Source organism: Alicyclobacillus sp. ALC3 (genome assembly GCF_028751195.1).
In the GTDB taxonomy this organism is placed as follows: domain Bacteria; phylum Bacillota; class Bacilli; order Alicyclobacillales; family Alicyclobacillaceae; genus Alicyclobacillus_L.
Window position 1 is genome coordinate 346029 of sequence record NZ_CP066784.1, and the last position, 230686, is coordinate 576714.

226 protein-coding genes and 4 riboswitches are annotated in these 230686 nt (G+C 55.9%); of the genes, 66 read left to right on the top strand and 160 right to left on the bottom strand.

Annotated elements, in window-relative coordinates:
- Positions 1-59 precede the first annotated feature (59 nt).
- From bshC to JC200_RS01625, 6 genes are all read right to left on the bottom strand, one after another.
- The gene (gene bshC / locus JC200_RS01600; RefSeq protein ID WP_274434434.1) at positions 60-1703 is read right to left on the bottom strand and encodes a bacillithiol biosynthesis cysteine-adding enzyme BshC; all 1644 of its coding nucleotides are present in this window, start codon (positions 1701-1703) and stop codon (positions 60-62) included.
- Positions 1704-1872: 169 nt separating this feature from the next.
- Positions 1873-3399: an acyl-CoA carboxylase subunit beta gene (locus JC200_RS01605; RefSeq protein ID WP_274434435.1), complete on the bottom strand. Its 1527-nt coding sequence runs from the start codon at positions 3397-3399 to the stop codon at positions 1873-1875.
- 31 nt (positions 3400-3430) lie between these two features.
- Positions 3431-4225 (bottom strand): enoyl-CoA hydratase, encoded by a 795-nt coding sequence (locus tag JC200_RS01610; RefSeq protein ID WP_274434436.1) that lies wholly within the window; start codon positions 4223-4225, stop codon positions 3431-3433.
- Positions 4226-4309: 84 nt separating this feature from the next.
- Positions 4310-5215 carry a hydroxymethylglutaryl-CoA lyase gene (locus JC200_RS01615; RefSeq protein ID WP_274434437.1) on the bottom strand — a complete coding sequence of 302 codons (906 nt, stop codon included), beginning with the start codon at positions 5213-5215 and terminating at the stop codon, positions 4310-4312.
- Positions 5212-5430 carry an acetyl-CoA carboxylase biotin carboxyl carrier protein subunit gene (locus JC200_RS01620; protein WP_274434438.1) on the bottom strand — a complete coding sequence of 73 codons (219 nt, stop codon included), beginning with the start codon at positions 5428-5430 and terminating at the stop codon, positions 5212-5214. The genes JC200_RS01615 and JC200_RS01620 overlap by 4 nt, the downstream gene beginning before the upstream one ends.
- A gap of 69 nt (positions 5431-5499) precedes the next feature.
- Positions 5500-6831, bottom strand: coding sequence for an acetyl-CoA carboxylase biotin carboxylase subunit (locus JC200_RS01625; protein ID WP_274434439.1), 1332 nt, complete (start codon positions 6829-6831; stop codon positions 5500-5502).
- A gap of 132 nt (positions 6832-6963) precedes the next feature.
- On the opposite strand from JC200_RS01625, the gene ymfI reads away from it, so the two are divergent.
- Together ymfI and JC200_RS01635 are read left to right on the top strand one after the other, a co-directional pair.
- The gene (gene ymfI, locus JC200_RS01630; RefSeq protein WP_274434440.1) at positions 6964-7782 is read left to right on the top strand and encodes an elongation factor P 5-aminopentanone reductase; all 819 of its coding nucleotides are present in this window, start codon (positions 6964-6966) and stop codon (positions 7780-7782) included.
- 181 nt (positions 7783-7963) lie between these two features.
- Positions 7964-8653: a hypothetical protein gene (locus JC200_RS01635; protein WP_274434441.1), complete on the top strand. Its 690-nt coding sequence runs from the start codon at positions 7964-7966 to the stop codon at positions 8651-8653.
- 31 nt (positions 8654-8684) lie between these two features.
- Here the strand turns inward: JC200_RS01635 and JC200_RS01640 are convergent, their stop codons facing one another.
- Positions 8685-10028 carry a Ger(x)C family spore germination protein gene (locus tag JC200_RS01640; RefSeq protein WP_274434442.1) on the bottom strand — a complete coding sequence of 448 codons (1344 nt, stop codon included), beginning with the start codon at positions 10026-10028 and terminating at the stop codon, positions 8685-8687.
- Between the two features lie 137 nt (positions 10029-10165).
- On the opposite strand from JC200_RS01640, the gene JC200_RS01645 reads away from it, so the two are divergent.
- Positions 10166-10642, top strand: coding sequence for an N-acetyltransferase (locus JC200_RS01645; protein ID WP_274434443.1), 477 nt, complete (start codon positions 10166-10168; stop codon positions 10640-10642).
- Entirely contained in the window at positions 10626-11873 is a 1248-nt protein-coding gene (locus JC200_RS01650; protein WP_274434444.1) for a trans-sulfuration enzyme family protein, read from the top strand. The genes JC200_RS01645 and JC200_RS01650 overlap by 17 nt, the downstream gene beginning before the upstream one ends.
- Positions 11874-11974: 101 nt before the next feature.
- Here JC200_RS01650 and JC200_RS01655 read toward each other — a convergent pair whose 3' ends face one another.
- From JC200_RS01655 to clpP, 7 genes are all read right to left on the bottom strand, one after another.
- Positions 11975-12601 carry an RsfA family transcriptional regulator gene (locus JC200_RS01655; RefSeq protein WP_443111893.1) on the bottom strand — a complete coding sequence of 209 codons (627 nt, stop codon included), beginning with the start codon at positions 12599-12601 and terminating at the stop codon, positions 11975-11977.
- A gap of 222 nt (positions 12602-12823) precedes the next feature.
- Entirely contained in the window at positions 12824-13078 is a 255-nt protein-coding gene (locus tag JC200_RS01660; protein WP_274434446.1) for a hypothetical protein, read from the bottom strand.
- Positions 13079-13093: 15 nt separating this feature from the next.
- Positions 13094-14293 carry a tRNA uracil 4-sulfurtransferase ThiI gene (gene thiI, locus JC200_RS01665; RefSeq protein ID WP_274436444.1) on the bottom strand — a complete coding sequence of 400 codons (1200 nt, stop codon included), beginning with the start codon at positions 14291-14293 and terminating at the stop codon, positions 13094-13096.
- 41 nt (positions 14294-14334) lie between these two features.
- On the bottom strand, positions 14335-15489 hold the full coding sequence (locus JC200_RS01670; protein ID WP_274434447.1) for a cysteine desulfurase family protein: 1155 nt from the start codon (positions 15487-15489) through the stop codon (positions 14335-14337).
- 124 nt (positions 15490-15613) lie between these two features.
- Positions 15614-16672, bottom strand: a complete 1059-nt coding sequence (gene gap / locus JC200_RS01675; RefSeq protein ID WP_274434448.1) for a type I glyceraldehyde-3-phosphate dehydrogenase — start codon at positions 16670-16672, stop codon at positions 15614-15616.
- Positions 16673-16815: 143 nt separating this feature from the next.
- Positions 16816-17877, bottom strand: coding sequence for an SAM-dependent methyltransferase (locus JC200_RS01680; protein ID WP_274434449.1), 1062 nt, complete (start codon positions 17875-17877; stop codon positions 16816-16818).
- Entirely contained in the window at positions 17874-18461 is a 588-nt protein-coding gene (gene clpP, locus JC200_RS01685; protein WP_274434450.1) for an ATP-dependent Clp endopeptidase proteolytic subunit ClpP, read from the bottom strand. Before clpP ends, JC200_RS01680 begins: the two co-directional genes overlap by 4 nt.
- A 183-nt stretch (positions 18462-18644) precedes the next feature.
- On the opposite strand from clpP, the gene JC200_RS01690 reads away from it, so the two are divergent.
- A complete protein-coding gene (locus JC200_RS01690; protein WP_274434451.1) occupies positions 18645-19070 on the top strand; it encodes a YgaP family membrane protein in 426 nt (141 codons plus the stop codon).
- Between the two features lie 71 nt (positions 19071-19141).
- On the opposite strand, the gene JC200_RS01695 is transcribed toward JC200_RS01690, so the two are convergent.
- Positions 19142-19318, bottom strand: coding sequence for a hypothetical protein (locus tag JC200_RS01695; RefSeq protein ID WP_274434452.1), 177 nt, complete (start codon positions 19316-19318; stop codon positions 19142-19144).
- A gap of 295 nt (positions 19319-19613) precedes the next feature.
- Between JC200_RS01695 and JC200_RS01700 the strand changes: the two genes are divergently transcribed.
- A complete protein-coding gene (locus JC200_RS01700) occupies positions 19614-20069 on the top strand; it encodes an IDEAL domain-containing protein (protein WP_274434453.1) in 456 nt (151 codons plus the stop codon).
- 40 nt (positions 20070-20109) lie between these two features.
- Positions 20110-20379, top strand: coding sequence for a DUF3055 domain-containing protein (locus JC200_RS01705; protein ID WP_274434454.1), 270 nt, complete (start codon positions 20110-20112; stop codon positions 20377-20379).
- Between the two features lie 57 nt (positions 20380-20436).
- On the opposite strand, the gene JC200_RS01710 is transcribed toward JC200_RS01705, so the two are convergent.
- Positions 20437-20910, bottom strand: a complete 474-nt coding sequence (locus tag JC200_RS01710; RefSeq protein WP_274434455.1) for a DUF1292 domain-containing protein — start codon at positions 20908-20910, stop codon at positions 20437-20439.
- 276 nt (positions 20911-21186) lie between these two features.
- Between JC200_RS01710 and JC200_RS01715 the strand changes: the two genes are divergently transcribed.
- From JC200_RS01715 to JC200_RS01730, 4 genes are all read left to right on the top strand, one after another.
- Positions 21187-21405, top strand: coding sequence for a hypothetical protein (locus JC200_RS01715; protein WP_274434456.1), 219 nt, complete (start codon positions 21187-21189; stop codon positions 21403-21405).
- A gap of 29 nt (positions 21406-21434) precedes the next feature.
- A complete protein-coding gene (locus JC200_RS01720) occupies positions 21435-21821 on the top strand; it encodes a YlbF/YmcA family competence regulator (protein ID WP_274434457.1) in 387 nt (128 codons plus the stop codon).
- Positions 21822-21912: 91 nt separating this feature from the next.
- The gene (locus JC200_RS01725) at positions 21913-22224 is read left to right on the top strand and encodes a DUF1292 domain-containing protein (protein WP_274434458.1); all 312 of its coding nucleotides are present in this window, start codon (positions 21913-21915) and stop codon (positions 22222-22224) included.
- Between the two features lie 804 nt (positions 22225-23028).
- Positions 23029-24294, top strand: a complete 1266-nt coding sequence (locus JC200_RS01730) for an acetyl-CoA hydrolase/transferase family protein (RefSeq protein ID WP_274436445.1) — start codon at positions 23029-23031, stop codon at positions 24292-24294.
- Between the two features lie 91 nt (positions 24295-24385).
- Here the strand turns inward: JC200_RS01730 and JC200_RS01735 are convergent, their stop codons facing one another.
- From JC200_RS01735 to JC200_RS01795, 13 genes are all read right to left on the bottom strand, one after another.
- Positions 24386-24805 (bottom strand): helix-turn-helix domain-containing protein, encoded by a 420-nt coding sequence (locus JC200_RS01735; protein ID WP_274434459.1) that lies wholly within the window; start codon positions 24803-24805, stop codon positions 24386-24388.
- Between the two features lie 37 nt (positions 24806-24842).
- Positions 24843-25238, bottom strand: coding sequence for a hypothetical protein (locus tag JC200_RS01740; RefSeq protein WP_274434460.1), 396 nt, complete (start codon positions 25236-25238; stop codon positions 24843-24845).
- A gap of 15 nt (positions 25239-25253) precedes the next feature.
- Positions 25254-25535, bottom strand: a complete 282-nt coding sequence (locus tag JC200_RS01745) for a ferredoxin family protein (protein ID WP_274434461.1) — start codon at positions 25533-25535, stop codon at positions 25254-25256.
- Positions 25532-26836: an FAD-dependent oxidoreductase gene (locus tag JC200_RS01750; protein WP_274434462.1), complete on the bottom strand. Its 1305-nt coding sequence runs from the start codon at positions 26834-26836 to the stop codon at positions 25532-25534. Before JC200_RS01750 ends, JC200_RS01745 begins: the two co-directional genes overlap by 4 nt.
- The gene (locus JC200_RS01755; protein WP_274434463.1) at positions 26817-27905 is read right to left on the bottom strand and encodes an electron transfer flavoprotein subunit alpha/FixB family protein; all 1089 of its coding nucleotides are present in this window, start codon (positions 27903-27905) and stop codon (positions 26817-26819) included. Before JC200_RS01755 ends, JC200_RS01750 begins: the two co-directional genes overlap by 20 nt.
- Positions 27906-27920: 15 nt before the next feature.
- Positions 27921-28754, bottom strand: a complete 834-nt coding sequence (locus JC200_RS01760; RefSeq protein WP_274434464.1) for an electron transfer flavoprotein subunit beta/FixA family protein — start codon at positions 28752-28754, stop codon at positions 27921-27923.
- Between the two features lie 74 nt (positions 28755-28828).
- Complete coding sequence (locus JC200_RS01765; RefSeq protein WP_274434465.1) at positions 28829-29278, bottom strand: universal stress protein; 450 nt, start codon at positions 29276-29278, stop codon at positions 28829-28831.
- A gap of 172 nt (positions 29279-29450) precedes the next feature.
- Entirely contained in the window at positions 29451-31904 is a 2454-nt protein-coding gene (locus JC200_RS01770; protein WP_274434466.1) for a GNAT family N-acetyltransferase, read from the bottom strand.
- A 158-nt stretch (positions 31905-32062) separates the two neighbouring features.
- Complete coding sequence (locus JC200_RS01775) at positions 32063-32860, bottom strand: VIT1/CCC1 transporter family protein (RefSeq protein WP_274434467.1); 798 nt, start codon at positions 32858-32860, stop codon at positions 32063-32065.
- 289 nt (positions 32861-33149) lie between these two features.
- Positions 33150-34625 (bottom strand): aminobutyraldehyde dehydrogenase, encoded by a 1476-nt coding sequence (locus JC200_RS01780; protein WP_274434468.1) that lies wholly within the window; start codon positions 34623-34625, stop codon positions 33150-33152.
- A gap of 52 nt (positions 34626-34677) precedes the next feature.
- On the bottom strand, positions 34678-36030 hold the full coding sequence (locus tag JC200_RS01785) for a transaminase (RefSeq protein WP_274434469.1): 1353 nt from the start codon (positions 36028-36030) through the stop codon (positions 34678-34680).
- 68 nt (positions 36031-36098) lie between these two features.
- Complete coding sequence (locus JC200_RS01790) at positions 36099-37547, bottom strand: APC family permease (protein ID WP_274434470.1); 1449 nt, start codon at positions 37545-37547, stop codon at positions 36099-36101.
- Between the two features lie 85 nt (positions 37548-37632).
- Positions 37633-38994 (bottom strand): putrescine aminotransferase, encoded by a 1362-nt coding sequence (locus JC200_RS01795; protein ID WP_274434471.1) that lies wholly within the window; start codon positions 38992-38994, stop codon positions 37633-37635.
- Between the two features lie 364 nt (positions 38995-39358).
- On the opposite strand from JC200_RS01795, the gene JC200_RS01800 reads away from it, so the two are divergent.
- Positions 39359-41497, top strand: a complete 2139-nt coding sequence (locus tag JC200_RS01800; RefSeq protein WP_274434472.1) for a sigma 54-interacting transcriptional regulator — start codon at positions 39359-39361, stop codon at positions 41495-41497.
- Between the two features lie 125 nt (positions 41498-41622).
- Positions 41623-42117 carry a hypothetical protein gene (locus tag JC200_RS01805; protein WP_274434473.1) on the top strand — a complete coding sequence of 165 codons (495 nt, stop codon included), beginning with the start codon at positions 41623-41625 and terminating at the stop codon, positions 42115-42117.
- A 72-nt stretch (positions 42118-42189) separates the two neighbouring features.
- Here the strand turns inward: JC200_RS01805 and JC200_RS01810 are convergent, their stop codons facing one another.
- Entirely contained in the window at positions 42190-43926 is a 1737-nt protein-coding gene (locus JC200_RS01810; RefSeq protein WP_274434474.1) for a sigma 54-interacting transcriptional regulator, read from the bottom strand.
- Between the two features lie 273 nt (positions 43927-44199).
- Between JC200_RS01810 and gabT the strand changes: the two genes are divergently transcribed.
- Complete coding sequence (gabT, locus tag JC200_RS01815) at positions 44200-45537, top strand: 4-aminobutyrate--2-oxoglutarate transaminase (RefSeq protein ID WP_274434475.1); 1338 nt, start codon at positions 44200-44202, stop codon at positions 45535-45537.
- Positions 45538-45619: 82 nt separating this feature from the next.
- Positions 45620-47023, top strand: a complete 1404-nt coding sequence (locus JC200_RS01820; RefSeq protein ID WP_274434476.1) for an aldehyde dehydrogenase family protein — start codon at positions 45620-45622, stop codon at positions 47021-47023.
- 97 nt (positions 47024-47120) lie between these two features.
- On the opposite strand, the gene JC200_RS01825 is transcribed toward JC200_RS01820, so the two are convergent.
- Positions 47121-47612, bottom strand: a complete 492-nt coding sequence (locus JC200_RS01825; protein WP_274434477.1) for a hypothetical protein — start codon at positions 47610-47612, stop codon at positions 47121-47123.
- Positions 47613-47826: 214 nt separating this feature from the next.
- On the opposite strand from JC200_RS01825, the gene JC200_RS01830 reads away from it, so the two are divergent.
- Together JC200_RS01830 and JC200_RS01835 are read left to right on the top strand one after the other, a co-directional pair.
- Positions 47827-48606 (top strand): cytochrome c oxidase assembly protein, encoded by a 780-nt coding sequence (locus tag JC200_RS01830; protein ID WP_274434478.1) that lies wholly within the window; start codon positions 47827-47829, stop codon positions 48604-48606.
- Complete coding sequence (locus JC200_RS01835; RefSeq protein WP_274434479.1) at positions 48594-49550, top strand: hypothetical protein; 957 nt, start codon at positions 48594-48596, stop codon at positions 49548-49550. The genes JC200_RS01830 and JC200_RS01835 overlap by 13 nt, the downstream gene beginning before the upstream one ends.
- Here JC200_RS01835 and JC200_RS01840 read toward each other — a convergent pair.
- The 18 genes from JC200_RS01840 to JC200_RS01925 form a co-directional block, all read right to left on the bottom strand.
- Positions 49531-50181, bottom strand: a complete 651-nt coding sequence (locus JC200_RS01840) for a sulfocyanin-like copper-binding protein (protein ID WP_274434480.1) — start codon at positions 50179-50181, stop codon at positions 49531-49533. The two genes, JC200_RS01835 and JC200_RS01840, sit on opposite strands and share 20 nt — an antisense overlap.
- The gene (locus JC200_RS01845) at positions 50168-51175 is read right to left on the bottom strand and encodes a hypothetical protein (RefSeq protein ID WP_274434481.1); all 1008 of its coding nucleotides are present in this window, start codon (positions 51173-51175) and stop codon (positions 50168-50170) included. Before JC200_RS01845 ends, JC200_RS01840 begins: the two co-directional genes overlap by 14 nt.
- 4 nt (positions 51176-51179) lie before the next feature.
- The gene (locus JC200_RS01850; protein WP_274434482.1) at positions 51180-51479 is read right to left on the bottom strand and encodes a hypothetical protein; all 300 of its coding nucleotides are present in this window, start codon (positions 51477-51479) and stop codon (positions 51180-51182) included.
- A 14-nt stretch (positions 51480-51493) separates the two neighbouring features.
- Positions 51494-52414, bottom strand: coding sequence for a heme o synthase (locus tag JC200_RS01855; protein WP_274434483.1), 921 nt, complete (start codon positions 52412-52414; stop codon positions 51494-51496).
- 65 nt (positions 52415-52479) lie between these two features.
- On the bottom strand, positions 52480-52707 hold the full coding sequence (locus JC200_RS01860) for a hypothetical protein (protein ID WP_274434484.1): 228 nt from the start codon (positions 52705-52707) through the stop codon (positions 52480-52482).
- A gap of 20 nt (positions 52708-52727) precedes the next feature.
- A complete protein-coding gene (locus JC200_RS01865; protein ID WP_274434485.1) occupies positions 52728-53315 on the bottom strand; it encodes a hypothetical protein in 588 nt (195 codons plus the stop codon).
- Entirely contained in the window at positions 53312-55177 is a 1866-nt protein-coding gene (locus JC200_RS01870; protein ID WP_274436446.1) for a cytochrome c oxidase subunit I, read from the bottom strand. The genes JC200_RS01865 and JC200_RS01870 overlap by 4 nt, the downstream gene beginning before the upstream one ends.
- A gap of 26 nt (positions 55178-55203) precedes the next feature.
- On the bottom strand, positions 55204-56010 hold the full coding sequence (locus JC200_RS01875; RefSeq protein WP_274434486.1) for a cytochrome c oxidase subunit II: 807 nt from the start codon (positions 56008-56010) through the stop codon (positions 55204-55206).
- Between the two features lie 27 nt (positions 56011-56037).
- A complete protein-coding gene (locus JC200_RS01880) occupies positions 56038-56673 on the bottom strand; it encodes a twin-arginine translocation signal domain-containing protein (RefSeq protein WP_274434487.1) in 636 nt (211 codons plus the stop codon).
- Between the two features lie 14 nt (positions 56674-56687).
- The gene (locus JC200_RS01885; protein ID WP_274434488.1) at positions 56688-57248 is read right to left on the bottom strand and encodes a sulfocyanin-like copper-binding protein; all 561 of its coding nucleotides are present in this window, start codon (positions 57246-57248) and stop codon (positions 56688-56690) included.
- A gap of 132 nt (positions 57249-57380) precedes the next feature.
- A complete protein-coding gene (locus JC200_RS01890; RefSeq protein WP_274434489.1) occupies positions 57381-57992 on the bottom strand; it encodes a hypothetical protein in 612 nt (203 codons plus the stop codon).
- Between the two features lie 516 nt (positions 57993-58508).
- The gene (locus tag JC200_RS01895) at positions 58509-59096 is read right to left on the bottom strand and encodes a hypothetical protein (RefSeq protein WP_274434490.1); all 588 of its coding nucleotides are present in this window, start codon (positions 59094-59096) and stop codon (positions 58509-58511) included.
- 41 nt (positions 59097-59137) lie between these two features.
- Entirely contained in the window at positions 59138-60361 is a 1224-nt protein-coding gene (locus JC200_RS01900; protein WP_274434491.1) for an FAD-dependent monooxygenase, read from the bottom strand.
- A gap of 195 nt (positions 60362-60556) precedes the next feature.
- Positions 60557-61975 carry an APC family permease gene (locus JC200_RS01905; protein WP_274434492.1) on the bottom strand — a complete coding sequence of 473 codons (1419 nt, stop codon included), beginning with the start codon at positions 61973-61975 and terminating at the stop codon, positions 60557-60559.
- A gap of 396 nt (positions 61976-62371) precedes the next feature.
- Entirely contained in the window at positions 62372-62836 is a 465-nt protein-coding gene (locus JC200_RS01910) for a DUF420 domain-containing protein (RefSeq protein ID WP_274434493.1), read from the bottom strand.
- Between the two features lie 78 nt (positions 62837-62914).
- Positions 62915-64063, bottom strand: coding sequence for a redoxin domain-containing protein (locus tag JC200_RS01915; RefSeq protein ID WP_274434494.1), 1149 nt, complete (start codon positions 64061-64063; stop codon positions 62915-62917).
- 202 nt (positions 64064-64265) lie between these two features.
- Positions 64266-65156 carry an SGNH/GDSL hydrolase family protein gene (locus JC200_RS01920; RefSeq protein WP_274434495.1) on the bottom strand — a complete coding sequence of 297 codons (891 nt, stop codon included), beginning with the start codon at positions 65154-65156 and terminating at the stop codon, positions 64266-64268.
- An 87-nt stretch (positions 65157-65243) separates the two neighbouring features.
- Positions 65244-65714: a C40 family peptidase gene (locus JC200_RS01925; protein ID WP_274434496.1), complete on the bottom strand. Its 471-nt coding sequence runs from the start codon at positions 65712-65714 to the stop codon at positions 65244-65246.
- Positions 65715-65970: 256 nt separating this feature from the next.
- Here JC200_RS01925 and JC200_RS01930 point away from each other — a divergent pair, with 256 nt between their 5' ends.
- The 3 genes from JC200_RS01930 (at position 65971) to JC200_RS01940 (ending at position 69688) form a co-directional block, all read left to right on the top strand.
- A complete protein-coding gene (locus JC200_RS01930; RefSeq protein WP_274434497.1) occupies positions 65971-67008 on the top strand; it encodes a hypothetical protein in 1038 nt (345 codons plus the stop codon).
- 84 nt (positions 67009-67092) lie between these two features.
- Entirely contained in the window at positions 67093-68691 is a 1599-nt protein-coding gene (locus tag JC200_RS01935; RefSeq protein WP_274434498.1) for a peptide chain release factor 3, read from the top strand.
- A gap of 58 nt (positions 68692-68749) precedes the next feature.
- Entirely contained in the window at positions 68750-69688 is a 939-nt protein-coding gene (locus tag JC200_RS01940; RefSeq protein ID WP_274434499.1) for an alpha/beta hydrolase, read from the top strand.
- 81 nt (positions 69689-69769) lie between these two features.
- Here JC200_RS01940 and JC200_RS01945 read toward each other — a convergent pair whose 3' ends face one another.
- From JC200_RS01945 to JC200_RS01955, 3 genes are all read right to left on the bottom strand, one after another.
- Positions 69770-70576 carry a C40 family peptidase gene (locus JC200_RS01945; protein ID WP_274434500.1) on the bottom strand — a complete coding sequence of 269 codons (807 nt, stop codon included), beginning with the start codon at positions 70574-70576 and terminating at the stop codon, positions 69770-69772.
- Positions 70575-70722, bottom strand: a riboswitch (cyclic di-AMP (ydaO/yuaA leader). (Overlaps the previous gene by 2 nt.)
- A 162-nt stretch (positions 70723-70884) precedes the next feature.
- Positions 70885-71703 (bottom strand): C40 family peptidase, encoded by an 819-nt coding sequence (locus JC200_RS01950; protein ID WP_274434501.1) that lies wholly within the window; start codon positions 71701-71703, stop codon positions 70885-70887.
- Positions 71703-71850: riboswitch (cyclic di-AMP (ydaO/yuaA leader) on the bottom strand. It overlaps the preceding gene by 1 nt.
- Before the next feature lie 101 nt (positions 71851-71951).
- Positions 71952-72674 carry a nuclease-related domain-containing protein gene (locus JC200_RS01955; RefSeq protein WP_274434502.1) on the bottom strand — a complete coding sequence of 241 codons (723 nt, stop codon included), beginning with the start codon at positions 72672-72674 and terminating at the stop codon, positions 71952-71954.
- Between the two features lie 190 nt (positions 72675-72864).
- Between JC200_RS01955 and JC200_RS01960 the strand changes: the two genes are divergently transcribed.
- On the top strand, positions 72865-73761 hold the full coding sequence (locus JC200_RS01960; protein WP_274434503.1) for an NUDIX hydrolase: 897 nt from the start codon (positions 72865-72867) through the stop codon (positions 73759-73761).
- 4 nt (positions 73762-73765) lie between these two features.
- Here the strand turns inward: JC200_RS01960 and JC200_RS01965 are convergent, their stop codons facing one another.
- Positions 73766-73996, bottom strand: a complete 231-nt coding sequence (locus JC200_RS01965; protein WP_274434504.1) for a hypothetical protein — start codon at positions 73994-73996, stop codon at positions 73766-73768.
- A gap of 110 nt (positions 73997-74106) precedes the next feature.
- On the bottom strand, positions 74107-75801 hold the full coding sequence (locus JC200_RS01970) for a M3 family oligoendopeptidase (RefSeq protein ID WP_274434505.1): 1695 nt from the start codon (positions 75799-75801) through the stop codon (positions 74107-74109).
- 181 nt (positions 75802-75982) lie between these two features.
- Between JC200_RS01970 and JC200_RS01975 the strand changes: the two genes are divergently transcribed.
- Together JC200_RS01975 and JC200_RS01980 are read left to right on the top strand one after the other, a co-directional pair.
- Positions 75983-76870, top strand: coding sequence for an alpha/beta fold hydrolase (locus JC200_RS01975; protein WP_274434506.1), 888 nt, complete (start codon positions 75983-75985; stop codon positions 76868-76870).
- A 468-nt stretch (positions 76871-77338) separates the two neighbouring features.
- Entirely contained in the window at positions 77339-78109 is a 771-nt protein-coding gene (locus JC200_RS01980) for a nucleoside phosphorylase (RefSeq protein WP_274434507.1), read from the top strand.
- A 97-nt stretch (positions 78110-78206) separates the two neighbouring features.
- Here the strand turns inward: JC200_RS01980 and megL are convergent, their stop codons facing one another.
- Entirely contained in the window at positions 78207-79394 is a 1188-nt protein-coding gene (gene megL, locus JC200_RS01985; protein WP_274434508.1) for a methionine gamma-lyase, read from the bottom strand.
- 173 nt (positions 79395-79567) lie between these two features.
- Between megL and ytxJ the strand changes: the two genes are divergently transcribed.
- Together ytxJ and JC200_RS01995 are read left to right on the top strand one after the other, a co-directional pair.
- On the top strand, positions 79568-79915 hold the full coding sequence (gene ytxJ / locus JC200_RS01990; RefSeq protein ID WP_274434509.1) for a bacillithiol system redox-active protein YtxJ: 348 nt from the start codon (positions 79568-79570) through the stop codon (positions 79913-79915).
- Positions 79908-80762, top strand: coding sequence for a VOC family protein (locus JC200_RS01995; RefSeq protein WP_274434510.1), 855 nt, complete (start codon positions 79908-79910; stop codon positions 80760-80762). Before ytxJ ends, JC200_RS01995 begins: the two co-directional genes overlap by 8 nt.
- A gap of 87 nt (positions 80763-80849) precedes the next feature.
- On the opposite strand, the gene JC200_RS02000 is transcribed toward JC200_RS01995, so the two are convergent.
- The 6 genes from JC200_RS02000 to JC200_RS02025 all read right to left on the bottom strand — a co-directional run bounded on the left by JC200_RS02000 (position 80850) and on the right by JC200_RS02025 (position 84578).
- Complete coding sequence (locus JC200_RS02000) at positions 80850-81053, bottom strand: hypothetical protein (RefSeq protein WP_274434511.1); 204 nt, start codon at positions 81051-81053, stop codon at positions 80850-80852.
- A gap of 52 nt (positions 81054-81105) precedes the next feature.
- Positions 81106-81309: a hypothetical protein gene (locus JC200_RS02005; RefSeq protein WP_274434512.1), complete on the bottom strand. Its 204-nt coding sequence runs from the start codon at positions 81307-81309 to the stop codon at positions 81106-81108.
- 80 nt (positions 81310-81389) lie between these two features.
- A complete protein-coding gene (locus JC200_RS02010) occupies positions 81390-81776 on the bottom strand; it encodes a PIN domain-containing protein (protein WP_274434513.1) in 387 nt (128 codons plus the stop codon).
- A 304-nt stretch (positions 81777-82080) separates the two neighbouring features.
- The gene (sdaAB, locus tag JC200_RS02015) at positions 82081-82749 is read right to left on the bottom strand and encodes an L-serine ammonia-lyase, iron-sulfur-dependent subunit beta (RefSeq protein WP_274434514.1); all 669 of its coding nucleotides are present in this window, start codon (positions 82747-82749) and stop codon (positions 82081-82083) included.
- Positions 82746-83708: an L-serine ammonia-lyase, iron-sulfur-dependent, subunit alpha gene (sdaAA, locus tag JC200_RS02020; RefSeq protein ID WP_274434515.1), complete on the bottom strand. Its 963-nt coding sequence runs from the start codon at positions 83706-83708 to the stop codon at positions 82746-82748. The genes sdaAB and sdaAA overlap by 4 nt, the downstream gene beginning before the upstream one ends.
- Positions 83709-83918: 210 nt before the next feature.
- A riboswitch (glycine riboswitch) is annotated at positions 83919-84021 on the bottom strand.
- An 11-nt stretch (positions 84022-84032) separates the two neighbouring features.
- Positions 84033-84578 (bottom strand): sensor histidine kinase family protein, encoded by a 546-nt coding sequence (locus tag JC200_RS02025; RefSeq protein ID WP_274434516.1) that lies wholly within the window; start codon positions 84576-84578, stop codon positions 84033-84035.
- 56 nt (positions 84579-84634) lie between these two features.
- Between JC200_RS02025 and JC200_RS02030 the strand changes: the two genes are divergently transcribed.
- Positions 84635-85267 carry a hypothetical protein gene (locus tag JC200_RS02030; protein ID WP_274434517.1) on the top strand — a complete coding sequence of 211 codons (633 nt, stop codon included), beginning with the start codon at positions 84635-84637 and terminating at the stop codon, positions 85265-85267.
- 254 nt (positions 85268-85521) lie between these two features.
- Here the strand turns inward: JC200_RS02030 and JC200_RS02035 are convergent, their stop codons facing one another.
- The 3 genes from JC200_RS02035 to JC200_RS02045 all read right to left on the bottom strand — a co-directional run bounded on the left by JC200_RS02035 (position 85522) and on the right by JC200_RS02045 (position 86819).
- Complete coding sequence (locus JC200_RS02035) at positions 85522-86019, bottom strand: DinB family protein (RefSeq protein WP_274434518.1); 498 nt, start codon at positions 86017-86019, stop codon at positions 85522-85524.
- Between the two features lie 111 nt (positions 86020-86130).
- Positions 86131-86304 carry a gamma-glutamylcyclotransferase gene (locus JC200_RS02040; protein ID WP_274434519.1) on the bottom strand — a complete coding sequence of 58 codons (174 nt, stop codon included), beginning with the start codon at positions 86302-86304 and terminating at the stop codon, positions 86131-86133.
- A 68-nt stretch (positions 86305-86372) separates the two neighbouring features.
- The gene (locus tag JC200_RS02045) at positions 86373-86819 is read right to left on the bottom strand and encodes a MarR family winged helix-turn-helix transcriptional regulator (RefSeq protein ID WP_274434520.1); all 447 of its coding nucleotides are present in this window, start codon (positions 86817-86819) and stop codon (positions 86373-86375) included.
- A gap of 162 nt (positions 86820-86981) precedes the next feature.
- Between JC200_RS02045 and wrbA the strand changes: the two genes are divergently transcribed.
- Positions 86982-87596, top strand: coding sequence for an NAD(P)H:quinone oxidoreductase (gene wrbA / locus JC200_RS02050; RefSeq protein WP_274434521.1), 615 nt, complete (start codon positions 86982-86984; stop codon positions 87594-87596).
- Between the two features lie 39 nt (positions 87597-87635).
- Positions 87636-88382, top strand: a complete 747-nt coding sequence (locus JC200_RS02055) for a LysE family translocator (RefSeq protein WP_274434522.1) — start codon at positions 87636-87638, stop codon at positions 88380-88382.
- A gap of 114 nt (positions 88383-88496) precedes the next feature.
- Here JC200_RS02055 and JC200_RS02060 read toward each other — a convergent pair whose 3' ends face one another.
- Entirely contained in the window at positions 88497-89474 is a 978-nt protein-coding gene (locus JC200_RS02060) for an aldo/keto reductase (protein WP_274434523.1), read from the bottom strand.
- Between the two features lie 319 nt (positions 89475-89793).
- Here JC200_RS02060 and JC200_RS02065 point away from each other — a divergent pair, with 319 nt between their 5' ends.
- Positions 89794-90387 carry a hypothetical protein gene (locus tag JC200_RS02065; protein ID WP_274434524.1) on the top strand — a complete coding sequence of 198 codons (594 nt, stop codon included), beginning with the start codon at positions 89794-89796 and terminating at the stop codon, positions 90385-90387.
- A 61-nt stretch (positions 90388-90448) separates the two neighbouring features.
- Here JC200_RS02065 and JC200_RS02070 read toward each other — a convergent pair whose 3' ends face one another.
- From JC200_RS02070 to JC200_RS02080, 3 genes are all read right to left on the bottom strand, one after another.
- On the bottom strand, positions 90449-92188 hold the full coding sequence (locus JC200_RS02070) for a putative bifunctional diguanylate cyclase/phosphodiesterase (RefSeq protein ID WP_274434525.1): 1740 nt from the start codon (positions 92186-92188) through the stop codon (positions 90449-90451).
- Positions 92189-92280: 92 nt separating this feature from the next.
- A riboswitch (cyclic di-GMP riboswitch) is annotated at positions 92281-92367 on the bottom strand.
- Between the two features lie 300 nt (positions 92368-92667).
- Entirely contained in the window at positions 92668-92949 is a 282-nt protein-coding gene (locus JC200_RS02075; RefSeq protein ID WP_274434526.1) for a hypothetical protein, read from the bottom strand.
- A 95-nt stretch (positions 92950-93044) separates the two neighbouring features.
- A complete protein-coding gene (locus tag JC200_RS02080; protein WP_274434527.1) occupies positions 93045-93656 on the bottom strand; it encodes a DedA family protein in 612 nt (203 codons plus the stop codon).
- Between the two features lie 683 nt (positions 93657-94339).
- On the opposite strand from JC200_RS02080, the gene JC200_RS02085 reads away from it, so the two are divergent.
- The gene (locus tag JC200_RS02085) at positions 94340-94567 is read left to right on the top strand and encodes a hypothetical protein (protein WP_274434528.1); all 228 of its coding nucleotides are present in this window, start codon (positions 94340-94342) and stop codon (positions 94565-94567) included.
- A 158-nt stretch (positions 94568-94725) separates the two neighbouring features.
- On the opposite strand, the gene JC200_RS02090 is transcribed toward JC200_RS02085, so the two are convergent.
- The 5 genes from JC200_RS02090 to JC200_RS02110 form a co-directional block, all read right to left on the bottom strand.
- The gene (locus JC200_RS02090) at positions 94726-95028 is read right to left on the bottom strand and encodes a metal-sulfur cluster assembly factor (protein WP_274434529.1); all 303 of its coding nucleotides are present in this window, start codon (positions 95026-95028) and stop codon (positions 94726-94728) included.
- Positions 95021-96334 carry a hypothetical protein gene (locus JC200_RS02095; protein WP_274434530.1) on the bottom strand — a complete coding sequence of 438 codons (1314 nt, stop codon included), beginning with the start codon at positions 96332-96334 and terminating at the stop codon, positions 95021-95023. The genes JC200_RS02090 and JC200_RS02095 overlap by 8 nt, the downstream gene beginning before the upstream one ends.
- Positions 96335-96347: 13 nt before the next feature.
- Positions 96348-96818 (bottom strand): DUF2249 domain-containing protein, encoded by a 471-nt coding sequence (locus tag JC200_RS02100; RefSeq protein ID WP_274434531.1) that lies wholly within the window; start codon positions 96816-96818, stop codon positions 96348-96350.
- A gap of 196 nt (positions 96819-97014) precedes the next feature.
- A complete protein-coding gene (locus tag JC200_RS02105) occupies positions 97015-98334 on the bottom strand; it encodes a hypothetical protein (RefSeq protein WP_274434532.1) in 1320 nt (439 codons plus the stop codon).
- Between the two features lie 3 nt (positions 98335-98337).
- Positions 98338-98508, bottom strand: a complete 171-nt coding sequence (locus JC200_RS02110; RefSeq protein WP_274434533.1) for a hypothetical protein — start codon at positions 98506-98508, stop codon at positions 98338-98340.
- Between the two features lie 180 nt (positions 98509-98688).
- Here JC200_RS02110 and JC200_RS02115 point away from each other — a divergent pair, with 180 nt between their 5' ends.
- The 3 genes from JC200_RS02115 to JC200_RS02125 are packed head-to-tail and all read left to right on the top strand — an operon-like array spanning position 98689 to position 99642.
- Positions 98689-98928, top strand: coding sequence for a DUF2249 domain-containing protein (locus tag JC200_RS02115; protein WP_274434534.1), 240 nt, complete (start codon positions 98689-98691; stop codon positions 98926-98928).
- Positions 98925-99320, top strand: coding sequence for a hypothetical protein (locus JC200_RS02120; protein WP_274434535.1), 396 nt, complete (start codon positions 98925-98927; stop codon positions 99318-99320). The genes JC200_RS02115 and JC200_RS02120 overlap by 4 nt, the downstream gene beginning before the upstream one ends.
- Positions 99307-99642: a hypothetical protein gene (locus JC200_RS02125; RefSeq protein ID WP_274434536.1), complete on the top strand. Its 336-nt coding sequence runs from the start codon at positions 99307-99309 to the stop codon at positions 99640-99642. The genes JC200_RS02120 and JC200_RS02125 overlap by 14 nt, the downstream gene beginning before the upstream one ends.
- Positions 99643-99778: 136 nt before the next feature.
- Here the strand turns inward: JC200_RS02125 and JC200_RS02130 are convergent, their stop codons facing one another.
- From JC200_RS02130 to JC200_RS02180, 11 genes are all read right to left on the bottom strand, one after another.
- Complete coding sequence (locus JC200_RS02130) at positions 99779-100219, bottom strand: MarR family winged helix-turn-helix transcriptional regulator (protein WP_274434537.1); 441 nt, start codon at positions 100217-100219, stop codon at positions 99779-99781.
- A gap of 32 nt (positions 100220-100251) precedes the next feature.
- A complete protein-coding gene (locus JC200_RS02135) occupies positions 100252-101319 on the bottom strand; it encodes a tellurite resistance/C4-dicarboxylate transporter family protein (RefSeq protein ID WP_274434538.1) in 1068 nt (355 codons plus the stop codon).
- A 34-nt stretch (positions 101320-101353) separates the two neighbouring features.
- Complete coding sequence (gene narI / locus JC200_RS02140) at positions 101354-102043, bottom strand: respiratory nitrate reductase subunit gamma (RefSeq protein WP_274434539.1); 690 nt, start codon at positions 102041-102043, stop codon at positions 101354-101356.
- 54 nt (positions 102044-102097) lie between these two features.
- On the bottom strand, positions 102098-102745 hold the full coding sequence (narJ, locus tag JC200_RS02145; protein WP_274434540.1) for a nitrate reductase molybdenum cofactor assembly chaperone: 648 nt from the start codon (positions 102743-102745) through the stop codon (positions 102098-102100).
- The gene (gene narH, locus JC200_RS02150) at positions 102745-104235 is read right to left on the bottom strand and encodes a nitrate reductase subunit beta (RefSeq protein ID WP_274434541.1); all 1491 of its coding nucleotides are present in this window, start codon (positions 104233-104235) and stop codon (positions 102745-102747) included. The genes narJ and narH overlap by 1 nt, the downstream gene beginning before the upstream one ends.
- Positions 104225-107911: a nitrate reductase subunit alpha gene (locus JC200_RS02155; protein WP_274434542.1), complete on the bottom strand. Its 3687-nt coding sequence runs from the start codon at positions 107909-107911 to the stop codon at positions 104225-104227. The genes narH and JC200_RS02155 overlap by 11 nt, the downstream gene beginning before the upstream one ends.
- A gap of 99 nt (positions 107912-108010) precedes the next feature.
- A complete protein-coding gene (locus JC200_RS02160) occupies positions 108011-108277 on the bottom strand; it encodes a hypothetical protein (protein ID WP_274434543.1) in 267 nt (88 codons plus the stop codon).
- On the bottom strand, positions 108274-108711 hold the full coding sequence (locus JC200_RS02165; protein WP_274434544.1) for a hemerythrin domain-containing protein: 438 nt from the start codon (positions 108709-108711) through the stop codon (positions 108274-108276). Before JC200_RS02165 ends, JC200_RS02160 begins: the two co-directional genes overlap by 4 nt.
- A 339-nt stretch (positions 108712-109050) precedes the next feature.
- Complete coding sequence (locus tag JC200_RS02170) at positions 109051-109194, bottom strand: hypothetical protein (protein WP_274434545.1); 144 nt, start codon at positions 109192-109194, stop codon at positions 109051-109053.
- A gap of 243 nt (positions 109195-109437) precedes the next feature.
- Positions 109438-110106: a Crp/Fnr family transcriptional regulator gene (locus tag JC200_RS02175; protein ID WP_274434546.1), complete on the bottom strand. Its 669-nt coding sequence runs from the start codon at positions 110104-110106 to the stop codon at positions 109438-109440.
- A 377-nt stretch (positions 110107-110483) separates the two neighbouring features.
- Positions 110484-110768, bottom strand: a complete 285-nt coding sequence (locus JC200_RS02180) for a hypothetical protein (protein ID WP_274434547.1) — start codon at positions 110766-110768, stop codon at positions 110484-110486.
- A gap of 277 nt (positions 110769-111045) precedes the next feature.
- Here JC200_RS02180 and JC200_RS02185 point away from each other — a divergent pair, with 277 nt between their 5' ends.
- The 4 genes from JC200_RS02185 to JC200_RS02200 all read left to right on the top strand — a co-directional run bounded on the left by JC200_RS02185 (position 111046) and on the right by JC200_RS02200 (position 114409).
- Positions 111046-111417: a DUF488 domain-containing protein gene (locus JC200_RS02185; protein ID WP_274434548.1), complete on the top strand. Its 372-nt coding sequence runs from the start codon at positions 111046-111048 to the stop codon at positions 111415-111417.
- 229 nt (positions 111418-111646) lie between these two features.
- Positions 111647-111907 carry an amino acid decarboxylase gene (locus tag JC200_RS02190; protein WP_274434549.1) on the top strand — a complete coding sequence of 87 codons (261 nt, stop codon included), beginning with the start codon at positions 111647-111649 and terminating at the stop codon, positions 111905-111907.
- A 144-nt stretch (positions 111908-112051) separates the two neighbouring features.
- Entirely contained in the window at positions 112052-112288 is a 237-nt protein-coding gene (locus JC200_RS02195) for a ferredoxin family protein (RefSeq protein ID WP_274434550.1), read from the top strand.
- Positions 112289-112618: 330 nt separating this feature from the next.
- The gene (locus JC200_RS02200) at positions 112619-114409 is read left to right on the top strand and encodes a chloride channel protein (protein ID WP_274434551.1); all 1791 of its coding nucleotides are present in this window, start codon (positions 112619-112621) and stop codon (positions 114407-114409) included.
- 241 nt (positions 114410-114650) lie between these two features.
- Here JC200_RS02200 and JC200_RS02205 read toward each other — a convergent pair whose 3' ends face one another.
- Together JC200_RS02205 and tpx are read right to left on the bottom strand one after the other, a co-directional pair.
- Positions 114651-115640, bottom strand: coding sequence for a lipoate--protein ligase (locus JC200_RS02205; RefSeq protein ID WP_274436447.1), 990 nt, complete (start codon positions 115638-115640; stop codon positions 114651-114653).
- Positions 115641-115763: 123 nt separating this feature from the next.
- Entirely contained in the window at positions 115764-116285 is a 522-nt protein-coding gene (tpx, locus tag JC200_RS02210) for a thiol peroxidase (protein WP_274434552.1), read from the bottom strand.
- Positions 116286-116559: 274 nt separating this feature from the next.
- Between tpx and JC200_RS02215 the strand changes: the two genes are divergently transcribed.
- From JC200_RS02215 to JC200_RS02225, 3 genes are all read left to right on the top strand, one after another.
- Positions 116560-116994 (top strand): hypothetical protein, encoded by a 435-nt coding sequence (locus tag JC200_RS02215; protein ID WP_274434554.1) that lies wholly within the window; start codon positions 116560-116562, stop codon positions 116992-116994.
- Positions 116995-117190: 196 nt separating this feature from the next.
- The gene (gene ric / locus JC200_RS02220; protein ID WP_274434555.1) at positions 117191-117916 is read left to right on the top strand and encodes an iron-sulfur cluster repair di-iron protein; all 726 of its coding nucleotides are present in this window, start codon (positions 117191-117193) and stop codon (positions 117914-117916) included.
- 121 nt (positions 117917-118037) lie between these two features.
- Positions 118038-118298, top strand: a complete 261-nt coding sequence (locus tag JC200_RS02225) for a CGCGG family putative rSAM-modified RiPP protein (protein ID WP_274434556.1) — start codon at positions 118038-118040, stop codon at positions 118296-118298.
- A 159-nt stretch (positions 118299-118457) separates the two neighbouring features.
- Here the strand turns inward: JC200_RS02225 and odhB are convergent, their stop codons facing one another.
- Together odhB and JC200_RS02235 are read right to left on the bottom strand one after the other, a co-directional pair.
- On the bottom strand, positions 118458-119687 hold the full coding sequence (odhB, locus tag JC200_RS02230; protein WP_274434557.1) for a 2-oxoglutarate dehydrogenase complex dihydrolipoyllysine-residue succinyltransferase: 1230 nt from the start codon (positions 119685-119687) through the stop codon (positions 118458-118460).
- A 31-nt stretch (positions 119688-119718) separates the two neighbouring features.
- Positions 119719-122529, bottom strand: coding sequence for a 2-oxoglutarate dehydrogenase E1 component (locus tag JC200_RS02235; protein ID WP_274434558.1), 2811 nt, complete (start codon positions 122527-122529; stop codon positions 119719-119721).
- Between the two features lie 383 nt (positions 122530-122912).
- On the opposite strand from JC200_RS02235, the gene JC200_RS02240 reads away from it, so the two are divergent.
- Positions 122913-124193, top strand: coding sequence for a hypothetical protein (locus tag JC200_RS02240; protein ID WP_274434559.1), 1281 nt, complete (start codon positions 122913-122915; stop codon positions 124191-124193).
- A gap of 163 nt (positions 124194-124356) precedes the next feature.
- On the top strand, positions 124357-126372 hold the full coding sequence (locus JC200_RS02245; protein WP_274434560.1) for a PAS domain-containing protein: 2016 nt from the start codon (positions 124357-124359) through the stop codon (positions 126370-126372).
- Here the strand turns inward: JC200_RS02245 and JC200_RS02250 are convergent.
- Positions 126369-127958, bottom strand: a complete 1590-nt coding sequence (locus JC200_RS02250) for a cobyric acid synthase (RefSeq protein ID WP_274434561.1) — start codon at positions 127956-127958, stop codon at positions 126369-126371. The two genes, JC200_RS02245 and JC200_RS02250, sit on opposite strands and share 4 nt — an antisense overlap.
- A gap of 109 nt (positions 127959-128067) precedes the next feature.
- On the opposite strand from JC200_RS02250, the gene lhgO reads away from it, so the two are divergent.
- On the top strand, positions 128068-129276 hold the full coding sequence (gene lhgO / locus JC200_RS02255) for an L-2-hydroxyglutarate oxidase (protein ID WP_274434562.1): 1209 nt from the start codon (positions 128068-128070) through the stop codon (positions 129274-129276).
- 16 nt (positions 129277-129292) lie between these two features.
- On the opposite strand, the gene JC200_RS02260 is transcribed toward lhgO, so the two are convergent.
- The 14 genes from JC200_RS02260 to JC200_RS02325 all read right to left on the bottom strand — a co-directional run bounded on the left by JC200_RS02260 (position 129293) and on the right by JC200_RS02325 (position 144685).
- On the bottom strand, positions 129293-130270 hold the full coding sequence (locus tag JC200_RS02260) for an amidohydrolase family protein (RefSeq protein WP_274434563.1): 978 nt from the start codon (positions 130268-130270) through the stop codon (positions 129293-129295).
- Between the two features lie 17 nt (positions 130271-130287).
- Positions 130288-131022, bottom strand: coding sequence for an ABC transporter ATP-binding protein (locus JC200_RS02265; RefSeq protein ID WP_274434564.1), 735 nt, complete (start codon positions 131020-131022; stop codon positions 130288-130290).
- Between the two features lie 4 nt (positions 131023-131026).
- The gene (locus JC200_RS02270) at positions 131027-131761 is read right to left on the bottom strand and encodes an ABC transporter ATP-binding protein (protein ID WP_274434565.1); all 735 of its coding nucleotides are present in this window, start codon (positions 131759-131761) and stop codon (positions 131027-131029) included.
- Entirely contained in the window at positions 131758-132774 is a 1017-nt protein-coding gene (locus JC200_RS02275) for a branched-chain amino acid ABC transporter permease (protein WP_274434566.1), read from the bottom strand. The genes JC200_RS02270 and JC200_RS02275 overlap by 4 nt, the downstream gene beginning before the upstream one ends.
- Positions 132774-133655, bottom strand: coding sequence for a branched-chain amino acid ABC transporter permease (locus JC200_RS02280; protein ID WP_274434567.1), 882 nt, complete (start codon positions 133653-133655; stop codon positions 132774-132776). Before JC200_RS02280 ends, JC200_RS02275 begins: the two co-directional genes overlap by 1 nt.
- 72 nt (positions 133656-133727) lie before the next feature.
- A complete protein-coding gene (locus JC200_RS02285) occupies positions 133728-135008 on the bottom strand; it encodes an amino acid ABC transporter substrate-binding protein (RefSeq protein ID WP_274434568.1) in 1281 nt (426 codons plus the stop codon).
- A gap of 17 nt (positions 135009-135025) precedes the next feature.
- Positions 135026-136105 carry an alpha/beta hydrolase family protein gene (locus JC200_RS02290; RefSeq protein WP_274434569.1) on the bottom strand — a complete coding sequence of 360 codons (1080 nt, stop codon included), beginning with the start codon at positions 136103-136105 and terminating at the stop codon, positions 135026-135028.
- Positions 136106-136265: 160 nt separating this feature from the next.
- On the bottom strand, positions 136266-137153 hold the full coding sequence (locus tag JC200_RS02295; RefSeq protein WP_274434570.1) for an NAD(P)-dependent oxidoreductase: 888 nt from the start codon (positions 137151-137153) through the stop codon (positions 136266-136268).
- 71 nt (positions 137154-137224) lie between these two features.
- Entirely contained in the window at positions 137225-138526 is a 1302-nt protein-coding gene (locus tag JC200_RS02300; RefSeq protein WP_274434571.1) for a M24 family metallopeptidase, read from the bottom strand.
- 76 nt (positions 138527-138602) lie between these two features.
- Positions 138603-140033 carry an aldehyde dehydrogenase family protein gene (locus JC200_RS02305; protein ID WP_274434572.1) on the bottom strand — a complete coding sequence of 477 codons (1431 nt, stop codon included), beginning with the start codon at positions 140031-140033 and terminating at the stop codon, positions 138603-138605.
- A gap of 177 nt (positions 140034-140210) precedes the next feature.
- Entirely contained in the window at positions 140211-141425 is a 1215-nt protein-coding gene (locus tag JC200_RS02310; RefSeq protein ID WP_274436448.1) for an MFS transporter, read from the bottom strand.
- A complete protein-coding gene (locus JC200_RS02315; protein WP_274434573.1) occupies positions 141425-142738 on the bottom strand; it encodes a dihydrolipoamide acetyltransferase family protein in 1314 nt (437 codons plus the stop codon). The genes JC200_RS02310 and JC200_RS02315 overlap by 1 nt, the downstream gene beginning before the upstream one ends.
- Positions 142728-143735, bottom strand: a complete 1008-nt coding sequence (locus JC200_RS02320) for an alpha-ketoacid dehydrogenase subunit beta (protein WP_274434574.1) — start codon at positions 143733-143735, stop codon at positions 142728-142730. Before JC200_RS02320 ends, JC200_RS02315 begins: the two co-directional genes overlap by 11 nt.
- A 20-nt stretch (positions 143736-143755) precedes the next feature.
- A complete protein-coding gene (locus tag JC200_RS02325) occupies positions 143756-144685 on the bottom strand; it encodes a thiamine pyrophosphate-dependent dehydrogenase E1 component subunit alpha (protein ID WP_443111894.1) in 930 nt (309 codons plus the stop codon).
- Between the two features lie 304 nt (positions 144686-144989).
- Between JC200_RS02325 and JC200_RS02330 the strand changes: the two genes are divergently transcribed.
- Complete coding sequence (locus JC200_RS02330; protein WP_274434576.1) at positions 144990-145661, top strand: FadR/GntR family transcriptional regulator; 672 nt, start codon at positions 144990-144992, stop codon at positions 145659-145661.
- A gap of 105 nt (positions 145662-145766) precedes the next feature.
- Complete coding sequence (locus JC200_RS02335; protein ID WP_274434577.1) at positions 145767-146192, top strand: hypothetical protein; 426 nt, start codon at positions 145767-145769, stop codon at positions 146190-146192.
- Between the two features lie 75 nt (positions 146193-146267).
- On the opposite strand, the gene JC200_RS02340 is transcribed toward JC200_RS02335, so the two are convergent.
- From JC200_RS02340 to JC200_RS02440, 21 genes are all read right to left on the bottom strand, one after another.
- Positions 146268-146402, bottom strand: a complete 135-nt coding sequence (locus JC200_RS02340; RefSeq protein WP_274434578.1) for a hypothetical protein — start codon at positions 146400-146402, stop codon at positions 146268-146270.
- A 712-nt stretch (positions 146403-147114) separates the two neighbouring features.
- Positions 147115-147660, bottom strand: coding sequence for a hypothetical protein (locus JC200_RS02345; protein ID WP_274434579.1), 546 nt, complete (start codon positions 147658-147660; stop codon positions 147115-147117).
- A gap of 118 nt (positions 147661-147778) precedes the next feature.
- Positions 147779-148639: an MIP/aquaporin family protein gene (locus JC200_RS02350; protein ID WP_274434580.1), complete on the bottom strand. Its 861-nt coding sequence runs from the start codon at positions 148637-148639 to the stop codon at positions 147779-147781.
- A 91-nt stretch (positions 148640-148730) separates the two neighbouring features.
- Positions 148731-150230, bottom strand: coding sequence for a glycerol kinase GlpK (gene glpK, locus JC200_RS02355; RefSeq protein WP_274434581.1), 1500 nt, complete (start codon positions 150228-150230; stop codon positions 148731-148733).
- Between the two features lie 180 nt (positions 150231-150410).
- Positions 150411-151934 (bottom strand): sigma-54 interaction domain-containing protein, encoded by a 1524-nt coding sequence (locus JC200_RS02360; RefSeq protein WP_274434582.1) that lies wholly within the window; start codon positions 151932-151934, stop codon positions 150411-150413.
- 216 nt (positions 151935-152150) lie between these two features.
- The gene (locus JC200_RS02365) at positions 152151-152666 is read right to left on the bottom strand and encodes a hypothetical protein (protein WP_274434583.1); all 516 of its coding nucleotides are present in this window, start codon (positions 152664-152666) and stop codon (positions 152151-152153) included.
- The gene (locus JC200_RS02370) at positions 152650-153489 is read right to left on the bottom strand and encodes an SPFH domain-containing protein (RefSeq protein WP_274434584.1); all 840 of its coding nucleotides are present in this window, start codon (positions 153487-153489) and stop codon (positions 152650-152652) included. The genes JC200_RS02365 and JC200_RS02370 overlap by 17 nt, the downstream gene beginning before the upstream one ends.
- A gap of 215 nt (positions 153490-153704) precedes the next feature.
- The gene (locus tag JC200_RS02375) at positions 153705-156704 is read right to left on the bottom strand and encodes a molybdopterin dinucleotide binding domain-containing protein (protein ID WP_274434585.1); all 3000 of its coding nucleotides are present in this window, start codon (positions 156702-156704) and stop codon (positions 153705-153707) included.
- Positions 156705-156727: 23 nt separating this feature from the next.
- Positions 156728-158290 (bottom strand): 4Fe-4S dicluster domain-containing protein, encoded by a 1563-nt coding sequence (locus tag JC200_RS02380; RefSeq protein WP_274434586.1) that lies wholly within the window; start codon positions 158288-158290, stop codon positions 156728-156730.
- A 102-nt stretch (positions 158291-158392) separates the two neighbouring features.
- Entirely contained in the window at positions 158393-159283 is an 891-nt protein-coding gene (locus JC200_RS02385) for a LysR family transcriptional regulator (RefSeq protein WP_274434587.1), read from the bottom strand.
- A gap of 16 nt (positions 159284-159299) precedes the next feature.
- Entirely contained in the window at positions 159300-159791 is a 492-nt protein-coding gene (locus JC200_RS02390; RefSeq protein WP_274434588.1) for a hypothetical protein, read from the bottom strand.
- Between the two features lie 23 nt (positions 159792-159814).
- Entirely contained in the window at positions 159815-160321 is a 507-nt protein-coding gene (locus JC200_RS02395; RefSeq protein ID WP_274434589.1) for a hypothetical protein, read from the bottom strand.
- Positions 160322-160433: 112 nt separating this feature from the next.
- Positions 160434-160892, bottom strand: coding sequence for a ferritin-like domain-containing protein (locus tag JC200_RS02400; protein WP_274434590.1), 459 nt, complete (start codon positions 160890-160892; stop codon positions 160434-160436).
- Positions 160893-160981: 89 nt separating this feature from the next.
- Entirely contained in the window at positions 160982-162205 is a 1224-nt protein-coding gene (locus JC200_RS02405; RefSeq protein ID WP_274434591.1) for an NlpC/P60 family protein, read from the bottom strand.
- Between the two features lie 26 nt (positions 162206-162231).
- The gene (locus tag JC200_RS02410; RefSeq protein WP_274434592.1) at positions 162232-163056 is read right to left on the bottom strand and encodes an MBL fold metallo-hydrolase; all 825 of its coding nucleotides are present in this window, start codon (positions 163054-163056) and stop codon (positions 162232-162234) included.
- An 89-nt stretch (positions 163057-163145) separates the two neighbouring features.
- The gene (locus JC200_RS02415; protein ID WP_274434593.1) at positions 163146-163613 is read right to left on the bottom strand and encodes a hypothetical protein; all 468 of its coding nucleotides are present in this window, start codon (positions 163611-163613) and stop codon (positions 163146-163148) included.
- Between the two features lie 6 nt (positions 163614-163619).
- On the bottom strand, positions 163620-164387 hold the full coding sequence (locus JC200_RS02420) for a hypothetical protein (protein WP_274434594.1): 768 nt from the start codon (positions 164385-164387) through the stop codon (positions 163620-163622).
- A gap of 144 nt (positions 164388-164531) precedes the next feature.
- Positions 164532-166307 (bottom strand): hydantoinase B/oxoprolinase family protein, encoded by a 1776-nt coding sequence (locus tag JC200_RS02425; protein ID WP_274434595.1) that lies wholly within the window; start codon positions 166305-166307, stop codon positions 164532-164534.
- A gap of 14 nt (positions 166308-166321) precedes the next feature.
- Entirely contained in the window at positions 166322-168373 is a 2052-nt protein-coding gene (locus tag JC200_RS02430; RefSeq protein WP_274434596.1) for a hydantoinase/oxoprolinase family protein, read from the bottom strand.
- A gap of 13 nt (positions 168374-168386) precedes the next feature.
- Positions 168387-168998 (bottom strand): isochorismatase family protein, encoded by a 612-nt coding sequence (locus tag JC200_RS02435; protein ID WP_274434597.1) that lies wholly within the window; start codon positions 168996-168998, stop codon positions 168387-168389.
- 20 nt (positions 168999-169018) lie between these two features.
- Positions 169019-170218, bottom strand: coding sequence for a CaiB/BaiF CoA transferase family protein (locus tag JC200_RS02440; RefSeq protein ID WP_274434598.1), 1200 nt, complete (start codon positions 170216-170218; stop codon positions 169019-169021).
- A 215-nt stretch (positions 170219-170433) separates the two neighbouring features.
- Here JC200_RS02440 and JC200_RS02445 point away from each other — a divergent pair, with 215 nt between their 5' ends.
- Both JC200_RS02445 and JC200_RS02450 read left to right on the top strand, forming a co-directional pair.
- Positions 170434-171114, top strand: a complete 681-nt coding sequence (locus JC200_RS02445; protein ID WP_274434599.1) for a GntR family transcriptional regulator — start codon at positions 170434-170436, stop codon at positions 171112-171114.
- On the top strand, positions 171111-171992 hold the full coding sequence (locus tag JC200_RS02450; RefSeq protein WP_274434600.1) for a hydroxymethylglutaryl-CoA lyase: 882 nt from the start codon (positions 171111-171113) through the stop codon (positions 171990-171992). The genes JC200_RS02445 and JC200_RS02450 overlap by 4 nt, the downstream gene beginning before the upstream one ends.
- 89 nt (positions 171993-172081) lie before the next feature.
- On the opposite strand, the gene JC200_RS02455 is transcribed toward JC200_RS02450, so the two are convergent.
- The 7 genes from JC200_RS02455 to JC200_RS02485 form a co-directional block, all read right to left on the bottom strand.
- A complete protein-coding gene (locus JC200_RS02455) occupies positions 172082-172606 on the bottom strand; it encodes a hypothetical protein (protein ID WP_274434601.1) in 525 nt (174 codons plus the stop codon).
- Positions 172607-172736: 130 nt separating this feature from the next.
- Complete coding sequence (locus JC200_RS02460) at positions 172737-173468, bottom strand: response regulator transcription factor (RefSeq protein ID WP_274434602.1); 732 nt, start codon at positions 173466-173468, stop codon at positions 172737-172739.
- Positions 173458-174699, bottom strand: coding sequence for a sensor histidine kinase (locus JC200_RS02465; protein ID WP_274434603.1), 1242 nt, complete (start codon positions 174697-174699; stop codon positions 173458-173460). The genes JC200_RS02460 and JC200_RS02465 overlap by 11 nt, the downstream gene beginning before the upstream one ends.
- 47 nt (positions 174700-174746) lie before the next feature.
- Complete coding sequence (locus tag JC200_RS02470) at positions 174747-175772, bottom strand: SDR family oxidoreductase (protein WP_274434604.1); 1026 nt, start codon at positions 175770-175772, stop codon at positions 174747-174749.
- A gap of 22 nt (positions 175773-175794) precedes the next feature.
- Positions 175795-176775 (bottom strand): acetylxylan esterase, encoded by a 981-nt coding sequence (locus JC200_RS02475; protein ID WP_274434605.1) that lies wholly within the window; start codon positions 176773-176775, stop codon positions 175795-175797.
- 113 nt (positions 176776-176888) lie between these two features.
- On the bottom strand, positions 176889-179831 hold the full coding sequence (fdhF, locus tag JC200_RS02480) for a formate dehydrogenase subunit alpha (RefSeq protein ID WP_274434606.1): 2943 nt from the start codon (positions 179829-179831) through the stop codon (positions 176889-176891).
- A 271-nt stretch (positions 179832-180102) separates the two neighbouring features.
- The gene (locus JC200_RS02485) at positions 180103-180438 is read right to left on the bottom strand and encodes a Na-translocating system protein MpsC family protein (RefSeq protein ID WP_274436449.1); all 336 of its coding nucleotides are present in this window, start codon (positions 180436-180438) and stop codon (positions 180103-180105) included.
- Positions 180439-180911: 473 nt separating this feature from the next.
- On the opposite strand from JC200_RS02485, the gene JC200_RS02490 reads away from it, so the two are divergent.
- Positions 180912-181505 (top strand): hypothetical protein, encoded by a 594-nt coding sequence (locus tag JC200_RS02490; RefSeq protein ID WP_274434607.1) that lies wholly within the window; start codon positions 180912-180914, stop codon positions 181503-181505.
- Positions 181506-181588: 83 nt separating this feature from the next.
- On the opposite strand, the gene JC200_RS02495 is transcribed toward JC200_RS02490, so the two are convergent.
- From JC200_RS02495 to JC200_RS02505, 3 genes are all read right to left on the bottom strand, one after another.
- Positions 181589-182572: an aldo/keto reductase gene (locus tag JC200_RS02495; RefSeq protein WP_274434608.1), complete on the bottom strand. Its 984-nt coding sequence runs from the start codon at positions 182570-182572 to the stop codon at positions 181589-181591.
- Between the two features lie 201 nt (positions 182573-182773).
- Positions 182774-183472, bottom strand: coding sequence for a class II glutamine amidotransferase (locus tag JC200_RS02500; RefSeq protein WP_274434609.1), 699 nt, complete (start codon positions 183470-183472; stop codon positions 182774-182776).
- A gap of 18 nt (positions 183473-183490) precedes the next feature.
- On the bottom strand, positions 183491-185068 hold the full coding sequence (locus JC200_RS02505; RefSeq protein ID WP_274434611.1) for an APC family permease: 1578 nt from the start codon (positions 185066-185068) through the stop codon (positions 183491-183493).
- 239 nt (positions 185069-185307) lie between these two features.
- Here JC200_RS02505 and JC200_RS02510 point away from each other — a divergent pair, with 239 nt between their 5' ends.
- The 6 genes from JC200_RS02510 (at position 185308) to JC200_RS02535 (ending at position 191657) form a co-directional block, all read left to right on the top strand.
- A complete protein-coding gene (locus JC200_RS02510) occupies positions 185308-186057 on the top strand; it encodes a hypothetical protein (protein ID WP_274434612.1) in 750 nt (249 codons plus the stop codon).
- A gap of 378 nt (positions 186058-186435) precedes the next feature.
- Complete coding sequence (locus JC200_RS02515; protein WP_274434613.1) at positions 186436-187377, top strand: fumarylacetoacetate hydrolase family protein; 942 nt, start codon at positions 186436-186438, stop codon at positions 187375-187377.
- Positions 187378-187413: 36 nt separating this feature from the next.
- Positions 187414-188469: a zinc-binding dehydrogenase gene (locus tag JC200_RS02520; protein WP_274434614.1), complete on the top strand. Its 1056-nt coding sequence runs from the start codon at positions 187414-187416 to the stop codon at positions 188467-188469.
- 13 nt (positions 188470-188482) lie between these two features.
- Positions 188483-189370: a VOC family protein gene (locus tag JC200_RS02525; protein ID WP_274434615.1), complete on the top strand. Its 888-nt coding sequence runs from the start codon at positions 188483-188485 to the stop codon at positions 189368-189370.
- Positions 189371-189549: 179 nt separating this feature from the next.
- Positions 189550-190347, top strand: coding sequence for an IclR family transcriptional regulator (locus tag JC200_RS02530; RefSeq protein WP_274434616.1), 798 nt, complete (start codon positions 189550-189552; stop codon positions 190345-190347).
- A 233-nt stretch (positions 190348-190580) separates the two neighbouring features.
- Positions 190581-191657: an LLM class flavin-dependent oxidoreductase gene (locus JC200_RS02535; protein WP_274434617.1), complete on the top strand. Its 1077-nt coding sequence runs from the start codon at positions 190581-190583 to the stop codon at positions 191655-191657.
- Positions 191658-191751: 94 nt separating this feature from the next.
- On the opposite strand, the gene JC200_RS02540 is transcribed toward JC200_RS02535, so the two are convergent.
- The 8 genes from JC200_RS02540 to JC200_RS02575 form a co-directional block, all read right to left on the bottom strand.
- Entirely contained in the window at positions 191752-192627 is an 876-nt protein-coding gene (locus JC200_RS02540; protein WP_274434619.1) for a universal stress protein, read from the bottom strand.
- Positions 192628-192809: 182 nt separating this feature from the next.
- Positions 192810-193919, bottom strand: a complete 1110-nt coding sequence (locus JC200_RS02545; protein WP_274434620.1) for an NAD(P)-dependent alcohol dehydrogenase — start codon at positions 193917-193919, stop codon at positions 192810-192812.
- Positions 193873-196131: an acetate--CoA ligase family protein gene (locus JC200_RS02550; protein ID WP_274434621.1), complete on the bottom strand. Its 2259-nt coding sequence runs from the start codon at positions 196129-196131 to the stop codon at positions 193873-193875. The genes JC200_RS02545 and JC200_RS02550 overlap by 47 nt, the downstream gene beginning before the upstream one ends.
- Positions 196124-197005, bottom strand: a complete 882-nt coding sequence (locus JC200_RS02555; protein ID WP_274434622.1) for a p-hydroxycinnamoyl CoA hydratase/lyase — start codon at positions 197003-197005, stop codon at positions 196124-196126. Before JC200_RS02555 ends, JC200_RS02550 begins: the two co-directional genes overlap by 8 nt.
- Positions 197006-197028: 23 nt before the next feature.
- On the bottom strand, positions 197029-197382 hold the full coding sequence (locus JC200_RS02560) for an isochorismatase family protein (protein WP_274434623.1): 354 nt from the start codon (positions 197380-197382) through the stop codon (positions 197029-197031).
- A 7-nt stretch (positions 197383-197389) separates the two neighbouring features.
- Entirely contained in the window at positions 197390-197863 is a 474-nt protein-coding gene (locus JC200_RS02565; RefSeq protein WP_274434624.1) for a flavin reductase family protein, read from the bottom strand.
- A 5-nt stretch (positions 197864-197868) separates the two neighbouring features.
- Positions 197869-199050: an LLM class flavin-dependent oxidoreductase gene (locus JC200_RS02570; protein ID WP_274434625.1), complete on the bottom strand. Its 1182-nt coding sequence runs from the start codon at positions 199048-199050 to the stop codon at positions 197869-197871.
- On the bottom strand, positions 199051-199830 hold the full coding sequence (locus JC200_RS02575; protein ID WP_274434626.1) for an alpha/beta fold hydrolase: 780 nt from the start codon (positions 199828-199830) through the stop codon (positions 199051-199053).
- Positions 199831-199997: 167 nt separating this feature from the next.
- Between JC200_RS02575 and JC200_RS02580 the strand changes: the two genes are divergently transcribed.
- Both JC200_RS02580 and JC200_RS02585 read left to right on the top strand, forming a co-directional pair.
- Positions 199998-200132, top strand: a complete 135-nt coding sequence (locus tag JC200_RS02580; protein WP_274434627.1) for a helix-turn-helix domain-containing protein — start codon at positions 199998-200000, stop codon at positions 200130-200132.
- 235 nt (positions 200133-200367) lie between these two features.
- Positions 200368-200745, top strand: a complete 378-nt coding sequence (locus JC200_RS02585) for an IclR family transcriptional regulator domain-containing protein (RefSeq protein ID WP_274436450.1) — start codon at positions 200368-200370, stop codon at positions 200743-200745.
- A gap of 147 nt (positions 200746-200892) precedes the next feature.
- Here the strand turns inward: JC200_RS02585 and JC200_RS02590 are convergent, their stop codons facing one another.
- Positions 200893-202248, bottom strand: coding sequence for an MFS transporter (locus JC200_RS02590; RefSeq protein ID WP_274434628.1), 1356 nt, complete (start codon positions 202246-202248; stop codon positions 200893-200895).
- Between the two features lie 659 nt (positions 202249-202907).
- Between JC200_RS02590 and JC200_RS02595 the strand changes: the two genes are divergently transcribed.
- The 4 genes from JC200_RS02595 (at position 202908) to JC200_RS02610 (ending at position 207040) form a co-directional block, all read left to right on the top strand.
- Positions 202908-203681 (top strand): IclR family transcriptional regulator, encoded by a 774-nt coding sequence (locus tag JC200_RS02595; protein ID WP_274434629.1) that lies wholly within the window; start codon positions 202908-202910, stop codon positions 203679-203681.
- A 97-nt stretch (positions 203682-203778) separates the two neighbouring features.
- A complete protein-coding gene (locus JC200_RS02600) occupies positions 203779-204996 on the top strand; it encodes an FAD-dependent oxidoreductase (RefSeq protein WP_274434630.1) in 1218 nt (405 codons plus the stop codon).
- A gap of 36 nt (positions 204997-205032) precedes the next feature.
- Positions 205033-205875: a fumarylacetoacetate hydrolase family protein gene (locus JC200_RS02605; RefSeq protein ID WP_274434631.1), complete on the top strand. Its 843-nt coding sequence runs from the start codon at positions 205033-205035 to the stop codon at positions 205873-205875.
- A gap of 49 nt (positions 205876-205924) precedes the next feature.
- Positions 205925-207040 (top strand): cupin domain-containing protein, encoded by a 1116-nt coding sequence (locus tag JC200_RS02610; RefSeq protein WP_274434632.1) that lies wholly within the window; start codon positions 205925-205927, stop codon positions 207038-207040.
- A 194-nt stretch (positions 207041-207234) separates the two neighbouring features.
- On the opposite strand, the gene JC200_RS02615 is transcribed toward JC200_RS02610, so the two are convergent.
- From JC200_RS02615 to JC200_RS02690, 16 genes are all read right to left on the bottom strand, one after another.
- Positions 207235-208659, bottom strand: coding sequence for an MFS transporter (locus JC200_RS02615; protein WP_274434633.1), 1425 nt, complete (start codon positions 208657-208659; stop codon positions 207235-207237).
- 77 nt (positions 208660-208736) lie between these two features.
- Entirely contained in the window at positions 208737-209717 is a 981-nt protein-coding gene (locus tag JC200_RS02620; protein WP_274434634.1) for an aldo/keto reductase, read from the bottom strand.
- A 72-nt stretch (positions 209718-209789) separates the two neighbouring features.
- Positions 209790-210224 carry an aconitase X swivel domain-containing protein gene (locus JC200_RS02625; RefSeq protein ID WP_274434635.1) on the bottom strand — a complete coding sequence of 145 codons (435 nt, stop codon included), beginning with the start codon at positions 210222-210224 and terminating at the stop codon, positions 209790-209792.
- Positions 210224-211474 (bottom strand): aconitase X catalytic domain-containing protein, encoded by a 1251-nt coding sequence (locus JC200_RS02630; protein WP_274434636.1) that lies wholly within the window; start codon positions 211472-211474, stop codon positions 210224-210226. Before JC200_RS02630 ends, JC200_RS02625 begins: the two co-directional genes overlap by 1 nt.
- Positions 211475-211485: 11 nt before the next feature.
- Positions 211486-212496 (bottom strand): proline racemase family protein, encoded by a 1011-nt coding sequence (locus JC200_RS02635; RefSeq protein WP_274434637.1) that lies wholly within the window; start codon positions 212494-212496, stop codon positions 211486-211488.
- A 75-nt stretch (positions 212497-212571) separates the two neighbouring features.
- Positions 212572-213579, bottom strand: coding sequence for a proline racemase family protein (locus tag JC200_RS02640; RefSeq protein WP_274434638.1), 1008 nt, complete (start codon positions 213577-213579; stop codon positions 212572-212574).
- A gap of 60 nt (positions 213580-213639) precedes the next feature.
- Positions 213640-214365, bottom strand: coding sequence for an ABC transporter ATP-binding protein (locus JC200_RS02645; RefSeq protein WP_274434639.1), 726 nt, complete (start codon positions 214363-214365; stop codon positions 213640-213642).
- Positions 214358-215167 carry an ABC transporter ATP-binding protein gene (locus JC200_RS02650; RefSeq protein WP_274434640.1) on the bottom strand — a complete coding sequence of 270 codons (810 nt, stop codon included), beginning with the start codon at positions 215165-215167 and terminating at the stop codon, positions 214358-214360. The genes JC200_RS02645 and JC200_RS02650 overlap by 8 nt, the downstream gene beginning before the upstream one ends.
- Positions 215146-216150, bottom strand: a complete 1005-nt coding sequence (locus JC200_RS02655) for a branched-chain amino acid ABC transporter permease (protein ID WP_274434641.1) — start codon at positions 216148-216150, stop codon at positions 215146-215148. The genes JC200_RS02650 and JC200_RS02655 overlap by 22 nt, the downstream gene beginning before the upstream one ends.
- Positions 216147-217052, bottom strand: a complete 906-nt coding sequence (locus JC200_RS02660; RefSeq protein WP_274434642.1) for a branched-chain amino acid ABC transporter permease — start codon at positions 217050-217052, stop codon at positions 216147-216149. Before JC200_RS02660 ends, JC200_RS02655 begins: the two co-directional genes overlap by 4 nt.
- 18 nt (positions 217053-217070) lie before the next feature.
- Positions 217071-218231, bottom strand: a complete 1161-nt coding sequence (locus JC200_RS02665) for a branched-chain amino acid ABC transporter substrate-binding protein (protein WP_274434643.1) — start codon at positions 218229-218231, stop codon at positions 217071-217073.
- Positions 218232-218443: 212 nt separating this feature from the next.
- Positions 218444-219436, bottom strand: a complete 993-nt coding sequence (locus tag JC200_RS02670) for an ornithine cyclodeaminase family protein (RefSeq protein WP_274434644.1) — start codon at positions 219434-219436, stop codon at positions 218444-218446.
- A 101-nt stretch (positions 219437-219537) separates the two neighbouring features.
- A complete protein-coding gene (locus tag JC200_RS02675) occupies positions 219538-220422 on the bottom strand; it encodes a dihydrodipicolinate synthase family protein (RefSeq protein WP_274434645.1) in 885 nt (294 codons plus the stop codon).
- Positions 220423-220554: 132 nt separating this feature from the next.
- The gene (locus JC200_RS02680; RefSeq protein WP_274434646.1) at positions 220555-221994 is read right to left on the bottom strand and encodes an aldehyde dehydrogenase family protein; all 1440 of its coding nucleotides are present in this window, start codon (positions 221992-221994) and stop codon (positions 220555-220557) included.
- A 35-nt stretch (positions 221995-222029) separates the two neighbouring features.
- The gene (locus JC200_RS02685) at positions 222030-222785 is read right to left on the bottom strand and encodes a FadR/GntR family transcriptional regulator (protein WP_274434647.1); all 756 of its coding nucleotides are present in this window, start codon (positions 222783-222785) and stop codon (positions 222030-222032) included.
- Between the two features lie 24 nt (positions 222786-222809).
- Positions 222810-223994, bottom strand: a complete 1185-nt coding sequence (locus JC200_RS02690) for an NAD(P)/FAD-dependent oxidoreductase (protein ID WP_274434648.1) — start codon at positions 223992-223994, stop codon at positions 222810-222812.
- Between the two features lie 220 nt (positions 223995-224214).
- Between JC200_RS02690 and JC200_RS02695 the strand changes: the two genes are divergently transcribed.
- From JC200_RS02695 to JC200_RS24245, 6 genes are all read left to right on the top strand, one after another.
- Positions 224215-224487, top strand: a complete 273-nt coding sequence (locus JC200_RS02695; RefSeq protein ID WP_274434649.1) for a (2Fe-2S)-binding protein — start codon at positions 224215-224217, stop codon at positions 224485-224487.
- Between the two features lie 7 nt (positions 224488-224494).
- Positions 224495-224884: a (2Fe-2S)-binding protein gene (locus JC200_RS02700; RefSeq protein ID WP_274434650.1), complete on the top strand. Its 390-nt coding sequence runs from the start codon at positions 224495-224497 to the stop codon at positions 224882-224884.
- Positions 224881-226122 carry an NAD(P)/FAD-dependent oxidoreductase gene (locus JC200_RS02705; protein ID WP_274434651.1) on the top strand — a complete coding sequence of 414 codons (1242 nt, stop codon included), beginning with the start codon at positions 224881-224883 and terminating at the stop codon, positions 226120-226122. Before JC200_RS02700 ends, JC200_RS02705 begins: the two co-directional genes overlap by 4 nt.
- Positions 226123-226391: 269 nt before the next feature.
- A complete protein-coding gene (locus tag JC200_RS02710) occupies positions 226392-226556 on the top strand; it encodes a hypothetical protein (protein WP_274434652.1) in 165 nt (54 codons plus the stop codon).
- Between the two features lie 390 nt (positions 226557-226946).
- Positions 226947-228746, top strand: a complete 1800-nt coding sequence (locus JC200_RS02715; protein ID WP_274434653.1) for a glycosyltransferase family 2 protein — start codon at positions 226947-226949, stop codon at positions 228744-228746.
- A 258-nt stretch (positions 228747-229004) separates the two neighbouring features.
- Positions 229005-229370, top strand: coding sequence for a carbohydrate-binding protein (locus JC200_RS24245; protein WP_338000193.1), 366 nt, complete (start codon positions 229005-229007; stop codon positions 229368-229370).
- Positions 229371-229407: 37 nt separating this feature from the next.
- Here the strand turns inward: JC200_RS24245 and JC200_RS02720 are convergent, their stop codons facing one another.
- On the bottom strand, positions 229408-230502 hold the full coding sequence (locus JC200_RS02720) for a polysaccharide deacetylase family protein (RefSeq protein ID WP_274434654.1): 1095 nt from the start codon (positions 230500-230502) through the stop codon (positions 229408-229410).
- Positions 230503-230686: the final 184 nt, after the last annotated feature.

The window sequence follows — 230686 nt, forward strand, 5'->3', positions numbered from 1 at the left end:
AAGAGCTTGTACCTAAGGCCGAACACGCCGCCACGAGGGAGATAACAGCAAAACCAATGTCAACCTCGCGCATCGTGGATGTGATATACGGGAGCGGGCAGATCATAATCTCCCCAAGCGGGCAACTGATCGATCCACGTCAGTCCCTGAACACTCAAGAAGTTGAGTAGGCAGAGTCGACGTTCTTGGAGGTGACCATCGGTCCACAGCCAGCGCTCGATGTTACGCAACTGAGCAATGGCAGCCTTGTGCCGCTGTTCAAACAAGCGCTGTGTCTTCTTTTTCAGCTTGTCAATGCCAGACTTCTCCCGGTCGGCTTGGGCTCGCGCCATCGAAAACACCTGGGGCCCGAGACTGCCGATTCGGTCTGCGAATTCGTCCCACCTGAGTTGAGTAGCAGCGGTCAACTGCTCAAATTCCGCCTCAATCGCAGTGAAACCCATAGCTCCCAAGCGTGGCGCCACCAAGTCACCGGGCTTCTCGAGTTCCGAGCGGGGAATCTGCCACTTGGCCAAGTTTCGAACCACACTCGCTGGGTAGCAGATAACTCGCTGACGCAGTAACAGAGGTGGTAATTTTCGACCATGTGCATGGAACACGGCCCGCGACAGTGCGTGATACGAAATTTCTGCTGGCCCACCAACGTATGCCAGTGTTGGTAGCAGGGCGTCCTGCACGACAGGGCGAAGAAGTACGTTTGAACTGAAACGTGTAGGATCGATGTTCGCCAATTCCTGCCATTGTGCAACAGTCTTGGAGATGCCCAGGCCGCGAACGCGGAGTGTTCCCGGTCCGTTGCTTTCAAGCACGTAACGCTGTCCGTTGATCACGTGAAATACTGTGCTGTTTTCGCGGTCCCGAATCACTGTCGGTTCAAGACCAAGGCGTTCCACTTCTCGATACGCGTCTTCAAGACCCGCCTGAACAGCCGCGACGTTACCAAGCGCGGTTTGCCACACGGGTCGCACCAACTCTCGCAGTCCGGGCAGACAAGGGTCCAGAATCACAAGCCCTTGGTCGCGAAAGAGGACAGCCATGACACGGCCAAACCACGTGGACAGACTGTCTCCGTTCTCCCAACAGTCACGAAACATCCGCAAAACATCCGCCTTCGCAGGTCCATCTGGTAACTGCAGGAAAGCGTCACGGATGATGAAGTCGACATCATCCTGATTCAGAGGATGGTGATACACCATGGTGTGGGCCTCTGGAGGTGTTGGCCAAACGATGCGTCGAACATCATCGTGTTGATCGAGCAGATACGCGTGGTTAACTTCAGCCCAGTCGTGATCCTCTGAGGCAATCCAAAACACCGGCACAACCGGTCTCCCCAATTCCTTCTCCAAACGCCGGGCTAGTCCCACTGCAGACAGCGCCTTGTACACCGTGAGTACTGGTCCGGTAAATAGACCGGCCTGTTGCCCTGTAACGACCGCAACCGCCTCACTGTCGCGCAAGCGTTCTAGTTGTGAGAACGACTGTTCTGATGCATGTAACTCGGACATGTAAGCGCGAAGCACGTCTACTAGTTGTTCTCTGTGCTCGGCTGTAAACCGCGGCGCCGTTTCCGCTGCGCGATTCCGATACGTGTCAAGTAAAGTTGGATTTTGATTGTCGTATAAGTGCGCGACCTCGGCGAAGGCGGTTGCGTGCAAATCCGCCAGCCGATTTCCGGTCGGTTCTGTCCGCACACTCAAGTTCAAAGCGCACAACCCCTTCATTGGCTCAAGGCCATGAGCATCTATCTCAAGTCAGAAGCAATTCGAGGACTATGTTACCCATCCCACTTCTGAAAGTAAAGTAAGTCACAGACAAAAAGGACCGTGCGCTACCTACACTGCGCACGGCCCGATTCATTTGTGAAGTGCTTGCCTAGACTGGATAAACCGGGTGTTTACGTTCGGTGAATTGCAACTGTTTACTTTCGTACGCTGCCAATCGCGCAGCCAGTTCTTTGCGCAGGTCATTGGGTTGGACGACATCATCGACCACCATCTCCGAGGCGAGGCGATAGATGTCGATGTCAGCTTGATACTCTTTGCGCTTGGCTTCCACAAAGAGAGCCCGTTCTGCCTCGGGCAGTTCTGCGATTTTGTTGCTGTACACGGCGTTCACGGCTGCTTCCGGACCCATGACGGCGATTTGCGCTGTCGGCAGCGCCAGGCAGACGTCAGGTTCAAAGGCAGGTCCCGCCATGGCATACAAACCAGCTCCGTACGCCTTTCGCACGATGACAGACAGTTTGGGGACGGTAGCTTCCGACATTGCGGCAATGAGCTTCGCCCCGTGACGGATGATACCGGCGCGCTCGACTGCAGTGCCGATCATAAAGCCAGGTACATCAGCCAAGAACACAAGCGGAATGTGAAACGCGTCGCAGAGGGTGATAAAACGCGCTGCCTTGTCTGCAGAGTCGACAAACAGCACACCTCCCTTGACACGTGGTTGATTTGCCACGATGCCGACAACACGGCCCTCGACTCGCCCGAACCCTGTCACGACTTCCTTTGCGAACAGTTTTTTGACTTCGTACCAGGAGCCTTCGTCCACAACGCGCAGAATCAAGTCATGCATGTTGAACGGCGCGTTTTGGTTCTTCGGTATGATGTCCTCTAGCGTCTTCTCAAACTGGGCAACCGGACGCGCATCGCTCACTGCAGGAGGCTGCCGCCAGTTGTCTGGCAGGTAGCTGAGGTAGTCCCGTGCAGAGGCAATGGCTTCTTGCTCCGCTTGCACCAAGACATCGCCACAGCCACTGACGGTACAGTGCATGCGCGCGCCCCCCATCTCCTCAAGCGTGACCTTTTCACCGATCACCATTTCCGCCATTCGGGGGGAGCCCAAATACATACTGGCGTTTTTCTCAACCATAATCACGATGTCACAAAAAGCGGGAATATACGCCCCACCTGCAGCCGATGGACCAAACAGGACGCACACCTGCGGAACACGGCCGGACAACTTGACCTCGTTGTAGAAAATGCGCCCAGCTCCCCTTCTGCCGGGAAACATCTCGACTTGATCCGTGATTCGCGCTCCGGCAGAGTCCACCAGGTAGACCAGCGGGATCTCAAGCTTCATGGCCGTCTCTTGAATACGGATAATCTTCTCCACAGTCCGCGAACCCCAACTGCCAGCTTTGACGGTACTGTCGTTCGCCATGACAGCCACCTGCCTGCCGTGAATGCGGCCGATTCCGGTGATCACGCCGTCGGCTGGCAGCCCCTCTGCAAGCGCGTTCGCGAACAAGCCGTCCTCTACATCAAGGTCGTCGTCAAACAGCAACCGCAAGCGGTCCCGAGCAAACAATTTCCCCGCTTCCGCATTCTTCACATGGTATTTTTCTGCACCGCCTGCTTGCGCGCGGGCGGTGGCTTGTTCAAGTCTGTCGTCGCTCATGCGTTCACGTTTCCTCCTCAATACCCCAAACTTATCTGCCCCGGAACTGTGGTGGTCGCTTTTCAGCAAACGCCTGGAGAGCTTCCACGCGGTCTTCCGTTGGAATGACTAATTCGTAAGCCTTGCTTTCGACCGCAAGACCAGCCTCAAGCGACAGGTCAAATCCTCTATCCATCGCGAACTTGGCCTGTCTCAGAGCAATTGGGCCGTTTGCGGCGATTTCCCGGGCAAGCGTTACACTCTCGTTCATCAGCTGATCATCAGGAACTACTCGATTCACCAGGCCAATTTCCAGCGCCGTAGATGCAGCAATGCGCCGAGCTGTATAGACCAATTCCTTCGCTTTCGCAAGCCCAACGAGGCGGGGCAACCGCTGCGTCCCTCCAGCTCCAGGAATGATTGCCAGGCTCGTCTCCGTCAGGCCGAGTTTCGCCGATGCAGCAGCTACCCGCAAGTCGCAGGCAAGCGCCAGTTCGGTGCCGCCGCCAAAAGCAACACCGTTCACTGCCGCGATCGTAGGGAACGGCAAGCGAGCGACATCTTCAACGGTCGTTCGAATGAGCCCCACCGCCCGCCGCACCTCGGTCTCACTCATGCCCCGTCGCTCCTTCAGGTCTGCCCCCGCACAAAACGCCTTTTGCCCGGCCCCAGTCATGATGAGAACGCGAATGTCAGCTCGATACGTCAGAGCCAACAAATGCTCGTGAAGCGCAAGCAGAAGCCCGCGCGACAACGCGTTGGCCTGGGTTGGTCGATTCAGTGTCAGCGTGGCAATCTCGTCCGCCACGCTAAGCGTGGCGAGTTCCAGCGGCTGTGTCTCGTCCATTGCGTGCTGCCCCTCCCATGTTTGGACCAGCGTTCTTCCGGTCCATTCCGCTCGTTGCCTCTTGTGCACTGGTCCTGCCGCAGTTCAGGCCGACTGTCCGCGTCGGACCGCGCGCGCATGACTTGGCAGCGGCTTCTCAAGTCGGTCCTCCAGCCACGCAGCGACATCGTCCACCAACGGACGTTCAATCCCCGTGTCCAGACCCATTTTATCGAACAAATAAAGGACATCTTCGGTAGCCACGTTGCCTGCTGCCCCTGGGGCGTACGGGCACCCGCCGAGGCCACCCACTGATGCGTCAAACACAGTCACACCGCTCCCAAGTCCTGCGACAATGTTCGCAATGGCCGTTCCGCGTGTGTCGTGGAAGTGCAGAGCCAGTTTGGACACGTCAAGAACAGACTGCAAAGCGCCAACCACAGCTGTGACTTGGGTCGGTACGGCAACTCCAATCGTGTCACCGATCGACAGTTCATCAACCCCCATGCGCAGCAAGCGCTCACTGACGGCGACAACTTGCGAAATGTCCACATCACCTTCGTAAGGACAGCCGAAGGCAGTTGACACATATCCGCGTACAGGCAGTCCAGCAGCCTTTGCCCCTTGCACGACTGGCTCGAGAACCGCGTATGTGTCGACGATCGACTTGTTGATGTTTGCGCGGTTATGCGACTCACTGGCGGACATGAACACGTTGACCATGTCGACGCGCGCCGACAAAGCGCGTTCTAGCCCCCGTTCATTAGGAACCAGGGCACTGTACGTCACTCCAGGGCTGCGAGTAATGCGAGCCAACACTTCGTCGGCATCAGCTAAAGCAGGAATCCACTTCGGATGGACAAACGACGACACTTCGATGTGGCGAAACCCCGCTGCACTCAGGTGATTGACGAGAGTCACCTTATCCTGTGTCGAAAGTACCCGAGACTCGTTCTGTAAACCATCACGCGGTCCCACCTCGACGATCGTTACGCCGTCTCTGCGGCTCACGCCTCCTCCACTTCCACCAAAGTGTCGCCTTCGTTCACAAAGTCCCCCGCCTGCACGTGGACTGCGCTGATGCGCCCGCCGTGATCAGTCGTGACCGGGACTTCCATTTTCATAGACTCCAAAATAACAACATCTTCATCTGGTTGGACCTGAGCCCCGACCTCGACGAGTACCTGAAAAACCGTACCTGCCATACTCGCTGTGACTTTTGCCATCTACAGTCATCCTCCCCAAGGCGTCACTCGACAGTTCGCACCGTCGGTGTCACTCCATAACATCCGCACTTACAGACGGTTGATAAAATCTGTGGTTGTCTCGCCTGCCCGGAACGCCGAGGACGACACAATCCTCTGCAACAGCGGAAGATTGGTCTGAATCCCCTCCACGACATAGTCATCGAGAGCGCTCGTCAACTTTGCGATGGCTTCTTCGCGAGTACCTGCGTAGACAATCAGTTTGCCGATCATCGGGTCGTAATACGGCGTCACTTCGCTGCCGGCTTCAACGCCGACATCGTTGCGTACACCTTGCCCCGCAGGCAGTTCGAGCCGAGTAATGGTCCCAGGCGACGGGAGCATCTTTATCGGGTCTTCCGCGTAGACCCGCACCTCAATCGCGTGCCCGTCACGCTGCACCTCGGATTGTGAAAACTCAAGCGATTCACCAGAAGCGATGCGAAGTTGCCAAGCGACCAAGTCGAGCCCGGTCACGAACTCCGTCACAGGGTGCTCAACCTGCAGTCTCGTGTTCATCTCCAGGAAGTAAAAATTCCGCTTGGCATCCACGAGGAATTCCACGGTTCCGGCGTTGACATAGCCAATGGCACGACCAGCCGCCAGTGCGGCTTCCCCCATACGCAGGAGCAAGTCTTCGTCCATAAACGACGAAGGCGCCTCCTCCACTACCTTTTGGTGGCGGCGTTGAATCGAGCACTCGCGTTCTCCGAGGTAGACGCCGTGGCCGTGCCGATCAAACAGAACCTGAATTTCAATGTGACGGGGCGCCTCGATGCGCTTTTCGAGGAACATCTCGCTACTTCCGAAATACGCTTTCGCACGGGCTTGGTTCGCAGAGAATGCGCGGCGCAGGGTCTGTTCGTCGCGAACTTCTTGCATACCAATTCCGCCGCCGCCAGCAGACGCCTTCAGCATCACGGGGTAACCCATGTCGACAGCCAGACGCAGGGCCTCTTCGACGTCGGCAACAGCTCCATCGGAGCCCGGCACAACCGGTACGCCAGCCTTGCGCATGACTTGTCTCGCCTCAATCTTGCTGCCCATTGCGGCAATAGCCGCAGGCGGCGGACCGATGAAAGTTAGGCCAGCATCTACACAATCCTTGGCAAAGTCCGCGTTCTCACTCAGGAGTCCATACCCTGGGTGGACCGCGTCCGCGCCCGTTGCTCGCGCCGCTGCCAAAATCGCTTCGACTTGCAGGTAACTTTGGGCGACTGGCGCAGGACCAATGCGGACGGCCTCGTCCGCTTCAGCAACATGAAGCGCTTTCATATCAGCGTCCGAGTACACAGCTACTGTGGCAATACCGAGTTGTCGGCAAGTCCGAATGACTCGCCGTGCAATTTCACCCCGGTTGGCAATCAGAAGCTTCTTCACCATGCGGTCTCTCTCCCCCATCGGTCGAGCTTCAACAAAACCAAGGGTATCAAAGGGGTGGGCGATTTGCAAAGTTCTGCGTCGACTTGTGCTAGACTGAAGAAACAAGGCCAGACCGGACAATGGAGGAGTACATTGAACCAACAGCAACAACAACCGCAAGAGCAACACGAGGAAGCTACAGCTATGCGGTCGCAGTTCAATTCGCCAACGCGCCCATTAGGTGGACAAGTCGCCATTGTGACGGGGGCGAGCGGTGGCATCGGACAAGCGATTGCACGCGAACTCGCGGCAGGGGGAGCGGACATCGTGGTCCACTACCACTCTGGTCAAGGTGAGGCCGTGCAAGTCGCAGAAGACTGCAGACGCTTCGGCGTTCGAGTGCAAACGGTGCAAGCGGACTTGGCAGTTCCAGAGCAAGCGGCCGGCATCATCACCGCAGCGACTGCGCTCGGGTCGCCGCAAATACTCGTCAACAACGCCGGCGTCTCGCACACCGCGCTTTACGTGGAGACCTCACTCGAAGCGTTTGAGCACGTGCTGCGTGTCAACCTGGTCGCTCCACATCTATGCATGCAGAGCGTTTTGCCGCACATGCTTCGCCAAGGTTATGGCCGCATTGTTAACGTTGCCTCGGTTTGGGGAATGGTGGGTGGTGCGAATGAAGCAGCATACTCTGCTTCAAAAGGGGGACTCATTGCCCTCAGTAAAGCACTTGCCAAGGAACTCGGACCTAGTGGCGTGACAGTGAACGTGGTCGCCCCTGGCGCCATCGAAACCCAGATGCTCCATGACCTCACTGAGGCGGACCGAGCCGAGCTGAGAGACCGCGTCCCCGTCGGGCGCATCGGCAGTCCAACAGATGTAGCCGCAGCAGTTGCATACCTCGTTTCACCGGCGGCTAGCTATGTAACCGGGCAAGTGCTTAGCCCAAACGGCGGATGGCAGACCTGAACGACGGTTCCCTCGATTCCGGTACCCCAACTACCTGTCCGCCTACAAATTTACGCGTGCTCCCGCACAACCGCCCTGCCTGAGACAGGGCGGTTTGCATTGGTTACACAGAGCACCACGGCAACTGCGGTTGGCACCTGGCAGCACAGGTGCCACCGCCTGTCGCGGGAGGGATGGAGAAATGACAGCACAAACCGGGCGGCTTACCAAAACCAGAAACTCAGCAGCAGCGCAAAGCGTGCGGGGCACGCGCCAGCAGTATCTTCAAAGAAGAACCAATCTGCACTTGCCGCAGCGCCTGCAGAAGGACGTACGGGCAGAAGCGCGGGCTCTCGGTCTGACCAATGAGGAGTATATGCGCCTTCTCCTGGCGCTTTCGAAGTCTCTACGCCATGGTCTTTTGAAGCAACAAAACATCGATGCCAAAGCACTCTTGCAACTCGCCGAGAGCCCCATCTTCAGCGGGCTGATTCAATACGTCGCAGAGAGCGCGAAGAACCTGACGAGTTCAAAAAAGCAAGACGAAATCGCGGGTAGAGAACCACAGCAAAACGAACAGTCACCCGCAAACCCGCAGAGTGTTCAGCAGCCACAACCAAGCGGCGTGAGACAGCAGTCACAACAGCCTCCGCTGCCAAGTCCAGTGGGAAACAACCGCCTGCCGTGGCCCGCGCAGCAGGGTCCGTTTCAGTCGCCAAGAGCTCAGAACCCAGCGCAAGGAAGTCCAAGCATCCCACCGTTCGGCTTCGCGCCGTACACTCCAGGCCGTTGGCCAACAACAGAGCCGTCACGACCGAACGCAGTCCAGGGTGCTCCTCGGGCTGAGCAGACAGCTTTCCCGCACCTCCCTGTACGAGCGTATTTGCCTTGAAGTTGACCCACACGCTCAGCGTGGTGTCTTGTCACGATTGCATTGGGTTGGAAATCCCGAATCGACGCACCTGTACCTGTGCCTCAACCGAAATCTGTGACCGTCGCAGTTGAGTTGCCCACGGGTAGTTCTGCAGTGCCGCGTCTGTCGCGAAACGACCGCGGATGTAGTCGGAAATCGGAATGACATCCACGCCGTCATCCTGGCACAGGTGTTTCAGTACTCCCGACAACTCGGTCGAGAGCCGTTGTTCAATCCGCTGCTCCAGTTTCATTTGCGAGCTTTGATTGGCGTAGTTTACCGACGCTTGGGTGCTGATGAGGTCTGCTTCAAGAGGCAGGTCCACGCGCACAATCGGCTGTCGACCAAGCTGAATGTCATACCGCGGCGACCCGGCGCGTTTCATCCGCAATGTCACCGTGCGGGCCGGGGAGGTCGGGTCGGAAAACGTAAATCGCGCCTGGGCTAGCCGTCCCTGCAGTAAGGTCACGTCCATAACCTGCCGTCCCGTCAGTTGGTCGATCATTTTGTCGTCCCGAAACACGGTAGCCCCCGCCCACTCGACCGGATTACCGCCAGCACGCGCAACGGTGCCTGCATTGCCGGGTGCTGCGCCACCAATCCCTTCGCTTGTTCCACTGCTCCCGCTCGCACCACTGACTCCACTAGAAGAACTCCCACCGGACGAACCGCTCGCTGACGCCCCCCCACGACTTTGCGAGCTCTGAACAGATTGGTTCACAGCGCATAGTGGAAGGAGCGGGTTGGCAAGGTTCTCCTCGCGGCTGCGCAGGTAATCGTGGAGTGTGACGACCGGAACCACTCCGCTGCGTCGGCCAATCTCGATGATGTCGTCCGCCCACCGGCTGGTCGATCGGTCAAGAACCGGCTTGTTCTGACTCAAGATGTCCTTTGCACTTCCTTGGCTGACCGCAAGCAGCATCGTGCGCCGAAATTCCCGGAACCGAACCATCGGGTATAACTGTGCCGACAGACCTGCCTTTGCCACATCCGCTCCGAATACTACAAGCCCCAAGTGTGACAGGTTGAGACTGCGCTCAACACTTGAGTTGGCCATCTGCATTGCTTCCACCAGACTCCGAGCACGGAAGGTGATCGGTCCAGACGCCGCCTTTGGTTCCGTACCACTCTGACCGCCACCTGATGGACTGATTGGCAGCGCGATCAAGAAACTGCAGTCCACCATGTTGTTCGGCGCTTGGTCAATACCTAGCGCCACGACAAACGCCTGTTGTTCCAACTCCATCCGGTCGTAACACCCAGTCGTCAGCAGACTGCTGAAAAGAATCAGCGACAAAGCTAAGGTAACCTTTACCCAGCGGACGCTTCGGATTTTATAATAAGTACGAGTCAACGCATTCACCTGCCGATACTAGCTTGTCTCAAGGCCAGTACGGACATGCAAAGAGCCCTCTGAGTGTGTGTTTGGACGCGCCCAACGAGGGCCTTTCATGGTAGTATGAATGGGGTGCAACAAGGAGGGAAATAACGATGAAAGTGGAACGGTTAAAAATTAACTACCGGACTTTAGAAGAGTTCAAGAAGTTCCACGAACACGGGTTGGAAGAACTTTCGATGTACGAAGACCTCCGTGCCAACTTGGTCGAAGACAGCAGCAGCTCTCCGTTTTACGGCGTTTACGAAGATGGCAAACTTGTGGCTCGAATGAGTTTGTACCCGATCGATGCTCGCTTTGACCGCTACTTTTCCCCACCGCGAGACCACTTTGAATTGTGGAAGCTCGAAGTTCTTCCCGGCTACAAAGGGCGTGGGTTTGGTCGAGCCTTAGTCCAGTATGGACAGTCCCTCGGCGAACCGATTAAGACCAACGTCCGCTACGGAGCACAGGACTTTTTTACCAAACTCGGATTCGAGCCCGTAAAATATGATCCAAATCGCGATCGCGGCGAAAACCCGTACGTTTGGATTCCAGCTACAGAGGACCAGTCATATGAACCCACGCGTTAGACTGCGACCAGAGGTTCTGCGCCGGTTACACGCGGATGCCGAACGCCGACGTATACGGCAGAGTCAGGAAAGTCCGATTCGCCCAGAGGTTTCGCCAATTTACCCAAGTTCTGTGTACACGTTTGACGACCTCGACGCTATTCAAGCGTACTACGAACACGGCCACACGAGTGATGCATACGTCTATCGCAGGAACGGACATCCAAATGAGCGACCTGTGGAGGCCTACATTGCTGCACTTGAAGGGGCGGAAGCAGCCGTGTTGTGCAGTTCAGGAATGGCTGCGATCGCACAGACGTGCTTCGCACTATTGCACCCCGGCGACCACGTGATTGCGACCAAGCACCTGTACGGCGGGACTTACGCCTTCTTTGAACAGACTCTTTGCACCTGGGGCGTGGACATCAGTTATGTCGACCTGAACGATACTCTCAGCTTGCGCAAGGCCTTGCGGCCGGAGACTCGGATGGTCTATGCGGAGACGATTGCAAATCCCCTGTTACAAGTCTGTGCTCTGCCCGACGTCGCTGCCTTTGCCCGCCGACACAGCCTGCAGCTCGTCGTTGACAACACCTTTGCCACACCGCTTCTGGCCCGGCCTCTTGAGCATGGCGCAACACTGTCGCTCCACAGTCTAACCAAGTTTCTGAACGGGCACAGCGACGTCATCGGCGGCGCCGTGACAGGCGACCGCGACACAGTAGAGAAGGTACGGAAGTTTTCCGTCATGTTTGGCGGGACCCTGTCCCCATTTGACGCTTGGTTAACAGAGAGGGGCTTACAAACGTTCGCGTTGCGGTTTTCAAAGCAGTGTGAAACGGCGCATTTTTTGGCAAATGTTCTAGCAAACCAGGCCGCGGTCCGGACCGTCTACTACCCTGGGCGCGAGGACGACCCTAGCCACGCGCTTGCAAACCACGTCTTTCACGGTGGCTACGGAGCTATGGTATCGTTCGACCTGCACGGCGGGTACGAAGCTGCCAATGCGCTCGTGCGCAACCTTTCGACCATCCGTTTAGCTCCTTCGTTAGGCGGTTTGCATACTACACTCTCGCATCCCGCCCTGACGTCGCACCGCGCTTACTCACAGAACGAACGAGAAGGGCTGGGCATCACCGACGGCCTACTGCGACTATCTGTCGGCTGTGAGGAGTACGAGCAACTCGAATCGGAGCTGACACAGGCGTTTGAACCGTTGAACGCCGTGATTAAACAACAGCAAGCCCATTAGCCGTTGACATGCTGCACGGGATGGCAGAGAACTAACATCCACAATCCAAGAAGCGGCAGGTCTGCATCTCCTGCCGCTTCACGATGTCCCGACTCAAGGGATTATTCCACTTGCTCCATTGACCCGGCAGTATCGATCCGTTCTAAACTCCCGTACTCGTCAATGCGGTACATAAACCCTTCTTTGCTCACGTCATCACCGTTGAGGAACGCTGCCTTACGCGCACGCTCCATGATCTTGACCAAAGCGCGATAGTCTTCAACCACCGTCTCGTAATCTTTCTCCAATTTCGCGTGGTCCGTGCGTAGGTCTTGGTAGACGCGGTCGACTTGCTCGAACTTTTCGCGCCACTGCACTGCCTGGCGCTCCGCAGCGCGCCATCTCGACGCCCACTGCTGGGCAGTGCTCTTTTCCTGACGGAGGAACCGCAGCACTTGAGCCCAAGTCATCAGCGTGGCAGTCGGGTGGTCGTAGTCTCCGCCCTCAAGCTGCGCCTGAACTTTTGCAGACTTTCGCTCCTTGCGGTCTTCCTTAGCCAACTCAATCTCGCTTCTGTGTTGCTTGCGTACACAGGCGTTCCACCGAAAGCCACATGCAGCCGCCGTTCGCCCTAGACGTCTGCTAGCTTCATTAAATCCCGCCAACTGCGTACTTCCATCTCGAATGTGGTTCAGTACTACCTCTGCCAGAATGGCGTCGTCTTCCGTAGTCCATGCGTCCTGACGCATGGTTCGCAGGCTTTGCTTCATCGTTGCTGGCCCCCTGATTCATACCGCGATCCAAAGCAGCGGAATTACCGCATATTCAGCGGTTGCGGCGTTCCCGCCGCCTTCCCGCGCTATCACGAAGCTATCACTTGTTATTCCCAAACATACAAGTATTTAAACACGACTGTATTCAAAGAGAGCCGCCCCTTGTGCAATCGCACTTGTGGGACAGCCCTCTGAGGGTCACATCGTATTGCGCAAGCGTCTACGTGATTCGAGTTTCCGCCACCCTTTGCGACGGTAAATGGCAGGTTCCCCGCCTGTGAAGAACTGTAAAGCAGCTCCTCGTGCGGCCGGTTCGTCATCTCGCTGTGCCCGCAAAATCCGCCACAGCGCAAGACCAGCAAACAACCAGCGGCCGCGCATCAACCCACGCCACACCGTGTAGGCTACGGCAAGCGCACGAAACACACGTACAGTCAGTCGGAGCCATCGCACTCGCATCACCCCTTGTTAGAGTGTGCGCTGCACCTGCGCCTTAAACATCTTCTGCTCGGTTTGTGCAACGGCATCTTCCACCAATTTCTCCACGTCAAGGCTTGTTTCAGCACGTTCTGCCTCGTCAATTTTTGGTTTCGTTCGCGGGCTCTTCGGAACAAAAATTGTGCAGCAGTCCTCATAAGGTAGGATAGAGATGTCGTACGTGCCAATCTCCCGCGCCCGGCGCATGATATCAACCTTGTCTTCCGTGACAAGTGGACGCAGAATCGGAAGGTTTGTCACTGCGTTTATCGTTTTCATGCTGTCGAGCGTCTGACTTGCCACCTGACCCAAGCTTTCCCCTGTAACCAAGGCCTTCAGTCGCCACTGGGTCGCAAGTCGCTCAGCGATACGCAACATCATTCTGCGCATCACAGTAATACTCAGTTCATCCGGGCAGTGTTTGCGAATCTCTGTTTGAACCTCGGTAAAGTGCACCACGTGCAGTCTTACACGACCACCCCAGTTTGCCAATACCTGAGCCAGGTCTTCAACCTTTTGCAGAGCACGCTCACTGGTAAAGGGAAAGCTGTGAAAGTGAATGGCCTCTAACTCGACTCCGCGTTTCATCGCCAGCCAGCCTGCAACAGGACTGTCAATCCCACCAGACAAGAGCAGACCGACCCTGCCACTGGAACCGACTGGCAGTCCACCTAGGCCTGCGTATTTGCTCGCGTACACGAAGCCCCCTTCATCACGCACCTCGACGTACACTGTGAGATGAGGGTGATGTACATCGACGCGCAAACTCTCTATCTCTTCCAGGATACGCCCGCCAAGGAGGGCAGCAAGTTCTGGACTCGGTATTGGGAACCTCTTATTCGCCCGACGCACGTCAACTTTAAAGGTCGTCGCGACTTGCTCAGACGACAGAACCGCTTGACGCGCGGCGGCGAGTGCAGCAGCGGTCAGCGCCTCAACAGACAATTCAGTCCGCTCCACCGGGCTGACAGAAACCACGCCGAAGACTCGGCAGACTTCACGCGTCACGGGTTCGGCGGGATTCCCGGCCAAGTGAACAGAGATGCGACCTCCAATGCGTTCGACTCGGACCCCCTCAAAGGCACGCAGCGCACGCTGTACGTTGTGCGCGAGAATCTTTTCAAAGTCACTGCGGTTGTGACCCTTCAAGCTGATCTCCCCGTAGCGCACGATCAACTGGTCTACCGCCATGTCAATTCCTCCTTCAAACTGCACCTTCCTGCAACTCCTTGCTAGCGTTTTCTGCGAGTGACCCCCGTCAACCAGCGCACCTGCTCTGATACCACTGACAAAGCCTGTTCGACCATTTCAGGCGTCAACCACCAGCCGAGTGAAAAACGGATTGTGCCTGTTACTTCAGCCTCACTGCGACCCATCGCAGTCAGCACATGACTTCGTGAAGCATGGCCACGGCGAGTAGAGCATGCCGATCCCGTTGACACGTATAACCCCTGCGCTTCAAACGCGTGGACTAGCACTTCACCCCGTAGTCCCGGAAAGGAGGCGCTGACGATATAGGGAGATGCGCTTTCGGGACGCTGCACAATACAGCCTGGAATGGCCTCTAGTCCCTCGATGAGGCTTGTAGCGAGCGCCGAACAGAGCGCCAGGTTGTGCGTGTGTTGTTCTGCCGCAACGGCAGCAGCTCGACCCAACGCAATAATCCCTAACACGTTTTCTGTCCCAGACCGCAGTCCGAACTCCTGTCCGCCACCGTAACAAAGCGGCTCGAGTTCCAGTCCGTCGCGCAGGTAGAGTGCTCCGACGCCTTTCGGGGCACCGACTTTGTGTCCTGAAATGGAGTACAAGTCTGCGAACCGGACTGCAGTCGCAGTCTCCAACTTTCCAAACGCTTGGATACCATCGACGTGAAACAGGGTCTTAGGTCTTTCCCGGAGCATCTGCCCGATTTCAATGACTGGTAAAATGGCACCCGTTTCGTTGTTTACATGCATGAGGCTGACTAACACTGTATCGGGTCGCACTGCGGCTAGCACATCTTCAGTTCGCAGACCGCCGTCTTTTCGAGGCGAGATGAACGTGACTTCCCAGCCTTCACGCTGCCATCCCCGCGCTGCTTCCAGGACAGACGGGTGTTCAATCGCGGACGTCAAGATGTGGCGTCCGCGTTCCCGAAAACGTCGGAGCACCCCCGCAATGGCTAGGTTGTTTGCCTCAGTTCCGCTACCAGTGAATATGACTCGTCCACTCTTTGCACCAAGGTGAGCAAGCACCGCGCGACGCGCAGTCTGAATTGCGCGGTCCGACGCAACTCCTTTAGCGTGCAGAGAAGACGGGTTGCCATACAGCGAGAAACTATTTGTCAACGCCTGCTCAACCTCGGGCAGTAGCGGAGTCGTCGCAGCACCATCAAAATACAGTTCCATGGGACAACCTCCTGGTGGTTCCCCGCTATCGTATCACGAAAGGCTATCTCCATGACAAGGGCGCCCTCCGCCGGAGAGCGCCCGTTCCTGCTGTCTGTCCAGAATACCAAAAAACGTAAATCCCTTATGCGCGCCACAGCACTGGCGTATCCACTGGAGCCTGAACAGCGTCTGGAGACCGTGACACGAGTCGAACCAAGTCGACCATGCGGCAAGAATACCCCCATTCGTTGTCGTACCAAGCCAATACCTTGACGGACCCGTTGTCCATCGAAAGCGTCGATTGCGCATCGATGATGGCGGACCGTGAATCCCCGTTAAAGTCTACAGAGACAAGCGGTTCCTCCGTGTACCCCAAAATACCAGCCAACTCAGATTCTGCTGCTCGCCTGAGCACATGGTTTACTTCCGAGGCACTTGGCACGCGCGAAAGTTGCGCAACCAAATCGACAATCGACACATTCGGCGTCGGAACCCGCAGTGACAAACCGGCCAACCGGCCGTGCAGCTCAGGGAGTACCAATCCAATCGCCTTCGCCGCCCCGGTACTCGTCGGGATAATCGATTCCGCCGACGCCCGTGCCCGGCGCAGGTCCTTGTGTGGGTTGTCAAGGTTTCGTTGGTCATTCGTATACGAGTGGACTGTTGTCATGAGTCCGCTCTCAAGGCCAAACTCGTCGTGCAAGGCCTTGACTACAGGTGCCAAGCAGTTCGTTGTGCAGGATGCCCCAGATACAATATCGTGAAGGTGGTCATCGTAAGATGAGTCATTGACACCCATTACCACCGTGATATCCGCATCAGCAGCAGACTTTGCCGGCGCGGTTAAAACCACCTTACGTGCACCTTGTGCGAGGTGAAGTTCCATCGTCTCCCGAGTTCGGAACACTCCCGTTGACTCCACCACAACGTCGACGCCAAGGTCCCCCCATGGCAACACAGACGGATCACGACTGTTCAGCACCCTCGTGTATTTACCTCGGCACAACCAACCTTCTCCGGCAAGTTCGAGTGGCGCATCGAACCGACCGTGTACTGAGTCATATTGCAACAGGTGCGCTAACACAGCTGCGTCTGCGGTACCGTTGACGGCCACCACCTCGATGTCATCAGACTGCAGCGCGCGTCGGTACACCATCCTTCCGATTCTTCCAAACCCGTTGATGGCAATGCGAATGGTCAACTCAAACGCCCCTTTGCACACGTTTGCGGCTCCACCTCATCTTACACAATCCGCAGGAATTGTTCCATACTCATTTAGCCACGACCATCAAATAGTATGTCACAATTCGGTGACAGGTGCACAAAACGCCGCCGGGGTCATTTTTATGTGACATTCCACTCGCATCCAAATACCTGAAACCGTTCCCCCATTCCCCCTGGCATCACGAGTTGCTTCAGTTGCCCAGACCAGCCCAACCTTTGTTTCACTGATTCTAGACCGCTCGAAGCAAGCGCGGTCAGGCGTGTTTGACACGCGTCCGCAATCCCGTGCGACATTAGGTATGTTCCTTGCGACTCGAGAAACCGAAACTGGAACCCGGCGCTCTCGGCGGCATTTCGAACGTGATCCCAGTTCACATCCGCTGTGATATCTTGTGCTCCGACGTGATCGAGAACGTCAGTGACTTGGTGTTGATAGTACCCACGCAGCGTCCCTTGCGGACGAATCCCCGACGCCCACTCTTCACGGTCAATACCATAGTCGATCAGCAACGCGAAAACGGGAGGACCGCCTGCAGTCAAGCGCGCAAAGAACCGCGCAAGCCCAGGACAGACCTCCCCTATCGTGCCATCGGGAATCGGAAGAAATTGGTCGGCCAGGGACGCAATACTCGCGTCAGCCGACTGCCACATCCATTGATAGTGGCCTTGCGAATCCAACTTCACATACGCCTGCTGCCACGAGTCCCCAACTCGACGCACACGCTCGACTGGAAGCGCATCAAGCACTTCATTGGCCACCACACAGGTCGGTACGTCCGTGCGCGGTTCACCGAAGTGATAATGGAGCCGTGTGTCTTCGTCGTGCACAGCGTTCGCCTGAAACGTTTGCAGACGCCGAGAACGGTCTACCAGTGTGTATGTAATCGTGCCTGAACACAGCCGCACAAGCGCAGGCCCAAGTACGGCGGCAAGCTCTCCTTGCCCGCCCCCGTACTCGACCACTTGAAGTTCCGTTGGTTGGCCCCAAGCGTCCCATTGCTCTGTCAACGCGTTTGCGAGCGCCTGCGCAAAAAGCGGCGACTGAGCGGCAGTGTAAAAGTCTGACCCTTTGCCACCGATGGATACAGCACGCGTGTAGTACCCGTCGTCACCGTACAAGGCCAATTCCATAAACTGCCCAAACGACAGTTCGTCCCTGACGCTTAGAACGCTGGTGTTCACTTTCCGCTGTGGGTGATAATATCATCAATCAGACCGTACGCCTTAGCCTCTTGTGCTGACATAAAGCGGTCACGGTCAGTATCCTGTTCAATTTGAGACAGCGCTTGGCCGCTGCGGTCGGCGAGAATCTGATTGAGGCGCTGGCGAGTGCGGATGATGTGCTGCGCGTGAATGGCGATGTCAGACGCCTGTCCGCGCGCTCCGCCAAGGGGTTGGTGAATCATAACTTCAGCATTCGGCAGCGCAAACCGTTTGCCACTAGCCCCTGCGGTCAACAGAACGGCCCCCATGCTGGCAGCCAAACCCACACAGATTGTGGAAACATCTGGTTTGATGTGCTGCATCGTGTCGTAAATGGCGAGGCCGGCTGTCACCGAACCACCCGGGCTGTTAATGTACATCTGGATGTCTTTGTCGGGGTCGTCCGCAGCTAGAAACAAAAGCTGTGCTACGACCGCGTTCGATACCTGGTCGTCGATTTGTGTACCGAGGAAAATAATTCGGTCTTTCAGCAAGCGTGAGTAAATGTCGTAACTCCGCTCCCCACGGTTTGTTTGCTCGACAACGTACGGAATTAAGCTCATACAGCATCCTCCTATCGAATCACGTTCGCGATCTTGGCCACGATCACAGTATGCCTCAGCAGCGCCTTTTAGTCAAGAATAGTCAAAGTCAAACATTCTGGCTTATCACAGTCACAACATACCAAGGCCACCCATGGACAATACTACTCATGCAAGTGAAGCGGCTGCAAAGGGGTGACGAAAATGCAGAACAACATTGGCACCGTAGATAGGTACGTACGTCTGACGGCCGGACTTCTTGCCCTCGGTGCCAGCTTCAGTATGCGGCGCCAAAGCCCAGGACGGGCGCTGCTGATGTCGCTTGGCGCAATGAAGGTCGCTGAAGGGGTGACGGGCTGGTGCCCGCTCATCCAACTGGCACAGGCAACAAGCCAGCAAACAACTTCAGCAGCCGGCCAGAACAAAGCACAAGGTACGGAAAAATCAGCTCGTTCCACCAGCGAGTCCGGACAACAACCCGAACAGTCCACAGAAACCTCCGGGCATGCTCGAGATGGTCAGCACACCTTTGCACCGCGCCGTGTGCGAGCTGTGCGAAAGCGGACAGAATCAGGACAGAACGGGCACACGCACGACGGGCGCATGCACCAGAGCTCCGCACTGCAGTAACCGGATCGACAAAGGGGATTCACGCACCACGGCAAGGGTGCGGAATCCCCGTCGTTCCATGCCCACAATGCTCACGTCGCTTCCTGCCGAAAGCGGACGCCAAATTTCCCCCGGCGGGTTTGATAAACCTGCACCTCGCTCTGAGCCTGGGAGCCACGTATTCGCTCGTCGGCCTCCACCCACATCACAGCACAGTACGCTTCAAACTTGGACTGATACAACCCGGCAAAGTACACCCACCTATCCATGGCCCCCGCCTCCCTGCGGGTATTATGCCGCTGGGCAGAAGGCGTTTAGTCCGGCAATCTTTGGCGTCGCGCAGGGGCGCAACCAGCACCTGCTGTAGGGCATTAATGCGACGGGCAGTCAAAGGTCTGTCGCACAACACGGGGGGCATTCGCCGCTTCTCTAGTGATACAAAGTTTGATATGATGCAAGATAATACAGAGCACACTGCACTTCACGAAGCGCCAACGAGTGCGCACGCGAAGTGCCCGAGAAGGGCGGCGGCCTTCGTAAGAGCATGAATCGGGAGGGATCGCGATGATTGCCAAAGAAGACATCTTGTCCCTGAAGGCAAAAATCCTGCCTTCGGGCGCTGATCAGATTCTCGATTTTTTGGCTGGCCGACACCACCAAGTTGAGCTCACTCACATTGTTTTGGAAAATGTTCCCTTACTGATTATCGGTCGGCACGGCATGATCGCGCGCATTCCAGTCGGCGGCGTGCTACAGAAAGTCAGCCAACCAGCAGGCATCCTGGAACTACTGCAGACCTTTTTTCAAAAACAAGAGACCCTTTACCTGTTCATCAACCTGCCTGAGCTTCCGGTGCCGGCAGAAGTGACACGTGTTTTGCAGGAAGTTCAGTCACGTGCGCAACGCAAGGAGGAACTGCGCAAATTGATCGACCGGGCACTAGACGAACGGGACTCCGCGCTGTTCTACGAAGCCTCGAACGAATGGCGAAAACTCAACCTATCCGACTACAGCGGGTGACACGTGGTTTACCTGAATTAACATTGAAAGGACGAAATGGATGAATCACGACGGTATTCTCTACGATGAAACAGAGCACACCTCGACGCGGTATGTCGGCTACGCGGGCGAACACGGCCGCTACGATATCGCCGTAACGTCGACGACTCACTTCTATGGGAAGCGACTCGTCTTCGTCATTCAAAGTGGAAAGACCGCCATTATGAACGACGACGATGCGGCAAATACCGCGTATGTGATGGACGTCTTTGGCGTTACGGACGAAGCCGAAGGAACAGAACTAGCGCAGTTTCTGCTCGCCAACCTGTAGGTCATGACGCGTCTGTGCCTCCGGCATCAACTGTGCGGCACAGACGCGGGTCACTAGCTAGTGTTCTTCCGTAGGCATAATGCGCATCATCTCTTCGTGCTGTTCCACGAAGGCCGCAGCGACTTGTTCGTATTCTGCATCCTCTGGGACCTGCAACTCGTAGTTTGGCGCTTCCCCTGCAATGCGAAACAACACCACTTCCGGTGCCTCGCTGTCGCTCTCTCGGTCGTAGTACGCACCATACTTGCGCTTCCCAATCACGAAATAACTGCCGAGCGCGTACGTCCTGCTTTCTTTGTCTGACTCCTGCACTTGAATTAAGAAGATGCCCTGAATATTGTCAAGGATGGTGTCCGTAAACTTCTGCCCTGGATAATCCAGCAACAGTTCGCCATCTTTCTGCTCGACAATCCGAAATAGAAACTTCGCGTCATCCCTCTCCCAGGACAACAGCAAGAGATGAGCGTCTTCATATAAAAATGCATACTGCTTCGCGTTCGGAAACGCGAGCCTCGGTTGTGTCCACGCCATTACAGATTCCTCCATTCAACTGGGCACATTGGCAGTTAGGCAGAAAAAAAGCAGCGGGCACCGCCCCCACTGCCCACTCGCAGACACGCGAGGGTCTTCCTAGATGTCCTTTCTCAGAAACCGTCCTGTTTAGATTAAGAATCTATTCGACTCTGGTCAAGTCCTCTGCGGGAGTGTTCCCTGCACGTTTGTGCTATAATCATGCTGGGTTCTTTGTACGTTGCAATGGGCGAGAACGCGGACTGCTGTCACACCGGAGTGGAAGGGGCGCACATCGTGAGGAAAACCTTAGCCATCCGCTATCTGCTGTTTGGGTTGTTGTTTGCGTTGGTCATTGTCGGTCTAATCTCCCATGCCTACCCCTTACTGGTCGGATGCATTGTGGCGGCCATCATCCTTGGTGTCATCGGTGATAAGGTCGAGAACGCGCCGACCGAGCCATTTCGCAAGTACAACGAACTTCATCACAGACACCACCATCACGAAAATGTCTGACGCACTTCGCTAGAACCAGGAGGTACCGCATGATCGACCGCAACGAACTGTGGGCCGAGGCCGACGAACTCGCTGACCTCATCATCCAGTCCCCCGAGGTGATTCACTACCAAGAGGCGGAAAAGGCACTCAAGGCTACGCCGAAAGCGCAAGCCAAAATGACACAACTGCGCGACCTACAGGAACAGATTGCTGAATACCAGGCTCGTAAAGTACCGTTTGAACACTATAAGTACCTGATGCGCGACATGGAATCACTGCTGGCGGAGTTGGAGACAATACAGGAAGTTAAAACATTCCAAGGCGCACAAACAGCACTGAATGAATTGTTGCAAACCGTCTCAAACCAACTGTCACGCGCCGTGCTAGAACGTGTGACCGGTGAGGACAGCGGATGCACGTCGGGAGATTGTTGACGTAACCGGTGAACCCGTGCTTTGACACTGCAGGCGGGACATGATATTCTGTTCGAGTTATTTTTTCCCACCGGAGGAAGGAAGGTTTTGAATGGCGAATCACGATGATCACGACCATGATCATGACCACGAATTTACCGACGATGAAGTCATCGTGCTGGAAGACGAAGACGGAACAGAACACAGCTTTGTGCTCGGCGAAGTACTCACCGTAGAAGGTAGGGACTACGCAGTTCTGTTGCCGATTGAAGAGGATTTGGAAGAAGGCGTCATTTTCCGCATCGACGGAGAAGATGGCAATGAGATGGTCCTCGCCGACATTGAAAGCGACGAAGAGTGGCAAAAGGTCGTCGATGCCTACAATGAAATGCTCGACGAAGAGGAAGGCGAAGACGAAGACTGACATCTTCAGGAACTGAGGCCAACCATAGGCAGCCCGACTTTGTAGCGGGCTGCCATTGTTATTACTTGACCCAAGCAACTAAGCCAATCGCCAGTACCAAGCATAGCAACATGGCTACAACAGGATTAAGTAACGAGATCACAGTCACACCCCGCCTTTCTACTCCTTGTCATCATAATGAAGGTTCCACGCAGAATCAATGCCTCAGTCTCGTCTAGTATGTTTGTACTAGTGCACATTACCTAGAAAAAAACCATCCCATCGAGTGATGACTAGACCAACAGTCCCGGAGATAATAAAAGTGTTCCAAGCGGGAACACCGAAATACAAGAAGTGATAACAAGGCATTCGGATAAGGGTAGGATCGTCGGCCTCTCCTCCATAGCTGATGAAAATCAGCTAACACCCAGCAGGCACTGTTTCTGCCGAAGGCACTTTAGACTACCACGTGACTTGCTGGGGAGAATAACCAAACACGTTGCTTCACGTGTCCGAAACTCGCCGTGAAGCAAAGCGGGGAGTACGGTGGATCCGGATCCAGCTCGACAGAGCGCGACAACCAGATATGAAGCGCGGAGAGGCTGACGATCGTATCCTTATCCTATAACGCACTACCCCCCCAAAACCACTCGAATCGAGGATAAAGACCTGGGATGGCGGTCGCCTTTCGGGTCTTTATCCTCGTCTCGGGACAAAATAGCGACTGGCGCCTGCACTAAATGCCAGTCTACCGAAGCACCGCATCTGCATCATTCATAAGCTGCTATCGACCTTGAATTGGCGAAGGAGTGGTTACGGGTGAAAATGGTTCAACTCAGTGAGGCAATGTCACACATTCAGTCCCGCATGCGAATATACACACAAGGGATGGCATCTACTCCTCATTACCTGCTGGCTGGACTCGCCGAGCGAGCAAAGTCTCTCGACGGGGTGACCATGTACCATCTGCACCTAGAAGGCCCAACACCCTGGGTCACATCGGAACTGCGCCCACACATCAAGGACATCTCCTTGTTCGTCGGGAAAAACCTTCGAGATGCGGTGAGAACAGGTCTATCCGACTACGTCCCAATCTTTTTATCAGAAGTTCCGTGGTTTTTACAACAGCCTAAGTTCCGACCCCATGTTGTGTTAATTAACGTCAGCCCTCCCGACCGACATGGATTCGTCAGTCTTGGGCCAACCATTGAGGCAACGTTAGCAGCAGTACATAATGCAGACATCGTCATTGCACAAGTCAACCCATACGTGCCTCGCACTCTTGGGGATGCTCTGCTTTCCGTTCATGACATCACCTACGGTGTCGAGTATGCAGAGTCGCTCAACGCCTCTGAAGTCGGCTCCTCGGATCAAATTTCCAGAGAAATTGGCCGCTATGTAGCCGATCTCATTCCTGACCGTGCGACGCTCCAACTCGGAATCGGTCGTATTCCAGACGCCGTGCTAACTGAACTTACTGACCACAAGGACCTCGGTGTTCACAGTGAGATGATCTCCGACGGTGTTCGCGCACTCACTGAACAAGGTGTCATAACCGGTCGCTACAAGACAACCGACCCTGGCCAAATTGTGGCCACTTTCTGCATGGGCAGCCATGCGCTGTACGAATTCATTAACGATAACCCGGCGGTATCCATCCGTGCGGTGGACTATACGAACAACACCGCCGTAATCCGTCAGAACCCGCGCATGATGTCGGTCAACTCTGCCGTAGAGGTCGACTTGACCGGACAAGTCGTTGCAGAATCTGTTGGCCCGCGCATACTCTCTGGTGTAGGTGGGCAGATGGACTTCGTCCGCGGCGCAAGTCTCTCTGTTGAGGGCAAGTCCATCATTGCCCTCCCCTCCCGCACAAACTCTGGTCGACCCCGCATTGTCGCGAACCTGCAGGAAGGCGCCGGAGTGACGACAACGCGCAATCACGTGCAGTTTGTCGTTACCGAATACGGTGTCGCAGCACTACATGGACAGACACTTCGCGAACGAGCACGTCAACTCATTGCGGTCGCGCATCCGGACGACAGAGCCAGCCTGGAAGAACAGGTCGGCAAACGGCTACCAAGGCTCTGAAAGGCGGGCACCGAGCGTCAATTTTCCGCTTCAAGCAGGCTGCAGCCGACCCCTATGCGGTGTCGGCTGCTTTGACTGTGGTTACACCACACTACAGCACGCTGTGCGGAGGTTGGTCCACAAACGCACCAGACGGACTGCGTACTCTGCTGCGACGAATCGTCCGCAACAGCCCTCTGACACCGCCAGTCTTGTACGACGCCAAGTGGGAGTAATAGGTTCTCCGTGAGACACCCATCTCTCTGCAAGCTTCACTCACGTTGTGGCGGGCCCGCGCCATGTCAAACAACGTGATCCAGGAATTCACCAGTTGCCACGTCTCTTCAGCGTGATGTGCGTGACATGTGATGTACGGTCGAGGGCTATCCATGTCAAGGTCATCAAGCACCTCACAGTAGAAACAGACCTCAACATCTGTTCGGCCGCGGAGGGGGCACTCCACAAACCCCCTGCGTACTCTAAACCGTTGGGGCATCTCCGGGTCGGGTTGCCCTTGCACCGACGTTTGCACCGTGTCCCCCTCCTCTCGACGCTGCCCGGGCGTTCCGTTACAAGTCCTGTGTAACGAATCGCCCATAGGCGGTGTCAAAGCCCGCTTGTCGCAAGGCTAAGGCTAGGTCTTCCATCCGTTTCGCGACACGCCGAACAGCCACCTCGTCGGGCAAATCGCCTGCCACGAACGGTTTCGTTTCGCACACTTCCTTGTACTGGTACAAAACCCGGCGCGTTACGTCTAATCCAGTGACATAGAGAACTAGCGAAGTATAAGTGATGAACGAGAGCGCTGAAGGCTGTTGCACTGAAAACACGTCGAGACGCAGCTGCTTGACTCCAGCTGTCTGTGCGTCTTCTACCAAGTGCGTCAGACTTGGGTAGTCCACCGTCTGAACTCGACAAGCAACGTCACGTCGTGCAAACCGCCGCATCGGCACAACTCTCGGCATCCGCGAGCCGCCTCCTCAGCCAAACTTGTACGTAATCCCGTAACCGCCTGTCGGGTACACCCACTCGATGTTTTCACTCGGGCATGCCAGCCGACAAGTTCCACACTCGATGCAGTTCTCGTAGGCTACATTCAATTGCTTTCGCTCCGGATCCCATAAATACACATCGGCTGGGCAGAAGAAGTTGCAATCTTTGTCGCAGGTCAGACACGCTGACTCGTCGCGGACAGTCAGATGAGACTTCTCTGCTGTCTTGTAGCGAATGCTATAGAGACGTTGCTCGAGTGTCCCGCTCATCCGTTCATCGCCCTCCATCCACGCATGGCGAGCCGCATCAAGTCCGAGCGACCGCCTGTCGCTGCAATCAACGTGCGCATTGCCTCTTTCTGCTTTTCCTTCTTCGTCTTCGCGTCCACGGAAAGCCACTGGTAGCCTGCTTCGTTCACTGCGTCAGGCAGGGTGCGGAACAGCCGCTCCGGGTCTCCCTCTGTCATCAACCCGTGCATTCCGCGATACTTCTTCAAGTCCTTGCGTACGAACGAGTCCTTAATGGATTTGTCATAGTCCTCGAGCATTCCGCAGGAGAAGTCGCCACGCATGTGTGCCTCGATTGCTGTTTCTCCGGCAAGGCGTCCAGAAGTCATGGCCAGGTTCGTACCCTCGCGGTGTACGGCGTTGACCATCTGCGCCGCATCGCCGCAGATCATCCAGCCATCACCGGAAACGCGCGGGAGGGATGTAAAACCACCTTCCGGAATCAGGTGGCCTGAGTACTCAAGCGTCTCACCGCCAGCGATGAGTTTACGGATGTAAGGATGTTGTTTCATCGCATCGAGTACTTCGTAAGGCTTGATGTGACGTTTGCGCAGGTCGTTTACCATAACACCGACACCAAGCGACAAGGTCTCGTTGTTGGTGTAGAGGAATCCGAGTCCTGCCATGTCCATCGTGCCACCGATCAGTTCAATCGTGCACCCTTCTCCGCTCTCAAGGTTAAAGCGGTCTTCAATCTTCTCTTTGGGCAACCGGATAACTTCCTTCACGGCGAGCGACACTTCATCCGGTCGCCACTCACGGTGCGCACCCAACTGTTTGCCAAGCAGCGAGTTCACCCCGTCGGCGAGAATCACTATGTTTGCCAGCAGGTCACCGTCCTCGCGGTCTGTTCGGACGCCGATGACTTGCTCACCCTGTTTCAAAATCTCGGTCACAACCGTCTGGTACACCGGCACAGCGCCCGCGGCTTGCGCCTTGCCCGCAAACCAGGGGTCAAACTTCACGCGCAGACCCGTCCAACAGTTTGGCGGATTCTTGAACCGTTCGTTCCTATGCCCAACGGTCACGACACCGTCGTCAGACAACAGCGCCATCCGCTGTTCAATGACGTTTCTCTCCAGTGGTGCTTCCTTCCAAAACTCAGGGACTAGGTCTTCCACTTGCTGGCGATAAATGACACCGCCAAAAATATTCTTCGCTCCTGGAAACTCGCCACGCTCAATCAGTGCTACTTTCAGTCCTCCGCGCGCCATCGTTAAAGCAGCAGCAGTACCAGCGGGCCCTGCGCCAACTACGATCACATCAAACCGTTCGTCCGCCACTGGCCGTCAACTCCTCTCCTCGTGCAAGCCGCGCCCGAAATGCCTCAGTAAGCGCCGGGATGACGTCGAACAAGTCCCCTACAATCCCGTACTGTGCGACTTGAAAAATTGGGGCCTCAGGATCGCTGTTGATGGCAATGATGGACTCCGAATTCTGCATCCCCACGACGTGCTGAATAGCTCCCGAAATGCCAGCAGCGATATAAAGCTTGGGTCGAACGGTAGATCCCGTTTGTCCCACCTGGTGTGGATGGTCAATCCAACCGGCCTCAACGGCTACGCGCGAAGCTCCGACAACTCCGCCGAGGACGTCTGCAAGCTTTTGTAGCAGTTGAAATCCTTCCGGTCCTCCTACCCCCCGACCGCCTGCAACGATGACGTCCGCAGCTTCCAGGTCAATGCGGTTTGTGTCTTCGACAAATTGCAGGACCTGCGCATTCATCACCTGGTTTTCGAGCGGATAAGGTACGTGAATGATTTCACCAGTCCGTGTTTCATCTTTCGCCAACGCCTTAAACACGCCAGGGCGAGCCGTCGCCATCTGCGGTTTAAATTGCTTGCAGAGAATAGTGGCCATCTGCTTTTCCGAAAACGCGGGACGCGTCGCGTGCAGCAAGCGGTCTTCGTCGACTTCAAGCTGTGTGCAGTCTGCTGTTAGTCCAGTCGGCAAGTGCGTGGCGATGGCACCAGCAAGGTCGCGCCCGGTGTACGTTGCACCAAACAGCACGATCTCGGGTTTGAAATCGTGGATCACTTCCAGACATACGCGACTGTACGGCCGCGTGCGGTACTGTTCAAGTTCCAAGTGGTCACATACGTACACACGGTCTGCCCCGTAATAAATCGCCTGCCGCGCCACATCATCTACGTGGTGGCCGATAGCGAGCGCCAAGAGTTCAGTTCCAAGTTGGTCGGCAAGTCGGCGGCCTTCACCAAGCAACTGCCACGATACGTTTTTGGCGACTCCATCTCGTTGTTCGAGGACTACCAACAACCCTTGATACGCACGCCAGTCGACTTCGCTCTCCGGTTGCAGACCTACCGCCTTCTTCTGCGGTCGTGCCTCCATCTGCATCTACTCCCCTCAAACCTGGTTAAGCGCCTCGAACACGTGGCTTTCATCCAGGCGCTCCAGCAACTTGTCAACGGTCTCCCCGAGCGTCTGCCCCGAAATCATCTCAGTGTTCACCTGACGGGCTTCCGGAACCCAAGATTTACTAACTATCGTCGGCGACCCGCGCAAGCCGATTTTGTTGCGGTCCAGATCAGGGAAATCGGCCGTGGTCCACACAACGGGTTTGTACCGTACGGACCGCAGAACACCTGGCAGGCTGGCTCTTCTGGGCTGATTCAATTCAGCAAGTGCTGTAATCAGGACAGGAAGTTCCGCCTTGACTCGTTGTACGCCGTCTTCCAAGTGGCGACGGACAGTGATCGTCCGCTGTGTGGGGTCAAGCTCCTCAATGTCTTCGACGTACGTCAGCTGTTCACAGTCGAGACGGCACGCGACACCCGGCCCGACCTGCCCCGTGTCTCCGTCAAGTGTCTGTTTGCCACAGAAGACGATGTCGACCGGCCCCCAGGTTTCGGCGCACTTTTCTACCGTCTTCGCCACGACATACGAGGTCGCTAACGTATCCGCCCCTGCAAAGGCTCGGTCAGTGACCAAGACACCTTCGTCCGCCCCCATCGCGATGCACTCTTTGAGTGCCTGCTCTGCTGTCGGCGGCCCCATCGTGATAACCGTCACGCGACCGCCGAATTGTTCTTTCAGTTGGATCGCGGCTTCGACACCCCGAGTGTCAAAATAATTGACAATCGCGGGAACGCCTAGGCGAATCATGGTATTCGTCTTCGGGTCAATGCGGATCTCGCGACTGTCTGGTACCTGCTTAATGCAAGCGACAAAGTGCAGCATGGTTCATCCTCCAGTCTCCCTCATTTGCCAGAAGCGCTGAGATGACAGTGCTTCTGGGCCAGTGTGCGCCAAACTCAGGATGCACTGGCGTCGTTGTTGCGCTGGCCGCGCACCACGAGCACCGGAACCGTTGCGTGCCGCACCACGGCTTGACTGACACTGCCAAGCAACGCTCTTTGTACCGAACCTTTGCCGTGGCTGCCAACAACGATCAGGTCGACTTGCTCTTTGTCGGCCAGGTCGCAGATTACATTTGCTGGCACTCCACGTGATGTGAAGAAGCGAACTCGTGGGTCATCAGCAAACACTTGCACGAAAGACTCGCGGGCTTCTTCTACGGCTTCTCTTTCGTGTCGTTCGATGTCCGGTAGAATTGTGCCAGTGTCAAACGAGTACGCCATCGGCGCTATGACATACACCACCAACAGCTGCGCCTCAGGGAACGCCGTCAAGAATGAGCGAACTTGGCGGCCTGCTTCGACCGAGGAGTTGGATCCGTCAGTGGCTAGCAAGATTTTCTTCATTTCATCTCGCTCCTTTACAATCAAAGTGAGGGTACAGGCACCTGCGATCAACGGCACCCTGTACCCTCAATCTACAAATTTTCCGCCATGGACAACAGAACCACCTGGATGATTTGTAGTGACCGACTGGACTAGTACGAACGGACGACAGCGTGTGTGGGATACAATTCAACTAGACACTTGAACGCACGACCCAGTCACCACGCAAACGACAGTGTCCATGGAGTACAAAGGGCGCTCCCTGCGCCGAAACCACGACGTGACCAAGCGTCACTTGTTCTATCCCAAGCCCTTCGTCCATCAAGCGAGACACGCGCAGCAGCAACGCGCGCAACGCCAACCGTTGCTGCTCGGAGAGTGGGTGGCCTGAGGTGAGTACGCCGCCCGCTGTCCATTGCTCTTCGAGTCCACTGACCACGGTCTTTGCATCAAGATCTGTCAGGGGTAAGATTCGCAAGATGTCAGCACCGGACGGAGGCGGTTCAATTCGACAACCTACGCGGAGCACAGGTCCAAACCACGCGTCCTCCATACATTCAACCCAAAGTTGCAGCTGAGAAACTTGGGGTATCGACCCGCTGACCACAGGTGAGACCTGAATTCCAGCTGCACTGAGCAACGGCTGAATCTCTGCTGAATTCATCTCCCGGCGACCAGAGTTCGCGAACCGGCGAACCAAAGCTTGCAGAGTATCGCGGTCGTATCCATCTAAATCCGGCAGATGACCTCTGGGGCACCGCAGGTAATCATGGTAGTCCGTGGCTCGAGCCAGTGCGCGGATGGCCTGCTCCGGAAAAGGGTAGACAGGAATCCGGTCGCCATCCGCGTAGACGTAGCGAACCTCCATCTCGTCCGTCATGACAATGGCTACAATCGGTTTCGGCAGAGTTGAGCTGTTGCGGGATGGGGCCCTTTCCTGCATCCGATGCGACTGATGATAGCTGCGAACGGCAGCACTCACGTGCTCGAGCACATTCGCCTCATCGGCAAATCCCACGCAGACAAATATCACGAGCACAGCGTCGATATTCGGGTTGTTCAAATACGCCGTAACCGCCGCCTCATATCCAGCACCAGACTCCTTGAACCCTAGGTCTGTTGGCCGGACAGCAAGTTCAAGACCGTGCGTGCGCAGTGCATCTGCGGCCAGAACTGCTCCACCCGCGGTGTTGCTGACGATGCCAATGCGCCGGCCTTCCGGAAGCGGTGACATTGACAATAGGGCGGCTGTTTCGAGCAATTCTTGAACACTGTCCAACTGGAGAATGCCGGTCTGCTCAAACAGCGCGCGCACCAGTCGGTCGCTCACGGCCAGCGTTGGCTGTCGCGACTCTGACACGAGTGCCCCAGTGCTGGAGCGAGCGCCCTTGACGACAAGAATGGGCTTTTCTCTCGTGACCCTGCGAGCAATGCGAGCGAACTTGCGAGGGTTTCCGAATGACTCCAAGTGCAACGCGATGATACGCGTGCTCGGGTCATCCTCCCACACCTGCAGCAAATCGTTGCCCGAGATGTCCGCCTTGTTCCCCATGCTGACAAAGCTGGAAACGCCAATACCAATGCGACTCGCGTACCTCATCATGGCCAAACCAAGCGATCCAGACTGACTCGCAATGGCGAGGTCACCCTGTTCCGGAAGAGACTCGGCAAAACTCAGGTTTGCACGAATTTCCGACGCCGTATTGAGAAGCCCAAGTGAGTTCGGCCCGAGCAACCGAATCCCGGCAGCCCGCAGTTTTTGGACAATTTTACGTTCTATGTCTTCCCCTGTCTGTCCGTGCTCTGCAAAACCAGGTGACGCGATGACGACTCCACGGACGTGTGCGACAGAGCACTCATCGACCAAGTGCAAGATGCGCTCAGGCGTTCCAACGAGTACAGCAAGGTCGACGGGTTCAGACAGTGCGGCGAGCGTCGCTGTCGCATCCCCTTTACAGCTCTCACTACGGGCGGAAAAGACTCGTCCTGTGTACCAACTCGACCGCAGGTGTGCGAGCAAAGTATCGCGGAGATTTCTAGCGCCAGGGTCGGCAGCCACTACAGCCACAGTGCGTGGTTGCAGAAACGGCAGCAGAGATGTCACCGTGGCAAGCTTTTCACGAGCCGCCTGCATCGCTTGCTGACGTTCGGTTTGTGTGAGCGGCAGGACGAACTCTACCTCCGTCCCATGCCGAGCAGTCGCAAATTCATACCCGCTAGTCGCGAACATGCGGATCATCTTCTGGTTGTCACTGAGAACTCTTGCGACGAACTGCCGATACCCATGTCGATAGGCGTGTTCAGCCAAGTGCTCCAGCAACAAGGTTCCGACTCCTCGTCCTTGCAACGTATCCTCGACAAGCATTGACACTTCAGCGGCAGATGGGCTTTCGGCAGTGTAAGACCCGACCGCGATGGCGCGGTCTGCCGATAGACAGACGATGCCTAGGCGTTGTAGCCCATTTCCCTCGGTCAGTTGCTGCAGGAACTCATCTGGAACATCTCTGGTGGCGTGAAAGAACCGATAGTACATGCTCTGTGCTGACACGCGGTGAAACAAGTCCTTCAAAAGCCGTCTGTCTTCATCAGTGTCGCAGAGCGTCCGGAATTCACATACACGCCCGTCGCGCAGTATGACTCTCGACACGTACGCCACCCCTTTACTGCCGCTACTCGTTCCAGAGCCAAAGCTGCGCGTTCGACCGAAATTGATTCACTCAAACCTTACGGATTGCTCTGCCAGCCAACCAGATGCAGGCGATGCATTTCTCCGGCAAGAAAAGACTACGCGGGCAACCAATAGAACTAGGCGATCCACCTCGCCGCCGCGTAGGCTACTGCGGCGGCAACTCCTCCGACCACCGTGGTCTGAAGCGCACTACGAAAGGCGTTAGTGCCGAGAAACTTACCTTTGCCGAAGCCGAAAATGAACAAAGCGATGAGCGTCACAAAGACGGAGATGAGCAAAGCCGTCTTCGGGTCGGGAAGAAACATGTAGGGCAACAGCGGCACCAGTCCACCCACCGCGTACGAGGCGCCAATCGTCACGGAACTGTTGCGAGCGCGTTCTGGGCGAGGCATTTCCAGCCCCAGGTCGTGCTTCATCATGAAGTCCAACCACTGCTCTCGGTCATCCGAAATTGACTCTACCGCAGCTTCCACCTGTTCATGTGGGAGCCCCCAACCAGCCAACAATGTTGCTAACTTCCGGCGCTCTTCGTCCGCCGCGTACATTACCTGTTGTTCCTTGCGTATCCGCTGGGCAACGAAGTACTCATGGTCAGACTTGACGGCGAGGTATCCGCCAAGCCCCATGGCAATGCAACCGGCGGCAATTTCCGCCAGGCCGGCTGTAATGATGAGCGCAGTGGTGGACAGCGTGCCAGCGAGGCCAGCCGCCAGCGCGAACGGCACAGTGAGTCCGTCCGCCATGCCGATGACAACATCCCGAATCCATTCTTTACGATGATTGTGCGGCGATTCAGGTTGACTCGGTCTGGACACCTGTTCGTTCGCCGTCGGCGTCTTTGACACTTCTCTAGTGGCTGTAGTGGTGTATGGAATCGAGTAAGTTGGTGGCGCGTCGATGATACTGTGACTCATTAGCCCCACTCCCGTTCTGACGAACACTCTCCTTTCACTCTAACGTCCACATGGTCGCAGAGCACAGATACAGATCATCCATTTCTAAGTCCAACCGTACTAGTGCAAAATAACTACGCAGCTTCTCTATGTGTTCTAATCTGACGTGATAATCTGTGTCCCCAAACGCAAAGGCGGGCCAACCGGCCCGCCCGCTCATTACCTATGTGTCAATCGATCGGCCATTACTTTCAGCCATTACTTTCAGCCATTACTTTCAGCCATTACTTTCAGCCATTACTTTCAGCCATTACTTAATGAAGTGCCAGTCCTTCACGACTTTGCCAGTGACGTCAGCCATGACATGCTTGATTTGCGTAAAGTCCTCGAGCGCGTACGCCGACATGTCTTTGCCAAAGCCACTCTGTTTGTATCCACCGTGCGGCATTTCCGAGACAATCGTAATGTGGTCGTTAATCCACACTGTGCCCGCCTCGATCTGCCCGGAGACGCGGTTAGCCTTGAAGACATCGCGCGTCCAGACCGATGACGCCAGTCCATACACGACGTCGTTGGCGAGCGCAACGGCCTCGTCCTCGGTATCGAAAGGCAGTACAACCAGGACCGGTCCGAACACTTCTTGTTGCACGATTTCCGAATCCTGTGCGACACCTGCAATCAGTGTCGGCAAGTAGTAGGCTCCCCCTGCGAGCTCAGGGTCAGCCGGTGCGGAGCCACCGACCAGCACTGTTGCGCCTGCCTGCCGCGCGCGCTCGACAAAACCGGCAACGCGATCCCGGTGCTCGACCGATATGAGGCTGCCCATCTCTGTGTCGCGGTCCATCGGCAATCCGACCTTCACTCGTGCGGTACGCGTTGTCATGCGGTCGAGAAATTCCTCGTAGACTGCCCGCTCAACGTACACGCGCGTAGCAGCAGTGCAGTCCTGGCCTGAGTTGACAAACGCGCCGACCGCGGCACCTTGCACTGCGGCGTCCATGTCTGCGTCAGCGAACACCACGAACGGCGCCTTGCCGCCGAGCTCGAGGTGCAGTTTCTTCACAGTGCCTGCAGCCTGTGCCATGATGCGCTTACCTGTAGCGGTGTCGCCAGTGAGCGAGATCATCCGGACATCTGGGTGGTTCACCAGTGCCTCGCCGACCACACGCCCCGGGCCGGTGACGACGTTGAGAACCCCTGCAGGGATACCTGCCTCAGCCGCGGCGCGGGCCATCTCAATCGTCGTCAGCGGTGTCAGACTGGCCGGTTTCATGACAACCGTGTTCCCGGCCGCCAACGACGGGCCAAGCTTCCAGGCCGCCATGTTCAGCGGGTAGTTCCACGGCGAAATGAGCCCGACAACGCCCATCGGTTCGCGCCGGATGGAACTCAGGTGGCCAGGCGTGTACTCCGCGCTGGCGAGGCCGGGGACCACGCGCGCGGCACCTGCGAAAAAGCGAATGTTGTCAATCGAAAACGGCACGTCCATCGACTCTGTCATGACAATTGGTTTGCCAGTTTGGGCCGTCTCCAGTTCCGCAATCTCCGCCGCTCTCGCTGCCATGATGTCTGCCCACTTGAGCAGGAGTTCAGCGCGCCCCACCGGCCCTAGCGCGTGCCAAGCTGGGTACGCCTGCTTCGCTGCTGCGACCGCTGCGTTCAGTTCTGCCTCCCCACACTCTGCGACTTCAGCGATGACTTCACCCGTAGCTGGGTTAATGACAGCAAAGTGTTTAGCTGTGTCGACAAACTCACCGTTGATGTAACTCGCGTAGGTCTTTGTCATGTCGCACCCTCCCATTCGTGATGTGACTGTAACGTGTGAAACGGACCCGCCTTCAACCGAGCAGTTCTTCCACCGCTTCGGTAAACACGGCCGTGTGTCGCGCCACATCCTGTGCGGTGGTTGCCGGAGACATCAGGGCCATGTTGTGGAACGGTGTCATGAGAACACCGCGATTAAGCATGTACAGGTGCATAAACAGATCAAGGTCGTGGTCCCAGGCAGCGGCAGCAGCCGTACCGTTTGTCGGACGATGTGGTTGGAACAAGTACTCCACCCTGCCCCCTAGTCGGGTCGCGTGCCAGGGCAGACCGGCTTGCTTGATAACTCCTTCAACGTCATCGGCAAACCGTTGGCCAAGCGCAGTCATGTGTTCAAACGCCGCCTCAGTCAACACATGTTCTAGTGTCGCCCGCGCAGCCGCTACAGACAGTACGTTGCCCGCGAGAGTACCGCCGAGTCCACTCGTGTCAGAGGTTTCGACCTCTAGTTTCTCGCTCAGTCGAGCAGCCACTTCAAGCGACATGCCATACGCGGCCGCCGGGACGCCTCCCGCGATTGGCTTGCCAATCGTGAGCAAATCCGGCTCCAGACCGTAAGCCTTGGTGTACCCACCCGGCCCAGTGCAAATCGTATGCGTCTCGTCAAGGATGAGCAGAGTGCCGGTCTCTCTGGTTAAGCGCCGCAACACATCGTGGAATCCCTGGTCTGGATGGATGATGCCAATATTCGTCATGACTGGTTCAGCGAGGACGCACGCTACGTCGCCAGACTGGAGTGCATCCGTAAGGGCTGATACGTCGTTGAACTCGACAACACGGGTAGTCTCAGCAGGAGGTACGGGGTAGCCAAGGTTGCCGATGCGCGGCAGGACGTCCCCGCCTTGCAAAGTGGCGAAGCTCTCGTCCACCGTACCGTGGTAACACCAGTTGAAGACAAGTACACGCGTTCGACCTGTGACGGCGCGGGCAACTCGAATGGCGAACCGGTTCGCGTCGGTTGCAGTCAGCGCCAACTGCCAAGCTGCAAGGCCGAAACGGCGCTTTAACTCGTTTCCTAGCCAAATGACATCACGGGACGGAAGCATGGCCGTGCTGCCTCGGCGAACCTGACGCGCAACTGCGTCTGCCACTGCTGCTGGGGCATGGCCAGTCATCGCCCCGGTGTCTCCGAGGCAGAAATCGACGTACTCATTACCATCCACGTCCACCACACGCGCGCCGACAGCTTCCTCCAAAAACACTGGGAATCCACCCGCGAAGCGCATCATCCACAGCATTGGGACGCCAGCGTACAGTGAACCATGCGCCTGTTCAAATAGTTCTTGTGACTTCGGGTGCTGGCTCTTGAACCACTTTTGCTCGCGTGCCGTCAGGCTAGCCAATCTCGAACGGTCGACCACCACCACTTTGTCCTCCTCCTGTTCGAAAGATGTCAGTGCTCCGCTGCCACGAAGCACTGACATGACGTTCACAGTTATCCGAGCGGTGTCAAATCAATCGGGGGAACACCCACGTCTACAGCATGGTCCTGGCCAAACACTTCTCGTTTGTGGCTGTAAAAGGCGGGATGGTGTTTCACGCGCATCCACACCAGCGGCACGATGCCGACCAGGATGAGCCCAATACCAATGCTGTTTGTGACAATGCCGAGGGACGGGACGTCAAACGCGCCAACAACGATTAAGAATATTGCAGCAACAGCAGGCCACAAGAACAACAAGAAGAAGTTCGCAACACTCTTAAACAACACGCGGCGGTAGTACACAATCACCGAAATGGCCGCTAGGGCATAGTAGAACACGACCTGCAGGCCAATCGCATTGATGGCGTCTGTCAACACGGTGCTGACAGAGGACAAGAAGTTCGAGAGTACAAACAGCAGCATCGCAAACACGCCAACCACCACACTCGCAGCAACGGGTGTCTTAAAACGTGCATGGGTCTTGCCGAATATCCTGGCAATGACGCCGTCGCGCCCCATCGAGAAGAGCGTGCGCGTCACTTGAATCAAGGTGGTTTCAAGCGTGGCAATCGTCGAAAGTGCGACTGCTAGGGCCATGATGCTCCCAAGGCCCTTGCCGAACAACTTGACGCCCATCACCTGGAGAATGTTGGCTCCTGCAGTGTTAATCTCCTTCAGGCTCAAGCCCATTTGCGCTGAGACCGTGAACAGTTCAAACATCAAGAAGACGAAGATAATGCCAATCAGAGCACCGAAGCCAGGTGTGGACTTCGCGTTCTTAGTCTCTTCGTTGAGATTCGCTGAGACGTCCCAGCCCCAGTAGTAGAAAGTAGCGATGAGAGCGCCACCGACAAAAACCGAGCTGCTCTTGAACGCTGTAGGAGAGAACCACGACCAACTAAACGCGTTTGCAGGGTGCGCACCAAACTTCACCATGGCAGTGATGCCGCAAATCACCAGCAGGATGATCTCGATCGTGGACATGACCCACTGCACCTGAGCCGTGATGCGGACGCCGATGGTGACGACGATTGCGATGAGGATAAACCACATGGCACCAACAATTGTCACCCAGAGCAGACTGTTCTGTAATTTCGGCGCCAAAATGGCCAAGGTGACTTGTCCTGCCGGGAACGAGCCGGAGACCATGAAGATTGTCGCAGAAACGATCAGTGCCCACCCAGCCAAAAATCCGAGGTTTGCGTTCAGCGACTTGCCGACCCACGCGTATGACGCGCCAGCATCCACATTCCAGCGATTGAGGTACAAGAACGAAATTACGACGCCCAGCATAGGAATGCCGCACCACAGCAACGATGCAGGCGCCTCCACGCCAACTGCTGCAATCAACACAGCTGTAGTGGCCGAGATCGAGTACGCCGGGGCTGAGCCGGCAATCGACATGACCGCTGAGTCAAACAGACCCAGGGTGTTACTGGACAGCCCTTCATGGTCCGCCAATATCAACGCCCCCTTGAAATCCAGTTCCCGCTGACATGCGGGTCTCGCAATGTGTTGCTGTGCGTCTATGGGGCTGAGGATCGCATCAGCGAACCCCAGCTGCCACCTTCGACTCTTCTGCAATGCTCTCTTCAAGCGCGGTCAATACAGTGTCGATCTGCTCGTAGGAGATGACTGCCGGCGGCTCAATGCGAATGACTTTCGCATTATTCAGTGTGCCTCCAACCAGTACCTGTCTGGAGAACAAGCGTCTTGCCACCGCGTAGCCGCGGCTGTTGTCGACAAACTCCATACCGATCAGGAGGCCGAGACCGCGCACCTGTGCGAGTACGTCTGGGTACCGCTCCTGCAGGCGTTGCAGGTTCGTCAAAAAGTACTGCCCTTTGTCACGCGCCTGACCAGGAATGTCCTCTTCGAGCGTGGTGTTAATGGCTGCGATGGCCCCTGCAGAGCACAGCGGGTTGCCTCCGAACGTCGAAGACCCCAGTAGGAACGGGTTCTCCTCCATCTTGCCCCACCACTTTGGCTGCGCGACCATCGCGCCGATCGGCACCACTCCGCCGCCAAAGGCTTTCGCGAGAGTCATGATGTCAGGTACGACGCCCGTGTGTTCGGCACCGAACATGCGACCCGTGCGCCCCATCCCCGTCTGCACTTCATCGAGAATTAGCAGGCATTCATAGGTGTCGCAGATTTGGCGCAGGCGCGGCAGATAATCTGTGGGCGGAATATTGACGCCGCCTTCGCCTTGGATGGGCTCGACGATCACGCCTGCCACCGTTCCACCCGTAGCGAGAATCGAACGGATCTGCTGTTCGACCGCATCGGCATCGCCGTATGGTACGTGGTGAAAACCCGGGACGAGCGGCAGGTATGGTTCGCGGAACAAAGCCTTGCCGGTCGCCGACAAGGACCCAAAAGTCTTGCCGTGGAAGCCGCCGATCGTTGCGATAAAGTCTGTCTTGCCAGTGGCGAGTCGCGCTAGCTTGAGCGCCATCTCGTTCGCTTCCGTGCCACAATTGACCAAATACGAGTGGCGAAGCTCACCCGGTGTAATCATCGCGACGAGCTTGGAGAGATACCCGCGCAGCGGATCAATCAGTTCCTGGCTGTGCAGTGCATAGCGCTGGAGTTGGCTCTGAACCGCTGCCACGACTTTGGGGTGCCGATGCCCGAGCATGTAGACGCCAAATCCCCCAAGACAGTCAATGTACTCTTTGCCGTTGGTGTCGCGAAACACAGCCCCTTCGTCTTCCCACTCTGCGACGGAAAAATCTGTTGAACTTGACTTACGGTGCTCAAGAATCGCCTTCGTCACGTACATTGGAAAGTTCTCGAGTGAATCTTCAACAATGCGGTTGCGCTCATCCTGTGTCAGGTTCTTGTTGTGAATCATACCAAGGACTCTCCCCGACTCTTGAAGCACTTCGTCCTTGCTTGCTTGCATACTAGCCCCTCCCTTAAGGTGCATGACGGTGAATGGAATCGTCCGTTGCTGTACGCGGCCACTGCTCTCGCCGCCTGGAACTGAGTCGCGCCACGCTCAGACAGGTCAACGGCAGGTCACACGCCACTTTGGCAGCCAAAACCTCTGTGCAGCCCGACGCCTGCGCTGGACTGGCGAGAAACAACGTACGTGGTAGCAGAAAGCTTATATCCCTCCTCGAACCTCGACAGAAGCTGACAAACCTTTCTACCCTACAATGCCTAGCAATTCGCGTACCAATTCAAAAAGATTGAATTTTAGCTCTGTGTGTGATACTTTTATCTCGTAAAACTCATGCAAACCCGCATAGCCTATGTGTCTGTGCATGAAGGGAGCTCTCGCGTTGGCGCTGGCAGACGACCTGCAGACACCGATCGTCGTCACTTCGAACACTGACCTTGACGTCGTCAAAGCGCGGTTGAAGGCCGATGGCCCATCCTACGTGTTTCTCGATGTGAATGGGGAGTATGTGCCGGTCAAAAGCTTCGCTCTGCTGCTTCACCTGCAGGACCGGAGAGGGGACAATGGCCTCTGGGAAGCATTTGCGGACAGCGCTCCGCTGCCGGTTCTGCCGTTTGAACAACTAACTGCACGAGCCCTTGATGTGCTGTCGCAGGAGGTGACGCTGGTTCGCCGAGCAGGCGAACTAAAGTACATTCTTAGGGAAGACTTTTTCCTCAACACTGTTCTGGCATCAAACGGCGATGAACTGTCTTGGCTGCGCAACCTATTTACGTCTATCCCGCGCGGACTGATGATTGTCGACCTCAACTTCCGACTTGTGAACAGCAATGCAGAGGCGCATAGAATCTTGCGGATGGCACCACAAGACCTTGCCGACTCCCGCCTCAACGAAGTGCTCGGCAAGCAGTATTTCGAGTACGTGATGCGCACCCAAAACAACCTGCTGAACCAAGTTATCTACTCGTCGAATCAGGCCACGATGTTGATCGACTTCGTACCGCTCGTGAACAACCAAGTGATGACCGGCTATGCGTTGGTGTTGGCTGACTTGCCTTCGGCAGAAGCTATGGCGATGGAACTCGATTCCGTCAAGGAACTGAATGAGGACCTCAACGCCATTCTCTCGACCATTTACGATGAAATCGTGGTCGTCGACGGCTTGGGGCAAGTTCTTCGGGCAAGTGAAAACTACGTCGCCAGTCAGTGGGACCAGCCGCCGCCGACACTAATTGGAAAGACCCTGCCGAAATTCAAGCCACAAACGTCGATTATCAACCGTGTCATTCGTGAGGTGCAGAAGCACAAGCGGAAAGTATCGATGATGGACAGTTCGGCCGACGCTCAGGTTCTGACGGTCGGAAATCCCGTTTTCGCGAATAGCGGAAAACTGCAGAAGATTATCCTGGCATCCCGTGACCTGACGGAATTCTCACGCCTGCAGCGGGAGTTAGAGTCGACGCGGAAACAGCGTGAAACTTACAAACGCGAGCTTGAAGAGTTGCGCCAACGAGTCACGCAGGTCAACGGCTTGATGCCGATTTATTCAAGCCCTGTGATGCACGCTGTGATGCAGAAGGCCGAACGTGTCGCTCCGTTCTCAGCGACGGTTCTATTACAGGGCGAATCTGGGGTCGGCAAAGAAGTCATCGCGAGTGCGATTCACTCTCTTTCTGAACGCCGCGACGCACCGATGATCAAAATCAACTGCTCTGCCATCCCTGAGTCTCTGCTCGAGAGTGAACTATTTGGGTATGAAAAGGGCGCGTTTTCTGGCGCAAACCCGCACGGCAAAGCTGGGTTGTTCGTGAAAGCGGACAAGGGGACACTGTTCCTCGATGAAATTTCCGAAATCCCGCTTGCAATTCAAGCAAAGTTGTTGCGAGCGATTCAAGAGCGCGAGGTTTACCCGGTCGGTTCGACAGAGCCTGTTCGATTCGACACACGCATCGTTGCTGCAACCAATCAGTCACTCCCGGATTTAGTTGCGCAGGGGAAATTTCGCGAAGACCTGTTTTACCGTGTCAATGTCTTCCCAATTGACATCCCGCCGTTGCGCGAGCGCACGGAAGACATCGGGATTCTCGCCAACCACTTTCTCTATCAATTCAACAGCACCTACCAGCGTGACTTGCGCCTGACGAGTTCTGCGTTAGAACTGCTGGAAGCGTACGATTACCCGGGAAACGTTCGTGAACTGCAAAATCTTGTGCAGCGCATTGCCATCTCCGCAAACGAAGACGTAATCGATGCGAGCGTCGTCGAACAGATTCTCATGAAAGGTCCCGCCGCGGCGGATGGACAATCACCACGCAGGTTCTCGCAGGTGGTCCCGCTGAAGCAGGCGATCGAACAAGTGGAAGACGAACTGGTGAGCCTCGCGATGGAAAAGTATCACTCCAGCACCAAGGCAGCAAAGGCACTCGGCATTAACCAGTCGACCGTTAGTCGCAAATACCAGGCCATTCAACGCCGACGCATGCGTCAGACAGAAGCGAAATAAGATTGAAAACGAGGTCTCAACCCGCGGGTTCGGAACCGCGACTCAACAACTGGACCCCTCCGGTGAACACCTGGCATGGATATTGCTGAATTTTTGTAACAAAACCCACGAAAGGAGTCGGTCCCATGAGCCATCCGCTGAATCACGCCGAACTCGAAGCTCATCTGCGTCACATGATTGAACTGGAGAAACGGTCGGGGGACTTCCTCCTCGCATCCGTGATCCAAGACTCCCTGGTGTACAACCTGCATGGATACGTCAACCACCAGGAACTAAACCAAATCAGCCGCTTTGCATCTGAAATTGCCGTCAAGGCAGCTGTCGAAGCACTGCATCGCGACCCGTCCACGATTTTGCAGACTTGTCGCGGTGTGATGCACGCATTGGCGAATTTGGGCCTTGACCCGGTCGTCGCCGCCATTTCTGTAACCTTTGGGACCCTGCACTACCTCGCTGACACAGCCGATGAACTCGACGTAAACGCCATCGTCAAAGGTGTGTCTCGCGCTGCCGATGAACTCGGTGTCGGTACCGAAACCGTTCGCGCCTGCGAGCACCTCGTGTGGTGCCTGCGCAGTCCAGCACCGTCCACCGCCCCTATTCGCCCAGCCGTTGGTTAACCCATCCCGACAAGTGAGCGGCACTGCCTGGGCTACCCTGGCAGTGCCGCTTTATCCCTTCTGACATGGATTTTATCGCACCTGCAAACCAAACTTCTTCAACCTGCGAACAGCCGTAGCCTGGCTAACACCCAGTTGAGCGGCCACTTCATAGGTGCTGCGGCAGGTCTGTGCGGCAAGTTCATACGCTTCACGTTCCACCTGTTCGAGGGCTGCCGCCAGTTGCACTTCCCGCGGCGCTGTTGCGCCAGAATGCCCTAGCGATCGCCCACCGCTGTGGCCGTTTTGCTGCAGGCCCGGAGTGGCGAAGCCAGTCTCGGCATCCGTGCTGTCCGCAGGGTCAATAAGAGGTGTAATGTCAACGGCCCGCAACAAGCCCTGGTCTTGCTCCAAGTACAGACAAGCCCTTTCCAGTACGTTTTCCAACTCGCGGACGTTCCCTGGCCACGTGTGAGCCGACAGACTCGCCAGCGCATCAGGCGCTAGAGACATCGCTCCCAGACTGTATCGCTGTGAAAGCAGAGACACCAAGTGTGTGGCAAGTGGGGCAATGTCGTCAAGTCGCTCACGCAGCGGCGGAATCCGAAGGGAGATGACATTCAACCGGTAGTACAGGTCTGCGCGGAAGGTTCCTTGCCGGACCATTTGCATAAGGTCCCGGTTAGTGGCACAGACAACTCGCAGGTCGACAGCGATCGGGTACACCCCGCCAACTGGCGTGTACGTGTGCGTTTGAAGAAAGTCCAGCAGCTTTGCCTGCACCCCAAGCGGAAGTTCGCCGACTTCATTCAAAAACAGCGTGCCACCGTTCGCCGCGTCCACTTTACCGCGCTTTCCCTCTCGGTTTGCGCCCGTGAATGCGCCTTTGGCGTACCCGAATAACTCGCTGTCGAACAGCGTTTCCGGAATCGTCGCACAGTTGACTTCAATCAGCGGGCCCGATCGGCGCTCGCTCCAATCATGAACTGCTTTCGCAAGGCGATTCTTGCCGACACCGGTTTCTCCGAGAAGGAGCACCGTCGCATCTGTTTTGGCGGCGCGCTCAAGTTTTTGCAGCAAGGTGTGCATACAAACAGAAGTTGCGACGAACGACTGTGCCCCGTCTCCCGCTTCTAATCGTCGCCAAGGCTCTACGGCGGCCGGACCGCGCCGTCGTCCCTTGCTTCCCTGTTGTTCTGTCGGTACCGCTGTCGGCATGAGGCCGACGAGGTCGCGGACGTCAATTCCCGTTGAGATTACGCGCACAAGGCGACCGTCGTCGTCAAAGACAGGTGTGCCTGTAACGGCGATGCGGCGACCGTCGTACGCGGTTTGCAAAATCGTGGTGCGCTTTCTTTCACGCAGCACAATGGCAGTGACGGACGGGTAAAACAGCCGATTTGCCTCGAGTTCAAACACTGTTTTACCAATGATGTCGCGCGGGGACAAGTTGTAGAGAGTCTCCACGCGGTCGGTGACCCAGACGACTCGACCTTCGTGGTCAGACACAAACAGTTCGTCCGAAGTTTCATGCATCAGGCGCTCTAGTTCTTCCAGTTGCCCCTTCAGTCTTCGGTTCTCCTCTGCGAGTACGGGGTCTTGTGGTGGCAAGCACTCAAGGACAATCGCTGGTCGCTCTTCCGACTCCATCGCAGAGTGGATGCGATACGAATAGCAATCGGGGAGTTCGTCGTAGACATCCGGCCAACGACAGGTCGGCGACTCAACAGAGAGCAGACTGACTGCGGCGGCGTTCGCAAACACCAACTGGCCCTGGCGGTCAAACATCAAAACCGGAGTATCGAGTCGATCAAACACCGAGACATCCATTTTCGCAGCCTCCCATCGCAGTCCTGAGGACGTGCCTCTGGTTGTAACTGACCACCGAATCAAAACTGCATCACCGTAGCACGCTTCAAGTCAAAATTGAATCAGAAGCGGCACCGCCCGTCAAGATGAATAGTTTTAAGAGACTGAAAATCCACTAGTCACCTTAGCACTCACTGCGTCACGCATGGCACGTTTCTTGTTTATCAATTGATTGCCACGAACGATGGCAGAGCAGGCCGTCGGTTCGCGAACACTCGAGAGGGGGATTTCACCTTGTCTAGCGCACAGTCGCCTACCGAGGTGCAGCCAGCGAACTGGCTGGAACGCAGAAATCAGTTTGTGCCAAAAGGTGTATCCGTGCAGAACCCAATCTGCATCTCAAAGGCAGAGGGTGCCCGCATGTGGGACAGTGAAGGCCGCGAGTACCTCGACTTCGCAGGCGGCATTGGCTGCCTCAACGTCGGTAGCGCCAACCCGGAAGTCGTTGAGGCTGTGAAGGCTCAAGCAGAGCAGTTTTTCCACACCTGTATTCACGTAACGCTCAACGAACCGTATCTCCGGCTCGCTGAAGAGCTCTGCCGAATCACCCCCATTGCCGGCCCTCTTAAGGCCCTGCTAGCGAACAGCGGTGCCGAGGCCGTGGAAAATGCAATCAAAGTCGCGAAGAGTTACACTGGCAGAAAAGCAGTCATTGCCTTCGACTACGCATTCCATGGACGAACCACACTCGGCATGTCGCTGACGAGTAAAGTTCATCCCTACAAGGCTGGATTTGGGCCGTTTGTCCCAGAGATTTATCGGCTTCCGTACGCAAACTGCTACCGGTGTCCGTTTGGTCAGACGCCTGACGCTTGCAGCTACGAGTGTGTTGATGCAATGGTCAAAGCGTTCGACACCTATGTAGATGCGAACGACGTCGCAGCGGTCATCTTGGAACCCGTCCAAGGCGAAGGCGGCTTCATTGTTCCGCCGCCCGACTACCTGCCCCGTTTGCGAGAAGTCTGCAAGACCCGCGGAATCGTGTTTATCGTCGATGAGGTGCAGTCAGGTTTCGGTCGCACCGGGCGCATGTTCTCGACCGATCACTACGAAGGTCTCGATCCGGACATCATCGTGATGGCAAAGTCCATGGGGGCCGGACTACCGATCTCTGGAGTCGTGGGTAAAGCCGAGGTCATGGACAGCACGGAAGTCGGGGGGCTCGGGGGCACGTACGGTGGCAATCCGCTTGCGGCGGCGGCTGCGCTTAAGGTAATCGAGATTATGGAGCGCGACAACCTGTCTGCTCGAGCACAAGTCATGGGTGACCGGAGCCTAAATCACTTCCGTCAGTTGCAACAGGAGATTGAATGTATCGGGGATGTGCGCGGCCAAGGGGCCATGGTCGCCGTTGAGTTCGTCAAGGACCGAGTCACGAAGGAACCGTATCCGGAAGTCGTGGCGAAGGTCAGCAAAAAGTGTCTAGAAAAAGGCGTGATTACCGTCAAAGCAGGCGTCTACAACAACGTCCTGCGCCTGCTTGCACCGCTCGTGATCACGGATGAAGAACTGAACGAAGGGCTCAGCCGTTTTACAGAGGCGATCCGCGAATCCGTCGTTGAACTCGCGTAAATCGCAGTGAAGGCGTAGGGAGCGTCATGCCTGCTCACTCACGCTTGACAAAGTACAACAATACAGACAGGAGCGTTCTCGCATGAGTCTTTGGATTGCTGGCGAGTGGATTCAAACTCAGGACCAGTCGCCTGTAACAAACAAGTTCACCGGCGAGGTCATCGGTTACACGTCAAACGCCACGCGCGAACACATTCACACAGCAGTTACGGCGGCACAGCGTGCGATGAAGGAACACCCGCTCAGCACAGAGCAGCGCTACCAAATCCTGCTCGGCACGGCGAATCTCTTGCACAAGCACCAAGAGGAACTCGGCCTCTTGGTCGCCAAAGAGGGCGGCAAACCATACAAAGAAGCGTTTGCGGAAGTCGGCCGTGCGCAGCGCACATTCACGATCGCGGCTGAAGAAGCCAAGCGCATTCACGGAGAAATGGTGCCGATTTCGACCACAGACCCGGTTGGAAAGCTAGCGTTCACGTTGCGGACCCCGGTCGGCGTCGTGTGCGCCATCTCACCGTTCAACTTTCCAATTAATCTTGTGGCGCATAAAATTGCGCCAGCTATTGCCGCTGGCAACGCCTTCGTGCTCAAGCCAGCCAGCACGACGCCGCTCGTCGCAATCCGCTTGTGCCAACTTATGGAGGAAGCTGGTCTCCCGCGTGGGTACGGCAACCTGGTGACGGGCGGGGGGCGAACCGTTGGTGAGTGGCTGCTCGAAGAGGAAGGGTTCGCGTTCTACACCTTTACCGGTAGCCCAGGAGTCGGTAAACACCTCAAAGACAAAATCGGACTTCGCCGCTGCACCCTAGAGCTCGGCTCCAACAGCGCGACCATTGTCCACAACGACGCCGACGTGAAACACGCGGCAGTTCGCTGCGCTCGGACTGCGTTCAACAACGCCGGGCAAATCTGCATCTCTGTTCAGCGCATCTTCGTCCACGAGGATGTTTACGACACCTTTCTCAAGGAATTGGTTGCTGAAACCAAGCAGTTGAAGGTCGGCGATCCAACTGACCCGACGACAGACATCGGCCCCATGATTGACGTGCGTGAAGCTGAGCGAGCTGTCGCTTGGATTCAAGAAGCAGTCGATGCAGGCGCCAAGTTGCACCTAGGCGGCATCAGTGAGGGCGCTGTCGTGCAGCCAACCATTCTGACGGATGTGGACCTCGGGCAAAAGGTATGCTGCGAGGAAGCGTTTGCGCCGCTGGTCATTGTCAACCCTTACAAAGACATCGATGAAGCAATCGCGTTCGTCAACCAGTCAAAGTACGGGCTACAAGGGGGACTTTTCACCTCATCGCTCGACGTCATGTTGAAAGGCGCTCGAGAAATCCACGTCGGTGGCCTGATGGTCAATGAAACCTCAAACTACCGCAGCGATGAGATGCCGTATGGCGGTGTAAAGGAGAGCGGGATTGGCCGTGAAGGGCCAAGATATACGATTGAGGAGATGACGGAGATGAAGTTGGTGGTCATTCACTGATACCACTACACTGATTGACTGTAAGCGGTGGGCCTCCCCTAGGCGCGACTCGCGTCCAGCGGAGGCCCTTTTTAGCTCTAGTTTTGACACCTTTGCTTTAACTCTTTCGCATGTTAGCCTGTCCTACCTGTTGCATATGTGCGTGCTTGTGGAAATTATATCCATTTGTTGGAAACAGGGTCGACTTCACCAAGCCAGTTCCGGACAGCTCCGCGACACTCGCGATAATGCAGACAAAGGACAACGCGGCCATCACCAAGTGCGTAACCAACAGACGGTAACCGAGTCCCCGGCGTCGGGCATTGTAGAAAAAGTAAAAGTACAGGCCCGACAGAAAGGTCGCCAGAATGACAATCAGCGAAGCCCAGAGCACGATACCCGCATACGCGTGTGACGGGCCATAGTGCATCAACCACCGTGCAAACAAAACACAAAACAACACAACAGTAGCGGTCGCCCCCACGACGTGCAGCGTCACGAGGAGAAATGGGAAACGGGGTTTAATTCGGAAGGTAAAACCTCCGAACAGTATCAACCCCACCGCCGAGGTCGCAAGCGCGAGAAGAAATGTCCACTGCCACAAAGTCACCACGAATGCCCCCAGTTGACACAGCGATCTCGGTGTAAGGGGCTGCTCTTGACAGCTGCCTTCCGAGTCTAGTTTTTTTGTCCCCATCTATGGTAACATGAAAGAGGGTTCCGTGGCGCATTGACCGGAGCCCGGTTTAGCGATTGCCATGTTACGCCATCGTCGCGGACTCCCTCGGGAGGCCCTTTTGTTATTGGAGTAAAGGAGGCTCACTATGCCTGGCATATTTTCTACTGCCAATCTGATGGATATCATTAGTCCGCAAATCGCTGCAGTGGCGGCCGGGGTACTTGTCCTGTACTTACTGACCGCTTACGGGCCCCTCCGACGCTTTTACCGAAGTCCCGGGACGGTCACAAGTGGACAACTAGTCGCATTTGTTTCGGCTTGTGTGCTCTTGTACCTGTCGTTCGGCGGCCCCCTCGACTACGTGTCGGACAACTACCTGTTTTCTGTACACATGTTCGCCCATATGCTCGAAATCGTCGTCATGGCGCCCTTGTACATTGCCGGAACGCCAAATTGGATGGTTCAGCGCCTACTCGATTCTCGGTTTGTGCAACGCATGTCCGGCAATCAAACGCAGCCGATTATTACCGCCCTCATCTTTAACGGTGTCATCGCGATTTTTCATATCCCGGCCCTGTACGACTTCGCACTGCGGAATGAACCGTTTCACTTCTTCGAACACCTCTGTTTCTTCGCCGTCGCGCTTGTCTTGTGGCGGTCGCTCTGGGACCTCACCCCTGGCAAGAAGATGTTAGCGCTTCTGCTCAACTACAACCTTGGCATGCCGCTTGTCATCTTCATGATTGTAGCGCGCTCACCGTGGTACACGTTCTATGTCACACGCCCACGCATTTGGCCTTGGCTGACCCCGATTGCTGACCAACAGATTGGTGCCATCGTCATGGCGGTCATGATGATGGGCTCGTTCGCCATCGTCGGAGTCCGAGCCTATGCTAGACAGGATGAGTCAATATGGTACGCGTGATTGACAGTGTGGCCTTGAAAGACCAATCCGGTTATGGCTTCCTCCGTATCGGACTTGGCGTGATGTGGGTTGTCGATGCAATTCTCCAGTTGCAGCCTGGAATGTTTCAGACTGCGTTTTACGGCAATCTTCCAAACTCCGTCATGCCGTCATTGTTGCAACAAGTGTCGGAATCCACTGTGTCTTGGGCTGTGCCAGCCATCAAGTTCACACAGTTCATGTACGGGCAATCTCCCGTGCTGGTAAATCTGCTTGTTGTCGCCATTCAACTGACCCTCGCCTGCGGTCTGCTACTGCCTGTCGCCCCATCTCTCCAGCGACTGGCGGCCTTCGGAAGTGTTCTCTGGGGCGTTACAGTGTGGGTCTTCGGAGAGGGACTCGGGGGCACCTTCTCACTAGGGCACATGACATTTTACGGGGGATTTCCGGGGTCTGCCCTGTTATACGCGGTTGCAGGAGCATTTCTGTTGATGCGACAGCCCGATTGGGCGCAGGGGCGCTCGTCGAGGCGCCTCGTGTGGACGTTGACCGTGTACTTAGCTGCCTGTACTATCTTGCAACTCGTTCCTTTCAACCACCAATGGAACCGCGACACCCTGATGGGAATATTCGCCAACAGTGGTTTTCAGCCTCAACCTGCAGTACTCTCCGACCCGGTCATGGCCTTCTCCCTCTGGATCGCTGCACGGCCCGTGTCAGCCAACCTCCTGCTCTCTCTACTGCTCGCAGCGGCCACGATTACCATGGCACTTTGGCCTAAAGCACCGCAGGCACTTCGCGCAGCGTTGTACGTGTGGCTGTTTTTCAGCTGGTGGTTTGGCATGAACTTCGGCTACATCTTTTCGGGGCTCAGTACGGATCCAAACACAGCCCCCATACTGGCCCTGTTGGCGGGGACGGCCATGAAGGGACTCGTACCACCGTCTAAGCGGTCACATGCTTGACCTTCACTACAGGCGAACTGCTGTTTGCTACCACTCTAAACCACATCCAAGTACCTGACCCGGCAGTCGGAGCAGACCACAGCAGATAGGTCCCAGCCTTATCTGCAAGAAAGCTGAACGACTGTGATTGATTCAAACCAATCCCTTGATACGGCAATGCTGTCGCAGCTCCCTGGAGCGCAGCAGACGCATGCTTCCCAGACACAAGTGCACTCGGTTTTACAACCATCAAACTACCTGGGACGAGGCCGTTTTTGTTCGTGAACTTGACCGTCACGTGCCACCCCACAGGAACGTCGATATCGGCGAACCCGTGACTGTACCCGTTCAAAGATAGATTATTCGCGTTTAAACTGACCAATAACGTCACGGTCTTCGTGGCTACGTTCGTCTGCAGCCACGAAGTCGAAAGACGGGTGTTCGTCACATAGTCATTCACCACATACCGTGGCGGCGTGTTGGCGTCGATATTCACGGTTCCTGACGAACCTAGTGAACTCCCGCCAGATGGAAAAATCCCGCACCCACTCACTAGCGCCATAACTGCAACGGAAGTCGTCAGTCCATAGGCAGCGCGTTTCCAACCCGGACGCGCGACGCACGTCGTTCTCAATCGTTTAAACTGATTCATGAGAAACCCCTTCACTTACGGCCCGCGACCACTCTGCAGCTGGTCGCGCTAGCCAACTGAGTACGACCACAAACGGGGCTGTGCCAAGCGCAAAGGCAGTTCCACCACCCAATCCAAACCCTTCAGCAAAGGCCCAGATTGCGAGGGAGAGAATTACAGACCCGCCCCAGAACCATGAGTGTCGCAGCCAAATTACCCCGATAGCAATCACCAGAGATAAGACACCAAACACTAGCGACGAAATCACAGCTCCGTGGCTCAACCCAGTGAATACGGAAGCAACCATACTAGCAAGTGGTCCCGGCAACGCCTGTTGCGCCCGTTTTGCGAGTAAGGTGTACCCTTCCCCTGACCAAAAGTGGTTGGACGGAAGCCATTCAAACAACGTGAAAAGAAGCCAGTAAGCACCCAAGCTGAGAGTGGAAAACATGCGGTAGTTTGCTTTTTGGAAGATGAGCGGCAGTGAGCAGACCGCTACCAACAACCCAGTTCCCGGTGAACCGCCGAGAAAGCTTGGCTCTTTGCCAAGAAAGTGCCCCATCCCTTGCAAGAGTAGCCACACACCTAGACTGTAAACGAGCAACACCACAGAGGTAATCCTCACAGCGAATGACTCGGGGAACGACAACAACACCCCTGCAAACGTCAACTCAATCACAATCGACCAAATATTTAGCCAGAGGGCATGCGCAACCCACCAGTGCGCAACCCCCGGAAGCATTCCAACTGATACGAGCTGTCCCACACTGACAAACAACATACGTGGCCGAATCTGCCAGATGGCAGCCAGCGTCAAGAGCCCAATCAACCCCCACCGAAGCCACTCCAAATCTGGACGCAACCTCGGCTTGCGGGGCTTGGGCTCTTGTGCTGGTTCGTCTGATAACACCGCCGACAACTTGTTCATACCAAGCAACATGAACACTTTAAAGACAATCAAAAAGACAATACCGCCGACGAACTCCATCAAATCCAGGTAATACGTATGAATCATACCGTCACGCCCCCTTAGCTGGTTCGTGGTTCGAAAACCCAATGAGGGCACCGACCAAGAAGCAGCTTCCCGCTCCTTCCCACAGGATTCCATCGGGAATAGTACCCAGTATCGCGGCAGCGAGCAACAACCACGGCGCGAACCGCCAGCGCAGCAATAGCAGCGCGCCAGAAACTACCCCTAGCGCAGAAAAGCCCAAGGTCAACCACACTTGCACAGCGTGCTCGGAAACTTGAAACGTCCCAGATATGACGCCGAGACCGGCGCCGACCAGCGTGATCACAAATGCAACCCAGCGCATCATCACGTATCCTCCGCCTAAACCAAGCTCGCCAAGGCAAGGACGAGGAAGAGTACAAACAAATACAAGATTGAGACAAAAAACGAACGTCGGGCAAACGTGAAGGAGTCATGCGGTTCGCGCAGCGTCTCCCACAGGGTATAAAGGAACACCGAGTTGAGCGCTACAGTCACAGGCAGGTAGAACCACGCCAAGGGCGTCAGCCACGGCATGGCCAAGCTCGACACAGTTAATACGACCCCATAAACCAGACTCTGTACCTTAGTCGTCATGGGACCCCTCACGACAGGCATCATCGGAATGTTCGCCCGACGGTACTCCTCGTTCTTATACAAGGCAAGAGACCAAAAATGTGGCGGAGTCCAGAAAAAAATGATTAGGAACAGAAAAATCGCAGGAAGCCCAATATGCCCCGTCACTGCTGCCGCTCCAATGAGTGGCGGAAAAGCCCCAGCACCTCCACCGATCACAATATTCTGCGGTGTGCGCCGTTTCAACCACATCGTGTAAACCACCGCATAATAGAACGCCCCTACGCCTGAAAGTACAGCTGACAGCGGGTTAACCAAAGTCGCAAACAGTACGACAGAAGCAACCATCAACAAAACCGCAAATGCCAAGGCGCGTTCTGGCGAAACGATGCCCGCCGGAATTGGACGGTTCTGCGTCCGCTTCATCAATTGATCGATGTCGCGGTCATACCACATGTTAAAGGCTGCCGAACCACCTGTGGACAACGCAAGCCCGAACAAGGTCAAAATCGTTACGGAAAGGCTAGGCCAACCATGGTCGGCTACAATCATGCCACCAAGACCCGTGTAAAGGAGAAGCAGCATGATGCGCGGTTTGGTTAGATCAAAGTAGGCACGAAGTTCCCTTTGTATGGACAGTTCTCGAGACGGGGCCTCAAGAGCAGCGATGCTGTCCAGCTTTCTCATCATTTCCCCTCCCCTTCACTAAAGAGTCACCCGCCACGCCCCGAAGGGTGTGGCGGGGTCACTCCTCAGCTGTTTATTGAGCTACCCGAATCGGACGGCGTCGATTTGGTATCCACCTTGCTGACGAGCAACCGATCGACCTTCATCGCCCACCGAGTGACCATCCAAATGATAACACCCATGATGATGATTTGAAAAACCCACCAACTGAAGTACCACCACAAAGGCATTCCCTGCGAAGCCGGAATGACCATCGGCAACGTCGGAAAAAAGTGCTCAGGGACATTCACCATTTACGATTCACCCGCCTTCTTTATAGGAAATACATAAACGCGTAAATGACCAGCCACACGGCCACGACGAACCAAGCATAGTAATTGGTCGCCGACAATCCCCATGTGTTGCGTACGTTCAAGCGCTTAACGCGACCATGGGTTGCCATCAAGGCGAGCAGTAATGTAAAGACGTAGAAGTCGACTGTGCCGACGGCAGTCACAAACATCATGCCGTAGTGCGTGAGCGAGCTCTCTGAATGGTCCACGACGTGCCAGCCAATCAGGATAAACGCCGCCAGTGTGAATAGCACTGACCACATGTAAGCCCCTAACACTTTTCCACGCGCCACAGGAACGCTGGTCCGTTTAGCGACTGACGTGAGTATCGCGGAAATGATCAACAGCACCAAGCCGATGGTACCCAAGAGTGGACTGGCGTGCGGGTCTACGTACCCACCGACCATCACGTAGCGCACTTCGACCAAGAGCAAAATCGGCACGGACAGACCCATCAACCACAGGACCAGACCACCCTTGAGCCGCATCTGCTCCTCTGTGTCAAGCTCGCGTTGCATGGGATAGAGGGTCAGTTGGTCTTTGCGTAGTTCTGTCTCTGTCTGGCTCATGACCTCGCCTCCTCACTTGCGAAGACCACTGACTTCGGCGCGTCCGCGCTGTAGTCATAGAAGCCGGCAACCACCGTCGGGATTTCTGGGAAGCTCTCGCCAAGCGCTGGAGACGGTGTCTGCCACTCAAGGCCACGGGAGTTCCACGGATTTTCCTGAGCCTTCTCGCCCTTGACCCAGCAGTAGATGATGTAGGCGATGTTGTAGAGGAAGCCAATGCCAAGCAAGAACGCGAAGATTGACACTTCAAAGTTCTGAGCTTGGAGGTACTGCGGATAGACCGGCACCCAGCGGTTCATGCCGCGCAGACCCAAAATGAAGAACTGGAAGAACGTCGCGTTAAACGCAATGAAAATCCAGTAAGCTCCGAGTTGTCCCCACTTGTCGTTGTAGGTGCGGCCAGAGAACTTTGGCAGGTAGTAATACATTGCGGCAAACGACGAGAACACCATGCCACCGATGATCGTAAAGTGGAAGTGACCGACGACGAAGAAGGTGTTATGCAATTGCATGTTTACCATCGGGTCGGCAACGAACACACCCGTCAAACCACCAATCAAGAAGTTGAACATGCTCATCAAAATCAGCAGGGTCGGTGTGTTCATCTTTATCTTCGCTCGCCAAATGGTGCCAATCGCCACCATGAACGCAAAGCCGGTCGGAATCGAAATCATCTCTGTGAAGAACGAGATTGGCAGAATCGTCTGGTTCTGCTGGGTCGGGAACATGTGGTGAGCCCACACCATACCAGACAAAATCATGACGAAGACGATGCCAATGACGCCCCACTGCCTGGCGAACAGGGTCTTGCGACCAAGTACCGGCAAGAGTTCCATCCATAGGGCCAACGCCGGCAGAACGACAATATACACTTCCGGGTGACCAAACAGCCAGAACTGCTGCAGGTAGGTAAGTGGACTGCCTGTAGCTTGGAAGAACGGCAACGGCACAATCTTGTCGAGCAGACCCATGACGAACGTCATGATAATCTCGGGAATCCAGATGATGTTCAGGAACGATACAGCGAGCATCGCCCAAGCATACATCGGCAAACGATTCCAAGTCAATCCTGGTGCCCGACGATAAATGATCGTCGCGACGAGGTTGACCGCAACGATGAACGACGACATCAACAAGATGAAGACACCGAGGTAGTAGAAGATAATCCCGTTGCCATCACTTGAAGTGAGTGGCTCGTAACCACGCCAGCCACTCGTCCACGTGCCAAGCAAAGGACTTAACGCGACAGTCATAATGCCAAACGGCACGAACCACACGCTCATCCCCGAAATTCGGGAGAACGCGCTGTTGTTGGAACCCACCATCATCGGAATCAGGTAGTTGCCAAGACCGCCGACCATGAACACCGTGGCCACCGAGAACATCATAATCGTTCCATGTACGCCGACGGTCGTCAGGTAGTCTTTGCTGTAGGTGAACAGCCACATGTGGTCTTCCATCAACTGGAGACGCATCAACATCGCCGCAATACCAGCGATGAGGAATCCGCCGAGTGAGGAGACCATGTACTGCAAACCGATAACTTTGTGATCGGTGCTGTACTCAAAGTACCGGCGCCATCCGACGGTTTCCTTCCAACGTAACGGATAGCCAAAGGCAGGCTTGACGACTGCCTCCCATGTACCAATACCAAAGGTCCAAGCGACAGCCGCAGCTGCCCATGCAAACGTCATGGCGACGGGACCAAAGAATTGGTGGCGTGCGTACGGGTGAATATACCCGACCAGCATGTCGACGAACAAGAACGCCACGAGCGCCCAGACCAAACCGCGCATGACTGGCGGCCAACGTCTGTACACGCCGGATGAGGCTATTCCTGTTTCCGTGCTCAGCTGAGGCATGCTCAACTCACTTACCCCCCATCAGCCTATTGAAGTTTCTTCTGCTGCGCAATCCAAGTCTGGAAATTCGACGCCGAGACGACCTTCATGTTCGATTCCATGTACGGATGTCCCGGGCCGCAGTCTTCTGCACACTGGACACGGTACATCGCATTTGTCGCGGTGGACGCAATTTTCGTCGGCAGGATGTACTCGTACCGGGTTTCGCCAGGAATGGCATCGGTTTTGAATCCGAATGCCGGAATCCAGAACGAGTGAATCACGTCAACCTGTGAGTCGTATGGATGGTTCCAGTCGTAGGAGCGAATCACGAACTTGACCGGACGGTCCACTGGAAGTACCAGCACGTCATTACCGGTCTTGGCACTCACCGCTTGAGTGATTCCGTACTGCGGATAAGAGAACCTCCACTCCCACTGCCGGCCTGTCACATCGACAATCAGTTCGTTCGAACTCTTCTTGTTGTAGGCAGCAGCCTGGTTGAAGTAGGTCTGCATCGCCGAAGCCGTCGGGTGAACGAACAGGAACAGGTTGATGACGAGCGAGAGCGTCACCCAGATGCCGATAAACGTCTTGTTTGTACGGTACTGGTGAGGAGATGCATTTTCGTTGCCCTTCCGCTTGAACTGGAAGATGCCGAAGAACAACATCAGAACGACGAACATAAAGATCGGCACAACGGTGTAAAGAACGAACGCGGCAGCGTTCTGGCCGTCGACCGCTTGAACTGCCCCTGTGGTGTAGTAGAAGTGGTTACCTACGAAATAGGCAGCCCATTCACCTAGAGCACTCAAAATCACCCAGATAATCCCGAACTTGAGATAGTCTTTCAACCTGACACCCCCCTTTCACTAGTGAAATTAGGCCTCGATAATATCGATGGTCCCGCGCATGCCCTCTTCGTAGTGAATGAAGCCTTGTACGAAGCAACCGTAGTACCAACGCCCCGGTTTGTTCGGCACCCGGAACTGATACTCGATCCAACCGTGCGGTAGCAGCGTCGGGCTGAAGTTGCCATCCGCAGGATTCGTATCCAGCCAAGGGCTGGTCGGAATATCAGCCTTGACGATGGCGCGGTTTGTGGTCATGTTGTCGACACCATCCGCATTGAGAATGGTGACGTGCACGCCATTCCAGAAGTCCGTGTGAAACTGTTGAATTTGTGTACCGAGCAAAGTCGGCGCGGTGTCAAAGCCGCGACCTATCATCATTTCATGATAGCGGTAGTCACTTTGGTTTTCTTGCTTGATGGTGATGAGGTCTCCGACTCTCCAGGTCATGTGGTTTGGAGCGAAGTAGTAGTCGCCCTCATAGACATGAACCAACCCAGTATTCACAGCCGGCTGACCGATGCGCTCCACCGCTTTGGCAATGCTGGAGTTTCCAATCAGCGCTGCCGCACCGGCTGCTAGAGCGACTCCAGAACCAACCAGGAACTTGCGGCGGCTCCAATCTGGAATTTCTTCTAACGTGTTCCGTTCTTGTTCACCGTTCACTGCAAGCCCCCCCTTTACTGAGCGGTGATGCTCGGCGATCCGCCTTGTACCACGTTAAAGCGGTCCCACATGTCTACAGGTTGATAATCATTTGGATTTGTCCCGTACGCCACTTGTGGGAAGCGGTTCAAGTTGTTAGCAAGGATAAACTGTCCTGTTCGCGACGCCGTAAACGTAAACGACTCCGAGTTTCCGGGCAAAAGTCCGCCCCCTGCATTCAGCGCAATTTCCTGAATAGAATCTCCAGCGCCTGGAAATGCCAGCGCTCGCTGCGGATTGTTCGTGTATACGCCGAGGTCAGTCGGTATGCCGGACGCGTTGCTGTATTTCAGCGTCACCTTATACCCAACCGGCACAGAGACGGTCATCTGTCCGTTCGAATAACCATCAAAGTTCCGCCAGTTGTCCGTGGCGTTATACCCCGCAACGAGATTGATGGTCACGGACTGATTCTGCGGGTCCACCGTCATGAACTTCGACGTCAGCGTCGAAGTTGACTGCGTACCGCAACCGAACAGCATTCCGGTCATGGCGAGCACACCAACGCCCAGTACCGCTCGTTTCTTCCACAACACGCCTGGTCACCTCACTTTCAAAATTGTCCTGCTCAGTGCGACTCCGTCCGTACCCATCCCCCCACAAATGTGTTCTGCCACTCTCGTCTTGCACAGGGCCGACAACAGCGCAAGCCAGCCTTCTATGTCCAATCATCCCAACACAAGCGGCCTCTGTCCCGGCTGACACTGAGCGAGCGTGTTACCATCCGACTTCGTGTCGATCTGCAACATGCCGCCTTTGAGCTGGGACTTTGAGACACTGCCTGGTGGAATGTTAGGACCACCTACTGTGGACGGGTTAAACCCATCCTTTGCCATCACCTGGAGCAGTTGCGTTGTGTAGGCAACCGGCTCTTCATTAAACGGGTGCAGCCTGTCTGGAACATTATGGTATGTGCCAAGGGTTTGTTCGACACCTTTGGCATTGTGCGCGTAAGCGGATTCAATCACACCGATCAGGTTAGACTTGCTGATCAAACTGCCGTCTACGGTGTGTTTCGTGAAGAGCGAACGAGGAAGCCCGCTAATCGGATACTGCAAGTACGACAAGTCATTAAACGTCATGCGGTAGTACTCCTGACCAGTAGCTGGCATGTACACTGCCTGCCAACCGGTTGCCACACGTTCGTTGATGCCCTGCCCGAGCGACGTCGGCATCGGAAACAGGTATACGCCGACAACTAATACGACAGAAACCACCACGGCAATGGCGGTCGACTCGCTCCACTTTTTCCGTTTGCGCCGCGCCAACTTGAATTGCATGGCAGTCGCCTCTCCTTGCAAAGAATAAAGTCCAAACCGCTCAGTACAGATGAACCCCTCGCTCCAGTACGTCCTACATCCGTAGTACAGTATACATCTACTAAAAAAAATTTAGCAATAGTTCATAGCGACTATGACAAAAATCCTATATATAATGATGTGGCCCAGGCTCGTCCTAATTTGTCGCTGCAGGTCGCAGAACGTTTTGTGGACGGCCTCCGATACCCGGTCAAGGCAACCACAGACCTTCTTTCACAGGTACAAATAGGTACGGGTAGAGAGTTGTTTTGTGCGGACAAAATCGTCCTCATTACGCATGTGCACAGGCGCCAGGCAAAGTATTATGAAGTTGCAGCGGGGGACTCAACACTTGTGGTGAGGGGAGCACCGGCGAACACCGCGAGAGTCAACTGTCAGTCCACTCCCGAGCTCCCCGAACCACCCCTGTTATGAGAATGCGGCCAGTGACGTTCGTCAAACGTCACTGGCCGCATTCTCATAAGTTGAAACACGACGTCACGCCAGATAAAATACACCGTCAAACTGTCCGAGCGGCAACACGCCGTACTCACAGAGCTCCAGGAGGCGAAGAGCCAATTCGGAACTGCCTGGCGCAGTGGTGTCAGCCGTAAGGGCAACACCCATGACAGCGCCCGAGATCCACATCGCTGTACTCACTGCGAACAGAATGACCTCTTGCCCCAATGCGCCATATCGTGCGAACGCACCGTCAAACGCGCTGTGAAACACTGACGTTGGCACCGTGTCAGCGGCGTACACGAGCCAGTCCAAGCGATTCGACTGTTCCAGCCCTGCCCGCACCTCGTCTGGCAGTCCGCGAAGAAATTGCCACAGCGGACTCCGGTCAATGTCGTACTGTCGTACGAACTCCTCCAGAGACTCGATGGAAAGATACTTGACCTCGACCTCCGGGCTAAGTCCGACCGTTTGACAAATGCGTTGGACCAAACTCGTTAGCTTCCCTACTTCCTCAAACTCATTCTCCCTGCGAAACCACTGCACTTGACCGATCCGTTTTGTCAGTTCCACCACACGCTCGGCAGATTGTCCGAGTTCAGCCCACGCATCTGCTGAAATTGCCATCCTTCGACCTCCTCTTCATGGGCGTTGTCACCATGGCTGCTTCAGTACTTTGTACTCATCCGCGCGTGGTTCACCTTCGGACCGTACGGCCCCTCGTCCAACCAGCGGCCAAGGCTTGGGACGACACTGGCCAGCGATGCTGCAACCTCTCGCTTAGTCTTCATCGCCGGGGAACTTCCCTGCAAGTGCTCGAGCGCAATGCCTGCACAGTCACGATTGTAACTTGCCGCCAACTGACGTTCATCGGCCGCCGCAAGTACGGCGGCGTTGGCGACAGCGTCATCATCCGCTTGAAGCGCGGTCGCTATGGCTCGCGCAGCCAACACAACATCCGGAACACCAGAGTTGAAACCGCGAGCCCCGAACGGGGCAAACAGGTGCGCCGCCTCGCCGGCTAATAGAACGCGGCGATTCGGATCGGTAAACGACTTTGCCACCGCCTGATAGAAGCGGTATGCGGAGACCCAAGTAACTCGGTCAGCGTATTTAGCGTCCAACACCTTCGGCAGCCACTTTTTCACTCCTTCCAGTGACGCGTAGGTCTCCTCGTCGTCACTGTTGAGTAGCTGCAGGTCGACACGCCAACCACCCTGGAACGGAACGTACAGTACGTTGCGCCCCGCCATAGCGGGGTTCTGGTAGTGAAAAATACGTTCGATTGGAAGCGGATTCGCCATGTCTTCCTGGACGTCGACGACAACAAATGTGTCGTGCGACCGGGGCCCCTCGAGTTCGAGACCTAACGACTGTCGCACGGCTGACCGCGCCCCATCCGCACCGATTACGTACTTGGCAGCCCATACTCCTGACTCCGCTTCGACGAGTACGCCTCGCTCCGAAGTTTCGACGGAGGCGACTGGTGAGTTCCATACAAACTCAACTCCCGCATCCACGCACGCTTCATACAGTATCCCTTCGATGACCGACTGGTGCAGGCTCGTAAAGTGGGGCAGTTCGCCAGGCGTAGGTGCTGGATAGTGTCTGACGTATACTTCCTTGCCCTTGTACAGAGTGCGTTTGGTGCCCCAGATGATTCCTTGTGCAGCAAACGCGTGGCCAAGCCCTGGCCGCAAGCCCTCAAGTAGATTGAGTGTTGCATTGTGAAAAAAGATCGCGCGGCTCCCTGGCCGCACTCGGCCTTGTGGTTCGGCTTCGATGACAGTGACCGGGATGTTGTGGCTGCGAATTGCCAGCGCTGCCGTAAGCCCGACTGGGCCCGCACCGACCACAATCACCTCTCGCTGTTGGTTCCCTACTTCCGTCACCACCGCTCCCCCTTTGTCGTCCCCATAGTGCAATCAAACCTTATCGTATATGCATTCTGAACTATCGGCAACTAATATTGGCAGGTTAAAATGTACCATTCCAAATAGTCTAAATAGACCTGTCCCGGTCGGAACCGAAGTTCCAATCCGGGACAGGCTACATTTTTAACTATTGGCTGGGGTTGCGCAGCAAGGTTAATCCTCTGCCAGAATGCTGCCGACCCGCTCCTTCAAGCTCGGGTCACGTTTATTTACAATTACCGCGTAAATGGCCGCAAAGACCAGCCACACCAACACAATATACGGGAACCAATTGAACGGTGATGGCTGACCAGGCTGAATCAGCCCCCAAAACGGCATAATCATGGCAGCCGTTCCGAGGATCGGAAACACAAAGTGTCTCCACACCCTGATTTTGTCACGGTGGTGACGAACGTAATACACAGGCAACGCGATGTTCAACACGAGATACACAAGCGCCACAGGGATTGTTCCGAGTGTAGCCACCAGCCCTGCGACATCAAGTGGTGAAGCAAACGCGCCCCAAATCAAAATGATTACCATGGCAGCTGACATGTAAAACACAATAGCAGCCCATGGCGTCTGACGCCGCCCCGTCTTGGCTAACGCTTTGGGCAACATGCCTTCGCGCGCTGCGCTGAAGATCATGCGCGTCTGGCCGTTCGTAGCTCCAATCAGCGAAGCAAATGTGCTGGTGAAACCCGCCAAGTAGACGAGAATTAACGCACCACCCATGACTTTTTGCCCAGCATCCACGTAGGGCACTGAACTGTTGTCGAGAGCGTGCATGTTGCCGCCAAATGCCGTGATCGTGACGAGTCCCATAAACAGGTACAGCACTGTGACGAAGACCGTGCTTGTCAGCATGGCGAGTGGCACCGACCGCCGAGGATTGCGCGTCTCCTCCACCATCGGAGCTGGGTTGCCGACACCGATGAACATGAATACCGCTAGTGGGAAAGCCAGACCGAGTCCTTTGACCCCTCCTGTCACGTGCGCCGGGCTAAACGACTGCCACTCGATTTGACCGTGCTTGGCAACAAGCATAAACACGCCGCTAATCACGATCAGCGCTAATTCAAACAGGAATGTCGCCACAGCCCACTTCGTTGAGATTTTCACACCGCGAATGACTAAGTATCCGACAAACGCGGTCAAGATGATTGCAAGAACCTGCCAAGGGATGTTGATGCCCACAAACTTGCTCAACGTCATACTTGTCCACTCGCCAAGGATGGCCATCACATAACCGACTGCAAGGATGTAACCAAACGTGAGTGCAACCGCCGTCATCGTTCCAACAACGCCACCGAATGTTCGACCAATATACGAAATATAAGATCCGGTACTTGGCATTACCTTCGTAAACTCCATGAGACTGTTAATTTTCAGCAGAACGACGAGAGCCGCAACAGCGATGGCCAACGGACTGCCAAGTCCAGCAGCGACTGCAATGGCGCCAAAGGAAAAAAAGAAGCTCATTGCAGGCGCAGTGTTTGCCAGAGCTGCAGAAAAAATGTCTGCCGTACCGAGTTCGCCTTTTTTCAGGCGCGGGACGTCGTGGTCTGGCGTACGAGAAGTTTGCGCACTCATGATGTTCCTCCCCACGTTACGAATTGGAGTCTCAACAACGGAATCCCTACTGTCGCCTCCATCCCCCCATCCGCTTCCTAAGCAGGTAATCAGTTGGTGCTCTGTAGGGTCTATGCGCTAACCCCTTAACAAATTAATAATTGCAAATTCTGTGCCACTTACGCATTTAGACAAAACACCACTCAAATGCCGCTTTTCTTGTTCAGAAGAGGGAGACAGCGCAGCCCCACGATTCAAAACTGGCTCAATTACCAAATCTCTGAATCGTTAAGTCACATTGTTTCCACTCGCTCAATCAAAAAAAGCACCGTGCCGATGACCGAGAACGGCCTCGTACACGGTGCGAACACAACTGCACCCATTTAACACTGATGACACGAACCACACACTTACCTGTCAGCCGAGCCAGGCGTTGAGCAGTCCCGCTGTCTGCCCCGGAGTGTAAAAGACGTACAGTAGCAAAAAGACTGTGAGACCTGTTGCGGCAGTGATGAACCAGATGACCACTGTCCAAGGTGCGATTTTCCGATGGCGCCGGAACCTCGCCTTGAAAGCGTAGACAAGTGTGATCACACCGAGGATCGCTGCGATTGTTGCCAAAATCGAGTGCGATTGGAGAAACGTGTAATAAAACCCTTTGAGGCTTTTCGGTCCACCAAACAACGTGTCGCCAATAAATATAGTCTTGGCGACATAGGTGATAAAAAACAAGGCCGCCAGAACAGACCCCGTCAACATCAGTCGGCGGTGAGTTCGCACGCGGTGTTTGCGTATGTAGTGCCATCCGAACGCAAAGCAGATGGCGCTTGAGATGATACAGGCCTCATTAAAATACGACAAAAACAGATTGGCAAACGTCACAAGTCATCCACCCTTATTGGTAATTCGTACTCATCCTCGACAGCACAGTGAACCACGCCCTGTCCGCGGACCTCACATTTACGGCTGCAGGTGATGAGCCTTCAGTGCTTTGGCCACATCGTTCTTCAGCGACTGTACGGGAATCCAGCCATCATGTTGCCAAATGATATGACCCTTTCCGTCAGTAAGGGTCAACCACATCAAATCCGTCACGTTGTAGCCGTCAGCCACTTCTCCTGTCTTATCAATGCCAACCGGGAAGGACAGTGGCTGCATCGTTTGCAACATGTGTTGCGCTGCGCTGTTCGACGGTTCGGTCGTCGCCACATCGACACCCACTACAGACGGACTGCCTGGTGCACTGGCGTAGGCGCTGAGGGCAGTCAAATCCTGCTTGGCGTTTGACACCCAGCTCGCAAAAAACACGCTGAGCTGAGGTTTGCCGGGGCCCATCGTGACTGTCCCTTGTTCACCGGTCGGCGTCACCTTAGGCACCTGCACCGGACTGCCTGGTCCGATGGTTGACGGCTTGTAAGTTGCGGATTTCAGCGGGTTGACCTTCACGCCTTTCGGTAAGAACCGCGCGATTTGCTGGGCTAACACACTGGATTCAGGACTTACCGCCGCGTACTGGCTGGCCGTCAAGAACAGTTCTTGTTCCTTGCCCTGTGCATCGATGATGTAAAGCGCTGGCGTATGGTCAATCGCCCCTTGCACAATCTGACTCGAAACGTGGTACTTCGACCAAACTGCCTTGAGCTGTGGCAGCGATGCCGTCCCAAAGTCCCACGAGTTCATCATGCCGTGCGCAATCGAGTATTGCTTGACGTATGTGGGGGCGATGGCCACCGGGTTCGCGTTGATGCCGACAAGTTTTACGTGTGCCGCCGCCTCGGGTCCAAGCATTTGCAAGGCGTGCATCATACTCTCCGTAGTCAGCGGGCAAATGGTCGTACACTGACTGTCCACAAACGCAAGCACGACCACCTTGCCGCGAAACTGTGACAAGGAAAACTTCTTTCCGTACTGGTCCGTCAGCGTGAAATTCGGGGCGGGTGTACCGCCAAGGCTGGTCCCCGGGTCGACCGGGTCATTGACCGTTGTGGTGACTGGCTTATGGTAAACGGGCGCCTCTGCCTTCTGCTTCACGGATAAGCTAACCCAAGCGACGACGAGTGCCGCTAGGACGACAGCGCCACCACCGGCCCACCAAAAAGGTCTTTTCACAGATGCACCCCCCACTACTTTTCTGCCCTGTGTACAAGATACCATTTCAGCCAAGAACTCTGTCTAGTCCTCTAAGCTGCAGTACCGCACCACAGATGTGACAAACATATGGCAAGCAAGCAGCGAGGGTCGCATTCTGCGAAACCTCGCTGTGTTTTCAACGTGATCACGGCTGTTCACCATAGACAACGGCTCGCCGCCACTACATCGGACGGCGCCCAAAGCGATGCGTCAAGTCCTGTGCCAAGATGCGGCCCGCTAAGATGTGGCCTGCTCGGTTCGGGTGCCACGCGTTGCCTTCATACAACTTGTACGACTGGTGATGTGCGATGAGAAACTGGTTCATCTGTTTATACACGTTAACCCAGACGACATTCGGGCTGTGGAATGTATTGACGACTTGGTGTTCCGCTGCGATGTATTGGTACACTCGCGAGTGATCGACCGTCACCAACTGTTTTGTCACAGGCGGAGTCACGACGAGCGCGACGGCGTGAATGGCCAGCGTCTGCACGATTTCGCGGTGCAAGGCAGCAGCAAATGCCTGTGGAGTGTCCAACGTACGACGGCTATTCATGTCATTTTCAAGACCCCAGGCAAGAACGACGACCCGCGCATGGTCGCTCTTGATCAGTTGACCGAACCGTCCGGGAAACCTTTGTTCGTAATACTTAGCAGTAAAGCCAGGGATCGCTTCATTGTGATAACGGTATTGAACGCCTGTAGAGGCTGCCACCGTCGCCACGGCCCGTTGCACGAACGAGTCGTGCGTCGGATCCACCCAACCGTAAGTGATGGACCCGCCAAATACGTCAACTGCTGCTAGCTTCTTCTCGGAGACGGTTCCAGCACGCAGCGACGCAGCTGGCTGTGAGCACATGTGTCCTCTTGCACACCCGGACTGACGAGTCTGCAGAGACGACACTCGAGTGACCGACTTCGGTTGGCTAGCGTGGTGAACCACTGGCAGGGGATGCGCTGGCGCCCCTTGTACTGATGGGCCGTTTGCGGTCCATTGAGAGAGTGTGGCCCACCCGCCAGCGCAGATCAATGCAAACGCCCCAATACCAGATATCCACCTTAATCTCTTCATTCTCCATGCTCCTTGGCCAATTGGTCTGCTACATCTGTATAGACGACGCCAAGGTAGAAGTTGTTCGTTTTTGTGGGTTCGATTTTCCTAGTACGATCCGACGAGTTCGAGTAAAGGCGATGACGCCAACTCTCCCGGGGTCGGATAGTCAATGCCCGGGCACAAATCAATGCCCACCGACCGATAAGCGTCCACCCAGAGGGTGGTGCAAATGTGCCGCCTGCGGCTGGCATATACGGGTACGGTCCGACCGAAAATGTGGCGCACCGCTAGCGAGCCAAAAAGTAGATAGTCGTATCGGACGCCTAACCACTCCTGTGCGGCATCGACTATATTCCGACGTTGATCATCCGTGAGTTGGGTACAAGAATACACATCTGCTACCCCGCGGTAGGTGTCAATGGGTTCGTACCCAATTTTGCGCATGGCCTGTGATTCTAATAAGTGGTCGTCAACAGCCAGACCCGCAATGTGTGTGTACGGACTTCGAGTGATTTTCTTGATCGGGCCAGCGACCCCTTCTGTCCCCCGAATAAATACCAAGTCCCCGGGTTTCATCAAGATTCCTCCCGACTTCGCCGTGCCTCCGTGCAGGCTTGTTTGAGTGACTTCTATGCGTTATATATTATGGCCAAAGATTGGTGAAAAGCCACCCTGTACGTTTTGGGATTGCACAATTGAAGGTGAAATAGGCGCTGCCAGATGCTCATCCAGTTTCCCCACCCTCTGTGAAACCGGCGCTCCTGCCTAGACGCGAAGTGGTAAACTGAACACGTACAGGTTCACAACGAACAAGCGAGCGGAGGGAATCCCTGTGAGCATTCCATTTCGGATGGAAGTCGAGGACATGCAGTTTTATGATCCGACGCACGATTGGGCGCCGTTTTCACGCAAGGCCGAAGTTCGCTACGACCCGCTCACGGGCCAATCCGCTCGGATCCTCTACTATCCGATCGATGACCTCCCGCGTGCGAACCACGCGCAAATGGCCGCCCAAACCGCCGAGTTCTGCCCGTTTTGTCCGGACAAGGTTGAACGAGTGACACCACGTTTTCCGGAAGCGATCACTCCAGAGGGGCGCTTTCACCGGGGTGCGTCGATCATCTTCCCAAACATGTTCCCGTATGATCGGCATTCCGCCGTCGGCATCTTTTCAGGACAACACTATGTGCAACTGGAAGAGTTTACTGCTCCCATGCTAACGGACGGCTTTCTCAACGCACAGGCCTACCTCAGGGCTGTACTGGCGCATGACCCTGAAAGCGTCTGGCAGTCAATTAACTGGAACTATATGCCGGTTGCGGGTGGGAGCATCATTCACCCTCATCTCCAGATTGTCGCTTCCCCCGAGGCAACCAACTACCAGCGCACCTCGTACTCGGCAGCCCAGTTGTACAGGGAGTCGACCGACGAGAATTTTTACGACGTACTTGTCGCTGAAGAGGAGCGCCGGCAGGAACGCAGTGTCGGCACCACAGGTCACGGCAAGGTACACTGGACAGTTGCGTTTGCCCCTCAAGGACAGATTGACATCATCGGTGTGTTGCCTGGCAAGAGCCGTTTGGTAGACGTTGAAGCCGGTGAATGGGCCGCACTTGCAGACGGTTTGCTCCCGGTCTTCGCGTACTTTGACAGCCAAAACTTTACCGCGTTCAACCTTGCGGCGTTTGGCGCCCCTGACGTCTCGAACGCCTACTCTGTACACGTTCGCGTTGTACCTCGGACCACGCTTGGCCTGCTTGGCACGAGTGACAACAACTACTTCAAAGTGTTGCATAACGAGGCGTTGTCGCTGAAGAACCCGGAGGAAGCGGCAAGCGAACTACGCGCGGTGTTTCAAACGAAAGCATAGAATAATCCGACCGAACTACCGGACCCTGCATGGCATGGGGCCCATCATCAACTCAACCACATTGGATGAGAAAGGACATTACAGATGCCTGTTACGGAGGCCACAATTCAGCAAGAGACCACCCGGCGACGAACATTTGCAATCATCTCGCACCCCGACGCCGGCAAGACAACCCTGACCGAGGCGTTGCTGCTCCTTGGCGGCGCAATTCGCGAAGCTGGAGTCGTAAAGGGAAAAGCAACGCGGCGAGCCGCTCGTTCAGACTGGATGGAGATCGAAAAACAGCGCGGTATTTCCGTGACTTCAACTGTCTTGCAGTTCACATATCACGACTTTCACATGAACATCCTCGATACCCCAGGTCACGAAGACTTCAGCGACGACACATACCGCACATTGACAGCTGCGGACAGCGTCGTGATGTTGATCGACGCGGCGAAAGGCGTCGAGCCGCAGACTATTAAGTTGTTTCAGGTCTGTCGGATGCGGCACATTCCAATTTATACGTTTATCAACAAATTGGACCGAGAAGGGCGCGACCCGCTCGACCTACTGAAAGAACTTGAGGATGTTCTTGGCATTCAGTCCTATCCGGTGACTTGGCCGGTCGGTATGGGCGGCACCTTTCAAGGCGTCTATCACCGCCTGACACATGAATTTGAACAATTCCGGGGTCGTCAGGAGAAACCCGCGAAATTCAGGACAGAAGGGGTTGAGGACGCCACTGTAGCAAAGCTTATTGGCGACGTCGCAGCCGAACAGTTGTCTGAAGAAGTCATGTTACTCGATGTTGCCGGAGACGAGTTTCGCCGCGACCTCGTCGCAAAAGGGGAATTGACACCGGTCTACTTTGGCAGCGCCATTACGCAGTTTGGCGTCGAGACGTTTCTGCGGGACTTTGCGCAGATGGCGCCCGCCCCAACTCCGCGCAAGACAGTCGATGGACGACCTGTCGACACCGACGCGCCATTCGCAGGGTTTATCTTCAAAATCCAGGCCAATATGAATCCGGCTCACCGCGATCGCGTTGCGTTCTTGCGTGTTTGTTCTGGGCATTTTGAACGCGGTATGACGGTCACCCACGTGCGGCTTGACCGCAAAATCAATTTGACGCAGTCGCAAATGTTCTTTGGCCAAGACCGGAACACTGTCGAGGAAGCCTACCCTGGCGACATCATCGGACTGCACGACCCAGGCTTGTTCCAAATCGGCGACACGCTCTGTGAATCTGGACGCTTTTCATTCGAGCCCGTCCCAGCATTCTCACCTGAACACTTCGCCCGCGTCACAAGCGCCGATACGCTAAAACACAAGCAGTTCCAAAAGGGTTTGCAACAGTTAAGTGAAGAAGGCGCCATCCAACTGTTCAGGATGACCAACCGCACTGGCGACCTGATTGTCGGCGTCGTCGGTCGGCTCCAGTTTGAGGTGTTCGAGTATCGACTCAAATCCGAATATGGTGCTGCGCCACAGTTATCGCACTTTCCCTATCAGTACGCCAGATGGTTATCTCCGATCGATCCCAGAGACATTAACTACGACCCAGCCTCGTGTATGGTCGTTGAGGATACAGCTGACCGCCTCGTGATGTTATTTGCGGATGATTTCTCTCTGCGCTGGGTGACGGAGAAAAACCCGGGATTGCGCCTGTACCCGACATCATACGAGTACGACACGCAGTGACACCTTGTTATGCTTTCAAGACCATGACCAGACAGTGGTAAACAGGGGGGACCGCCTGATGTCGCTTGACCCTACCATGCAGATGGTGTTACACCAACTCAACTCACTGCCGCAAGTGCCTACGGAGCGTTTGACGCCGGACACATTCCGGAATCAACCGCACCCTCCTGAACCACCCGTAGACCTTGCCCTGGTGCGTGACCTTGAACTCCCGCTCACCGGACGGACTTTGCGAGCTCGCTTGTACGTCCCGAACGAAGCTGGTGACGCGTGTTTGCCGACGATTGTCTACTACCACGGTGGTGGGTTTGTCTACGGTGACCTCGAATTGTTCAATTGGGTGTGCAGCACCCTGGCCAAGGAAAGCACTTGTGCAGTCATCTCTGTCGAGTACCGACTCGCCCCTGAACACAAGTTTCCAGAACCGGTCGAAGACGCCTACGACGCGCTAGCTTACATTGTTGCGCACGCTGACGAACTTGGCGTGGACACAAAGCGCATTGCGGTCGCTGGTGACAGCGCAGGCGGCAATCTCGCGGCAGTCACTTGCCTCATCGCCAAAGAACGTGGTGGTCCACAGATTGTTTACCAGTTACTGCTTTATCCGGTTACAGGAGTCACAGAAGAAGACCCGTCCGTGATCGAAAATGGCACAGGGTATTTCCTGACTGCCGACCTCATCCGTTGGTTCGGAGAACAGTATCAGCGCTCAGACGAGGACCAACACAACCCTCACTTTGCCCCTCTCGAAAGCCACGACTTAGCCGAGTTACCGCCTGCGTTCGTGGCGACCTCTGGCTACGACCCCCTGCGCGACTGCGGGCTCGCCTACGCGGAAGCCCTGCGCAGTGCTGGGGTTGCGGTGGAATATCACAATTTCGAAGACCTCATCCATGGGTTTGCCAACTTTGGCGCGTGGGTACCACGTGCAAAGGAGGCACTGACTGAATGCGCCCACCGAGTGAGGGACGCACTCGTCAAGCCATCTGGTCTCTAAGGGTTCTTGTATGTGTAATGGGCTGTCCCACTAGGCTTACGAAGCCTAACGGGACAGCCCATTGCAGAACACGCGAGTTCTCTATTCATACATGCGCTTGACAACCGTCAAGTGCTTGTACCAGTACGAGCCCGGCGATACTTTAAGATACCCGACTTTGTGCAGACCGCCGCCTTCCTCAATCATCCGACCGTTGCCGATGTAGATCCCGACGTGTCCACCGTGATCAAACACCAAAAGGTCACCTGGTCGCATGGCGGACTTCGCAACTGGCCAACCGATCTTGTGATACTGCGTCTGCGATGCACCACTCATCTTGTAACCAAGTGCATGGTGATAGACATAGGCCGTGAAGTTCGAACAGTCAAAACTGTCTTGACCACGGTCCTTGCTTGTCCCCCACACATACGGTGTGCCAAGCTGCGCTTTGGCGACCTTCAGAATGGCATCAAACTTCTGTTGGTTCGTATCGTTGCGCGGTGCGAGTGGACGCACGGATGGCTGGTATGTCACACCTGGCGGCAACACTGTATCGACAGTGTTCGCATAGGGAACCTGGATTCCTGAACTGGACAAAGCTGAGCTGCTCGCTGGCGTGTTCGCTGCGAACACTTCTTTCGTATAGTAGGCACCCCGTGACACATAGCCTGTCTGACCATGCGCGTCTGTGACGTGCCAAAAGTACCGGGTGCTGCCGGGATCGAGTTTCAATCTCGCGCCCGCGCCTTCGAGGGAGATTTTCCTTGAATAGAGGTGCGGACCGACGCGCATCCAAACGGCGTGTTTGATTGCCACCGTGTGTTGTGTCGTCGCTGCGAAGGCCGTTGCAAACGGCATAGCGAGCAGCGATGCCCCCACAATGAATGAGCCAATCAGCTTCTTATTCATGTACTCCTCCTTGCGCCTCCGGGGTTAGTTGTCGGGTTCGGGCCGAAGGTTGGCCCTCGCAATCTTTCACCCCAAGGTGCACATGGAATTTGCACCGGTCTTTCATTCCCCCGTACCTAATGAGCAGGATTCGGCGTCACCATTTCAGGCTAACACGGCAGCTAACCTGATTCACTATGAAACGAGTGGAAACGCAGGTAATTGAGAGATTCCGAGTTGATAGCGTCGGTCGCAGCAGCGCAAATGAAACAAGGGCCCGCACTGGACATGCTCCAGTTCGGGCCACGCCATTTGTCCAAAGTGCCGCCTTACTGATACATCTGCTTCACAACAGTGAGGTGATTGTACCAGTACGATCCGGGAGACACTTTCAAATAACCGACTTTGCCGAGCCCGCCGCCTTCCTGAATCATTTCGCCGTTGCCAATGTAGATGCCGACGTGTCCCCCCTGGTCAAAGACCAACAGGTCACCTGGCTGCATAGCGGACTTCGGAACGGGCCAACCTACGGAGTGATACTGAGTCTGCGAAGCACCGCTCATACTATAGCCGAGCGCGTGGTGATACACGTACGCTGTGAAGTTTGAACAGTCGAAGCTGTTCTGACCACGGTCTTTGCTTGTCCCCCAAACATAGGGCGTTCCAAGCTGAGCCTCTGCGACTTGCAGTATGGCATTGAACTTCTGCTGGTTGGTGGAGTTCGGTGGCGCAATTGCGTGCACGGAAGCGTCGTACCGCACCCCTGGCGGCAGCTGTGTCGAGACGGTATTGCCGCTGGAAACTGGAGCGGCAGTGCCCCCGCGTGACGCCTGAGTAGCAGACGCACCCGTCGTCGTCGCAGCTGTAGACACAAGCGCGGTGTAGTATGCGCTGCGGTCCACGTAACCTGTTCGGCCATGTGAATCTGTCACGTGCCAGAATGAGTACGTGCTGCCCGCGTCAAGTTTCAAATTAGTGCCTGTCGTTTCAAGAGCGACCCGCGCTGAGTAGAAGTTCGGGTCGGTACGCAGATAGACCGCGTGGTTCACCGCCACCGTACTCTGCGTCGTCGCCGCAAAGGCCGGAGCGACAGGGATTGCTAACATCGAAACTCCCACAACGAGTGAGCGTATCAACTTCTTATTCATTTTATCCTCCTTACGCCTCCGAGGTTAGTTGTCGGGTTCGGGCCGAAGGATGGCCCTCGTTATCTTTCACCCCAAGGTGCACATGAAATTTGCACCGGTGTTTCGTTCCCCCGTACCTGCTTGTGCAGGATTCGGCGTCCGAGGTCAGGCTAACACGGAGTCTATCATCGGTTCATTGCAAAATTATTGGCAGTTGATCCAGCGAAACTTTAACAACTTTTCCGAGTTAGCTTCCCAAACTACTGTGTCTACACCTCGTGTATCTCACTGTTCTGTGTAATTAATCGCACTACGTTGTCAATCGACCGCTTGTCCAATCGCTGTTTTACCTGGTGTGTTGAAATTGCGCTTGTCAGTTCATTGACGCGCACATACTCAAATGCGCTGTGGTGTCCGTACACTTGCGCATGTCGGTTGGTGAAACAGAGAATGCCTACGATTGGCGGTTTAAGACCGTGATCGTAGAGCAGAGCCCTCAACAGGGCGTGGTGCCGGCGCATCTGTTCGGCGGCGTCGTGATGTCCGCCATCCACGCTGCGGCCCACACCGCCATCGGAGACTTCGATGACCCCCGCCCAATTCTTTGATTCGACGTGGAACACGCCGTTCGGCCCCACGACGATGTGGTCAAACTCTTGGCGCCGACCGCCGTGATACACGTAAATGCGATTGAACACCCGATACTGTGCGCCAAGTCGGGTCAGTACTCGCGCGGTTTCCATCTCACCTCGCAACCCAGCGACTGCCTTCGCCTTGACGACTTTCTGTGCGCGCTGCCTCAGAATCCCGGTGCGAATTACGCCGACGGCGATGAGAATCCACCCGACCAAGCGCACGAACCGCCAGGTGTCTGTCCAGAGGACAGTCGTATGTAACGAAACGAACAAAGGGGCCACATAACTCGACAGCACCAGCGCCAAACCTAGCGCGATGACAACAGACACGGGACCTCTGTTACGGTTGTTTCTCAATCGCCGCCCTCCTCTTGCTACAAGTCCTCAAATGTCAGGTTCGGACCGAACGATACTCTGCCCTCATTATAGATATATAATATTCGTTATGAATATTTTTTAATGAGCAGGTCAAATTGATTGCTCATCTGTGTCCGATTTGCTACATTCAAAGAATGAGAAGTACCGTGAATCGGTGAGGAGGTGCTTCATGGCTGCAAAATCGAACAAGCAAAAGAAAGCGTTTCTGAAGTTGGAAGGGCTGCCTGTCGACATGTGCGTGTTCACCGTAGCAACCGAGCAACGCTCTGCCACCACGACGTCTGTCGATAGACGAAGCCTAAGGTCATACCCAAATCGCTACTTGGCGTTGGTTTTAGTGCAACGCTTGCAGAAACCTGAAAAGGGCAAGTGGTCTCTCCCCGGGGGGTTCACAAAGCTCCGAACCGAGACGTTGGACGAGGCAGCGCGGCGTGAACTCAAAGAGGAGACAAACCTCGATGCCACGACTACGACCGAGTCGGGACCCGAGGGCAGTCTCTCACGTACTATCCACCTCGAGCAGATGAAGACGTACTACACGTTCGAACGCGACGAGCGCGGTCCAACTCCAACGGTGGCCTACGTCGCACTCGTGGAAGAAGCCTTGCTCGCCAACCTGCACGCGGGCGGCGACGCAAGGGACGCGCAGTTGTTCCGCATCAGGAGGACACAAGACGAGGACTTCGTGTGCGAATCACAGGACGGTTCAGTGGCTCTGACGAGAACCGATCTGGCATTCGACCACGGCGAGATTATCTCTGACGCTCTCCGCTTCGTCGAATCAAAGGTGATGACCACAACAGTAGCCAAAACTCTATTGCCCGAGGAATTTACGATCACGCAGTTGCACCAAGTCATCTCTGTGATTGTGCCGTCCTATGCACCCACGACTACGAACTTTGCGCGCGACCTCGTAAAAACGAAATCCCGGGACGGGCTGTTGGAAGAAGTGCTTGACGAAAACGGGACGCCAAAGACTTCCTCCGACTACTCCGCTCGGCCTGCGAAACTTTACCGATTTCAGCCGGAATTCGAACCGAGGTTGTCAATTTACCCACGGTTCTGACTCGCTACTTTTGATCTGCAGCAAGCAACCGTTGGACTGTTCCTGCCAGCACCAGTGCGACGCCGAGTGCCAGCCAATACCACTGCATGTGCACTTCGTAGTACGCGAGCACGGCGCCGCCAAGAAGAAAGAGCCCGATGCGCCACACGCGACGGTACTGAGACTCAGCAAAACAGTAAATCCCGTAACCGACATAAAACGCCCCCGCCACAACCAGCGCGACGATATGAAACACAGACGTCCCCCCCAGTCTCTCTTAGTGGTCGCTCGGCGCTACCATGGCTGAGCATTCACGCGTTGCACCAACAACCAGGCCCGCCGAACTGGCGGGCCGTCCGTATAAGGTTAATGAAATTCACCAATGACCTGCTCCAAAAAAAGGGCTACGCGCCGAATCACAGGTTCCGTGAAGTCGAACTCGACCCCAGTCACCTGATAGACCTCCGCGATGGGTCGCTCGTAGCTTGCCGCCTCACCTTGCTTGTAGAGGTCTATTGCCCGGTTCGGGTCTGTTCGGTAGATCTCGAAAAGCTGCAAGGCACCCAACTCAGACATGGAGTACTCGATATTGTAAAATGGGTACGCCAAGATGTGTGGTTCCGAAAACCAATTCGAGGCAATGCCAGACTCGACGTCCGAAATGTCCACCGAGTTCAGCATAAACCTCTTCATGACCTCAGTGTACTTCCGGTCCCGCTCCTCCACAGTGTGGTTGGGGTGCGTATACAGCCAGTGTTGAAATACGTCGCCAGCGAGAGGGCCCGTCAGCATGGTCATTCCCCGACGCAGCACCTCACGCCGTGCAACACGGAACGACCGCTCCTCTGGATAGAAGCGTTGCAACTTGTCGGACAACAGCAGTTCCATGCTGTGCGAGTACAGTTCCGCAATTTCGGAGCGGAAGTTCTCGTCGCGAAAGCCGTCATTTTCAAGCTGCGCGTAAAAGTTTAACGCGTGTCCCATCTCGTGAAGAAGGGCAATGACTGCGAAGAAGGAGGGGCTGAAGTTGGCGAAGATGAACGCGTCACGAGAGAGCGGGAGGGGCGCGCAGAACCCGCCGGGTCCCTTGCCAGGTCGAACTTCCAAGTCGAGCAGGCCGTTCTCCCGCATGTGCTGGAATCGGTCGGCAAACGCCTGGTCCGTCTGCTGCAGCATCTCGTATACGCCGTCCATTAACTCGCCTGCGGTGGAAAACGGAGCTCCTTGCAACTGCTTCGCGTTGACGTCCCAAGGACGAAAGGTGTCCAGACCGAGTTCGCGTTGGAGGGCTTCATTCAGCCTGTTCAGCGCAGGCACAAGGTACGTCTCCGTTGCCCGATGATACGCGTAGCAGTCTTCGACGGTGTACTCGCGGCTCTTCGCTTCAAACATGTAGTCTCGATAGTTCTCAAACCCAGCGTTTGTCGCCATCTGGTGCCGAAGTGAGACCAACTCGTTGAGGATTTCATCCATTTGGCTTTTCATTCGCTCGCGGGCATCTGCCCCTGCGCGCCATGCTCGTTCCCGAATGCCTCTGTCAGGAGCATCCAAGAGTGGCATCATGAATGGGTAAGGTTGACTTTCACCTTCCCATTCCACCGTCAGCCCACCCATGAGCTCATTGTACTTTGCCACGAGTTCTTGCTCGCGGACCGTCAGCGGGATGTTTTCTGCTCGAAACAACTGGACCTTCGCCAGCCTTTGCCGTCTGATCAGTCCGTACCTGCGCTCATCAAGCTGCTCCATGAACGGAGAGTTACAAAACTTTTTGTCGAGCTCGGCCTCAAATTTCAACATCACCGGTTGTACAACGGTCTGGTCATGCATGTACGTATCGCGCTTCTGTGCATCTGCCGTGTCACAGACAAACTCAATCTGATGTCCAAGCATGGCTTCAAGAATTGCGTTGTGAAGCTCCTGTTCGGATTGAAGCCATGCCTCGAGTGCCTCGACAGACCCAATTTCCCGCTCCAACAGGTCGTGATAATGAGTCTCGAGGACAGGCACCTCTTTTAGGTCAATAAATTCGACATAAAACTTGGTCGGACTTTGTTCGGACACGAGGCCTCACCCCTTTGCGATGAGTCTACCACAGCATGCCACGTGAACTGCGAATTCCGTGAGTTTATTACATTCATCAGAATCAGCGAAAGACTATGCAAAACGTAAACACGCCGTCGGACCAATGCACTATCATCGTCGTAGACGACCTTATCCACCTACTTCGAGGAGGCAATTTACGATGACCGATGAGCGGCATTACACTGTTACCCTAGCAAATGGGCGGACACTCGAAGTCGTAGAGGCGGGAGACCCGAACGGGCCGGCCGTGATCGCGCACAATGGCACACCGATGGGAGCCTACCTGTTTCGCGACAATGCCGAGGATGCTGCGCGGCGAGGACTCCGCCTCATCTCATACGGGCGACCTGGCTACGGAAATTCCACGCGTGATGGCGGGCGCACCGTGGCAGCGGCTGCATGGGACACGGCCGCGTTGGCCGACAAGCTCGGCATCGACAAGTTTGCCACCTGGGGAATTTCGGGCGGCGGGCCGCACGTTTTGGCCTGTGCAGCGCTCCTGCCAGACAGAGTCGTGGCTGCAGCGTCAATCTCCGGGATTGTGCCATACACAGCTGAGGGCATCGACTTCCTCCAAAGTATGGGCGAGAAGAATGTCGTGGAGTTTACAGCCGCGCTTGACGGCGAGGAGAAAATCACGGCATTCGTGCGTAAGGAGCAAGAAGCGTTGCAAGGCGCTGGTGCGACTGATCTCGCAAAGGGTGTCGAGTCCATTCTCAGCGATGTCGACCGCGCCTTGGTCGAGCAGACGGAAATTGGCGTCGAGATGGCCCAGTGCATGCTAGACGCCATCCATCACGGCATGTACGGCTGGATTGACGACGACCTGGCGTTCACGCGACCGTGGGGCTTTGACCCCGCCGCCATCCGCGTCCCACTTCAAATCTGGCACGGACAGCAGGACCTGATGGCGCCGTTCGCGCACGGCCAGTGGCTGGCGCACCACATCCCGCAGGCAGAAGCGCATTTGAACCCGGAGGACGGTCACATGACCATGTACGCGAACCGTATACCCGAGGTCCACGCCTGGCTCGCCAAGCACTTGTAACCGCTGATCTCAAGCCTGGCGCGCTCCTCCGATGCAAAAGGGAGCGCGCTAGCTCTCGGACAGAGAACGGATCTGATGTGCCGATAAACAGCGAGTTCACAGCGTTCACACGCCCGCGCATCGCAAACCAGCAGTGCCCCAACGGCTGGAAGCCGAGACTGAAGGCGCTGTGTGTAACAGCGTACATCTGCCAGCCAATGGCCACGAACAGCATCTAAAAGGACATCGACGACAAGATGCGCGACGTAAAGTACTTGAGAAAGTATGGCTGGCCGAATACAGAGTCAATATCCACGCTGTTCACGAACGCACATCACACCCATCGTTCGCGCTGTATGTACTCCTCGACTCCAATCACATTCATTCCCTCCGTCACTTGTCAAGGTCGTGATATTCTGGCCGATCTATCCTTATTCCTGCTATGATGCAGAGAACCACTGCGCTGTCGCGCGAAACGGAGGAGCCTGCATGACTGTCCCTTCTGCCACAGAGGCTATGCGGTTCACACCGCAGATGTACATGGACTATCACGTCCGCCTGACCGGTGTACCGATTGAGGAGATGGGGGTCGCACCAACCGTCATTATCACATGGTTTCGCAGCGTCTTTTCACTGATCACGTCAGCCATAGACGGAAAACCGCTGACCTCTGCGCCGTTTCCAAATGCCCGGTCGGGAGTCTTTGGTGAGACCCGCACACCAGTCACGGTCATCCAGTGTCCGATAGGCGCACCAGGCACAATTGCCGTCATGGAAGAACTGATTGCGTGCGGAGCGAGAAGATTCATCGGTGTCGGCGCTGCGGGCAGTCTACAGCCCGACAATCGTGTCGGCACCATCCTCATCCCCGACGTCTGTGTGCGCGACGAAGGCACGTCACGACACTACGTTCCGTCGGATGCGACCGTAGCTGCACACCCATCGCTGCGAAATCGCGTCGCACAGAGCGCTGTTGGACTGGGACTCTCCGCAGTTGTAGGGCCGCACTGGACGACTGACGCGATCTACCGCGAGTCGGTGGCAGATATCACTCAGCACCGCGAGGCGGGTGTGCTCGGTGTCGATATGGAGACGTCCGCGATGTACGCTGTCGGTGAGTTTCGCGACGTAGAAGTAGCAAACGTACTTGCGGTGAGCGACGAACTGTGGCACGAGTGGAACCCTGCGTTTGGCACTGAAATTCTAAACGCAGCGTTGCAACGAGCTAGTGAAATTGCGCTCAAAGCTGCAGAAGACTAACACCACTCTAAACAAAAGCGGGCCTGCTCACGCCGTCGCGTGCAGACCCGCTTGTGCCATTCTCTATCGCTCGCTAGCTAGTTTGTGTGCTCCGCTACTATTTCGCTGTGATAGCCAGTGCCTGTTCAATGTCGTTCCAGATGTCTTCCACATCTTCAATCCCTACCGCCAACCGCACCAGTCCGTCGGAGATACCCATCGACTCGCGCACCTCCCGCGGAACGGGCGAATGCGTCATGCTGGCTGGGTGCTGCACTAACGTGTGCACCTCCCCGAGCGACACCGCTCGCTTGCAGAGCTGAAGTCGGTTCATAAACTGCACGCCAGCCTCGTATCCACCTTTTAAAATGAAGCCGATTACACCTCCGGCCCCAGACATCTGCCGCAAATACAACTCCCGCTGCGGAAAGCTCTTCAACCCTGGATAATAGACATGCTCGACAGCGGCGTCCTGGGACAACCGTTCGGCTATTGCAAGCCCCGTCTCGTTATGTCGCTGCATCCGAAGTTCGAGCGTTTTCATGCCTCGTAACACCAGCCATGCGTTAAACGGGGCCGCAACCCCGCCGATGTCCTTCTGCGTCGTGAGTCGTATGGTCGACATCAGTTCACGTGGGCCAACCGCGACACCCAAGATGACATCGCCGTGTCCGCCCAGGTACTTCGTTGCGCTGTGCACGACGACGTCCGCCCCCCATTCAATCGGGCGCTGCAAAACAGGCGTGGCAAAGGTGTTGTCGACCACGACCGTGGCGCCAATTTCACGCGCCACCCGACTGCATGCAGCGAGATCCACCAATTCCATGGTAGGGTTAATCGGCGTCTCAATATAGATCACCTTTGTGTTCGGCTTGACGACAGCGCGAACGGCGTCTTCGGCACCTAAATCGGACATTGTGTACTCTACGCCAAAGCGCTCGTGCAGCATGTCAAGTAACCCATAGGTGCAGCCGTAGACGCCGCGCGAAACAAGGATGTGGTCACCTGTCTTGACAAGCGCGACAAGGACTGCCGAAATGGCTGCCATTCCGCTCGCAAACGCGACTCCAGCCTCCCCACCTTCGAGGTCCGCGACAGCTTCTTCGAGCAGATTGGTCGTCGGGTTCCCCAACCGGCTGTAGATGTAACCGTTTTCTTCCCCTGCAAAGCGTCGCCCGCCTTGTTCGGCAGATTCAAATACGAACGTGGAGGTCTGAAAGATCGGTGGAGTGATGGAACCAAGCACTTCCGATTCTCCCCTAGTGTCAGGCAAGTGGACAACTTTTGTTGCGAATTTTCCCCACATAATGAGACCCCTTTCCCGCGTCGGCACCGGTTGTAACACCATATGCCGGGACCTAACCGTGTGCACGCCGCTGAATCTAGGAGGCCGATCGAATGCGCTTGTCCACCCGCTGCGGCTGCCGCTGCTGGTATACTGAGGTGTGAAGCCAGCCAAAGCGGAAGGAGGACTTACAGATGCTTCAGTACAGAGAAGTAACAAGCCTCAATGAGTGGCAACAGGTGCTGCAAAAGTCAAACGAGCGACCCGCCCTAGTATTTAAGCATAGCACGACTTGTCCCATTAGCGCTCGCGCTTTTAGGGAATTTATAGAATATCTCGGTGGGACCCCAAACGCTCACACTGATTATGTCGTGGTGAAGGTCATCGAATCGCGACCAGTTTCCAATCAGGTTGCGAGCGACCTGCATGTCCGCCACCAGTCCCCCCAGGTTATCCTGGTACAGAACCAAGCGGCCGTTTGGGACACTTCGCATGGAAGTATCACAGAAGCCAGTCTCAAACAGGTTCTGGCCCGTGGCTGAAGGGTCTGTGACACGTATAGATGTGACATTCGACCACATCGTGCACGTCGTACATGACCCCAAATTGGTTCGCGAGGTCTTTGAACAAGAGTTCAGTCTGCACACTGTGCCAGGCGGCGAACATAGCGCCTGGGGCACGTACAACGCGCTGTGCTATCTTGGCCTGTCTTACATTGAGTGGCTCGGCGTCAGAGACGCAGCTAAAGCAGCGACTTCGGCCTTCGGGCGTCTCGCGCAACTGCGCCTGAGTTTTGGCGAGGGTGGCAGTTTGTTCGCAATTCGCACAAACGAGATGGACCGACTGGCGCGTTCCTGGCAAAAACGTGGGCTTGCTTTCATCGGTCCAGTCGACGCCAGTCGCAATCGCCCGGACGGAACTACCGTGCGTTGGAGAATGCTGTTCCCACGCAGCTTCGATGGCAGTGAAATCGCAAGAGCTGAGGCCGTGCTGCCGTTCGTGATCGAATGGGAACACGACGACTCGACACGCGCATTCAATTTACGACAGACGGGAGCAATGCCTGCCCAGCAGCCTTATCAACTGGCAGGCGTACACATTGTCACTCGCGAAATGGAGGCGTGGGTGAATGGGTGGAACGAGTACTTTTCCACAGATGATGTATCCCCTGAACATCGCCTTTTGAAAGGGGCGAATTCATTTTCCACACAGATGGGCGGGATCACTCTATACGTGGAGCCGCTTCAAGGGTCCGCAGAATCAGGAAATGAACGAACGCGTTTTCCAGGAGTGGAGCGCATTGACCTTATTCGGGTGGACGGCACGGGTGACGCTCCGTCAACGGAGCCGAAAGTCATCGCTGGACTGTCGATAGGCATCGTGGAGTAGAGTCGTATTGTGTTGTGCATGAGAATGGGCTGTCTGCAGGCATGTGCCTTTGGGCAGCCCATTCTCATCCAGATAGTCTCGAAGGGGTTAATGACCAACCTTGACGGCGACGAGTTGATAGACATTGATATAGGTCAGCCCGCCACCCAAGCCGCCACCGGAAAACGCCGCTTGCTGTCCGTTGCTGAACTGGAAGTAGGTTGAGACAAAACCACTGCTGTCAAACCAGATGGACACCGGCGAACCAGGAGCCAGTCTGCAAAGAATGGCAAAGGTGTTGTAGTAGGGCATGTCTGATACTCTCCCTTCTGTCGAAATTGCTTTGTGAAGCCAAACGAAGTAGTTAGGCCCCGACCTTGACAGCGACGAGCTGATTGACGTTGATATACGTCAGTCCGCCGCCCAGAGAACCACCGGAGAACGCCGCCTGGTGATCGTTCGTGAACTGGAAGTAGGTGGTGATAAACCCACTGTGGTCAATCCAGATGGATACTGGCGAACCCGGAGCTAGTCGACAGAGAATCGCAAGATTGTTGTAGTACGGCATGTCTCGTTCCCTCCCTCCTTGCGAGTTTGCTATATCCTATTTGTCGATCTCGCAACTAGTGTAGGTTTGAGTCTATCAACCTACGAAAAGCAACTCTTGTACCATGCGAGTAGACCGTCCTTGACCTGACGCCGCAAGGCGGCCTTGTCGATAGCGTCTGGGTCAAAGGAGTAGAATTGCGCGAAATTCGGATCGCCAGTGATTGACACAGAACCATTCGTGTTCGTCGTAGCAACTTCAACTCTGCAGACGAATGCGAGCCCTAGCGCAATGAAGTAGGAAGCAGCCGGGGCTGACTGGATGGTCAGTGCCTCGTCCGCCTCGACGAACTCGGTCACAACGGACGCAATCAGTGATTTCACAGACATGGCCGCTTCACTCGCTCCCTTTGTTCCTTGGCTGAACTGGCGAGTTTTCGCTTCTCGGATTTGCTGCAGTTCCTTGGCGAGGTCGCTCTCCTTTGGCATATTCATCACCTCCGTTTGTTCTTGTAACCTATGTATCTAGTCTGAAAGTGATTGGACAAACATCAGCCGTCAGCTATGCCAAAGTCTCCCGATTTCAAACTTCCACATCTGTCCGTTACTAGAAACGTGCGGCTTCATAGACTAGCAATGTGCCTGCGGCGGACACCAAAATCGCCCAACACCGCCACCACCGTACAGCCCTCCTTTCGAGCGGAACACAAAACCCCGCAGGCACAACAAAAGGCAGGATGAGACCGCCACTCATCCTGCCTGATTTGCGCTTGTCGATTCCTACAAGTAGCAACTACAAGGTGTGCACAGTCCGGACTTCTCGCAACCCTGGAATGTTCGCCTTTAACTGTGACGGGAGCGCACTGTCTACATCGTCATCAACCTCTACTGCCGTAATTGCCTCACCGCCGCGAGATTGCCGCTCGAGGTTCAAGCGCACGATGTTGTACCCGTTGCTGTGCAAAGTCTGCGAGACGGCCGCCAGAAACCCTTTGTTGTCACGGTGGTAAAGCACGAGTGTCGGCCGTTCTCCGGACAAGCGCACCGGTAGTCCTTCGAGTTCTTGGACTTCTATCTTCCCACCGCCAAAAGAACTGGCGATGAGCGACGTCGCACTAGTCGCGCCGCGCAGTGAGACCGACACGGTATTCGGGTGGTAGAAGCCAAGTGACCCCGTACGAAACTGATAGCTGAGCCCTACATCGCTCGCAAGTTGGGGGGCGTCAGGCACACGCTCATCTGCGGTAGTGAGGCCGAGAATTCCAGCGAGCAGTGCCACGTCCGTTCCGTGGCCGCGATACGTCTCGGCAAAAGATCCCGTCAACATGAAATCAGCGTGCACTGGGACTTCGCCGAGTATCTGTCTCGCTACGTTGCCGATCCGAACGGCGCCTGCAGTGTGAGAGCTTGATGGGCCGACCATGGCTGGACCGATGATCTCGAACGCGCTGTGGTACTTCATGCGCCACTGCTCCCCACTGTGACCCCCGGAACACTTGGCTCTGTCCGGCAAGGCGTTGTCCCAGCAACAACCGGTGCGTTTGGGTTGGACGCGAAGATCAACTCCTTCAATGACTGACCCGTTGGAGTTCCCGCTAAACCGCCAATCCCCGTTTCACGCAATTCGTCCGGCAGCGCGTGACCGATGCTGTTCATCGCAGAAATCACTTCGTCTGGCGGAATGATGGACGGAACCCCGGCTAGAGCCATGTCAGCCGCAGCTAAAGCCGTTACCGCGTGTAAACCGTTGCGGACGATACAGGGAAGTTCGACGAGACCTGCAACGGGATCACAGACTAAACCAAGCGAGTTTTTGAGCGCCAAGCCCACGGCGTTCCCGACCTGAATCGGCGTTCCCCCAGCTAGTTCAACCAAGGCCCCGGCTGCCATGGCTGTGGCAGATCCGACCTCAGCCTGACACCCGCCCGCTGCTCCGGAGATTGAGGCTGCATTCGCGATCACGAGCCCAAGCGCAGCTGCCGTAAACAGCGCACTCACGACGTCATTACGGCTGTATCGGCCTTCGTCGAGCACTGACATGAGGACACCTGGCAAAATGCCGGCTGACCCGGCCGTAGGAGTCGCTACGATGCGCCCCATGGCCGCGTTGACTTCCGAAACGGCCAGAGCGTACGCCATCGCGCGGTGTGGACGCGATCCGAGGAAACCGGTTTCCTCTTGTGCTCTTTGATGGACGCGAAAAGCGTCTCCGCCGGTCAACCCCGTGCGTGACCGAACAGGTTCGCTCGTTCCTTTTCGCACAGCCGCTTCCATCACATCAAATTGGCTGTGCATGTGTGCCAAAATCTCTGCACGCGGCAATCCGGACTGCTCGGACTCGACTTCAATCATCAAGTCGCAGATGCGTAATCCACGTGTCTCCGCCAATCCTACTAACTCACGAATGCTTGTAAATGACACGCCGGCACTCCCCTCTCAATGGTCTCCCAACTGCGTGCGCCTTCTGACACCGCTGTTCATGCACAAGAAAAAGACATGCAGGCGGCGTACCCCTCGCATGTCTCTGTCGGTTGACCTGAGAGTTCCTCTGCAAGCGAAACGTTGCCTGCAGTTACCCCGTCGGTAGCCCGGTACGGGCTTCCTAGACCGGTACGGGCTTTTCCAGAGTGGCATTCCCCGACGCTATTGAACCTGAGAGATTTTGCACGGTTTGAGGTGGCCGCGCATTGCCCCATCGGTGGTACCGCGTGGTACGCTCTCACGTACGGGATCATCTGCCTGTATTCAGTTCGCGGCGCTGCTAGTGAACGGGAAGCAAACAATACCACGCGGCCCGCGGTCCACTGCGTAGTTACTGCGGCCGGTCAAATCACCTGTCACCAGGGTTTCGATAATCCAACTGCCCAACGAGTCTTCGCTGGTGACGCGGTCCCAACCCTGTCCATTGTCTTTTACCACAATCTGCAGTTCTTTGCCACTGCAAATTGCACCCACTCGGACCAAACCAGTCGTCAAACGTTCACATGCGTGATGGAGACAGTGTTCATGTAAAATCCACGCCACGGGCATGGCTTTAGCGGGAGGCAGGGAAATCGCCGCTGCTTCTACAATACACCGCACAGACTTGTCCGGGTGACCCGCAGTCTGAAATAACATCGACGCGATCGACTGCATCGATTGCCGCAGTTCCACAAATGCGCGCTCGACGTGTGACAGCGTCTCGGCCACACCAGCGTCTCGGCCACACCAGCGTCTCGGCCACACCAGCGTCTCGGCCACACCAGCGTCTCGGCCACACCAGCGTCTCGGCCACACCAGCGTCTCGGCCACACCAGCGTCTCGGCCACACCAGCGTCTCGGCCACACCAGCGTCTCGGCCACGCTATGTGATCGAAATTGACATTTCGCGGGGCTCCCGGCCACCCTATGTGATCGAAATCGACACTTCGCAGAGGTCTCTGCCACGCTATGTGATCGAAATCGACATTTCGCGGGGCTCCCGGCCGCGCTATGTGATCGAAATCGACACTTCGCTGGGCTCCCGGCCGTGCTATGTGATCGAAACCGACACTTCGCGGGGCTCGCGGCCGCGCTATGTGATCGAAACCGACACTTCGCGGGGCTCCCGGCCACCCTATGTGATCGAAATCGACACTTCGATGCCGTCTCAGCCACGCTATGTGATCGAAATCGACATTTCGCGGGGCTCCCGGCCAGCCTATGTGATCGAAATCGACACTTCGCGGGGCTCGCGACCACCCTATGTGATCGAAATCGACACTTCGCGGGGCTCGCGACCACCCTATGTGATCGAAATCGACACTTTCCGGGGCTCCCGACCACCCTATGTGATCGAAATCGACACTTCGCGGGGCTCCCGGCCACCCTATGTGATCGAAACCGACACGTCGCGGGGCTCCCGGCCGTGCTATGTGATCGAAATCGACACTTCGCGGGGCTCTCGGCCGTCCTATGTGATCGAAATCGACACTTCGCAGGCTCCCGGCCGTCCTATGTGATCGAAATCGACACTTCGCGGGGCTCCCGGCCGTGCTATGTGATCGAAATCGACACTTGGCCAATCCCCCCAAGCATTGCCGCATTGCCGCATTGCCGCATTGCCGCACCGCTGTACCAACCAGCGAAATGGCACCAATCCGCCGCGGTAATTGGCGGCCATCATTGCGGGGCGCCACTGAGTGGCGAGAAGTTCGCGCATTCCTCAATCCACCGACACATTCTCGCCGCTATGATGGCAGGACGTCTGCATGTTTCATCCCCAATCTACCGGCGTCCACGATCGTTGAAGTTTTCGCATCAGCACAATCTGGCCAAGGTGATAGGTGTCGTGCATCATGATGTTGCCGAGGAGTCGACCTGTGATCGATTTGTTTTCACGGTATGGCGCGTCGAGTTTCTCGTCATTCATACTCGCGATGAGCTCTTGCAAGTCATGCAGAGCACCATGCAGCTTCCGGACCGTGATCGACCAGCCTTCATCGTCACTCGGGTCGCCCGGGTCGCCAAACGACGCGTCGTTATCCGCAGCCTGTAGCGGCTCGCCCTTACCCGTTACCTTCTGAACTATGTCCGCATTGCAGAAAACCAGATGGTTTACAATTTGCCAGATCGTATAGCCAGCACCATCCGTGGTCCAGCTTGCTTCCATGGCAGTCAACCCTGTTAAAGCCGCATCAAATGAGACAAACCACTCCGTGCTGTGCCAGTGCACATCCAACTGTTCTAGTAACAAGTTTGCCGCAGTTGCCACGTACCTTCCCCCTTGGCAGGTTAGTCAATACGTTGCGATCACGCTCGCATTACGCGACTCTATCTCCATGCGTCGTGATCAGCCTTCTGTCGCGCCAACTACCAGTCTCCATCAGCTACTTTCGGCAGGGTCAGTCACTTGCGCCGTCGTGTAGACGTAGACGAGGGCTTCGACCGTTCTGCCTCCAACTTCGACCCTGACGCTCACACCCTCACAGTCATGCTCGCTGTTAGGCCCATTATAACCTTCGAGCTCATCGAGTTGGTGGAGTGTATGCTCATTCACTTCGTAGACTTCCATTCACCCCGTCGCCACGTGCCATAGACAAATACTGCATGTCCTGCCGACAGACGTCAGACGCCCTTTCGTTTCTCAATGCCGAGCCCTAGCTTTTTCAACAGGTCAGCCAGTTGACGCTGCTCGGCCGACGTCAAGTGCGAGAAACTTTCAGTAATTCGGTCCGCATGGGCCGGGAAAACGACGTCAATTTTGTTGCGACCGAGGTCAGTCAATACCGCGTAGGTCACACGCCGGTCACTTGCATCAGGGACTCGCTCAATCAGCTTTGCCTTTTCGAGTTTATCGATCACGTACGTCACACTGCCACTGGTTCTGAGAATCCGTTCACCGATCTTCTGCAAGGGCTGCGGGCCTTTGTGGTACAGCAACTCAAGTACCGCAAATTCCGTCGGCGGCAACTGGAACGCTTTCAAGTCGTCTGCCGTGTATTCCATGACGCTGGCGTAACTCCTCGCTAGGACGCGATACAGATGCAAGGCTGTGAAGACGTCGTGATCCATCTAAATCACCCTCCAAAAATTGATTGACAAAGAAATCACTTGTCAATTATCTTTAAATCAAGATATTTGAACTCGAATGTTCTGAGTTTCATTAATTATTATACGGCAACCCGGTCGCACAACAAATTTTGCATTGACGACCAAGCCGAGGAGGAGTTAGTAGTGACGGTCAACACCAGCGTGATCTACTACAGTTCAACAGGCGCAAACTACACGTTAGCCCACACAGCTGCAGAAGCTGCTCAGGCAGTCGGCGCAAACGTCCGATTGCGCAAGGTCAGAGAACTTGCCCCAGAACAGGCCATTGCAAATAACCAGCGATGGTTTGCACACGTAAACGCTACGGTGGATGTCCCTGAAGCGACACTGGATGACCTCGACTGGGCGGATGCCATTGTCTTTAGCGTACCGACGCGCTTTGGCAGTGTACCATCACAGTTTCAGCAATTCATCGATACGGCCGGAGGGCTGTGGGCGCAAGGCAAACTCGCCAACAAGGTTGTCACAGCAATGTCGAGCGCGAGCAACGCACACGGTGGACAAGAGGCGACACTCCTCTCCCTGTACACGACGATGTATCATTGGGGAGCAATCGTTGTCACGCCTGGGTACACCGACCCAGTGGTGTTTACAGCGGGCGGGAACCCCTACGGAACCAGTGTCACAGTAACTGACGCCAGCCCCGATATCTCTGACGCAGGGCTGCAGGCTGCATCATACCAGGCGAAACGCTTGGTCCAGGTGGCGAGCTGGCTGAAAAGCGGTCAAAGCAACTAGTGACCTGCACCACCGAGAAATGAGTAGGAGGACAATGTGATGCTCCAAGCTCTGTTGAGCGGCATCCTGTTAGGACTTGCGGCTGGCGTTACACCGGGGCCCCTGCAAGCGCTGGTCATTTCGCGTAGTGCCCAATCGGGATGGCGTCAGGGAGTGCTGGTCGCGGTGGCCCCCCTCATCACAGACGCCGTCATCATCGCAGCTACCGTGTGGTTATTCAGCCATGTTCCAGGCGTCATCTTACGGTTGATGACACTAGTCGGTTCCCTGATGATCGCGTACATCGCCTACGACACTTGGCGGGCTCAGGCGCGAGCGGCGACTGCGGCGACTGCGGCGAAGCCCAACAGCGCTGCTCTGACTGTCGCCCGGAGCACTCCGTTCACTCCCGGTGCTGGTGACCAGGCCGGCGCGATTTACGCGGCCGGCAGTGCCGCAGCAGCGCAAGAGCCGGTGATTGAAGCTACGCCGCACCAACGGAGCCTTCTGCAGGCAGTTTTCCTGAACATTGTCAACCCGCACGCGTGGATGTTTTGGGTGATCGTCGGATCCCCGATTATCGTCCGGGACGCACACTTGTCTGTTTGGAACGCGGCAGCGTTTATTATTTTCTTCTACCTGCTTTTGGTTGGATCCAAAGTCGTTCTCGCGGTCGGGGTTGACAAGGGGCTTAAATCAGTCGGCAGGAATGGCAACGTCTGGGTTCTCCGAGGCACGGCTGTGGCACTCGCGGCGCTTTCCGTGCTGATGTTTGTGTCAGCCATTGTGCAGTTGCTCCAAAAATAACGATGAGCGAGACCAGTGTTGCACGCAGCGTGGCATAGAGGCCCACGCTGCGCACCTGGTCTCGCTCATGTTATCTCCTCAGCCACTCTCAAAAACAGAAGGATGTCCGCTCCATCACCACGCGTACGCCTCTGGAGCCGGTTTCCCAGGCCCTGGGAAGATCTCGTCGAGCTTTTGCAACACGTCAACGGTCAGCTTCACATCCACCACCCGGAGGCTCTCGGTCAACTGTTCGGCCGTACGAGGGCCGATGATCGGCGCCGTCACAGTGGGGTTAGTGAGTAACCAGGCCAGCGCCACGACGTCTTGCGGTTCCCCGATGTCTTGGCACAGAAGGGCGAACTGTTCGAGTTGACTGCGGTGCTTTTGGAACAGCTCCTCCGAGCGTGTGCTGCGAACACCCGTGCGTTCAAGGGCGTGGCGGCCTAGTAATCCGCCCATCAATGGACTCCACGGAATGACACCCAAGCCGTGGAACTCTGCCGATGGCAATACCTCATACTCCGGCTCCCGACGGAGCAGGTTGTAGATGTGTTGCTCCGAGACAAGGCCGAGAAAGTGACGTTCCTTCGCCGCCGCTTGGGCAACCGAGATGTGCCACCCAGCAAAGTTGCTCGACCCGACATAGCCAACCTTGCCTTGGTTCACAGCAACTTCGAATGCTCCCCATAGTTCGTCCCATGTCGCGTGACGTTCAATGTGATGCATCTGGTAGAGTTCGACGTGATCAGTCTGCAATCGGCGCAACGAGCCATCCAAATGACGGCGGATCTTGTAGGCAGACAAACCGGCTGGGGCGTTTGGTCCATCGTTCTCATCGTCCATGATGTTGTATACTTTCGTCGCTAGGACCACTTTTTCGCGGCGGTTGCCACCTTGCTTGAACCACCGCCCGACAATTTCTTCTGTTCGTCCACGGTGACCAAGTCCGCCGTATACGTTTGCGGTGTCAAAGAAGTTTATTCCAGCGTCAAGCGCGGCGTCCATGATGCGGAACGACTCTTGTTCGTCCGTAGTCGGGCCAAAGTTCATCGTACCCAGACACAAACGGCTCACGCGCAGGCCGGTGCGGCCAAGGTATGCATACTCCATGTCGGTCACCCTTTCCGGCCACTCTGACAAGGGCCACCGCCTAGTCTATCGTTTCGCCGCTCGATTTTCCAACCGTTTGCCCGCCTTCTCAAGCCAACAGAGACCGGTGGTAGGTGAACTCGACCCGCCACAACGGGACGTTATTCCTAGATAGATGCCGCTCCGCTTCACTATCTGCACCCCCGTAGCTGAAGCATGGAAGTTCATCGCCCTGTACATACTCCATGTGAACGTGACGTATGGTGCAAAGGGACTCGCGAGATACAAGCCAGTAATCCCAAACGTCCCGGGACACACTGAACGCGATAGGAGGAGGAACATGTCTTTTCCAGTATCCCCGTTTTGGCCTGTGGCGATTGGGTTCCTCGCCCTTTCCATTAACTATTTTGTGCAAGGCGGTACAACACTAGCGAGCGGACCAGGGTGGACAAAAGAAAAAGATCGGTATGACCGGACTGTGGGCCTCTGGGGGATCTTTCTCGGCGGGTTCGGGCAGCTGTTGACAGGTACTTATCTGATGGTGGGCCTTTCGTGGTTCCCGGTGTACCGCCATGCAGCACCGCTGTACATGGCAGCGGTAGCGTTCACCGTGTATGGAATTCACTGGATTGTCATTGGCTGGCGACGCTACACAGGCAGCGATCCGGGACCAGAAGCTTGGATGGCCATTCCATTGTTAGGTCTCAGTGTCCTCGGTGCTGTTTCATTTGCCGGCAATCGCGACATTCCGGTGATGATTTTGTTCGTCGGGCTCGTTCTGATCTACATCTCAGAAATCCCTTCCCGGTTCATGAACAGCAAGTTCTGGGAGAAATCAACCGGTTTATTCCAATTACTAACAGGCATTTGGCTGCTGTACCTGACCTATGGTGTCACGCTCAACTTCGCCAATGGGATGCAGTGGTGGGTGTAGACACATCGGATGCTGAGGCGACGTCGACCGTCCGTCGATGTCGCCTCAGCTTCTTGTAAGTTCACAGCACCTCAGATATCACGGGTCCTGTACGAAACATGGCTTCAATCTGGTCCGCCGGGAGAGGTTTTGCAAGAAGAAAACCTTGCACCATGTCACACCCTCGCCCCTGTAGAATTTCCAACTGTTTCTTTTCTTCAACCCCTTCGGCCACAACTTTCATGCCGAGACTATGGGCAAGTTGAATCGTCCCAGTGACAATCGACAGGGAACTAAAATCCTCCAGCATAGTCCGAACAAACACTTGGTCAATCTTCAAATGTGTCGGTTGAAACCGCCGCAGGTATGCTAGCGACGAGTACCCCGTGCCAAAATCGTCAATTGCAATCTTCACGCCAAGTTCGCGAATGTTCTGCAACTCCTGTACGATCGCGAGAGAGTTCTCCATCAGGCATCCTTCTGTTATTTCAATAGCCAACCACTCGGGATCCAGCCCTGTTTGGAGGAGCACCTGCTGAACTTCCTGAAATACATGTCCCGCTTGAAACTGCTTGGGGGAAATGTTCACAGATACGACCATAGCTGGATACCCAGCATCCTGCCAGGCTCGGTTTTGCGCACAGGCTGTCCACAAGACGAATCGGCCTAATGGCTCAATCAACCCAGTTGTCTCGGCAACGGGGATAAACTCCGTCGGCGAGATCCACTCTCCATTAGCCCGTTTCCACCGCAGTAAGGCCTCCACCGAACCAATCCGATTTCCTTGTTGAACCAAGAACTTCGGCTGGTAGTGGACTTCAAACTCTTGGTTGTCAAGCGCAGTCGGCAACAGGTCTTCTATGTCCAGACGCCGTTTGACGTAAGATGCGTCTGTCGGATGATAAAAATTGATACGTGTGCCAGGATGAGCGACTGAGTACATGGCGACCGCGGCGTGATTGATCAGTTGCTGAACGTCGGTAGCGGAATCTGGATACGCAGCCGCCCCCATTCGCGGTGAGACCAGCAACCTTCGTGAATGTATGGTCAGTGGCATGCGAAATGCGCCGAGAAGTCGTTCCCCTATCATGCGTGCATCTTCCACACTGTTTAGCCGATGGCTCAAGATCGCGAACTCCTCTTCACCAATCCGCACAACCTCGTCATCTGGATGAAGGACTTCCTTCAATCGCTGTGCCACTGAAGCGACCAGTTGTTCTCCAAACGCGTAGCCTTCCACATTCGCGAACAACTTTACTTTATCCAGGTTTAAAACGAAGGCATCGATTCGTTGGAATTGTCTGTGCCAGTTCGCGAACAACTCGTCCAGATAGCGACGGGTGTACGTCATCGTGATGGGGTCACGGTATATCGCTGTTTCGAGGTCAATCGCGTGCGCCAACAAGCCAGCTGCCGACCGCATCACTTTGAGTTGTTCAGTGCTCGGGATGGACATTCCATCGTCAATGAAGCAGACGGTCCCAACACGCTGTCGAGACTGATTCTCTATGGGTATCCCTGCGAAGCTCACAGCGCCTAACATCTTGGTAATTTCGAAGGCAGACGTTTGCGGGTGACGGGAAGCATCGTCGATGACAAGAATGTCATCGACCGCGCAGACTAACGAACAGTATGTGCGAGAGAGGGGCCAAAAACCTTCTGAAACCAGGCATTCACCTCGGTTGCGAACAGCTACAACGGCATTTGTTCGACCGTCGTTGACTGCGACAAACAAAGTGCCGTTCGGGATGAACGAACCGAGTATGTCCAACATTTGATTAGCCGCTTGTCTGAACGTGCCGTTCGCCAGTATACTGAGCATGCGACTTCTTCTCCCTTGGAACGTGCCCGTCAATACAATATGTAGGTAAAAAAAACACCCATCTCACGGTAAATCTGATGGGCGTTCCGCCTTCTTGCAACTGGCTGGCATGGCGTCTGAACGCCGAAGCCCCTGTAGTTTTGCGTCACTGTGTTTCCACAGCTATGCCCGATTACTATTTACTTATAATTCCCAAAAAAGCCGCCGAATCTAGTAAGGTAATTCTACCCCTGCGTGTTCATTCCTGCAATAGTGACAAAAATCGACTCATGTCGGTATTGAAAACCGTTGATTGGCCGACACCTCTGCTTGGGCAAGTCACCTTGGTACTCTGTCCACACCGCGGCCATCTGCGTGTACATACGATGTACGACCCAGGTGGAGAAGAACGTGCCCGTACACCTCCTTTCAGGCGACAGGCGCCAGGCGACGCCCACCGCTCTGGCGCCGCTCCACCTGTGTAGTGTACGTTCGTCACATCATTTGGTTTTTTTCCAGAGCAACAATCTGTCTTTTCGCCTCTGTGGGTCGATACCTTGTTGTACCAACCACTGCGCTGCCTTCCGTTTGTCCGACGGAGTGAGTTCGATTCCAAACGAAGTAGACAAGTCGTCAATCACCCGAGTCGCAGACTCCACTGTGGCAACGTCTTGCCGCGTGTACTTGCCAACTACCTGGTTTGCTCGTCGCCAGTGTACGGGATTCGCCATCTTCCGCCGAAAAGCCCGCAACGACGCACTCCCTGATTGTTCCTTTCCCACCACACCGCCTCCCATCAAATCAGACTACCGACAGCATATTCGTACGTACGCCAGACGGATGGACGTTCGTGCGTACGAATTTGCTGGACAGTTGTCTACTGCATAGGAGGACGATTGCGATATGAGCGCCGTAATCGCGCCCACCATATGAGAGTCAGAGTCGTCAGGATGACAGCTATGCTCCCGCTCAACAGCCCGTGTTTTGAAAACACTGGCCACGCGCGTTCCCAGACGCTCCCGAGTGACTCTCCGAACGTCAAAAAGGCCGTCACCCAGATGACCGTCCCAATGGTGTTATAGATGAGAAACACTCCAACTTGCAGGCGACTTACCCCAGCGAGATAAGGAACAAGCACCTGCACCCCAGGCAGCCACTTTCCGATAATCAAAACCGCCGGTCCGTATTTCTGAAAACGGTCGTCTGCACCATCTAACTTTTCCTTCGTAATCCTGATTCGTGCACCAAACTGCTCGAGGAACGGGCGGCCGACAAGGCGGCCGATGATGTATGCCAACATCGAGCCCGCCAGACTCCCCGCCAGAGCTACAGACAGGACCGGCAGTGCCCCGAAGGCACCACGGTGCACCTGCAACCCTGCTGCAATCAAGGCAGATTCGGCGAATGACGGGATGCCGACGATTTCGAGGAACAGAACTAGAAAGAGACTCACGTACCCGTAACTGTGCAACCAAGTCATCGCAGGCATAACCATTCACCTTTCGACACCCGCGAGGGCAAAGTGGGCAGACTTTATAACTGTATGTCCACAGTGCTGACCTCATGTCGAATGAACGAAGAACAACCGCTGGCGATAGGACTAACCTTGAACTGGCATGAAACACACACGGTAAGCGGGTAGTTAACTCCACCAATCTGGCGGAAACCGGTGTGAAAGACGTGTTCACCATGACGGTCGACAAGGGAGTGGCACAGCATACACCAAGCCTGATCCGGATGGATAACAATCACCCTCTCACAGTCGTTGTCTATGCAACACCGCCTACTACCGACTTAAAATGTCCACCCGTCCTATCATACAGGCATTCGTCTGAACCTATCATGGGGCTTTTGTCTCCTGATTGCTGGGACTTTTGTCCCTGCAGGCCAACACGTTTGAATGCGCGGACTGTTCCACGTTGACACAAGGCGACTCCGTGCGCGCCTACGAGTTAGGCGGTATACTGGAAGTGCACAGTACGGCGCGCGACTTCGCGCGGTGCGGCACTGTGAGGTGTTGTGCGCGAGTCGTCGAAGCCGGAGGTGACTGTTGTCATGTACGAAGAAAAAGAACTGATTGGTCGGAAGAAGGTCTGGTTCTTCATCATCCTGTTTGCCATCTGCATCTTTTTAGTGCTCGTTGGCATCTTTGTGTTTTAAGGGGGGAACCCGATGAAGGTTGTCAAGGTGTCCAAAAACCTGCTCAATCCCGTCCGTTTACCGGGGATGGGTCGCAGCATCGAAGTATTCGGTTTATCCGAATCCGAAGTGTTGGAAATCCGGTCCTCGTTCACCCGTCGTGAACTGGTTGTAGAGTTCGAAGAACAGCCTGGCCAACAGCTTCCCGTGGTGCAGTTGTGGGCGAACCCACACGGGTCCGACGTGACCCTATTCGTGTAGCGTTCGCCCCAAGGTCCAACTCCTACGCAGGCGACCGGCAGAGGCCCAGGCTAAATCTGTGCGTCTCCCAGCGACTGACGTCGCAAAAACCTGCGTAGTTGACCACGGGGAGTCCGGTGCGGCCGTCAAATTTGACACGGATTGGAGCGACGCGTTGATCAGCGAAAACCCAATTGCGCTTGGGCTTGTTCTGACATCAACTCGGGCGACCAAGGCGGGTCCCATACGACATCGACGTACACCATGCCCACACCGAACGCCTGCGCAGCTGCCCACTCTACGTTACTACTGATACTATCGTGCGCCGGACAGCCAGGGGTGGTCATCGTCATCTCGATGTGAAGTGTACCTTCTTCCGGCTCCTCCATTTTATAAATGAGACCTAAATCGACTACATTCACACCAATCTCCGGGTCGTACACGTTCCTCAGATGCTCCCGCACTTCATCGAGATTAATCATGTTCAAACAACTCCCTTCCCAGCTTCGCGACTTCCAGCACGCGCAAAATTTGCACACAGAACGCTGCAATCGCTACCGACAAGAGAATACAGCTGCCGATAACACCCGGATGCCATCCTCCTGCCGCCGCTGCCGTCAATGCAACGAGTCCAACCCCAAACGCGGTGAGCACCGGCCATGACAAGTTCACGTTGATGAGGTCAGAGATGAGCATGGGTTTTCCCTTCCCTGGCGCCTTGCTGTAGCGCTTGCTCCAGACGAGAAATGGCACAATCTTATATGCAAATGCCATCACCGTCAGTGTCACGACGCCGAGCAGGTAAAACATGACGATGCCTTGCCAGCCTGCCTCGCCCCCGGTCCAAAGCATTCGAACGGCGAGCAGGCACAAGCCCAGAACTCCAGCTACGCCAGCCGCCACCACGGCTCGAATGGGGGGTTCGACGCGTTTGCGCATGCGCTTCTGAATGATGTCGCGCATATCCGCGATGTGACTGACAAATGCGGTGACGCCGAAGGCCGCCCCTGCCCACCAAAACGCGTCCAAGTGTGTCCAAATACCAACGAGCACGACCCACAGTGCGACGTGCGCCAATGTGAGCGTCCATTTCTGCCGGCCTGTAGAAAATCCGTGCGACAGCGTAAACATCGGCAGCAGTTTGAGGCTAAACCCCATCACCAGAAAGGTGAAATAACCACCCATGGCAAGCAATATATGTGTCGCGATGAGAGGGTCCATCCACGTGTCGAGCCCTGGCGCTGCACCGGAGTCTGCAAGCACAAGCAGCAGGGCCACAGTGACAGCGAGAATGAGGTACCCATGAGCTGAAACCACGAACCCAAACATCGGACCACGGATTTTGGTGCGCAAGACAGAGACGATCAACACTGCGGCGTAAAGATAGACAGCTACCACCATGCACAGTCCGAAAACGAATAACCCGACGCCCCACCACGTCGCCATGGCAATAAAGAGACCGATGAATGCAACAAGGTAGAGCCAAAAATTCCAACGGGCTACTGGTACACTGCTGATTGGAACCAGAAATGCGACGGTCGTCAGTTGATACACCGCCCCCATCACAAACGACAAAAGTGCACCGAGCGTCAAAGCGTGAGTCAGTGCTACGACATTCGCCGCTCCAGGCACACCCTGCGCCAGCGAGCCAGACTGTAGCGCAAAGTCAACCGCAAAGACGCCAAACCCAAGCACACCGAGCAACATATAGCGCATCGGGACCGCGAACGGCGGCGACTGACTCGTCGTCACTCCTGCGCCTGGCGCGACACCCACTGGACTCTGCATGACTCCTCACCTCTCACTGTGCCCGCCGTATCTTCACTTGTACCGTTTCGTTGCCCTCGTCGTTCACTTCGTAAGTAAATCCTCGCTCGTCGAGCTCCGGCAACAGAAGCGCAGGAACTCGGACGTTCCAAATCTCGACTCCCAAGGCACCAGACGCGCATGCATCGTGGTCCTCCAGGAACTCGAGCGTGCGGGTCATCGGATTCGGCGGATCGAGGTCGCGGTTGTCCAGGTGAAAGAACGGGACGTCGGTATCTCCCTGATAAAATTGGACCACAAAGTGTTCGGCCTCCTCTTGTACAACAGCGTGCGTAAAACCCTGCTTGCCAAGAACTCGAATCAATGGGTCAGGCTGAAAAGTGGCGTGCAGTTCCAGCACGTCGTTCGGTTCTAGTTCTTTTACGGCAGACATAATACGTGCAAATGGCTCCTCCTTCGCACGAAGCATTTCCCGCACATCAAGGACTTCGATTTTTCTTGTCATTGCAATCCCTCCTCTTCAACAAGCCAACCAGTCCAACCCCCGTATTCTGCGCCCAACATCTGCATCAGTTAACTGGGTTAGACCCTCTGTTCATTCACAGGGTAGCGCACGCGCCGACGCAGTGCTGTGACGGATATCACGCCGAGTAAGAGGGCGCTTCGATCCACAGCCAGTGCACGGTGACAGAGGCAGTACACTACACGGCTCTCCTTGAGGTCAGCCACATGAGTAGAAACGCGACGGCGCTCAGCGCAGCCAGCGTCCCACCGACAGCCAAGAGCACAAATGCCAACTGGGACGTCGCCCAGTGTATCCAGGCAAATGCCACGACCATCAGCAGCGACCCGATGATGGCACCTGCTGCCTGAACGGCGGCAACCGGGCGCGGAGGTTCTCTACGGTGCAAGACATAGGGAAAGAGTGTGTACCCAATGCCGTAGACGAGGTTTGTCCCAAAGCCGAGAAACAGCAAGTGGAACGCAACGAGAGTAAAAGGACTCAGACCGCCAATGAGGAAAGCACCGAGAACAAGGCAAAAGACCCAGGCTGCCCACCACAGTCCACGGCTCACGACAGGAATCGGTAAGGTTGGTTGCCCATTCACACGGCGGCGACTGAACATCCACAGATAGGATGCACCAAACCACAAGAACGGCAGGCCCAGGAGGCGCGACGCCACACCTGCAACAGCAGGTGACCACACCAGCCCTAACACCCCAACAACAACCGCGACGCCCCACACGAGTTGTGCAACGAGTGACCCTCGCGCACTCACTCCCGTACCGAGGAAGCGAGGGAACATGTGCAGAGCCACAGCGAAAATTGTCCCTGCTATCCAGCCGTAGTAGAGCAAGAACAACGCGCCTGTCATTTGCTCAGGCAGTGTCCCGGGTGAGGTCACGGAGCGGACAAGCATCCACGCAGTTCCTGCGAGCAACAGCATGGCGGACACATCTGTTCCGCGCTGTCCAACGCGGTCGGTAGCTTGGTACGCACCACCGCGACGCAGCAAAGAAAGTGGGTGTAACGATAGGTCAGGCGTACTTTTACGGACTGCCCCCGCCTTCCTTAGACTGACCACAGCGGAGAGAATATTGGCAAGAAACAGGACCGGGGCAACAAACTGCAACACGAGACCACTCCAGAGAAGCGGTTTGCTCAGCAGCAAAAGTCCGACTACTACGCCAATCACGCCCAGTTGCGCACCGATGAGTTGCAACCACCCCACCCACGGTTTTGGCGGACGAAGTCCGGCCGCGATCGAAAGTACCGCGTAGGTCATACCGTAAATCAACATTGTCAGCCAACCGAATGGATTGATTTCGCCGTGCACTTGGCCGAGTACGGCCCCCGCTGACGGCTGGACTGCCATCCAGCCCCCGAAGCTAGCGCCAACGATGAAATTCACAAACGCAGCTACAATGAACGCTTTGGGTAACCGGCCAATAAAGGGTTCGTTTACAGTCAGCGTTTGCCCACCTAGACCACGCGGTCCTTCTGTCTGTTGTCTCGGCACGTGTCAGTCCTCCAGTGGACCAAACTCGAGCTCATCCATTTCTTCCACTCCGCCACTCTGCCAGGCAATGACAAGCGTCCGAAGCAGGCATGCTGGGTTTGTCACAACTTCTCGCACCTCTCCTTGTTCACCCGTCTGCGGGTGCGTTACGACATCTCCGATCTGCTTTCGCACAAGGCCACCTCCGCTCATGTCCACGCGCAGTGCTTCAGAACCGTTGACACATTTCTTTTGATGACATTATAGCCACCCTGGCAGTTGCGCGAACGTGATCGTCATCACGGACAGGTGCGCCACCGCGGCGTAACATTCAATTTGTCAAACAACAAACCGCACCCTGAGGAGGGATAGTTCGTGAGTGAATTCACAGCTACCGTTAACGCGACAGAGTATCCGCCGCACCTGAAACACAAGGTGATCTTCGAGACCTTTGACAAACTCGACGCAGGGCAAGCCATGCTCCTGGTTAACGACCACGACCCGCAACCACTCCACTACCAGTTCCAGTTGGAGCGCAAAGGAGAATTTTCTTGGGAGTACATCGAGCGTGGACCCGAGTGGTTTCGCATTCGCATCGGCCGTGTCGACAAGTGACAGCCAGAGTCAGTTGGCTGCCAGTCGGCCACATTGCGCATGGCTACCGGCGCGTGTTCGCGGTCTTTGAGGGCTCATCACTACGACACGTTATCAACTTGTCGCCGCTTCCCTACGAACACGTGTACGGCGTCATGAGCTTGGCTGGCGACGCGGGCGTGGAAGACCCCTCCTTGTGGTGGGGTCTTTCCGTGATTGACTCGCTCATCTCAGACGGCACCCTGCTCGGTCCAGAAAATCCGGTGACCGCCGACGACGGCTTCATCCATGTGCGGCCACGCGCGCCAAGTGACAGGGAACTGCTTCCACTCTCCACGTATCAGGCGATTCTTCGAGAAGGAAGTTGGTCTGTTCCGAATCGAAGGGAGGACATACAAAGTGGCGGAAATTGACGTCATCAATGAATCGACGATGAAAATTAAAGTACAACTGGACGATGCCGTGCGCATGGTCAATGAGGCGACGCGCAATGTCGCTTCATACGCCCATGACATTGTGACAATCTACGAGAAGATGCCGGCCTTCGATTACACCAGCTTCTGCTTTTACGCTTACAACAGCGCAAAGCTGTTCGAGTTTGCCTTGGAGACCAACCCAAAAGAATACACGTCTTTTTCCTTAGACGCGCCGGACTCTTTCTTTTACGCGCTCTACGGCGGGATGGCTGCCCTCTACGAGACAGCAAAAAGTCACCTTTTAGAAGAGTCTGCTTGATTCCAGATTGCGCCACGGCATTGTGCCCGATGACATCCTAAAATCAGGCGAAGTCCCGTTCCAGGAACTCCGCCTGACTTGGGTCTGTGACCGCAAGCGACCGCGAGCGCCGATACCCCGCCACGTCGAGACCCGCTCACGATTCATCTCCTTCCACCACCGTAAAAGCCGGGAAGTCGCGGACCATGAAGTTCGTGTGCGACAACCCCAGTCGGCGCAACTCCGCCTGGTGCCGAATGGTCAGGCGTTCGAGGATGTCGCGACCGTGATCGGTCAATTCGATGCACACGCTGCGCCCGTCCGTCGGGTGGTCAAATCGGCGCACCAAATTTAACTTCTCACACCTCTGAATCAGACCAAGCGCACTGTGGTGGCGCACTTGCAGTCGCTCTGCAATCTCCGTCGGTGTCATCCACGAGCGACTTGGATACCCAGCAATGCTGAGCAACAGCTGGTGTTGGTTGGGTGTGATGCCAACGTCGATGGCCGCCTGCTGGCTGAAGTGCAGAAACTTCCTCAAGCGGTAGCGAAACTCAGCCAACTCCTGGTAATCGCTTTGTGTCGGTTTACCGTCCATCTGTTTCTCTTCTCCCCTATGGTGAATCGCTGTTATCGAACCTGCGCCTTTGTCTTTCGGTCTAAAATCTGCGGCTGGCGCCTCAACAAGAGTGAAGCACAGTATCCCGCCGCTGCCAGCACCCAAGCGAGCACTGCGGCATCAAGGCACCAGGGCACGATGGCGTGAACGACATGCAGGCCCTTGATTTGGCTCATCGTGTCCGTAGCCGCCGTGTACATGCCGAGCGGGAAGACAATACTCCACAAAGCGGCCTCATAGCGGATGGGCTCTCGAAACACGATAAACTTCCAGACGCCGATGAGGACGAGAAGCGGGATCCACCAACTCCCCCAAACCCACAACATGAACGTAAAACCCTCGATAAACGGCTTGGTCAATAACAGAAAACTAGACCAGTGCGGGTATAAGATCAACCTCGACCCCGCGAGTGTCGTGATCGCCATGGCCCCCATGTTGATCCAATACGGCGGACTCAAGTCGACAGCCTTGATCGAGTGAAAGAAGAAGCGGTACATGATGAGGGCGATAAAAATCAGGTAGATAATGATCCCCAGTCCCCAAAAGGCTGTCGACGCCAGCAGCAACCCTGCTGAATGGGTTGGAAAGGTGTCTGCCATAGCAGAGCCGAGCGCGGCGAGCGACTCAACGCCGACTGTCGTCACGAGCCAGCCACCGTTGATGGCATGGTGAATCGGGTCCGTGTTGTAAAACACGAGAAACACCAAGATGAAATACATCAACAAACTCCAAGACGCGACACCGATGACACCCAGCCACAGCGGCGTCAGCACATGCCCGCGGAGCACAAAGTCGGTGCCGAGCACGTCCGTGGCGGCGACAAACGTGAAGTAGCCGAACACCTTCGTCGCGTCGGTAAGGTCGCGCCAGACAAGTTTGGGAAACCACACCACGCGGAGCAGATAAGCAACGACCAACACCGCATAGAGAGGTGTCGCGATGTCAAACGTCACGGTTGAAAACAACATGTGTCCGGTGAGCCGCAGCGCGATCGACACAATTCCGGTGGCCATTACCGCTGCAAAGTAGCCGGTGTACAGTTCTTTCACAGAGGACTTAATTTTCTCGACCACGGTCATTGTGCCACCCCCTTGAATGAAACGCCGCGTGAGTCTACAGCCGCTTGTTCATCGACGCGCGCGTGCGATACTGGATTGGCGGCCGCAGTGGGTACGTCACAGGCGCACTCCACACATGAACCAAGCGCGTGAACGGCGAAGCGGCCAGCAGTGCGAACGACGCGATGATGTGAATCTGGAGCAGTGTCGGAACCGACGTCATCAGCGCAGCTGCCGGGTGGAGCGTCAGAGTGTCGCGGATCCACGGGCCGACTGTGGCGCGGTACTCGTACGGTCCGTAGATGTTGTTGGCGCCGATTGTGACGGCGTCTCCGAGGCCAACCACGATAAACAAGAGCGCAAGCGCGACAAAGTCACCCGCTGACGAGTTGCTGCGCACCCGCGCATTCGCAATGCGGCGGAAGAGCAGAATGGTCACGCCCACAAAGGCAGCAAACCCAGCTAACCCTCCGAACAGATCCGCCACTTTGTGGTAGAGTTCGTTCGACACCCCGAGGTCGTGATAGACTGCCAGGGGTACAAGAAGCCCCAGGACGTGTCCGCCAATGACCAACAGAATGCCCCAGTGGAACAACAGGCTGCCGTAGCGCAACCACTTCTTTTCAAGCACCTCACTCGACTTCGACCCCCACCTGCGTTGCCCGTAAACAAAGCGGTAGACGGTCCCGACGATCATGAGTCCGAGCGTCAGGTACGGGTAGATGACCCACCAGAATTGTGCCATGCCGATCCATCCTTTCGATGCGTAGTTGTGTCATCACGGTTTCCGCGGCTCTGTTCAGTCGTAATGAAGCGGATACGGCAACTCGGCAAGGTCTGCTTCTTCCCTGGCGCCACCACCGCTTTCGGGCGATACCTCTGGCAACAAGTCCAGTGCCGCCTGGAGAACAGGGTAGTAAGGACTCTCTTCCGGAAGCGCCGCATAGACCTGTCCACACACCCACGCGAGGCGCTGCTCGAGGGACAGTGTGTTCACGGTTTCCGGTTTAACCGCCAGGAACTCCAACAAAAGTGGAACGTAATCAGGCAACTCGCTGCCTGCCAACTCATAGCCCGCCTCTTCCAGCAGCTGTTTGCACTCGATGAGGGCCGTGCCGCGCTTGCGGCTGTCACCGAGTTCGTGCGCCGTCAAATACAGGGTCCGTTTGTCGCTGAAGTCAAACGTCTCGACGTAGCGGCGCTGAAGAATGGTCACAGGGGTTCGCAGAAACTCATCCAGTACAGGTGCCAGCAGCGAAGCAACATCTGTGCGCGCAGCCGCCAGGTCATTTTGCAACTCAAGAAGCTCATCCCGCCACGTGCCCTCCTGTGGGTATGTCAACAGCCAGGACACGGCTGCGACACCTACCGAACGTGCCTCTTGTTCAGCAGGCGAGTACTCTAATGCTGACTTCACTTCCGACATCTGCTCGGTTACGTCTCCCATCACACGCGCACCCCCTTGCGTGCGAGCGGTGGGATGACGCCTTCCGGGGGCGCCAGGTCCTCCAGGCTGCAGGCGCCTTGCTCGTAGGCGAGGTCCGGGTCCATCTCGCGCCGGCCGGTCGGAATCACGAAGCGCTCGTTGTACTTGGCGACACCAAACAAACGCGCCATCCCCTCGACCTGCTTCGCAGTGAGCCCAGCCTCTTTCAACAGTTCGGAACTCGCCAGGTCTGCCTCATTGCGTGCGCGCATGTAGGCCCGCATCGACACGAGGCGCAGCAGCGTTTTTCGGATCACGCTGACATCGCCCGCGCTGAGAATCGACGCCAAGTACTCCATCGGAATGCGCATCGAATCCACAGTCGGGATGTAGCTGTCGGCGGCACACGTGTCCTCGTCGACGTGCGACATCATCGGGGAGAGCGGCGGCACGTACCACACCATCGGCAGCGTGCGGTACTCCGGGTGCAGCGGCAGTGCGACGCCCCACTCGATGGCCATCTTGTAGACCGGCGAGTTCTGCGCAGCTTCAATCCACGCCTCGGTGATGCCTGCCGCGCGGGCCGCTGCGATCACTTCCGGGTCGTGCGGGTTCAAGAACACGTCTAACTGTGCAGGGTATAGGTCCTTCTCGTCTTTGACGGACGCTGCGGCCTTCACTTTGTCGGCGTCGTAGAAAATGACGCCAAGGTAGCGAATGCGCCCAACACAGGTCTCCGAGCAGACAGTCGGCAACCCCGCCTCAATGCGCGGGTAGCAGAAATGACATTTCTCTGCCTTATGCGTGTTCCACTTGAAGTACACCTTCTTGTACGGACAGGCGCTGACACAGAAGCGCCAACCGCGACAAGCGTCCTGGTCGACCAGGACGATGCCGTCTTCATCCCGTTTGTAGAGCGCGCCGGACGGACAGGCCGCGACACACGCAGGGTTCAGGCAGTGCTCGCAAATGCGCGGCAAGTACATCATGAACGTCTGCTCGTAGGTGAAAGCGACATGCTCCTGCAGTTCTTTGAAGTTGGGGTCGCGCGGTGCAATCTCGGACCCGCCCGCCAAGTCGTCGTCCCAGTTCGGCCCCCATGTCGGCTGGTCCATCACCTTTCCTGTCAGAAGCGAGCGCGGCCGCGCCACAGGTTGGTGTTCGCGCTTCGGGCTGTCGATCAAGTTCTCGTAGTCGTACGTCCACGGCTCATAGTAGTCGTCGATCGTCGGCTGGTCCGGATTGTGAAAGATGTTTGCGAGTTTCGAGATGGCACCGCCTGCACGCAGCTTCAGCTTGCCGTTTTGCAGGTGCCAGCCACCGCGGAAACGCTCTTGGTCCTCCCACTCGCGTGGGTAGCCGGGGCCTGGACGGGTTTCGACGTTGTTAAACCAGGCGTACTCGACGCCGGGTCGGTTAGTCCAGGTGTTCTTGCAGGTCACGCTGCAGGTGTGACAACCGATGCATTTGTCCAGGTTCATGACCATGGCGACTTGTGCTTTAATGTTCAAGCCACTTCACCTCTTTGAGTGGTCGAATCAGGGTCATCACGTCACGCTGATGGCCGGTCGGCCCGTAGTAGTTAAATCCGTAGGAAAGCTGTGCGTAGCCGCCAATCATGTGCGTCGGTTTCGGGATGATGCGCGTGACGCTGTTGTGCGTGCCGCCACGGTCCTGCGTGATGGCGCTGGCAGGCACCCCCACCGTGCGATCCTGCGCGTGGTACATCATCGCGATGCCCATTGGCAACCGGTACGTCACCACGGCTCGACAGGCAATCGCACCGTTGCGGTTGTACACTTCGACCCAGTCGTTGTCCTTAATCCCGATGCGCTTCGCGTCCTCTTCGCTCATCCAGATGGTCTGGCCCCCGCGAAACAGCGTCAACATGCGATGGTTGTCGGAGTAGGTGGAGTGAATCCCCCATTTTTGGTGCGGCGTCAGATAGCGCACCATGACCGTCTGCGTGTCGCCGCCGTCCACCGACGGGTCGCCGTTACTAAACGGCGCAATGCCAAGCGGCGGCCGGTACAGCGGCAATCCTTCGCCGAAGTCGAGCATCATCTCGTGGTCGAGGTAGAAGTGCTGGCGGCCCGTCAGCGTGTGCCAGGGAATCAGGTACTCGACGTTCGATGTAAACGGCGAGTACCGCCGGTCCTTCCCTTCAAGTCCGCTCCACACCGGCGTTGCGAGCGACAGCCGCGGTTGCACGGTGATGTCGTCAAACGTGTAAGCTTCTTCTTTGCGCCCCACCTCGACGTTCGCGATGTCGAGGCCCGTCACCTTGGCCAAGGCCCCCCATTCCTCTTGCGCACGCTCGCCGTTCGACGCGCCTGACAGCGTGAGAATGGCTTCCACCGCGTGAATCGCCTCATCCAGCCGCGGTCGCCCGAACCCCGCGCCGTCTCGGTCCGATACGCCGTTGCGCTCGGCTAACTCGTGACTCGCTCGCTCACCAGAGATGTGAATCCCCTTCGCGCCGTACGACTTCTCCACCAGCGGCCCAAGGGTCGTCATCTGGTTGAACAGGTTCGGGTAGTCGCGGTGCACCGTGATGAACTTCGGCATCGTCTGACCCGGGATGGCGTCCACTTCACCCTTGCGCCAGTCCCGCACCTTACCGCGGTCCAGTGCCAGTTCGTCTGCCGAGTCGTGCGCGAGCGGTGCCATGACAACGTCGTCCTGAGCAGGTAAGTAGTCTTTGGCAAGGCGCGAGAACGTCTCGGCGATTGACCGGAACGCGTTCCAGTCCGTTCGCGTCTCCCACGGCGGTGAAATTGCCGGGTTGAACGGATGGATAAACGGGTGCATGTCGGTGGAGCTCAGGTCGTGCTTCTCGTACCACGTCGCCGCAGGCAGCACGATGTCCGAGTAGAGCCCGGTGCCGGTCATGCGAAAGTCAATGTCAATGAGCAGGTCGAGCTTGCCGCGCGGCGCCTCGTCGCTCATCTTGATGTCGGAGGGCTGCCAGGACGCCTGTTCGTCCCCCAGCACGTGACCGCTCGTGCCAAGCAAGTGCTGCAAGAAATACTCATGTCCCTTCGAACTTGACCCAAGAAGGTTGGAACGCCAGACAAAGAACACCCTCGGGAAGTTTCTCGGGTTGTCCGGGTCTTCGATCGCGAACTGAATCTTGTCTAGTTTCAGTTGCTCTGCGACGTAACTGGCGACCTTCTCCGGTGTATCTGCGCCGGCTGCCCGCGCGTGCTGCAGAACTTCAAGTGAGTTTTGAGTCCACTGCGGGAACGACGGGAGCCAGCCGAGCCGAGCCGACAGGGCGTTCACGTCTGCCGGGTGCATGTGGTGGAACCGGCCTCCAGTCGGTGACCCCAGCGTCTTTGTGTCCAACTCTTCATAGCGGTATTGATCGGTGGCAAAGTAAAAGAACGACGTCCCGTTCTGCTGCCGCGCCGGACGCACCCAGTCACTCGCAAACGCCACAGTCGACCAGCCTTCGAGCGGCCGCACCTTTTCCTGGCCGACGTAGTGAGCCCAACCGCCGCCGTTCACCCCTTGGCAGCCCGTAAGCATCACCAAGTTGATGATCGCGCGGTAGATCATGTCGCTGTGGTACCAGTGGTTCGTCCCGGCGCCGAGCGCGATCATGCACTTGCCGTGCGTGCGCTCGGCCGTCTCGGCGAACTCGCGGGCGATGCGAATGACGTCTTCGCGCTTGACGCCCGTGATGGCTTCCTGCCAGCCAGGCGTGTAGGGAACCTCGTCGTCGTAGTCTTTTGGGTAGTCGCCCGGCAAGCCCCGGCCGACGCCCGTGTGCGCGAGCATGAGGTCGAGAACGGTGGTCACGTACACCTCAGACCCATCCGTCCTTTGCAGCTTGTGGACAGGGACGCCGCGCGTGAGCACGCTCGGCTCGCGACCGCCGAAGTATGGGAACTGCACCATCACGACGTCGTCTGCCCCGTCGAGACAGCTAAGCGCCGGGACAATCGCGCTGCCGCCTTCCGCCTCAAGGCGCAGATTCCACTGATTTGCGCCGTCGTAGCGGGATCCGATGGAGCCCTTGGGGATAACAACTTGACCCGTGGTTTCGTCCCATACGGCAGTCTTCCAGGCACCCTTCTCGACGTCCGAGCAAATGTCGTCCGCTCTCAGGAAGGGACCGGGCGCATACGCTTCACCGTGCGCGTCCAGCGTGACGAGGAACGACAGGTCCGTGTACTGGCGGACATAGTCGAAGAAGTACGGGGTCCTCTGGTCGACGTAAAACTCCTTGAGGATGACGTGTGTCATCGCCATCGCAAGAGCAGCGTCCGTGCCCGCCTTCGCGGGCAGCCACTGGTCTGCGAACTTGATGTACTCCGCGTAGTCCGGGCTCACGCCGACGACCTTTGTGCCCTTGTAGCGTGCCTCGACCATAAAGTGCGCGTCTGGCGTGCGCGTCATCGGCAGGTTGGTGCCCCAGATGATGAAGTACTCTGAGTTGTACCAGTCGGCGCTCTCCGGCACATCGGTCTGGTCACCCCAGATCTGCGGCGATGCTGGCGGAAGGTCGGCGTACCAGTCGTAGAAGCTGAGGATGGTGCCACCGAGCAGGGACAAAAAGCGGGAGCCGGCAGCGTAACTCACCTGAGACATTGCAGGGATGGGGCTAAACCCGACGACGCGGTCCGGACCGTGCTCTTTGATTGTGTAAATGGAAGCTGCCGCGATGATTTCGGTGACTTCGTCCCACGTCGCGCGCACCAGGCCGCCTTTGCCGCGGGCGTTCCAGTAGCGAAGGCGCTTTGCGTCATCGGTGACGATGTTCTTCCACGCCTCGATGGGGCTTTCGGTGCGGCTGCGCTCTGCTCGCCACAGGTCGATGAGGTCGCCGCGAACATACGGGTACTTCACGCGCAGCGGGCTGTACTCGTACCACGAAAAGCTGGCGCCGCGCGGGCAGCCGCGGGGTTCGTACTCGGGTACGTTCGGGCCAAGCGACGGGTAGTCGGTCTGCTGTGTCTCAAAGGCGATGATCCCGTCTTTGACCGCGATCTTCCAGCTGCACGAACCGGTGCAGTTGACGCCGTGTGTGGAACGCACGACCTTGTCGTAGCGCCAGCGGTTGCGGTACGTGTCTTCCCAGTCGCGCGGACGGTCGGTCTTTTCGGACCACCCGTTGTTGAAGCGTTCCTTTTGCCGCAAGTGGAGAAGATGCTTGCGCTTTTGCGCAGATAGCTTTGTCACATCTATCAATCCCTTCTTCAGGCGGCCTGTTCAGCCTACTTCGTCAATGTCACTGCCGTCTAACGGACGGTTCCGCAACTCTCGCCACCGTCAGGTCGTTCAGATCGGTCGGTAGTACTCGCCGACAATCCTGAAGGACGCGTTGTTGACCTCTAAATCGGCTAGAAATTGCTCCCAAGTCGCGAGGTTTGCTGCGACGAGAATCAGCCGTTCGAGCGACTCCAGTTTGTCGATCTGTTCAATGGCAGTCCTCACTTCCGGAGGAATGGCGCCAAAGCGTAACTCAAGTAGTCCCAGCAGGTCGTCACGGTCAGTGAGCAGTGCCTCTTGCTGCAACGCTTCCTGTGTCAGGTCCTTTGTCGTCATTTGCTCGCCCCCTCTGTCGGCCTCGTTGCAAAAATAAGCCGTTCTTCCTCACGGCTATGGGCCTCTACCAGCCAAAGCAACATGTCAAATCGAGCCAGTGCAAGCTTCAGCTCATCTGACGTCAGATACGTCTCCGCCTCTGAGACGAGTTTTCGCATCAAGTCGTGATCATGAGTCAATGCCGCAATGTCAACAGCGCGCTCTGAGTTCGCAGCGAGAATTTCGCTGTAGAGCCCTTCCTCTTCTTCAGTAGCGTGACGCAAAGTGCGTGTTTGCCAGTGTTCGACAACCAACTGAGCCGCTGCTTTTGCCTTGTCAAGCATCTGTTCAGCATGCAACTGCCGCACCACGGTTGTTAGTTCGTCCGCTTCAAACAGCGCAGCGTTGTGTATGGCTTCATGTGCATTTCCCTGCTTCAGTGCAGGACCGGACATCGAAGCACCCCCTAGCCAAGGATTCAGTCGACCACGTTTATCGTCGCGCGATATAAATGGACAGAACAACCCAACGCAAAGCATTCCCGGCAAGCTTTTGTATCGTTTTGCGATACAACTCAACTGATAGCACAACTTTACCTGCTGTCAGATGCTCCGATAAGTTCATGTCGGACTATTCATTACCGTGTAGATGAACTAGTACAATTGGACCATGAGGTGTATCACAAGGCTTGTCAGCCTCCGCAGGAGACACCAGCGGGGCGTGGTCATTCAAGGTTCGGTGAAGGAGTGAGGGTGCCCACGAGCCCTCCCAGGGCACCCATTTCATCTTGCGTACTAGGACAACACCGGACTCGCTAATTCCGCGCAATGGATGACTTGCGCGGCGAGTTGACAATACGCCGCTGCTTGAGGTGTTCCATCTGCAAGGAGAGCAGACGCAGCCCCGACATGAACCTCTGGGTCTTCGACTTCACGCAAAGCTTCCAACCCTACAATGACCTTGCTCGTGCGGCAGCAGAAGCCTCATTTGCAGAGTAACAGAGGCTTCCCAACCGGAATGTGAGCAATGTCACGAAGTAAAGGTATCACCTACGCTGTATGAAAAATGAGAGGTGGACGCGTCCATTCGAAACAATCATAATAGCCGTACCCGGAGTCCCTGGCACGGCTACAACTTCTCGTCGACTGGTTTGGATGGCTACATTCGCAGATCAGCTGTTGTCAAAGCTTCTCCATGTCTAACACCCACTCGTCGCGCTGGCCCTTTAAAACACCATCGCGGCGCAACTGGTTCCAGACCCGATTGACAGACTCCCGAGTCATGCCAATCATGTGTGCCATCTCTTCGTGTGTGATCGGCAATTTTACGTAGACTCCATCTGGCCGTTCCACGCCGTGTTCTTCGGCAAAATGTCGCAGCAGAGCGGTCACTCGGTCGTGCGACGCAAACAGAGCGAGTTCCTGAAGTTTTGCTTGGAGGTCTAAAATTCGTTCCCCCATCACGTGCATGACTTTACGCGCCATGTCGGGGTACTCTGTGAGTAGTACGTCGAACTGATTGCGGCGAATCGAGAGTAAAACGCTCGCTTCCATCGCCTGTGCGGTTCCTGGGTACGGGCTGTCCTGAAAAAAACCCACGTGAGGAAACATCTTTCCGCGGCCAAGGATGTTTACGATGTGCTCGCGGCCTTCCTCATCGACTTTGATGACCTTTATGAGTCCTCTGCGGATGAAAAACACTTCTTCCCGCTCCTGACCCTCCATGAAGACGTACTCGCCCTTGGCGTACGCTCGCTCCCCAGCAAGGTTGTGGACCCGGGACAGTTCCTCCTCTGTCAAATCCTTAAACAGCGTAATCTCTCTCAGGAGTTCTATTCCAGTGGCCGACATGTAGTCCCGCCTTCTCTCTGACCGTGACATTGGCGAATGGTGGCATCAGCCACATCTTTGTCCATTATACGTCAGTGGGGTTCACCGCGGCATCCAGTCTAAACGGACCGCCATACTCATCCAGTTCGCTTGATCTTGCGGGCTTTCCGCTACACCGAGCGCATTCCTGAGAAACACACCCTCGGTCAATCTGCGAAAGGTACTTCTCTCCGCCTCGCCACTTGCCAGCTCGCACGTCAATCGTCACTGCATAAGATTCCAAGGTCTTTGCATCCCCTCTCTGCTCTATACCGTGGAGACAGGTGCGCACCATTTGATGCAGCGCCTTCGTCTCACTGCGAGTATGGTGCGTCGCCGGGACTAGACTGTGCGCCAAATCACGACCGCAAACCCAAGCGGTATTCGAGGTAAGCGCAGAAGTTCGCGAGTCTGGGGAAGGTGCGAAAGACGCTTTGCTGTGGGAGCTGTGCGGGATCGAAATCAAGTCCGAAATCCGCGCACATCTCGTCAAGCGCTAGGAGTACACCTTTTACATCGTAGTGAAAGACGGTATCGGTCCGCATCTCCCAAGGCAAATCGTTTGAGCCGCCACTAGTCTGTGAAGCGACCGCGGCCCGCACGGTCGCTTGAATTTTTTCTCGGGTTTCCCCTACTGTCGACAACGTGTCCACCTGCTCCACTCTGAAATCACTCTCGTCTCAGGTGTACAGAAGAACCGTACCCCTGGCAAGCCCAAAGAGCGAATGCGTCTGCCAGCCCTGCCTAGGCATGTGGCAACGAAGACGACAGACAGACCTAATGACGCAGCTCCACAGGTGGAATGAGGCGGCCATGTAGCCTGAATTCTTCACCTGCATATTATCGTGTCGTATACTGAGCGTGACGTTCGGGACGAGTCCTGCAGGTAACACTCCTCGTGTGTCAGGGGGTACGCATGCGATGTCATCCGAGCACAAGTTGCAGTTAAAACGCGTGTACGAACCATGGTGCGAATCAGACGGGAAGCGCGTCCTCATCGACCGAATCTGGCCGAGAGGTGTCAGCAAAGGCAATGCGAAGGTCGATATCTGGTTAAAGCAAATTGCCCCATCCCAAGACTTGCGGGCGTGGTTTTCGCACGACCCCGAACGGTTTGACGCATTTCGTTCCGCCTACCAAATGGAGCTAAGCAGTCAGGAGGAGAAACGTACGGCAGTGGAAACTGTGCTTGGGGAGCTGTGCGAAGGCGACGTCACGCTTCTCTACGGGGCTAAAGACTCTGTGCACAACCACGCTGTCGTTCTCTACAACTACCTGCAGACAAGACGGTAGGGTGCAGTTTGGCATCCAAGCCAGGCGCATAGAGACGCCAGTGTCGCTGTGCGGAAGGAACCGACGCGATTGCGGTGCTGGACATGTCTCCCGCGCCCTGCCCACCACGCCTACGCAGACCCCAGTGAGGTGTGTGATCTACCACACACCTGTCTTTCTTTCCATTTGGCATGCTGAACACATGCTAGAGATTCTGGAGCTTCGTGTACAGAGCAGAGGAGACATAAACATGGACATGACGGACCTGTTGGAGATTGAGCGTGAGGAGTCAAGGCTGTCGGTCGACGCCCGAAGCGCAATTCGGAAGGGGTTCCACCCGCGTCACGAAATCGTCAAACTCGTGGAAGAAGCTCCGACTGGCACAATTTGCGAAATTCATGTACCACACCGCACCGGCCCACTCATCAACGCCCTGCAAGACGGCGGGCGGCACGTCGCAGTGTCCGAAATCGAGCCGGGACATTGGCGGCTGCGCGTCCTGAAGCTGTGACCGCGACGGTAGTGGGCAAAGTGGGGACGCGCGGGAGCCCGCGTGTCGCTCAAGTTCCACGTCGTGACCGAAGTCACAGCTCCACTCCCAGAAGCGGACTACGCTGTGTATGTAGTCGAAGTCAATGGAAAGGAGTGAGCAACCATGGCGTTCGTCATCACATCACCGTGCATTGGCGAAAAGGCCGCCGACTGCGTAGAGGCCTGTCCTGTCGACGCGATTCACGACGGTGGGGACACCTACCTGATTGACCCGAACGTGTGTATCGACTGTGGAGCTTGTGAGCCAGTCTGCCCGGTCTCGGCCATCTTCCAGGAAGAGTACGTGCCGGACGAAGAACAGGCTTGGATCGCCATCAATCGCGAGTTTTACGAACGGTAGGCCGACCTGCGACTCTTGAAGTCGACCTGTACCATCTAGGCTTGCATCTTCCCCGTAAGCACCAATATCCTTTCCACACCACTGGTGGGACCATGCGGCGGCATTGTCCCACTTCTTGTATCAGCACACACTCTGCGTACCCGACTTCGTTCCCCATCCAAACTTCCTCGACTACCCCCACTCCCTTACGTCGCCGAGTTGTCATTTATATCGTATTACGATATAAAATAGAATGCGTATGCTTTCACAGAGAAACGCGAATGAGAAGCGCGAACGGTCATCCCACAAGACACAGATCGGCCCGATGAACGAAGGGAGTCCTTCAACAAGATGAGCGGTCGTCTCCGTAAAACCGGTGATTTTACTACATCCACGCAAATTTTGCGCTTGTCCGCCGCCGCGCTTCTGATTGGAGCGGCATGTGCCTTCATTGCAATCGTGTTGCTGAAGATGATCTACTTTTTTACCAACCTGTCCTTCTATCATAGGTTGTCCTTTGCCTACATCACGCCAACACACAACCACTTGCACACCTGGGTTATCATTCCTCCGATTGTCGGCGCTCTCCTGATTGGCCTAATGGCTCGGTTTGGGTCAGAGAAAATCCGCGGCCACGGCATACCCGAAGCCATCGAGGCTATGCTCATCAATGAGAGTAAGGTCCAACCGCGAGTTGCGTTCTGGAAGCCCATCTCGGCCGCTATTTCGATCGGCTCCGGCGGTCCGTTCGGTGCCGAAGGACCGATCATCATGACAGGCGGGTCGTTTGGGTCGCTGTTTAGCCAGTTTCTGCATTTTTCCTCCATCGAACGGCGCATTCTGCTCGTCGCAGGCGCAGCTGGCGGTATGTCTGCCACTTTTGCATCGCCCGTATCAGCCGTCTTGTTCGCGGTTGAACTGCTTGTGTTTGAGTTTAAACCGCGCAGTCTTGTTCCGATCGCGATCGCCAGCGCAGTTGCAGACGCCATTCGCATCGCAGTGATTGGGCCAGGTCCGTTGTTCGGCATGCCGAACCTCGAACACGTTCCGGTCAGCTTACTCCTGGTTGCAACTATAATCGGGGTTGTAGGCAGTTTCCTCGCCGTTCTTTTAACGTGGGCCATCTACGGTGTTGAGGACGCGTTCCGGAAACTGCCCATCCACTGGATGTGGTGGCCAGCCCTCGGCGCAGTTGTGATTGGCGTCGGAGGCATGTTCTCTCCGCGTGCACTCGGGGTTGGCTACGACAGCATCGCTGCGATGTTAAACGTAAAACTGGCTCTGTACACGTTGCTGACGTTGCTCATCGTGAAGACGATAATTTGGGTCGTCGCTCTCGGTTCCGGCACTTCGGGCGGCATTCTTGCGCCAATTTTAATCATCGGGGGCAGCCTTGGCGGAGTCGCTGCGGATTTGTTCCACGCACCACACCCGGGCGTCTGGGCACTGCTCGGGATGTCCGCCATCTTCTCCGGGGTAACCCGGACACCGCTCACGAGCATCGTGTTCCCACTTGAATTGACTCACAACCTCGGCGCGCTCCTGCCGCTGCTCATCACATCCGCCATTGCGACAGGATTGTCTTCTCTCATTCTGCCGAGGTCAATTTTGACGGAGAAGATTGTCCGTCGGGGACTGCACTTGAGCCGCGAGTATCACACAGACCCGCTGCAAATGCACTACTGCAGCGAAGTAGCGTTTGTCCCCGCCAATTCCATCGCTGCCAACACCCACCTTGGCGACGTAGCAGAGTCAGAGCTCATTCGGTATACCACCGCATCGTGGTTGAAGGTTGAAGACGACGAGCGAGCGCTGAACGGAATCGTCTTGGCATGGGAGGTGCTCAGGGGGTCGAAGCTGACGCCGCAGTCTCGCATTGCAGACTTAATCGCTGAGGCCCCTGTGGTCTTCGAGACGGACACAGCCAAGACCGCCCTTAGTGCAATGGTCGAGACAAGCGCCAACTGGGTCCGAGTCGTAGATTTGACTGGCGCGACGTCCGGGTTCATCACACCCGCGCAACTCTTCGAACTACGTAAGCGCGAGCGCGCCGAAGAAGCCGACCGCAGTCGAGTATTCTCCCTAACCGGCAGAAGCGAGTCGGTAGCGCAGGACGGCGCGGGTGAAGTCCCCCCTATGTAACGTGCCGCCGCTAGTTTCTCTTCGGTGGCTGATAGGTTCCTGGAACGGTTCGCATGCTAACCGTGAGCCGGTTCCAACCATTAATGGCGATCACGGCCATCGTCAACTGAACGAGCTCTTCCTCCGTAAACTGCGCTGTGCCTCCTCGTACACGTCGTCTTGCACGTGGCGGTCCGATACCAACTTCACCGCTTCCGTCGTTTTTTCTCCCAGAACGATTCTGCCGGATGAACCTGTGCGTTTAGGAAGTCAACAGGTTCAGAAACTCGTCTTTGCTGATGTCACCAAAGTAGGCTACCACATTAATCCCCTCTACTACATCGCGCAAATCGTCTGGGTCATAGCGGCAGCCAACCAACATGCGCTCCACCTCGCTGAGGTCCCCCATGCCAAAGAAGTCTCCGTAGATTTTGCAGGACTCAATCAGCCCTTTCACGACGTTCAGACGCACGTCGATGGAGCCGATGCCAAATCGCTTCTTTCGCTGCACATTAAACGGCGGCGACATGCCGTAGTTCCAATCCCAGTTTCGATAGCGTTCTTCTGAGATGGTGCGGATGTCTTTCCAGTCCGCCTCCCTCAACTTATACTCGGGGACGTCCACGCCGCCGAAAATGGCCTGAAGAAGGTGTTGACGAAACTCGCGAATCGTCATCGGCTCATCGAGCAGGTCCTTGATGTTTGCGACGCGGCTGCGCACCGACTTGATTCCCTTTGACTCAATCTTCTCGGCGCTGACATGCAACGCTGATGCGACTGCCTCTAGGTCCACTTCAAACATCAGGGTGCCGTGACTAAACATGCGCCCGCGCGTAGCGAACTGCGCGTTCCCAGAGACCTTCTTGTCCCCAACCTGGATGTCATTGCGCCCTGTCAGGAGTGCCTCGACGCCGAGTGCCTGCAGAGCCTTTGTCACTGGTTCCGTGAAACGCCGAAAGTTGCGGAAGCTGTCCCCATCGTTCTTCGTAATGAAACTGAAACTCAGATTCCCGAGGTCGTGGTACACAGCGCCCCCGCCGGAGAGGCGACGCACGATGTGCACACCGTGATCGCGAACGTACTCCTGATTGATCTCTTCAAACGTATTTTGATTTTTCCCGATGATGATAGACGGCTCGTTGATGTAAAAGAGCAGGTAGGACTCCTCAATATCCAGGTGCGTCACTGCATACTCTTCAATCGCCAAGTTCACGGTAGGGTCCGTAATCCCCTGGTTGTCGATGAATAACAATTCGTTCACCTCCCATGTGTTGCTCTCGCCGCCGATGTGCGGAATCTCCACCTTGCGCTCCGAATCACGCTATAAAAAGTGGCTTGCTGCAAGCAGCAAGCCACTATGCCCCCGGTCCCTTTCCTATTTGGAAGCTTCCTTCGCGGCCTCAAGCGCTGCCTCATAGTTTGGATGTTGCCCTGCTTGCGGAACGTATTCCACGTATGTCACCTTGTCTTGACGATCGACAACGAAAACCGCCCGGCTTTCCAGACGATGTTCCTTGATATGTGTCCCGTACGCATCTCCGAATGACATATTCAAGTGGTCCGACAGAGTCTGAACTCTGTCTACTCCTGCTGCGCCACACCACCGCTTTTGTGCGAACGGCAAGTCTGCGCTGACGGTGAGAATGACGACATCGGCTCCAAGCCCGCTCGCCTCTTCGTTGAACCGCCTTGTTTGCGCGTCACAAACACCGGTGTCAAGCGACGGCACTACACTGATGATGCGAGTCTGCCCGTTGCTGTCAGCCAGCGTCACCTTCGAGAGGTCGTTTGCCACCAGTTCGAAATCGGGCGCTGTATCACCTGCTTTCAGCTCTGGTCCGACGAGTGTGCAATGTTGAGTCCCGAACAAAAAAGCTTCCTTCCGTTCTGTTCCCATGTACTTATCCCCCAATCCAGCGTTTTCGGAGTTACCCAAGACCATTGTACCCATGCCTGATGGTCGGAAACAAATAACTTACCAGGTCTAAAAGATATTTGTACGATGTTGATAGAACACACCTGCCTCGAGGTTCTCTGCAACTTGTCGGAAATCGCATCGGCTTCGTCCACAGTTGCAGGATTACGGCCGGTCGACACATTGCTTTGTGTCCATCCCCCGTTGTGTTAGATTGACAAGGTGCACTGATTCTGTGCGGTAAGGAGATAATGTAGTGCAGTCTCGAAAATCCACTGAGAAGATGGCTAAGCAATTGTTCCTTCTCCTGCAAACCGACCTACCGGATGATGCGCAGGTACCGAAGCTAAAGCGCGAGCGAGTGTCTACAGAACTGTTGTACCTCTCCATGTTCCTGACCGATCTCGCCGTATATCTGACTTTTCGAGATACGCCAGAACGCAGTCAACTGATGGAACGGTTTTGGAACCTCGTGAGTACTGCTGGCCTCAACATGGATGTCGTCGGAGAACGGATGCAGGCCTACAGTGAATCGAGCAAGGCTGCAACCAGAGACGAAGCATTCGTTCAGCTGGGAAAGACATTCGCATGGCACTGCCTGGCGCTCGGTGATGTTGATATTGCCACCCTCGGAGAGGCCGCGGCAGAACGCCACTTGGAAGTCCTGGTGACTCTCCTCGCAGAATCATGACGAGACTTCGGGCAATCGCAGGCCATCAAGCCGCACCCGGCACATGCCCGCCCCCAACAGCCAGACCCTCCTGCTACAGCTTGGTTCTTCGAACCGACCTCAACAACTTCGCTTGAATGTGATCTCGATCAAAGTCTCCCTGCCTGTCGCCTGTTACGCTCATAGCGTAGTCCAAACGAGGCGGAGGTGCCCACAAATGAGTGTGACATTCACAGAAGCAGACAAACTGGGCGATGTCGTTGTTAAATTCCCGCAAGCTGCGCAGATTTTCAAGCAGTACCAGATCGACTTTTGCTGTGGCGGTGAGCAGCTGCTTGGCGAGGCAGTCGCAGAACACGAGATCAACAGCGTAGCTTTACTCCAAAACCTGAATGACACGTATGCAGATGCGTTGAAACAGGGTACCGAGATTCGCGATTGGTCTGCTGTTTCTCTCGAACAGCTGATTCACCACATTGTCAATACACACCATGCGTATCTGAATCAAGTGTTCCCCACCCTGAGCGAGCTGACAGCGAAAATCCTGCGTGTTCACGGAGCACACCACGGAGCACAGCTTGCTCAAGTCCATCGGCTGTTTAACCAACTCCGAATGGACATGGAGGCGCACATGATTGCGGAGGAGGAACGCGTGTTCCCGCAAATTGTGGATTATGAGCGTCACCCGTCAATCGAGAAGCTGAACGCGGTCATCCATGCAGTCGAGGAACTTGACACGGAGCACGACCAAACCGGTCAACTGGTGAAGGACCTGCGCAAGGTCACAGACAACTACGCTTTACCCGAAGATGCCTGTGGCACGTATACGTATGTGTTTCAGGAGTTACAAAACCTCGAGTCCGATATCTTCCAACACATCCACCTCGAGAATAATGTGCTGTTTGTGCACCTGCGCAACGCACAGGTTGCCCCCCTCGCTTAATCCGTTTGTGGAGCCGAAGCCGTGCATGTGATCAATCACACACACGGCTTCTTGAACTTGTGGCACCCTAGAGGTGAAAAGGAGCCTTACATGGCCCCCGTGAACAGGGAGGTTGCAGACCATGGGAAACTGGTCCGTGAATCTGGAAACAGAAGAGTACATGGACAATCGTGATCTGATACTCAAGGACGCCGTGGAGGCCATCCTCGAGACGAAACCCGGCTATTACGTCAACCTGGCTGTCGCTGAGAACCACGGCAACCCGGATGACTACCTCATCCCGGCCTTGGAGCAGGAGTTCGGTGGCCGTGTTCACATTCGCTTCATTGACCAATGCGGATGCGGCGGCTACGTCTACCGCGTTACCCGTCGGGCGTCTTAACCCAGCCCGATAGATTAACGCCTTGAGCGCGTTCTTTGTCACATTATGTATTCCCAAAGAAGCGATCACGCTCAAGCGCACGAGAGACTGCCCCATTCGACCTCTAGCACGCCTGTTCTGGGCAGCCTCTCGTTGATCCGGGCTCAACCAAGCCACAGACTAGCCTTCGATGAGCAAGCTCTCTGGGTCTTCCACCAGTTCTTTCACCATTGCGAGGAACTGTACAGCTTCTGCGCCATCTACGATGCGGTGATCGTAGGACAAAGCGATGTACATCATCGGCCGAATCTCCACTTTACCGTCGACTGCAGCCGGGCGCTCCTTGATGCTGTGCATGCCGAGAATCCCCACCTGCGGCGGGTTGAGAATCGGCGTCGAGAACAGAGAACCAAACACCCCACCGTTTGTAACCGTAAATGTCCCACCTTGCAGGTCTGCCAAGCCAAGTCGGTTGTCCCGAGCGAGCCCGGCCAGGCGTCCAATCTCGCGTTCAATGTCTGCGAATGAAAGGCGGTCGGCGTCACGCACTACGGGTACCACTAGGCCACCTTCCGTCGACACGGCCACACCGATATCGTAGTGGTGTTTCAGAATCATGTCCTTCCCGTCGATCTCGGCGTTCAGCCGCGGGAACGCCCGCAGTGCTGCAACCGTAGCCTTGGTGAAGAACGACATGAAGCCGAGGGAGACACCGTGCCGGTTCTTAAAGTTCTCTTTCCGCGCGGAGCGAAGTTTCATGATCGCGGACATATCCACCTCATTGAACGTCGTCAACATTGCGCTCGTCCGCTGTGCCTCGACGAGCCTCGTCGCGATCGTCAGGCGACGCCGCGACATCCGCTGCCGCTCCTCATCCGGGCGCGCCGCTTGTTGCATTCCGGCTACCTCCGCAACCGTTCCGTGCTCCCGCGCCAGCCTGCGCATCGACGGCGTCGCCCGCTCAGGCGTTGCCGATACATCGCGGTCGTTATGTGCGTCCTCGCCTTCTTGGGCCCCGGTACGACCAGAGGATACGCTCACACCCGCAGTCGCAGCCGAATTTGCAGACTCTGATACCTGAGCGGGTTTCGCCCCAACTGGCGCAGTGCGACTCTCTGTCGCGCCAGCCGTCGCCGTCGACTCGTTCGCCGCTGGCGCGCTCAGCGCAACTTGTGCAGCTTGCTGAAGCTCCGCAATCGCCTCTCCGACTTGAACCGTTTCCCCCTCCGGTTTCAAAATCACGCCGAGAATCCCCTGCTCTTCTGCCATCACTTCCACGTTCACTTTGTCGGTTTCCAGTTCGGCGACTGCATCCCCCGCTTCGACCGCGTCGCCTGCGTGTTTTAACCACGTCAGAATTGTCGCCTCGACGATTGACTCCCCTAACTCAGGCACTCGGATGCTGCTCATTGTGCTCCCTCCTCGGCATCGCTCTCATCGCTCACTTACTCCACGCCTCTTCAAACAGCTGTTGCTGAGTGGCCTCGTGTAAGTCCGGAAATCCTTCGGCTGGGCTCGATCGTTCGGGTCGACCCAAGTAGCGCAGCGAAACGCTTGCCGGCAGCATGGCCCGGATGCGCGGCGCCATGTATGTCCAGGCACCCATGTTCCGCGGTTCCTCTTGCAGCCATACGACTTCGCGGACATTCGGCAACTCTTCCAGCACCTGCTTTAGGTCGTTGTTCGGGAATGGGTAGAGCTGCTCCACCCGGGTCATTGCCAGCCAAGGTGGGAGTCCACTCGCTGCTGCCGCTGCCGCGAAGTCCACTGCCACCTTGCCCGAAGCGAGCACCAGCCTCTCGACACTGTCGCCACCCGCGTGATCGAATAACACCGGTTGAAACCGCCCCTCCACCAAGTCGCGTACCGTAGATACTGCTCTCGGGTTGCGTAAGAGACTCTTCGGAGTCATCACGATGAGCGGCCTCGGGTCAACGCATAGCTGCTTCGCTTGCTGACGCAGGAGGTGGAAATACTGCGCTGCGGTCGACGGGTTCACGACACGCCAGTTTCCATCTGCGGACAGTTGTAAGTAGCGCTCAAGCCGCGCGCTTGAATGTTCCGGTCCCTGCCCCTCGTACCCATGTGGGAGCAGCAGGACGAGGCCTGACGCCTGTGCCCATTTCGCGCGGCCGGAACTGAGGAACTGGTCGATCAACACCTGTGCCACGTTCGCGAAATCGCCAAATTGAGCTTCCCACATCACTAAGGTATCGGGAGCCAATGTGTTGTAGCCGTACTCGAATCCCAGTACAGCCGTTTCTGAGAGCGGGCTGTTGTGGATTTCAAATGTTCCGCGTGCGTCTGGCAAGTGCTGCAGCGGACAGTACGTCGACCCCGTCTCTGTGTCGTGCAACACGAGGTGGCGATGGCCAAACGTACCGCGTTCCGTATCTTGTCCAGTCATGCGGATTGCGGTCCCATCCGTCAAGATTGATGCAAGCGCGAGCGCTTCGGCATCCGCCCATTCGACTTTACCGTCTTTGTGCAGGGCGGTCCGGCGCCGCTCTAGAATCCGGGCCAACTTCGGGTACAGCGAAAATCCAGGTGGGCTCGCGAGTAGCCCTTGATGTAACGCCTCCAGCTTTGCCTGCGGTACGCCCGTCGCAAAGGTCCGCGCGACCTCACCCTGTGGTATCGACGGCGCTTGGTCCGGGCGCTTGTCGGACCGGACTTCGCGTAGCGCAGTCTGTAGGCGGTCACGCACGACCTCCACTTGTCGCGTGACCTCCTCTCGGGATACAACTCCGGACGACAGCAGCGCCTTCGCCATCTGGGTGCGCACCGACTCGTGGCCAGTCACCACACTGTACATCTGAGGTTGGGTACTGACCGGGTCGTCCATCTCGTTATGCCCCCAGCGACGGTAGCCAATGAGGTCGATTAGGAAGTCTTTGTGAAACCGCTGGCGGTAGGCGTGAGCCAATCGCACGACCGCAATGCATGCTTCCGAGTCGTCGGCGTTGACGTGGACAATCGGGATCTCAAAACCTTTGGCCAAGTCACTGGCATAACGCGTCGAGCGTCCCTGTCCGACATCCGCGGTAAAGCCAATCTGGTTGTTCGCAATGATGTGGACCGTCCCACCCGTTTCGTAACCAACTAGGCGTGACAGGTTCAGTGTCTCCGCTACAACGCCCTCACCTGGGAAAGCTGCGTCACCGTGAATGAGCACGGCCAGCGAATGGTCTGGGTCGCGTGTCGGACACCCCCCATTCGACCGTTTGTCTTGCGTGGCTCGCACGTAGCCTTCGACCACCGGGTTGACAAACTCCAGGTGGCTTGGGTTATTCGCCAACACAAGTTGAACCTGCCGAACGTCACCTTCGGCTCGCTCGACGCTAGCGCCGAGGTGGTACTTGACGTCGCCTGTCCACCCATGGCTGATCCCGACCGACCCCTCAGATGGCACCAAGTCCGGGTTTGGCGCCGAATGAAACTCCGACAGGATGTTCCGATACGGTTTGCCAAGGATGTGCGCGAGGACGTTCAGTCGTCCGCGGTGGGCCATCCCCATCATGACGTGCCTGGCGCCAGACTGTGCTGCAGAGCGAATCAGGGTGTCGAGCATGGGCACCAGCATGTCCACGCCTTCAATGGAAAATCGCTTTTGCCCGGCGAACGCTTTGTGCAGGAACTGCTCAAACTCCTCGACTTCGATCAGGCGAAGGAGCGTTTCCTTTCGTTCTTCGGCTCTGCGAGGATTACGGAACTCGCGTGCTTCCACCGTCTGGGTCAGCCACTGCCGCTCCTCATCGTCGTCGATGTGCGAGAACTCAAAACCGATGGTACCGGTATAAACCTGCTTGAGCCATTGGTACGCTTCGAGCGCCGTCGATACGTGTTCCGGCGCGTCTGAGCAAACCCACCAAGCCGGCATCTGTGCGAGCTGCGCTTCATGGAGCTCGTGCGCGGCGGGATAGACGACAGCAGGGTCCGCAGCGTCCGCTGCAATCGGATTGACGTCGGCGACCACATGACCGTGCTCACGCAAGTTACTGACATATTGCTGAGCTAAGTGAATTTGTTTTACTTCATCGTTATCTACCAGCCATGCGTCGTCTTCCACAGGAAGCGTTCGCGTCCTTACGGAGGGTGGTGCTCCGTTTTCTTCAAACCACTTCCTTGTCTCTTCATCTACGCTCTCCGGGTGCTCGAGGAAACGCTCATACAGTTCCTCTACGTACGCTGCGTTGACGTCTGACAACCCTTCCCTTGTGTCGAAAACGTCTGGTGCTCTCCCGACAGCCATGTGCTACGCCCCCTAGGAAGCAAACTCGCGAGGTCCCTCGTTGCCCGATGGACCGAGTCAACCGCACTCACCATTCACGCACGGCATCCTTCCTATCTTCCTGAATTGAGCGTAGTGTGATACATCAGAGTCGTCTGTGCGTCAGGTCACAGTACAGCCAAGTTCTTCGTCACGGCTTGCGCTTCATTGACTGTATCCCGAAGCTGCCGACCGGTCCGTGGCAAGACGCGCTTATCGAAAATATTGGATATCGATGCTTCGAACATGACACAAACGTCCTCGAATAGAGTACCCGTTGTGCGAACGATCACAGGGTGTCAGACGTGGTTGTGGCATTCTGGATACATCAAGGCCCGTATGGGCTACTTGGGTGAGTGATAACAGTGACGACCTCCACGGGTACGAAAAAGCGATTATCCCCGTCTGTGTACTACTTGTTGATTGGCACGGCGGTGGGCTGGCCTAGTCTTCTCGGTGTGTCTCGCCTGTTGCCCCTGTGGCAGCAGGGCAGGAGCGGAACACCTGATTCCCTGGCAGCTATCCATCTCCTCGTTCTCGGGTCAATGCTCACGGTGGCATGGGGTGTGCTCTATCAGATAGTACCGATTGCATTTCAGGCCCCGCCCGTCCCGCGACACTTGTTGTACTGGCATCTGCCGCTGCACCTGCTGTCTGTAGTCGGTATGGTCATCGGTTTTTTAACGAGCCAATTTCTGGTTGTCGGCAGCTTCGGCAGCCTGCTCTTTTGTAGCGCAACCGGGTTCTTCGTGTTTGCCTTCAAAAGCTACCGCCGCGCCCGAAACAAGACCGCAGTGCACAGAGCGCTGATATTTCCGCTCGCTGCTCTCGGACTAGTCATGCTCATCGGCATCGATCAAGCTCTGCTTCCTGCAAGCGTCAGCAGTTCTCTGTTGCTAACTCATGTTCTTCTCGGCGGGATGGCATTTTGGGGCACTTTGGTGTTGGTCCTGTCCTACAAACTGGTGCCCATGTTTTCGCTCAGCCACGGGTACACAGTCAGTATTTGGCGGACGGTGTCCCTGTACGCTGCTGGCGTTTTGCTGTGGATTCTCTCTTCGTGGATCCCGTCTTACAGCGTTCACCGTGTTGGCACCGCGGTCGCTTTCATGCTCGTCGCTGCAGGCAGTTTGCTGTACGTAGTCGACATGATGACGATTGTTCGCGCGAGGAAGCGCAAACGTATCGTCTTACCGATGTTCGACGCCTTTCTTGCGATGCTTTTGCTCGTATTTGGTCAACTTGGCACCGTTGTGTCGAGTTTCTTTCACCTGACAACCGGCCTCTTCGCCAGCGTGTTCTTGTTCGTGTTTGGAGGTCTCCTCGCACTGATGTTGTCCTACATGCAGAAGATGGTCCCGTTTCTCTGGTTTGAGTACCGCTTCAGCAAGCGTCCCGAGCGCAAAACAGCGCCTCTGATTGACGACATGGTGGCAAAGACCCCAGCTCAGTCCGGCATGTTGATCTACTATCTTGGCGTATTCACTGGCGTTGTCGCGCTGTTCACTGCAAACGGGTCAGGACTCGTGACACTCTCTTGGTGCAGTGGCGTCGCAATGACCACAGGCAGTGCGCTCGTTTTCTTCGCTCTTCGCCACGTGCTGACAATCGGCGGTATCAGGCCCTCGGATGGGCCCACTGAATGACATCGTTGCTGGTTCCCAAAGAACGCCGTATGAACAAAGCTCGACAGTTTGCGACCTTGGTCGAAAGAAGTCGTTTATTCCTATATAGGATATTGATTTTATATTCAGGCAATGATACCAATAGATTAAAAGATTGCCCTTTGCTGCAGGAAGGGGAGAATAGGTGGCACACCGTACGCACACTTCCAAGCACTTCTGGCGGTCTCCTTCATTTCCGAGAATTGCGCTTATCTACATAGTTGGCGGAGTCTTGTGGCTGGTCATATCGACGGCCGTCTGGGGCATTGCCCGCCACCCACGCTACGTTGGGATACTGAAGACGCTGTATTTTGTCGGCAGTATTTTTCTCCTCTACGCATTCATGCGGCGGGAACGCACATATTACGAGAGTAGAGAAGAGTACTCACTCCTCGTAGAGAATATGCTCGAGCCAGTACTTATCCACCAAGACGGTATTGTGGTCAGTGCCAACACGTCTGCTCTCCAGTTCTTTGAGGCCGAAACCTCCAACGAGTTGCTTGGCATCCCCATCATGAATGTGGTCGACAACAATTACCAACAAATCGTGACCGACCGCATCGAGACCCTGTACAGGGGTAAGTCGACGAAGCTACAAGAGGAACAGTTAGTCACCCTACGCGGCAACACTAGAGATATAGAGATTGCTGGTGTCAGCATCACTTTTCACAGGAAACCCGCCGTACTGGTCATCTTTCGCGACATCACAGCGCGAAAACAGGCTGCGGCTGCGATTGAGGACCGTGAACGCAGACTGCGGACGTTGATTGACGCACTGCCGGACCACATCTGTTTCATCGATAACGAAGGGCGCTGGATTGAAGCGAATAACTCCCTGCTTCACGCAGTCGGACTACAAAACCAGTCGTTTCGCAGCAAAACAGCCGAGCAACTCGCTGGCCTTTGTGCGCCAATCTACCGCAAAGAGTTTCTTGATAATTCCTTGTACACCGAAGCCACTTACAAACACGGGAATCACTTCACCTACGAGTACATGCTTCCAGATGGCACGCCAGCAGCCAGTGACATCTCGCGCGTACCTGTCCAAGCCGCTGATGGGACGAATATGGGACTAGTCGTGATTTCCAGGGATGTCACCGACCAGCGACTCGCAGTCCGACGACTCGCGGAAAGCGAGCAGCGCTACCGCTCCCTGTTTGAGAATGACAGCGATATGGTCGTGTCGCTTGATCGAACCGGCGTCATCGTGTCTGCCAATCCTGCTGCACAGGCCATTCTCGGCTACACAGTCAATGAGTTGATCGGGTTAAAGCCGCGTGATCTCCTTTTGCCGGAATACCAACCTGAAGCATACGCGCGCTATGTAGGGGTCTTGGAGGGAAACCCGCAGACTGCACTGATTCAGTTGCGGCGAAAAGACGGGCGAATCATCGATGTTGAAGAGAAACAGATCCCGATTCGCGAGAACAACAAGGTGTCTGGGTTCTTCTGTATTGCCCGGGACATTACAGCCCAGAAGCAAACGGAGGAGTTAATCATCCGTTCCGAGCGTCTCTCCGCGGTCGGACAAATGGCCGCCGGCGTTGCTCATGAGATCCGCAACCCGCTCGCCGTCCTCAAAGGCTTTGTCCAACTCATGCAGACATCGCCAGAAAAGACAGACTTCTACCTGGAGATTATGAAAAGTGAGTTTGACCGCATTGAGTCAATCGTCAATGAAATGTTAGTCTTTGCGAAGCCGACCAAACGCGACCTTGAACTCTGTGACGGTGCACAACTCGTGAAGGAGGTGGTCACCCTGATGACCCCCGAGGCAAACCTCCGAAATATCACGATGTCTCAATCGATTGCAAGCGGCCGCTACAACTTGCACTGTGAAAAAAACCAGATCAAGCAGGTGCTAGTCAACATCGTCAAAAACGCGATCGAGGCGATGACAACGGGCGGCGACATCGCCATCTGCATCGCTGCCACAACAGAGAACAAAGTTTCCATCGTTGTGCGCGACAATGGGCCGGGTATACCCGAACAGCGCATGGCGCACATCGGCGAACCGTTCTACACAACCAAGGAGACCGGGACAGGCCTCGGATTGACGGTCAGCCGAAAGATTATTGAGGCCCACAAAGGCTTACTGCACATTCACAGTCAGGTCGGCTTAGGTACTGAAGTAGAAGTGGTGCTCCCGAAGACGATTTAATCCCCCCCGAAGACAACGTTGTACAATTGGTCCATGCGTAGGTGAGTGCGGACCGTGGTGGCGAGTCGGTCGAAAGTCTCCGCTTGGCGCGCGCGAGAATCCTGCGCTGTCTGAAGCGGTAACCCCTTTTCACGGCGCAACACGTTTAACCAGGCAACGCGGAACGCGTCGTTATGCAGGACACCGTGCAAGTAAGTTCCAATCACTTTGCCATCCGCCGAAACACAACCTTCTTCAACAGGAGACGCTACATTTCCGCTGTCGTAGACCGGGCGAGTGAACGCAAGTGGCGTCTGCTGGCTGTGAAACTGCGTCGTCCCCATGTGAATTTCATAGCCTTCGACCGGTATGCCCTCGAATGCACCGGCAAAGTTGCCCTGAACAAGCTTCGTATACTTGTCCGCTTGAATGGTTGTCGTCGCGTCAAAAACGCCAAGCCCAGCACCAGAGTCGAGTTCGGATTCGAGGTGCAGTGGGTCAACCACGCGAGTGCCGAGCATTTGAAAACCGCCGCAGATGCCAAGCAGACACGAGCCTCGCTCAACAGCCCGCAAAACCGCTTCACTCCAACCGTTCTTGTGCAGCCAATCGAGGTCGAGCAGTGTACTCTTCGTGCCGGGCAGAACCACCACGTCAGCATCAGCGAGGTCGTCCGGTTGATCACAGAAGTAGGCGTGCACGTCAGGTTCGAGGAACAGCGGGTCGATGTCCGTAAAGTTGGCGATGTGTGGTAACCGCACGACCGCTGCCGCGATGCTACCCTCTATCCGTGGCTTGCCGTGATAGCGCTCGGACGAGAGACTGACGGAGTCTTCCTCATCAATCCCTAGGTTCTGTAGATAAGGAAGGACGCCGAGTACAGGCGTGCCAGTGTAGGATTCGAGCCATGTCCGTCCTGCTTCGAACAGCGAAGGGTCACCTCGGAATTTGTTGACAACGATTCCCTTGACCAACGCTCGCTCCTTGGGCGCAAGCAGTTGCAGTGTTCCCACCACCGATGCGAATACCCCGCCCCGGTCGATATCTGCAACCAGAATGACGCAGGCATCTGCCATGCAAGCGGTTTTCATGTTGGCGATATCCCGAGCCTTGAGATTCATTTCAACAGGGCTGCCTGCTCCCTCAATGACAACGACTTCATAGCGCTCTGCGAGATACCGATAACTCTCTGTGACCGCTTGCCAGAGCTCATTTTTTTCGTCATAAAAATAGTCTTTGGCGGAGCGCGTGCCCACTGGCCGCCCCTGCAACACAACCTGACTCTTCATGTCCCCCGTTGGCTTCAACAAAACCGGATTCATGTGTTCACTCGGCAGGATACCACACGCCTCTGCCTGAACCGCTTGAGCCCGACCAATTTCTCGCCCCGACGGCGTGACGGCCGAATTCAAAGACATGTTTTGCGCCTTGAAGGGGGCAACTCTATACCCGTCTTGGGTCAAAATCCGACACAGCGCCGTTGCGACGATGCTCTTCCCAACATTGGACGCAGTCCCCACTACCATGATGCTGCGAGTCATCTGTTCTTCCCCTCCTCGCCCGGCCAACCCGGCTCTTAGCCAACCACACAAGCTCAAGTCGATCATACACGCAACTCCATTTGTTTTATAATGAACTCGTATACTGACAGTTGCTATCTTTCGAATTGTTTGTCAGAGTCCAGATATACGCGCAATGCCATGGAGGTCGCGCTCGATGTATGATTTCATAGTCGTCGGCGGAGGCATCGTTGGGCTCAGCACTGCGAATGCTCTGTCTGACCAATACCCGCACGCCAAAGTGTTGGTGATTGAAAAGGAAAGTTCCTGGGCTGAACACCAAACTGGACACAACAGCGGTGTCATTCACTCAGGTATTTACTATCAGCCAGGGAGTTTGAAGGCTGTTTTGGCCCGCCAAGGCAACCTTGCCATGGTGGAGTTCTGCGAAGCAAATAACATCGAGCACGAGGTCTGCGGAAAGGTGATCGTTGCAACTGATGAGGCAGAAGTGCAGCGCATGGAGGATTTGTACGAGCGCGGACTTCAAAACGGACTACCAGTGCGCAGAATCGACGCGGATGAACTGAAAGAGTTTGAGCCTCACGTCGCAGGCCTCGCGGCACTCCATGTGCCAGTCACCGGGATCGTAAACTACCGACAAGTGTGTGCCGTGCTCGCTGAGCGCGTTCAGGCTAGGGGCGAAACAAAACTCCAGACAACCGTGCAGAACATCGTGGATACGGCCAGTGGCGTGGTGGTTGAAACCACGCGCGGAACGTTCCATGGCAAGTTCCTGGTCAACTGTGGAGGACTACAGAGTGATCGACTGGCAACCATTGCGAAGGTCAAAACCGACGTCAAGATCGTCCCATTTCGCGGTGAGTATTACGAACTGAAGCCAGAAAAGCGGTACCTTGTGAAAAACCTCATCTACCCCGTTCCGAACCCTGCGTTCCCGTTCCTTGGCGTCCATTTTACACGAATGATTGGCGGTCACGTCGAAGCCGGTCCAAACGCAGTCCTCAGCTTCAAGCGCGAGGGCTACACAAAGAGCGACTTTGACCTGAAGGACTTCAGCGAAGTAATGCTCTACTCGGGGTTCTGGAGAATGGCTTCCCGGTACTGGAAAGACGGGCTTGCGGAGATGGTACGGTCGTACAGCAAAGCCGCGTTTGTGAAGAGTTTGCAGCGTTTGGTTCCGGAAATTAAAGCCGACGACCTCGAGCCCGCTCCCGCAGGGGTACGCGCGCAAGCCCTTAAACCGGACGGCAGCATGGTCGACGACTTCTTTATCATTCGCGGGACACGGACGCTGCACGTCTGCAATGCGCCGTCTCCAGCTGCCACGGCGTCACTCAAAATTGGCGAGTACATTGTAGGCCAAATCGAAGGCCTGGTGGAAGGACTCCGCATCGTCGGCTGACGAACCGTAAGGTGAATCAGCCTGTGATGCGTCTAAAAATGCGCAGTGCATTGTCACCGAGACGTTGGCCTGCCTCCGGACCGAGGCCGGCTTCTGCTAGGCCAAGTAAATCTCTAGGTTCCATATCAAACGGGTAGTCGCTTCCGATGACCATCCGGTCTCTCCCCACCCGCTCTGCCAATCCCGCCAAGATGCCTGCGTCAAATACGATGTGGTCGTAAGCAAAACGATGGAGATAGGACGACGGCAGCATCCTTACACTCTTTGCCTCAGGCCGAACTTGGTGACCGTGATCGAGCCGTCCCACAGCATAGGGCAGATACCCACCTCCGTGCACGAGTACAATGGTCAGGTTTGGGAAACGATCCATGACCCCGGCCATAATCAGTCGACTCGCCGCGACGGTGGTGTCCATCGGGTTTCCGAGCAGATTGCTGAGGTAGTAGTCTTGCAAAGGCGGCATGATAGCCCGAGTCAGGGGGTGGAGCATCACAGGTACTGCGAGTTTCTCTGCCGCGCGCCAGAACGGGTCAAACGCCGGGTCGTCGAGCCAGAGACCGCCTACCCGGGTCCCAATCAAAGCGCCTACTGCACCATCTTCCTCGACGGAGATTGTCAATTCCTTTGCAGCGAGCTCTCCGTAGGGCAGCGGCACGCTCGCCAAGAACCGAAAGCGGTCCGGATTCGACCTCACTGCGGTGGCCAGTCCTTGATTGACGGCCCTGTGAAATGCCCTTGCCGTAGCTTCCGGGAGGTCTGCGCCCAGCATGTCGAGCCAGGTAGACAGTACTTGCATATCCACGCCCGCTTCGTCCATGTGACGAAGACGAGTCTCCAAGTCTGTCATACCACGCGGCGTTGGCCTTGTTTCGACACTAGGGAAGACAAATCCACCCCGCTCCCGGTCATAAGAGAGGTCCGGCGCAAATTCCCCCGCCACAATCGCTTTGACCACTGCTGGGTCGAGATAGTGAGCGTGAACGTCGATAATCACCGATTCCCCTCCTCCGCTTAGCGGTCGTTCGCCACCATCGCGCCGCCAAGGAACAGTTCTCCAATTTGGGGGTTCGCCAGCACCCACTCCGCAGTACCAGTCAAACGGACCCGTCCGTCTTCCATCACTACACCGTGGGTGGCCGCGCGCAAACCTGACCGAGCATTCTGCTCAACCAACAGTATCGTCCGCCCCGATTCATGAAGCTGCTTGATAGTATCGAACAACTGTTTCAACGTCTTCGGGTCAAGACCCATGGACGGCTCGTCGAGCAACACCAGCTTCGGGTCGAGCATCAAGCAGCGCGCAAACTCGATCAACCGCTGCTGTCCCCCTGATAGGCTCGCCGCCCGCTCCGGGGCCCAGTTCTTGGCAGCCGGGAACAGTTCATACACCTGCGCGAGGCGCTTTTCTACCTGCGACTGGGAACGCAAGATAAACCCGCCCAATTTGATGTTTTCCTGGACAGTCATTTCAGGAAAGAGACTGTGGTCTTGCAACACCTGCACAATGCCAGTATCGAGAATGTTGCGGCAGGACTGACCCTGCACTTCTCTCCCGTTGAAGCGAACGGTCCCGCGTTTTGGCGCGAGGAGGCCGCTGATGGTCTTCAAAACCGTGGACTTGCCCGCGCCGTTGGGGCCGACAATACAAGTCAGTGAGCCTTCCTCAACGACCAAGTCGAGCCCTTTGAGCACATCGGAGCCACCGTATCCAGCGACGACGCCTTGCATTTCAAGCAATGCTGCCATGTCATCAATCCCCCAAATACGCGTCTAGGACTGCTTCATTCTTGCGCACTTTGTCTGGTGTGCCACTGTCGAGCGTCTGTCCACGGTGCATGACCGTGACGTGGTCGCACAGTTCCATCACAAACCCCATGTTGTGCTCGACAATCAGGAACGTGACGCCGTTTCTGTTCAGCTCCTCGATACGGTTCCTGATATGGCCAATCATCGTCGGATTGACGCCTCCAGCCGGTTCGTCAAGTAAAATCACTTCCGGTTCGAGCATCATGACAGTCGCGATCTCCAAAAGTTTCCTCTGACCGTATGACAAATTGCCTGCGTGAAGGTGAGCCAGCTTCGCAATTCCAACCAGATTCAAAAGTTCCATGGCCCGCTGACGGTCTGCGTGCGAAGCCCACCCCCCGAACAATGTCTTGCCAAAGCCATCGCGGCTTGGGACAAACATGTTCTCCAGTACGGTCAGTCGGCTGAAGATACGGGTCAATTGAAAGGTCCGGCCAATTCCAAGCGACATGATGCGTCCGGGTCGGTACAAGCCAATTTGCTGGCCACGGAACACCACCTGTCCTGCGTCAGCTTGTGCATAGCCGGTGATCACGTTGAAAAGGGTCGTCTTGCCGGAACCGTTGGGTCCAATCAGACCATGAATTTCCCCTTCCTCCACCGCGATGGACGCGCCGTTCAGGGCCTGTATGCCGCCAAACGCTTTTTTAATCCCCTCAGCCTGTAAAATCGTGCTCATACGGATGCCTCCTCCTCCGCTTTGTTGCGCGGATTGGCGTTCTGAGCGTCGTCCGTGTGGTTCTTACGTGTCGCCATCCACTGGGGCAACTTGCGGCGAAGAGACGGCCAAATTCCGTCTGGGAGCAACAGGATGATGACAAGGAACAGGGCACCATACATGATTAAGTAGAGGCTCGCGCCACCTGCTATGGCGAAAATTTGGCGGGCCGGCTCAATGATGAACGCCCCCAAGATGGGACCACTGAGTGTACCAATCCCGCCGGTGAAGGTCATGAGTGCCATCGCTAGGTCATTCAGCGGGTTAAACAGGGTAGCCGGATACAAGTAGGTGACAAAGTAGCCATAGAGACCTCCTGCCATGGCAATGAAAAAGGCGGCAATCACAAAGGCCGCCAATTTCGATGGACCCGTCTTCACGCCGAGTCCTTCGGCGCGGTCCTCATCGTCACGTATTGCCAAGAGCCCTAAGCCAAAGCGTGAGTGCCGTACCCACCAGGAAACGCACAGCGTCAGGACTAACAGTGCTAACCCGACGTAGTAAAAGGGATAGTTAAAGAAGCCACTCGACCAGGTCGGGATGGGCATCGGAAGACCAGAAGAGCCATTGGTTAGGCCCGTTAAGTTGTACGACAACAACTGGAAGATGAAGAAGTAGGCGATGGTAATGACGACAAATGTATGACGGCGCGTCCGCAGTGCCAAATAGCCGAAAGGCACGGAAATAATCGCTGCCACCAAACCGCCAACCAGCAACAAGGCGAACGGAGCCCAGCCTGGGCTGACATTCCAAGCCTTTGCCAGAATCGCCACAGCGTACGCCCCAATGCCAAAAAACGAAGCGTGACCCAACGAGATGTATCCGGAATACCCGCCAAGAATGTTCCAAGCTGAGGCCATGGTCGCATAAATGAGTGTGAACACGCCGATCGTCGTAACGACCGGATTCGTGAACACGAGCGGGAACACAATCGACAGGACAAGCAACGCAAGCGGGCTCCACTTTCTAATCACTATTGCTTCCTCCCTTCAGGCCGCCCGAACATTCCTTGGGGTCGGACAAGCATGACAATGACGAGGATGGCGAAGAACACCAGCGTTGACCACACTGGGGACCAAGCGACTGCAATGAAGTCTTCAACCGTCAACATGATGAGTGAAGCAATCATGGCTCCACTGAGACTCCCCATGCCGCCAAGAATAATGACGACCAAGAGTCTTGAAATCAAGTCGTATGAGCTCCCAGGGTCAAACGCGTTGACCGCCCCAAACGCCATACCTCCGGCGGCTGCCAACGCCGTGCCAAGGCCGAACGTTACGGCCTGCACCCACTCCACGTTGATGCCAATCAACTGCGCTGCCGTGCGGTTCTGCATACTCGCCCGAATCGCCTGGCCAAAGCGCGTTTTATACAGGACAAAGTAAAGCGCCGACAAGAAAATTACGGCTAAGCCGAAAGTAAAGATGTAGATGTAGGCTACATGAATGCCCGCGATGTCCACTGAGGCTGTCGTGTACCACGCCTGTAGTTGTACGAAATTGGTCGAAAAGACTGCACCGAGCACCCCTTCAATCAAGAGTGCCAAACCGAACGTGACCATGATCGACAGCATGGTTCGATCCTTCTTGAGTGGCCGAATCAGCACCCACTGGATGGCCACCCCGAAGATGAACATCAGGGGCATGGTGATGAGGAGGCCGAGCATCAAATCCACATGCAGGAGTTGCTCCAAGGCGTAACTGAGGTAGGCACCCATGACCACCAACGCGCCCTGACCCACATTGATTATGTCCATGACTCCAAAGATGAGGGTGAGTCCGGATGCCATTAACGCGTATACACCACCCGTGAGAATCCCCATGATGATAGCCTCAATCACTAGATGTAGATTCATGACATTTCCCCCTTTCACCTCGCAAAACTGCCACTCGGGCAAGGGCAGTCACGCCCTTGCCCGATGGCGTTGTCAGGAAAACCACTTCGGCTTCGGGTAAAGCGGACTGGCTGTGGCAATCGAAGACGGATACACGGGGACAGCCGTGCCATTTTGCCATTGCACCAAGAACGACTGTCCATTCGGTTCGCCCACTGAGTTGAACTTCAACGGCCCTTGAATCGTGTCAAAGGTCATCGAGTGGAGGGCCTGAATGAGCGTCTTGTTGTTGATGCTGTGGGTGTGTTCCACCGCCTGCTGAACAACCTGCCCAACAGACCAAGCCTCGGCGGCATCGGAGTTAATACCTCCTGCAGTGCCACCGTACGTCTTGAGGTAGTCTTGGATGAAGGTCTGGTTCCCATCTGTTTTTGCGCCGTACCACCAGCCCGCTGGCACCATAATACCTTGGGTGTTTTTGAGACCGACGGCCTTGGAGAACTGACTGCCCTGGTCAGGTCCTGCGGTCTCCACCAAAGCCTTTGGACTGTAGTGTTGTTGTTCAAACTGCTGCACAAAGGCAATCGCATCAGGCAACTGCGTGCCCAAGAGAACAACCTGTGCCTTCGAGTTGATTACGCCATCTGCAATCGGGGAGTAGTCTGTCGTCTCTGCCGGATAGACCCGAAAGTACACAGTCTTGACTCCGCCTTTCTGCAAGATTTGCTGAGCAACTTGCAACTGCGGTTGTGTGAACGGGTCATTCTCTGTCGCATAGGCTGCAGTCTTAGGCCGCTCTGATGGCGGTAAACTCAGAATCCAGTGTGCAAAGCTCACCAAATTGTCGACAACCGGGGCTGGCTGCACAAACACCAGATTGGGCAATTTGGCCTGAAATACCGCCGGACCGCCGCCAGCTGGTTCTGGGAAGGCGTAGCCATACCGATTCGCAATGGTGGCGGCCGGCGTAGTCAAGAGAGAGGAGAACGGACCAAACACCAAGTTGACATGGTCCACGTTGATCAAAGTCTGGTAGTTCGTAACAACCTGTGTGGTGCTCGAAGCGTCATTGAGGAAAATGAGCTTGACCTGACGACCCAGTAGACCACCGTGTCGGTTGACGTAGTTCGCCCACAGCTTGTAACCGGCTTCAATCGACTGACCATCACCCGAGAAGTCGCCCGACAGCGAGACGGAAATGCCAATTTTTATTGGAGCTTTCGATGCGCTTCCCGTCGCATTTCCAGTACCACCGCCACCACCTGCGCTGTTGCCGCAAGCGGTTACAAGCATACCCGTCGCTACTGCGGCTACAGCCATTGACATGCGGCTCTTCTTACCGAGTTTTCTCCACTGAACACTCAACCTGCTCACACTTAACCCCTTCTTTCTTAAATAGAGTCAGAAGTCAGTTGCTGCATCATCCAATCCGCCTGCCTCGTGCGCACTAGGTACGGCATGTTGTTTACGAGGTGATTCCCCCCTTTAACAACCCAAAGTTCCGCCTTCTCTCCGGCTTCGTCGGCAATGTGTTGGGGCGAATCTTCTACCGGAAACAAGCGGTCGTGTTCGCCATGGATGACCAGCATCGGGTGTGAGAGTTGTGAGAGTAAACCTTCCAAGGTGAACTGTAGTAGGTAGTCACGGGCCTCCTCGGCAGACCCTTTCCCGGACCTCGCAATAAAGGCCTGGCGGGTCAACAAAGGAACCGTGTCAAAGTCATCAGCAAGGCAATAGGCGCCACCGGACTCGATGGTCGCCTTGATACGCGGTTCACAAGCAGCCGCACGAGCCGCGTAGTAACCCCCCACGCTCACCCCCATGACCCCGATGCGCTCGCGGTCGAGATCCCCCCGAGACTCGGTGTAATCGACGACGGCGGAGACAATTGCTTCGTAGTTCGGCCACATCGGGACACCGGCATCTTCGAGTTCCCCCTGTCCCGGGCCATCAATTGCCAAAACCGCCATGCCGCGTGACAGAAAGTCATCTCCGTAGCGGTGTAGCTCCTCCTTAACCGAATCGAGTCCTGGAATGAGGACCACGATCGGTGGGCACGACTGATGTTCTGGTTTTCTGAGGATCCCGGGAATGATCAGACCTGAAGGCCCGGGAATGGACACATGCTCAACCACCCCCGGCCACAGTTTTGCAGAGAGGCGATACGACTCCTGGGCCCGCCGCGAGGCTTGCAACCGTTCATCTGGGTAATCGACAAACATGTATTTGCCGAAGTGGTAAGCCATCGACGCCTGAAAATAGTGCTGCGCCGCAGATAGCGTCCGTCCCTCGCGCACCGCGTCTTCGCCAAGGCCATAGTGCTTATCCCCGAGCTCGGAAAAGACTCTACACCAATCCTTCCACTCCTCGATTCGGGAAGTGGCAGCCAAGTAGTCGTTATAGTCAATCCCGTTTGCGATGAACCGCGGTGCCCAGTTGCGAACTGCGCTTGCTACTCGTTCGTCAGCCATTTCCCCACCACTTTCTGCAGGTTTTCGACGAAGAAAAAGTTCCTAGAGACCTTTTGTGACGCAATACCACCCCTATTAATCTGAAGCAAAGAAGTAATCAGTCTATTTGATTGCTGAGGAGAGCACGCCAATCGGGCCGCCTCCAAGTGAGAACTCCGTGTTACTCCAATCCGGCTTCTTCCGCTGCAATCCGCGACACTGCAGACCAGTCTTGTTTTGCGCGACCGCGTGCAACAGAGGCGAGGAACCGGTCATGTAACAAGCTTGCGAGAGGCATCGGGTTGTTCGTCTCGTTCGCCTCTTTCAGGACTAGGTTGCAGTCCTTGAGACCGAGGGTTACAGAGAACCCTGCAGGTTCAAACGTCTTGTTCGCGATCATCTCGCCGTACCCATGGTAGACCGTGCAGTTGAACAGCGTATTCGCGTACACTTCCGCCGCCAGCGCCCGGTCGATGCCGTTCTTCTCCGCCAGGTTAAACGCCTCCGCCATCGCCTCCATTGCGGCCATGATCAGGAAATTTCCACCCAGTTTCACGATGTTGGCGTTTCCTGGTTCTTCACTGACATCGAAGATGCGCTGACCGATCGCCTCTTGCAGCGGACGAACACGCTCCTTGGCCTCCTTCGAGCCAGCAGAGAGAATGAACAGCTTGTGTGCAGCCGCAGCCTCTGGACGGCCAAAGACAGGTGCTGCGACATAGTGACTTCCCCGCTCCGCGTGGTAGGTCGCGAGCTTGCGCGCAGTCTCTGGAGAAACAGTGCTCATCGACAGATGCACGCCCCCCTGCCCGAGTTTCTCCCCAAACCCGTTTTCGCCAAGGACCATCTCTTCCAGCACTTTGTCGTTGGCAACCATCGTGATGGCAACCCCGCCCGGAGTTACAGCGTCTGCCGGACTCGAAGCCAACTCCGCCCCCGCGCTCACTAGGTCTTTCGCCTTGTCAGCCGTACGGTTGTAGACCTTAATTTGATATCCTCCCTTGACCAAGTGCATGGCCATTGGCTGTCCCATGTTTCCTAGTCCAATAAATCCAATGTTCTCGCTCATTCGCAATCCTCCTAAAATTGTCGTGTCCAAGATGACAGCGTGCGGTGTCGCCAAACAAGGTTTGAAAAAAGTTACAGCGGCTCGCTGCGGTTGAGATGCGATTGAATTTCTCGCACGCCGTTGAGCGCTCCCCCCGTCGTGTAGTAGCGAGGTCCAGCAATCACCAATTCTTCCGCTGGGAAGCGTGTGATGACCTCGCAACCGTCCTTGGTCACCACCAGTTCTTCCTCAATGCGCGCAGCAGACCATCCGTCAGACGCAGGCCAGAAAGTCTCCAAAGCAAATACCATGCCCTCTTGGATGACCTCGGGGTGGTCGAGCGAAACCAAGCGGCTGAAGACTGGCTTCTCCCAAATGGAAAGGCCGATGCCGTGGCCGTACTGCAGCGCAAAAGCGTCCTCTTCATTCGCAAAGCCAAACTCCTGCGCCTTCGGCCAGACTTTGACAACATCTGCCGTAGTCGCGCCGGGCTTAATGACGCTGATTGCCGCGTCGAGGTAGTAACGGCAACGTTTATAGGCATCGACTAGCGCTGGCGATGCACTGCCGACAGCGAAGGTGCGGTAGTAGCACGTCCGGTAGCCCATATAGCTGTGAAGGATATCAAAGTAGGCAGGGTCGCCTTGGCGAAGCATGCGGTCTGTGTACACGTGAGGGTGCGGAGAACAGCGTTCGCCTGAAATTGCATTGACACCCTCAACGTGTTCGGAGCCGAGGTCGTAAAGCACCTTGTTGACCAGCGCTACGCACTCGTTCTCCCGAATCCCAGGTTTCATGGCGCGGTACAACTCATCGTACGCCGCATCCACCATCGAACACGCAGTGTTCAACAGCGTGATCTCGTCCTGTGACTTAATCATTCTCACTTCAGCCATCAACTGTTGCCCGTCAACCACCTGAATGCCCTCTTTTTGTAGTGCAAAGAGCACAGGCAGTTCTACCACGTCCACCCCAAGAGGTTCTCCGAGTAGTCCACGCTCCTCTAGTTCGATCCGGATCCAGCGGGCCACCTTCTCCGCCTGTCCAGCCTCTGGCAGCATCGATCCGCGAAGCGTGGAGATGCCTGCGCGAGAGCGTTCGCCGAGCCACGGACTGTAGATTTGGTGGTGGCGTGCTGCTGACCCAAAGTCCCAGAGAATCGGTTCGTCGTCCTGTGCCAACAGAGTGAACCGCGTCAGCTTATCCATCGCCCACGTGCCAATGTGTGTCGCGGTTATGTAACGCACATTGTTCATGTCGAAGCATAGGAGTGCCCCCATCGGGGACTGCTTCAGAAGTTTCTTGACGCGTCTTAAACGGTCCTCGCGAAGCCGGTCAAAGTTGACGCGTTCTTCCCAGTCCACGCCCATCACACCGAATGTTTTGAGTGCCATTGAACAAGCCTCCCAAAGAGAATCTATTTATGTTCGAAATATAGATACTATTAAGATACGAGTTGTTCAACCAAATTCAGAGTGAAAAGCTCACTGTTCGCATCTCCGTCATTTCTTCGATCGCCCAGCGCGGGCCCTCACGTCCCACCCCGCTTCGTTTCACACCGCCATACGGCATGAGGTCCGCACGGTAGCTCGACGTGTCGTTAATATGTACCGACCCGGACTGGATGTTGCGAATTGCGTACCATGCCCGGTTAACGTCTCGCGTAAATACACCCGTTTGAAGTCCGTACTCGCTGTCGTTTGCCATGTCGACCGCCTCTTCAAACGTCTTGTACGGCACGACGCTGGCCACCGGTCCGAAAACCTCCTGGCGGACGACTTTCATGTCCGGCCGGGTGTTCATCAACAACGTGGGTTCAAGGATGCTGCGAGTCCGAGTTCCACCAGTCACAACCTTCGCACCTTGTTCTTCCGCTTCAGCTACCCAACTCTGCACACGCACAGCCTCAGACTCATCGATGAGCGGTCCAACCACCGTATCGGGGTCTTCTGGGTTGCCGACTCGAAGTCTTTGAATCTCTTCCATCATCGCGTCGACCAGTGTCTGTTGAATGTCTTCCTGAGCGTAGACGCGCTGGACAGACACGCAGAATTGACCAGCGGAACTGTACGCCTTGTCAACTAACGCTCGGGCAGCCGCCGGAATGTCTGCGTCGGAGTGTACGATGTTCGCCGAGTTGTTCCCAAGTTCCAACGTCACTTTTTTCAGACCCGCTTGACTGCGGATGCGTTCACCGACGTCCGGACTCCCCGTAAAAGTCACCATGTTGACTTTCGGATGGCGCACGAGCAATTCCCCGACAGTGCGTCCCGAGCCGATGACCAGGTTCAAATAACCATCCGGAAGACCCGCTTCCGCCATCAGTTCACAAAGCGCGATCGCGGTGAGCGGTGTATATGTGGCGGGCTTTAACACAACCGCGCAACCAGCCGCGATGGCCGGGGCAACTTTATGCATGACGAGGTTGAGCGGGAAGTTGAACGGAGCAATCGCTGCCACTACGCCAACTGGCACCCGAATGAAGAGTCCAACTTTATTCTTCGAGCCAGGTGCAGCGTCGAGCGGCAGAGTCTCGCCGTGGACGCGTTTTCCTTCCTCCGACGAGACGATCACGGTTTGGATAGCCCGACTGACCTCTGCTTTTGCGTCGCGGAGCGGCTTCCCACCTTCTTTGGCGATCAGTAAGGCGATTTCATCGTGATGCTCTTTCAACAGTGCGGCCGTTTTTTGTAGAATTTCGTATCTCTCGTACGACGACAGCGAAATTCGCTTCATCGCGCCGATAGCAGCCTCGACGGCACGGTCAACATCAGCTTCACTGGCCTGTGCGACGGCAGCGATGACCTCACCGGTATACTTGTTCTTCACCTCAATTTCGCCGTCTGACCGACACCACTTGCCGTCGATGAATAGACCAGATTGCAACGTATCAATCTTCATTTCCAAACCTCCTTGGTGAGGTGAATCTATTGCAAGGTATAGCAACCAAAACATCTGTTTTATCTTTCGGAATTATTATTATCGTCTAAAAATAAACATGTCAAGAAGTCGGACCACTAGTAGTAAGAAGTCAGGTGGTCTTACCAGTAATGAGGTGTTCCTATTGTGAACACCTCATTACAGTGCCATCGGCGTCTCCTCTGCGAGACTTTTTGGCGGGCGCACGAGCGACACACAACCGAGCATAAACGCGAACATTCCGATGGTGACAACGCCGAGCAGCCAGTTCATGCCGAGTCCAGCGTAGATGTACCCTGTAAACATGGGACCAAGACCACTGCCAAGAAACAGGGAAAACGCAAACAGGGACATGGCCGTCGCGCGTGCGTTTGGCAACAGGTCAGTCGCGTGCGTTTGCAGTGTCGAGTGACAGTAACTAAAACCGAAGCCGAGAATCACAAAACCGGCCGTCAGAGCAATCACGGCAGGCCACGCCCAGATGATCCCGAACGCACATGTCATGATTGCAGCCCCGATGATTGGCATTCGCCCCGTGCCCACGCGCGTGAGTGCACGCGATATCGTTCGGCTGCCGACAAACGCCCCCAGGCTGTATGTGGCCGTGAGCAATCCGATGACAAAATACGATAGGTGGAGCTCTTTGACACCGTACACGCCGAGAAACGTGAAGCCGCCGAAGAAGATTAAACCTTCACAGAGCACCAGGGCATAAATGAGCCAAGCAAAGCGACGGCGCAGCAGGACTTTGTAGCGCGCAAGCACCGGGGGTGGCACTGCAGTCTGCTGTTGTTTCTCGACTGTGCGTTGGCGCAGAAACGTCAACAGAGCAGGAAACGCTGCCAGGCCAAGAATCATAAACAAGTATCGGTAACTGAGGAACTGAGCCACAATCCCGCCAATGACAATCCCCAGTGCTTGCCCGGAAGTCGACAGGGACATGAAGAACGCGATCGCCTTCGGTCGTTCACTAACGGGGAACCGGTCGCCAATTTCCGCCAAACTTGTCGGGATAACTCCCGCAGCAAACATTCCGGTCACAAACCGGAGCACCATCAAGGACGCAAAGGTGTGTACGACAGCGCATCCGATTGTCCCAACACCAAACAGGCACAAAGCAACTAGGATGGTGCGAACTTTCCCAATTCGGTCGGCCAACGGCCCATAGCCAAGTTGAAACACCCCATACGGGATCGAATAGGCGGTAACCAGGAGTGCAGCGGCAGACGGCGTGGTGTGCAGTGCAATCGCAATGGCAGCGAGCATCGGAGCAATTGCCCGGTTGTCCGCATTGACTAGAAAGCCGCCGAAACCAAGCGTCCATAACAAGCCCCGGTTGTTGGCGGCCGGAGGTGACGCAGCAGCCTGGCTCATCACAGAATCAACTGCTCCGGCTGCTCGAGCAGATAGCACAAGTCGGTGAGAAACTGTGCGGCTGGTGCACCGTCAACCACGCGGTGGTCGAATGACAGGCTGAGTGTCAGCATCGGTCCCACCTCTACACTGCCAGCGACAACGACCGGTTTTTCGACCAGGCGCCCGACGCCTAGAATTGCGGTTTCTCCCATGTTAATAATCGGCGTGAACGCCTCAACGCGGTACATGCCGAGGTTACTCACGGTAAACGTGCCACCTGAGAGTTGATCGAGTTTGAGCCGGTTTTCCCGGGCCGCCTGCGCCAGTTGTTTGCACTCCTGAACAATTTGCAGCAAGCCTTTTTGGTCGGCGTTGCGCACGACCGGCACGACGAGTCCATTTGGGACGGCTACAGCCATCCCGACGTGAACATTTTCGTACACTTCGATGTACTCTCCCTGATACGAGGCGTTCAGCATCGGGTTTCTGCGCAGTGCCCTCGCCACCGCTAAGATGATGACCTCGGTGTAAGACAGGCGGTGTCCAGTCTGCGCCTCAATGACAGGAAGCAGCCGGTTCCTGAGCGAGACCACTTCCTTGGCGTTTACTTCGCTCGTGAGGGTCACATGCGGTGCCGAGAAGGCACTCGATGCCATTCGCTGTCCGACGACCTTGCGAACCCCAGTTACAGGAATACGAGTTGCCTCCCGCGGCATCGGCAACGCTGATTCCGTCGTTCCCTGAGCTTGCTCTACTGTGGCGGAGAATCTCGGTACCCCGGCTGGCGTTGGCGTGCTGGCCGCTGGCGCACGAGCAGGCTCATCACCCTGTCGCACAGCGACAAACTGCTCCACATCTACCTTCTGAATCCGGTTGTGCGGCCCACTGCCTTGCACTGCAAGCAGGTCCACCCCGTACAACTTTGCCAGCCTGCGGGCAGATGGCGTGGCGCGAGGGCGGCCCACGATGGCGCTCACACTCACAGTTTGTTCAGCCCCGCTGCCTGTCTGTAAAGCCGCAGCGGTGGACACAGTTGCAGTTTCAGAATTGACTGTTGCTGTGCTTCGCGCTGGGTCACCTCCCACTGCCTCGCCTGCTTGACCTATGTACGCAATCACCGTGTTGACGGGGACTTCTGCTTCTGCCTCATACACCTGTTTGAGCAAGACGCCCGAAGCCTCCGCCTCGACGTCGATGTTGATTTTGTCCGTCTGCACTTCAAGGATGGGTTCCCCTTTTTGCACGGGCTCCCCTTCGCCTTTGTACCACTGCAGAATTGTAGCGCCCTCCATCGTCGCGCCGAGCTTTGGCATGATAACCTCAGTTGCCAACGAGGTCACCTTCTTTGTTGCGCTGCATGACTGTGTTTGCTGCCGCGATGATGTCTGCAACCTGTGGCACTGCTGCCCGTTCCAACACTGGGCTGTACGGTATCGGAACCGGACGGCCTGCGACGCGCAAAATCGGGGCATCCAAATAGTCGAACGCCTCGCTCTCCTGAATTACGCTCACAATCTCTGCCCCAAAGCCACTGCGTTTTACCGCTTCATGGACCACAATCGCGCGCCCAGTTTTGATGACGGACTGCACAATTGTATCGGTGTCAAGCGGCACCAGGGTGCGCGGGTCGATGACTTCCGCGGAGATCCCCTCCTGACTCAGCTTTTCAGCCGCCTCGAGGGCACGGTGAACCATGATTGATGTGGCAATGATGGTGAGGTCCGTCCCACTGCGTTTGATATCCGCTGTTCCGAGCGGAATGGTATACGGCTCTTCCGGAACTTCACCTTTGACGCCGTACAGCACCTTGTGCTCGTAGAAGACAACAGGGTTGTCGTCTTCGATTGCCGCCATCAGCAACCCCTTGGCGTCATAAGGAGTCGACGGCTGGACCACTTTCAAACCGGGAATGTGCGTCATCCAGGCTTCCAGGCTCTGTGAGTGCTGCGCCGCCAGTCCGACACCGGAACCAGCAGGTGTGCGCAGAACCATCGGAACCTTCCCCTTGCCGCCAAACATGTACCGCAGTTTTGCCGCCTGGTTGACCAACTGGTCTGTGGCAATCGTGACAAAATCCGAGAATTGGATTTCCAGAATCGGCCGCATCCCAGTCATTGCAGCACCAACCGCACATCCGGTGATCGCCGACTCAGAGATCGGTGTAATGCGCACGCGCTCAGGCCCAAACTCGTCGAGCATCCCATTGGTGACACCAAATGCGCCTCCGTAGACACCGATGTCCTCGCCGAGTATGAACGTTCGCTTGTCCTGCCGCATTTTTTGCGACATCGCTTCGCGAATTGCCTCTTGGAACGTAATTGTCCGCACTGAGTCACTCACCTCCGTGGTTACGCATAAACGTCGGATTCGAGAAGATCGAGCGTCGGCAGAGGACTCTCCTCTGCAAATTTGACAGCGGCTGCCACCTGTTCGTCCACGCGGCTGACAACAGCTTCATACTCGTCATCTGTTATCAGTTGAAGCGCGTGCAGACGTTCTTTGAACAGCCGAATCGGATCTCGGTTCGCAATCCACTCTTGTTCTTCTTCCCGCGTGCGGTATTTCCGTGCGTCCGTCTTGGAGTGACCCTTCCAACGATACGTCTTCGCCTCAATCAACGTCGGGCCAAGTCCGCTTCTGGCGCGATCAACTGCGGCCCGCGTCACATCCATAATCTGCACGACATTTGACCCGTCGATCACAATGCCCTCGATGCCGTACGCTGCACCGCGGTCAGCGATGTTGTCGATGTTGACCATCTCTTTGACCGGTCCCGACATAGCGTACTGGTTGTTCTCACAGAAAAATACGATAGGAAGTTTCCAGATTGAAGCTAGGTTTAGCGACTCGTGGAAACTCCCTTCGTTGCTCGCTCCATCTCCAAAAAAGCACAAGACAACGAAATCTTCGGACATCATCTTTGACGTCAAAGCCGCTCCGCAAGCAAGTGGGTGCCCACCTGCGACAATTCCGTTCGCCCCAAGGTTGCCTGCATCCACGTCTGCGATGTGCATCGAGCCGCCTTTGCCCAGGCAGTAACCGGTCACCTTGCCAAGCAACTCTGCCATCATCTTGTTGACGTCACTATCCTTCGCAATGGCGTGCCCGTGACCGCGGTGTGTGCTCGTGATTTTGTCCTCTGGTTGCAGGACTGCGCATGCGCCGGCAGCGGTGGCTTCCTGACCTATGCATAAATGCATGGTTCCCGGGATGAGACCGCGTGCGAAAAGTCTTTCGACTTCTTCCTCAAATCTCCGGATCAGAATCATCTTGTACATCACATTGTGCAGTTGCTCCTTGCTCCACTGAACATCTTGCTGAGTGTGCACGTCTGTTTTCCCCATCAACCTCACCTCTCTCCGGATCGGTAGGATGTCATGTTACCTATCGCAATCTTCCGCAGATGCCTCCGTGCTCGCCGACTGAGCTAGCAATCGCCTTACACTCACCCCCAATAATTCAGAAGGAAGAAAAACATATTAGAGCTTTCAGAAATATTATCATCGTTGTAAAATAGACGTGTCAAGAAGTCCGACCACTAGCCGTTCGAAGTCAGGTGGTCAGGCCACAGGAGGAAGAACTATGTTTCGTAAAGTCACGCTCAGTACCGCTACCGAGGACATCATTCAACAGATTGTTACAGCTATCGACGACGGGTCTCTCGCACAAGACTCTCGCATGCCTTCAGAACGCCAACTAGCTGAACAGTTCCAAGTCAGCCGAGCGACCATTCGTGAATCTCTGCGGCATTTAATTGCTCTTGGCTATGTGGAGACGCGCAGGGGGCTTGGAACATACGTGCATCCGGCGCGCACTTCACTCCCAGAAAGTGAAATGAATCCAGAGATGTTAATGGAGGCGCGCTTGGCGATCGAACCCTACATTGTCCAACTTTGCGCTTTACGGGCGACCAGTTCTGAAATCGAACAACTAGGTGCGATTTTAGACCGCGCAGAGGCAGACAAGACGAACTTTGAGTCATACGACAATGAGTTTCACTACGCCATCGCTCTGGCAGGCAGAAACAGCATCCTGATCAAAACTGCGGAAGGTATCTATCGGGCGAGATCCGGCAACCTGTGGGGCACTTTGAAGGCTCGTTCGCTCACGGAAGACCGAATCGAGATTTATCAGCAACAGCATAGAAATATCCTCAAGGCCATTTTTGAGCGCCACCCGGAGTTGGCTGAAAGCGAACTTCGCCAGCACCTCGAAACAACCTATGACACGCTGTTTCGCACGCGGCTGTTGTAGATTATGGATGAACAGGATTAAGCTATCTTTCAGCTTCACTTCAGATTAGGTTCAAAATTCACGTGCATACTTCACAGCAACATCAGTCCTAGGAGGTATGCAATCGTGAAAATAAAGTCGATCGTATTTGGTGCAACCGGCATCGTCACAGCAGGTCTGGTGCTTGGGCTCACACAGGGATTTAACACACCTCACGTAACGCAAGTTACCGGATCGCCCACGCCGGCCGCCTCTGCGATTACGGGAATCCAGACACAGCCCAGCCCGTTTTTACCATCTAAGTCCGTGACGCAAACGGAGACGAATCCAAACAGCGGCACAAGATACCACTTGCCGCTCTCGGAGCGGATCCAGTACGCAGACATCGCTGCAAAGAACGCTGTCGGAGGTGGATATGTCACCGGCCTGAGCGCGGGCACGGTACAGGGGCAAGAGGTCTGGAACGTCGCCGTCTCGCATCAGGGGCAAAAGATGCAAGTGCTGCTGCTCCAGTCGAATGACTCGGTGCTGTCCACGACACAGGTCGGATAGATGCACCTACGTTTGCTCTGCATCGACTGGGACTTCACCCCGGACGCAACTCAGCGTCTGGGGCGGTTCCAACCCTTACTGTCCAACTGAACCCTTACTGTCCAACTGAACCCGACTGTCCAACTGAACCCGTTGCGTCTCTGCCACATCTGTACTCACACTGGTACTTTCAGTCCCGCGTTGCGCAATCCTGACGGATACAACCGCCATGACTCCTGCCTCCCTGAAAAACTGCTGAATGCCTCACTGGCTACCTCCACCTTAACGTTCTGTGAGGAAGTTGACCAAGGCACCAGGTCCTCGGTACCAGACAATACAAAAGGGACACCGGTCGGGCGGCATCCGCTTCGCTCCTCCCCTCTGCTCTGCCGGTCATTCACCCCTCCCACTCCTCCTTCAAAGGACTAGGGATTTGGGTTAGAAATTTCATGTGTGGGTGCCATTCCGTTCGGTTAGATTTTTAGGTGAGTTGACAAACGGGACCAGGCTACATTACAGGGAGATGTCATTTTGACACTTAGGTGGGGTGAGCCACTGCTCTAGATGTCATTTTGACACCTACAGACAGCAGGGCATCGGTGTAGGTGTCATTTTGACACCTACAGACAGCAGGGCATCAGCGTAAGTGTCATTTTGACACCTACAGACAGCAGGGCATCGGTGTAAATGTCATTTTGACACCTACAGACAGCAGGGCATCAGCGTAGATGTCATTTTGACACCTACAGACAGCCTGGCATCGGAGTAGGTGTCATTTTGACACCTACAGACAGCAGGGCATCACCGTAGATGTCATTTTGACACTTAGGCGTGGTGAGCCACTGCCCTAGATGTCATTTTGACACTTAGGCGGATGAATGCGTTGAAACATGCGAAATCCGCGGCCGATAGCGACAAATCGACACAGACCTCATCGTACGGACTACGATTCAGCTAGTCCCAAATCCACATGCAGTACTAAAGTAGAAATCAGCGACTCAAACCAGTCGGGGCGACTGATACGTCGACCGCTCAAGGGCCGAGGGCAGAATTTGACCTCAATGTCACCGGACCACCCCATTGGAATCCTAATCTCACCTACGTACACGACTCCGTCGATGACGTCACGGTAGCGGTAGTTGAGATAGGGGTGAAGCTTCATCGTATCATACAGCCGCAGGTCCCAAAAGTGTGACTCCTCAGACAGAAAAGCCAACGGATCATGATACGGTTGTTCATCCTCGTCCCCAACGACAAATTCCTCCCAATTGGGGCCCGTCAAGTTGTCGAACGCTTCTCGGTCTCCGTGTTCCAACGCTTGGTCGATCATAATCTGTCGTAAGACGCTCAGAGTTTCATCTGCCACAGCAAACTCCCCCGTTCTGTTGGGACTGCACGTGTGCTGTGTTATAACTGTATTTTTAAACACGGATTCAATTCCAGTGTCTGCATATTCATTTGTATGTTTCATCGCACGTTCCGTGCTCATCCTCCGCCTCCTGTAGTCCACAGCGGGTGGCAGGAGGATACTGGTACGGGACCCCACTCCTCTCCAGCAGGGTCCCGCATCCGTGGAATCAGACCGTCTTCAGTCGTCACTTTGATACTCAGGTTGCCTGCTGTTGCCGCGCATCCAACGTTTTGCTGATAAACCACCGATAAATCCAGACCGCGATGGCGGCGCCGACTAGTGGGCCAACAATCGGCACCCACCAGTAACCGAATGGACCGGGGAAAGCGTTGTGCCCCCACCCCGCAAGCCACGTAAACAGGCGCGGACCGAAATCGCGGGCGGGGTTGATTGCATACCCTGCGTCAACACCAAACGACATGCCGATGGCGGCGACGGCCATACCGACCATAAACGGTCCCAGGTTTGCCATCACTCCACTGTTCTTACTGTCGGAAATTGCGAGAACAAAGAGGACCAGGAAAAACGTGCCAATCACTTGGTCGAGGAACGGTCCAAACATGTTACCGTGGAAGTACTGGGCTGGGAATGTGGCAAAAATGCTAAACGTCGTGAGACCTCCGGACGCACCCCGGGAGACGACGTGATTCGCTGCGTTCCAGGCATTGATGGCGTGAACGTAGTCCACATACACAAGTGCTGCACCCGCAAAGCAACCAATGACCTGCGAGATCCAGTATGGTATGACCTTCTTCCAAGGGAAGTCACCCTTGATGGCAAAAGCAAATGTCACTGCAGGGTTGATGTGAGCACCAGAAACGCCGCCAGCGACGTACACGGCCATTGCAACGGCCATGGCCCAGCCCCATGTGATTAACAACCAACCTCCGGCGCCCGCGAAGATGACCGAAGTACGACCTGATTCCGTCAACCCGACAACCGCCACCGCCACCACGCCGGCTCCGAACGCGATGAGTACAAACGACCCCAGGAATTCAGCCAGCAGTTCCCCCCACACGGTGGCGCGCCAGCCAGTCTTGCCAATCCTCGTTGCCATGTCGACCCCTCCTGCGGTTCAACAGTTGGATGAAAATCCATCCCTTACACATTTGCGTTGCTGCGCCCCTGCACTTGATCACGTATGACGGCTACGATTCCCTCGCCCACCCCATCGTGCGTTCTACGGCCCGCTTCCACCCACTGTAGAGGCGCGCCCGCTCCGCTTCGTCCAGCGCAGGCTCAAAGACCCGGTCGATGGCTGCATGCCGTTTCAAGTCATCGACTCCCCAGACTCCGACTGCTAGCCCGGCCAGGTACGCTGCACCAAGGGCAGTCGTTTCAGTCACCTGCGGCCGCTCGACAGGCACACCCAGCAAATCGGCCTGGAACTGCATTAAGAGGTTGTTGGCGACTGCTCCGCCGTCGACCCGGAGGGCCTTCAGCGTGATCCCGGAGTCCCGCTGCATCGCGTCAATTACGTCTTTGGTTTGATACGCGAGCGAGTCCAGCGTTGCCCTGATGATGTGCTGTTTGGTGGTACCGCGAGTCAGACCAAACATTGCGCCACGCGCGTACATGTCCCAGTACGGCGCGCCTAGTCCGGCAAAGGCAGGAACCACGTAGACCCCATCTGAATCCGTAACCTTGCCGGCAAAGTACTCCGAATCGGGCGCCGTGTCGATGAAGCGCAGGCCATCCCGTAGCCACTGAATCGCTGCCCCAGCGATAAAGATGCTGCCTTCGAGTGCGTATTCAACCTTACCGCCCCGTCCCCAGGCAATCGTCGTGAGCAAGCCGGCTTCGGACTTGACCGCTGTTTCGCCTGTATTCATGAGCATGAAACAGCCGGTGCCATAGGTGTTCTTGACCATTCCTGGCTCTACGCACATCTGCCCAAACAACGCTGCTTGTTGGTCGCCTGCGATGCCAGCGATCGGAATTTTTGCGCCACCAAACGTGTATTCATCCGTGTACCCGTAGACCTCGCTTGAAGAGCGCACCTCTGGCAGCATACTTGTGGGAATGTCTAGTTCCTGCAGCACCTCGTCGTCCCACTTCAACTCGTGGATGTTAAACAAGAGTGTCCGGGACGCATTCGTATAGTCAGTCACATGGACCTTGCCACGCGTCAGGTTCCAGATCAGCCAAGAGTCCACTGTTCCAAAGCACAGTTCCCCTTTTTCTGCGAGTTCCCGAGCGCCGTCCACGTGGTCGAGCAGCCACTTGACCTTCGTGCCCGAAAAGTACGCGTCCACCACCAACCCCGTCTTGTCACGCAGCGGCTCCGCCCATCCGTTGGCAGTCAAAGCGTCGCAGATGTCTGCGGTTCGTCTGTCCTGCCAGACAATGGCGTTGTGAATCGGCTTCCCCGTCGTTCGGTTCCAAATCACCGTCGTCTCACGCTGGTTGGTCACACCGATGGCGGCCACCTCCGCCGGCGACACGCCAAAACGCTCGAGCACTTCGCGCGCTACGCCACTCTGAGTCGCCCAGATTTCCATGGCGTCGTGCTCCACCCAGCCTGGTTTTGGGTAGAACTGGGTAAACTCCTTCTGTGCGGTCCCCACAATCGCCCCAGTCTGGTTGAACAAAATAGCCCTCGAACTCGTGGTCCCCTGATCGAATGCCAAAACGTACCGACTCTCCATACCGTCCCCTCCACCCTGTGGCAATTCCGTCATTCGGGCGCTGCTAGACCGAACCTGCGATATCAAGCGATTTCACCCGCAGCCGGTCACAACTTTTCACAACGTCTATCACCTCCTAGCGAAGGGAGAAGCAAGAGCCGTGCCAGACGCAAACCCCGCAGAGCGCGCCCATTCTTCCCATCATGCCGGGTCAAAAGGACCAGACCGGGTCATTTTGACCCACCGCTCCTCGGCCATAGCGACCAACCCAAAGGACCGCGCCTTGCGAGCCACCGTCTTATGACTGATTCCGAGTGCTTTACCCGCCGCGTGAAAGCTGGGATACAGTTCTAAGGCACGCGCAATGATGCGACGTTCATATTCCGCGAGCGGAAGTAACGACTCACGGGCTTCGTGCCGCGCGTCAACCATGCGAGTATCCGGTGTGACACGCGACACCGGCGCCAAAAGTGCGGGCGGCAGGTGGTCGGTCGTAATCCACAGTCCGTCGCACAGATTCAGTGCCCGTTCGACCACGTTGCGCAGTTCCCGGACATTGCCCGGCCAACAATAGCTTTCGAGCGCTGCCATGACGTCCGCAGTACAGCCTTTCGTTGGCTTTTGCATCGTGAGCGCAAGTTCGCGGATGAAAAACTCTGCCAGTTCGCGGATGTCACTCTTGCGTTCCCGAAGCGAAGGCAAATGGATGCGCAGGACGTTGATCCGGTAGTACAGGTCTTCGCGAAACTGCCCGGCCATCAACTGCGCTTCCAGGTCGCGGTTGGTGGCGCAGATGACTCGAACGTCGAGCGCAATCGCATCACGGCCGCCAATCCGCTCCACCTCGCGCTCCTGCAACACACGCAGCAGCTTTGCCTGCACTTCGAGTGGCAACTCTCCGACCTCGTCGAGAAAAATGGTCCCGTTCTGCGCCAATTCAAACTTTCCTTTGCGCATGGAAAACGCGCCGGTAAATGCCCCACGCTCGTGTCCGAACAACTCACTCTCAATCAGTGGCACCGGGATACCAGCGCAGTTCACGCGGATATACGGCCCCTGCGCCCGCTCGCTTGCACAGTGGACTGCGCGAGCCACGAGTTCCTTGCCAGTGCCACTCTCGCCGCTCAACAGCACGGTTGTGGTCGTACGAGCTGCGCGGTTTGCCAGCGCCAAGCAGTCTCGAAAGATACCGCTCGACCCAATCATGGGTTCGAACGCTTGGCCGAGTCGTTCTCGTCTCGACAGTTCCTCCTTCACGTACTGCGTCTCCTGTTGCCGTTCCTGAATCTGCCCAAGCAGTTGTTCGACCTCCGACAGGCTGCGCGTAACGGAGACAGTCCCGCGTAACTGCCCTGCGACAAAGATTGGATTGACGTCTGCCACAACCCGAACACCGTGGTCCTTCGTCCGCACTTGAGCTCGCTGCGGAGTGCCAGAGCGAAGGACACTGGCACGTAGCCCGTCTGGCGACACGTCGAACACTGAGCGCCCCAGCAGGTCCACCGCGCGCACGCCATGAAGGGTTTCGTATGCTGGGTTGATGAGTCGAATGATGCCATCCATGTCGGTCACGCAGATGCCATCGCCCACGTGTTTGAACACCAAGTCGTACTGTTCCGTTGAGGCGCGCACCGTCTCCAGTTCTTCTGCCATCTGTTCCACAGTGGAGATATCCTGAGAGGTGCCCATGGCTCTGCACAGATGCCCGAGCTTGGCTTCAATCACGATTCGCGTTCCTCCTTGTCCTCACGGACGGGTATTGACCGTGCGGTCTTCTCTTGTCCATCTTCTATGATGTCTACGCAGAAGTTACAAAAACATGGCTCCTGTCTGGTTCAGTGACAGCAGTGGCCAGAACGCCGCGTCAGACACAGAAAAGCACGGCATGGTGTGCCGTGCTGACGAACAAGATAGAGGCAATACTGGAGTATCCGTTAGGCGTCAGTGCACGACATAAGCCAGCACTCGCGCTTCCCGGCGCGCAAGAATCCGATGCACTTGCGCCAAACTGTCTTCATCAATGGTTGTCAGCGCCAGCAGCAGTTCCTGATCGATGGCGGTGAGATCGCCGAGGAACTGTTCGTTCTCCCACTGGCTGCGCGTGACAAATTCGTTTGGTGGGCTGACAGCAGACCGGATTTGAATGCGCAGCGCTTCGATGTCGCGAATGTAACTCTCCATCGCCTCGACTGCCTCCAGCCCCTCCAACTTCGGATAGGGATTTTCCCGCGTAGGTTGCGGTAGATGCTGATGAAGGTTGTGCAACTCACTTTGCAACTGCGACGTGTACTGTCCCAACACGTCGTCGCACAGGTTTCGCAGCCGAACGCTTTGGTCCCGAAAGGCATTCGCAGGATTTTTATAGTCGTAGCTCCAGAGGTCAAGTGTGCCTTTGAGGAGCTCGGTAATGACCCCGGAGGGAGCCAGTGCAACTCCGTATCTACTTAGTCGGCCCATTCGTGCTCGTCTCCCCCATGGCATCGAGGCTCATCAGCGGATTCCCCACATAGTACGGCTTGCCGACTGCCATATTCGGTGCCGAGACGATGCCTCGCTGTGCCATCAGCATTGCAGTGTAGTAACGAACCGCATCCAACTCGGACAAGCCAAAGGCGCGCAGTGCGATGAGTTCTTTCATGCGGTCGTCCTTCGGGAACACCAGCGCCTTCACGTCGTTCAGTGTCAGCCCGTAGACCGATAGGAACGCCTGCAGGTGGTCTTTCACCAATTCGATGATGTCCGGCATCTTTTCGTTGACCCGCTCGAGTTGTGTCAATTGGACAATTTTGTTGATCGACTGTTCGATGACGGGGCCAGCGTACGCATTGACTTCCTTCATCGTCACGTGATGCCCCGCAATTGGCATGTGCTGGACAAGCTTCAGTGCATCGTCCTTTGTGTCTACGTGTACATAGCAACTAACGTGATAGCCCATTTCAGCCATCTCGCGCGAGTAAGCGATACCAGCTACTTCGAGAATCAGCTTGGCTCGGTTGATGTAGATGACCTCGTATTGCCACGGACTGTTGCCGCCGAAAAACGCTTGCTGAAACGTGCCAATCAGCGCTCTGTCCGGCGTATTGATTGTATATTGCCCAGTGTCGTAGACATCCATAATTGCGCCGCGGGATTTGAGCACTGCGAAGTGATTGCTTTCCACCGTCAACAAGGACCCGTTCACGATTGAATTGTCTGGATAGTGATAGGCGAGCACATCAGGGCCTAGCAATTCCTTTCCATCCTGCGTGAGTGTACTAATTACCTGACGAATTCCAGCCATCTAGCGTCCCCTCTTCCCGTGAGTAAAAGCCAAATCCACCCTATTCCATATATTAGCACACCTTTCTATGAAATATGTGTAACTTTCCTAATTTGGTGGATCCATACCGAGCGGTGCCAATCGATGCCCACAAAAACGGCCGCCCGTAGCGGACGGCCATTCGCGCAAATCTAGTATTCAGGCAAGCTGCCAACCGCCGCGGACTGACAAGACGCTCATTGTGCCCCGCTGTCGCTCTGCTCGCCCGCTTCGCTCGTTTCTGGCACGACGTAGGCATCAGGGTGTGGCTTGAGCACGCGCAGCATCCACAGTGGGCGGTACAGTCCCCCAGGCCCGGGAGCCGGTCGCGTCAGCTTCAGCCAGCGTTCAAACGCCGCGTATGACTTCTTGGTGTCGACGTGGACTTCTCCGTAGTGCCGCCCGTTCTCCACTTTCTCGACGTGAATGCGCTGGTGCCAGCACATCATGCCACTGATAGGGTCCGGTTGGACCGGGAAGATGGCATTTTGATGCACCCCTCCATCCGTCCACCAGACGCGTTTGGAATCCGGGTCACGGCTGTCAAATGGCGTGGGGCCGTGGATCTGCTGCATCGCCCACTTTCCCGACTCCGTTTCGTTGATTTTCACGAGCGACGAGCTCCAGCGGTCACTGCCAATCGATTCGTGCAGGCGCCATCGACCCAAGTGGTGCGAGCACGCAATGACGCCAGGTTTGATTGACTCCGTCACCCACACCTTGTCGACCATGTGTCCGATCTCGGTCGAGATCCGCACCTCATCTCCCGTCCGCACGCCAAGCCGTTTGGCATCCCTTGGGTGCACCCATACAGGGTTGGTGTGTGCAATCTCGTGAAGCCACTTGGCGCCGTTGGTCCGACTGTGAATGAGCATCGGCAAGCGGAAAGTGGGCAGCAACATGTAGTCGCCTTTAACCTGGTCAATGGTCGTGTGGTGTACCTGCGTCACAATGTGGACCATTTGCTCACGCTCTGCGGCGTTGCGCGGGTAAATCGGGATGGCGTATTCTGGCCACCCCCAGTCGCGCAGTGTCGTTGAGAAGAACTCCAGTTTACCGGATGGTGTCGGAAAGCCTTTGACGATGCGGCCACCGACGACAACGCCTGCACGCACTTTGCCCTGGGCGTTCTTAAACGGTCCCGGGTACGGCGCATGGTTCGCCGAATGCGGTAGTTGGTCAGCCCACAGCCCGGGCTGTTGCCCTTCCAGTTGGCGATCGGTCGCAGGTTCGGGCACGACGACTGCGCCATTGAGTTCGGCGACGTCAACGGGCTGGCGATACCTGCCGTAGACATCCGTCGTGATTTCGAAAGCTCCGTAGCGCTTCATGTACTGGAGCGGCGTCATCGCTTCCGCCGCAGCGGCCTCAGGGAGGCCAGGCACGGCGTTTTCAAAGATCCACTGGTAGTACTCGTTGACCGTGATCTTTTCACCGGGTCGGTAGGGCGACTCAAAGTGCTGCCGGATACCAAGGCTGCCGTCGGGGTCTATGCGCCAGGAGAGTTCAATCCAAAACTCGTTCTCCTCCCACACTTCCCCTGGGTTTGCGTCACGCGTGTCGCGGACGTCTTCGCCACGGCGTTCCTTGGCGACGCGCAGAACAGGTTGGCGAAAGCCGATCCACTGGCCGGCATGTGTCTCGTAACTGTGCAGGTCGTGGCGCTCAGACGCGAGGCCCATCGGCAGGACGTAGTCGGAGAACTGCGAGGACTCCGACCAGACTGGAGACAGTGTGACGTGGCAACCAACTTTGTCTTTGTCTTTGAACATCTCAATCCAGCTGAACCCGTCCGGAAACGTCCAAACCGGGTTGATGACGCGCGCGAAGTACACCTCAAGGCGCTTGTTGCGCCGTTGCAAAATGTGCGGCAGGCAGAAGCTGAGCTCAAAGAACGACAACGGAAACTCACGCGGCCAGTGATTCTCGTTCCACTCCCGAATTGGCGCAGGCGCGGTGTGACGCGCAGGCACAAACTTCACCCAAGCGTTCGGGATCATGCTCCCTTCTTCACCGACGGCACCCATCAGGACGTTGAGGAACATGATGCAGCGCGTGATCATCCAACCACCGCGGTGCCCCGCAGCAGCGTTGCGCCAAATGTTGCTTGAAAAACTGGTGCCGGCCCGGGCAATTTCGTCCGCAATCGTCACAATCTGCTGCGCGGAGACACCGGACTCTTGTGCTGCCCACTCCGGCGTGTAGTGTCCGTATAGCTGTTTGAGCACAGCGACAAAACTCTCAAACGAAAGGCTGTCTGGGACATCCGCGAGAAAACCGGACTGCACTAAGGACTGCAGGTAGCTGCGGTCAGACAGAAACTCGCGCCAGTTCACCCAGTCTCGGACAAACTCGCGGTTGAACCGCTCCGTTTGAATCAGTTGATTGGCGATGGCGAGAAGCAACGCAGACTCCGTCCCTGGCCACGGCGACAGCCAGTAGTCGGCCTTCGATGCAGTGTTTGAGAGCCGCGTGTCAATCACGGCCACTTTCGTCCCCTTCTGCTGCGCCTCAATGATGCGCTGCGCGTTCGGGTTGAAGTAGTGGCCGGCTTCCAGATGAGCGCTCATCATCAGGATGAACCGCGATGTCGCGTAGTCAGGCGCCGGTCTGTCCATCCCCATCCAAAACGCATAACCTGCGCGGGCGCCGGCTGAACAGACGTTGGTGTGGCTCGACAGGCCGTCAATGCCCCACGCCTTCAGCACACGTTCCGTGTACTCATCTTCGCCAGGGCGGCCAACGTGGTACACAACCTCGTCTCTGCGTCCCTCCACAAAGGCCTTGCGAATCCTCTCTGCAATGTCGTCGAGCGCATCGTCCCAGGAGACGCGTTCCCACTGCCCTTCACCGCGCTCACCGACGCGCTTGAGCGGGTGCAAAATCCGCTCCGGGTTGTTGACCTGACTGACTGTGGCGGGTCCCTTGGCGCAGTTGCGGCCGCGACTCCCCGGATGCAGAGGGTGGCCTTCCATCTTCTTGACCTCGCCCGTCTCCTTGTCGATGTACGCCAGCAATCCGCACGCGGCTTCACAGTTGAAACACACGGTCGGGATGAGTTCGTAGTGATGCTCGACTCGCCTTGGCCAGGCCTTAGCGTCGAGCTCAGTCCAATCGTCCCAGTTTGCGGGAGTCGGATGGGAGCGCAGGTGACCAAAGCCTTTCGTCAACTTTTCGTGGACATCTTGAACACTCACGTGAAGTCACCTCCTCATCTGGTCTAGCTCAACGGCACCGACTGCCCGCCTTGGACATAGGCGTGTTCATAGGCGAACAACCCAACGAGTGCCAGCACGGCCGCAACTGTCAAGAGCACAGTCGAACCGTACACGACGCTGAAGGCAAGTGGCGCGAGCGCGCCGACAATCAACCCGGTCCAAAAGTAGCTGCGGAAGTTCCCGTAAATCATTTGGTGCGCGGCGCGCTTGGCGTCGAGAATCGGGTGTGGAATGACCAACTCGCTCAAAATCAGCGCCAAATGAACTGCGGCTGACACGAGCAACGTGGTGTGTACGATGGTGAGCGCGTGCTGCGGCAGCGGCAGGAACAAACCAGCCAGCGCAAAAGCTGCCGATCCTGCAAGTGTCGCCTGCGACAGCAGGTGCACCGGCAACATCGGATTTTGCCACAAATCCCGCCCTTTCGCCTGCGCAAAGAGGAAAGCCGTGTACATCGCGGTAAACGCTGCGAGAATGACGCCAGGTACTGAGAGGGCTATCTGCCCGCCACCGCTCCCTGCGACACCAAGCACGAACTGAATGACGAGGACGATACCGTACCCAAGGATGATGAACGACCCGCGCACCAGCCACGACTTCCATTGCGGGCGAGTGAAGATGCGCAGAAAGCGCATAGGATGCTCGAGGTCTGCCACAAGCAGAATACCCGTGAGACCGAGGAACGCGATACCAACGAGAGAAGCGGTAAGATTCCAGGCTGGTGACAGCTGTACACCTGCAAAGACGAGAATCGCAGTCATGAGGAACGCACCGGCAGAAATCGACTTCGTCCAAGTGTACAAAGATACAGGCCAGTGCCAAGGTGCCTGGTGCGGCACATCGTAGGCAAGCCGAGCTGCAGCCACACTGTGTTTTGGCTCTGCGGCCTTCGCGGCGTGTACCGGGTACCCTTCGTTTTGTTGTGAATACAAGTGCGCCCCTTCGTAGGTCGCCTTTGACGGGTTCAGGGTATAGTCGCTGGCGCCCACGTAGAAGACTTTCGGATTCGTACCCTTTTCCGGTTTGCGGACGTCCGCCTTACTGCGCGAGATGAGTTGCAGGACTTCGCTGTTCGGGTCGTTCAGGTTGCCCACGACAATCGCCTCGACCGGACAGACGATGACACACGCAGGCTCCAGTCCTTGGTCAATCCGATGCGCGCAGAAGTTGCACTTCTCCGCGCTGTGCACATCCGGGTTGATGTAGATCGCGTCGTAGGGGCACGCGGCGATACACGCCTTGCAGCCGATGCAGACTTCGCGGTCAAAGTCGACAATGCCATCTGGTCGCTTGAACATCGCCGTGACTGGGCAGATGGGAACACAAGGCGCGTCATCGCACTGGTTGCAGCGCGTCACCTGAAACTCACGCGTGACTTCCGGGTAGACGCCCACCTCAACCTGTTTGACATACGTCCGGTTGACACTGAGCGGTACATCGTGCTCCATCTTGCACGCCACAGAACACGCGTGACAACCAATACACGTCTCTTGGTTGATAACTTTCCCCCAACGAATCGGGGGCGCATCCGTAGACTCAGCAGCGGGTGTATCCAATTCGATCAAGCTGAAATCCCCCCAATGGTGCGATTTCTTTCAGCCTAACACCGGGGATTTCACGAGCGGTAATGCGATCTTTGCAAGGGGGTATTGACAGGGGAAGAGCGCTTACAGAGGAGCCTTATCCAGCAGGCGTAAAAACGCGTCGACCATGTACCGGCTGTAGCGCTCTGCCCGCTGGACAATGTGGAGATGGCGGCGAATCTGAAACCCTGCGATGGGTACCTCGACAAGGACGCCGCGCTGGCAGTCCTCGTGCACGGTGAGTCGCGACAGGAACGCCACGCCGAGCCCTGCGACAATCGCGGACTTGATGGCTTGGGTGCTCCCAAGTTCCATACAAAACGTCGCTTGCGAGAGCATGTTTTCCTGTTCTAGAGCCTGCTCTGTCACTTGCCGTGTCCCAGACCCTTCTTCCCGGCACAACAGCGGTTCCTCAAGCACGTCCGCGAGACTTATCTCGCCTTTCTGGGCAAACCGGTGCGACGGTGGGCAGACCAGCACGAGGTCGTCCTCTTTCCACGCCGTCACTACAAGGTCAGCTGTCGGAGTCACAATGCCCTCGACCAATCCAACGTCGATGCTGTGGTGTGCGAGTTGGCTGACAATCTCGGTGGTGTTCGCGATTCGCATCCGGATATCTGCCGACGGATACCGCTCGCGCAAGTCACCGAGCAGGACGGGCAGCAGGTACTCGCCAATGGAGAGTGTTGCGCCGACACACAATCCTCCGCCTTCACTGCGCAGCCGCAGCAGTTCTTCCTTGGCCCGCACGTGACAACTGAGCAAATCCCGGCTGTACGGGTACAAAGCTTGCCCAAGCGGCGTCAACGTCAGGCCAGATGCGCTGCGCTCAAAGAGCAGCCCACCGTACTCGTCTTCCATCGCCTGCAGGTGCCTGCTCGCTGTCGACTGCGTCATGTGCAGTACCTGTGCGGTCTTGTTCAAGCTGCCGTGCTCCACTACCGCGCAAAACACTTCGTGACTCTCCAAATGCAAGCAAATCGCCTCCGGACTACTCGACGAGCTCAGATTCCTTGTCCACAAGGTGTTCGAGAATCTCTGTCAGCTCTGCGAGGATGCCGCGTTGAAGTTCATCCGACTTCAGCTCCGTTGAGGACTGCTCGACAAACAAGCGCAATTTGTCGAGGACACTGGCGCCAGGCACGGTGGGCAGCAACAAAGTAACTTCCCGTTCGTGGTCTACGACGCTCTCTCCATAGCGAAGTTTCCAGACATCGCTTCGCCAGTTTGCGAGCAGGTGCCAGACGTCAATCGACTGCTCCGGCGAAGTGGGGAGCACTCGAGGCAACACAAACTCCAGAACGTGATCGGCAATGAACAGGTAAGCTACCAGACACGGTGTCTCGTTAAAGACGCCGAACCCAAAGCTGACTTCCGATACGACCTGCGTTGGACGCGGCAGTTGGACGCCGACACCCGGATTGTCGTCCCAAAAGACGATGAGGTCGGACGACTGCCCGACCGCAAGCGGTAAGATTTGCAAGAGAACGCCTCCCGTCTACCTCACTACGTGCCTTGTTGCAACTGTTCTGAGTCGAATCGCCTAATCTGGTAGTCCCCTCTGTCCGTCGGTATCGTCGCTTCATAGACAAGGGTGAGAATCACGTCTTGTCCGTTATCATCCCGATGCCAAACGTCAATCGCGTAGAGGTCCTCCCGGTTCGGCTTATGACCGTCCAAAACTGTGGCCGGGACGGACCCTGGGGCCTGAAAGTACACTGTAGCCCGAAGCAGGGCGCCTCGTACAATCTCGAGATAGTACTCTTGTTGCTCGAAAGGAGGAGAAAGATAGATAGCGTGCGGGAAGAGGTGAATTTGGACGGGCGTCATCGAAATCCGCGCCGTCCCTGCGCTAGACTGCAGGAAATAGGCGTTGAAAAGACAGCCCTTCACGCCAAGTTCCGCAAAGAACCCCCGCCACTCCTGGTACCCGAGCGCATCCTCGAGATTGAACTCCATAAAGCCCGAGTCAACCGGAACGATGCTTTCCGTCCGGGTTGTGAAAGTAGTCATACCGATACCTCCCCCCCTCCCTATTGATAATATCACGGAAAAGTTGGGAAAAGTGTACCATCCGGTCATGCCGACGACAGACAATCACGTAAGCCTGGTACTGGCCCTGTTGTCATGAGTTGTTGGCGAGTGTGTAGAGAAAGTTGAATCGCTGTGCGTGTTCCATTTCATCCGTCATGGTGCGAAAGAGCACGTCGCGAACTTCCGGAATCCTCGTACTCAGGTACATATCTCGGTACAACTCTGCTGCCTCCAACTCACCTCGGAAAGCAGTTTCAATCCCGTCTTTGTAACTAGCGAACTGAGTTTTCCCCGCCTGAACATTGGGCCTGTGCCCGGTAAGTTTCCGGTACAGTTTGCTCAACAGGCGAACGTGCAGCATTTCGTCATTCTTTGCGTGACTCACAAAATCTCTGTACTTGCTTGGCGCCATGCCCTCTAGCGCCTCGTAAAACTTGACTGCAGTAGCTTGGTCATTGATTGCCCCTGACAATTTGACGACAAACGAATTGCGGTCTTTGAAGTGCCTCGGATCAGACTGAATCGATACTGGAGCATGCCACGGTTCCATGACGGTTCTACCTCCTGGGTTTTTCAAAACCGTATGCATCCACCCAGATGGAGGTTCCTCAGTAAGTGGCGAAATCCACGACTCATCTCCTACCGCACCATGAACGCCCCGCCCGTCGTAAGCGCGGACAGATAGGTCTTTCCCTGCGATGTCTGGATATCGAGCGTGGAGACCATGACCTGGTTGACATGTACTTCAATGCCGCCGTCGACATAGCTCTGAAAGTCGTGCAGAACATAGGGGCGTCCCTCAAACATGCCAAGGTACATCATGACGTGACCCGGCATGTACAACACGTCCCCTGGCTGCATCCTCGTCAGACACTCGATGCGCTCCGCCTCTGTCAACTCTATGAAGGACACCGGTGAAGGCAGTGATGCTTCCTGCGCGCGTGTGTCACGCGGCAACTGAACCCCCATGGCTCGGTAGATGTCCATGACAAAGCTGGAACAATCATGAACACCAAGTCGACCGCCCCATCCATACCGCTGGTATAGAAGGGAGAACCCCAGCGACAGGCAGTTCGCACGAGACAGCCCCAAACAGCCCACATGAACGTCGGTCGCAGGCAAGTAGGCCGGATGCAACTCTAGTGTCCCGTCTGCACGGCGCACCGGCAGCAGTACGGGGGCGTGGCCGAGATTCAACTGGTTTCCGAGGCTGTGCGAATCAGTCGTAGGCAACACCGCTGCGAACTCAACGGTGCGCGCCATGACTGCCGCGTCGTACGGTTGGGGCGCCGTGATGGTATGCGGCGCAGTCACCACGGCCACGGTGAAACCTTGAGAGGGCTTGTATTGCGCAAAAGTTGACCAATCGGTTGTAGCAATTTTACGAGCGCAGACAAAACCGTGGTAGGTTCGGGAGTAAACGTAGTACCAGTTCCGGTCCTGACTCGCACCGACAATCACGACGGGTTCGAAGGTATGCAACGTGGTATCGAGCAACCGGTCGAACTCGGCTGTGTCAGGAATGCGAAACCCCTCCACCGGCGTCGCCCACCGCCGGAGGGCTGTCGCCAGAACCGTAAACCCCGGAACAGGTGGGACTCGCCACACTTGCGAATTGTGCTCAATCGCGCGCCACTGCTCGTCGTCTATCAGGCCACCCCCGCGGTCGTAGAGCGTAGTGCTAGGACGCGCGGCTGGCGCAATGTCATAGGTTGCGTCTGGGCTCAGTTCATAGAGATGGGAGGACCGCACCCACGCACTCTGACAGACAGACGAGTCGTAAACAAAGTTGTCGGTTATCTGCGAAGACCAAAATTCAGCACGGAGCATGTCTGCCGTCACGCCAGGAAGCAGTTGTTTCATGCAATAGCCCCCTCCCGTTCACCGTTTTACGTCCTGAACCCCCTGCCATCGAGTGCGGCGATGTACCGTGCGGCGGATTTCTGAACAGATTCGCTCGCCCCCGCGCGGATGACGCGGTGAAAGGCGCCATAGATACGGTCAAAGTGAATCGCTGACGCCTTGTCGGCAATTCGGCTGACTGTTGCTGCAGGGAGCGGAATCAAGTTAGGGTAGCTGTACATGAAACTTACCCACTGCCGGTCTGAAACGACCTGAATGATGTCCCCCGTCAAGAGGGCCCCCTTGCCTCGCGCCCCACGTGCCCAGTGCAGCACAGCGCCGCCCTTGTAGTGACCGCCTAGTCGATGAAGCGTGAGTCCATCTGACAGGGCCAGAGACTCTCCAGTCCAAAAACGCACCCACTCGCTCGGTTGCACAACCCATTCCCGGTCATCTTGATGGATGTATATTGGCACACCCAGTTGTTCGGCCCATGTCACTTGAGTGGAATAGTAGTGCGGATGGGACAACGCGATGGCTTGAACGCCACCGAAGTCGCGAAGTGCGCGAAAGGTTGCATCGTCGACATAGGTAATGCAGTCCCACAGCACACCGAAGTCGCCATCTTGCACAAGGTAAGCCGTTTGCCCAATCGCAAAACTCGGGCGAGTCGTGAAGCTGTGGAGATGCTCCTCTTCTTCGACCACTTCGTTGCGATAGGTGCCACCCTGCCTCATCTCGTCGAGTGTCGTCCAAGATTGCCCCTCGGGTTTTACATACTGCCGCTCCTCGTTACAAATGACACATACTTCGGGCGGGACATCCGAAGCTGGGTATTGAACACCGCAAGTCGTGCAGATGAATTCCGGCAAACAGACCGCCTCCGTTCCGTGTTTGCTCTTATTTTACCTGGGAACGGGCAGTACAGATACGCTTTCGATCCCGCTCTGTGAACGCCGAATCAGGCGCCTTGGGAGTTCCTCGGCACGACGGCGACACCAAAGGCGTGGTGATTCCACAGGGCTTTCTCGACGACCGAGACCATCTCGTCTTCACAGTTCACCAGCAGGAAAACTTCGGTCCGGGACCTTGACTTAAGTGACTGCAGGCGTATTTTCGTCGTTGCTGCTTTAATCCCAGCACCGAAAAGTGATCCGCCAACAAAGCCAATCATGCCCCACAACACGGGTCCCCACGGTAAAACAAAACCGTAGATGGTACCTAAACAGCAGAAAAATCCACCCCACAATGCAACGCCGTCAAAGAGTGCTTTGCCATCCGAGTGGTGCATCGTGTCAAAAAATGCTTTCTTGTTCGTTTTGTCCAGCGGAATCGCGTAGATATGCTCCTTCTTCAGACCACGTTCTTCAAGGTCAGCGATGACTAGCTCTAGTTGAGCGGATAGATCAAAGGCAGCCACTACATGCACGAACAGTCACCTCCCTAAATCGAAGTTAAAGTTCTCCGGTTGATAATTACTTTGTAGAAAATTCGTTAACTCTTTGTCGTACAGGGTGTTCCGGTCCACTGCCGTGACGTAGCTGTTGTAGAAGGTGAAAGCGAAAATGGAAGGCAAAAACAACGTCCACTCCGGGTTCAAAACGGAAGTCGCCCGTTGAAACTGCCCGTAGAACGTAAAGTACACGGCTAAGGCCATATGTGACTTGTAGCAAATCAAAATCCACCATGCCAGTGCAGACACGGCGGAGGGCAACCGTCTATTATACAACGCACCGAGCCCTGGCATTAGGAGCGACCACAAAGCAGCGACTATCGGCTTACGTTTGTCGAGGAAGTCGTACTGAATCGCGTTCATCTCAAAAATTTTGACAGGTGCGTTTTCCCGGTTGGCTAGGTAGTACTGAATGTTGGTTTCCACAGACAACTGATAACTGGACCAAAACGCGAAGGTAAAGACACTGCCATACAATAGAATCCACTTCATATCGAGCAGGTATCTCGCTGCGTCGACCCGCCCAGTCAAGGTGTACACGATGGCGGTATTAAAGTGCGACCGAAGATTGACAAGCACTTCCCAGCCGAACAAAATCCACCCCAGCAGGTACTGTCCGAGCGTAATTTGGCCGAATCCTGGAAAGAACACAGACCAAAACGCAACCACCCATGGGTTGCTGAAGTGCAGCTGATTGATGGAAAACGGCCCCACAGTGACTCTGCTGCGACGAGGAGTGCTGTTCTGCATACTTCACATCTTATCCATATATAGCCATGTTTAACTCGTGCTGTAATGCATACTCTTAATCACACTTGTGAGACTTACACCTCCCTACAAAAGAAACAGGGGGCATAGCTGCCCCCCGCTTGTGCCTAATTTCGATTCCATCTCCTACCCCCGCAGTTCGGCCAACACCTCGTCGCGATTGCCAAAGGTGAACGACGGTGCATTCCCGCGTTCGGCGCGGAGCGCAGCGCGCCGAGCCGTGGTAGCTACCGTGTCGACAGCTCCAAAGGCATCCAGTGTGACACCGTACTCGACTTCCGCCTTCTCGCGGCCAACGAGGCCGCGATGGACGTCGAGGCGCACCTTGTCAGGGTCGCGGTCGAGCGGGTCCCCCCAGCCGCCGCTGCCACCCGTGACGAACAAAATTTTGTCGCCCTTCTTCACTTGCACCCCGTCGATTTTTGACGGCAGTTCCTCCTGCGTCCCGTCGGTGCGGTACAGAATTTTGTACGACGACGTGCCAGGACTCCCGCCATTGATGCCCCACGGCTGCAGTTTGTGACGGTCGTCGTGAATGGAAACACTGCCGTCCGCAAGGCAGGTGTACATCTTCTCGTTGCAGTTGCCACCTCGGTGTTTGCCCGCTCCGCCAGAATCCCGGCCCGTGCGGTAGTACTCGACGCGCAGTGGGTAGTAGGTCTCGAGGTACTCCGTCGGGATGTTCACGAACGCTGGCCACCACGAGTGTCCGTCAAGGCCATCGCCGATTGGCCGCCCAGGCAGACCGCCGTACATGACCTCCATCAAGTGGAAGTCCCGTCCAGAATCCTCCTTGCCGGAGTAGATGAAGTAGGGGCTCGTACCATAGCCAGCAGCGGGGCTGCTGTCAGGCGCGTTCACTGACAAGGCGCCAGAGAGCACGTCGAACAGGCGGCTGAGCACGTGTGTGCGGCAGCCGAGTGCAGCCGGAAACTTGGGGCGCAGCAGACTGCCTTCTGGGGTCGTAATCTCCAGCAGGTCGTAGAACCCGTCGTTGAACATGATGGCCGGGTCGAACACGGAGATGAGGAAGGCGCCGATGAACATCTTGAACATCGCGTCGCTCAGGTAGTAGCTAATCGGCCCCTGGGCCTGGGGGTCGGTCCCGGTCCAGTCGAAGCGCGCTTGCTCCCCTTCGCGCCAGACCGTCAGCTTCATCTTAAACGGGCCATTACCGAGACCGTCGTCATCCACGTAGTCCTCAAACGACGCAGGTTCTGTCGGCAAGAAGTTCTGGATGAGCTGCGTCATCATGCGGTGTGTGCGCTCGAGCAGTGCGTCGAGGCCAGCGAGGTAGGTCTCGGCGCCAAAGCGCTGGCAGACCTCTTTGACACGGCGCTCCGCGGTGCGGCAGGCAGCGACGAGTGCCATCAGGTCACTGTAGTTCTCAATCGGGGTGCGTGTGTTCGCTTGAATGATGGAGATAATCGCCTTGTTCAGTTGCCCCTTTTCGAACAGCTTCACGGGTGGGAAGCGGACGCCCTCGCCAAAGATGCTTGTGGCTGTGACGGGCAAGCTGACCGGCACCGGGCCGCCCACGTCCATCACGTGTCCGAACATCGAAGAGTACCCGACCAGTTGGTTCTCAAAGAAAATCGGGACGATGATCATCCAGTCGTTGATGTGCGAGATGGAGCCGCCGCAACTGTACGGGTCGCTCAGGAATATGACGTCGCCTTCCTGCACCCCTTCCGCAAAATGCGAGACGACCTCTGGCACGTGCGAGCCGAAGTTGCCGACGACCATCTTGCCGTGTGGGTCCGTAATCATCGGGAAACAGTCGTGCTGCTCGCGGATGACGGGCGACATCGCCGACCGGAACAGGGTGACGTCCATTTCCTCCTTGACGTTTTTCAGCGCGTTTTCGAGGATATCGACCGTAATGGAATCGATGGCAGGCATCTGGCTTTCCCCCTTCACTCTGAAACCGGATTGATAATGAGATTGGTGAACGTGTCGACAAGGGCGACATAGCCTGGCAGGACGAGCGTGGTGCTGTCCTTTTGCACAACCACAGCAGGACCGTAGACGCGGTTGTTCGGCTGCAGCTTACTTCGGTCGTAGAGCGGAGTGGTCACAAACTCGCCATCGAAGTATGCTGTGTGCTGTGCATCCACAATCGCGTGCGCCGCATCTTCCCCACCGCTTGGGTGCTCTGGCAGGGCGGGCGATTTGACTTTGCCGACGGCGACGGAGCGGACATTAACAATCTCAAGTTCGATGTCCATCCGAAAGCCGTAGGTCTGCTCGTGAATCTGGTCAAACTTCTCGCGCAACAGCGCCAGTCCACGTGCGTGCAACTCGGCTAGATCGACTTGAATCGGGATCTCGAAGCCTTGCCGGAAGTAGCGCACGTCGACTTCGTAGTGCACTCTGCGGTCCGCTGCGGCGACGGACTCGTCCTCAAGCCACGCCTGTGCTTCATCGCCAAGCGCGACTAGCTCGTCCGCCAGCGACTCCGTCGAGAGTTGGCCCATGGTGCGGATGTAGGTGCGCGAGAACTCGTTGCGGACATCGGATTCGAGGAACCCGAGTGCAGACAGGACGCCTGGCGTCGGCGGGATGATGACCGGAAACGCCCCAGCCAGTCGCCCGAGTGCGTTGGCGTGCAGCGGCCCAGCGCCACCGAGAGCAAGCAGCGCAAACTCGCGTGGGTCATAGCCTTTTTCCACCGAGACAACGCGGATGGCGCCGTACATGTTCTCGTTGACGATGTCGTAGATGCCTTGTGCCGCCCGGTACACGTCAGTGCCGAGTTTCTCGGCAATGGTGGCGACAGCGCGGATGGAGAGCTCTGGGTCGAGTGTCATCTCGCCGCCAACCAGACTCGGCGGCAGGTAACCAAGCGTGACGTTTGCATCGGTGACTGCTGGCTCTTCGCCACCGCGGGCGTAGCATGCGGGGCCAGGTTCAGAACCGGCGCTCTGCGGACCCACGCGAAGGGCGCCCGTGAGCGGGACGTGCGCGATGGAACCGCCACCTGCGCCGATGCTGACGACCTCAAGCGACGGTGCCTTGACCGGGAACACGCCGACTTTCGTCTCGCGCGAGACGCGCGGTTCGCCATTGTAGGTGAGCGCGACGTCGGTGGAAGTGCCGCCCATATCGAACGAGATCACGTTGCGATACCCGGTCTGTCGCCCAATCATCGCGGAGGCAGTGACGCCTCCGGACGGCCCGGACAGCATCGTGTGCACTGGCCTTGCCGCGGCGGCCGGAATGCTCATCAGCCCGCCGTCGGAGCGGACGATACTGACGCGACTCTTCAGGTTCTTCGCGCGCATCTTATCTTCAATATTGCGCAAATAGTTCTGCATTTTCGGGCGCACGTAGGCGTTCATAACGGTTGTGAGCGTCCGCTCGTACTCACGAAACTCAGGCAGGATGTCGTGCGAGATGGAGACCGGCACACCCGGGTTCACCGCCATCGCGATATCTCGCAGTTGGCGTTCGTGGTCGGGGTTTGCAAACGAGTTGATGAGCGAAATAGTGAGGCTTTCCACACCGGACGCGTAGAGTTCCTCGATGACAGCCCGCGCGTGCTCGCCGTCGAGTTCTTGCAAGACCTCGCCTTGGGCGGACATCCGCTCCTTCGCGCCGCGCGTGTACGTCAAATCGGCGAGCGGGTCGGGCTTTTGGAACGCGATCCAGGCCGTGACAGGCGCTGGCGTCCAACTGCGAGCGACGTGCAGAATCTGCTCGAAACCCTCTGTGGTGATGAGTCCGACCTTCGCGCCCTTGCCTTCGAGCACGGCGTTCGTCGCGACCGTCATGCCGTGAATCATCGAGCGGACTTCGTGCGGGTCAACCTGGTTCTCTTCACAGATCTTGTCGATCCCCTGAACTAGCGCAATGGATTGGTCCGACGGTGTCGACGGTACCTTGGTGGCATAAATTTGCCCGGATTCCTCGTCTTGCAAAACGACGTCCGTGAAGGTGCCCCCAACGTCAATGGCGACTCGGTACATGTACTTTTCCTCCTCAGTTCAGTTTCGACAAGTAGTCGCGAACTTCCGGAAACGAAACGACATCTCCGTACTTCGTCTGGATGTCGTAGAGATTGGCTTCATGGGCCGCCTGCGAGCGGTCACCGACGCACTCCCGCGGCACGACGACGCGGTAGCCGTGCTGCAAAGCGTCGAGTGCGGTCGCGCGTACGCAGCCGGAGGTGGTGCAACCGGTGACAATCACGGTGTCGACACCAAAGGAGGTTAACATCGATGCGAGCGGGGTGCCGAAGAAGGAACTTGCGTACTTTTTCTCCACCAGCGGCTCAGATGGAAGACGGGCGAGGCGCTCGTCCACCTCAGTCCATGTTGAGCCCTGGACGAGCAACTTGAGCGCCGGTACTTTGACAACGAAGTGACCACCGTCCCGAAAGTGCGGCTCATAAGCGACTGTCGTAAAGACGACGGGCACCCCTTTAGCACGCGCGATGTCGAGGAGTTCACGCGTGGCTTCGACTTCAGCCGTAAAGTCGGCTCCCAGTTGTGTCGCCGGGTCGGTAAACCCAACGATAAAGTCGACGACGACGATACACGGGCGCCATCCTGCGCCAGATGACTCGCCGAAACCGGCAAACGTCTCGGACAAGCACTTCACCCCCACTTTGGTTACACGACGCCCTTGCCGCGCAGTTCTTCCAACCGCCCCTCATCCATGCGAAGGAGGCCAAGGTAAACCTCGCGGTTGTCTTTGCCAAGTGACTCCGCACCGAGGTGCCGCACCTCGCCTGGTGTGCGGCTGAGCTTTGGCACAATGCCTGGCAGTGGAAATGCTCCAAGCACCGGGTGCTCCATCTCAAGAAGCATGTCGCGCGCTTGGTACTGCGGGTCTTCGACGATCTCCTTTGCGCTGTAAATCGGACCAGACGGCACACCCGCCGTCGCGAGGATGTCGAGACAGTCTGTGGCGTCGAGCGTCCTCGTCCACTCCTCTACGAGGTCGTCGAGCACCTTCTGATGCTCGCCCCGCGCCGTGTGCGTGGCAAAGCGCGGGTCGCTGGCAAGCTCCGGCTGTCCCATCGCATCGCAGAGGCGACGAAACACCGTGTCCGCGTTGCCGCCAATCACGACAAATGTCCCGTCTTTCGTCGCGTAGATGTTGGATGGCGCGATGCCAGGCAGGATGTTGCCCATGCGCTCACGCACATAGCCCGCGAGCAGGTAGTCGGGGACGGTGCTCTCCATCACCGCAAACACAGCTTCGTAAATCGCGGTGTCCACCACCTGGCCTTTGCCCGAGCGGTTGCGCTCATTGAGCGCCGCCAAGCAGCCGATTGTCGCGAACAGCGCTGCGAGCGTATCGCCGATACTGACGCCGATGCGCGTCGGCGGTCGGTCTGCAAAACCGGTGACGTAGCGCAGTCCGCCCATCGCCTCGCCAACACTCCCAAAACCGGCGCGATCGCGGTAAGGCCCGCTCTGACCGAACCCGGAAGTGCGCACCATGATAATGCCAGGGTTAAGCTCGGACAGCGCCTCGTACGACAAGCCCCACTTCTCCATCGTCCCAGGGCGGAAGTTCTCAATCACGACATCTGCCTCTCTCACCAGGTCGCGAAACAGGGCTTGCCCCTCTTCCAAACGCAGGTTCAGCGTGATCGACTTCTTGTTTCGCGACTGAATGGGCCAAAGCAGCCCGTGTCCCTCCTTCTGCACCCCCCACTGCCGCATCGGATCCGGTCTGTCCGGCGGCTCTACCTTAATCACCTCTGCTCCGAAATCCCCGAGCAAGCGCCCGCTGAACGGCCCCGCCAGCAGAGTTCCAAGTTCGAGTACACGCACACCGTCAAGCGCTGGGCGTTCGGCCACCCCATCTCACCTCGCAAATATTCTGTCAAGTCTGATACAAACCTCATGCTACCGTTTTGTATACAATTGATCAAGATAGATCTTTGGAGACATCGAATCATCATCACGCCTCGTATGAAAAAATCACGCAGGTACAGAAAATATCACAACGCGAACCTCGTCACATATTTACAGACTATTTCATTTTGTATACAATTTGCTTAGGAGGATTGTGGATGGATGCATATGAACTGATTCGCTCGGCGATTCTCGAAGGAGACTACAATCCTGGCCAGAGGCTAACCGAGGAGGCGGTTGCAGCTACGCTTGGCGTGAGCCGCACGCCCATCAGAGAAGCCATTCGGCGCCTCACAGCAGAGGGGCTGGTCGTGTTGCAAGGACGCCGCGCTGCCGTGCGGGAATTCCCGGTTGAAGAGGTACGGCAGATTTACGACCTGCGCGCGTTGCTCGAGGGTTACGCCGCAAGCACGGCTGCCATGCACAGAACCGACGCGGACATCGAGCGGTTGCACGAGGCCAACCGCTGGTTTACACAGGCGGTGAAAAGCGGGGGGAAGAGCCGGGATCAGATCCGCGAAATCGTCGACGCGAACCACGCTTTTCACCACGGCGTGTTGCTCGCAACGCACAACTCACACCTCGACTTTTTGATCTCGCGCGTCGTTGTACTGCCGCTGGTGTTTCGGTCGTTCTACTGGTACGACCAGAGTGAGACGGAAGCTTCGCTCGGGTACCATGTGACGATTACGGCCGCGATCGAGCAGCGCGACCCAGACCGCGCCCGCTGTGCAATGGCCGAACACATCTACAAAGGGCGCGACCATGTCTTGCTCCACGCCCCCGCCCTGCACGGAAACGAATCGGACGTTGACGACGAAGGAGGAATTGACGCGTGATTACGGTCTGCGACGTGGGGCCGCGCGACGGCCTGCAAAACGAGAGAGAAATTCTGTCCCCGGCTACGCGGGCAGAACTCATCACGCGGCTGGCCCGCGCGGGCGTGACGGAAATCGAGGCGGTATCGTTCGTGAATCCGCGGGTTGTGCCGCAGATGGCCGGTGCTGAAGAGGTACTCGACCTGCTGCCACACGACTTGCCGGTACGACTGTCCGGGCTCGTACTGAGTGCGTCTGGTTTGAAGCGGGCACTGCAGACAAGGCTCGCAGAGATCCACCTCGTTCTAGCAGTCAGTGACACGTTTAACTACAAGAACGCACGCCGCACCGCCGAGGAGTCAGCCGCCGAACTTGAGCGACTGATGCCACAGGCGCTGGCTGCCGGGAAAGCGGCCACGATTGTGCTTGGCACCTCGTTCGGCTGCCCGTTTGAAGGCGATGTCTGGCCCGCTCGCGTCCTCGCCTTTGCTCGCCGCTTCATCGACGCGGGCTGCACAAAGGTGGTGTACGCCGACACGACCGGCATGGCGAATCCAGCACAGGTGCAGCGGATGGTGACGGCCTACGACGAGGCAGTCGGCATCGACCGCGTGCCACTTGGCCTACACTTTCACAACACACGCGGCCTTGGGCTCGCTAACGTCTACGCTGGTTATGCGGCGGGTGTCACCCGCTTCGACGCCTCCATTGGCGGTCTCGGCGGTTGCCCGTTCGCCCCGAAGGCTGTCGGCAACGTCTGCACGGAGGATATGGTCAACATGTTTCAACAAATGGGCGCGACCACGCCGTGCGACCTCGACACGCTCATCGGCGTTGCACGCTGGACAGAAGACAAGGTCGGACGGCGCTTGGATGGATTGATGATGAAACTCGACTAGTCGGCGACGGTGAACCTTTCTATATCCATATCCGGATCCGGATCGGGCAAGGCTCTCAGGGCCTTTGTAGACTTGCTCGGGTCGCATGATTAGATGCGACGACGTCTGCGTTCGCTGCGCGCCGCTAGGTGTGACATGCGAGCTTCCCGGACGGCTACGGGATGGCGCAGCGTGAGCAACACGGCCCTCCCCAACACAAGTCCACAAACTGAGAACAGAATGGGTATCGTGGTCAAGCTGCCATGAAAAGCTGCACCAGCACCGAGGAGCGGAACCAGCAAAAAGCTCAAGCCGTAGCGAATCGGAATGGAGAGCAGCCAAAATAGGAGAATCCACCACGACCCAGAGACCATCCACAGACCATTCTCCTGATACACGCGTGTCATGCGTCCACGAATGAGTCCGACGATGAAACTGAGCAGAAACGTGAGAATGAGGGAAATCCAGCCTGTGAGTTGGATGCTCGGCTGACCCACTGCTTCGTACAGTGAGTACAGAGCTAGAATAACGGGCAAGACCAGCAGTCGTCCGCTAAGCGGACGCGGAACCAATTGTCGCTGCACCAGAATTGCGAGGATGATGATGCCGATAAAAATGTCCTTTGCCATTGGCACTTTGAATCACTCCTTTACCCTGCGTTCACAGACAGGATACAGCGGAAACAAAGCCAAGGCGTCTACACGAAGATAGAACCTTCACGAGCGACGACCACGGACGTATACCTGCAGATAGACCTGCACCAGATTACTGCACCATGCCGCGGCGCAGAGCGAGGACGACGGCTTGCGTTCGGTCGTCCACCCCAAACTTCTGCAAAATGCGGTGCACGTGCGTCTTTACAGTGCCCTCCGAGATATGCAGCTTGCGGGCAATTTCATCGTTGCGCCGACCCCAAGCCATCTCCTGTAGCACCTCTCGTTCTCGCTCCGTCAAGCCATCGACCAGCGAACCTTCACAACCGCCGTCGGTTGCAGTCGCCGGTTCTTCGCTCGTTGTGCCCGACGAAGAGGTCATTCTCACCTGACCACCGGTCGGTTCCTTGACGGCGCGGGCCAACGCTTCTGCTGCAGCGCCAGTACGGTAGAGTGCTTGACCACGATAGACCGCGCGTATGCTGTCCATGAGTTCGGCTGCATCGATATCCTTGAGCAAGTAACCAACGGCACCAGCGCGTATCCCGTCGTACACGTATTCCACCATGTCAAACGTTGTCAAGAGCAGAATCTTCACGCCGGGCATCGCCGCGGTGATGCGACGCGTTGCGTCGAGACCGCCCTTTCCGGGCATCTGCACATCCATCAACACAATGTCAGGATGCATCTCTAGGGTAGCTACTATGCCTGTTTCTCCGGTGTCGGCTTCCCCGACGACTTGCATGTCATTCTGAGAATCAATCAGGTAGTGCAGTCCATCGCGAATTAAACGCTGATCATCCACAATTAACACCCGAATCAGATGCTTTGTCTCATGACCCATGTTGAGTCTCCTCGCCGCTTGGTTTGTTCCACGGCAAAACAACTTCGACCTGCATGCCGTGCGGCTCGACGCCTGTCCAGTTCAACGTGCCGCCCACATCTTCGCACCGAGACCGCATGCTCGACAGGCCAAAGCCCTCCTCGAGCATCCGTCCAGATTGGAATTGACCATCGTCTGCGACCTGTAGCCGAATACACGTCTGACCGATGCGGCTTACCCAATCCAAGTTGACACGAACGTGTTCAGCCGCGCTGTGCCGAACCACATTGGTCAGAGACTCCTGCAGAGCACGGTACAAAATGAGGCTGGTCTCCATGGACAGCACCTGTGCGTCTACATCGGTTTGGAAGGTGACGGACAACTTGGTGTTTGCGCGAACACCGTCGACAAGCGCTGACATTGCTTGGACCCCCGTGATGGGCGAAGCGTCCGCAACTGCCCGAACCGATTGGCGTACCTCCTCAAGGCTGTTTCGCGCCACTTTAACAAGGTCCTGAATCTGCTGTTCCGCACCGTCTGCGCCGCTGCGCACACGATATTGCAAGGCCTGCAACTGGACGATGAGGGAAGTCAAAGCGTGACCCACACTGTCATGGATGTCGCGCGCAATCCGGTTTCGTTCTTGCACAACGGCAAGTTGCATAGAACGGATGGACGCTTCCTGTAAGTCGCGATGAGCCGTTTGGAGAGCCTCATGGGCACGTTCGAGGTCGAGTAGGTGCTGTTCCTGGGCTGCCTGTGATTGACGACGAAGTCGACCATTGTTTCCCGCAATGAAGGTCGCGATAAAGCCCATCGTATACCCAATGTAGGCAATGCCTACACCGCTGAACGGTTTCGTAAGAATCAGTAAGGTGACAAAACCAACCGCTGCAACACCGCCAGTCCACCAAGCGTACGGAGAATTGAGCCGCGCGCCAGCGATGCCGACGATGAAAAACAACATACTAGCGCCGGCACTCCCGTATCCGACAAGAAACAGAGACAACACGGACAACAGCACGACAGTGCCGATTCCAATCCCGGTTCGCCAGACCGCAGGCAGGCGCTCCGGAATCATTACCAAGATAGCAGCGCAGACGACGAGACACTCCGCAACAGCGACAAGTTCTACGAGCGGACTCCCGTGCGTCATGGGTTGCCACATGGCTAGGACGGCTAGGGCGACAAGGACCAAGCGCCGGAAGACGACAGGCGCGAATGGATTAATTACACGAACCCCCCAGCGCATGTCGCTCCTCCTCACGTCTGCAACGCCAGCTGCCACATCACCATCCCTCACATGACCGCCTGGCAAACAGCTTCTTTAGCAGCATTGAGCGCAGAGATAACCCGCTCGCACCAAGCATCGAATGCAGGGTCTTCTTGCTGTAACTCCGGGTGGTTGAGCACATACCGAACCGTCTCAGCCAGTCCTTGATCGACGCGCGTTGTCGCGACGAAGCCCGGCACAAGGCGCTTTAGTTTCGTGTTGTCAAAGACGACGGAGTTCGCCTTGTCCCCGAGTAACGGGCCAGCGAAGTTGCCATCACTGCACGCGCTCAAAAAGTCCGACGCGACGTGCGTCGCCCGCAGTTCGACGCCGAGTGCAGACGCGATTACCTCGTACACCTGGTTCCACGTCACCGTCTCATCGGACGTAATCTGAACCGCTTCACCAATCGCGTGCAGGTTGCCCATCAGGCCGATGAAGCCTGTGGCAAAGTCACGGCTGTGCGTGAGCGTCCACAGCGACGTCCCGTCGCCCTGAATGAGCACTGGCTTGTGCTCGAGCATGCGTTTGAGCACCTGCCAGGAACCGCCAGCCCCGTGAACCCCAAGCGGGACTGAGCGCTCACAGTAGGTGTGGCTCGGGCGCACAACCGTGATCGGAAAACTGAAGTCCCGGTACAGTTCCATGAGCAACGTCTCGCAAGCGATCTTGTTGCGCGAGTACGCCCAGTACGGGTTTGCAAGCGGTGTCGACTCGCTCACGCGGTAGTCCGAGAGCGGTTTCTGATACGCCGACGCGGAACTGATGAAGATGTACTGTCGCGTCTTCCCGCCAAACACGCGAAAATCTTGCTCGACGTGATCGGGTTCAAAGGCGATGAAGTCGGCCACAACATCAAAGGTCTCACCGCCAATGGCCGCTCTCACTTCGTCTTCGTCCCGACTGTCCGCATGGAGGACACGCACTTCTGGTGGCAGGTCGTCCGTACGGCTGCCGCGGTTGAGCAGAGCCACGTCATGCCCGGCTGCAGCTAGTTGCTTCGTGACTTCGAAACTGATAGTTCCTGTCCCACCGATGAGCAGCGCCTTCATGAATGATGCCTCCTGTCCGGTCTCAGTTATCTCCGCGTGTCGGCACCGATTCTTCCACGAAAAACTGGATGATCTCATCTGGCAAGCCATAAATGTCCTCGTGTCCGAACTCCGGGTAAATCAGCACGCGTTTTTCACCTGGTACGTTGTTGTAGGCTGAGAACTGCGTGGACGGCGGACACACTTCGTCCGACAAACCGGTCGCCATCAAAAGTGGCGCACGTACCCGACTCGCAAAGTTCTGGACGTCAATGTAGCCGAGCCGTTCGAACACTTCATCTTGTCGTCTATGCAACGGGTCCCGTCGCCTGAAGTACTCATACAACTCGCCGTACGCGGCTCCTCCAGCGCCAAGCTCCCACACCCGTTGGTAGTCGCATAAAAACGGGTAGACAGCGGCCACTTTCGCGACGCGCGGCTCAAGCGCTGCGCAGACAATTGACAGACCGCCGCCCTGTGAACGGCCAGTGACGTAGACTTTGGCGGGATTGACCTCAGGCATGTCCATCGCAATGCGCGCAAGTTGCACTGCATCGAGAAAGACGTGGCGGTAGAACAAGTTCTCCTTCCGGTCTTCGAGGCCGCGCACAATCTGACCCATCTTGGTCGGCCCCGCCGCGATTGTCCCTTCGGACGACGCCCCACCCTGCCCCCTCACATCCAGCGCAAGCACAGAGAAACCCGCCAGCACGTACGGCAGTTTGTCAAACCAATCACCCGAGTTCCCACCGTAGCCGTGGAACATCACAACAGCCGGGTGCGACTTCGCGCTGTTCACGGGGCGAAGGTACCGCGCGTACAGCCGTGCTCCGCGCACGCCTGTGAATGTGAGGTCAAAACACGCTACATTCGGGACTGTAAACTTGGCAGGCGTGACGCTCAGGTTCGTCTGTGTGCCATCGAGTTCTGCAAGCGCGTCTCGCCAGTACTCGTCAAAGTCCGCCGGGCGCGGGTTGCGCCCGACGTACTGGTGTAGGTCCTCCAGTGGTAGGTCGTGGGTCAATCGACTGTCTCCCTTCAGTTGCCTCGTCGGCTAATCTACTCGGTCACACCTTGTCCGTACTGGATTTGTGGTACTACAGATGACTGCAAGCGCAAAGAGACAACCTTATCGTCCTATTTGTTTGCCTCAACCAGAGGCTGGTAGTCGCTGCGTGCCCACTTCTTCTCCACGTTAACACCAGGCTGAGGATTGGGGTGGCCGAGACGGAAATTCCCCTTCACAATCGGAGACTTTCCAGTGAACTCGAGCACCTCCATCTTGACCCGCATCTCCTTGTACGCTGGAGTGAACGTGTAGGTGTCGTGGTCGCTGCTGGTCAACAGATTGACTGCTTCCTCGTCTTTGGTAGAGAGCAACGGAATGTAGACTTTGTTCCCACGCACACGGTCCGTGATGGTGACGCGCATCCTGACATGACCGTAGGGTGAACTGACACGAACCAACGAACCCTCCTGTATCCCGCGCTCTTTCGCAAGTTCAGGCGAGACTTCGATAAATGTATGGGGCACTTTCTTCTGAATGCCTGCTACCCGCTGCGTCATGTTGCCCTCATGGAAGTGTTCCAGCAGTCGACCGTTGTTCAGCTCGAGGTCGTACGCTTCCGGCAAGGTCAGCGGTTGCGTCCAATCGACCGGCCACAAGCGCGCCTTTCCACCGTCCAGTGGGAACCCGTCAAGATACAGGTTTGGCGAGTCGGTCCCGTCCTCAAACACGGGCCACTGCAAACTCTGATATCCTTCTAGCCGCTCGTAGGTCGCACCGCGCATCAGGTCTGTGAGACCGCAAGCCTCTTCGAAAATCTCCTTTGGCGATGTGTAGTTCCAGTCTGCCCCCAGTCGATTGGCCAGCGCCTGAATGATCTGCCAATCTGGTTTCGACTCCCCGAGCGGCGGCAAAGCCTGATACAAGCGCTGGATGCGGCGTTCGGTGTTCGTGAAGGTGCCTTCCTTCTCAAGACTCGGACTGGCTGGTAAAATCACATCGGCAAACTGCGCTGTCTTGCTCAGGAAGATGTCCTGCACGACAAAAAACTCCAACTTCTCGAACGCTGCCTGGACGTGGTTTGCATTCGAATCAACAATCGCCATATCTTCACCAACTACGTACATGGCTTTCAATTTACCCTCGTGAATGGCATCGACCATCTGGTGGTTATTTAAGCCCGGAGTCTCCGGCAAGGTGACCCCCCAGGCCGTTTCGTACTTCTCTCTGACAACACGGTCGTTCGCCGACTGATAGCCGGGATAGGAGGTCGGCGCACAGCCGAAGTCACCAGCACCCTGCACGTTGTTGTGACCGCGGAGCGGGTATGCGCCTGTGCCGGGACGCCCGACATTGCCCGTGACCGCCAGCAAATTGCAGATTGCGGTGCTCGTATCCGAACCCCCGAGGTGCTGCGTCACGCCCATCGCCCAGCACACGCATACGGATTTCGCCTGCCCGATAATCTCCGCCGCTTCCATCAATTGTTGTTTCGCCAGCCCCGTCACTTCTGACGTGTAGTCTAGCGTGTACTTATCCAACGATGCAACGTACTCGTCGACACGCTCCACGCTCTTACCCAAAAACTCAGTGTCCTGCCACCCCTGGTCAATGATGTATTTCGTCACGCCAGAGAGCCACACCAAATCGGTGCCTTGTCGAGGATGCAGGTAAACGTCGGCTCTCTCTGCCATGATGTTTTTGCGGACGTCAGCCACAATCAACTTTTGGCCGTGCTTCTTTTGTGCGCGCCGAATCCGCGTAGAGAGCACCGGGTGCGCTTCGGCCGGATTGGCACCAACAATCACAACCACTTCAGCCATGCCAATGTCTTTAATCGATCCCGTATCACCGCCGTAGCCAAAGGTTCTGCGCAGCCCTTCCGTCGCAGGGGACTGACAGTACCTCGAGCAGTTGTCGATGTTGTTGGTGTGAAAGACGGCCCGGGCTAGCTTCTGCATGAGGTAGTTTTCTTCATTCGTGGTCTTCGATGAGGAGATGAGTCCTACCGCGTCACCGCCATGACGCTCCCGAATTTCGGCCAAACGCTGCGCCGTGTAGTCCAACGCCTCTTTCCATGTGACCGGGTAAAACACATCGCCACGGCGAATCAAAGGTTCCACAATGCGCTCGTTGCTGTTGACGAAGTCCCAACCGAACTTTCCTTTGACACACGTGGAAATTTGGTTCGCAGGGGCGTCCATCGACGGTTCCACCTTGAGGACCTTGCGGTCCTTCGTCCAGACGTCAAAACTGCACCCGACGCCGCAGTACGTGCACACCGTTTTCGTCTTCTTGATGCGAGACTCGCGCATCTCGGATTCTATTTCCGAGACCGTGAAGATCTGTGAGTAGCCCGGCTCCACAGTTTTCGTCATGTCGATCATTTTGCCCAAAGTCCCCGACTCAATCCCAGTCAGGAAGCCTGCCTCACCCAACATCGACTTTTCCATCAAAGCATTGCAAGGGCAAACCGTCACGCAGTGCCCACAAGAAACACAGGACGACTCGTTGATCGGCACGTCGTTGTCCCAGATGACGCGCGGGCGGTCACGTTCCCAGTCGACCGACAACACTTCGGAGACTTGCAAGTTTTGACAAGCCTCGACACAGCGTCCACATAAAATGCACTGGTCCGGGTCGTAACGGTAGAACGGGTTGCTCATGTCCTTTTCGTAAGGTTTGGGTTCGAACGGATAGGACTGGTGCTCAATCTGCATCTGCATCGCTGTGTTGTGGACAGTGCAGTTTCCGTTGTTGTTGTCACAAACTGTGCAGTACAGTTCGTGGTTGCGCAGAACTCTGTCCATGGCTTCTTTGCGCGCAAAACGCGCCCCCACGGATTTTGCTCGGACCACCATTCCCTCTTCCACAACTGTCGAACAGGCCCGAGCCAGTTGCCCATTGACTTCTGCAATGCACGTGTCGCAGGTCTCAATTGGCCCGAGCGCAGGGTGATAGCAGATATGCGGGTGTTCCTCTCCACTGCCCAAAATGGCGTTCAATACGAGTGTCCCTGGCTCGACCGCGACCGTCTTACCGTCAAGTTCGATTTGCACCCAACCTTCTGGCATCTACAGAACCTCCCTACCCTATCAACGTATTGTGAGTCGTAGAATGAATAAAAACACTCAACAAAAAAGGGCACAAAGTGCGCCCTATACGGGCTTGCGCACCATTGTGCCCATGAGCACCCCTGCAATCCCATACAGGCGTGACAGTAGCTTCCGCGGATCCTCTTAACCGAAACACTTCGCGAGTGTAACGGTCACACGTTCACATAATAATTCCAATATGGTCTTGGCTGTTCTCTTTTGTCAAGCAATATGCAGTTCGTGTGAATAATCACTCTTTTCCTGCGATCGTGTCTTTAAAGATGAAAACCGAGACCCCCATGTCATGTTCCACCTTGAAATCGGAAAACAGGTGGACCAACTGCGACCCGACTAACTCTTCCAGTCCGTCTGGCACGTGCTCTGCATATACGTCCTGAATCAGCTTTGTCCGGGCTTCTCGAACCATCTCGGCGCCTTCAGGATTATGACTGATGAACTTCTCCATGGGTGTGAGGTTGCCGTTCAAGATTGAAATCGCCATATTATCCACGAACACGGTATGAATTCGCTCTGGCCCTTTACCAAAGTAGTCTTTCCTCACTCGGCGAACTATGTCGTTAAACATCTGCTCTTTGCGCACGCGGCACCCTACCCTTTCCAGAACATCGCGTCTCTATCAAGCACACTCGTTCAAACGATAATCATTCCCCACGTTTCAGTAAAAATCCTAGCATAACGCATAGGAAGCAACAAACTTGTCTGTGTAAAAATGTCTAGGGTTGACACACGACAGCAAAAAGAGAGATAAAATATACGTTGGCTGATGTATTGGAACAGTACATCAACTACGGACTGATATGCTGCTTGGTTTGTCTGTATGCGTTTGCAGGTAGACACAACGGCACAAAGTAGCGGCCTAAAACAGGCCCGCCTTTGTGCCGTTTCGTTTGTCTAGCCAAAGTATGAGCGTGTACAGCCACTTCTCCACGGAAAGAAGGCGGTGCTGACCCGGTAGTGTCACTGTTCGCACGGTCGAACACAGTTACACAAGCACAGTTACAAAATCGTATGGAAGCGAGTCATTGGGGGGAAAACATCGTGTCAGTACCAATTTCGCACTTTTGGCCTGTCGCCATTGGTTTTTTATCGCTCTCGATTAACTACTTTGTACAAGGCGGCACGACTCTTTCTGCTGGTCCAAACTGGAACCAGGACAAAGTGAAGTTCGACCGAACCGTGGGCCTGTGGGGGATGTTTCTCGGCGGATTCGGCCAGTTGCTCACCGGCATCTACCTGATGGTCGGTCTTTCCTGGTTTCCGGTCTATCGCAACGCCCCTCCGCTGTACATGGCGGCGGTTGCTTTCACTGTTTACGGAATCCACTGGATTGTCCTAGGACTGCGCCGATATACAGGAAGCGACCACGGGCCTGAGGCCTGGATGGCAATCCCGTTGCTCGGACTGAGTGTCCTTGGCGCAATTTCGTTTAACAAGGCCGACGATATACCCGCTATGATTCTCTTCATCGGCCTGACCTTGATTTACATTTGTGAAATTCCCGCCAGATTCCTCAACAGCAAAGGCTGGGAGAAAGCCACAGGCGCATTCCAATTACTCACGGGTATCTGGCTCCTGTACTTGACCTACGGTGTCACGCTCGACTTCGCCAACGGCATGCACTGGATAGTGTAAGTAGTTCGCAATACTGGCGCAGTGGGTTAAAATGTCCACTGCGCCAGCCATCAGCACCACACCGTTCGTGCGAACCGGTTCTCCTAGTATGCGCCACGGATCGACTCGCGGACTTGCGTTTGATAGAAGCTAACTAATTTCTGCCGCTCCGCCACCGCGAATGACGGGACATCTAGGGCAGCTAGATTGTCCTCGACCTGCTTGACGTTCCGAAATCCAGGAATCACGCAGGTGACCTCGTCAAAGTCCAGAATCCAGCGCAGTGCCGCCCGCGTCATGTTGCCCCGACCATCCGCAATCCAGCGCAGCTTGTCCGCTAGCTCAACGCCCTTCTCGAACCCGAGCCCTGCGAAGGTTTCGCCCACGTTGAACTTCTCTCCGTTTTCGTTGAAGTTCCGATGGTCGTTCTCGGCAAACCGATGGCTTTTGTCGAACTTCCCTGTCAACAGCCCACTCGCGAGCGGCAGTCTGACGAGAAGGCCAACGCCTCTCTCCTGCGCCAACTGGAACAGTTCGTCGGCCGGCTTTTGGCGAAAAATGTTGAAAATGACTTGCAACGCCTTGGCACGCGAGTGTTCGATTGTGTAAATGCCTTCTTCGACAGTCTCGACACTGACACCGTAGTGCTGAATTTTCCCCTCTTGCTGAAGTTTGTCGAGCACCCCAAAGACGCGTCCGTCCTGCAGGATGGAGAGCGGCGGACAGTGAATCTGGTACAAGTCAATGCGCTCCCGCCCCAGACGTCGCAGGCTGCCCTCCAAGTACTGACGCACAGTCGCCTCGGAATAAGTTTCGGCATCATGAATATCCCCTGCCCGGCAGAACTTTGTGGCGATGTGAATTTTGTCCTCTTTGCCCTTCGTAGCCCTAGCGAGCAGTTCCTCGCTGTGACCCGAGCCGTAGACATCCGCAGTATCAAAGAAGTTAACACCCGCATCCATCGCCACATCAAGCGCGCGCAACGACTCCTCGTCACTCGTGCTGCCCCAATCGCCGCCGATGGCCCATGTGCCAAAGCTGATTTCACTCACTTGCAAATCCGTGTTTCCCATTTTGCGGTATCTCATCTGTGATGCTCCTTGTCGAATAGAACTTGACTGGAATTTTGTCTCTCATATCGTACCACCGACATGGGCATCAAGCGAAACCACTGCAACATTCCAAGGGCAGGACCAATTTTGGTCAACAGTGAAGGGAGTCGGCCATTTTGCAAAGAGAGGAAGGAGAAAACGCCCGGGCCATCTGGAAAAGTCAGCCCGGGCATATTTCTAGGCGTGTACTGGGGTCATCTTGGGTAAGTAGACAGCATCCCTGATTTGCGTTCGCTGCTCAACCCAAGTCAAGAGGTCCGTGAACAGGTACTGGTCCAAGCTATGAAGGCCCGTGACGATACCCGTGAAGTCCGCGCCAGCAAACCAATACATCGGATTGCGTTCGTTGCTCCCCGCAGCGACCAGGGACTCGTCACGGTTCAGCACGATGACGTTCGCTTCGCCCCGCCCGATTGTATCGCGTAAGGTCGAGTTGATAGCGTCCGCAGGAGCCTCCGTCACAAGCCGCTGCTTGTAAAGGTGAAACCCCATTTCACTGTCTGACTGGCCTTGTACGACTTGTGCAAAAACTTCCCGCCAGCGGACGTGGTCGGCTAGGTAACCGTTATGTCCAAAGGCGAACTCCCCCTCCGCTAGATAGGGTTGGGAGTTTTCCACAGCGATTGTGCTGAGAAACGACGGCCTTCGCAGGTGAATCAGGCACGAGGTCGCGGACTCACCGGCAAGTCGCTGCCGCCCCTGCACGTCCTCACCAAGACCAAGTTCGGAACGATAGTTTTGCAACACACCATCTTGGACCCAACTTACACCCCAACCAAAACGCGCAATTCCGAACTTCTCAATCGTCAGACCCAACTGAAACGCCGTCCCCAACTCAAACGGCTTTGCAGATTGCAGCGCCAACATTTCACACATAGTTGTCCCTCAATTCTGTTAGGCTTCCAAATTCGCATGTTCGCTTGGCGCACTCTGCGAAATCGTGTCAGTTTTCCCCATGTACGACGTACCCGAAGCAACAGCCCAAAAGAAGATGGCCAGCGACAAGACAGCGACAAGGACCGAGTCCCATGGCGCCGGTATGGCCTTGATTCCGTCAAATGACCCCAAGTAGGACAATACGAACTCCAGCACCAAAAAGGCCAAGAGCCAGAGGCCACCGGTAAGCTCGCGCCCACTTTGGCGATTGACAAAGAACGCTACGAGGTATAGCACTGCGCCAACAATCAGGAGTGGGAGCGTCTTGTTCAACACGGACCAGCCCGCCCAATAAATGATCAGCGATGCGACCACGAACCCTGCTGGCGCAATCCACCCCATACCGCGAATCCTATCCTCAGGTTGCGTCTTTCCACTGCGTCGGTAGATGAGCACCGATGCGCTGCCCGATGCATACGTAAAAATGCCGAGTGCGCCCGTGATCTCGATGATACTGTGCCAGCTCTTAAATGGAAGCAGGAACAGTAGGCCGACGACAAAGTTGAGCAGCATCGCTCGACCAGGCACCCCGTAGCGAGGATTTACCTTGGCTAGAAACTTTGGAAAGAAGCGATTCAGTGCCAGCCCGTAGACAACGCGTGCGTTCGTTGCGGTATAGACGACGCTCGATCCCGCTGGTGAAAACGTTGAGTCTGCGTATATCAGCCAACTGAGCCACATCAGGTTGACGGAAGTTGCCAGCTGCGCAAACGGCGAGTTAAAGTTGACCCCATGCCACCCCTGCACGAGCGAACTACCAGGAACAGCACCCACGAAAGCGAGTTCGAGGCCAATGTATAGGACGATGGCAATGCCAAGTGCCGTGAGTACGGCGCGCGGGATGTCCCTGCGCGGATTAACCGCTTCTCCCGCCAGGTCAATGGCTGCGCGAAAGCCTGTGTATGCGAAGATCACACCTGACGTCGCAATTGCGCTTAATCCAGCGGACCAACCGTACGGCGCAAATCCACCATGGCTCGTAAAGTTACTAGCATGAAACCCAGAGGCAAAGAGACCAATCAAAGTAAGGGTTGGTACGATGAACTTCAGGGTCGTCACAACCAGATTGACCTTCGCGAAGATGTGTACACCAAAGTAATTGATGACCACAAACACAATCATGATTAGGATGGCCACCAAAATCCCCGAGGCCGTCAATTGCGTGCCATTGTACAGGCCCGGCATCAGTTTGCTCAGGTACTGAATAATGCCCGACGCCTCGGTCGGCGGGTTGGCTGAGTAAGCCAGCCAAATGGCCCAACCAATGATGGCCGCGACCAACGAACCATTAGTCTCCTGTGGGTAGCGAACCAATCCGCCTGAAATCGAGCGAACACGCGTCATCTCGATGAAGCCAAGCGCAACCAGACCCAATGCGACGCCACCGATCACCCAGGACAGGATGGAAGCTGGGCCCGCAGACTGTGCCGCGTACATGGCGCCAAGTAGCCAACCGGACCCAATGACACCACCGAGTGACGCAGCCGTCAGTGACCAAAACCCCATTCTTCGTTTGAGCAGATGGTCTTCGTTCAACGGGATCCTCCTCTTATTTAAGGAATTATTCCATAATAGTTCCGTAAATAATGTAGCATCGAATCCAGAACGGTGTCAATATACTCTGAATACTTATTGTGCGTAGTCACGTTCAGTCCTTCGGCACGAGTACCATGCCTAGCATCGGGAGTTCGTTTATCTCCGTTGCACTGTAGTATATTAGGAAATACTATGTGGAGTGACGCGCGTAATTTCAGCATGTCCCTCGGAGGTAGGTTATGAATCAGGAGACGTCACCGAAACTACTCGTAGCGATTCAAATCATTCAGGTCGCCAACTACAACCGACTGGTGAACAACGAAGACAAGTTGTTCTATGATATCTATCGGCTATACCTCAAGACCCAGGACCTCATTCTCAACTACGCGCATGCGACCTTCGGCACATTCGTGTCGATTGGTAACGGACGATTCATGATCTTCTCGACGAACGACCAAGTTGTCAACCGCACGCGCGACGCAGCTCTATTGCTCGAACACATTCGGGACCTTACGCAACTAAACGCCTACATGGGGATTGGGTACGGGCAAACAGCCATGGAAGCTGAACGGCACGCCCGGATTGCAATCAACCATGCTGAGGCGTCTAGCGGGAATGCATGCATTTACATTGCCGACGAACACGGAACAGTTGATGGCCCTCTCCATCAAGCAGACCAGCTCCACTACCGGTACCGCACGGAGAACCCTGACTTGGTGGCTCGACTGAGTCATGCAGGCGTGAACGTCGTCACGTTCGAAAAAATGCTGGCCCTACAAAACGCATGTTCCGATCAGTTGATCACGGCCGCGCTCGTGGCAAACGCACTGGGAATGACGAGCCGCAACGCCCGAAAAATACTATCATCGCTCAGCGGCTGCGGGCTGGCAGAGTCAGTCGGTACTGAGACACTGTCCGCCAAGGGACGTCCCAGACAAGTCTTTCGGATAAAATCGTACGGCGAAATTGAGCCCAAGGCGGGTTCTTAGTGTACCGAAGTGTTTGGGACCTTACACGACGAGACCATAAAGTAGCGTGCCGAGTGACAGATAAATAGCCGTTCCGGCACGCCAACACATCGCAGTGGGAAGACAACATTTGTGCTATCATAGGGCTTAATTATCGCAATACTCAATATAGTAAATATAATTTTTCGGGGTTAAGACTTGGAAACTGGGAGCAACATCGTAGAAACATTATCTCCCTGACTTCACACCATGCGAGTTGGACGGACATGTGGCTCAAATATCCCTCCATGCTACTTAAATCCTTAGTGTACGGATATTGATTGAGCCTTGCTCTCTCTTCTGATTTACGCAACAGGGTACATAAACCGAGTTAAATTATTGGACTGTAGGTGATCTACATTGCAGTTTGCCCTAGGTACTTGCATTGTGAACCAGCAACCAGACGTCGTCATCCAAACAGCCGACGGTTTGTTTCCCCTTAGCCAGTTGGTGACTGTGGAATCATTGACGAATCATGTGGACGTATCGACGTACCTTGGCAGCAGAGACCGCTCGGTTCTTTCCATGATTGAGCGATGGGACGTCATGCTTCCTCTCTGTGAAGAACTGAGCGCGTTCTTCAGTGAACACTGCGACGACGTGGCCGCGTTGGACATGTCAGACACTGAGATGCGTTGGCTGCCACCAATTCTTGTCCCACGCAAGTTGATCTGCGTGGGCGCCAACTACACAGACCACCTCGAAGAAATGGGAGTTTCAGTTCGTCCGACATATCCATTTAGTTTCCTGAAGCCTGCGACGACGACCCTCGTTGGCTCCGGTCAAGCAGTGCGATTGCCAGCCATCGCCAAGATGGTGGACTGGGAAGGGGAACTCGCAGTTGTGATGGGCGGACACCCGCTGTCTCTGAGTGATGAATGCATCATGGCAGCAGTTGCGGCGTACTCCATCACAAACGACGTCTCTGCGCGAGACTGGTTGCACGAACCCACCCCACTTGGAGTCGACATGACGAAGATGAAAGGGTTTGATGGATTCTCCCCTCTCGGACCATTCCTCACCCCCGCGAAGTTCATCTCAGACCCGCAGCAACTGTCCATCAAGACCTGGGTAAACGGGGAGCTAAAACAAGACTCCAATACCAGACATATGCTCTTCGACATCAAGGCCATCATTCGGCACCTGTCTTCCATCATGACTCTGGAGCCGGGCGACGTGATTTGCACAGGGACACCAGCAGGCGTAGGCGCTGGCGCGAAACCCCCACAATACCTGAAACCGGGCGACGTGGTCGAGATTGAGATAGAGGGGCTCGGCCGACTGACAACAGTGTTTGTGTGACGTACACCAGACGGACCCGAAAGGAAGGATACTGTCATGAGAGCCGTTGTCATTCGAAAACATGGTGACCTCGACGTGCTTGTCGTTGAACAAGACGTCCCACAGCCAACCATTGGGGACTATGACGTACGCGTCGAAGTCAAAGCAGTAGGACTCAACTACGGACTGGATACGATGGTCGTGCGCGGGCTTTTCGGCGTTGTCGGGAAAACGAGTGCTTTGTTACCGCGTATTCCCGGGGCCGATTTTGCCGGCGTTGTGACGGAGGTTGGTTCCGCAGTCGATAACTTTAAACCCGGGGACAGAGTCCTCAACGACTTCACCATCACATGCGGGGACTGTCAGCCCTGTCGGGCAGGTCGCACTAATCAATGCACCCGACTGAACATGGTTGGCGTGCACCGTGATGGAGGTGCAGCAGAACATGTAGTACTCCCAAGTCATAAATTGCGCCGAATTCCCGATTCCCTGACCTACGCTGAGGCTGCCGTTATTCCGGTTTCATTCGGCACAGCGTGGCACATGATGGTAGAAATCGCCAACGTCAAGCCAACAGACTGGGTATTGGTGACAGCGGTCGGCAGCGGACTCGGCGTTGCGGCCCTCCAAATTGCGAAATTGCACGGAGCCCACGTTATCGCTGCTGCCGGGAGCGACTGGAAGTTGGAACGAGCCCGTGAACTCGGCGCCGACGTACTCGTCAACTACTCCCGCGAATCCATCGCAACGGAGGCGTTGCGCGCGACGGACGGACAGGGTGTAAACCTTGTATTTGATGGCGGCATCAATCAAAACAACTGGTTGGAGTATGCCAATTGCATTGCCTACGGTGGACGAATCGTGCTGTCCGGCACGATCGGGAGCGACGATGGTCAACTCCATATCGACATCAAGACGTTCTACCGCAAACACATCCAAATGCTTGGCAACTGCGCCTACACCGCCAGTTCGCTCAACAGCGTCATCGATGAGTTTGAGCACGGACGGTTGAGACCAGTCGTGGACTCAACCTTCCCTCTGGAACAAGTCCAGCACGCCTACGCCCATCTCTTGGAACGCAGGGCCTTTGGAAAAGTCGTTCTCAACGTATAGGGAGGAACTCCATATGCCAATCGAAATTGAACGAGCTAATCACATCAACCTTCGAGTGACTGACCCCGAGGAAGCAGCTGAATTTGCCGTCGCCAAAATGGGCTTTTCGCTCGCGCACCAGAACGCAGGCCAATTCTACCTGCAGGCGGGTGGATTTGACCCATACTCGCTTGTGTATACCCAGGGCGATCCCAGTGTCGACCACATCAGTTACCTCGTCAAAGACCGGAGTGCACTGCTGCTCGCGGAAGACTCGCTGCGCCGGCAAGGCGTTCCCATTCTTACGGAAACCTCCCCCTCGGACGACTGGAAGCACGGCGAAGCCATGCGCTTTCTGGCACCGGGCAACACGATCGTTGAGTTGGCAGTGGGCGTTCACGTAGACAAGCCCGTCGGGGCGCTCGTGCAGGCCCCCGTGCGCTGTCCTGGTCCAATTTCCTTCGATCACGCTGTGTCTCGCGTCCTCGATGTGGACGAAGCGTACAAGTTCTGGACGCGCATCATCGGCTTCAAGGAGTCGGCTACTATTCGTGATCCCGAAGCTGGCCCTGTTCTCACCTTTTTCCGCTGCAAGACACTCTTTCACTGCTACGCCGTAGCGAGAAGCAACCGCCTAGGCCTGCATCACTTTCAAATGACCCTGAAAGACCCGGTTAGCCTGTGGGAGGCTGCAGATGCACTGAAGCAAAGCGGCGTCGAACTGGTCTGGGGCCCCGTACGCCACGGTCCGGGCCACAACATTGCCTTCTACTTTCACGACTACGCAGGTAACACCGTTGAGTACTCATGTGAAGAAGAGATCATCCTCCACGATGAGACGTATCGTCCGCGCCAGTGGTCAACCACCGACCAAAAGTCGCTCGATGAATGGGGCAGCCTGCCTCCGGAAGGGTTTTTGTAAGTTACTCACGTCCATGAGACAGAATTACGACCATCTGGCGGTTGGTCAGATTGAAGTACTTGACCGCGTATCCTTCGACTGCGTCGCTTCACCATGCGGGTCTATCCCCTTTACCCCTTTCGTTCCTCCCATTATGATTGGACGAGAGCGCCTGCAGCAGGTACTCAGGAGGAATGAACGTGCACAACGCCAATCGCGAACCCATTGCAACTCAGTCAGGTCGTGGCCAAGAACCACAGGGTATTCAAGCAGTCGAGCAAGGTTTCACCATCGTGCAGGCTGTGTCTGAGAGCCGGTCGCCGCTTTCCCTGACAGAGTTGTCGAGTCAGTGCGGCATGTCCAAGAGCCAACTGCACCGATATCTCGTCAGCTTGTGCCGGCTTGGACTGCTCACAAAAGGTCCGGACCTGCGCTACAGCTTGGGGACGGAAGCTATCATTATTGGTCTCCGCGCCTCCGAGCAAATAGATGTCCGAACACTTTCCGAAAGCTACTTAAACCGAATGAACGAGCGTTTCAACGAAACAGCTGCGTTGGCCGTTTGGAGTGAGTCTGGACCATTTTTCATTCGGTGGCAGGAGAGCAATCGATCGGTGAAAATCGGCATTCAAGTAGGTTCCCGCGTCACCCTCACGTCCAGTGCCACCGGAATGGTGTTCTGCGCGTTCATGCCCCGAGACCGCATCCAACAGTTACTCGCAGTCGAAAGCGCGGAAGCGAAAGTGGACCGTGTGCAGTTAGAGGAAGACCTACAGACGATTCGTGAGACAGGCTATGCGGTCACCGAAGGTGGGTTCATACCGGGCATCTCCGCCATCTCGGTGCCTGTGTTCAACCAGTTTTCTCAATTAGCCGCCGCTCTGACACTGGTCGGTGTGGTCGGCGTTCTACCGGTGGCAGTGAACTCGCCTCACGTCCAGACAATGCGGGAGTTCGGCAGAGCTTTGTCGAAAGACCTCGGTTACCTGCGCCCCTAGCGCACACTCTCATTCCCGGGTCCGACCAAATTCAGGCTTCGATCGTGAACACCCTCTCTCTTCAAATAAAATCTGAATTTTTTCAATCAGAGGTTGACACGCCGTTGCCTTCATCCGTAGAGTGAACATATCGACGATTGCGTGAATCGTGTTCACGATTGTTGAACTTATTGTCGGGAGCCACTAACGAAGATGCCTCGACTCGGCTTGGCATATTTGACGGGGGGATGTACATGAAGTTCGGCTACTTCACACTTACCGATAATCCGGAAGGGTACGGAGAGGAACGGCGTGATCCGAATCAAGTCATTACGAACCTGGTTGAACAGGCTGTGTACGCGGAAGAACTCGGCTTCAATTCGGTATGGGTCCCTGAGCACCACTTCGGGCTTTTCGGCGTTTTGCCGTCACCCTCGATGTTGCTCGCTCACGTAGCAGGGCGGACAAAACGCATCCAGTTGGCCCCGGCAACCGTCCTCTTGCCGACCAACCACCCGATACGCATGGCCGAGGACTACGCGCTGCTTGACGTGCTGAGCAACGGACGGTCTCTGTTTTCCGCTGGACGTGGCTATGACAAGCGCGAGTACGACGCGTTTGAAGTCGACTTTAACAACAGCCGCGAGATCTTCTTCGAACAACTCGACATCATCCAAAAGGCTTGGCGAGAGGGTACCTTCTCATTCAGTGGAAAATACTACAACATCCCGGAAGTCACGCTGGTGCCGCACCCCGTGCAGGAGCCGTATCCGCCGATTTACGTGGCGTCGTTCAGCGCCCCGTCGTTAGAGCGGGCAGCGGAAATGGGCGAGAACGTGATCTTTGCTCCGTTTGCCGCCACAATGGTGTTCGGTAGCGTCCACAACGCCGTCGCGCAGTTTCACGAACTCTCGCAGAAACACGGCTATGAAGGCAAGAACGCACGTTGCTCTTACTTCCTCAACGTCTGCGAATCAAAAGCAGACGTCGAAGCCACAAAGGAGCGCATGCTCAAGTACTTCCGCGGGCTCGTGCCAGCCTTCCCGTCCGATCCGGCTACCGCCCCACCCCACATCCGCTACTTCGTCGACATTGTCAAGCGTCTTCAGTCGATGCGCACTACAGATCTCAGCGAGCAGACAATCATTGTCGGCGATGCCGACTACTGCGTCGAGACACTGAAAAAGGTGGAGGAGTCTGGGGTTGAAGAGGTCATCATCTACTTCGATTTCGGAGGTTTGGGGCACACAGAGACAATTGCTTCGATGGAACGGTTCGCGAAGCACGTACTTCCGCACTTTCACGCGAACGCAGCGACGGCCTTGGCCTAATTCCGTTCCATTGCGTCACAACATCAGCGGCGGCGCCCCCGACAGAGTTCGAGGGCGGGTTGCCTTCCACGCAGAACTCACGAAACGCAGTTGATCAAATCTGTTCCACGACTTGGGTGTGCAGAGCGTTTAGCATCCTCCCGAATGGGTGGTTGACGACGACGATGGGCACTTGCGTTCGACTCATGACGGCCTTGCCAACACTTCGGACGATATACCGAGTCATGCTGTCAGGTCGGTGACTTCCGACAACAACCATGTCCACGCGCTCGTGGACGGCTACGTCACTGATGGCTCGAATAACAGGTCCCTCGCAGGTCAACACGTGATGCCGCACTTCTGAGTTGGAAAACGTCGATTTCATAAGTCGACGTACAACACGGTTTGTTCGGTTTTGTTCACACTGATAGTGTTCAGACGGAAGGGGTGCACCGGGGTACACTCCATCGTCAGTGACGTACAAACTAAACAATTCAGCATAGGGAAGTGCATTCATCAAAGTTTGTACAAACTGAAACGTCACAGCACTGTCCATCACGCCGTCTGTTGCATATAAAATTTTGCGGAACTTGCGCAGGTCAATCCGAGGATGGGCCGGCAAATTGGGCACCACCATCACGGGTACTGAAGTTTTACGAAGAATGTCCGGATAGACTCGAGAAGACGCAGTCCTGTTCCACACCGTACCTTTGTTTTCGCTGACGACAATCATTGTTGCATCGAGTTCTGTAGCGAGGTTGCTCACGGCCTCGACAAGATGACCGCAAACGGGATAAAAGCTCATACGGTTTGCAGCAGCTACCGTAAACAGAACCCTCACGCCCGAGAGCATTTCCTCGGCTGTTAATCCAAAGTGATGGTCATCGTAGGCGACCACAAGCTCAACTTCTGCCCACTCGTCCAATAGCATGTTCGCCACCTGCGCAGCCGCTACTGGTGAACCTTCAAGCGCGACGAGAATTCTCTCCATGAGTCTCCCCCCTCAGGATACCACTTCCATTAGATCAATCCTAAGGACAGGGATGACTTAGCAACAGGCTCTAAAGAATCATCTTTATCAGCAACTTACGTAGTCAACACCGTGACAAAATGACTAGTTATTTGGGACCAAAGACGGTCTTATGAGCCGGACTCAACATTGAAATCGGCCGGTTATTCCGGAAAAATCAACACAGGCTTGATGGTCAGTCCTGCCTCCATATCCGCGACAGCTTCGTTGACCTGCTCGAAGTCATAAAATCGAATCAGCCGGTCAAACGGGAAGTCACCCCGCTGGTACAAATCAATGAGTTGCGGAATAAACACCTCTGGGACGCTGTCGCCTTCGACGACGCCAGTGAGTGTGCGTCCGAATAGCAAAGTGTTCATGTCGATAGAGGCCTTTGTCCCTAGCGCCGTCCCCCCGACCAGTACTGCCGTCCCCCCCATCCGCACCGAGGCAACGCACGATTCAAGGATGTTCGGACTCCCGACAGCGTCGATTGCATAGTCGAAGCCACCTCGTGTTTGGTTTACAAGCGTCTCCGTGACTTGTCTCCCGGTTTCAAATTCTGCCGCATTGAGTACGTGTGTCGCTCCCAGTTCCCTTGCCAAAGCCAACCGTTCCGGGTTCAAATCGATCACAGCAATCACGTCCAACTGGCGCGTGCGACCGGCCATGACCGCGGACAACCCAACGGTTCCACAACCAAATACGACCAGTGACTCGCCGGGTTGGCAATTGAGGCGATTGAGCACAATGCCACTGCCTGTTTGCACGCCGCACCCAAGCGGCGCCAAGGTTCGCAAGGGCAAGCTCGAGTTCACCAAAACCAGGTTTCGGTCCGGAACCACCGCATAGGCTCCAAATGACGACTGCCCAAAGAAAGTCGACACTGCCTCTCCACCCAAGTGAATCCGATGTGTTCCATCTGGCATGGTGCCAGCGAAGTTGAGCTCATACATATCGCTGCAAAGATAAGGCGCGCCGCCCCTGCAGTTCCGACAGTGGCCACAGGACCCATAAGACATGATGACGTGGTCGTTTGGTTTCACCCGCGTGACGCCGCGCCCGACCTCCACGACAACTCCCGCACCTTCATGGCCCAGCACAGCGGGTAAGGGAACCGGCTTAGCCTGGTCACGTACGCTGAGGTCTGTGTGACAAATCCCTGACGCTACCAATTTAACCAGTACCTCATGCGCCCCCGGCGCGTCGAGTTGTACTGTTTCAACTTCAAAGGTTGCCCCCTTGGCATGTGTTACTGCTGCCCTTACATTCACCTGCTTGGCTCTCCCTTCCTTCCAAACGCACTCCCAGAATCACAGCATCCAACACTTGAACCCCCTGCCCCGCTCGGTACACAACCACCGGATTGAGGTCAATCTCAGCAATCTCAGGATTCGTACAGATGAGCTGACCGACTTTCTCAACCACCACTGCCAGCGCCCTCACGTCCATGCGCCCGCTCCCACGCGTACCCGTCAGCAGTGGAGCTGCCTGAAGCGACAAGATTTCTCGCTCGATCAGCTCGACAGGTAACCCGGGCTGTAGCAGGCGAACGTCGTGCAGCAGTTCAATCCACACGCCACCCATCCCGACCATCAACACCGGTCCCCAGGTTGAGTCTCGCTTCGCTCCGACCACCATTTCCGCTCCGGGCTTTGCCATGCGCTCGACCAGGACACCATCTAGGTGCACATTCGGACAAGCACTCCCCACATTCTGCATCAACTGACGCCAGTTCTCCCTAAGCGCCGCTTCGTTTCCGATCCCGACGATGACCCCACCAACATCACTCTTATGCAAGATGGATGGCGCCTGGATTTTGAGCACCAGCGGGTACCCGATGCTCTTCGCCAGCTCTACGGCCTCATCTGCCGTCTGGCAGAGTCCTCCTAGCGGAGTCGGGATGCCAAGTGCGGCAAGCATCCCTTTACCCTCGTGCTCCATCAGACTGCCGCTTGGCGGAACCAGTATCGTTTGGGCGGGCACCTGGACACCTGGCACACCCGCCGATTTCGCGTTGCCGCTCGCTGTGTCGTCTAAGGCTTCACGCGACCGGAGTTCCGCCAACCATCTCGCATGCTGCACGACTGCGGTCATCGCGCGCATTGCGCGCTCTGGCGAACGAAAGAGTGGCACGTGGTGTTGACGCAATGTTGGCACAAGTTCTTCCGAGAGGGGTGAGCCCTCGCCCATGATAACGAATACAGCCGGCTTGCTCGCGCCATCAACAGCAAGAAGTACCCCCTTAGCTTTGCGCAGAGCAATCTGCAAAGAGCCTGGCAGCACCACAACCATCAGACTGCCGACAGCTTCGTCGTGGAGCAGCGCCGCCGCCGTTTCCGTGTATAAACTCATCTCGCTGAGAGCTTGCGCTGTGATGTCGAGTGGATTCGACGACGTCGTATAGGAGGGCATGACCTCATTCAGTCGCTGGCGTGTTGCAGAGGACAAACCTGGCAGTTCGAGTCCGATTGCGTCTGCGTAATCGAGCGCGAACCCCTTGAGGGCACCCGAATCGGTTAAAATTCCTGGACCAGCCGTCGGCAGTTGCACAAAACACGTCAGCATATGGGCCACGTCGACCAGGTCCTCCATCGTCTCGACTACGATGACGCCTTCTGCCTGAAGCAAGGTCTTAGCGATACGCACGTCTTTGACCATGGCGCCTGTGTGCGACTGCGCTGCTTCCCTTGAGGCTGCACTTCGACCGGAGTGCAGCAAGACGATCGATTTGTTGCTCAAACGCGCACGCCTTGCCAGCGCCAGAAAACGTTGCGGATTGCGAATCTGTTCGACATACATTGCAACCGTCTTGGTGTCGCGGTCTGTCACCAAATACTCAAGGTACTCTTCTACCCCGAGGCCAGCCTCATTGCCGGTAGAGATGGCGTAGGAAATCGGTACTCCTTTCGCCTGACTCATCTCCCGCAAGTTCGACATCATGCCACCACTCTGGGTCAAAATAGCAACCCCAGGCTCATGTCCGGTCGGCGTATGCTGGAGACCGGGCGCAAATGTGACGGGCACACCGTCCACAAAGTTGGTGAGCCCCATACAATTTGGCCCGGCGACAGCCATGCCGTGTTGTTCGGCAATGCTCACGACTTCATCCTGTATGCGCTGACCCAGCGCTCCAGCCTCGGCGTAGCCGGCACCATAAAGAACAACGACACCAACCTTGCGCCGTGCGCACGCGGTCACCGACTCTACGGCAGCACTTGCCGGGACGCAGAGCACTGCAACATCGATACCTTCAGGAAGTTCGTCGACGGAACGAACACAGGCGTGCCCGTCGACTTCATCGCGACTGCGACTCACCAACCACGTCTCAATCGCACAGCCAAAGTTCTTAAGATTATTCCACACGCCAAGACCTGGCGACCCTGGCGTAGAAGAGACGCCGACGATGGCCAGCGATTTCGGGCGCAGCAACCGTTCGACGCCGACCAAGTGTCTAATTGCGGGTGCGGCTTCTTGATTACTCACGACTGTAGCTCCCCAGACCCGGACGGTAGCTCCCCAGACCCGGACGGTAGCTCTTTTCGTCCAAAAACTGGGTCAGCCCCCTACTGCGCCCGCGTTCCGGATCCGTCGTGATGGCCTGTTGCTGCTTTGCGAACAGGTATTCTTCAGCCGTATCCCAAGACATCTCGCGCGAGTACTTGTACGCCATCTTTGCCGCGTTGACAATGTGCAAGTTCTTCCCGAGCAAAAGCTTCGCTAACTCCGTCGTCCGGGCAGCCAATTGAGCAAGTGGGACAGACTCGTTGACTAGGCCAATCTCGGCGGCGCGCTGCCCATTGAAAGTTTCACCAGTCATGATGTAGTAGAGTGCGTTGCGTTGACCGACCAAAGCTTCGACGGCTTTTGTGACATTCCCGGCGGGAATGATGCCCCAGTTGATCTCGGACAAACCAAACACCGCCTCGTCTGCAGCGATGGCCAAGTCGCACGCAATCATGGGCGTCAAGCCTCCACCGAAACACCAACCGTTCACCATCGCGATTGTCGGTTTTGGGTAGTACATGAGTTTACGCCACTGCCAGTACGTTGCTTGACGACGAATCCGCATCACCTCGTCGTAACGGTTCTCATCAATGTCGCGGAAGTACTCCTTTAGATCCATTCCAGCCGAGAACGCGTCTCCTTCACCGGTCAACACCAGAACCTTGCAGCGGTCATCTGCTTCCAGAGCCTCTAGAACAGCCAACATGTCGCGGTTCAGGTTCGGACTCATCGCGTTTTTCTTACTAGGGCGGTTGAAGTAAACCCAAGCGATGCCGTCCTGAAGCTCAACTCGCACATTCTCGTCGGCAAAATTTTCACGCTGCGTAGCGAAGTTATTCTCATCCTGCACCATCGTCAAACGCCTCCATATCATGTTCATACGCCTGGCGTCCGTGGTCTTCCACCAATGCTCTCTGCACCAATTTGCGCCATCAGTTCCCTGAGGTTCATGACGTGCGCGAAACGGTGGCCAAGACTGGTGTACACGGCGCCGGCTAGTTCCTCAGCCGTAAACTCTCCAAACCCAATGTCTGAGTGGTGACGTGTCGTATTCAGGCCGATTGGGAGAAAGACGCGAAAACCCCGGAAGAACGCGTCACGAACGGTGGACTCACAACAGACGTTGAGGACTGTGCCCACGACAATTAATGCATCAATCGCTCGCCCGCCAAGGGCTCGTTCCAACTCATCCGCCTCCAGTGTGAGAGCGGCGCCACACCCGGGTTCCACCGCCCCCTCATGAACGCACTGCAGTCAGGTACTTGCCACGCACGAAGAGCAGCGGATCGCCTTCAGTTATCTGTCCGTACACCACGTGGCCAACGAGGATCATATGGTCTCCACATGGGATTCGGTCGTACACCTCGCAGTCAAAATAACCTAGTACGTCGGGGAGAATCGGGCTGCTCGTCACTCCACTTTGGTAGCTCAGCCCTGCAAACCGGTCGATGTCCTTGGCGGCAAACGTACGAGACAGACTCTCCTGCTGATCGGTCAGGATATTCACCGCGAAGCCGTGTACGTTGGTAAAGTCATCGAACAAACTCGCGCTTTGGGCCACTGTCACCAGTACGAGCGGCGGGTCTAGGGACAGTGCGGTAAAGGAGTTAACAGTCATGCCAACAGGTTTCCCAGCCGAGTTGATAGCGGTGACGACCGTGACGCCTGTTGCAAAAGCTCCTGCGATGTTGCGAAATTGCCGTGGGTCCAAAGGGTTCACTCCGTTCCGTAGGTATGGACATATTGAGGGTCTGCTTGTTCGGCTTCGCAAAGCGGCCGCAAGTATGGCATCACCTCACGCGCGAACATCTCGATGTTGCGCAAGGCCAGGTGGTGGGGCAAAGTGCCAAACTGGAGCATGACTAGCAAATTGCCAAAGCCGATTTCCTTCTGGTACTCTGCAAACCGCTGCCGGACTGTTTCAGGGGTCCCCACCATGACGTAGCCCTTAACGACCAAGTCTTCGAACGATAGGTAGCCAGTACCCAACCCTTTCTTGTTCGCCACGACACGACTCATTGACTCAGGTGTCAGGTAACCTGGGGGAAAGAACACCTGCGGAGCCATCTTGAATACGTCGTTAAAGAGGTACTCCATTGGTTCTTTCGCCTCTGCCATCGCCTGTTCTTCTGTGCCGGCCATGTGCACAGGGAGTGCCCAGCCCATTTGATGCGGACTCGCAGTGTAGCCGTAGCGCTCTGTCGCTGCTTTAAACTGGTTAAACACCCGGCGCACCGAGTCGATTGAACTATACGTTTGCAGATAGGTGTAATGCTTCTTTGCCACCCAATCTATCGTTTCGACGCTGCCTTGAGACGGGATCCAAATCGGGGGATGTGGCTGTTGTAGCGTTCTCGGCCATGGGTTGACATAGCGAAACTTATAGTGTTTTCCGTAGAATTCGAACGGTCCGGACTCAGTCCAAGCGCGGATAATGAGGTCGTGCGCTTCGTTGAAACGCTCTCGCGACTGGGTCGGGTCCATGGAAAAGGAATGATACTCGGGTCCAATGCCACGAACAAAACCGGAGATAATCCGACCTTTGCTGAGTAAGTCAAGCATGGCGATCTCTTCAGCAATCCGTTGCGGATTCGCACGCAGCGGAATCGCATTGCCGAGAATCGCAATTTTGACACGTTTCGTTCGAACGGCCAACGCAGCCGCCATGATGTTCGGAGACGGCATGTTGCCGTACGCGGTTTGGTGGTGTTCGTTGATGCACACACCATCGAAGCCTAGACGCTCTGCGTACTCGTACTGGCTTAAATAGTCTTCATAGAGTTCTGCCCCAATTTCCGGGTCGTGCTCAGAGCGAGGGTACGTCACCCACGCCTGTGGGTATGGATTGTCTTTGGGAACGTTCGGCCACGGCATCAAGTGATGGAAAAAGAACTGCACTCAGCGCACCCCCTGTTGGATGAAATCGCGTATCAACGACACACACTTGTCGGCCTGTTCTTGGGCCGGCAAGTGACCGCATTCAGAAATCACGCAGAGTTGTGCGTCGGATAACAGTTCGACGTACGCCTCGCCAATGGCAGGGGGAAAAATTTTGTCCTGCTCGCCCCAGACTAAAAGCACTGGCATCGTGACCCGGTGGAGACGGTGACGCAACTGAGGACGATGAAAATAGGGGTTCCAAGCCAGATGTGCTACGGTTGCGCGGTTGCGATACTGGATAGCTACGTCGTCGGGATGCGTCGAAATCGCTCGCAAACGCCGCGCGGCGAAATCGGGGTCGTAAAACATCGCGGTCAGGTGCTCTGCACTGTCCATCATGAACGTGTCTGGCACTTCAACGCCCTCAACTCGCAGTCCAGCTGCACCCATCAGCACGAGCTTATCCATTCTGTGCGGTGCTAGCGTAGCAATCTCCAGCGCAAGCCATCCTCCCAGTGATGAGCCGACGAAGTGCGCTTTTGCAATACCCAGAGCATCCAAGAAATCTAGATAGTGAAAGGCGAGGTCTTCGATCGACTCGACATACGGCAAATCTCCGCTCTCCCCAAATCCAGGGTGCTCCGGCGCATAGACGTGGTACTCGGCAGACAACTGCTCTAAGAACGGCAGCCACTCGCCGCCACCCGAAGCACCATGCAGGTAAATCAACGGTTCGCCGGTTCCGGACTCTAGGAGACGAACTCCTGTACCGCGGACACTAATCTGTGTTGCGTTCAAGTTTCCCCACACCTCCACCGAAGAACTTCATCTTGACATTCGGGACACTGTCCCCGATATTACCGATAACACTGCCGAGCTAATGTGTTAAATCTTCAGAAATCAATTGCGTGGTTACTCATTCATGTACAATGCGAGATGAAATTTACCTTTGACGAGGTGACGACATGACTTCCGAGCAAGAACGGGTTCGCAACGTAGATGCCGCCATCGAAATCATTCAGTACCTCGCTACCCCGGTTCATCGACTTGGCGTTCGGGAGACAGCACGAATGATTGATCTACCGAAAAGCACAGCTTAGCGAATTTTAAACTCTCTCTCTGCACACGGCATGGTCAAACTAGACGACGCGACGCGTCAGTACGCGTTAGACTTTGGCATTGTAAAGTTGTGCCACGGTTTTCTGGATGGGAACGACGTCGTCTCTGCCGCTACACCAGTCCTACGAACGCTGCGCGATGAGACCGGGGCTTCAGTTGTGCTGAACGTCCGAGCAGGTCTGCAAATTATCACTGTGCTTCAGTTCCAGAGTCCCGATCCGTTGCGATGGTCGATGCGTCGGTGTCCCCTACCCACTCAACTCTGGCGCTGGCGGCAAGTTGTTAGCTGCCGTCTCGCGGCTCTCGGATGATGAACTCCTCCAGGGCTTTGACCCTCAGTTCGCATCAGGCTCGAACGCACAAGACTTTCTCGCACAAATAAATACGGTACGAGAACAAGGCTACGCCTACAGTCACGGTGAAATGAACCCAGGAGTGGTGGCCCTGTCAGTGCCAATTCGCAGTCACAATGAGGTTGTGGCGGGCATTGGCTTATTTGACCTCGAGAACCGCATGACAGACGAAGTCGTGCGCGAGCGGTTGGCAAACATGAAACAATCCGCGCAGGAAATCGAGTGGATGCTGTCGCCCTAAACCAGCTATCTGCATATTGCCAGTGAAAAAGGGCCAAGAAGATGCGCCGCGTGCCGGTGGTCGGGGATGGCCATCCCCATCTCCGACTGCGGCGCACCCGTGTCGATAGCGACTTCTCTACTTTGCCTCGCTCGGTCAATAGAACACTTAGGACGCCGATACAGTTGAAGCTGCCGACGTCACTTCCTCGTAGTCCTTGGTCTTCAAAGGAATCATAGCGAAAGCTGCAACGACAGAAGGAATCGCCGCAATCATAAACATTTGCGTCGGGCTTCCAAGCGCCGGCAGGATGAGACCGCCAAGCGTCGGACCGATGATCGACCCAATGCGTCCGACGCCAAGCGCCCAGCTGACACCAGAAGACCGAACACTGGTCGGGTACACCGAAGCAGCAAGGCCGTTGATTCCGAACTGCGCCCCAACAAACAGCAGACCCGCGATGAAGATAAGCGTCAACAGCACAGCAGCATTCGACACTAGGCTAATGAGAACTAGGGCCACAGCGTTGAGTAGGAAGGCCCAGATGAGGATGCCCTTCATACTCCGCTTATCGCCGTAAATCCCAATAATGATGCCGCCGACGGCGCCGCCGCCTTCCAGCAGTGCAATGGCAATCAAGGTCTGAGACAGCGGGAATCCCACTTTCGCCAAGACCGTCGTCAGCCACTGGGTGACGAAGTACGTAATGAACAGATTCATGAAGAACACAATCCAGAGCAAGATTGTGTTGCCCATAAAGCCCTTGCTCACCAAGTGCGCCACAGGGACGCCATCGAGTTTTTTCTCCGGCAGATAGAAATCGGATGATTCCGAAAATGATGAGCCAGGAACCACTCGATTAAGAACCTTCGCAATGCGCGGTGCGGGCCTGTTGCGGACAACAAGGAAGCGTACTGACTCTGGACAGGTGAAGGCGAACACCACGCCGAGAATGATGGGGATGATGCCTCCGATGTAAAACATCGACTGCCATCCGCCTGTGGGCATGACTGCAGTCGCAATCAAGCTCCCTACCACGGCTCCAACGGGAACACCGATGAACATAACCGATACCATCGTCTTATGCCAACGCTTAGGCGAATACTCAGACGTGATGGCGATGATGTTCGGCATCGAGCCACCTAAACCGAGACCTGTCAAAATGCGAAAGACCAACATCGTATGAATGTCATGAGATGTGACGGTCAAGAGAGAGAACAGTCCAAATGCAAAACAGGAGTAGATGACCACAATCTTGCGTCCAACTCGGTCAGCAATTGGGCCGGAGATGAGCGCCCCAATCATGAGCCCAAACAGACCTGCAGAAAAGGTCGGACCCAGTTCGGCAGGCTTTAAATGCCACAGTTTCGCGAGTACAGGCGCGACAAAAGACATTTGCTGAAGGTCGAAACCATCGAGCGTCGCTACGAGTCCACAGACGACTATGATTAAGATTTGCATACTGCCCACACGATTATTGTTGATTAATTCTGACACATCAACTCGCTTAGTTGCCGTCGACATACTTCCCTCTCCCCCACTTCATGACTGAAATCACGTCATGCAACCACCAGTAATCTCGTACAAAATTTTTTAACCTCACCCCCGTTCACGATACGTTGCCGCAATTCACAATTATCAAAGTTTGTAGTGCGAGTATATAAAGGCATGAAAGCCCTGTCAAGACCGCGCACAGTCAATCTCCAACACAAATCAGGCACAATTTGGTCAACTGAATGTAATGTCGTCTTTACTGTGCAGCCTATCCACCGTCGATGCCAGGCGACATGTTCATTGAGCAGATTCGAGGTTGCAAAGGACGTGCTGCCAACTTTGCAAGCACACACAGTCAGTGCAGTTCCCGCGGCCAAAGAGTTTGTCTAGGAGCACGGTTTCATCATCAAACCTCATTCCAAATGGCGTTTTGATCCCGTTTCACGCGCTGGCGGCAGCTTATAGTAGAGATGACACTGCCCCTAGACACCCTTTTTTCTCCACTCCTTGCACTTTGCTCCCTCTCGTCGACTGCAAGCCCCGATGGGGCACAAAACCAGCCCTAGATAAAATTTCTGAAACCTTGACGCGATTCTGTGTATAGTGTTAGGATTCAATAAATTGCAACCATACGTGCTGTTTGTTCACGTACCGTTATCACCGTGTGAGTTTGAGGGGGACAGGGCGTTTTGCGAACAGAAGACGATGCTGACATGAACCGCAGAATCCAATCCGTCGAAGTCGGATTTTCCATCCTTCGCGCCGTGGCTGATCATAAGCGGTCCATGACGCTCAGTGAGCTGTACACGACCACGGGCCTGCACAAAAGCCAACTGTACCGCTATCTGAATTCATTCGTGCGACTCGGCGTACTCATTCGCTACGACGATGAAATTCCAAAGTGGTTATTGGGGCCGGAGTTAATCGCACTCGGAGGCGCTGCGTTCGACGAAATTGACATCGCTAAGCAAGCCGGCGCCAAGATGATTGATCTGCGCAATCGAATTAACGAAACCGTCGCCTTGAGCATTTGGCGCGAGCGTGGCCCGTTCTTCCTGAGGTGGGAAAAGAGCAACAAGACCGTCAATGTCGGCGTGGACACAGGGTCCTACGTCCCCCTCTACACTGCCACTGGTAAGGTCTTTCGGGCCTTTCTACCGGAAGAAGTGACGGACCCATTCTACCTAGATCTCGTCGACAAAGGCACGATTTCACCGGAGGCGTACAACTTAGAAGTGGACTCGGTGCGTAAAACCGGTCTATCAATGACAGAGAGCAGCATCAATTCTGCGACAACCGCCTTAAGCACCCCCATTTTTAATGCACTGGGACAACTGGCTGGAGCCCTCAGCATTATCGGCCTGCGCGGCGTACTCAACACAGCGCCCGATGGTCAAGCAGTCGCCGCTTTGAAAGAAACAGCAGAGGAAATTTCCTACCGCATGGGATATCGGCTGCGGTAGCCGAACCGTACGGTTCAACTGTTATCGTGAAATCTCGCAACCCTGCTATAAATTTTCGCGGGGCAAAACCCCACAACGACGAGGAGTGGCAAACTACATGTTGAAAGAACCAGTCATCATTGCGGGAGCCGGTCCTGTTGGGCTCACCATCGCCGAAGCACTGTCGCAAAAGGGAATAGACGTCATTGTACTGGAAAAGGACGATTTGCCGGGGAAAGAGTGGCGCGCATCGACCTTCCATGCAGCGACCATGGAACTGCTCGAACCATTTGGAATCGCTGATGAGCTGTTAAAGGTCGGGCTGAAGGCCGACCATATTCACTACCGTGACCGCAAGACCGGTTTGTACGCGGATTTTGACTGCAACTTGCTGAAGAACGACACCAAGTACCCGTTCCGCTTGCAGTGTCCGCAATCGACCTACGTCCAGATTGTCTACGCGAAGATAACAGAACGCGACAACATTGAGGTGCGGTTGAACTCGAAGCTGGTGGACATCGAGCAGGACGATGTCGGCGTTACCGCCACTGTCGAAGGTCCAGACGGGACTTACAAACTTCGCGGTTCCTTCCTCCTCGGAGCCGACGGCGGTCGGAGTACCGTTCGCCACCTGCTCAACTTCAAGTTTGAAGGCTATACCCTCGAAGAGAGGTTTCTGCTCGTAGGGACAACGCGCCCATTTGACCAGTACCTACCCGACCTCGCCTATGTGAACTACGTGTCGGACCCAGAAGAATTTTTGTTCATCCTCCGAGTTCCTGGCGCGTGGAGACTGCTGTGGCCCGTCCCCCCTCACATCTCTGACGAAGAAGCATTATCGGAAGCCAATGTACAAAAGACGTTCCAGGCAGCGCTCAACACCACTGACACGTTCCCTGTTGTGGAGCACATGATTTATCACGTTCACCAGCGTGTGGCAGAAAAGTTCTATAAAGGGCGTGTCGTACTGTTGGGCGACGCCGCACACGTCAACAGCCCACTCGGAGGCCTTGGGTTAAACAGCGGAATTCACGACGCCATTGACTTGAGCCACCGCATGCTGCGCATCTTCGGAGAAAACGGTCAAAACGTGGACGCCGAGTTTGAAACGTACGCGCAAGCCCGACGCGCTGTTGCACTGAAGTACGTCCGGAGCATCAGTGAAAAGAACACCAAAGTTATGACCGAAAAAAAAGAAGAGGAGCGCCTACAACTGCAGCGGGAAATGGCCGAGACAGCTGCCGATCCACAAAAAGCTCACCAGTGGCTGTTAAACTCGTCCCTCCTGTTGAGCGTTCGGGATCAGGGAATTGGCAAAGCACCACAGGTGTCCTAACCCACAGACTCGATCAAATCTCAAGGAGGACGAACTGTGAAGCTAGCACTGTTCAATGACAATCGCCTCGGAGTCGTGGATGAAGACAATGTCTACGATATCTCTTCCTTGGTCGGGTGGGATTTTGAGCGCCCGCAAGAGTCACTCGTCACCTTTATGCGCACCTATGCAGAACAGGACGCGCGCATTCGAGACGCGCTGCGTCAATGCCCGGTTCTCGCACTTGCAGACGTTCGACTGAGACCGCCTGTGCCAGCGCCGAGCAAAATCGTGGCGGCACCAGTCAACTACCGGCTTCATCAAGACGAAATGAACCAGCAGTTTAACAACGCTGAGTACACCATCGAAAAGCTCGGATTCTTCTTGAAAGCCCCGTCTTCCATCATCGGCCCTGGTGACACAATTCTGCTGCCCTTTCGAGACCGGCGGACCGACCACGAAGCGGAAATCGCATTCGTGATTGGACGTGACGCCAAAGACATTTCCGAAGCTGAGGCTGCCGACTACATTTTCGGGTACTTCGCACTGATGGACATCACCGTCCGCGGCAAGGAAGACCGTCCATGGCGAAAATCGTTTGACACATTTACCCCCATCGGTCCGTGGATTGTGACTGCCGACGAGATGATGAATCCGAACAACGTCGACCTGCGCTTGTGGGTGAACGATGAAGTTCGGCAGGAGACCAACACAAACACAATGATCTACGGCTGTTACAAGTTTCTATCAGAAGCATCGAAGGTCTTGACGCTCAAGGCTGGTGACATCGTGACCACCGGTACGCCTGAAGGCGTCGGCCCCATCCAAGCGGGAGACACAGTTCGCATTCAGATTGAACGGATCGGAGAGTTTTCGGTACAGGTCGAGTATCGGGCATAGAAGCGGGTGACCTAGCTTACGGTACGTTGCCGAACGGGAGGGGTAAGGTTTGAACGAGCAGAATTGGCCAAAGGAACTGCGTGAATTTCACGATGAGTTGGAGTCTGTCCACTTAGGCCCCCTGTGGGCGTCTATTTCGTCCTTCAATTCTGTAGAGCCGACACCACGGGCCGTCCCCTATCTATGGAAGAGGGACCTCATCCAACACAACCTCGACAAAGCAAAGACGTTGCTAGAGGTTGGGCTCGGCTCTGCAGAGCGGAGAGCGCTGTTTCTCATCAACCCCGGTATGCAGCACCTCCAACCCTACGGCTGGGGAGGCACGACGCAGACGCTCTACGCCGCCATTCAAGTCGTAAATCCCGGCGAAGTCGCGCCGCCGCACCGCCATACATCTACGGCGCTTCGATTTGTCATGCAGGGTGAAGGAGGGTACGGTACGGTAGACGGCGAACGCATCCCATTCGAACCCGGTGACTACCTCATCACGCCCGATTACTGTTGGCACGAGCACGCCAACGAAGGGACAGAGCCTGTCGTTTGGATGGACTGTTTGGATACGCCGTTTATTATGGCGTTGAACGTTTCGTTTACTGAGTTTTACCCAAAGCGCCGACAGCCGTTAACGGTTCCAAACGACTTCGGTGCCAGGCGCTATCAAGGCGGCATGGTGAGACCAATTTCCGACCGCGGTTCCAAACCAGTCGCGCTAGGGCGGTATCGGTGGGGATTGACAAAGCAGGCGCTTGACGGGCTGTCCGAACTTGACGTTGACCCGTTCGATGGGTACGCCGTAGAGTACATCAATCCGACCAACGGCAAGGACGCGGACGGCCGAATTGGGGCTTGGATGCAGAAACTGCCTCCCGGGTTTCAGGGACGCGCCCACCGCCACGTTCACTCACAGATATTTTACGTACATCAAGGGCAAGGCTACACCGTGATGAACGGGGTTCGATTCGACTGGTCAGAAGGCGATTTCTTTGCCCTACCCGCTTGGACGTGGCACGAACACGTCAACACTTCGTCCACGGAAGACGCGTACCTATTTTCGACGAACGACCTACCCATGCTGGAACCGTTCCAGTTTGAGCGCCAAGTCGACTACGATGAGAACGAAGGACATCAGACGATTGAGCACATCTTTCAACCGACTGTCCCATAAAGTTTCCGCATCCCTCTGAAGGCTACCGAAAAGTACGGCGACCGCCCTAACTGCTGTGTGTTGGGGCGGCCAGTGTTAATGACGCCAATAGTACAGTTTTGCCAATGACAACCGTTGAATCATCTCCTAGTGGCAAGTACAACATCTTCGTCGACCCTACAACTCCGCACGACAATGTCCCCCATATCTATCACTCACCCTCCCCGCGAGCTGCTCGTCACTGAAGCTGCGTCCTTTCGCTCTGATCGCGTACCATACGCGATCACGGTACCGATCGCCATGATGCCTGCCGCCGTCCACATCACGCCGCGGAAAGCGTCGTCGTATCCACTTGCGGTACTGCCGGGAAGCGAGTGGATGATGGCGTTGAATAGTGTTGAGCCGAGCGCAATGCCGCACATCATGCCAAAGTAGCGTGAAGTCGTGAGCACTCCTGATGCCATCCCCTGCTGCTTGGAAGGGGCAGACATCAACACCGAGGTATTGTTCGGCGGCGCGAAGACGGCGGTGCCAAACCCGTTGAGAAGGAGTGCAACGGCGAGCCACAAGAACTCCCCGTTCCCCTGCCGGGCGACCAGTGTGAAGACTGCGAGCGACACGGCCCCGCAGGCCATGCCAACTGTGGATAACGCCCGTGATCCGATGCGGTCATACATGGCGCCGGCTGCGGGTGCGACGACCGCCATCACCACTGACATTCCACTCATCCAAAGGCCGACCACCGCCGGCGAGAACCGAAATTGGTGCGAGAGGTAAACCGGGACAAGAAATGTCACGATGAAGAAGGTGGAGTAGTTGAGAACGGTTGCGATGATACCGAATGAAAAGGTGCGGATTGTGAACAGGTTCAGGCACATCAGTGGTTTAGCCTGACGTCGCTCAATGAGGATGAACCCAACGATGGACGCTACCGTGACGGCGACCAACACAGCGATCGCGACAGTTTTGTCCCGACCGAGCACACTCGGATTCATCGCCAGCGTGAAGGCGACCGCAGCAACTGCGTAGACCAGAGTGCCCCTGGTGTCGAGCGGCACGCGACCGCTAGCTTTGGGTGACTTCGGGATCACGATAATTCCAAGCAGCACGCCGACCAATCCTGTCGGCACTGCAAACAGAAACACGGCGGGCCAGCCCCACAGTTGCGTCAGCGTACCGCCGAGGACTGGCCCAACCGCCATTCCGAGATATGTGAGCAGACCGAGAAAACCCATGGCTCGTCCGCGCTCACGTGCGGGCATGACGGTAGTGACGACCGCAGGCGCTACTGAGATGAGCATGGCACCGCCGACACCCATGATGCCGCGGCCAACCACAACCCAGACGAGATCGCGTGACACCGCGCAAAACACAGCTGCACCTGCGAACAAAAGGAATCCCGCAACTAGCAGATTGCGGCGTCCAATCAGGTCAGATACGCGCCCCACTGGCAGCAGAAGCACCGTTAGAACCAGCAGGTACATCAGCATGATCCAAGCGGAAGCCGCCAATGACGAGTGCAGCCCGTGCTGAATTTCTGGCAAAATCGTGTTCAGAATGCTGTTGTATGTACTTGGCAGGAATGTGGCGAGTCCCGCGGTGATGAGAACCCACCACTTCTGCCGCGCTGTCAGTTCCACGATGCCACACCTCTTGTTCGATGCCCCTGTTGAAGTCTCTAGGTACCACCTATATCGTACAACAAAGGCCCTTCAGACTACAGAGCACCCACGACCGGATGTGGCACATACGGTTCTTCTAGATATCCCACTTCATCTGACGTTAATTGGAGCGACAGCGCACCGATTGCTTCTTCGATATGCGACGTTTTCGTCGCGCCGACGACTGGCGCGGTAACTGGGTGTTTCTGCAACAGCCAGGCAAGCGCGATGTGGGACCTTGGGACCAGCCGCTTAGCAGCGAGTTGTGCCACGCGGTCCACAATCAGTTCGTCAGCGTCTGCCATCGCTTCGTATTTTGTGTGCTGTTCATGATCGGTTTCGGAACGAAGCGTCTTCTCTGCCCGGTCGCGCGTCAATCGCCCGGAAGCCAGGGGACTATATGGAAGGATCCCGATTTTCTCTTCCCGGCAAAGCGGCAGCATCTCACGCTCTTCTTCCCTGTAGATGAGATTGAGGTGGTTCTGCATGCTGACGAAGCGAATCCACCCGTTGTTCTCGGCGACGTGCAGCGCCTTAAGAAACTGCCAGGCGTACATGGCCGATGCGCCAATGTACCTCGCCTTTCCGGACTTCACAACGTCGTGCAATGCCTCCATGGTCTCTTCAATCGGTGTGTCGTAGTCCCAGCGGTGAATCTGATATAAATCCACGTAATCGGTACCGAGTCGCTTCAGACTCTTGTCGATCTCGGACATGATGGCCTTCCGCGACAGGCCGGCACCGTTTGGACCTTCGTGCATGCGGAAGTAGACCTTAGTAGCGATCACGACTTCGTCCCGGTTAGCATAGTCTCGGAGAGCCCGGCCGAGAAACTCTTCACTGGTTCCATCGGCGTACGCATTTGCCGTATCGAAGAAGTTGATCCCGAGTTCGAGCGCTCGTTTGACAATCTCGCGACTGGTCTGTTCGTCGCGAACCCAGGGGTGCAGAGACCGCTCCGCCACGCCAAACCCGAAACAGCCGAGGCAGATTCGAGACACGTCGATGCCGGTATTCCCGAGTTTCACATACTCCATCTGGATCTACCCCTCCTAAAGCCAAGCCGTACTAAAAGAGTCGTCCATGCTGTAGCTGGACGACCTCATCTGTCACGCTGTAGGGTCTTGCGTGTTCAAAACTTCCACCATCGTGCCATCCATCAAAACGTCTACGTGATTGACCTCTCTGAGCGAAGAAAACACACTCTCTGGCACGGACAGCATCACGACGGTGCGCTGGTAGAGTTTCTTGCCGATCACGGCGCCGAGCGTTAAGAGCGGGTCGAGTTGGCTCGTGACAATGGCTTTCGGTGCAGTGTTCGCCCGAATCATTTCGAGCAGGACCGCACTCGTTGTGCTCGACCCGCGGGTCCGTGGCATGACGAGAATTTTATCCGTCAGCACGGTCCCCTCCAGTGGGTGGTGAATGTCCACCACCCTGCCGTCGACGGCATTCACGCCCCCCCAAAAGCTGAGCGGTGCGTCCGTAAAGACGACGGCGCCCGAGCAACTTCCGGCAAGAATCGGGGTTCCTTCGATCACCATCAAAATCCCCTCCACCTAGCGCTGCCCGCCACTGCCGACTCCACAGTGTCTTCGAGCGTTCCGAAGTACACTTTGACACCGAGTCGACCTGGAGAGTAGTGCGCGTACTTTCCGGAGTTCGTCATCATCGTGTGGATCGAGTCGTCCAGGATCGGCGCGAGCAAAATACAAGTGTCTTGGACGATTTCTGCGCCAAACCCTTCGACGACTTCGAGAACACCGCTCGCTTTTGCACTCTCATAAGACGCGCGGTTGGTCGTGACGAGGAACTTCACGTCCGGGTGCTTTTCACGACCGCGCACCAGGTGCGCCAACTCAGTGAACTCCTGCGCTGAGAAGTGTGGACTGCCGAGCACGACAGCGTCCAGTTCTCCCGTCGCAGAGTGGTTCAACGATGCAAAGGCCTTGCGCAAGTCGTCGCGCGTGACGTCGAAGACCGCCTCGGGCGCTTGCCCCTGACAGGCAGTGTCCAAATCCGGCGCCTCCGGCGTCACTCCGACCATGTGCATCAGCGCCACTGCGCCTGAGGATGCTGAAGCCGCGAGCAACGCTTTCAGACGGTCGGATGTCACGTCTTGCGGAATGCCGCTCACGACGGGAATGTCCGCGCCCGTGTGTTCTCCAATCCAATAGCCGAGAAGTGGGTAGAAGATATCGGAGTGCCGCAGCTCGTCGTCAATATCGTCAGCAATGCGAAACCAGGCTTTCGCGCGTCGGTTTTCTGTGAGGTGCAGCCCGACGGCCGGCACGCGCCCGACAATGGCGGCTGAGATGTCCATGAAATCGCCGTAGCGCTCGGTTCTAGCGCCACAGACCGAGTTGGCAAACGCGATGGCGTTCGACTCACCCCAAGCAACTTGCTCTCCGAACTTTGGGAGGTAGCCGATCTGATACGGCGAACACGTGAAGGTGGGCCGAAGCCCCATCGCAAGGTAGCCGTCTACGATGCGCATCGCCTGTGTGGCGTAGTGCTCCGGGATGCCGCGTTTGCGCCAGTTTTTCACGTCGACTGACACGGCGTTCAGCGTCGAGGGAACGCGCACCTTGGCGCCTAGCTCAGCCAGCCGCTCGACAAAATCGACGATGGCGTCGCCTTCGTAGACTGTACCGTCGATGTGGGCTCCCGTGATAGCGATGAGCTCGTCGGCCCCTTGTAACTCTCCCATCTCGCAGACAATTTCCATAGCGAGTTGAACTGCAGGTCCTTCGACTCCCTGCAGCATCGCCTGTTCAGTCGCTGTTAGTTTCACAGACACACCCCTTATCGCACCAAGAATGGTTCGACCGGATCATGCGGATTGCTGAAGAAACGGCGAAATCCCAGCCAGGACGCCTGTCCTGCGACCGTGGTTCGGACAGTGGAGAAGTCGCCAACCTGCGGTCCGTCGCCGATCACTTGGCCTGTAAAACTCGTGCCGATCACGCTCTCGACCTCGACCGGTTGATGTCGTTCAATCTCTTTCTTCGCGTCGAGCGCCGCCAACCGGGAGCTCAAACAGCTGCCGCACGGCGAGCGGTCCACCTGGCCATCTGCAAACACTGTGATGTTGCGGCTGTGGTGTGACGAAGCTTCGGGTGCATCGGTGAAAATGACACCGTACAAGCTGTTGAGTCGCGGGTCCTCAGGGTGCTGGGTCAAGTGCAGTTCCTCGACCGCCGGCTTGATTTTCGCAGCCCATGCGCGAAAGGCGTCCACGTTTTCCGGCGTCACAGCGAGGCCAAGCGACGCGCTGTCGACAATGGCGTAGTATGCGCCGCCAAACGAGACATCGAGACAAATTGGCTGCTCGTCAACTGCAACTTCGATGTCGAGAGCAACAGGGAACGCTGGGACGTTCTCGAACTCGACGTGGTGTACGCGGCCGTCACGCATGTGCGCATGGGCTTCCACCTGCCCACTTGGCACGTCAAAGCGAACAGTTACTTTTTCTCCGTCGGCAGGTACAGGTACGCGGCCGGTCTCTACCACCATCTTGGTGACGGCGATGGTGGCGTGCCCACACATCGTGCTATAGCCTTCGTTGTGCATAAAGATGAGGCCGTACAGGCTATCTGGCCGTTCGGGCTCCACCAACAGGCAGCCGTACATGTCTTCATGACCCCACGGCTCCCACATGAGTTTTCGCCGCAGATGGTCGAGGTGTTCCTGCAGGTACTGCCGCTTTTCGAGGACGGTTCGCCCGAGGACTCTGGGATAGCCGCTGAGGATAATGCGCAGGGGTTCACCCGCAGCATGCATGTCAATCACGTCAAATACTTCGCGAATGTCCATAGTTCCTCCTAAGCGATTGACTGACTTTCACCCTGTTCTGCTCGAAGAGAGATGCAGAGAGGGTAGGTGTGACTTTCAGGGCAGCAGAAATCCAGCCCGCAGCGGGTCATCTGGTTCAATGACGAACGTGGACTCGCCAAGGACATGGGCAGACCCCGTGATCCGCGGCACAACTGCCGGAATACCGGCCACGTTGGTCTCTCTCAGAACAGTCGCTGTGAACAGGGCGCTTGTCACACTCTCATGGACAAACGACTCGCCAACAGCCAACTCGCCGTGACTCCACAGTACAGCTGCCTTCGCAGACGTACCCGTGCCGCAAGGGGAACGGTCAACCCCACCTGGCGGCACGATGACCATGTTTTTGACATCCGCTTGGGGGTGGGTCGGCTCGTCGTAGTACTCAATGTGTGTCAGGCCTGGTACATCCGGAAGTTCGGGGTGGACAATCTCAACACTCTCGTTTACTGCTTTGCGAATGTTTTTCGCGTGGTGTATGGCAAGTCGAGCGTTCTCTGGCACAAGCGAAAGACTGACACTCTTCGCGCTCACCAACCCATAAAAGTTCCCGCCCCAAGCAACGTCGAGCGTCACCTGCCCTAGTTCCGGGACCTCGACAGTCAGGTCCTTTAGAAACAAGAATGACGGAACGTTCTCGAAACTGACGGAAAGCACGCGGCCGTCCCGTACCAGGGCCTCTGTCCGGACGATTCCCGACGGCGTATCGAGCACAAGGTGCGTGACTGGCTCCTCTGCCGGCACTTGTCCCGTTTCGATGAGGGCCGTGACCAAACCGATGGTGTCGTGCCCGCACATCGGCAGGTAACCGCCAACTTCAATGTAAATGACGCCAAGGTCGGCCTCAGCGTGTACGGGCTCTGTGAGGATACAGCCAGACATCACACTGTGTCCGCGCGGCTCGAACATCAGCGCGGTGCGCAGCCAATCATACTCGTCGCGAAAGTTGATGACTTTCTCCATCATAGTCGCTCCCGGGACCTTCGGCATTCCACCGAGCACGGTGCGCGTTGGATTTCCTCCGGTGTGTGTCTCAACGGTGTGAAAGACATGGTTAAACTTCACTTTGTTCGCCCCTCGTGATAGCTCCCAGTCTGCCTCAGGGTGCCTGTCTGAAACCCGTGTTTACGCGTGCTCGCCACCCAAATACGCACTCGCAAGCTTCGCTTCGTCGCGAAACTCCTCAGCTCGCCCTTCGGCGACGACCGTTCCGCTGCGCAGCAAGTACGCGTAGTGTGCGACCTTCAGAGCAAGGTGAGCGTTCTGCTCGACGAGCAGTACACTCGTCCCTTGCAGAGCGATGCTACGGATGGTCTGGTAAATCGTGTTCGTCATCTGTGGCGATAGTCCCAAGGAAGGTTCATCAAGCAACAGCACGCGCGGGCGCGCCATCAGTGCGCGGCCGATCGCAAGCATCTGCTGCTCGCCACCGGACAGCATACCGCCTAGTTGTTTCAGCCTCTCCTCGAGGCGAGGGAAGAGACTCAACACCTCTTTGAGGTGCTTTTCCCGCTCGGCTCTGTTGCGGTAGTACGTGAAGGCGCCAAGCTCAAGGTTTTCTTTTACGGACATACGACCGAAGATACGCCTGCGTTCCGGGACGTGTATCAACCCGTTGCGCACCAACCAGTGTGCCGGTTTCCCCGCGACATCAGTGCCAAACAGCCGAACGCGGCCAGACCGGATCCGCTCCAACCCAGTCAGCGCGCGCAGGATGGACGTCTTGCCGGCCCCGTTCGGTCCGAGAATGGTCACCAGTTGCCCTTCCCCGAGCGCCACACTCACCTCTTGGACCGCGCTCACCGGACCGTATGTCACCGTCAAATCTAACGTTTCCAACGCGTTACTCATCGTCCGAGCCCCCCAAATAAGCTCGAATCACGTTCGGGTCGTTTTGCACGTGCTCTGGGCTACCCGCCGCGATCTTGCGGCCGTAGTCCAACACGACGACCTGTTCGGAGAGCGCCATCACCAAGTCCATATCGTGTTCGATCATCAGAACCGCGACCCCAAGTCCGTTCACCTGGCGTATCAAATCGAGCAGTTCCTTACGCTCAAAAGTGTTCAACCCTGCCGCGGGTTCGTCGAGAAGCAACAGCGTGGGATTTGCGATGAGCGCTCTCGCGATCTCCAGCCGTTTTTGGATCCCGTACGGCAAGTCGCGCGCAGAGCTCGAATCATACTTTTCGATGCCTACGAACTCAAGCCACTTGTACGCTTCACGCACGAGTTCACTCTCCGACTCGCGACGCTTTCGACTCGGCAGGAGAACCCGCAAAATGTTTGCGTCCGCTCGGTTGTGTGCGCCAACCAGCACATTCTCTATCACACTGAGTCCAGGGAACAGCCGCAGGTTCTGAAAGGTCCGCCGTAGTCCTAACTGGGCGATGTAGTGCGGCCGCCGGCGGGTGATGTTCTTCCCTCGGAACAGTACACGCCCGCCAGTAGGAGAATAAAACCCAGTGATGCAGTTGAACAGCGAGGTCTTGCCTGCTCCATTTGGCCCAATCAGCCCATTCAGGCTGCCCGGCATGACTTCAAATGAAACCTCCGACACAGCCTTTACGCCGCCAAACGACAGGGACAGGTCTTCGACCTTGAGAAGCGATTCGGATGGGTCCACACTGTGTGCTACTTCGCTTTGGTTGACCACCGAACTCTCCTTTCCGGCCAAATCCCCTGCGGCCTGAAGATCATGACGATAATCATAATCACGCCAAACACGAGCAACCGGTAGTCAGACAAGCTGCGCATGACCTCCGGAATCGCCTCGACAAGGATGCCGCCGACAATCATGCCTGGAATGCTGCCCATACCACCGATCAGGACGGCGACCAAAACCAAAATGGACTGCTGGTATCCGAAACTGGTCGGCGCTACAGCCGTCATCAGGGCACCATATACGAGCCCGATGATAGCAGCAAAAATTGCACCTCCGACGTAGGCATAAATCTTGTAGTTCACAGTGTTGATGCCCATCGCCAAAGCGGCATCTTCGTCTTCTCGAATGGCCAGCCAAGCGCGCCCGACTTTCGATCGTCTCAATCGAAACACGACGTACACGAACAGCACGATGAGGAACAACAGGACGTAGTAATAATCGATCCCTTGTGTCAGTTGAAACCCAAAGAGACTGAGTGGAGGAATGTCATACATGCCTGTCGCGCCGCCGGTGATATTCAGGTTCGTAGCCGTAACCTGGATGATCTCGCCGAACCCCAGAGTGACAATCGCAAGGTAATCCGACCGCAGTCTCAGGGTGGGGCCACCAATGATGAGTGCGGAAATGATCGCCATGATGAGGACGAATGGCAGTGTTGCGAGAAGGGGCCAGTGCAAAACCGAACTCAGGATACTCGAACCGTACGCGCCGATGGCGAAAAACGCCGCATACCCGAGGTCGAGTAGTCCAGCGTAGCCGACCACCATGTTCAAACCCAATGCTAGTCCGATGTAAATGCCTGCCTGTGTGGCGACACTGATGAAGTAAGAACTCGGGTAGACAATGGGTGCCATGATGAAAACCAGCACCAACCCCACGACAAACACCCCGTTGCGCCCACTCAACACCGTCGGCAGTCTTCTTTGCGTCAGCGAGTCTGTCGGCGACTCCACGTCCTTCAGTTCCCCGTTCACATTCTCACCCCCGTCTTCTCTCCAAGAATTCCAGTGGGACGGATGGTTAGAAGAATAATCAGGATCCCGAACGTGAACACGGTGGCCCATTGCGAGCCTAGGTATCCGGACCCAACAGACTGCAAAATTCCGAGCAAGAAGCCACCGAGCATGGCGCCAGGGATGTTCCCAATGCCGCCGAGCACAGCAGCAGTGAACGCCTCAAGTCCGAGCGAAAAACCCATCAAGTAGTTAATTTGGCCGTAGTACAGTCCACCGAGAACTCCGGCTGCCCCTGCGAGTGCGGCGCCGAGCAAGAAAGTAATGGCGATGGTCCGGTTGATGTTGATACCCATCAACGCCGACGCGTCCTTGTCGATCGCAATCGCGCGCATCGTCTTGCCAGTTACAGTGCCATGAACAAACCAGTACAAGAGCACCATCAGCAGGCACGCTACGCCGAGAATGATCAGGTCGCCTGCCGTCACCTGATAGCCAAAGATGTGAATGCTGCGGTTCGGAAGTGAAGCGGGAAACACCAGGTATTGCGACCCCCATCCTGGGATCACGAGGACTCCATTCTCCAGCGTCATGGATACTCCAAGCGCCGTGATCATCACGCTGAGAAGAGGAGCGCGTCGAAGTGGCTTATACGCGACGCGCTCGATGAGCATTCCCAGCAATCCGACCAAAGCCATGACCAGCACCATGACGCCCGCAATAACCAGGAAGCGGTTCCCGGTCCCTGCCCCGAGCAAACCGAGGACAGTGAAGCTGAAATAGGCGCCGATCATATACAGGTCTCCATGAGCGAAGTTGATGAGCCGCATGATGCCGTATACCATGGTGTACCCGAGGGCGACCATCGCGTAAAACGCGCCGATGAACAGCCCAGCCAGGATTTGCCCTACGAGAAAGCTCATCACTTCATCCCTTCCCCGTTATGGCTGAGTCGGAGCCAACGTAAACTGGCCGTTCTTCACTTCGAGTACCAAGAAGCGGGCATTCGCGCGTGCGCCATTCGACTGGAATGAAATCGGACCCGTGATCCCGGTGTAGTGCACCGAGTGCAGCGCTGCGATGACTTTCGCCGAGTCGATGGAGCCAGCGTCTTTTGCAGCCTGTTGCAAAAGCATCAGGGAATCATATGTGAGTGCCGAATAAGGTCCCGGCTGCGTGTGGTAAGCGGATGTATAAGCGTTGGTGAAAGCAGTCGCCTGTGGTCCCTTCAGGAATGGCGGCATCGGCGACATGGTGGCGTAGACCCCCTGCGCGTACTGATTGCCAGCGGTGGAAATCAGGACGTTGTCCACCGAACCGTCACCCACGATAATCGCGCCGGTGTAACCCAACTGCCGAGCTTGTTTAATCAGCAGGCCGCCCTGAGCGTAGTAACCAGTCCAGTAGATCGCGTTGATGTTTTCACTCTTGTACTTCGAGATCAAGGAAGAGAAGTCTTGGAGTGTAGCTGGTACACCTTCATTGTCCGCAACCGACTTGCCCATGCTTTGCAACTGTGCCTGGGTCAACTGGGTCAGGTTTTCGCCGTAGGCGGATTGGTCGTTCAGGAGCGCAATGTTTTTCGCATGAAGGACGTTGACCATAAGCTTCGCAGCGGTGCGAGCCTGGTCATTGCCGAGCGAGTTGACGACAAAGAAGTTTTTATCTCCCTGCTGCACCAGTGCCGAAGAGTTGGCAGCCGGGTCAACCACCGGGAGACCAGCGCGGTTGTAGATCGGCAGCGACGGCAACACAGCGCCGGAGCAGTAGCCGTCCACGACAGCCTGAACCTTGAGGGACACGACTTTATTCGCTGCGTTCACCGCAGTTTGCGGGCTGCAGGCGTCGTCTTCCTCGACCAGTTTGATCGGGTGACCGAGAATACCGCCTGTACTGTTGATCTTGCTCGCTGCCAATTTGTCTGCGTTGAACATATCCGTACCGGTTGCTGCGCTAGAACCCGTCATCGGCAGGACCACGCCTACTACGTAGGGACTGTTGCTAGAACCCCCACTCGATCCGCCCGAGCTGCCTCCATTTCCGCTCGTGCCGCAAGCCGTCACTATAAGCGCTACCGCGACAGCTGCAATGCCTGTCAGCATTCCCCGTCTCCTTGTGAACAAATTTGCCCCCTCCTTCTGGTTTTCGTCTCACCTTCGCTTTAACATCTAAATGGTATGACCATTAGAAAGATTATACCTCTTCAACCACCGCAAAACAATTGTCAAGTTAGAAGATATTGAAGATTTTATCTCGTTAAAATAGTTATAATTCTACCCCAACCGATTGGAGGCAGCACGTGACATAACCGTTTTCAGACCGGCACATGCGTGCCGAGCTTTAGTCCAATCGCCCGGTCGTAGACGGTTTTGGCCACGACCATGTCCATAGCTGCCAGTCCGACTGATTTGAAGATGGTGATGTCTGCATCGTCGGCAGGCTGGCGAATCGGTTCAAGTGTTTGAACTTCCCGACCCAGCTCGTGCACCTGTTCCGCCGTAACCAGGCCAAGCTGCGTGGGAACGATCAGGTCTCCTGTTTCCTGAAGTGCGGCCTCCACCGACTCCACAAATACGTGTGGACCTCGCTCAAACAGTTCTGTCGGCAACTCCTGCATATCCTGCCGAAAAGAACCTACAGCGTTGATGTGACACCCAGGACGCACACACTCTGACGCGAAGACAGGTGTAGTAGAGTTTGTAGCGGTGACGATAATGTCAGCACCCTCGACAGCCTTCTGACTTGTAGCCACTACGCGGAGGCTCGGGCAATTTACCGGATCGTCCTGTCGCACCGCTTCCGCGAACCGGTGTGCTTTCTCCTCCGTGCGGTTGAACAGACGGATTTCGTCAAGCTGACGCACCTCTCGAATCGCCGAGACAATACCAAGCGCCTGCTCGCCGGTCCCCACGACTCCGAGGACTTTTGCATCCCGCTGTGCAAGGTACTGAGTTGCAAGCCCTACGACCGCGCCGGTACGCAGGACAGTGATGTAGGTCGCATCCATGAGAGCCATCGGCTCTCCCGTGTTGATATCCGCCAGCACAAGAACTCCGTTGGTCGTCTTTTTGCCAATCGCCTGATTCCGCGGAAAGACGGAGACAAATTTGAGGCCTAGCGCTTCACTGTTCGGAACCAAGGACGGCATAACCAACGCAGTCCCAGCAGCTTGACCGACAGACAAATGGCTTCGAATCGGAGTCTGCGTTCGGTGCGCCGAAAACTCGACCAGTGCAGTGCGGACAGATTCGATGGCCTCGGTCATCGCGATCGCGCGCTCGACCTCTTCCCTTGACAGGACCAGCAAGAACATCCCTCCGCTCTGCCCCCGGCGAGGACACACCGGGGGATTGTACGAGATGGCATCAAACCAACACTACCTCGACTCGCGCCTTTTCATTAGTACGGTTACGACTTCAGCACTTGCACGCATCCGAGGTATGCTTCTTCGACCGCTTTGCGGTCATTAGCATCAAGCGGCAAGCGGGGGGCGCGTGTGACTCCTACTGGCTGTCCGGCGAGCTCCATCGAATACTTGATGGCTTGCACCAAGCGAGGCGTTGAGTCCCACCGCATCAAGGGGAGGATGGAGCGGTAAATCCGTGTAGCCTCTTCAAAATTACCGGCCTTTACTTCCCGATAGAGTTGGACACACTGTTCCGGGATGGCATTGGCCAAGCCAGCGATCCAGCCTTGGGCGCCCGCCAACAACCCTTCCAACGCCAGGTCGTCTGCACCTGCGAGGACCTGCAAGTTTGTCTTTTCCAGGATTTCAGGAATCCGGCGAATGTCTCCACTGAACTCCTTCACACCGGCGATGTTCTCAATCTGCTCCAACTCATGCAGCAGGTCGGGCGTCACATCTGTCGCGTTGTCGTGCGTGTTGTTGTAGATCATGATTGGCAAACCAGCGTCGGACAGAGCCTGGAAGTACGCGACAACCTCTGCCCAGGTCGGCTTGTAACTGATCGGCGGCAACGCCATCACACCGGTTGCACCCGAACGGCGAGCGTGTTCAGCCCACCCCACTGCTTGCACAGTAGTCGGTGCAGCGACGCCGACAATCACCGGCACACGGTTGTCAGTTGCTTCGATGACCGTCTCAACGACACGGCTTCTCTCTTCGGACGATAATTGCTGGTACTCCCCGCACGTGCCGCAGGGAACGAGCCCGTCGACCCCTTTCTCAATCAGCCAGTTCACATGCTCTGCCAGCCTTGCGTAGTCCACACCTGTCGTGTCCGGCGTAAACGGCGTCACAATGGCAACGTACACGCCTTCAAATCGTTCCATCTACCTCGTCTCCTCTCCGCTTAAACCGGATAAACCAAATGGTTTGACCATTTATACTGAAAACATTATATTGCCGCGCACTTGCCAATGCAACCTAATTACAAAATAGTTTTACTAGTTGCCAAGGAAGCGTTAGAACGCAATGGCGCAGGTCTTCGTCTGAGTGTAAAAATCAAGTGCAGCTTGCCCCTGTTCACGCGTGTGCGAGCTCGACAGTTTCATGCCGCCAAACGGCGACTGATACTCGACACCAGCTGTCTCCTGGTTGACGCGAACCATGCCAGCTTCTGCTTCGTCCAGGAAGCGAAACGCGGAGGACAGGTTCTGCGTGAACACAGAGGCGGTGAGCCCGTAGATCGACTTGTTGCACATCGAAATCGCTTCATCGATGTCGTTCACCGTCAAGAGCGTTGCGACGGGGCCGAAGATCTCCTCCATCACCAATGGATCATCCGACGAGACCCCTGACACCAGCATCGGCATCACGTAGTGGCCTTGAGCGGGGTCGACCTGGGGCTTCCCTTCCGCCAGGACAATTGCATGTGATCGCGCTCGCTGAACGTACTTGTCTACAGTCTCATACTGCGCCTTCGAGGCCACAGGTCCTAGGTAACTCTGCGGGTTGATGGCGGATCCGATGTAAAGGTCTGTGATCGCTTTTTGCAGCGCCTCAGTGAGTTGTTCAGAAATCTCGCGTTCTACGATGATACGGCTGGTGGCAGTGCACTTCTGCCCTGCAGACCGGAAGGCTCCGCTGACAATCGCGGACACCGCGCGTTCCATGTTCGCATCGCGCAGCACCACGGCAGCGTTCTTTCCGCCCATCTCAGTCTGGTACTTGACGTTGCGGCGCGCGCACTGTGCAGCAATACCTTGTCCGGTCGCGGTCGATCCCGTAAACGACAGCGCGTCAATGTCCATCTCCGACACCAGCGCGTTCCCGATGACGCTACCTTTGCCAACGACAAGGTTCAACACACCGGCAGGCAACTGCGCGTCAGCAAACGCCTGTGCAACCCGCGATGCCGTCAGAGACGCAATCTCAGCTGGCTTCCAGACAATCGTGTTACCAGAGATGAGAGCGGGAGCCATTTTCCAAATCGGGATCGCGACCGGGAAGTTCCACGGCGTGATGACCGCGACGACGCCGAGCGACACCTTTTTCGTATACTGGAGTACCCCGGACTCGTTGGACGGAATGACGCTCCCATTCGCGCGAACGCCCTCGCCAGCATAGTAGCGCAAGATGTTGACCCCGCGCATGACCTCGCCGCGCATCTCGGTGATTGGTTTGCCCATTTCCAGGCTTGCCAGCATCGCGATCTCATCTAGTTGCTGTTCCATAATCGCGGCTGTTTGGAAAAGATACTGCCCACGAGCCGCCCCCGTGAGTGACGCCCAAGCCTTCTTTGCCTGGTGGGCTGCTTCAACGGCCTGGCGCGCGACATCGACGCCGGCGTAGTGCATCACCCCGATCTCCTGTGTTACGTCAGACGGGCTCATCACCGCCACTTCTTTCCCAATTGGTACGATCCACTCTCCGCCGACCCAACACCTGCTCTGTTCCGTCATCGTTCTCCTCCTTTGTAGTCAAGCAACACCGCGGTTTATTGCGAAGACCCGGCGCGCTCGACCGCCTCAGCATTTTCACTGACATGCTTGCGCATCAGGCGCATCGCCATGCGATCCCGGTGCTCCACGATAGCGGTCGCGATTTCCGCCAGCTCCTTGACTTGCTGCTCACGCCATCCGAGGTCCTCCACGACTTCGATAACCAGCGCGTTTTTGCGCAGCACCTCGTGAATGCTGAGCATCACGGCGACGCGGATCTGATTCCGCGACGCGTTAGCCACTTCTTCGTGGAAGGACAAGTCTAGATCGACAAAGTCCTCCCACGGCAGTTGCTTGTTCTGGGCTGCCTGCTTCAGTTGTTCCAGCAGTTCGAGCAGTGTCCGTTTGTTGTCCTCCGTCGCTCGACGCGCTGCCCATAGTGCAGTTTCGCTCTCAAAACTTCGCCGAAACTCAGCGAGTTCATCTGCGGTGGCGCCGCGAAACCGGATGAGTGCCGCGAGCGATTCGCCGACCTGCGTAGCACCCGGTTCCGCTATGAATGTGCCGCCGCTCGTGCCTCGCCGCACCTCGACGAGGCCCGCTGACTCGAGGCTGCGGATGGCCTCGCGCAAAGTTGGTCGACTCACGCCGAAAACCGCGCCTAACTCCCGTTCGTTCGGAAGGCGGTCCCCCACCTTCAGTGTCCCGGACAGTATGGCCTCCTGAATCTGCGACGCAATGTCCTCAAATCCGCGGACCGGCCGCGCTGTGTTAAATATGTTTTGGTACTGCTTTCCTCTCTCCTCATCCAATGACTACGCCTCACAGTCTACTGTCTACTGGTGAACTGGCACATCGCTAAACCGCGAAAACGCGAGCGGCTCTGTCGGGATGCACGTCGGGTCACCTGCCAACATCTCGCTGATTACCTGGCCCGTCACCGCCGCGAGACTGATGCCGTCTCCCTCGTGCCCGGCTGCGATGAAGTATCCGGGAATCTGCTCAACTGGACTCACGATTGGCAAGTGGTCCGGCGTCCACGGCCGAAGTCCCGCATACGCGCGGAGCAGCGGTACTTCGCGAATCGCAGGGAAGAACCGAATCGCTCGTTTGGCAACGAGGCGCATCACATTCGGGTCGACGCGCGTGTCGAACCCCACGAACTCGCGGCTGCTGCCCATCAGGAAGTTTTGCGACGCGGTCGGCTCAAAGACGAGCGCCACGCCGTACTTCTCCATTTCAGGATCGACGCGCCGGCTGCCGCCAAACTTGCTCATCAGGTACCCAAACTCCATGACTTTCCTCTTCCCGATAGAGAATGTTCGGGAGGACACCAGCAAGTGCCCTTTGCGCGGACGGATCGGAATGTCAAGCCCGACCATTTCTCCCAGCCTTGGCGCCCATACGCCGCCGGCGTTGATCACGCACGGCGTCCGAATTGCGCCCTCTGTCGTTTCGACTCCCGAAACGCGGCCTCGTTCGTCGCGCAATATCCCCGTGACCTCTGTATGGGTTTGTAGCCGTGCACCAAGCCTACGAGCGGTCCGAGCGAGTGAGTACGTCATGAGGACTGGGTTCACCGTGGAGTCTGTCGCACACTCGAGCCCCCCAGGCAAATCCTTCGCTAGGTACGGCCACTCATCCCGCAGGTCCTGCTGGCTCAACATCCGAAACGGCAACCCTGCAGCCACCTGCCGCTCGACCCACTGCTCGGCTGCTGCCATCTCGTCGTCGTTTTCACAGACAAGGATACTCCCCGGCGCGCGGTACTCAAAATCTTCGTCAAGCGTTTGCGCAAGTTCCTCCACGAGTTTCTGGGACACTAGGGACATTTGGCTATCGAACCCAGGTTCCTTGTCAATCGCAAGGATGTTTCCATCACAGCGCGACGAAGTCCCGCCAGCAATTTCACCCTTCTCGACTACAGTCACTTGCATACCGCGACTCGCGACATAGTAGGCTATTGCGGCACCGATAATGCCACCGCCGACAACAACCACATCCGAACTGCTGACAGCCATTGATTCACCACCTTCCGCCCCACCGTAGAAATGACGAAACCGGCATTGCACCAAAATATCGATTATTGTAGTATAAAATCAATTTTCACAACTAGGCGTACGTTGATGCGCAATTGTCACCTGCCGATGTCATTATACAGCGGACTCTTGTTTTTTGAAAGAATGGTCAAACGATTTAATTCATTCTATTTATCAGCTAGAGTAGACTGGAGGGATCCCCTTGGATAGACAAGACTTGATTGTCTGTCGCTGCGAGGAAGTTCAACTCAAGCAGTTGGAAGAGGCCTACCTCGCGGGCGCTCACACCGCTCGCGAAATCAAGATGAATACCAGAGCGTCGATGGGTGCTTGCCAAGGGCGCATTTGTCGCCACCTGATAGATTCGTTCGTTCACCAGCAAAACTCCAAAGCGCCGTATGAAGCAGCAGATCACCTGTCGTTTCGCCCGCCTGTGCGCATCATGACATTTGCGGACCTGGCTGAGGAGGGTTGACACAGCGATGTTGCGGATCATAAACCACCCTATTCTCGGCCCGAAATCTACTGCATCGACCAACGCCTCACCCTCTCATTCAGCGAACGCCTCCACCGCGACCGGTTATGACGTCGCGACTGTGACCTTTACATTTGACAACCAGCTGCTGAAGGGTCTGAAAGGTGAACCAATTGCCGCAGCACTGCTCGCCAACCACATCCGCACCTTGCGCAGGCACGAGGAAACCGGAGCACCGCGAGGGCTGTACTGTGCCATCGGTCACTGCATGGAGTGTCGAGTGAGCGTGGACGGCACTGGGACCGTCCGGTCCTGCCTAACCCCCCTCGAGGAAAACATGGTCATCCATTCGGGACAGCAACTCCCCAACGCTATCACGGGGAGGGATGTCGAATGACCACCCACGAAGACTACGACCTCGTCATTGTCGGCGCGGGACCTGCCGGGTTGTCGGCGGCCGCTTCTGCAGTTGAGGCGGGCCTATCGGTCGCGATCGTCGACGAATTCCCCGTGCCAGGCGGGCGCATGACAGGGCAGTTTCACGAGGAACGGGACGGCAGTTGGTGGGTTGGCAAGCGTGTTGCCCACAACTTGATTGAACGCAACAAGCAACTCGGCGTGCGCATCCAGTGCGGGAAATCTGTGCAAGGCGTCGAGCGAACCAACGACAACTGGCGCGTGCAGTGCTCGGAAACTACCTACCACAGCCGCTTTCTGCTCCTCGCGACGGGCGCGTCGGAAGTGCCTTCCCCCCTGCCTGGCTGGACCTTGCCTGGCGTCATGACAATTGGCGCCGCCCAGGTCCTGACCAACGTCCACTATGTAAAACCGGGCGAGCGCGGGCTCATCATCGGCGTCAATGTGCTAGCGATGGCGATCGCGCATGAACTGGCAGTCAGCGGCGTAACTCTCGCTGGAATTGTTCTGCCCCCGAAAACGACATTTGCCAAAGAGAACGCCAGTCCAGCCGCTGTCCTGCAGTCTCTCATGCAGTTTGCCCACATGGCCCCATCTTCTTGGATGCGCTCTGGCAGCAAAGTGCTATCCGCCATGCCGAACCTCTCTACTTTCGCACTCAAATTTATCCGAAAGTCCGGTATCGACCTGTGGGGCATGCCCCTGAAACTACGCACGACCGCACTTCGCATACAAGGGACTGATCACGTTGAGTCCGTGCTGCTGGCTGACGTCACCGCAGACGGCACCATCGTCCGCGGTTCCGAGCGAGAAGAGCGAGTCGACTTCGTCGCGATTGCAGGAGACCTGGCACCATTGGTTGAACTCGCCGGTGTCGCCGGTGTCCCATTCACCTTCGTCCCCACACTGGGCGGATACATCCCGGTTCACGATGAGCGTCTGCGCACGCCGCTCGACGGGTTATACGTAGCTGGGAACATCACCGGCGTCGAGAGCGCCCTCGTCGCGATGGCGCAAGGAGCGCTCGCTGGCACCGCGATCGCTGACGCAGCCTCTTCCCTCGGCGTTTCTGGGGAGGCTAAGGTGCAACAAGCCATGCAACACGTCAAGGATGTACGAGCATCGGCCGTGATCCAGTTCCAACCAGGCATTGCGGAGACTCGTCAGAACTTGTACGACAAGACATCTGCGGTCGTTCAGTCTGAAACCGAGGGTTAAACGAAACGGTCTCCCGATTCCATCAGAGAACGACTCACAAAGTTCACCAGCTCAGGTATCACGAATTGCCAAGGGTCCGCTGCCGTCAAGCTGCTACCTGTCGACTGTGTCGGACCCGCTCTCACATGAGGAACGTCCGCCTTGGTTGTCGGATAGGAACAGAACAGGCGGCCCACGCATTACCTATACACAATTGTCGCGTGATTTTAACGAAAATTCAATGTTTATGGTATAGTGTTAACTCACAGACAGATTGTGGAGGGATTGACATGGAGGAAATGTTTGTGGTTTGGTTTTCTGACGGGAATGGTTGGTTTGCGAGCGAATCAATGACTAAGAAAGACGCTGACGTATATGCGGAACAGTTGAAGCAGGAAGGTTTGCAGGTTCGAGTCCATCCGCGTCCCCATCCGAATCAGCATAAATCAGCGTAATCGTATTACGAGGCCCCAATGCAAAAGTCATCCTCAAAGTCAGCTACAGACGAGCCGTAGGTTCTTTCTACGGCTCTCTCCGCCCCGTTTTCATTCGACTGCGATAAATTTGCATGAATTCAGCTCACTGACCTTGTAGCCAATGTCGGCTCCGTCTGCCGTGAGCATCCACGACTGATACACCAGGATGAACAGCAAAGAAACTGTATCTCATACTCGCCCCTTTACTCTCAGGAGTATACGCAGTAGTGAGCCTCGATGATGCATGCCGGGTAACATACATCTCGTGGACGGAAGCGTTCTAATTCACCATACTGAACCCATAGATTCTATATAACGAACAGACGAGTCTGCACTCTTATTTCTTCGGAAAGGAGGTTGTCTCGGGAGATGTCACATACAAAACCCAGGACTCATCGCAGTTGGAAACGGCAATGGGGTACCGAACGACGCACAAGGCCGTTGTCGATACTGCATGCCAAGCCGTCGACTCAAAAAATCGTGTTCAGTCGCTTGGCAATTGTTCTGACGGTCGCCCTTTGGGGCGCCTATGTCCTAACGACCATCATACGTAGATACTTTGATGGTCCAAGTAGCTATCAGTTCACACTGGAGGCCATCGGATACCTGCTGATTTTCACGTTGCTTACATTTTCTGCGCTTATGTATCTCTTGGCACGCCAGGGCGCCTACCAGCGCTTTCGTACACATGTGCGCGTTCCGCGGGCCGAAATTGACCGGTTCTTCGAAAAGAACCAACCAAGTATCACCGTGTTGGTTCCGTCCTATAGTGAAGAGCCAGATGTTGTGCGAAAGACATTGCTATCGGCTGCGCTACAGGAATACCCAGAGATGCGAGTTGTCCTTCTTTTAGATGACCCCCCCTATCCATCAGATCCGGTTGTCGCATCTCGCCTCCACGCCACTCGCCAGTTGGCTGAAGACATCTCCGACTTATTCGCTGAGCCCCGTGAACTTTTCAACAGCGCGTTTTGGCAATTCAACTTCACTCAACCCTCAGTGTCGCAGGTTAGTCTGGAAGTGACAAAGGAGTTGGCGAGAAACTACGCTTGGGGAGCCACCTGGCTGGAACGTCTCGCCAAGAGAGAAGAGATTGTTGACCACGTCGGGGAGTTCTTTGCCCGTCAAGTAGTATGCGGTTTAGCAAAGGAACTGCGTATCGTGCATGACGCCTTAATGGCCTCCTACCACGAAGGCGCGCGACTTGGCTTTGCAAGGGTCAGCCAACTGTATCAACGTTTGACCTGGATATTCAGTACTGAACTTTCTGTCTTCGAACGAAAAAAGTACGCCTCTCTGTCTCATGAAGCAAACAAAGCCATGAACCTCAACTCCTATATCGGTCTGATGGGACATACCTATCACCAAGTAGAGACGCCAGATGGTCCAATCCTTGTGGCAACCACTGAAAAGCCCAGCCGGGATAGTCTATCCTTTCCAGATAGCGATTTCATTCTTACGCTGGATGCAGACTCCATACTTCTCCCGGAGTATTGCTTGCGTCTTGTCTACTTCCTGCAACAACCAGACAATGGTCACGTTGCGGTAGCTCAGACTCCGTACTCTGCGTTCCGCGGGGCTGCCACTCGTATTGAACGGATTGCGGGCGCGACGACAGACATCCAACACATTTTGCACCAGGGTATGAGCTACTATAATGCGACCTTCTGGGTTGGGGCGAACGCAATCATCCGAAAAGCTGCATTGGATGACATCGGCGAAGCAGAGTGGGTCGGTGGCTTTGAAATCCGCAGGTATATCCAAGACCGTACGGTGATCGAAGACACAGAATCCAGCGTGGACCTGGCGATACACGGGTGGACGCTGATGAACTATCCCGAACGCCTCAGTTACAGCGCGACACCGCCTGACTTTGGCTCGCTCATTGTACAAAGAAGGCGATGGGCCAACGGCGGTCTGCTAATCCTACCCAAATTGTGGTCTTTGATGCGAAACCATCAACGGCAAGGCAAGTATCTATCACGGGCCGAGGTCCTACTGCGTATGAACTATATGGCCTCGATAACTTGGTCTAGTTTTGGCCTTATCTTTCTGTTAGCCTACCCTATTTACGGGCAACTCCTCAGTCCATTTGTTCTCCTTGCTGCGTTGCCATACTTTCTGGCGATGGCAAGTGACTTAAAATACAACGGGTACAAAGCGCAGTGACATATTCAGAATCTACGGCTTCAACTTAATCCTGCTGCCAGTGAACCTAGCAGGCGTTCTGAAATCAATACTGCAAGCGCTCAGCGGTAAAAAGATCCCGTTCGCGCGCACTCCAAAAGTCAAAGAGCGCTTTTTCTCAGTGCAGGACTGATTACGAAAGCTGACCCGATATCTGCCAGCCAACGGACACCAGACAACCCAGCAACGAGCCCCTATCAGATATGGTCGCCAACAGGCACCTATCTCGCAGGCGAAAAAGTGGTTTGGCACCACAATGTCTATCAGGCAAAGTGGTGGACGCAAGGTGACGTTCCCGACAACCCGGTTTTGCAGTCATGGCAAACACCGTGGAATCTCATCGGACCAGTTTTGCCGGGCGAAAAACCGATTCCGCAGCCTACCGTACCGAAGGGTACGTACCCTGTCTGGTCAGGCAAGGCAGTATATCAAGCAGGTGATCGAATCACATTCCAAGGGACCCCATATCAAGCAAAATGGTGGAATCAAGGGGACAGCCCCGCTGCGGCATCATCAGACCCGAATGGTTCTCCATGGGCGCCACTTACGCAGTCTCAAGTAAACTCCATAGTATCGCAATTGCACCAAAGGCACGGAAGCACATAGCAAGGGCCACGGGAGCCGGTGCACTGGCATTTACGTACTAATAGTGCCAAACCTGGACGTACTGTGATGGGGCGTGCCACGTTGGGTTGTTTGCCGTATCAGTCGCGATCTGACGAATCGTCGAAATCAGGCCTGGCGCTGTGAAGTACGGTGAACCGGCATCAATCCGATAAAGCGTCGTGGGATTGGTGTGCTGCAGAATCCCCCAACCGAACGAAGCCGTAAACATGTACCGGTAACCCGCTTTTTGCAGCACGTGGACAAAGCTCGGATTGTAGTCTCCGAACGGATAGCACATAGCGTCGACATTTGGCTCATGTAACCTCGTCATCAACTCTTGGCGCGCTCGCGCAACATCCGCATAGACGCGCGCATCGTACTGAGCCAAACTCTCGACACTGCCGTTTGCTGGGTTGTAGAGCCGCGCCACAGAGGCGGGCGACGTACTATGTGGGCCGACTTGCGCACCGTAGTGGAGGTTGTACGTCTGTGGCTCGACTGCGACAAGGCCACTGTCGTACATCTGCTTGACCTGCTGCCAGTTCAGAGATTGGAACAGCCCTTTCTTATGGGGGGGTGACAGCCAACGAACTATGGCAAATAAAACTGCAGGGTCCTTGTACTTCTTGAGCATCGGATAAACCGTCTGATAGAAACTTTCATATCCGTTGTCGAAGGTGATAAGAACCGCATTATCAGGGATCGGAGCGGAACCTTGCAGAAAGGAGATGACTTGTTGTAAAGATACCACATGGAAGTTTTGTTGCCGCAACATCGCCAGTTCTTGCCCAAACGTAGTTGGGGAAATCACGTCGCCAGGCAACTTCTTTGCCTGAACATCATGGTACATGAGCGCTACAACCTGATTCTTGTAATACACAGGCGCAGAGTTCAGGGTAGCAGGCGAAGTCTTTGTAGTCGAAGTCGATCCCGTACTCCCTGACGAAGAGATGGAATGAACCTTTTGCTTTGGTGGAACATGAGGCGGGCTCGGTTTCCTTTTCACCGACCCGTATCCGCTCGTCGGAGTGCTCGGTAGGGCACCGTGATTTAAAGCCGTTGTGGTTATCCATGCGCTTGCGCCAACAACGAGCACGACCGCAGGACCGAGCCACCTCCACAATTTACGCATACCATCAGTCAACCTCTCCCAGAGTGTTCAAAGGGCACACTTGCTGTTTGCGATTGTTTGCAATTCTTTCCTCTATAATACCACCTCGTACAAATCGTAGAAATACTCTCCATCATTTGTCGAGCAACAACACCTCAAGACTTCCGCCCTCCGTACAGAGTACTTCAGCCATCATTGGTTCATA

What these genes read in the sequence shown, in the direction of transcription:
- JC200_RS01605 (WP_274434435.1), bottom strand. Translation starts at nt 3,399, where the DNA reads ATGAGCGACGACAGACTTGAACAAGCCACCGCCCGCGCGCAAGCAGGC.
- JC200_RS01610 (WP_274434436.1), bottom strand. Translation starts at nt 4,225, where the DNA reads ATGGACGAGACACAGCCGCTGGAACTCGCCACGCTTAGCGTGGCGGAC.
- JC200_RS01620 (WP_274434438.1), bottom strand. Translation starts at nt 5,430, where the DNA reads ATGGCAAAAGTCACAGCGAGTATGGCAGGTACGGTTTTTCAGGTACTC.
- JC200_RS01625 (WP_274434439.1), bottom strand. Translation starts at nt 6,831, where the DNA reads ATGGTGAAGAAGCTTCTGATTGCCAACCGGGGTGAAATTGCACGGCGA.
- JC200_RS01635 (WP_274434441.1), top strand. Translation starts at nt 7,964, where the DNA reads ATGACAGCACAAACCGGGCGGCTTACCAAAACCAGAAACTCAGCAGCA.
- JC200_RS01645 (WP_274434443.1), top strand. Translation starts at nt 10,166, where the DNA reads ATGAAAGTGGAACGGTTAAAAATTAACTACCGGACTTTAGAAGAGTTC.
- JC200_RS01650 (WP_274434444.1), top strand. Translation starts at nt 10,626, where the DNA reads ATGAACCCACGCGTTAGACTGCGACCAGAGGTTCTGCGCCGGTTACAC.
- JC200_RS01655 (WP_443111893.1), bottom strand. Translation starts at nt 12,601, where the DNA reads ATGCGTCAGGACGCATGGACTACGGAAGACGACGCCATTCTGGCAGAG.
- thiI (WP_274436444.1), bottom strand. Translation starts at nt 14,293, where the DNA reads ATGGCGGTAGACCAGTTGATCGTGCGCTACGGGGAGATCAGCTTGAAG.
- JC200_RS01670 (WP_274434447.1), bottom strand. Translation starts at nt 15,489, where the DNA reads ATGGAACTGTATTTTGATGGTGCTGCGACGACTCCGCTACTGCCCGAG.
- clpP (WP_274434450.1), bottom strand. Translation starts at nt 18,461, where the DNA reads ATGAGCTTAATTCCGTACGTTGTCGAGCAAACAAACCGTGGGGAGCGG.
- JC200_RS01690 (WP_274434451.1), top strand. Translation starts at nt 18,645, where the DNA reads ATGCAGAACAACATTGGCACCGTAGATAGGTACGTACGTCTGACGGCC.
- JC200_RS01695 (WP_274434452.1), bottom strand. Translation starts at nt 19,318, where the DNA reads ATGGATAGGTGGGTGTACTTTGCCGGGTTGTATCAGTCCAAGTTTGAA.
- JC200_RS01700 (WP_274434453.1), top strand. Translation starts at nt 19,614, where the DNA reads ATGATTGCCAAAGAAGACATCTTGTCCCTGAAGGCAAAAATCCTGCCT.
- JC200_RS01705 (WP_274434454.1), top strand. Translation starts at nt 20,110, where the DNA reads ATGAATCACGACGGTATTCTCTACGATGAAACAGAGCACACCTCGACG.
- JC200_RS01710 (WP_274434455.1), bottom strand. Translation starts at nt 20,910, where the DNA reads ATGGCGTGGACACAACCGAGGCTCGCGTTTCCGAACGCGAAGCAGTAT.
- JC200_RS01720 (WP_274434457.1), top strand. Translation starts at nt 21,435, where the DNA reads ATGATCGACCGCAACGAACTGTGGGCCGAGGCCGACGAACTCGCTGAC.
- JC200_RS01725 (WP_274434458.1), top strand. Translation starts at nt 21,913, where the DNA reads ATGGCGAATCACGATGATCACGACCATGATCATGACCACGAATTTACC.
- JC200_RS01730 (WP_274436445.1), top strand. Translation starts at nt 23,029, where the DNA reads ATGGTTCAACTCAGTGAGGCAATGTCACACATTCAGTCCCGCATGCGA.
- JC200_RS01740 (WP_274434460.1), bottom strand. Translation starts at nt 25,238, where the DNA reads ATGCCGAGAGTTGTGCCGATGCGGCGGTTTGCACGACGTGACGTTGCT.
- JC200_RS01745 (WP_274434461.1), bottom strand. Translation starts at nt 25,535, where the DNA reads ATGAGCGGGACACTCGAGCAACGTCTCTATAGCATTCGCTACAAGACA.
- JC200_RS01755 (WP_274434463.1), bottom strand. Translation starts at nt 27,905, where the DNA reads ATGGAGGCACGACCGCAGAAGAAGGCGGTAGGTCTGCAACCGGAGAGC.
- JC200_RS01760 (WP_274434464.1), bottom strand. Translation starts at nt 28,754, where the DNA reads ATGCTGCACTTTGTCGCTTGCATTAAGCAGGTACCAGACAGTCGCGAG.
- JC200_RS01765 (WP_274434465.1), bottom strand. Translation starts at nt 29,278, where the DNA reads ATGAAGAAAATCTTGCTAGCCACTGACGGATCCAACTCCTCGGTCGAA.
- JC200_RS01775 (WP_274434467.1), bottom strand. Translation starts at nt 32,860, where the DNA reads ATGAGTCACAGTATCATCGACGCGCCACCAACTTACTCGATTCCATAC.
- JC200_RS01780 (WP_274434468.1), bottom strand. Translation starts at nt 34,625, where the DNA reads ATGACAAAGACCTACGCGAGTTACATCAACGGTGAGTTTGTCGACACA.
- JC200_RS01795 (WP_274434471.1), bottom strand. Translation starts at nt 38,994, where the DNA reads ATGCAAGCAAGCAAGGACGAAGTGCTTCAAGAGTCGGGGAGAGTCCTT.
- JC200_RS01800 (WP_274434472.1), top strand. Translation starts at nt 39,359, where the DNA reads ATGAAGGGAGCTCTCGCGTTGGCGCTGGCAGACGACCTGCAGACACCG.
- JC200_RS01805 (WP_274434473.1), top strand. Translation starts at nt 41,623, where the DNA reads ATGAGCCATCCGCTGAATCACGCCGAACTCGAAGCTCATCTGCGTCAC.
- JC200_RS01810 (WP_274434474.1), bottom strand. Translation starts at nt 43,926, where the DNA reads ATGGATGTCTCGGTGTTTGATCGACTCGATACTCCGGTTTTGATGTTT.
- JC200_RS01820 (WP_274434476.1), top strand. Translation starts at nt 45,620, where the DNA reads ATGAGTCTTTGGATTGCTGGCGAGTGGATTCAAACTCAGGACCAGTCG.
- JC200_RS01830 (WP_274434478.1), top strand. Translation starts at nt 47,827, where the DNA reads ATGCCTGGCATATTTTCTACTGCCAATCTGATGGATATCATTAGTCCG.
- JC200_RS01835 (WP_274434479.1), top strand. Translation starts at nt 48,594, where the DNA reads ATGGTACGCGTGATTGACAGTGTGGCCTTGAAAGACCAATCCGGTTAT.
- JC200_RS01840 (WP_274434480.1), bottom strand. Translation starts at nt 50,181, where the DNA reads ATGAATCAGTTTAAACGATTGAGAACGACGTGCGTCGCGCGTCCGGGT.
- JC200_RS01845 (WP_274434481.1), bottom strand. Translation starts at nt 51,175, where the DNA reads ATGATTCATACGTATTACCTGGATTTGATGGAGTTCGTCGGCGGTATT.
- JC200_RS01850 (WP_274434482.1), bottom strand. Translation starts at nt 51,479, where the DNA reads ATGATGCGCTGGGTTGCATTTGTGATCACGCTGGTCGGCGCCGGTCTC.
- JC200_RS01855 (WP_274434483.1), bottom strand. Translation starts at nt 52,414, where the DNA reads ATGAGAAAGCTGGACAGCATCGCTGCTCTTGAGGCCCCGTCTCGAGAA.
- JC200_RS01860 (WP_274434484.1), bottom strand. Translation starts at nt 52,707, where the DNA reads ATGGTGAATGTCCCTGAGCACTTTTTTCCGACGTTGCCGATGGTCATT.
- JC200_RS01865 (WP_274434485.1), bottom strand. Translation starts at nt 53,315, where the DNA reads ATGAGCCAGACAGAGACAGAACTACGCAAAGACCAACTGACCCTCTAT.
- JC200_RS01870 (WP_274436446.1), bottom strand. Translation starts at nt 55,177, where the DNA reads ATGCCTCAGCTGAGCACGGAAACAGGAATAGCCTCATCCGGCGTGTAC.
- JC200_RS01890 (WP_274434489.1), bottom strand. Translation starts at nt 57,992, where the DNA reads ATGCAATTCAAGTTGGCGCGGCGCAAACGGAAAAAGTGGAGCGAGTCG.
- JC200_RS01895 (WP_274434490.1), bottom strand. Translation starts at nt 59,096, where the DNA reads ATGGCAATTTCAGCAGATGCGTGGGCTGAACTCGGACAATCTGCCGAG.
- JC200_RS01905 (WP_274434492.1), bottom strand. Translation starts at nt 61,975, where the DNA reads ATGAGTGCGCAAACTTCTCGTACGCCAGACCACGACGTCCCGCGCCTG.
- JC200_RS01920 (WP_274434495.1), bottom strand. Translation starts at nt 65,156, where the DNA reads ATGAAGAGATTAAGGTGGATATCTGGTATTGGGGCGTTTGCATTGATC.
- JC200_RS01925 (WP_274434496.1), bottom strand. Translation starts at nt 65,714, where the DNA reads ATGAAACCCGGGGACTTGGTATTTATTCGGGGGACAGAAGGGGTCGCT.
- JC200_RS01935 (WP_274434498.1), top strand. Translation starts at nt 67,093, where the DNA reads ATGCCTGTTACGGAGGCCACAATTCAGCAAGAGACCACCCGGCGACGA.
- JC200_RS01940 (WP_274434499.1), top strand. Translation starts at nt 68,750, where the DNA reads ATGTCGCTTGACCCTACCATGCAGATGGTGTTACACCAACTCAACTCA.
- JC200_RS01945 (WP_274434500.1), bottom strand. Translation starts at nt 70,576, where the DNA reads ATGAATAAGAAGCTGATTGGCTCATTCATTGTGGGGGCATCGCTGCTC.
- JC200_RS01950 (WP_274434501.1), bottom strand. Translation starts at nt 71,703, where the DNA reads ATGAATAAGAAGTTGATACGCTCACTCGTTGTGGGAGTTTCGATGTTA.
- JC200_RS01960 (WP_274434503.1), top strand. Translation starts at nt 72,865, where the DNA reads ATGGCTGCAAAATCGAACAAGCAAAAGAAAGCGTTTCTGAAGTTGGAA.
- JC200_RS01975 (WP_274434506.1), top strand. Translation starts at nt 75,983, where the DNA reads ATGACCGATGAGCGGCATTACACTGTTACCCTAGCAAATGGGCGGACA.
- JC200_RS01980 (WP_274434507.1), top strand. Translation starts at nt 77,339, where the DNA reads ATGACTGTCCCTTCTGCCACAGAGGCTATGCGGTTCACACCGCAGATG.
- megL (WP_274434508.1), bottom strand. Translation starts at nt 79,394, where the DNA reads ATGTGGGGAAAATTCGCAACAAAAGTTGTCCACTTGCCTGACACTAGG.
- ytxJ (WP_274434509.1), top strand. Translation starts at nt 79,568, where the DNA reads ATGCTTCAGTACAGAGAAGTAACAAGCCTCAATGAGTGGCAACAGGTG.
- JC200_RS02000 (WP_274434511.1), bottom strand. Translation starts at nt 81,053, where the DNA reads ATGCCCTACTACAACACCTTTGCCATTCTTTGCAGACTGGCTCCTGGT.
- JC200_RS02005 (WP_274434512.1), bottom strand. Translation starts at nt 81,309, where the DNA reads ATGCCGTACTACAACAATCTTGCGATTCTCTGTCGACTAGCTCCGGGT.
- JC200_RS02010 (WP_274434513.1), bottom strand. Translation starts at nt 81,776, where the DNA reads ATGCCAAAGGAGAGCGACCTCGCCAAGGAACTGCAGCAAATCCGAGAA.
- sdaAB (WP_274434514.1), bottom strand. Translation starts at nt 82,749, where the DNA reads ATGAAGTACCACAGCGCGTTCGAGATCATCGGTCCAGCCATGGTCGGC.
- JC200_RS02045 (WP_274434520.1), bottom strand. Translation starts at nt 86,819, where the DNA reads ATGGATCACGACGTCTTCACAGCCTTGCATCTGTATCGCGTCCTAGCG.
- JC200_RS02055 (WP_274434522.1), top strand. Translation starts at nt 87,636, where the DNA reads ATGCTCCAAGCTCTGTTGAGCGGCATCCTGTTAGGACTTGCGGCTGGC.
- JC200_RS02060 (WP_274434523.1), bottom strand. Translation starts at nt 89,474, where the DNA reads ATGGAGTATGCATACCTTGGCCGCACCGGCCTGCGCGTGAGCCGTTTG.
- JC200_RS02065 (WP_274434524.1), top strand. Translation starts at nt 89,794, where the DNA reads ATGTCTTTTCCAGTATCCCCGTTTTGGCCTGTGGCGATTGGGTTCCTC.
- JC200_RS02070 (WP_274434525.1), bottom strand. Translation starts at nt 92,188, where the DNA reads ATGCTCAGTATACTGGCGAACGGCACGTTCAGACAAGCGGCTAATCAA.
- JC200_RS02080 (WP_274434527.1), bottom strand. Translation starts at nt 93,656, where the DNA reads ATGCCTGCGATGACTTGGTTGCACAGTTACGGGTACGTGAGTCTCTTT.
- JC200_RS02085 (WP_274434528.1), top strand. Translation starts at nt 94,340, where the DNA reads ATGAAGGTTGTCAAGGTGTCCAAAAACCTGCTCAATCCCGTCCGTTTA.
- JC200_RS02090 (WP_274434529.1), bottom strand. Translation starts at nt 95,028, where the DNA reads ATGATTAATCTCGATGAAGTGCGGGAGCATCTGAGGAACGTGTACGAC.
- JC200_RS02095 (WP_274434530.1), bottom strand. Translation starts at nt 96,334, where the DNA reads ATGCAGAGTCCAGTGGGTGTCGCGCCAGGCGCAGGAGTGACGACGAGT.
- JC200_RS02100 (WP_274434531.1), bottom strand. Translation starts at nt 96,818, where the DNA reads ATGACAAGAAAAATCGAAGTCCTTGATGTGCGGGAAATGCTTCGTGCG.
- JC200_RS02130 (WP_274434537.1), bottom strand. Translation starts at nt 100,219, where the DNA reads ATGGACGGTAAACCGACACAAAGCGATTACCAGGAGTTGGCTGAGTTT.
- JC200_RS02135 (WP_274434538.1), bottom strand. Translation starts at nt 101,319, where the DNA reads ATGACCGTGGTCGAGAAAATTAAGTCCTCTGTGAAAGAACTGTACACC.
- narI (WP_274434539.1), bottom strand. Translation starts at nt 102,043, where the DNA reads ATGGCACAATTCTGGTGGGTCATCTACCCGTACCTGACGCTCGGACTC.
- narJ (WP_274434540.1), bottom strand. Translation starts at nt 102,745, where the DNA reads ATGGGAGACGTAACCGAGCAGATGTCGGAAGTGAAGTCAGCATTAGAG.
- JC200_RS02160 (WP_274434543.1), bottom strand. Translation starts at nt 108,277, where the DNA reads ATGACGACAAAGGACCTGACACAGGAAGCGTTGCAGCAAGAGGCACTG.
- JC200_RS02165 (WP_274434544.1), bottom strand. Translation starts at nt 108,711, where the DNA reads ATGTCCGGTCCTGCACTGAAGCAGGGAAATGCACATGAAGCCATACAC.
- JC200_RS02175 (WP_274434546.1), bottom strand. Translation starts at nt 110,106, where the DNA reads ATGTCGGCCACTGGAATAGAACTCCTGAGAGAGATTACGCTGTTTAAG.
- JC200_RS02185 (WP_274434548.1), top strand. Translation starts at nt 111,046, where the DNA reads ATGTCATCCGAGCACAAGTTGCAGTTAAAACGCGTGTACGAACCATGG.
- JC200_RS02190 (WP_274434549.1), top strand. Translation starts at nt 111,647, where the DNA reads ATGGACATGACGGACCTGTTGGAGATTGAGCGTGAGGAGTCAAGGCTG.
- JC200_RS02195 (WP_274434550.1), top strand. Translation starts at nt 112,052, where the DNA reads ATGGCGTTCGTCATCACATCACCGTGCATTGGCGAAAAGGCCGCCGAC.
- JC200_RS02200 (WP_274434551.1), top strand. Translation starts at nt 112,619, where the DNA reads ATGAGCGGTCGTCTCCGTAAAACCGGTGATTTTACTACATCCACGCAA.
- tpx (WP_274434552.1), bottom strand. Translation starts at nt 116,285, where the DNA reads ATGGGAACAGAACGGAAGGAAGCTTTTTTGTTCGGGACTCAACATTGC.
- ric (WP_274434555.1), top strand. Translation starts at nt 117,191, where the DNA reads ATGAGTGTGACATTCACAGAAGCAGACAAACTGGGCGATGTCGTTGTT.
- JC200_RS02225 (WP_274434556.1), top strand. Translation starts at nt 118,038, where the DNA reads ATGGGAAACTGGTCCGTGAATCTGGAAACAGAAGAGTACATGGACAAT.
- odhB (WP_274434557.1), bottom strand. Translation starts at nt 119,687, where the DNA reads ATGAGCAGCATCCGAGTGCCTGAGTTAGGGGAGTCAATCGTCGAGGCG.
- JC200_RS02235 (WP_274434558.1), bottom strand. Translation starts at nt 122,529, where the DNA reads ATGGCTGTCGGGAGAGCACCAGACGTTTTCGACACAAGGGAAGGGTTG.
- JC200_RS02250 (WP_274434561.1), bottom strand. Translation starts at nt 127,958, where the DNA reads ATGATCGACTTGAGCTTGTGTGGTTGGCTAAGAGCCGGGTTGGCCGGG.
- lhgO (WP_274434562.1), top strand. Translation starts at nt 128,068, where the DNA reads ATGTATGATTTCATAGTCGTCGGCGGAGGCATCGTTGGGCTCAGCACT.
- JC200_RS02265 (WP_274434564.1), bottom strand. Translation starts at nt 131,022, where the DNA reads ATGGCAGCATTGCTTGAAATGCAAGGCGTCGTCGCTGGATACGGTGGC.
- JC200_RS02270 (WP_274434565.1), bottom strand. Translation starts at nt 131,761, where the DNA reads ATGAGCACGATTTTACAGGCTGAGGGGATTAAAAAAGCGTTTGGCGGC.
- JC200_RS02280 (WP_274434567.1), bottom strand. Translation starts at nt 133,655, where the DNA reads ATGAATCTACATCTAGTGATTGAGGCTATCATCATGGGGATTCTCACG.
- JC200_RS02290 (WP_274434569.1), bottom strand. Translation starts at nt 136,105, where the DNA reads ATGGCTGACGAACGAGTAGCAAGCGCAGTTCGCAACTGGGCACCGCGG.
- JC200_RS02295 (WP_274434570.1), bottom strand. Translation starts at nt 137,153, where the DNA reads ATGAGCGAGAACATTGGATTTATTGGACTAGGAAACATGGGACAGCCA.
- JC200_RS02300 (WP_274434571.1), bottom strand. Translation starts at nt 138,526, where the DNA reads ATGGCACTCAAAACATTCGGTGTGATGGGCGTGGACTGGGAAGAACGC.
- JC200_RS02305 (WP_274434572.1), bottom strand. Translation starts at nt 140,033, where the DNA reads ATGAAGATTGATACGTTGCAATCTGGTCTATTCATCGACGGCAAGTGG.
- JC200_RS02310 (WP_274436448.1), bottom strand. Translation starts at nt 141,425, where the DNA reads ATGAGCCAGGCTGCTGCGTCACCTCCGGCCGCCAACAACCGGGGCTTG.
- JC200_RS02325 (WP_443111894.1), bottom strand. Translation starts at nt 144,685, where the DNA reads ATGTACAAGATGATTCTGATCCGGAGATTTGAGGAAGAAGTCGAAAGA.
- JC200_RS02330 (WP_274434576.1), top strand. Translation starts at nt 144,990, where the DNA reads ATGTTTCGTAAAGTCACGCTCAGTACCGCTACCGAGGACATCATTCAA.
- JC200_RS02340 (WP_274434578.1), bottom strand. Translation starts at nt 146,402, where the DNA reads ATGGCGGTTGTATCCGTCAGGATTGCGCAACGCGGGACTGAAAGTACC.
- JC200_RS02345 (WP_274434579.1), bottom strand. Translation starts at nt 147,660, where the DNA reads ATGAGCACGGAACGTGCGATGAAACATACAAATGAATATGCAGACACT.
- JC200_RS02350 (WP_274434580.1), bottom strand. Translation starts at nt 148,639, where the DNA reads ATGGCAACGAGGATTGGCAAGACTGGCTGGCGCGCCACCGTGTGGGGG.
- glpK (WP_274434581.1), bottom strand. Translation starts at nt 150,230, where the DNA reads ATGGAGAGTCGGTACGTTTTGGCATTCGATCAGGGGACCACGAGTTCG.
- JC200_RS02365 (WP_274434583.1), bottom strand. Translation starts at nt 152,666, where the DNA reads ATGGGCCGACTAAGTAGATACGGAGTTGCACTGGCTCCCTCCGGGGTC.
- JC200_RS02370 (WP_274434584.1), bottom strand. Translation starts at nt 153,489, where the DNA reads ATGGCTGGAATTCGTCAGGTAATTAGTACACTCACGCAGGATGGAAAG.
- JC200_RS02395 (WP_274434589.1), bottom strand. Translation starts at nt 160,321, where the DNA reads ATGACTACTTTCACAACCCGGACGGAAAGCATCGTTCCGGTTGACTCG.
- JC200_RS02400 (WP_274434590.1), bottom strand. Translation starts at nt 160,892, where the DNA reads ATGGAACCGTGGCATGCTCCAGTATCGATTCAGTCTGATCCGAGGCAC.
- JC200_RS02405 (WP_274434591.1), bottom strand. Translation starts at nt 162,205, where the DNA reads ATGAAACAACTGCTTCCTGGCGTGACGGCAGACATGCTCCGTGCTGAA.
- JC200_RS02420 (WP_274434594.1), bottom strand. Translation starts at nt 164,387, where the DNA reads ATGCAGAACAGCACTCCTCGTCGCAGCAGAGTCACTGTGGGGCCGTTT.
- JC200_RS02425 (WP_274434595.1), bottom strand. Translation starts at nt 166,307, where the DNA reads ATGCCTGCCATCGATTCCATTACGGTCGATATCCTCGAAAACGCGCTG.
- JC200_RS02430 (WP_274434596.1), bottom strand. Translation starts at nt 168,373, where the DNA reads ATGTACCGAGTCGCCATTGACGTTGGGGGCACCTTCACGGACGTCGTT.
- JC200_RS02445 (WP_274434599.1), top strand. Translation starts at nt 170,434, where the DNA reads ATGGATGCATATGAACTGATTCGCTCGGCGATTCTCGAAGGAGACTAC.
- JC200_RS02460 (WP_274434602.1), bottom strand. Translation starts at nt 173,468, where the DNA reads ATGGGTCATGAGACAAAGCATCTGATTCGGGTGTTAATTGTGGATGAT.
- JC200_RS02465 (WP_274434603.1), bottom strand. Translation starts at nt 174,699, where the DNA reads ATGCGCTGGGGGGTTCGTGTAATTAATCCATTCGCGCCTGTCGTCTTC.
- JC200_RS02470 (WP_274434604.1), bottom strand. Translation starts at nt 175,772, where the DNA reads ATGAAGGCGCTGCTCATCGGTGGGACAGGAACTATCAGTTTCGAAGTC.
- fdhF (WP_274434606.1), bottom strand. Translation starts at nt 179,831, where the DNA reads ATGCCAGAAGGTTGGGTGCAAATCGAACTTGACGGTAAGACGGTCGCG.
- JC200_RS02485 (WP_274436449.1), bottom strand. Translation starts at nt 180,438, where the DNA reads ATGTTTAACGACATAGTTCGCCGAGTGAGGAAAGACTACTTTGGTAAA.
- JC200_RS02495 (WP_274434608.1), bottom strand. Translation starts at nt 182,572, where the DNA reads ATGAGATACCGCAAAATGGGAAACACGGATTTGCAAGTGAGTGAAATC.
- JC200_RS02500 (WP_274434609.1), bottom strand. Translation starts at nt 183,472, where the DNA reads ATGTGTGAAATGTTGGCGCTGCAATCTGCAAAGCCGTTTGAGTTGGGG.
- JC200_RS02510 (WP_274434612.1), top strand. Translation starts at nt 185,308, where the DNA reads ATGAATCAGGAGACGTCACCGAAACTACTCGTAGCGATTCAAATCATT.
- JC200_RS02520 (WP_274434614.1), top strand. Translation starts at nt 187,414, where the DNA reads ATGAGAGCCGTTGTCATTCGAAAACATGGTGACCTCGACGTGCTTGTC.
- JC200_RS02525 (WP_274434615.1), top strand. Translation starts at nt 188,483, where the DNA reads ATGCCAATCGAAATTGAACGAGCTAATCACATCAACCTTCGAGTGACT.
- JC200_RS02535 (WP_274434617.1), top strand. Translation starts at nt 190,581, where the DNA reads ATGAAGTTCGGCTACTTCACACTTACCGATAATCCGGAAGGGTACGGA.
- JC200_RS02540 (WP_274434619.1), bottom strand. Translation starts at nt 192,627, where the DNA reads ATGGAGAGAATTCTCGTCGCGCTTGAAGGTTCACCAGTAGCGGCTGCG.
- JC200_RS02555 (WP_274434622.1), bottom strand. Translation starts at nt 197,005, where the DNA reads ATGGTGCAGGATGAGAATAACTTCGCTACGCAGCGTGAAAATTTTGCC.
- JC200_RS02580 (WP_274434627.1), top strand. Translation starts at nt 199,998, where the DNA reads ATGACTTCCGAGCAAGAACGGGTTCGCAACGTAGATGCCGCCATCGAA.
- JC200_RS02590 (WP_274434628.1), bottom strand. Translation starts at nt 202,248, where the DNA reads ATGTCGACGGCAACTAAGCGAGTTGATGTGTCAGAATTAATCAACAAT.
- JC200_RS02600 (WP_274434630.1), top strand. Translation starts at nt 203,779, where the DNA reads ATGTTGAAAGAACCAGTCATCATTGCGGGAGCCGGTCCTGTTGGGCTC.
- JC200_RS02620 (WP_274434634.1), bottom strand. Translation starts at nt 209,717, where the DNA reads ATGGAGTATGTGAAACTCGGGAATACCGGCATCGACGTGTCTCGAATC.
- JC200_RS02625 (WP_274434635.1), bottom strand. Translation starts at nt 210,224, where the DNA reads ATGGTGATCGAAGGAACCCCGATTCTTGCCGGAAGTTGCTCGGGCGCC.
- JC200_RS02635 (WP_274434637.1), bottom strand. Translation starts at nt 212,496, where the DNA reads ATGGACATTCGCGAAGTATTTGACGTGATTGACATGCATGCTGCGGGT.
- JC200_RS02645 (WP_274434639.1), bottom strand. Translation starts at nt 214,365, where the DNA reads ATGAGTAACGCGTTGGAAACGTTAGATTTGACGGTGACATACGGTCCG.
- JC200_RS02660 (WP_274434642.1), bottom strand. Translation starts at nt 217,052, where the DNA reads ATGAGCTTTCTCGTAGGGCAAATCCTGGCTGGGCTGTTCATCGGCGCG.
- JC200_RS02665 (WP_274434643.1), bottom strand. Translation starts at nt 218,231, where the DNA reads ATGCTGACAGGCATTGCAGCTGTCGCGGTAGCGCTTATAGTGACGGCT.
- JC200_RS02675 (WP_274434645.1), bottom strand. Translation starts at nt 220,422, where the DNA reads ATGGAACGATTTGAAGGCGTGTACGTTGCCATTGTGACGCCGTTTACG.
- JC200_RS02680 (WP_274434646.1), bottom strand. Translation starts at nt 221,994, where the DNA reads ATGACGGAACAGAGCAGGTGTTGGGTCGGCGGAGAGTGGATCGTACCA.
- JC200_RS02690 (WP_274434648.1), bottom strand. Translation starts at nt 223,994, where the DNA reads ATGGCTGTCAGCAGTTCGGATGTGGTTGTTGTCGGCGGTGGCATTATC.
- JC200_RS02700 (WP_274434650.1), top strand. Translation starts at nt 224,495, where the DNA reads ATGTTGCGGATCATAAACCACCCTATTCTCGGCCCGAAATCTACTGCA.
- JC200_RS02705 (WP_274434651.1), top strand. Translation starts at nt 224,881, where the DNA reads ATGACCACCCACGAAGACTACGACCTCGTCATTGTCGGCGCGGGACCT.
- JC200_RS02710 (WP_274434652.1), top strand. Translation starts at nt 226,392, where the DNA reads ATGGAGGAAATGTTTGTGGTTTGGTTTTCTGACGGGAATGGTTGGTTT.
- JC200_RS02715 (WP_274434653.1), top strand. Translation starts at nt 226,947, where the DNA reads ATGTCACATACAAAACCCAGGACTCATCGCAGTTGGAAACGGCAATGG.
- JC200_RS02720 (WP_274434654.1), bottom strand. Translation starts at nt 230,502, where the DNA reads ATGCGTAAATTGTGGAGGTGGCTCGGTCCTGCGGTCGTGCTCGTTGTT.